This is a genomic window from Arthrobacter sp. NPDC058097 (assembly GCF_042884885.1).
GTDB lineage: Bacteria > Actinomycetota > Actinomycetes > Actinomycetales > Micrococcaceae > Arthrobacter.
In genome coordinates, this window is sequence record NZ_JBHVSZ010000006.1 from 115,343 (window position 1) to 321,020 (window position 205,678).

The following is a 205,678-nucleotide window of genomic DNA, read 5'->3' on the forward strand; positions in this document are numbered from 1 at the left end:
AGCCAGTGGGCCTGCCCGTCCTTGGTGGTCAGTGTGGCGCGGGACCGGGAACCGATGAAGGAGTAGCGTGACCAGGCACCGCCGACGGCCGCCGACTCCATCAGGAACGTGCCCGGCTGGCCCTGCGCCAGCTTCCGGTACAGCCCGATCGGGGTTTCGGCGTCCGCCAGCACCTTGAGCCGGACAGGGATGACGCGGCTGTGGGCGGCGAGTTCCCGGAATTCCTCCAGGCCTGGGCTGATGATTCCGAGGTCCTGCATCGCTATTGGTTCTCCGTCTGTTCTTGGTATGAAGCCTGTTGGGTGGGGGCCTGTTTGCTTATGGGCCCGCGTGGAGGCCTGTTGGGTGGGCGCGGCGGCCGCTAGTTGGCCGGGCCAGCCACAACGTCGAAGGCCCGGCCGTCAAAGCAGGTCCGGGTACCGGTGTGGCATGCTGCCCCCACCTGGTCCACGCGCACGAGGAGGGCGTCGCCGTCGCAGTCCAGGGCGACCGACTTGACCCACTGCACGTGGCCGGATGTATCGCCCTTGCGCCAATACTCCTGGCGGGAGCGGGAGTAGAACGTCACGCGGCCGGTGGTCATGGTCCGGTTCAGGGCCTCGTCGTCCATCCAGCCCAGCATGAGGACCTCGTTGGTGTCGAACTGCTGCACGATGGCAGCCACGAGTCCGGCGCCGTCCCGCTTCAGGGCCGAGGCAATCCCGGCCGGAAGAGGACTCCCCGGCAGCAGGCTTTCACCGGCGTCAGAGGAAGGGGCGCCGGCGGTTGAGGCGGGGGCGGGGCTGGGGGCGGGCTGCTCAGACATCACGTCAAGTCTAGTGCCCATCCCGGGGGTACTGGGCCAGCCTCCCCCGACACACGCGAGGGCCCGCAGGGGCAATGAGCCGCCTGCGGGCCGCGTGGCCGCCGGATGTCAGGTGGCGGAACGCTTCACTACGACGTCGTCAACGTAGCTGTCGCCCATCTGGCGCGGGTGCTCGGCGCCGAACTGGACCCTGCTCAGGGTGGCGGAGGGCAGACCCACTGCCCTGTTGAACACCTGGACGGTTCCGAACCAAATCTGGATGCTGGACCTGGCAGTATCCGCGCGCACCTGCATCCGGATGTGCTGCCAGGTGTTCAGCGGAACGGCGGCGGCCTGGAGCCTGGTGTAGGTGACCGTGCCGTTGGGGTTGGCGAGCCGCAGCCACAGCTGCCCGTTGGCGTTGTTGCGGAAAACATCCGCCACCCGCGTCGACCCCGAGAAGAACCGGACGTAGGGCACATTGTTGCCGGCAAGGCCGCCAGTGGTGATGTTCACCCAGGCATCCGCGCTGGCCCGCTTGGTCCCGGCGGCCAACCCCACTCGCATATTTGCCACCGAGCCCGAGGTGTCCGTGGCGAGGATTCTGACTGAGCATGTTCCGGAGTGCGCCTTGGGGCTTGTCACCGCCACTGCTGCGGTGCCGGCAACGCTCCGGGTGAACGGCGACAGCGTGTTGCCCTCAAAGTTGGTGGCTGTCACGAGCGTCCCCGTGAAGGTGGAGCTGGTGGGGGCTGCCAGCCCGGTCCGGCACGTCGCCGCCATGGCGGCGCTGGCGCCACCGAAAATCAAACTGCCCGATACCAGCAGCCCCAGGCTGCCGAGTGTGCCCATTTTCTTTAGAGTGCTCATTGCTTATCCTCACGCCACAGATGGAGTTTTCTTGTTCGCTCCGCTGCAGCCTTCCGGCTCACCCCGGAAGCAGACCAAACTCGTCTGATGATGCGCTGGAGCCAGTTGCGTGCACTCCCCCTGCAAATACTTGGTGCTTCAGCTTGGGAAAAGCTTGGAGTTTCTTGAAGCGTCTCCCGTTCCGGAATGGGCGCGGCCGCACGGCGAAGAACGGCACAAATTCACCGCTGTCAACAGACTGCGCAACTCCACCGGGGACGTGCTAGTTTTCCAAGTGATGCATTTCGTCGATCCGTCCCGAGAAGTTCTGGCCGAGACCCTGCTGGCGGCCGGTCCTGACTCCCCCACGCTCTGCAAGGGCTGGAAGACCAGAGACCTCGCAGCCCACCTGTACCTGCGTGAGCGTAAGGCTGCCGTCGGGCTGGGCCTGATCATCAAGAGCCTGTCCAAGGCCTCGGACAAGGCAACCGCGCGCCTGGCCGGAAAGCTCAGGACCGCCGACGACTACGCCAAGCTCGTGAACTCGTTCCGTGCGGGACCTCCGGCGCTCTCGCCCATGAAGATCAAGGCATTGGATGAGAGCTCCAACCTGATCGAATATTTCGTTCACACGGAGGATGTCCGGCGCGCCGTTGACCGCTGGGCACCCCGGGCCCTCGACGAGGAATACTCCGACGCCCTGTGGGATGAGCTCGTCAAGCGGGCAGCCATCCTCTACCGCGGCGTGGACCTGGGCATCGTCCTGGTCAGCCCCTCCGGCCCCCGGCACGTGGCCAAGCGCGCGCCCGTCTCGGTGGCGATCGTGGGTGAACCCGGCGAGCTGCTCATGCATGCCCACGGCCGCACGCGCCATGCTCTGGTCACCTTCGAAGGCCAGCCGGACGCCGTCGCCCTCCTCCAGTCAGCAGAAGTCGGACTGTAAAAAGCAACGCGGGGTCAGTTAGCGCCCAATAATCTCGTCAGATTGGGCGCTAACTGACCCCGCGTTGCTATTAGCGAACCTCGAAGCCGGCGTCGCGGATCGCCGTCTTGACCTGGGACATCATGTCGTCCGGGCCCCAGTGGAAGATCGACGCGGCCAGCACTGCATCTGCTCCGGCCTGGACCGCAGGCGGGAAGTGCGCGGGTTCACCGGCCCCACCGGAGGCGATGATCGGAACCTTGACCGCGGACCGGACCAGCCGGATGAGCTCGAGGTCGAAGCCGTCCTTGGTGCCGTCGGCGTCGATGGAGTTGAGCAGGATCTCCCCCACACCGCGGTCCGCAGCTTCCCTGGCCCAGGCGATGGCATCGATTCCGGTGCCCTGGCGGCCTCCGTGGGTGGTCACTTCAAAGCCCGACGGCGTGGGCTGGGAACCGGGCCGGACGCGCCGGGCGTCCACGGACAGCACCAGCACCTGGGAACCGAAGTGCCGGGTGATTTCGTCGATGACGTCGGGGCGCGCCACGGCGGCAGTGTTGATGGAGGCCTTGTCGGCTCCGAAGCGCAGCAGCTTGTCCACCTCCGCCACGCCGCGGACGCCGCCCCCAACGGTCAGCGGGATAAACACTTCCTCGGCGGTGCGGCGGACGACGTCGAACGTCGTCTCGCGGTTGCCGGAGGACGCTGTCACGTCCAGGAAGGTGAGTTCGTCGGCGCCGGCGTTGTCGTAGCGGTGGGCCAGTTCCACGGGGTCCCCGGCGTCGCGGAGGCCTTCGAAGTTGATGCCTTTGACCACGCGGCCGGCATCAACGTCCAGGCAGGGAATAACGCGGACGGCTACAGCCATGACTTCTCCTGTTGTACTGCTGGGGTGTGCTGTCGGAAGGAAAGCGGGTCAGATCCGGCAGGCGTGGATGCTGCTGACCAGGATGGCGCGGGCGCCGAGGTCGTACAGCTCGTCCATGATCCTGTTGGTTTCCTTCTTGGGCACCATGGAGCGGACGGCCACCCAGTCAGAGTCGCGCAGCGGCGAGACGGTGGGTGATTCCAGGCCGGGCGTGAGGCCGGCAGCCTGCTCCACGAGCTCCTTGCGGATGTCGTAGTCCATGAGCACATACTGGCGCGCCACCAGGACGCCCTGCAGGCGGCGGATCAGGACATCGATTTCCTTGGCCGTGCCGTTGGCCGCGCCGCCGTCGCCGGTGCGGCGGATGAGCACCGCCTCGGATTTGAGGATCGGATCGCCGAAGATCTCCATGCCGGCGGCCTTGAGGGTGTTGCCCGTTTCGACGACGTCGGCGATGGCGTCCGCGACGCCGAGGCGCACGGAGGATTCCACCGCACCGTCCAGCCGGACCACCTTCGCCTTGATGCCGCGCTCCGCCAGGTAGTCGCGCAGGAGACCGTCGTAGCTGGTGGCAAGGCGCTTGCCCTCGAGTTCATCCACGGTGCTGAAGTCGCCGATCGGTCCGGCGAAGCGGAACGTCGAGGCGGCGAAGCCGAGCGGAAGCAGTTCCTCGGCCTCCACCTGCGCGTCCAGCAGGAGGTCGCGGCCGGTGATTCCGACGTCGAGCGTTCCCTGCCCCACGTAAACGGCGATGTCGCGGGGGCGGAGGAAGAAGAACTCGATGTCGTTGTCGGGGTCCACCATGACCAGCTCGCGGCTGTCCCGGCGCTGGCGGTAGCCCGCCTCGGACAGCATGGCGGAGGCGGCTTCGGACAGGGATCCCTTGTTGGGTACGGCTACACGCAGCATTAGGAGGTCTTTCTGGTTTGGAAGTTTGGGTCAGGCAAGCGGGGCCACGCAGAGGCGGCTAGAGATGCTTGTAGACGTCTTCCAGGCTGAGTCCCTTGGCGAGCATCAGGACCTGCAGGTGGTACAGGAGCTGCGAGATCTCCTCGGCGGCGGCTTCGTCGGATTCGTACTCGGCTGCCATCCAGACTTCAGCCGCTTCCTCCACGACCTTCTTGCCGATGCCGTGGATTCCCGACTCCAGTTCGGCGACGGTGCGGGAGCCCTCGGGGCGGGTCGCTGCCTTCTCGCTCAGTTCTGCGAACAGCGTCTCGAAATTCTTCACGCCCTCCAGCCTACTTGCTCCGGGCCGGGGCCCGCCTGTCGGGCAGTTCCATGACGGCGGGGATGTGAGCGATTACACACGTCGTGCACTTGCGCCCGCACCCCCGCAGCGCCCCGGAACTGGGGAAATGTTCTCAGTAGTTCTTCAGCAACAGGGCCGTGGAAAGTGCCGCTGTGACGGCCTCGTGCCCCTTGTCCTCCGAGGATCCGGGCAGTCCGGCCCGGTCCAGGCCCTGCTCTTCGGTGTCGCAGGTGAGCACGCCGAACCCGACCGGCACGCCGGTGTTGACGCTGACATCGGTCAGTCCCGACGTCGCGGCCTGGCAGACATAGTCAAAGTGCGGCGTTCCGCCGCGGATGACGACGCCGAGGGCCACGACGGCGTCAAAGTGCGGTGCCAGCCGCGCGGCAGCGACCGGAAGCTCAAAGCTGCCCGGGACGCGCAGCACGGTCGGCTCGTTGATGCCCGCGTCCTTGGCCGCGCGCAGGGCGCCGTCCAGGAGGCCGTCCATGATCTGGGTGTGCCAGCTTGCCGCCACGATCGCCAGCTTCAGCTGCGAGGTTTCCGCAGGGTCGAGGGTGGTGAGGTCAATCTGGGGTGCGCCGTGTCCGCTCATAAAGTCTTCGTGATCCGTTCAGTCTTGTTCGTGGTCAAAAGTGTCAGTGCCGGTGCGGGGCAGGCCCGCCGGCTCGGTGTCGAGCGTCAGCAGGTGGTCCATGCGGTCCTTCTTGGTCTGCAGGTACCGGAGGTTCTGCTCCCGCGACGGCACCTCGGTGGGCACCATCTCGACGACCTTCACGCCGGCCGTGGCCAGGCGGTTCTGCTTGTCCGGGTTGTTGCTCAGCAGCCGGATCTCGTGCAGGCCCATTTCGGCCAGGATCTGCGCCGCAGCCTTGTAGCAGCGGGCATCCACGGGCAGGCCCAGCTGCTCGTTGGCCTCGACGGTGTCGAACCCGGCTTCCTGCAGGGCGTAGGCCTTGATCTTGTTGGCCAGCCCGATGCCCCGGCCTTCCTGGCCGCGGAGGTACAGCAGCGTGCCGCCGTTCTCGGCGATCAGCTCCAGCGCGTAGGCGAGCTGCTCGCCGCAGTCGCAGCGGTAGGATCCGAAAACGTCGCCGGTGAGGCATTCCGAATGCAGGCGCACCAGGGGCGCCTTGCCGTCCTTGGGCGGATTCGGGGAGCTGACCGCAAGGTGTTCGGCGCCGGTCACCAGATCGGTCCAGGCCTGCGTCACGAAATCACCGAACGCCGTTGGCAACTGGACCACGGGGCCGCTGCTCACCGGATGCGGCTGCCGTCCGTTGCTGCTTGGTTCCGCTGTCTGAGATGCCGTCATCGTGTTTCCCCTTCTCCGGCCGGACTGACTTCCAAAGTGCTCTCCTGTGAAGATACACGGTGGTCAGCTCCCAGATAGGCAACCAGGTCCTCGATCGAGATCAAGGGGCAGCCGTGCTCGGCAGCGAAAACCCGGAGTCCGTCCAGCCGCATCATCTCACCGTCGTCGTACACCACTTCGGCGATCACGCCCACCGGCTCCAGGCCGGCAAGCCGGCAGAGGTCGACGGCCGCTTCGGTGTGGCCGGGGCGCTCACGCACTCCACCATTAACGGCCCGCAGCGGGAAAATATGCCCGGGACGGGTCAGCTTTCCCGGTCCGCTGGCCGGATCGGCGATGATGCGGGCGGTGAGGGCCCGGTCGGTGGCAGAGATCCCGGTGCTTACGCCGGTGGCGGCGTCGCAGGAAACGGTGTAGGCCGTCCCCTTCGCGTCCTGGTTGACCTCCACCATGGGCGGCAGTTCCAGGGCGTCGGCCCGGGCGCCGTCCAGCGGCACGCAGATGACTCCGGAGCTGTACCGGATGGTCCAGCCCATGAGCGCAGGGGTGGCGTGCTGGGCGGCGAAGATGATGTCGCCTTCGTTTTCGCGGTCCTCGTTGTCCACCACCAGGACCGGCCGGCCGGCCGCCATGGCACGGACAGCGTCCTCGATCGAGTCCAGACCGAGGTTGCCGGGGGTCAGTCCGGCCGGCGTCTGGTCGGTGGAAACCGCGCCGGAAACCGCCGCGTCAAGCTTTGCCGTGCCGCTCACAGCTGCACCTCCGCACCCGAGAATTCCGAACCTGCGGTGCTTTCAGTGCGGAAAGCGAGCAGCCGCTCGGTGTACTTTGCCAGCACGTCCACTTCAAGGTTGACCCTGCTGCCGGCCGGCTTGGCGCCGAGGCCGGTGTCGGCCAGGGTGGTGGGGATGAGCCCTACCTCGAACCACGGCGCCGTCTCGGCTGCCGGGCTGACCGCGGTGACGGTGAGGGAGACGCCGTCGATGGCGATTGAACCCTTTTCCGCGATGTAGCGGGCGAGCCGCTGCGGCACGCCGAAGCGGAGCCGTTCCCAGTTTCCCTGCGGCTCGCGTTCGAGCAGTTCGCCGACGCCGTCCACGTGGCCCTGGACCACGTGGCCGTCGAGGCGTCCGCCGGCCGGAACGCAGCGCTCGAGGTTGACGGGGTCGCCCGCGGCAAGCTCGCCGATGGTGCTGCGGATGAGGGTCTCGCCCATGACGTCGACGCTGAAGTCCTTGCCGTCAATGGCCGTGGCCGTGAGGCAGACGCCGTTGACGGCAATGGAGCCGCCCAGCGGCAGCCCTTCAGCGGTTCCAGGGGCGTGCAGGCGCAGCGTTGCGCTTGTGTCCCCGTTCCGGTCCACGGAGAGGACCTTTCCCTGTTCGGCAATAATTCCGGTGAACATCAGTAGCCTCCCATGGCTGTGCCCGCTCCTGTGCGGACAGATAGTGAATCGGTTGACGTTGGTTGTGTTGAAGTTGGCTGGGTCGCGCTGGTTTTTTCCGGGAGCAGGTGCAGGCGAAGGTCTCTGCCGAGGTACTGGACCGCGCCGCCGGATGCGGCATCCCATTCCCAGCGCTGCGCCTCCGCCAGCGTTCCGATGCCCAGGCCGTTGAGGGCCGGAGTTCCCGAGCCCAGCAGTGTGGGCGCCAGGTACACGATGAGTTCGTCCACGAGGCCTTCGGCCAGGAAGGCGCTGAGGATCCTCGATCCGCCCTCCACCATGACGTGCCGGGTACCCGCAGCGAACAGCATGGCCAGGGCCTCGCGCGGATCCCGGGTGGGCAGGTGCAGGACCTTGCCGTCGTCGCCGCGCACGGCGGCCTCTTCCGGCACGTCGCGAAGTCCCATGACCGCGCGCAGCGGCTGGTTACCGGTGGTTTCGCCGTTGGCGTCGCGGGCTGTCAGCCTCGGGTTGTCCACCAGCACGGTCTGCGTGCCCACGAGGATGGCATCGATCCGGTTCCGGATGCCGTGGTTGTCCGCCAGCGACTCCGGGCTGGAAATCCACTGGCTGGTGCCGTCCTCGGCCGCGATCCGGCTGTCCAGGGTCTGGGCGATGTGCAGGGTAACGAACGGGCGCTTGGCGTCGACGGCCTGAAACCAGCGCCGGTTCAGCTCCAGCGCACGCTCGGCGGCCAGTCCGCTGCGCACGCTGACTCCCGCAGCCCGCAGGGTGGCGGCACCGCCGGCGGCGGGATCATGGGGGTCGTCGACGGCGTACACGACGTTCGCTATCCCGGCGTCGATGATGGCCTGGGCGCACGGTCCCGTGCGGCCCACGTGGTTGCACGGCTCGAGGGTGACCATCATGGTGGACCCGTGAAGGTCGACGCCGGAGCTGACCGCCGCCGCTATCGCGTCGGCTTCGGCGTGCGCGGTGCCGGCACCGCGGTGGTATCCCGTGGCAAGCTGGCGTCCGTCAGGGCCGACGACGACGGCGCCCACCAGCGGATTGGCGCCCCGGGGACCGTGCAGGGCGGCTTCCAGGGCCGTGTCCATGGCGGCTGTTTCAGCGGCGGTGAAGGCCGTTGCCGGCGTCCGGGCAGCAGTCACTTGGACACCGCCGGGTCCGGGAAGCCAGTCTCAACCTTGACGGCAGAGGAGTCCGGCTGGGCCTGGGGGCGCGACGCCCGCCACCAGACAACGAAGCCGGCCAGGGTGAAGAAGCCGTAGAACAGGTACATGAGGGCGCTGGCGAAGTATCCGGCGCTGAAGAGCAGCGGAACGCCCACCACGTCCACGGCAACCCAGATCAGCCAGAACTCGGTCCAGCCGCGGGCCATGCCGTAGGTGGCCAGAAGCGAGCCCATGAAGGTCCAGGCGTCGGCCCACACCGGCGGGTAGGAGCCCAGGGAATCGAAGAGCGGGGTGAGGGCGGCGGTTCCGGCCGCCAGTGCGAGTACCAGAGCGACGCGGGTCCTGGCACTGGCCCAGGCGGGGGCGATCGCCGTCGAGGATCCTGCCGCCCGGCGGCTCTGCTGCCAGCGCTGCCAGCCGTAGACGGCCACGATGACGAACATGACCTGCCGCCCGGCCTGCCCCCACAGAGTGGCCGGTGTTGCGGAGCCGAAGACGTTGCCCAAGAAGACCGTCAGGAGCAGAAGGTTGCCGGCGATGCCGACCGGCCAGGCCCAGACCTTGCGCCGCATGCCGCCGAGGGCACTGGCCAGGCCGAAGATGTTCCCCAGCACTTCGCGGAGAATGAGCACTGATCCGCCCACGGGGATCTGTGCCTCGAAGAGCCAACGCAGGATGTCCATGCGTGCGTGTCGTTCCTTCCCTCAAGAGCCGAGACTGCTCCGGGGGTATACGACAGCGAAACGCAGCGGCGTTCTGGAACGCCACAAGTACAGCTGTACGTGCTTCTCTCATCCAGACTTTAACTGTCGGTACCGGAATTTCACCAGTTCAACCGTCCGCCGGGCTTCCATCGAGGAAACGCCGGCTCGCGGGTCGCGGACTATCACCGCCGGTTCGGACTTACACCGACCCCGGAGCACGTATTGTGTGTTGCTATTCTGACACAACTTGGCGCGTGCCCAGGCTATTCCCGCTACAAACCGTCACGCAGCCGTCATGGAGGAGAGAAACCTAGAGACTGCCGGCCTTGCGCAGCCGGTCGATGGCGCCGGACGGATCCGCAGCCCCATACACTGCCGAGCCGGCGACGAAGACGTTGGCCCCTGCTTCCGCGGCACGGACGATCGTTTCCTCGGTGATTCCGCCGTCGACCTGGATGGCCACATTCACGCCGGACCCTTCGATCGCCGCGCGGGCGCGGCGGATCTTGGGCAGCGTCAGGTCAAGGAACGCCTGCCCGCCAAAGCCGGGCTCCACCGTCATGATCAGCAGCATGTCCAGCTCCGGAAGCATGTCCAGGTACGGCTCCACCGCCGTGGCGGGACGCAGCGCCATCCCGGCCTTGGAACCCCGGGCCCGCAGCTCACGGGCGAGCTTTACCGGCGCGATGGACGCCTCGGCGTGGAACGTGACGGAAGCAACGCCGGCGTCCGCGTACCCGGGTGCCCAGCGGTCGGCGTCGGAAATCATGAGGTGGGCGTCCAGCGGAACCGGGCTGACCGCCTGGATCCGCTGGACCACGGGAAGCCCCAGGGTGAGGTTGGGGACAAAGTGGTTGTCCATCACATCGACGTGCACGGAATCAGCGTTGCTGATTTTCTGCAGCTCGGCTTCGAGGTTCACGAAGTCGGCGGAGAGGATGCTGGGGTTGATGCAGCACTGCGTCATGCGGGGTCCTTTCGCGGGACGGGAGTCCGGGGGTATGGGAACAGTCGGCAGAGCTCAGCTCTTGCGGCGGATGAGGGCGAGGAACATGGCATCCGTGCTGTGGACGTGGGGCCACAGCTGCGCGGTCTTCTCGTGCCCGGCACCCAGGCCGCCGCCCAGGCTGACGGCGTCCAGCACGCTGCCGGCGTCCAGGAGTTCCAGGTCGTCGCGTTTGCGCAGGGCGTCGCTGACCACCGCTGTGGTTTCGGCCGGGTGCGGCGAGCAGGTCACGTAGGCCACCACGCCGCCGGGCCGGACGGCCGCCAACGCCGAGTTCAGCAGTTCGCGCTGCAGCGGGCCCAGGTCGGAAAGGTCCTTGGGCGTGCGGCGCCAGCGGGATTCCGGCCGGCGGCGCAGGGCCCCGAGTCCGCTGCAGGGCACGTCGACGAGCACACGGTCAAAGGCCGCCGGCTGTTCGGACCCAACCTCGCGGCCGTCGCCGGTCCGAACGGTCCAGACGTCAGAAGGAACAGCAGACAGCGCCTGGCTGACCAGCTTGGCCCGGTGCGGGGCGGGCTCGTTGGCCAGCAGCGTGGCTCCGCGTTCGTTCGCCAGCGCGCCCAGCAGGGCAGCCTTGCCGCCGGGCCCGGCGCAAAGATCGAGCCAGGCCTCCCCGGCGTTTTCAGCGGCATGTCCGCCAACTGCCGCCTCGAGGCTGGCCGCCGCCAGGGCGCGTGCCACCAGCTGGGAACCGACGTCCTGCACACGTGTGGTGCCGGACCGGACGGACTCCAGCCGGCCGAGGTCCCCGCCGCTGGACAGCGCGGATCCTTCCACCAGTTCGCCGGGGACGGCACCGTTCTCCAGTGCCTCGTCCAGGCTTCCCAGCCCGGGGAGGGCCACCAGGTTGACGACGGGGGCCGCGTTGTCCGCTTCCAGGAGGTCGTTGATCTCGCCGACCGGCCGCCCATGGGCCACGAGCGACTGCCGCAGGGCGCGGACAATCCACTCGGGATGGGCATAGCGGACGGAGGCAACTTTGGTCTCGTCCTGCTCACCGGCGACCAGCTCGTCCAGCCACTCATCGAGGCTGCGGGCAGTTACCTTGCGGAGCACGGCATTGATCAGTGTGGAGGGGCCGGCTCCGATGACCGCACGGGCCAGGCCGACGGTCTGGTCCAGGGCCGCGTGTGCCGGAACGCGCATTGCCAGCACCTGGTGGACACCAATGCGCAGGGCATCCAGGACAGCAGGATCCAGCTTGTCCAGGGGACGGTCCACGCAACGGGCGAGGATGGCGTCGTAGGTGCCCTGGTTGCGCAGGGCCCCGTAGCTGAGTTCGGTGGCGAATCCGGCATCGCGCCGGTCGAGGCCGTGCTGCCGGATCCGCGCCGGCAGCACCAGGTTGGCATAGGCGTCCTCGGCAGCAACGGCCCGCAGCACTTCAAAGGCCACCAACCTGGCGGGGTCTGCCCTGCGGGTGCGCTGCGACGGTGCGCTGTCGGTGAAGTTGCGCTGCGGGCCGCGGTTGCGTTCCCTGCCCTGGGCATTCCGGCGGCTGGCGCCGCCCCCGCCCCGGCGCTGGTCGGAACCGCCCATACCTGAACCGCGCTGGCTTCCGGAGCCGCCGGCGCCTGAACCGCCGCGGCTTGGTCGGCCCTGGTCTCCTGAACCGCGCTGCCCGGATCCGCTTTTGCCGGAGTCACTCATTGGAATACCACGCTTTCGAGGGAAGACTGGCCGCGTGCCCAGTCGGCTGCGGCCATCATTTTCTTGCCGGCAGGCTGCACCTTGGTGAGTTCGACGGCATGCGAACCGGTGCCCACCACCACGCTCTTGCCGGCCAAAGCCAGTTGTCCCGGCTGAATATCGGTGACGTCAGGACGGAGCCGCACCGGTTCAAGCTTCAGCCGCTGGCCATCAAGGGTGGTCCAGGCTCCCGGTTCGGGTGTCACACCGCGCGCCCGCCGGCCCACGGACAGGGCCGGCTCCGACCAGTCGATGCGGCCGTCGTCGATGGTCAGCTTGGGCGCCAGGCTCACTTCTCCCTGTTGGGGAAGCGGCGACGCAGCGCCGGAGCCGACGGCGGCCAGCGTCTGCGCCAGCAGGACGGCGCCGCTGTGGGACAGCCGTTCCAGCAGCGCCCCTGAGGTGTCCTCCGGGCCGACGGCTTCGGTCAAGGTGCCAATGACGGGGCCGGTATCGAGCCCCTCCTCAAGCTGGAAAGTCACGGCACCAGTGATGTCGTCGCCGGCGATGAGGGAGCGCTGCACGGGCGCCGCACCGCGCCATGCCGGCAGCAGTGAGAAGTGCAGGTTGATCCAGCCATGCTGCGGAATGTCCAGGGCCGCGCGGGGCACAAGCCCGCCGTAGGCGACAATCGCCGCGACGTCAGGACGGGCTTCGGCGATCCGTTCGGTGACGGCTGTGTCCACCCGGGAGGCGTGGATGATGTCTATGCCAAGCTCGGCGGCCCGGGCAGCAACGGGCGACGGCGTGAGCACACGCTTGCGTCCCACCGGCGCGTCCGGCCGGGTCAGCACCGCGACGATTTCGAAACCGGCGGACACCAGCGCATCCAGCGACGGGACAGCTACGGACGGGGTACCGGCGAAGAGGACCCTCATCCGGCAGCACCGAAGCTGCCGGTTCCGGACGTTGCAGCCCCGAAGCTGCCGCCGCCGAAACTGGAGCCGACGGTCTTGGCCCGCTTGGCGGTGGTCTGTTCGGTGATGGAGTCGTAGTTGGCATTGCGGATGGAGCGCAGGGCTGCCTTGCGGTCCTCGCCTTCGAGCCGGTCCGTGAACAGGATGCCGTCCAGGTGGTCTGTTTCGTGCTGGAAGCAGCGGGCAAGCATGCCCTCTGCCTCCACGGAGACGGGGTTGCCGTTCATGTCGACGCCGGTCACACGGGTGCTGCGGTAGCGGCGGACGGGGAAGCCCAGGCCAGGGATGGAGAGGCATCCCTCAACCTCATCCGGCTGGAAATCCTCACTGTTCTCCAGCACCGGGTTGATGATGTGGCCCTCAACACCGCCGATGCGGTAGGTGAAGACCCGGAGGCTGACGCCGATCTGGGGCGCTGCCAGGCCTGCGCCCTCCACGTCCTCCATCGTTTCGGTCATGTCGGCAACGAGCCTGGCCAGCTCCGGCCCGAAATCCGTGACAGGGTCGGCAACCGTGCGGAGCACGGGATCGCCGATGATACGGATATTCAGAATTGCCATGTGCAGTCATTTCCTCACGGTGAAACGGGTAACGGGATCCAGTCCAGTTTAGTTGCTCTCAGGAATACACCGGCGGCGCCAGGGGCAGCAGCGCGGGTCCGGCGCTGACGGTGTCCGCGGACATTTCCCAGACCCGGCGCAGGGCACAGAACTTCCACCAGTGGTGCTTCAGGACTTCGGGATTGGCGCGGACGGGCCGGACCTCGGTTTCACCGATCGCGACGGCGAGAAGCACCGGGCCATCGCCGTGCTGCCACGGCTCCCACTCCCCCGCCACCGGATCCACCAGGCTTTCCTCCGCCTTCATGCCGGCAACAAGCTGCATGACCACCTTGTCGTCCAGGGGCTTGACCTGGCCGTCACGGGTCGTTCCCTTGGTCTTGTAATCAATGAGGCAGGTGCGTCCGTTGATCTTGGCCACCAGGTCCAGCGTTCCTGCATATCCCACCGTCTTGTTCCACACGGTGATCTCCGGAGCGATCGGCTCAACCCGGAACAGCTCCCACCACTCGTCGAAGCGGGCAGCGAAGGCTTCCTCGCCATTGGAGGCCAGCGCTTCCCGTGCTTCCTTCATCAGGTGCGGCCTGCCTAGGGCACGCAGTGCCACCTGCTCGCAGTAGTAATGCACCCGGTCCCCGCGCTGCGCGGCCTCGTCCCGGTAGGTTTCGGCCGCCTTGGCCGCGCGGTTCACCGCCTGCCGCACCCGCGCCGGGCTGCCCAGGATCTCCGGCAGAGAGGGATCCTTGGCCAGGCTGCTGGCGCCCATATAGCCGAACCAGCCGTCCAGTCCGTGGGCCTGCTGCCCTATGACGGTGGTGATGGAGGGAACCGTGAACTGCTCCGTGGTGGAGCGGGCATACATGCGGCCATATTCCGTGGCGTGGGCGAGGAGTGGAGCGGTCATGGTGAGACTCTTTCACGGGGGTCAGACATTGATGCGGAAACAGAAAAGCCCGCCCCTCCCAGGTTTATCTCCTGGGCTGAACGGACTTTCCAATCGGTGGGCGATACTGGGTTCGAACCAGTGACCTCTTCGGTGTGAACGAAGCGCGCTACCACTGCGCCAATCGCCCCGATGCATTTGAATGCTAGCGGACGTTTGGGGGTAAACGGAAATCGGCGCATGGACCCGCGGAAAAGGTCCGCTGAGCAACGTGCCACCGAAGCAGCCGAAGCCGGGAGACATGACAAAGCAAGCCAGTCTGAGGCTCAGAAACTACACGCCTGTAATTCGAAAAATTCCCTAGAATCCAAGGAAGTACGGCTTCGCTGGCCACGGCGCCAGCACCCGATTTGGAGTTTCCCGGAACCTCCTATAGAGTTCTTACTCGTTGGAACGCGACGAACTGCCAAACACGGCAGGGAATCACGGCTCCGAAATGCGGACGTAGCTCAGCTGGTAGAGCACCACCTTGCCAAGGTGGATGTCGCGAGTTCGAATCTCGTCGTCCGCTCGCAGGACACTGTCATGGCTCTGAATTCCGGAAGTTGATTCCAGGATTCGAGGCCTACACGGTGGGTTGGCCGAGAGGCGAGGCAGCGGCCTGCAAAGCCGTATACACGGGTTCGAATCCCGTACCCACCTCGGTGAAAACCATGGTTTCCGATCTTTTTCGGATGCAATGGGCGATTGGCGCAGCGGTAGCGCGCTTCCCTGACACGGAAGAGGTCACTGGTTCGATCCCAGTATCGCCCACCAGAGCAAGGAAACTTGCTTGTAGATGAAGTCCGGCCAGGTGGCCCAGCTTCAAAATGCGGACGTAGCTCAGCTGGTAGAGCACCACCTTGCCAAGGTGGATGTCGCGAGTTCGAATCTCGTCGTCCGCTCTCTTGATCCCTAGGGATCCGAACCCAGGATACCGCCGGTTTCACCGGCTCCGGGCGATTGGCGCAGCGGTAGCGCGCTTCCCTGACACGGAAGAGGTCACTGGTTCGATCCCAGTATCGCCCACGAAACAAAGCAGCTCCCCCGGAGCTGCTTTTTTCTTGCCCTCGTGCCCGTTGCTTCTTGCCCTCGTCCTATTTGACAAGGTTTGTCAAGAACTCCTTGGCAGCCACCGCCTTCGCAGCTAGGATCGAATGCGGAGGAGCGAACTGGCTCCGCGATTGAAGGGAGGTGCTCGTGGGTTTACTTGACGATCTAAAGGGCAAGGCTCAGGGTCTGATCCGCGGCAACGAGCAGGCCATCAAGGACGGCATCAACAAGGCAGGTGATTTTGTCGATTCCAAGACGGGCGGCAAATACACCAGCCAGGTAGATCAGGTCCAGGCTGGCGCTTCCACTCTCGTTGACAAAGCCAATGAGAGGCCAACCCAGGGACCGGCGGACAACGTGCCGCCGGCTGAGAAGGCTCCGTAGCCAGGATTTGCCGGGCTTCGCCCCTAAACGTCAAAAAGGTGCCGGTCCCGCCGAGAGGCGGCGCCGGCACCTTTCGCGTCTCCGGAGAACTTGCCGCCTCCGGAGAAATTACGAGGGCTCGTGGCTCTGGCCTTCACGGGCCAGCGCGGTAAGCCGCGAAACCGCCCTGAAGTACTTCTTCATGTAGCCGCCGGTCATCATTTCCTCGGTGAAGAGCTTGTCGAACGGGACGCCGCTGGCAAGGATCGGAACGTCCTTGTCGTAGAGGCGGTCGGCGAGCACCACGAACCTCAGCGCCACGGCCTGCTCTGTGATGGTATCCACGTCCCGCCAGACAACGCCGTCCACACCGTCAATCAGCTTCCGGTAGCGGCTCGGGTGGACACCCGCGAGGTGAGAGATAAGGGTGCCGAAGTCGTCTTCGGCAACGGTCTTGCCGTCGAACTCCGCCTTCATGTGGGCGTGCAGTTCGCTGTTCCGCAGCGGCGCGGGCGCGGCCGGCAGGCCGCGGTGGCGGAAGTCCTCGCCGTCGATCCTGATGACGTCGAACTGGTCCGCCAGGACCTGGATTTCACGCTGGAAGTCCACGGCGGCAAAGCGGCCGTCGCCCAGTGAGCCCGGCAGGGTGTTGGAGGTGGCCGCGAGCTTCACGCCGGCGTCGGCCAGTTCCCGCATGAGGCGGGACATCAGGACGGTGTCGCCCGGATCGTCCAGTTCGAATTCGTCGATGCAGACAAGCTTGTAGGAGCTCAGCGCCTCAACGGTTTTCCGGAAGGACAGGGCGCCCACCAGGTTGGTGTATTCCACAAAGGTGCCGAAAGCCTTGGGCCCGGGGGCAGCATGCCAGAGCGAGGCCAGCAGGTGGGTCTTTCCGACGCCGAACCCGCCGTCGAGGTAAATGCCCGCGCGGCTGGCGTCCTTCTTGCCGAAGAGCTTCTTGAACAGTCCCCCGCCGTCCCCGGCACCGACACCTCCGGCGAAGGCCTGCAGCGCGTTCACTGCTGCCGCCTGGCTGGGCTGCTTCGGGTCGGGCCGGTAGCTTGCAAAGGACACCTGCCCGAATCTGGGCGATGGGTAGAAACCTTTGAGGAGCTCATCCACTGACACCGCCGGCGTCCGGGTGGCGAGCTTTTCGATCTGTACCAAGGTGGTCCATTCTGCTGGTGATTTGTCCCCAGCAAGAATACCGGCATTGGCGGCCCGCCCCGCGGCCTACCCCTTACTACCGGCAATGCCGTGAGCAAGCACACATTTCGTCCTGTTAACACACAGGAGCATTCCGATCGGCCCGTGGCTAGTGTTGGAGCAGTGACCCGCCGTCCCCCGGCGGTCTGACCTGACCGTTTCAGTGAAAGGCCATACGCATGTCCTACCCCGTTGAACAGAACGAGAAGTTCGCCGCCTACGCGCACCCCGAGCGGCTTGTTTCCACCGAGTGGCTGGCTGCGGCCATCGAAGCCGGCGCCCTTAACGACGGCAAGCTTGTCGTCGTCGAGTCCGATGAAGACGTCCTGCTCTACGAAACCGGCCACATCCCCGGCGCGGTCAAGATCGACTGGCACACCGACCTGAACGACGAAGTAACCCGCGACTACGTCGAGGGCGAGGCGTTTGCCGCCCTGGCCGCCGCCAAGGGCATTTCCCGCGACGCCACTGTGGTCATCTACGGCGACAAGTCCAACTGGTGGGCCGCCTACGCCCTCTGGGTCTTCAGCCTGTTCGGCCACGAGGATGTCCGCCTGCTCGACGGTGGCCGCGACAAGTGGATCGCCGAAGGCCGTGCCCTGACCACCGACATCCCCACGCCGGCCATCGCGGACTACCCCGTGGTGGAGCGCGACGACGCCCCGATCCGCGCCTTCAAGGAAGACGTCCTGGCCCACCTGGGCAAGCCGCTGATCGACGTCCGCTCCCCCGAGGAATACACCGGCCAGCGCACCCACATGCCCGCCTACCCCGAGGAAGGCGCGCTGCGCGGCGGCCACATTCCCACCGCGGCGTCGATCCCGTGGGCACGGGCAGCAGCAGAGGACGGCACCTACCGCAGCCGCGCCGAGCTTGAGGCGCTGTACCTGGGTGAGGCCGGACTGACCGAGGGCGACGACGTCGTGGCTTACTGCCGCATCGGCGAACGCTCCAGCCACACCTGGTTCGCGCTGAAATTCCTCCTGGGCTTCGAAACCGTCCGCAACTACGACGGATCCTGGACCGAATGGGGCAACGCTGTCCGCGTGCCGATTGCCAAGGGCGCGGAACGCGGCTCCGTTCCGGCAGTTGCCGCACGGTAAATCCGCCGTAAAAAAGCGGCGGACGGGAACAATCTGCGTAAGCTGGAAGTGATGAGTACTCAAGCACTTCCCACCGCCCTGGCGGAGATTGTCGACGACTTCCAGGCACTGAGCGAGCCCGAGCGGCTGCAGCTCCTGCTGGAGTTTTCCCGCGGCCTGCCGGAGCTTCCGGAGCGCCTGAACAACCACCCTGAGCTGCTGGAGCAGGTGGTGGAATGCCAGTCACCTCTTTTCCTCACCATTGAGACGGAAAAGAACGACGGCGGGTCCCCCGCTTTCCGGCTGTTCTTCAAGGCGCCGCCGGAGGCCCCCACCACCCGGGGCTTCGCCGGAGTGCTCCATGAAGGACTGGACGGCCTCACCGCGGAGGAGATCCTGGCCGTGCCCGACGACATGCCGGAACTGCTCGGACTGACCCGTGCCATCACGCCGCTGCGCATGCGCGGCATGACCGCGATGCTGGGGCGCATCAAGCGCAAGGTGGCCGCCGCGGCCCGGCTCTACGCCTAGGATCCGGCCCGGATGGCGCGCAAGAACACGTCACAGGGAACGCCTGCCACAGCCGTACTGGCTGCGGCGGGCGTTTCCTTTAAGCTGCACCCGTACAGCCACGATCCGGCCGCGGCCAGTTACGGCATGGAAGCAGCCGAGGTGCTGGGCCTCGACCCGGCAAGGGTCTTCAAGACGCTCATGGTGGAGATCGACGGCAAACTGGCAGTCGGCGTCGTACCTGTCAGCGGAAGCCTGGACCTGAAAGCGATAGCTGCCGCCCTTGGCAGCAAGAAGGCCGCCATGGCGGACCCGGCAGCGGCCGAACGGCGAACCGGCTACGTGCTGGGCGGAATTTCGCCCCTCGGGCAGCGGCAGCCCTCACCCACCGTCATCGACGAGAGTGCCCTCACCCTGGACACCATTCTGGTGTCCGGCGGCCGGCGCGGCCTCGACATCGAACTGGATCCCCGCGACCTGGTGCGCCTTACCAAGGCCGTCACGGCCTCAATCGGGACAGGATCCCAGGCGGGCTAAACGGGGTCAGGCTGGCCGTGTTCCAGCTGGCCGGGATTCCGCCGCGGAACCAGCTGCTGCTGCAGCCATGCCCGGACCAGTCCTTCCCAGCGGACCGGGTCGGCGTTCCACTCCTTGGCATGCCGCGCCCCTTCGAACGGCTCGAAGGTGACCATTTCCGGGTTCTTTTCGGCGAGCTGGGCCGACGGCTGGTAGGGAACGTATTCGTCGTCCACGCTGTGGATGATAAGCGTGGGCGTCCGGAGTTCAACGGCCCGCGACACCCAGTCCATTGATTTCAGGTCAACGGGCGCTGCCAGGCCTGTGAGCCGGCGGCCCACCTTGTGCCCCATCATGAGCTGGCCATACCGGCCGACGGCCGACGGGATGCGGTTCAGCTCAGCGTGGTGGGCCAGCACATTCACCCAGTCGATGACGGGCGCGTCCAGGACCATGGCCCGGATGACATGCCTGTACTCCGAGAGGTCCGCGGTCTGCAGGCAAATGGCGCCGCCCATCGACCAGCCGAAAAGCACGACCTCCCGGGCCCCGCGGGCCAGGGCAAAGGCGATGGCAGCGTCGATGTCCCGCCACTCGGTGGAGCCCAGCCCGTACCGGCCGTCGAATGCCGCCGGTGCCAGGCCATCGTTCCGATAGGAAACGAGGAGATTTGGCAGCCCGAGCTCATGGGCCACGCGCGCTCCACGCAGGCACTCCTGCCGTGTGGCCCCGCGCCCGTGGACCATGATGGCCCACGTCTCAGCGCCGGGATCTCCCGGGATCAGCCAGCCGGGGGCGGTTCCGCCCTCGACCTCAATGGCTACGTCCTCGGATGCAAGCCCGACGTCGGAGGGGTGCTGGTAGGTGGCGCCTCCCCACCAGCCGCGGCCTGCGGACTCCAGGTTGCCACTGTAGACGGCTTCCACTTCCCGCAGCACGGTCCGCTCAGCCGGGGAGTAGGACAGGATCCTGCCGATCCGGGCATGCCCGGCACCGGCATCGAAGAAGAGGCTGTACACGCCGTTGTGTGTTGTCTCCGGTGTGGCTGCCAGGATGACCTGCAGGTCCCGTCCTTCCCTGATGACAGCCAGGATTTCCTGGTCCGCCGCCCGCACCCGGGCGGGGGTGAGGACGCGGCGGGCAAAGTAGAGCGCGAGGGCGGACGATCCGGCACCGAGCAGCGCGGCCGCGCTGCCGCCGGCAATGATTCCCCCGAGCGTCCACTTCGCCCTCAGGGTCATCGCATTGCCCTGGGTAGCGGACGGGGTTGTCAGAGCGGCCTGCGCGGAATCCATGCCTCCCATCTTGACGGATCCGGCCTCTTCCGGCATATTCGCGGTCCTTGTCAGGCGGAGCAAATGCGTGCGTGCCAAATACATGCGGGCAATAGCGGGCAGGACTAGGCTGATGCCATGAGCGATCCAATCGTCATTCTGACTGAAGAGCCGCTGGGTGCGGACGACCGCGTGAACATCGAGCGCCTGGTGGACGGAGGTGACGCGCCCCTGGTTGTGCTGGTGCCGGCCAATACGGAACGGCATCTGCTGGTGGACTTCCTCGAGAACCTGTCGATGCTGGACATTGCCAAGGCTTTCCGCGAGTTGACCTCCCATGCCCCGGACCCTGCGGTGGAACGGGCAGCGGCGGACGCCACCCTGGCCACCTCGGTCAGCGCACTGGAAGGCCTCGGCGGCGGAGTGGCCGGCGAGGTCGTGGCCGGCGGTGCCGTCAACGGCCTCGTGGCCAAGGTCAAGGAGCTAGGAGCCGCCCAGGCCGTCGTCATTACCAGGCCGCATGCCGTGTCGGACACCTTCCATACAGACTGGGCCAACCGGGCGCAGGACAAGCTGGGGCTCCCGGTGCTGCACCTGTATGCCGGCTCGGGATTTATCGGGGACTCCTGAGCGTTGGTCCGACTATGAGCACTCCTGAGAAATCCGACCTCACCAACTCCGCCGCAGACCCTGCCGTCAGCCGGTCCGACGAAGACTGGCGCCAGGAACTGACGCCCGAGGAGTACCACGTGTTGCGCCAGGCGGGCACGGAACGCCCCTACACCGGCGAATACTGGGACACCCACACCGCCGGCGTTTACAACTGCCGGGCGTGCGGGACCGAACTGTTCACCAGCAAGGAAAAGTTCGATTCGCACTGCGGCTGGCCGTCCTTCTGGGCCCCGCTGGCCGAAGGGCGCGTGCGCTACATCCACGACCGCACCCTGGGCATGGACCGCATCGAGGTGCGGTGCGCCAACTGCGACTCGCACCTCGGGCACGTGTTCGAGGGTGAGGGCTACGGAACCCCGACTGACCAGCGGTATTGCATCAACTCCATCTCACTGAAGCTGGTTCCGGCCGCCGGGGATGGCCAGCCCTGAGGTAGCTGCCTGAGCTTGCCGGGCGCTGCGCCTAGCGGTTACTCCGACGGCTCCGAGCCTCACAGTTTCTTATGCTCACGCCTGTGATCGATTAGGAGGCCTGTCTGCTTGCTACGCTCGCCGTAGAAGCTCAGATAACCCGAAAGGCGAGGCCAGCGATGACCGTAACCGTACACACAGCACCAGCCCGAATCTCCGCAGAACACCCGGAATGGCAGCGTCTCAAGGCCGCGGCTATTGCCCTGCGGCAACTCCAGGTGCAGGACGGTTCGATCCCCGACCAGGCCGTCCACGCGGCAGCGCACGGCCACGTCGAAGCCCTTGTCAGCGCCATCGAGGCGCTGGCACCGGCATTCCCCCACGATTCGCTGTACCTGGAACTGGTGGCCCGCGATTTTGGCAGCTGGGCCGAAGGCGGGTTCGGCGTGCCGGACTTCCTCGACTCCCTGCTGGCCTTCCAGCCGCAGGCGGACCGAGAGAACGGCCTGCAGCACCTGGTGGTCTTCCCCATGTACACGCAGAACGGCAGCAGCAGCCGGCTGGTGGAGGCTGTCCTCATCGACGTGGTGTGGCCCGACTTCATTGCAGGCCTGGAGCAGGGCGACTACTCAAACCGGCTGTTCGTGCCGATCCGGTTCATTGATTTCACCCCCGGTTACGACACCAACTCGGCAGTCCTCTTCCCCGAAACGGTGGGCGTCCGCGCGACACCGCGGTTCACCTGGGGCGCCATCTTCGCGGACCGCGAGGCCGCACGCTTCCGCCGCGTCCTGCGGGCCGCCGCCGACATCACCTCGCTCGAGCTGCCGGCCGCGGCTGCGGAACTCCTCGAGGACCAGGAGCTCACGGAAAAGACCTTCGTCATGTGGGACCTGATCCACGACCGCACGCACATGCGCGGGGACCTGCCGTTCGATCCGTTCATGATCAAGCAGCGGATGCCGTTCTTCCTGTACTCCCTCGAGGAGCTGCGCTGCGACCTGACGGCCTTCCGGGAGTCGGTGAAGATCGAAAAGGACGAGGCAGCGGATCCGGAAGCCCGCCGGCACGCCAAGCTCGTGCAGTACGCCGTAATTTTCGACCGCATCTTCCGGTTCGCCATAACCGGCAGCCGGGTGCGCAACTACGACGGGCTCGGCGGCCAGCTGCTGTTCGCGTGGCTGCACCAGCACCGCGTCCTCCACTGGACCGACAGCCGCCTGACCATCGACTGGGAGCACGTTGCCGGCGTAGTGGTGGAACTGGGTGCCCGGATCGAAGAGCTCTACTGGCGCTCCATCGACCGGCCCAAGACCGCCCACTGGCTGGCAGCCTATGGACTGATCTCCGGCACCGTTACGCCGAATCCGGCATCTGTCTGGGCCAAGGGGCCAGACGCCCTTCCCCTCGACGGGCCGCCGCGGGGCCTCACCGACCAGGTCCTGGACGACGAGTTCCCGCTGTCCATGTTCTACGAAGCCCTGGAAAAGAAGATGCGTCCCGTCATCGAATCCACCGCGGGCATCACCGGTGCCTCGGATTCTGCGCTGCCGGCGGACGGCCCGGCAGCGGCGGCGGCATGACAGACCGCGGCATGGCCGGCGTCGGCCCGAACGGTGCCAGCCTGCCTGATGGCCGGCCGCTGCGCGTGCTGGTCACGGGCGGCAGCGGACCGTCGGGAATCGCCTCCGTCCGGGCCCTGCTGCAGGCCGGGTTCACCGTCTTCACTGTGGGTTCGGACAAGGCACGCATCGAGGCGGCCGCAGAAAGGGCGGGCGGCGCCACGCCGCTCGTGTGCGACCTCGGCGACCTGGCCGCCGTGCGCGAACTGCAGCAGGAGCTCGCGCGCACGGCCGGAAGGATCGATGGCGTCATCCATCTGGTGGGCGGATGGCGCGGCGCGCAAGGCATCACCAGCCAGACCGATGAGGACTGGGATTTCCTGGAGCGCAGCGCCATAACGACACTCCGGAACGTCACCAGGGTCTTTTACGACGACCTCGCCGTCTCGCCCTGCGGACGGTTTGCCATGGTGTCGTCGACGGCGGTGGAGAGTCCCGCCGCCGGCGTCGCCAGCTACGTGGCGGCCAAGGCGGCCGCGGAAGCGTGGACCATGGCCGTGGCGGATGGGTTCCGCCAGGACAGCCAGGCACCCGGAACCCGAGCCGACGGCGGCCAGCACAGCGCCGCCGTCGTCTTCGTGGTGAAGGCGCTGGTGGACGCGGGCATGCGCGCCAAACAACCGGAACGGAAGTTCCCCGGCTACACGGACGTCGGGGAGCTGGCGGCGGCCGCCGTCGAACTCTTCAGCCAGCCCGCCGCGGAACTCAACGGGCAGCGGCTGCTGCTGGCCCCGGCGCCCGCCGACTCAACTGCACAGAGCGACTCAACTGCACAGAGCGATTCAACTGCACAGAGCGACTCAACTGAACAGAATGCTGCCAGTACACAGAACGCAGCAACTACCTAGACTGAAAGCGTGACCAACGAGATGACAACAACGGTTGAAACTGCCGGCAGCGGCACCATGTCCAGACTGCACGACGCCTCGGTGCGCGGCTTTGCCTCGGACAACTACTCGGGGGTGCATCCCGAGGTGCTGGCCGCGCTGGCCGCCGCCAATGAGGGGCACCAGGTTTCCTACGGCGAAGATGCCTACACGGCCCGCCTGCAGGAGCTGATGGAGGAGCACTTCGGGCCGGGCATCGAGTGCTTCCCGGTGTTCAACGGCACGGGCGCCAACGTGCTGTCCCTGCAGTCGCTCCTCCCGCGCTGGGGTGCCGTGGTGTGTGCGTCGACGGCCCATATCAACATGGACGAGAACGGCGCCCCGGAACGCGTGGGCGGCATGAAGCTGCTGCAGGTGCACACCCCGGACGGCAAGCTGACGCCGGAGCTCATCGACCGCGAGGCGTGGGGCTGGGGTGACGAGCACCGCGCCCAGCCGCTGGCCGTCTCCATCACCCAGACCACCGAACTGGGCACCTGCTACACGGCGGATGAAGTCCGGGCGATCGCCGAGCACGTCCACGCCAAGGGCATGAAACTGCACATGGACGGTGCGCGGCTGGCCAACGCGGCGGCGCACCTGGGCGTTCCCCTCCGGGCCTTCACGCGCGACGCCGGCGTGGACATCCTGTCCTTCGGCGGAACCAAGAACGGGCTGCTGTTCGGCGAGGTGGTGGTGGCGCTGAACCCGGACGCCGCCCAGGGGCTGCTGTTCCTGCGCAAGATGAACATGCAATTGGCCTCCAAGATGCGGTTCATGTCCGCGCAGTTCATCGCGCTGCTCGAAGGTGACCTGTGGCTCCGTTCGGCTGCCCACGCCAACGCCATGGCCGCCCGGCTGCGCGCCGCGGTGGACGGGATTGACGGTGTGGAACCCACGCAGAAGACCGAATCCAACGGCGTCTTTGCGGTTTTGCCGGAGGGGGTGGCGGACAGGCTCCGGGAGTCCTTCCGGTTCTACGACTGGAACGAGGCCACTCGTGAGGTCCGCTGGATGTGCTCCTTCGACACCAGCGAGGAGGACGTCGATGCCTTCGTGGCGGCCATCAAAGCCGAAGTCGCGCGGCACGGATCTGCCCGGGCGGCAGGGCAGTAACATGCGCGGGATTGCGTGAGCAGGCGGCGAGCCTGCCGGAACCGGCGGTTTCCAATGCGTACCCTGCCATTGTGAACGCACTTGCCCAGGTTCCCGCGAATTTCCTGTATGCGCTGGGAACGCTCCGCAAAGCACGCTGCCGCAGCGAGCTGCGCCTCGACGAGATCCCGGCGCCCGCCCGGCTGGCGCCGTTCGCCGTCGCACTCGGCGCCGAGGTCACCGTTCCCAGCGGCGGCACGACCGGCGACAGGGGCCGTTCACCGGTCCACGGTCCGGCGGCCATGGCGCTGGCCCGGTCCGCCGCCGCCGGAACGTCCGCGGGGTCTTCCGCCGGAGACGCTGACGACGACGGCGAGGAACTCGCCACCGGGCGCTTCATCCTGCTGCACGACCCCGACGGGTCGGCCGTATGGGACGGCGAATTCCGGATCGTCACCTACATCCGGGCGCAGCTCGACGCCGAGATGGGCAACGATGAAATGCTCGGCTCCGTGGCCTGGACCTGGCTCGTGGAGGCACTGGAAACCCACAACGCCCCGTACCGCGCCGCTGGCGGCACGGCCACGCGAGTGCTCTCCGAAAGCTTCGGAACGCTGGCGGACCGGCCGGCGTCGATAGACATTGAACTGCGCGCATCGTGGACTCCGGCCAGCGCGGACGTCCAGGCCCACCTCGAGGCGTGGTCGGACATGGTGTGCACCTTCGCCGGCCTTCCACCGCTGCCCGACGGCGTCTCCGCACTTCCGCGCAGGCGCCGCAACTAGGCGCTCCCAAAAGAGCACTGCCCTGCCCTGCCCTGGTCTGCCCTGCCCTGCCCTGGCCTGTCCTGCCTGAAACGGGCTGCCCAAACCGGTGGAGTAATTTCCGCGGCAATTACGGCACGATTCTTTTGCCTAATGCGCTTGGCCGTGTAGAGTCCCGTGCTTAGGTGAGCCTAAGACGGGCTCCTCCGGCAGAAGGTGCTTTACATGACAGCCAACTTCCTCATCGGCCTCCGGGAGGGCCTCGAGGCGACGCTCATCGTCGTCCTGCTGATGGCCTACCTGACCAAGAGCGGCCGCCGCGCGCTGCTCCCCCGGTTGTGGGCCGGAGTGGGAATTGCTGTTGCCGTGTCCGTTGGTTTCGGCGCGCTGCTGACCTTCGGCCCGCGTGGCCTCACCTTCGAAGCGCAGGAGGCGATCGGCGGTGGCCTGTCCATCGTCGCCGTCGGGTTGGTCACCTGGATGGTCTTCTGGATGGCACGCACCGCCCGAACGCTCGGCAGCGAACTTCGCTCCCGCGTTGACGGGGTGGCCGACGGCGCCGCCTGGGGCCTGGTGCTTGTCGCGGCCCTGGCCGTCGGCCGGGAAGGCCTGGAGACCGCTCTCTTCCTGTGGGCCGCAGCCCAGGCCAGCGGCGAATCCGGAACCCCGCTGTTCGGCGCTCTCCTGGGCCTCGCTGTGGCAGCCGGGCTCGGGTACCTGCTGCACCGCGGCGTCCTGAAGGTCAACCTTTCCCGCTTCTTCACCTGGACGGGCGTGGCCTTGGTGGTCATCGCCGGCGGCGTCCTGGCCTACGGCATCCATGACCTGCAGGAAGCCGGCATCCTGCCGGGACTGCACAGTCTTGCCTTCGACGTCTCAGCCGCTGTCCCGCCGTCGTCATGGTACGGCACCCTGCTGAAGGGGACCCTGAACTTCTCCCCCGCCACGACGTGGCTGGAGGCAGCCGCCTGGGTTCTGTACACCGTTCCTGTCATGTTTTTCTACCACCGCGCCAGCTTCGGCCCGCGGCTCCGGCCGGCGGCGGAAGCCCCGGCCGCAACTGCCGCCGTCGCTTCCTGACCGGTCGCTTCCTGACCGGGCAGCGCCTGATTCAACCAACACCGCCCCCAAACCTCCGCTGCATCCCCAACAGCCCAACACCTCCAAGGAATCCACATGCCAGGCTTGACCTCGCCCAAAACCCGCCGGACTGCCGGTGCCCGCCTCGCCGTCGTCGCAGCCACCGCAGTCCTCCCGCTGGCCCTCGCATCCTGCACCGACAACGCCAGCGCCAACGCGACCGGCGCCACCGACGGACCCATCCAGGTGACCAGCACCGATACCGAGTGCAAAGTTTCCGCCGCGGAAGCCCCGAGCGGGAACCTGACCTTCGCCGTCAAGAACGACGGCGCCGAGGTCACCGAGTTCTACGTGCTCGCCGAAGACGGCCTGCGGATCGTGGCCGAGGTGGAGAACATCGGCCCCGGGATCACCCGCAATCTGGTGCTCACCGCGCCGGCCGGCAAGTACACCACCGCGTGCAAACCGGGGATGAAGGGCGACGGCATCCGCGCCGACTTCACCGTCAAGGACTCCGGCCAGCAGGCCACCGTTAACGCCGACCACCAGAAGCTGGTGGACACCGGAGTCACCCAGTACACGGCCTACGTCAAGGACCAGACCGAGCAGCTGGTGGCCGGAACCAAGGAATTCGCCGCTGCCTACGCCGCGGGCGACGCCGCCAAGGCCAAGAGCCTGTACGCCGCCACCCGCATGCACTGGGAACGGATCGAACCCGTGGCCGAATCCTTCGGGGACCTCGACCCCAAGCTCGACGCCCGCGAGGCGGACCTCGAGCCCGGACAGAAGTGGACCGGCTGGCACCGGGCCGAGAAGGATCTGTTCCCGCCGGCCGGCTACAAGGCGCTGACCGCCGCCGAGCGCTCGGCAATCGCCAAGCAGCTGGTGGCCGACACGGAGGAACTCAGTACCCGCACCCGCACGGTGGAGCTCAGCGCGGACAAGCTGGGCAACGGCGCCAAGGAACTGCTTGATGAGGTTGCCCGCGGCAAGGTCACCGGCGAGGAGGAAATCTGGTCCCACACTGATCTCTGGGACTTCCAGGCCAACGTGGACGGCGCCCGGATCGCGTTCGAGAACCTCAAGCCCGCACTTGAGCAGAAGGACGCCGCGCTGGCCAAGGACCTCGACGCCAAGTTCAGTGCACTGCAGGCTGAGCTGAAGAAGCATGCCAAGGGCGACGGCTTTGCCTACTACAACGACCTGACCAAGGACGAGGTCCAGCAGCTCAGCGCCCTGGTGGACGCGCTCGGCGAGCCGCTGTCCAAGCTCACCGCGGCAGTGGTGCTGTGAGCGGCTGCCCCTTCGGCGGCGGCCAGCAGCCGCCGGCTGACGCGCACTCTGACGGTTCCGTGCACTCCGCCGGTTCCGTGCATTCCGCCGCTTCCGTAGCGTCGCCGGAGACGTCCGACGGCGATAACCGCCGCTTGTCCCGGCGCGGACTTCTCGGACTTGCCGGCGTGGGCGGCGCGGGAGCGGTGGCGGGCATCGCCGCCGGCCTGCTCGGACACGACGCCATCGCGGCCGCAGCAGCGCCGCCGGCTGCCAACGATTCCGTCATCCCCTTCTTCGGCGACCGGCAGGCCGGGATCACCACCGCCGCGCAGGACCGCCTCCACATAGCGGCGTTCGACGTCACCACCGAAGACCGTGCGGCCCTGATCGGGCTCCTCAAGGACTGGACCGCCGCCGCTGACGCCATGACCGCGGGCCGGACCACCGGTACCACCGGCGCCGTCGACGGCCCGTACGACGCCCCGCCGGAGGACACCGGCGAGGCACTGGACCTGGACGCCGGCCGGCTCACCCTGACGTTTGGCTTCGGCGCCTCGCTGTTCGAAAAGGACGGCAAGGCCCGCTTCGGCCTTGACGGAAAACGCCCGGACGCCCTGATCGATCTGCCGCACTTTCCCGGCGACGCGCTGGAGCCGGCCCGCACGGGCGGCGACATCGTGGTGCAGGCGTGCGCCGACGATCCCCAGGTGGCCGTGCATGCCATCCGCAACCTGGCCCGGATCGGCTTCGGCAAGGCCCGCGTCCGGTGGTCGCAGCTGGGCTTCGGCCGCACGTCGTCGACGTCGCGCGCGCAGCAGACCCCGCGCAACCTCTTCGGCTTCAAGGACGGGACCAACAACCTCAAGGCCGAGGACACCGCCCTGCTCGACGAGCATGTGTGGGCCGGCGCCGGATCCCGGGCAGGCGAGGCCTGGATGGCCGGCGGCAGCTACCTGGTGGCGCGGCGCATCCGGATGCACATCGAGATCTGGGACCGTACCTCGCTTCGTGAACAGGAAGGCCTGATCGGCCGGACCAAGGGCGAGGGTGCACCGCTGTCCGGCGGCAAGGAGTTCACCGCTCCCGACTTCGCCATCAAAGGCAACGACGGCGAGCCGCTCATTGGCATGGACTCCCACGTCCGTCTGGCCCACGCGGACCAGAACGACGGCGTGCGGATGCTCCGCCGCGGGTACAACTACACCGACGGCTCGGACGGGCTGGGCCACCTCGACGCCGGGCTGTTCTTCATTGCCTTCGTCAAGGACCCGCGGACGCACTATGTGCCGATGCAGATGACGATGGCAAAGCAGGACGTCCTGGCCCTGGAATACCTCAAGCACACGGGGTCCGGCCTCTTCGCCGTACCGCCGGGAGTCAAACAGGGCGGCTTCGTCGGGGAGGGCCTCTTCGCCTGAGCTGCGTTCGCCTGGGCTGTGGTCACCTAGGCTGTGTTCGACTCGGCCCATTTCGTCTATTCACAGTGGCACGCGCCGTATTCACAGCGGCATCCGCAGCGCGCCGCCGTCGGTTCCGACGGCGGCGCGTGCCGTTCCGGACCGGCTTCCGGCATGCTGCCGGTAAACTAGGGTCATCATGACCCCTCAAAATCCGGATAACACCACAGCCGGCGCTCCGGCTGCTGAAAACACACCCCATATAACGGTGGAAGGCTTTGACAGCCGGGTCCCCGTTGTCATTGATCTCGATTCCCCCCGCGACGGGGTGCCTCTGGTCATCGAAACCCAGGCAGGGCTGGAACGCTGCGCCGCCGCCATTGCCGCGGGCACCGGCCCGGCGGGCGTGGACGCTGAGCGCGCCTCGGGCTTCCGTTACGGGCAGCGCGCATTCCTCGTGCAGATCCGCCGGGAAGGTTCCGGCACCTGGCTGATCGACCCCGAGCCGTTCGAGAACCTGCGGATCATCAACGATGCCCTGCACGGCGTCGAATGGATCCTGCACGCCGCCAGCCAGGACCTCCCCTGCCTGTCGGAGCTGGGCATGTGGCCTGACAAGCTGTTCGACACCGAACTGGCAGCCCGCCTGGCCGGTCTCCCCCGCGTCGGCCTCGCGGCCGTCATCGAGCAGCTGCTCGGTTTTGGCCTCGCCAAGGAGCACTCGGCAGCCGACTGGTCCACGCGCCCCCTGCCGGAACCCTGGCTCCGGTACGCAGCCCTCGACGTCGAAGTCCTGACGGAACTGCGCGAGGAACTTATCGAACTGCTCGAAGCGGACGGAAAACTCGAGTACGCCGAGCAGGAGTTCGCCGCGATCCTTTCCGCCGGGCTCGCCGCACCCAGGGTGGACCCCTGGCGCAAGACCTCCGGACTGCACCAGATCCGGGACCGCCGCCAGCTCGCCGCGGTGCGCGAGCTGTGGCTGGAACGCGACGCCCTGGCACAGAAGCGCGACGTGGCCCCCGGCCGGCTCATTCCCGACTCCGCCCTGGTCGCCGCAGCCAAGGCGATGCCGACGACCGTGCCGCAACTGCTGGGCACGAAAGGGTTCCACGGCAGGGCCGCCCAGCGGGAGGCCCCGCGCTGGCTACGGTGCATCGCCGCGGCCCGGGCGCTCGAAGACCTGCCTCCGCTCCACCTGCCCACCAACGCCCCGCCGCCCCCGCGGGTCTGGGCCGACCGCGACCTTGCCGCCGCCGAGCGGCTGCAGACCGCCCGGCCGCTGCTGCAGGAGAAGGCGGACGAACTCAAGCTTCCTCTCGAAAACCTGCTGACCCCGGACTACCTACGCCGCGTCGCGTGGCGGCCACCCGCGGACGTCAGTGAAGCCGCCATTGCCGCTGAACTGCGCGAGCTCGGTGCCCGGCCGTGGCAGATCCGGCTGGTAGCGCCGCTGATCACGGAGGCGTTCCTCAACCCCCAGCCGCTTCCGCCCAAGGAAGCCAGGGAGCCGAAGGAATCCTCCGCGTAGGCTGCCGCCCAGACGCACCGCTGTAGTGGCGGGAAAACACGTAGTGTGCGCCCGGGATTGTCCGTTTTGTCCCACCGCCATGTTCCCGGGACCCGGTGTCCCGATTATCAAAGCAGGGACCTCGGCGAGGAGCGCAGGGGGTTCTCAGCGTTGGGAAGCCCCTGTGCTGCTACCGGGTTTTCGTTCTTGAGCGGTCTAAAGGACTTTTCGATCCGGCCCGACCGTGGGGGCCGGATCCAACCCTTTAGTGTCGGTGCCCTCTGGGATGCTGTGGGTATGGATAACGGAGCAGTTGCGGAGACGTTGGAGGCCATCGGTGCCTCCGCTCTTTCGCTGGCTGCTGAGCTCCGGCGGGCGACTGATCCGGGTCCGGCTCCGCTGGCCCATGAGGCGGATCCTTTGGGGGACCAGGCGGATGCGTGCCTGGGCGGTCTGGCGGGTGTGGCTGCGATGGAGGCCCGGCTGGCGGCGGTGAAGGTGCACCTCGCCGCCAGGTTCGCCGCGGCGGAGGAGGCCATGGCTCCGCCTGAGGTGTCCGCGCAGGACCGCGCCGTCCGGCGGATGTCGGTGACCGCTGAGGTTGCTGGCGTTCTGACCGTGAGCGAGGGGGCGGCGGAGCGGTTGCTGGTCGAATCCGCCAAACTCACCAAGGAACTGCCGCTGGCACTGGCCGCGCTCGGGTCAGGAACTATCTCCTGGCAGCACGGGCGGATCCTGTGTGATGAGACCGAGGGGCTGGGACCCGAAGCGGCGGCGGTGTTTGAGGCGCATTTCCTGGACCCGGACGCACCGAACCCGGCGCGGGGTTGTCCGGCGGGGGAGCTGACGCCGGCGAGGTTCCGGGCGAAGGTCCGGTATTGGCGGGAACGGCATCATCCGGTCAGCATCGAAACCCGCCACCACAGGAGTGTGAAGGACCGGCGGCTGGAGTATGCCCCGGACCGGGACGGGATGGCGTGGCTGTCGGCGTATTTGCCTGCTGACCAGGCGGCCGGGATCTGGAACCGCACCACCGCCGCCGCACGCGCCATGCGGGGCCCGACCGAAACCCGGACCCTGACCCAGCTCCGCGTCGACGCGTTCGCCGGGTGGCTGCTCGGCCCGGCACCGGGAGTCCACGGCGGGGTTGATGTGCCGTCCCCGTCGGCGCAGGTCCTGGTCACGGTTCCGGTGTTTTCGCTGCTTGGCCTGTCCGAGGAGCCCGTCACACTGGACGGGCACGGTCCGATTCCGCCGTCGATGGCCCGCCGGCTCGTCGCCGACGGTGCAACATCATTCCTCCGGGTCCTTGTTGACCCGCGCGACGGCGCGCCTTTGGAGATCGGACGCACCAGCTACCGGCTGACGAAACCGATGCGCCAGTGGCTTCGGCTCCGTGACGCCAAATGCACGTTCCCGGCCTGCAACAACCACTCGCTGGACAATGACGCCGACCACATCCTCGCCTGGGCCGACGGCGGCGGTACCGGCGTCGCCAACCTCGGCCAACCCTGCCCGAAACACCACAGATTGAAACACGCCACAGCCTGGCAACCGGTCGGCGCCACCCGCGACGCCCCGCCGGGCTGGATCTCGCCCATGGGTCGGTCCTACCCGGCCGAGTATCAGGACTGGGAACCACCCACCTGGCCAGAACCACCGCCGGGCCAGGAATGGCGGGAGCTGCCACCCGGCCAGGACTCGCAAGAAACCCAGGACTGGCGGGTACTCCCGCCCGAGTATCACCAGCCGGAACCACCGTTCAACGAAGACTGGCCGGAACCGCTGAACTGTTCCGCACCGGAGGCCCTGCCGGATCGTCCGAACATGCCCGATGGGTTCTTCGGGTTCGACGGCTACCCAGGCCTGGGCGGCTACCAGTGCCCCGAGCCTTCAGAACCTCCTGACGACCTTGACGACAGCGAGAGCCCGATGGCTTCCGACGGCCCTGAACCACCACTGCCGGCAGATCCTTGGCCCTACTGGTCGTCATCCACAGCAGCCTAAGAAGCCACCCGCCTAAATGGCGTGGCCGTCATCAGGCATGCCATGGCCCGTTCCCTGCCCAGTAGGGACGCAGCCCATTCACTCGCGCCGTCCATTCACTCACGCAATCCCTTCAACCACGCCGCGCCCAACCACAGCCACGCGGGACTGTCCCCCCTGTCAACGACCGGCCTGCACGCGCCTCTGTGACAGCCAGACCGCTCCAGGCCGAGCCCGCGCAGGCAGGGACGGCGGCGCTTGCAGCCGATATTACCCACGAGTAACATTGGATTCACCGGTCCCCGATCCCGGCTGTTCCAGCTGTCCAGCTGCCCCGGGGCACCGACCGCATGCCAGTCTCGATGAGGAGCCACAGAATGAGCGCCGCAGAATTCCGCAAGCTTGCCGATCTCTTTCCTGATGAGGCGGTCACTCATTCCTCCGTGCAGGACATCGAACTCCCGGCCGAAGAAGGCCACGCCAGCCCTGGCGTCCTGGCCCTGATCACTCTGGACAACGGGCTCGGCCCCGCCAAACCAACCACGCTCGGTCCCAATACCCTCCTTGAACTGGGCACCGTCCTCCAAGGACTCGGCGAGCGGGCGGCCGCGGGCGAGATCGCGGCCGTGGGTGTGACGGGCAAGCCGAACTTCTTCGTCGCCGGCGCCGACCTCTCCGCGGTGACAAAGCTGCAGGAGCGGGATCACGGCCTGTGGATGGCGCAGCTGGGCCACGACGTTTATGCCACGCTGGCCAACCTGGGCGTTCCGAGCTTCGCCTTCATCAACGGTGTGGCCCTCGGCGGCGGACTGGAGATAGCCCTGCAGTCCACCTACCGCACGGTGTCCACGGGCGCCGGGGCGCTGGCTCTTCCCGAGGCTTTCCTGGGTCTGGTGCCCGGGTGGGGCGGCGTGTACCTCCTGCCGCGGCTGATCGGGCCGGAGAACGCGGTGAAGGTGATGATCGAGAACGCGCTGAACAACAACCGCACGCTGTCCGGCGCCGAAGCCTTCAAGCTCGGCATCGCGGACGCGCTGTTCGAGCCGGAGGGTTTCCTTGAGCAGTCGGTCGCCTGGGCTGCGCGCGTTGTGGCCGGCACCGCGGATTCGGGTACAGCACCCACACGGCCGGCCGCCGTTGATCCCGCCGACCCCGCCGTCGCCGCGCGCTGGGCGGACGCCGTCGCTGCCGGCCGCGCCATCGTCGAGGCCAAGACGTCCAACGCCTCCCCCGCACCGGCCGAGGTGCTGAACATCATGGCCGCGAACCGCACCATGACCCAGTCCGAGTCTGCCGCACTCGAATGCGAAACACTGGCCGGCCTCATGCAGACCGACGAGTTCCGCGCCACTGTGTACGCCTTCCTCGATCTCGTGCAGAAACGGGCCAAGCGGCCCGCCGGCGCTCCCGGCCGCGAGCTCGCCCGGCCTGTCACGAAGATCGGCGTGGTGGGCGCCGGCCTGATGGCCAGCCAGCTCGCGCTGCTGTTCGCACGCCAACTCGGGGTCCCCGTGGTTCTGACCGACATCGCCGAGGACCGGGTGGACAAGGGCGTCAGTTATGTTCACAACGAAGTGGACAAGCTGGTGGCCAGGGGTCGGCTTGCCACCGATGCTGCCACAAAGGTCAAGGCACTCGTGACCGGGTCCGTCTCCAAGGAGCCGTTCGCGGACGCCGACTTCGTTATCGAGGCGGTGTTCGAGGAACTGAACGTCAAGAAGCAGGTATTTGCCGAGCTTGAAGCCATCGTCCGGCCTGACTGCATTCTCGCAACGAACACCTCCTCACTCTCCGTGACGGCGATGGCCGCCGACCTGCGGCACCCGGAACGGCTGGTGGGCTTTCACTTCTTCAATCCCGTGGCCGTCATGCCGCTCCTCGAGATCGTCCGGGCACCGAAGTCCGACGACGCGGTGATCGCCACCGCTTTCGAACTCGCCAGAGGCCTGAAAAAGACAGCAGTCCTGGTCAAGGACGCCCCGGCGTTCGTCGTCAATCGGATCCTGCTGCGGCTCATGGGCGAAGTCACGGCCGCCTTTGACGAAGGCACGCCGGCCGAAGTCGCTGACACCGCACTGCGCCCGATGGGTCTTCCGATGACGCCGTTCACGCTTCTCTCAATGGTAGGACTGCCGGTGGCCCAGCACGTTCAGGAATCCCTGCATGCGGCCTTCGGGGACCGCTTCCCGGTGTCGCAGAACCTGCAGAAACTGATCGACAACAACATCCGGTCCCTGTGGTCCGCGGCCGGGGACGACGGCCGGGAGATCCCTGCAGCCACGTCGGCCCTGATGTCCTTTGGCAGCACACCTTCGACTGCAGATGAGGTCCTCCGCCGGACCCAGGACGCCCTGGCCGAGGAAATCGGGCTGATGCTCGAAGAGGGCGTGGTGGCAGCACCCCAGGACATCGACCTTTGCATGATCCTGGGCGCCGGCTGGCCGATGTTCCTGGGCGGGATCACCCCCTACCTCGACAGGGAGGGAGCCTCGGAGCGCGTCAACGGCAAACGATTCCTGCCGCCGGGCGTGGCGTCCCGTTCCTGACACAGCGGCACCAGCGGCACCGGCGAGGGCGCGGTCAGTGCGGCCGGAGCCGGCCGCCGTCGAGCCTGAGCAGCCGGTGCGCGTGAGCCCTGGCGAAGCCGAGGTCGTGCGTGACCATCACGACGGCGGCGCCGCGGCCGGCGGCCGCTGACACGGCGGCGGTGAGCCGTGTGAGGCCGTGCGCGTCCAGAGCCACAGTCGGTTCGTCGAGCGCGAGCACCGACGGTTCACGCGCCAGGACGGTGGCGAGGGCCAGCAGCCGCTGGCCGGACGCCGGCAGCTCATGGGGATGCGCGTTGCCGTTGTCTTCAAGTCCGACGGCGGCCAAAGCTGCCCGTGCGCGTTCCGGCGCGTCCGACTGGAAGAGACGTTCCAGCCCGAACAGCACCTCCCGGAGAACGGTCCGCTCGAACAACTGGTCATGGGGGTGCTGGAAAAGTAGCCCTAGCCGGCGGGCCACTATGCCAGTCGGAACACCGGCAATGGATTCGCCGGCCACGCGCACGTCGCCGCGAAGCGGCCGGTACAGGCCATTGAAGAGCCGCAGCAGCGTGGACTTTCCGGCACCGTTGGGCCCCGTGACGGCAACGACTTCCCCGGGCATCACCCGCAGCTCAACATCATCCAGGAGCAGGCTGTCTTCTTCAGCCACATGGCCTGCCCCGAAACCGAAGTCCACATTAGCCAGCTCCAAGGCCGCCGTGGGTTCAACGGCTGAGGTCCCAACGGCAGCAACCTCGGCCGCGGGAAGAGTCAACTCCGCGTGCGGAGCGGGCGGCACAGCCCTCGGTTCAGACTCCGGATCGGGCCTGGCCGCCGGTTCCGACGCCGTATCGGGCTTCAGTTCTGGTTCTGGATCCGGGTTTGGGTCTGAGCAGGCGGCCGAGATCACGACGCCGGACTCGGCCAGCGCCTCCCCTTGCCGGATCCGGCCAGGCGGGCCGGCCGCCGTCACTCCCCCATCCTTCAGTACCAGCCAGCGCTCCGCGGCCCCGGTCAGCGCGTCGGCGTGCTGGCTCAGCACCACAACGGCTGTACCCCGGGCCAGCTCGGCACGGACCAGTTCCACGACGGTCCGGATCCCGGCCTGGTCCAAGGACTCGAGCGGCTCGTCGAGGACCAGGACGCCGGGACCGTCGACCACTGCGCAACCCACAGCCAGACGGCGAAGCTCACCGCCGGACAGCGTTGCGGGATCCCGCTGCATGAACCCGTCGAGTCCTGTCCGGCGGGCAATATCAGCCACAGTCCGCACCATCTCCGCCCGCCGGACGCCGCGGTTTTCCAAACTGAACGCGAGCTCCTCCTCCACGGTTCCGCGGACCGCCGACAGCATGGACGCTGCGTCCTGCGGCACGAAGCCGACGTGCCGTGCCCATGCCCCGGGATCAATCCGCGGGTCATCCGCCGCCCCGGTAAAGATGAGCGGACCACTCTGGGCGGGATGCCCGGCCACCTCCAGCTGCAGGCTCCCGGCCAGATTTCCGTCCCGCCCTCCGAGCAGCCACGCGCCAAGGAGGCGGCCCAGCGTGGACTTGCCGCTGCCGGACCCGCCCAGGACTGCCGTCAACGTGCCGGGAGCGGCGCCCACCTCCACCGCCTGCAAAGCTGGGCTCGCGTCGCCGTGGTACGAAAACGAATCAATGGAGGCCAGCAGCGTGGTGGCGGCAGTCCTGTCAGCGATCATCCGGCGCCCCCGCCGGACTGAAAAAGGACGGACTGAAAGAGGACGGACTGAAAAAGGGAGGACAGTGACCCGGCGGCACGTGACCCGGCCGAAAGCGCGTCAGCGACGCGCCACCCCACCGCCGCCAGGGCAAGCAGGATCGCCACCATGCGGAACGCAGCCTGGGCGGCCGAATCGGGAACCTCCGTGTAGCTGGTGCGGGGACCGGCGCTCCGGAACCCCCTGGCATCGAGGGACTGGGCCCGGATGCCGGCGTCGTGCACCAGGCCCAGCACCAGCGGGACCATCTGAAGCCGGATGGCCGCGGCCCGGCTGCCAAGCCCCCGCCCCACCACAAGGCCGCGCGCCTCCTGGGCCTGACGGACCTTCTGCAGCCGCGCAGCGACCAGCGGGGCAAGCAGCAGCGTGGACGCCAGCACATATCCCACCTGCGGCGGTACGCGGCGGGCCGCCAGGGCGGCAACCAGTTCGGGGACCCGGACGCTGAAGGAAAACACCATCAGCACCAGCACGAAGGCGGCGGTCCGGAGCCCCATCTCCAAAGCGAAGGCCAGCCCCTCGGCCGTGACCCGGGCCGGTCCCCAGCTCGCGAGCACGGTGCGCCCCTCCGGGAAGAAGAGTCCGTGGATCACCAGCAGCGAAAGCCAGAACGGCACAATGACGGCAGCCCCGGCCAGCAGGACCCGCCGCACGGTGCCCGAGGCGGCAGAAAGCAGCACTGCGCCGGCTGCCACGGTGAGTGATAACGCCCAACTGCCTGCCGCCGTCGTAATGACCAGGACGGCGACGGCGGCCGTCAGCGCGGTCAGCGGGTTAAGGCGCGTGGACACCTGGCCGGCGGTTCCGGAGTCAGGAATTCCGCGCCGCCGGCTCCTTGCCGGCCAGGACGCGGAAGCGGCGGACGAACGGGAACTGGAACGTCGTGCGCCGGGGCAGGGCGTAGACCAGCATGGCAGCGATGGCGAAGACGATGGCCTTGTCCATGGGATCGGAAATCAGGGCCTGCTTGGTGATGGCGGCCAGCAGGGTGTCGCCCATGGCCCGGAAGGCGCTGACGATCGCACCGGTGCCGGCCCCGGACGTGCCGCCGAAGACGAACGCTGCAATCGGCGCGGACACCACGCCGGCGATGATGCCGGTGACGAAGCCGGCAACCGGGGCCAGGTAGAAGCGGCGGAACAGCCCGTACCGTGCGGCCACCCCGGCCAGGAAGCCGATCAGCGCGGCGCCGGCAGCGAAGGGCAGGACCGTGGGGTTGAAGAACGACCACACGATGCTGCTCAGGGCACCGGTGGCGGCTCCGGCGGCAGGCCCGGCAAGGACGGCGATGAGCACCGTGCCGATGGAGTCGAGATAGAACGGCAGGCCGCTGGTGCCCATGAGCTGTCCCAGCACGATATTCAGGACCAGCGCCACGGGGATGAGCACCACGGTGGACGTGGGCAGGGTGGGAAGCACGCCCACGATCAGCAGCAGGGCGCCGAGGAGGAAGCCGCCCAGCGCGACAAGCGAGGAAACGCTGCCGAGCCCGCCGGCAATGTCGGCAGGCTGGGTGAGGACCAGGAAGACGAACGTGGCGGCGATGGCAGCGGCGCCGAGCAGTTCGAGGACCCTCCGCCGGCGGACAGCTTTTTGGTCCGTGGGAGGGAGGGTCAGGGACGGCTGTGACATGGTGGATCCTTAGGCTGAAAACGGCGGGTCCCGCACCCGTGGCGTGATGTTCCGCGTGCACGGAAGCAGGCGCCTAATGTCACCTCGGCACGGCTACCATCCTACCGACCCGCGTGCACGCCGTGCTACGGTCCCGGCCGGAGAGGCCGCTTCCCAATACCGGCCGCCAGGGCGCCCACCGAGGAGATCAGCTCGTCAAAGCACTGCGCAGGGTCGTTTGAAGTGACGATCCTGGCATTGAACGGCTCCTTCCAGATGCCCCGGAAGTCGGCGACGGTGGTCCCGACCAGACGGGGCGCCTCCGTTTCCACGTGCACGGTGGCCGGCCTCGTGCCGTACGGGGTCCGCCCGATGGCCGCGGCGGCGGCGAAGGCGTCATGCATGTGCGCGATGAAGCCCTGGTCGTAGAGCCGGTGGAACTCCATGTAGAAACGGATGGCATCCGAGAGGCACGCCACTAGCGGATTGCCCGACCGGCTGCGCTGGCCCTCCGGCTGCTCGGCCAGCACGAGTTCCGGTTCAGCCCCGGCAGCCTCGGCGAGACGCTGCAGGTGCTCCGGCCGCAGCTCGATCCGTTCCGTGGTTTCGAGCGCACACACCACCGGCAGGTTCTCCTCCGGCAGCCCGCTGTAGGCGGCGAAGACTTCCGCGGCCGCATGCGGGTCCACGGAAACGTTCCACTCCGCCGTCGGGGTCGTGTTGCCCTGGTAGTTGAAGCAGCCGCCCATGATGACCAGCCCTCCGAGCAGCTTCGGCAGGTCCGGCTCCGCCCGCAGCGCCAGCGCGAAGTTGGTCAGCGGCCCGGTGATGAGGCCGGTGATCTCACCAGGGCGTGCCCTGGCCGCTTCCACCCACACGTCCACGGCATGCCGCGGTGAGATCTCCTGCTGCGGCGGCGGCAGCTCGGCGTAGCCGATCCCCTGCGGTCCGTGGGTTTCCTCGGTGGTGACCAGCGGGATCTCGAGCGGCACTTCCGCGCCGACGGCAACTTCAATGCCGGCCCGCCCGCAGAGTTCCAGCAGGGCGAGGTTGTTCAGCGCCACCTGGCGGGCGCCCGTGTTGCCGGCCGTGCACGTGATGGCCTCGATCCGGACTTCCGGCCGGGACAGCAGGTAGACCAGCGCCAGGGCGTCGTCGATTCCGGTGTCAACATCCATGAGGATGGACGGCATCAGAACAGGGCCACCTTGGGGGTCTGCGGGAAGATTGCATCCAGCTCGTCGAGTTCTGCACGGTCCGGCACCCAGGCCACCGCCCCGGCGTTCTGCCGGACCTGTTCCGGACGGGTGGCGCCGGCAATCACGCTGCTGACCGACGGCTGCGCCGCAAGCCAGGAGAAGGCCACCTGCACTTCGGTCAGGTCGCGGGCGGCGGCGAAGGCACTGAAGGCCTTGAGCTGCTGCCAGTCGGCGTCGTGCACCAGGTTGGTCCGCGTGTGGCTGAGCCGCGAGCCTTCCGGCGCCTGGTCCTGCGCGTACTTGCCGGTCAGGAGGCCGTTCGCCAGCGGGAAGTAAGGCAGCACGCCCAGCCCGTAGGCCTCCGCGGCCGGGGTCACTTCCAGCTCGGCGCGGCGGTCCAGGAGGTTGTAGTGGTTTTGCGCGGAGACAAACCGGGCCCCGCCGCGGGCGCGCGCCACGAATTCGGCCTCGGCGATCTGCCAGCCGGCGCGGTTGGAATGACCGATGTACCGGACCTTGCCCCTCGTGACGAGGTCGTTGAGCGCGTCGAGGGTCTCCTCGATCGGCGTCTGGGGATCGGGCGTGTGGAACTGGTACAGATCGATGTAGTCGGTGCCGAGCCGGCGCAGGGAGGCCTCAGCGGCGCGGATGACGTAGCGGCGTGAACCGCGGGCACCGAAGTCCTCGCCGTTGGCCCCGCGCATGTCCATGCCGAACTTGGTGGCCACTACGACGTCGTCACGCCTGGCCCCCAGGGCCTTGCCGAGCATCGTTTCACTCAGCCCCGGTTCCCGGCCGTAGGTGTCGGCGACGTCGAAGAGCGTCACCCCGGCGTCGAGGGCGGCATGTACGACGGCGTCCGTCCCCTCCTGCGATTCGGTCACCGTGTTGGCCCGGCCCAGGTTGTTGCAGCCGAGGCCAACGACGGAGACGGTCAGTCCGGATTTTCCAAGACGGCGGTATTCAGTCATGGAATCACCCTATAACGGCCCAGGGCACAGCCTTTTCAGGCCAGTCAGGCGGAGGCGAAGTCCAGGCCGTGTTCCTCCAGCGCATCCTGGAGCTGGGCGAGGGTCCGCGGGCAGATGCCCGGCAGCGCCGCCAGCTGGCGCCGGCCGAACTGCGCCAGCTGCTCAAGTGACTCCACACCCGAATGGGCGAGAATCCTGCGGTCGGGCGAGGCGAGGCCCCGCGGAAGCGGCGTGCGGCCCTGCTTGGCTGACTTCTTTGTCATGACGTTCTGCCTTCCCTTGTGCTGTGACTGCTTGAGATGCTGCGACTGCTTGAGGTGCTTGAACTGCCTGGGGTGAAGCTGGCCTAGAGGCTGAAGCCGGCCGCCTGCTTGGGCGAATGCTTGAGCTTCAGGGCCGAGAGGTCGCCGAAGGGGGCGGCGCCGATGCTTAGCTTGGTGAAGTCGAGGTCCTCGCCGCGGATGCAGACCTTGATGGCGTTCACAGCCTTGTTCACGTCCGGGCAGAGGCAGAAGATGTTGAGCTTAGCGTCGCCGAATTCGGAGCGGTCCACAATGCCCAGGCCGCGCCAGGCCAGGTGGCCGGACAAGGCGTCCTTCGCTTTTTCCTCGAGGTAGCGGTCGCGGCTGGTGCCTTCCTTGGTCTTCAGGGCGTACTGGGCCACCACCCAGTATTGCTCCTCGTCAGGAATTTCCGCGTAACCGTCCTCGGTGCAGGCCATCTCGAAGGCGTCCATCAGGCGCTCGGCGGCCTCGGCGTCCGGGACGTCGGTCTCCTGCGTCTTGCTCTGGTGGCCGACGGCGCCGTGGTTCATGACGAACTGGCTGTAGTCCTCGTCGTACCAGGCTTCCCGGAACAGCAGGGTCCCCTCGTCGTCGCGCTTGTAGACCCGGATAATTCCGCTCATGCCCGTCCTCTCGTAAACCAGGTGGTGTCGGTGCCGTCGAAGGGCGCTTCCTGGCCCTTGACGGCAAGGAACAGGGCGTCACACTCGGCCTGCATGGCGCGCACCAGCGTCTCAGGGTACTCCATGCTGAGCCGGTGCTCGGCGAACTCATCCTCGTCGTCGACGAACACGCCGCGCGTCACGGAGCGGATGACGTCGAGGTCCATGTCGACGACGTGGAATTCCGTTACGCCGGACTTGATCCGGCGCCACGCGTGGCCCGTCGCCAGGTCGACGTAAACCCGGAAGTCGCCCGGGTAGGTGTCATCGTAGAAGGTAACCACGAACTCGCCCGTGCGCGGAACCAGTAGCACGGCGTCGGCCGCGGTGTAGAAGGCGGCGCCGGGGCGGGAGCAGAACTCATTGGCCGGCTGGAAGATCCACCAGCCGTGCCGGTCCTCGCCTAGGTACCGGCCGGGCACCACCCAGTGAGCCGTGCCGTCCCACTTGCGGTTCCGGGACACCACCAGTTCGCCTGGCTGCAGGGAATCGGGCTCCCTCACAGTTTGGGCAGGCTTCCGGTGGTGGGGTGTTCCTGGCCGGGCAGCGGGCGCGCGAACGGGACCTTGGTCCCGAGCACCTGGGCAACGACGTCGTGGGTGATCTGCTGGGCGGTGAGACCCACCCGTTCCAGCACCTGGCTCCGTGTTCCGTGGTCCAGGAACTCGACCGGCAGGCCCACCTCGTTCAGGGCAGTGTCCACGCCGGCGGCGCGCATCTCCTGGCGAATCCGGGAGCCGACTCCCCCGGCACGGACGCCGTCCTCGATGCAGATGACCAGGCGGTGCCTTGCGGCCAGGGCGATGATCGACTTCCGGACCGGAAGGACCCAGCGCGGGTCGACGACGGTGGAACTGATGCCCTGGGCACCCAGCCGGTTGGCGACGTTCAGGGCCAGTTCGGACATGGCGCCCACGCTGACGATCAGGACATCGTTCTCCGTAGATCCGGCCGGGCGGCGGGACAGCACGTCCACGCCGTCGTCGAGGCGTTCGATGGCCTCGACCTCGGCGCCGACGGTGCCCTTGGAATAGCGGATAACAGTGGGGACGTCCTCGATGGCGACGGCTTCGCGGAGTTCCTCGCGCAGCCTGGTGGCGTCGCGCGGCGCGGCCAGGTGCAGCCCGGGAACGATCTGGACCATGGCCATGTCCCACATTCCGTGGTGGCTGGCGCCGTCGGGGCCGGTGACGCCGGCGCGGTCCAGGACGACCGTTACGCCGGCCTTGTGCAGGGCGACGTCCATCAGGAGCTGGTCGAAGGCTCGGTTGAGGAAGGTGGCGTAGACGGCCACCACCGGGTGCAGCCCGCCGAAAGCCATGCCGGCGGCGGAAGTTAGTGCGTGCTGTTCGGCGATGCCGACGTCGAACACGCGTTCCGGGTGCCGTGCAGCGAACTTGTGCAAGCCGACCGGAATGAGCATGGCGCCGGTGATGCCGACGATGTCCTTACGCTCGTCGGCGATGTCCGCGATCTCGTCGGCGAACACCGACGTCCAGGACTTGGCGCCGCCGGCTTCTGCGGGCTCGCCCGTCTCGGGGTCGATGATTCCGACGGCGTGGAACTGGTCCGCTTCGTGGGCACGGGCGGGTGCGTACCCATGGCCCTTTTCGGTCATTGCGTGCACGATGACCGGGCCGGCGTAATTCCTGGCGGTGGAGAGGGCGTGTTCCATGGCCTGGAGGTTGTGGCCGTCCACCGGGCCGATGTACTTCATGCCGAGGTCCTCGAACATGCCCTGCGGGGCCCACCAGTCCTTGATGCCCTTCTTCATGGCATGCAGGCTCTTGTAGGTGAACTGGCCGGCGGGGCCGCCGTTCTGGAGCTTTTTCTTCCACCAGTCAAGGGCACCCTCGTAGGCGGGGGCGGCACGAAGGGAGTCAATGGTGGGGCGCAGCGACGCCAGGTAGTCGGCAAAGCCGCCGACGGTGGGCGCGTAGGAGCGGCCGTTGTCGTTCACGACGATCACGACGCGGCGCTTCTTGTCCGCCGCGATGTTGTTGATGGCCTCCCAGGCCATCCCGCCGGTAAGCGCGCCATCCCCGACGACGGCGACGACGTACCGGTCGCCGTCACCGGTCAGCTGGCGGGCGCGGGAAATGCCGTCGGCCCAGGACAGCGAGGAGGAGGCGTGGGAGCTTTCGACGATGTCGTGCTCGGACTCGGCGCGGTCCGGGTAGCCGGACAGGCCGCCCTGCTGGCGGAGGGTGCTGAAGTCGTGCCGTCCGGTGAGGAGCTTGTGCACGTAGGACTGGTGGCCGGTGTCAAAGACGATGCTGTCGCGGGGCGAATCGAAGATCCGGTGCACCGCCATGGTCAGTTCGACGACGCCGAGGTTGGGACCCAGGTGCCCTCCCGTCTGGGAGACGTTGCCGATCAGGAATTCCCTGATCTCGGCGGCCAGCTGATCCAGCTGCGCCGCGGACAACTTGCTCAGGTCCTGCGGATTCCGGATGGTCTCCAAGATTCCCAACGGCCCCTCCTTCGGCTGGTAGACATGCCTATTAACTCTAACGCCTCCACGCAAACGCGCGAGGCAGTGCAAATGCTCGGGGCAGTGCAGGCAGCAACGCAGAGGCCCCGGCCGGTCTGCTGACCGGCCGGGGCCTCATCGCGCTGCTTGCCGGGCCTTGCCCGGAGATCCCGCTAGTTAGCGGAGATCTGGCGCAGCACGTACTGCAGGATGCCGCCGTTGCGGTAGTAGTCCGCTTCCCCCGGGGTGTCGATGCGGAGCACTGCGTCGAAGGACTTGGCGGAGCCGTCCTCGGCGGTGGCGGTGACCTTGAGGGTCTTGGGGGTGGTGCCTTCGTTCAGGGCGGTGACGCCCTCCACAGCGAAGGTTTCCGTGCCCGTCAGGCCCAGCGTGGCGGCGGACTCGCCGGCCGGGAACTGCAGCGGAAGAACGCCCATGCCAATGAGGTTGGAGCGGTGGATGCGCTCGTAGCTCTCGGCGATGACGGCCTTGACGCCCAGCAGTGCCGTGCCCTTGGCTGCCCAGTCACGGGACGAACCGGAGCCGTACTCCTTGCCCGCCAGGACCACCAGCGGGGTGCCGGCTGCCTGGTAGTTCTGGGCGGCATCGTAGACGTAGGCCTGCGGGCCGTCAGCCTGGGTGAAGTCGCGGGTGAAGCCGCCCTCCACACCGTCGAGGAGCTGGTTCTTGATGCGGATGTTCGCGAACGTGCCGCGGATCATGACCTCGTGGTTGCCACGGCGCGAGCCGTAGGAGTTGAAGTCCTTGCGCTCCACACCGTTGGCCAGCAGGTACTGGCCGGCAGGGGTGTCGGACTTGAACGAACCGGCCGGGGAGATGTGGTCCGTGGTGACGGAGTCGCCGAGCTTGAGCAGCACGCGGGCACCGGTGATGTCCTGGACGGGCTCAGGCTGGGCCTTCATGCCCTCGAAGTACGGGGGCTTCCGGACGTACGTGGACTTCTGATCCCAGGCGAAGGTGTCGCCGGCCGGGGTGTCGAGCGCCTTCCAGCGGTCGTCACCCTCGAAGACTCCCTCGTAGCCCTTGGCGAACATCTCCTTGTCGATGGAGGAGTCGATGACTTCCTGGACCTCGACCGGGTTCGGCCAGATGTCCTTCAGGAAGACGTCGTTGCCGGCTTCGTCCTTGCCCAGGGGGTCGGTGTCGAAGTCGAAGTCCATGGAACCGGCCAGGGCGTAGGCGATGACCAGTGGCGGGGAGGCCAGGTAGTTCATCTTGACGTCCGGGTTGATGCGGCCTTCGAAGTTGCGGTTGCCCGAGAGGACGGCGCTGACGGCGAGGTCGTTGGCCTGGATGGCCTCGGAGATCTCGGCTTCCAGCGGGCCGGAGTTGCCGATGCAGGTAGCGCAGCCGTAGCCCACGATGTAGAAGCCCAGCTTCTCCAGGTACGGGGTGAGGCCCGACTTCTCGTAGTAGTCAGTGACCACCTTGGAGCCGGGGGCGACGGAGGTCTTGACCCACGGCTTGGCGGTGAGGCCCTTGTTCACGGCGTTGCGTGCCAGAACGGCGGCGGCGAGCATGACCGAGGGGTTGGACGTGTTGGTGCACGAGGTGATCGACGCGATGGTCACCGCGCCGTGGTCCAGGTCGAATTCGCGGCCGTCCTCCATCTTCACGGCGACGGGGCTGGAAAGGCGGCCCTCAGCACCGTGCGCGGCGGAGTACTTCGGCGGAACGCGGTCGGTGTCGGTCACGTGCGTGCCGCCGGTGGTGAAGGAAGGCGGGTCGGAAGCCGGGAAGCTTTCCTCCAGCGACTCGTCCAGCGTGCCGGCGTCGGCGTCGTGGGTGACGTAGTTCTTGAGGTCGTGGCGGAATTCGTCCTTGGCCTCGGTCAGCTCGATGCGGTCCTGCGGACGCTTCGGTCCGGCGATCGACGGAACCACGGTGGAGAGGTCCAGCTCGAGGTACTCGGAGAAGCGCAGCTCGCGGGAAGGATCGTGCCAGAGGCCCTGTTCCTTGGCGTAGGCCTCCACAAGTGCAACGTTCTCGTCGGGGCGGCCGGTGAGGCGCAGGTAGTCGAGGGTGACGTCGTCGATCGGGAACATCGCAGCCGTGGAGCCGAACTCCGGGCTCATGTTGCCGATGGTGGCGCGGTTTGCCAGCGGCACAGCGGCAACGCCTTCGCCGTAGAATTCCACGAACTTGCCAACAACACCGTGCTTGCGGAGCATCTCGGTGATGGTGAGCACCACGTCCGTGGCGGTGGCACCGGCAGGGATGCTGCCGCTGAGCTTGAAGCCCACAACGCGCGGGATCAGCATGGAAACCGGCTGGCCCAGCATGGCAGCCTCGGCTTCGATGCCGCCGACGCCCCAGCCGAGCACGCCCAGGCCGTTGACCATGGTGGTGTGCGAGTCGGTGCCGACACAGGTGTCGGGGTAGGCACGCAGCGCGCCGTTCACCTCGCGGGTCATGATGGTGCGGGCCAGGTATTCGATGTTGACCTGGTGCACGATGCCGGTTCCCGGCGGGACGACCTTGAAGTCGTCGAACGCGGTCTGGCCCCACCGCAGGAACTGGTAGCGCTCACCATTGCGCTGGTATTCGATCTCCATGTTGCGCTCCAGTGCGCCGGAGTTGCCGAAAACGTCGATCTGGACGGAGTGGTCGATAACCATCTCGGCCGGAGCCAGCGGGTTCACCCTCTTCGGATCACCGCCGAGCTCCTTGACAGCCTCACGCATGGTGGCAAGGTCCACCACGCAGGGAACACCAGTGAAATCCTGCATGATCACGCGGGCTGGCGTGAACTGGATTTCGGTGTCGGGCTGGGCATTCGGGTCCCATCCTGCCAGGGCGCGAACGTGATCGGCGGTGATGTTCGCGCCGTCCTCGGTCCTCAGCAGGTTTTCAAGCAGTACCTTAAGGCTGAACGGAAGGGTTTCTGAACCTTCAACGGAGTTCAACCGGAAAATTTCGTATTCGGTTCCGGCAACATCAAGTTTGCCTTTTGAACCGAAGCTGTCCACAGTGCTCATCGCAGGACTCCTCTCGCAACAGTTTCATCTTTGTCGCGTGGTTGACCGCTTGCTAGTTAGGACACCCTAATTAGTGCCGGTCGCATCAAACTGCATGGTCAGCCGGGTACACGGGCGCGACGGGGGGCTACATCGCCCATAGTAGTGGCATCACCCGCGGGGAGTCAGCAGTGCGACGGTCTCCAGGTGGTGCGTGTGCGGGTACAGGTCGAAGGCGCGCAGACCTGACAGCTGCCAGCCGCCCTGCTGGAAGTAACCAATATCGCGTGCGAACGACGACGGGTCGCAGGAAACGTAGGCAATGGCGCGGGGGTTCGAGGCAATCAGCTGGCTGACCACGGCTTTGCCCGCACCCGCGCGCGGCGGGTCAAGAATGAGGGCATCGAACTGGCGCGGCCGCTGGTGGAGCACCCGCTCCACCTTCCCCTGCACAATCTCCACCTGCGGCGCACCGTGCAGGTTTTTCCGCGCGTCCCGGCTGGTGCCTGGCGCACCCTCCACCGACAGCACAGACCCGGTCTCCCCTACTGCGTCGGCCAGCGGGGCAGTGAACAGGCCGGCCCCGGCGTAGAGGTCAGCCACTGCGGCGCCGGGTTCCAGGAAGCCGCCCTCGTGCAGGAATCCGGTGACGGCACCCACCAGGGTTTCCGGCGCGTCGCGGTGGATCTGCCAGAAACCGGCGCCCGTGACCCGGTAGTCGTGGCCGGCCGCGGACTCCTGTACCCAGGTCCGGCCGCGGAGCTGCAGCGTCTCGTTCTTGAGGGGATCGTAGCTGGCCACGGAGACGTCCGACGGCAGCTGGGAGAGGACGGAGTTCAGCCGTTTGGCACGCGTTCCGGGGGCCGGGGCGAGCAGCACGAGCGGCCGCGAGCCGTTGGCGGGCGCGGCCACCTCCACCCGCTCGATGCCCTGGAGGTCCACATCCCACAGCCGCAGGGCGTTGATACCGTCGACAGCCAGCGGCATCTCCTGCACGGGAATCACCTGGTCGGAGCGGTGGGCGTGCATGCCGAGCCGGCCGCTTGGGGTGACGCCAAAGCTGGCGCGCGTGCGCCACCCAAGTCCGGTCCCGCCGTCGTGCTTAAGCCCGGCGCCGTCCGTTTGGGCGTTCGCTGCTCCGACCGCTTCAACGTCCGGGGAAAGTTCGACGGCGGCCAGCCGCCTGAGCTGTTCGGCCAGCACCTCCGACTTGAGGCTCCGCTGGCGCTGCAGCGAAATGTGGCCAAGTTCGGCGCCGCCGACCGGCGGGCGCCCGTGCGCCCATGAGCTGGCGGAGTCGGCGGTCCGCCAGAAGTGCGGCACCCGGTCCGGCGAGGCATCCAGGACTTCCACAACGTCGGCGCGCCAGAACTTGGCCTTCTCCTCGGCGTCGGTGAGCCGGACCCGCACCCGCTCCCCCGGGATGCCGTGGCGAACGAAGACCACGCGGCCCTCGTGGCGGGCCACGCAGTGTCCGCCGTGGGCCACGGGGCCGACGTCGACCACCAGTTCGAGTCCGGTGGAGGTGGTCTGGGTGTCCGGGCTCATTGAATGTCCTGCAGTCTCTTGGCTTCTTCGGATGATTTGAGCTGCCAGGGAACGCTGGCAACCATGACGCCCGGCTCAAAGTGGAGCCGGGTCTTGATGCGGAGGGCTGTCTGGTTGTGCACCAACTGTTCCCACCATTTGCCCACCACGTACTCGGGGATATAGACCACGATCAGGTCCCGGGGCGAGTCCCGGCGCATGTTCTTGATGTAGTCCATGATCGGCGTGACCGTCTCGCGGTAGGGGCTGGCGAGGATGGTCAGCGGAACCGGGATCTCCAGTTTCTCCCAGTCGGCCAGGGTGTGCGCTGTTTCTTCGGCGTTGATGTCCACGGTGATGGCGTCCAGCCGCGACGGCCGGGAAGCCCGCGCATAGGCCAGTGCCCTAAGTACGGGCTTGCGGACGTGTGACACCAGCAGCACAGCGTGCACGCGGGTGGGCAGCGCGCGGGGCGAGGAGTCCTCGTCGACCGCCAGCTCCTTGGCCACGTTGTCGTAGTGGGCGCGGATGCTCCACATGATGAGGAACAGGACGAACATGGCGAGCAGGGCAATCCAGGCGCCCTGTTCGAACTTGGTGATAAGCACGATCACCAGCACCAGTGCGGTCATGCCGAAGCCGATCATGTTGATGGTTCGCGACTTGAGCATCCGGCGTTTGACGGCCTTGTCCTTGGCCAGTTTCAGCTCCCGGCCCCAGTGCCGGACCATGCCCAGCTGGCTGGCCGTGAAGGAGATGAAAACACCGACGATATAGAGCTGGATGAGCTTGGTCACATCCGCATTGAACGACAGGATGAGCACCAGGGCACCGGCGGCCAGGGCAAGCACGCCGTTGCTGAAGGCGAGCCTGTCGCCGCGGGTGCGCAGCTGCCGGGGCAGGTAGCCGTCCTGGGCCAGGATGGAGCCCAGCACCGGGAAGCCGTTGAAGGCGGTGTTGGAGGCGAACACCAGGATGACGCCGGTGGCCGCGACCACGATGTAGAACGGAATGGACCCGTTGCCGAAGATGGTCTGGGCAATCTGGCTGATGGCCGGGTTCTGGATGTACCCCTCGGGCAGCGGCTGCCCGTTGAGCAGGAACTCAGTGGCCGGGTCCAGCACGATGTGCACCTTGGTGGCGTTGGCCAGGTAGATGATCCCTGCCAGCATGGCCGAGGCGATGATGCCGAGCAGCAGCAGCGTGGTGGCAGCGTTTTTGCTCTTGGGCTTCTGGAAGTTGGGCACGCCGTTGCTGATGGCTTCCACGCCGGTCAGGGCGGCGGCACCGGAGGAAAAGGCGCGCAATAGCAGGAACGCGCCCGCGAGGCCCACAAGGCCCTGGTCGAAATCGGGTGAGGGGACAATCGTGAACGCAGCCGACGGCGCCTGGCCGAGTTGGCCGGTCACGGCCTGGAAGATCCCGACGGCGGTCATGCCCAGGATGGAGGCCATGAAGATGTAGGTCGGCACTGCGAAGACGCTGCCGGCTTCCTTGATGCCGCGCAGGTTGACGAGCGCCAGGATCACCACGCCGATGGTGGCGATCAGGGCCTGCTGTCCGTGAAGCGATGGGATGGCCGTGGTGAGGTAGGTCGCCGCAGAGGACATGGACACGGCGACGGTCAGGACGTAGTCCACCAGCAAGGCGGACGCCACCGTCAGCCCGGCGTACTTGCCGAGGTTCTCGTTGGCGATCTCATAGTCACCGCCGCCGGAGGGGTAAGCGTGGACGTTCTGCCGGTAGGACGCCACCACCGTGAGCAGGACCACCATGACGGCGAGGCCCACGAGCGGGGAAATGGCCACCGCGCTCACGCCGGCCAGGGCCAGCGTGAGGAGAATCTCATCGGGGGCGTAGGCCACGGAGGACAATGCATCCGAGGCGAAGATGGGGAGCGCGATCCTCTTCGGCAGGAGCGTGTGGGCCATCCTGTCGTTCCGGAAGGGCCTTCCCACCAGCACGCGCTTCACGGCATTCAGAATTGTCAGCACCACACAAAGCTAGTCTGATTCGCACGCGATGTCATGGCAGGTATCCGGCGGTAGAGTCGTACGGAGCAGTCGGCCAGAGTTGAGGAGAATACGCGTGGCGCACTTCGTGATCATGGGTTGTGGACGCGTCGGGGCCACCTTGGCGCACACGCTCGAGGATGCCGGCCATTCGGTGGCCATCATCGACCAGGACGACCGCGCCTTCCGCCGCCTCCGCTCGGGCTTCACCGGCCGGAAAGTCACCGGCGTCGGGTTTGACCGCGACACCCTGAAGCAGGCGGGCGTTGCGGACGCCTATGCCTTTGCGGCCGTCTCCAGCGGCGACAACTCCAACATCCTGGCCACCAGGGTGGCGCGCGAGACGTTCCATGTGCCGCACGTGGTGGCCCGCATCTACGACCCCGGCCGCGCCGAGATCTACCAGCGCCTGGGCATCCCCACGGTGGCCGCGGTGCGCTGGAGCGCCGACCAGGTCCTGCGCCGCATCCTTCCCGAACAGCACCTTGCCGGGGATTTCCGCGACCCGTCCGGCCGCCTCGTGCTGGCCGAACTCGATTTGCATCCGGAATGGGTGGGGCATCCGGTCTCCTCCATCGAGAAGGTGGCCGACGTCCGGGTCGCCTACCTGACCCGTTTCGGCGAGGGGATGCTGCCCGCCGCGGGCACCTCCTACCAGGACGGCGACACGGTGCATGCCATGCTGCGGGTGGACCGCACGTCCGAAGTCGCCCACATCCTCGCCAAAGCACCCGCCAAGGAGTCCTAAGTGAAAGTCGTCATCGTCGGGGCCGGAAGCGTCGGCTCCTCGATTGCCCGTGAGCTGCTGTCCCACAAGCACGAGATCCTGCTCATTGACCTCAAGCCCGAGGTGATCGGGCGCAGCGGCCTGCGCGGGGCGCACTGGCTGGTGGGTGACGCATGCGAACTGAGCACCCTGCAGGATGCCAAGCTCGAGGACGCGGACGTGGTGGTTTCGGCCACCGGCGATGACAAGGTGAATCTTGTGGTCTCGCTGCTGGCCAAGACCGAGTTCGGCATCGGGCGCACAGTGGGGCGCGTTAACAACCCGAAGAACGACTGGATGTTCAATGACTCCTGGGGCGTGGACGTTGCCGTGAACACACCGCAGCTCATGACGGCGCTGGTGGAGGAAGCCGTGGAGATCGGCGACCTGGTCCGGCTGCTGACCCTGCAGACAGGTGTGTCGTCCATCGTCGAGTTCACGGTGCCGCACGACTCCCACACCATCGGGCTTACGGTGGGTGCCATCGACTGGCCGGAGGACTCGACGCTGGTGGCCATCCTGCGGGACCAGGCGCCGATCACGCCCAGCCGGGACGACGTCATCGACGGCGGGGACGAGCTGTTCTTCGTCACCACCATCGCGGCCGAAGACCAGCTGCGCGAGCTGCTGTCACCCAGTTCAGCTGAGGGGCGGCCGTTCAGCGAACAGCCGTCCGGTGACCAGCAGGAAGCCGGCGGTTCCCCGCAGGGTGGCGCGGCCGCCGTTGGGGCGCCGGCAGCCGCAGACCAGCTGGCCGGGACCGATCAGCTGGATGATGACGGCTTCGACGGCTGACCGTCCGGCGTCGCCGCGGGCCGCGTGACGAGCCAGGCGATCCACACGCCGAGGATGTACAGCGGTGCACCCATGATGAGCCTTGTTGTGGCCAGCGCCGCCAGCCCGTCCGGGCCCATGAGGTACAGGGGAACCTGCACCAGCAGGCGCAGCGCCAGCACGCCGACGATGATCCAGGTGCCCAGCCGGTAGGCGCGGACGCGGGCCGGATCCTTGCGCCAGTCCAGGCCTTCGTTCCGGATGAACCCGAACAGCAGGCCGGCGATCGGCCAGCGGACGGCGATGGAGATGACCATCGCCACGATGTAGGCCGAGTTGGTCAGGAATCCCGGAAGGTAGAAGTCCTCGGCCTTGCCCGTGGTGTTGGCGAGCCAGGCTGAGATGCCCACACCCACGACGCCGGCCAGCGCCTGGGTCAGCGGCCGGCGCTGCACGAGCCGGACCACCGTGAAGACGGCGGCGGTGCCCAGAGCGGCAATAAGTGACGGGGTCAGCGCGGTGGTGGCGGTGAAGGCAACCAGGAAAACCAGGCCGGGCAGGATGCTCTCGGCGATTCCCTGGTAGCCGCCGGCGCTCTTCAGGACGTCGATGCGGCCGTCGTGTGTGCGGTGCAGCCCGGCCTTGGAAGCGTAGTCCTCGGCGAGCCCGGCAAAACCCGGAGTCTCGGGCGCGGGCTTGGGTTCTTCGCGGCCCGGTCCCGAATCGGGGTTTTCAGGCAAAGTCATTGGTTCTCCTGGCGGGACAGTATCTCGTAGCGGGGGTTGAACATGGTGGGCATGCCTTCCCTTTCGGTCAGCATGCCTTCGAGCTTGAGTTCGGTCCCGGCGTCGATCCCCGGAATGCGGCGGCGGCCCAGCCAGATGACGCGAAGCCGCCCGCGGCGCTCCGCGGGCAGGGTGTCATGGTCCGAGATGATGGCCGTGAAGGCTGCCACCCCTGAGGGGGGCGCATAGGTCACCGACTCGATAAATCCGTGGCACAGGGCGCGCCCGCGCTCCGGCAGCCCGCGGATGGGAACCGCCTGGTCCTGCGGGCCGCCTGCATCAACCAATCTGGGTGATCTCCGGCCCGCGCTCGGGCTCCTGGAGGTCAGGTGCCGCGGGAGCCACCGGTCCGGCAGCGTCCTTGGGCAGGCGCAGCTGCAGGAGATCCCTCGGCGGCATGGGGTTCTCGCCCCGGATGACCACGATCTTCCGGAACAGGTCCTCGAGGCCGGCTGCCGCTTCACGGTCCAGCGCGGCTTCGCCGCCGAAAACGCCGCGGAGGAACCAGCGGGGACCGTCGACGCCGACGAAACGGGCGACGCGGTAGCCCTGGCTGCCGTCCGGTGCCCCGGCCGGGAGCTTAGCCACGAGTTCGACGCCGTAGTCCCCCGGGATCTCCTCAACCTGGCCGCCCTGGCCGCCGACAGACTGGCCGATCTGCTCCCGGATCTCGTCCCAGAGCCCCTCGGAGCGGGGCGCGGCAAACGCCTGCAGCTGCAGGCTTGACCCCTCAAGGTCCATGGTTACGGCGACAACGCGCTGGGTCGCTTCCTCGACCTCAAGCCGGAGCTGAAGTCCGTCGCGCGGGGCGATGAGCAGGGCGCCGAGGTCCACATAGCCGTCGCGGCTGCTGATCTCGGAGACGTCGAAAGGACCGTTGGCCCTGCGGTCGTCCGCGGCATTCCCGGCCGCGTCAGGAGTGACGTCCTCCTGAACGTCCTCCGGCTCCGCCGATTCCTGCCTCTTGGCTTTCTTGCCCCGCCCAAAAACCATGCGTTGTCTCCTTTAGTTGTGATCGTGTCGCGCGCCCCGAAATGCGGGTGTGCGGCCCAGCCGGTGGTGTGCCGCTACGTGCCCGGAACGGCGAACCCGCCGGTGGAACCGAACCCGCCGGCACCGCGGACAGAGTCGTTCAGCTCCCCCACGGCGACGAACTGCGCGTGCTCCACGCGCTGGATCACCATCTGTGCAATTCTATCGCCGCGCCGCAGTTCAATGGCCTGCTCGCGGTCGGTGTTGAGCAGCGTTACCGCGATCTCCCCGCGGTATCCGGCATCGACGGTTCCGGGTGCATTCACCACCGTGAGTCCATGCTTGGTGGCGAGGCCCGAACGGGGGTGGATGAGGGCCACAAAACCGTCCGGCAGAGCGATGGCTACGCCGGTGGGGACCAGGCGCCGTTCGCCCGGCTCGAGCACCACGTCCTCGCGGGCCCGCAGGTCCGCCCCGGCATCACCGGGGTGGGCGTACGACGGCGCTTCCAGGCCGTCGTCGAGCATTTTCAGCTGGACCTGCACCGTGGGTGCTCCGAACTCCGCCCTGGGCGGCTGGGCAGCGGCAGTCGCGGGGGCTTGCTGAGCGAGGGATGTCATGGCCGTTGATTCGTCAGTCACAGTCCCACACTCTATCGTCCGGGCTCCATCTCCTCCTATTGCAGTGGGCCCTCCTGCCGGCCACTAAGCTTGAGGGCATGCCCGAATCAAGCGCTGCCGTTCCTGCCCGCAACCCGTCCTCACCGGACGAAACCGTAGTTTTCTCCGAAAAGCTGTGGCCTGGCGCGTGGATCTGGGTGGTCGCGGTGGGCATCGCATCGGCAGGCATCCTGGTCTTCGCGCCCATCAGCCTGGCGGCGGGCTTCACGGCAGCCGCCGTGCTGTTCGCCATCGAGGCAGTGCTTCTGTTCCTGTCAACGCCGTCAGTGACGGTGACCACGCGGACCCTGCAGGTGGGCCGGGCCAGCATCGAACGCAGCCTGGTCGGCGGGGCAGCGGCGTACCGGGGCAAGGAGGCGACGGCGGAGCGCGGGACGCGCCTGAACGGACTGGCCTATCTGTGCATCCGGGGGTGGATTGACCCGGTGGTCAGGATCGAGATCGCCGACCCGTCGGACCCCACGCCTTACTGGCTGACCTCCACGCGCCGTCCGGAGGAACTGGTCGCTGCGCTCAACGGCGCCTAGCCCAATCACCTTTATCCGGCGCACCTAGCCTTCGCAGTCGCGGCAATAGAGCAGCCCGTTCTTTTCCCGCGCGATCTGGGAGCGGTGCCGGACCAGGAAGCACGAGGCACACGTGAACTCGTCGGCCTGGGCGGGCAGGACACGGACCAGCAACTCCTCGCCGGACAGGTCGGCTCCGGGCAGCTCGTAGCCTTCGGCGAGGTCGGACTCCTCCTCCTCCACCACTGCCGTGGGCTTCTCGGCACGGCGGGTCTTCAGCTCCTCAATCGAGTCCTCGTTGAGGTCCTCTTCGGACTTCCGCGGCGCATCATAATCAGTCGCCATGGCCTGCTGCTCACACTCCGTTGAATCGCTCGAATGATTCATCCGGGACAACGCCGGAGGAACTTGGTTTGTGCCCGGTACGCGCACATTTTTCTCCACGCTGCGCGGAAAAGCCATAGCCGGAATTAACGCCTCCCCCGGGCCTCCGCCACCCACCCGAAACTCCCGGAATTTCGCGGCGCGCCCTCTGCCCTAACGGGAAAAGACAGTGCGGGGTGGCAGAGTTTCGAATGATAGTAATGCCAGGGTGGAGGATTGTATGCAGGATCTACGGCTTGTAGGCGTCCACGACGACGGGGAGCATCTCCTGTTAAGCGGTACCGCCGGCGCAATGTTCCGGCTGCCGATCAATGAGGCGCTCAGGCTGGCTGCCAGCCGGCCCTCCGCGCGCCCGTCCGCGGCTGCCCCCGTTCCCATGTCTCCCCGCGACATCCAGGCGAAAATCCGCAGCGGTTCCACCGCTGCCGAGGTTGCCGCCGCCTGCGGGATGCCGCAGGAAAAGGTGGAGCGCTACGAAGGGCCGGTGCTGGCCGAACGTGCCTACATCGCCCAGCAGGCCCAGAAAGTGGAGGTCGCCTCCCCCGCCCCGGGACACGACGTCTACCGGTCGGCCTTCGGCGACAACCCCGCCACCCTCGGCGACATGGTGGCCCACCGGCTCACCGCCCACGGCATCCACTCCACGACGCTGGAATGGGACTCATGGCGCCGGCCGGACGGCACATGGACCGTGGTGGCCAAGTTTGAAGCCGCCCCCGGCGGGCACGCGAGCATCGGTGAGGAACCTCCCGCTATGTGGACGTTCAACCCCACCCGGAAGTCGCTGCAAAACGCGAACCGCTGGGCCCAGCAGCTCAGCGAACTGGAGCCGCTGGACGGACCTGTACCGGCCCGCCGGCTCTCCGCCGTATCCGACAGGCCTTTCGACTTCGAAACCGACGCGGAGGCCGCGGCCCGCTCCGGTTTTGGCACAGCCAACAGCCCCGGCATCGGTAACACCACGGAGCAGCAGAAGGATCCGGACGGCCTCCTGGACATGCTGCGTTCGCGGCGCGGCCAGCGGCTCGGCGTGGATGAGGACAGCGACGACGCACTGGCGCTGCTGCTCGCCAACGGTGTCCCGGCCGCCCACCCGCGGGCGGACGAAGCACCCGCAGACATGGAGCCCGAATCGCCGGCCGGCGGTTCGTGGCAGTCAGACAATTCCGGGCACTCCGGTGATTCAGCCCAGGACGCTGACCTATCACTGGACGGTGCGGAACAGGATGCGGATCCGGAACCTGAGGAGAACGACGGCGACGGGACGGCTGAGGCTCCGGCGGCAGAGTTCACCCTGGCCCGGCGCCGTGACGGCCGGCCCTCGATGGTGTCCCGCCTTAACCTGGTCCCCCGGCATGAGGATGCCGACGACGAGTCGCTGAAGCTTCACGACGGCGTCAGCACCAACACGCGCGAAATCACCATCGTGCCCGGTCACACCGTCGCTTCGGGCAACACGCGTCCGGCCAAACCGGCGGAGCCCAACTCACCGGCGGCGCATTCTGCCGGCCCGGTCACCGGCCGCCCGTCGCCTGCCAACCCGGGCCTGGACGAACTCCTGGGCCGCGGCAGTGCCCGGCGCCGCTTGGAGGGGAACCGCTTGGAGGGCAGCCGTCTGGACGGAAGCCGGCCGCAGCCCGGCCAGGGCACATCCGGCGCCGATCAGGACCGGGACGAGCCGGAACGCCAGCCGTCCCGGCCGAAGCGTTCAAGTGTTCCCAGTTGGGACGAAATCGTCTTCGGCACCCGGGGCGACTGAGAAACTAACTGCCGGCGCCGTGCCACAGGCAGGCGTCCACCTCGAACGGGAGCAGCTCGTCCTGCTGGGCGATGATGCTGGCGCCATGGGCGGTGACCCGGCGCATGAAGTGCCTCCGGCACAGCGTCTCGTAACCCACCACCGGCAGATGTCCTTCGTCATTGCCCGGATCGCCGGCCGCGGGATCAATGGCCATATCCACATCGCCAACCACCACCTGGGCACCCTCGGTGACCATCACGCCGTCGACAGTTCTGGCGTTGTGGGTGGCACGCCGGCCGCACCAGCACAGCGCTTCAACCTGCAGGACCTGGACCCGGTCGGCAAGCTCAATCAGGCGCTGCGAACCCGGGAAGAGCCGGGTCCGGAAGTCCGCGGTGATGCCGAAGGCAAAAACGTCGACGTCGATCTCGTCCACCACGCGTGCCAGCTGCTCCACCTGGGCGGCTGAATAGAACTGTGCTTCGTCACAGATGAGGTAGTCCACGCGGATCCCCTGGGTGCGGCGGAGCACGACCTCGTCCCAGAAGTCCGTGGTGTCGACGACTTCCACGGCCTCGGCCTGCAGCCCCAAGCGGCTGGAGATCCGGGAGTCGCCGGCGCGGTCGTTCCGGCTGAACCGCACCCCGCCGCGGCCCCGCGCACGGTGGTTGTAGTCCATCTGCAGCGCAAGGGTGGACTTGCCGGAGTCCATGGTTCCGGAGAAAAAGACCAGCTCAGCCACGGGTTCCCCGGCGGCCCGCGGTCTTGCCGGAACCTGATTTACCTGACGCTGGCCTTCCGGAAGCCTGGAAACTGAGCAGCGGAACCTCGCGTTCGGCCTTGGTCAGGGAGCCGTGCTGGCCCACGACCTCCATGGCCGTCGGGCGTACCCGGCGCGTGTCGTAAAAGGCCAGCGCGTCCCTGGCTGCCACCATCACGTCGCCCAGCCGTCCCGTTACCTCGGGCCGCACGGTTCCGAAGAGCCCGGCCGCCACGGCTTCCTCCCGGGTGAACGCCCAGATCCGCTCGCCGAAGCGGGCGCGCCACGCCGCCAGCAACCGCTCCTTCGCGGTATCGCCGGCATCGTCCTCCAGGTACAGGTGCACCATGCGCGGTTCCCCGGCCGTGTGCCGGACACCGGCCACCAGGGCAGCGTCGGCAGCGTAGTCGAGGCGCTGTGACTCGGCGACGTCCAGCATGCCGTGGTCGGCCGTGACCAGCACTGTGGTTCCGGCCGGGAGGGACGCATCCAGGCGCTTGACCGTGGCGTCCAGTTCCTCGAGCTGGTGCTCCCACTGCGGTGACTGCGCGCCGTACCGGTGGCCGGCCTTGTCCAGGTCGTTGACGTAGAAGTACATGAGGGCTGAGTCCGCGTCGGCCATGGCCTCGGCTGCCGCCGCAGTGCGGGCGTGGGAGGTGGTGCCGGAGACGAAGGTGCCGCCGCGCAGCGCCGCCTGGGTCATGGGCGAGCCGCCAAACTGCGGCAGGCTGACGGTGGTGACCGCCACATGTTCGGAGGCACGTTCGAAGACCGTGGGGAACGGCTGCCACTGCTGCGGGTCCACGGCGGCGTCCCAGTTGCCGAGCATGTTGACCACCTTGTCCTGGGCCGGATCCAGGACGTCATATCCCACCAGCCCGTGCTGGCCGGGAGCGAGTCCCGTGCCCAGGCTCGCGAGGGAAGCTGCGGTGGTGGAAGGAAAGGCGGAATCCAGCCAGACGGGCACGGCCCCCTGGCCCTGCTGCAGGACGCCGCGGAGAAAGGGGGTGTGTGCGGTCTTCTGTTTGAGCAGGCTGCGTCCCAGCCCGTCGGCCAGGACCACGCACACACGTTTGGCCGGCGGGAGGCCCAAAGCGTTCTCGAAGCCTGGAACCCCAAGGCTGGCCGCCGCACTGCCCAGCACCTCGGCCACTGAACGGCGGCCGTAGGCCGGTGCGGCAGGCAGGCCGGTTACGGCAGTCCCGGGTTCCGGCGCCCGAGTTGCGGAGTCTGAAGCATCGTTTAGCTGTTCCTGCATCTCAGCGCTTGTGCCCGCGGCTGAGCCGGTTGGCAAAAACGCCCATGCGGGGACGCGGGTGGGTGGCTGACGGCGCATGGCGCACCGGGGTGGGCGATCCCGTGTTCACCGCACGCAGGGCACGGGCAAAAAGCTTGGCATCCTGGACCGCCTGCAGGCCGTCCGCCTCGGCGCTGATGCGCAGGACGATGTCCTCCTGGGCGATGGTGCCGCTGTAGCCGTGGTCAGCCTCGCATTGCGGGTCGCCGCAGCTGGCCGGCCCCATGTCCAGTCGCTGGCCGCCGGACCAGGCAATGGAGAGGGTGACCTCGCGGACCGGGTCCGAAGGCTTGTAGTTCTGCGGCTGGGCGTACATGTAGCTCAGGACCACCGAGCGGATCTGCGCCACAGGGACGGATTCGGTGGAGATCTGCGCCACGATCTGCTCGCCGGCTTCGTCGAGCTGCTGGTCGTCCACGTGCGTGATCACCAGCATGTCCTCGGTGAGGACCAGGACGGTGATGTGCCGGCGGACCTCGGCGCGGTCGAAGTGCGTCTCGAGGTGGACCAGGTGTGCGAGGCAGTCCCGGCCGTCCAGGGCGTCATCCACCACGTCGGCCACCAGCAGCGGGTAAAAACCGGCCTGCTGCAGCGCGCCTTCGAGGCTCTGGCCCTGCACGCTGTGGTTGTGCGAGCTGTGGTGGAAAGCCTGCGGGCTGTGGTCGGGCGCTTGAGGCTTCGAGGTGGGAGGCTGGGAGCTCATTTCCCCATTTTCACAGATCGGTGTGGCACACGCTAACCAATAGGCCGGCATCGCCTGCCCGGCAGCTGCGCCCGGGGCCTAGCTCCGCAGGGCCCGCCGTGCACTGTCGGTGCGTTGCGCCGCGTTGCCGATCCGCACATCGGCTGCCAGGATGAACGCCCCCTGCGGAGTGGCGAGGACCGGATTGAACTCCACCAGGGCGATCTCCGGGTGGGCGTCCTTGAGCCGTGCCAGCCGCGAGGCCACGTCCTCGAGGGCAGAAACATCGACGGCGGGCAGCCCCTGGTAGCCGAACAGCTTCCGGGACGCGCGCGGGCTGCGGATGAGGTCTCGGAGGTCCGCGCCGGAGAGCGGCGGCGCCCGGTGCGCCCAGTCATCGAGCAGGTTGACGGCGTCGCCGGCCAGTCCGAAGGACACCACGGGTCCCAGCAGGGGGTCCTCGATGGCGCGCAGGGTGCAGGCCTGGCCCACCGGGGCCATGGTCTGGACCTCCAGCGACGCCGGGCCGTAGGGCTCCAGCGCCCGGCGCATCTGGCGGATGTTCAGCCGGAGGGAGTCCGCGTCCTCGATGTCCAGCCGCACCCCGCCGAGGTCCAGCCGGTGGCGCAGCGTGGGATCGGTGGTTTTCAGCGCCACCGGCCAGCCCAGCCTCCCGGCCGCCGCCACGGCTTGATCCTCCGAGTCGAAGCCTTCCGAGGGCATGACCCGGATTCCGTAGTGCGCCAGCAGGCGGGTAGCGTCTTCGGGCTCGAGCTGCTTGAGCTGCTCGCCGCGGACGTCGGCCAGCAGGTTTTCGAGGTCGGCGTGGGCGGCGTCGGGATCGCACCCGTCAGGATCCACAAACAGGCCCTGGTCCCGTTCCGCCCATTCGGCGTACCGCACCACGGCGGAGAGGGCGGCCACGGCCACCCCCGGGTTCGAGTAGCACGGCACCAGGGCCGAGCCGGAGCCCTCCCCCACCATGCCTTCCACGTACACCGATGGATCGAGGATTCCGGTAAAGGCCGCCACCACAGGCTTGCCGGCCTCGGCTGACGATTCTGCGAGCGCCCCGGCAATCTGTTCCACCGTCAAGCCGCGGGCCGGAAGGAAGGCAACCACTGCGGCGTGGACTGCCTCCTGGGCCAGAACCTCGCGGAGCCGGTCCCGCAGGGCGGGCAGGGCACGGGACAGGCCTGCGTCCAGGTCCAGCTCCGTCACGAGCTCCTCAACACCAAGGCCATGGGAGACGGCGCTGTCCGCCACCACCTTCCCCAGGGCCCCCGAGTTGCTGAAAACCGCCACCCCCGCCCCCTTGGGGAGCGGCTGCGCGGAGACGATCTGGGCCACGTCCATGAGCTGTTCGATGGTCTCCACCCGGATCACGCCGGCCTGGCGCATCATCGAGTCCAGCGCGTCGGCGGGAGCCTGGGTGGTACGCACGGCGTGGCCGGGCGGCAGCTGCAGCCCCATGGAGGTGGACTTGGCCACGATCACCGGCTTGGTCCGCGCCAGCCGCCGGGCGATGCGGGAGAATTTACGCGGGTTGCCGATCGACTCCAGATACAGGCCCACGGCGGTGGTGTCGGCGTCGTCCTCCCAGAACTGCATCATGTCGTTGCCGGACACGTCGGCCCGGTTGCCGGCCGACAGGAAAGTGGAGATGCCGGCGCGGCGCCTGCTGGACGCCGCATACAGCGCCACCCCGATCGCCGCGGACTGGCTGAACAGCCCGAGGCCGCCGCCGCGGGCAAGGCTGGGCGCCATGGACGCGTTCAGCGAGACCGCGGGGTTGGTGTTCACGATGCCGAGCGAGGCAGGTCCGATGACGCGCATCCCGTTGGCCCGCGCCTGCCGCACCAGCTCGCGCTGCCGGGCAAGGCCCCGCTCGCCGTCCTCGGTGAATCCGGCCGAGGCCACCAGGACCCCCTTCACGCCGGCGGCCGCGCACTCATCCACCACCTTGGGGACTTCCTCGTAGGGCACCGCGACGATCGCCAGCTGCACCGGCCCCGGCACCTCGGAGAGCCTGCCGAAGGACAGCATGCCGGCCAGCTCAAAGGCTTCGGGGTTGATGGCGTAGACGGGACCGGTAAAGCCGCCTTCGATGATGTGCTCCAGGAGCTGGTACCCCACGGTCCCCCAGCGCCGGCTGGCCCCGATCACCGCCACGGACGACGGCGCCAGCAGGTCCTGCACGCTTCTCGCCTCCGCACGGTGCTCCCGGGCTTCCATCACCGCGCGTGATTTGTCCGTGGGGTCGATGTTGAACTCAAGGCTCACCACGCCGTCGTCGAAATGGCGTTTGACGTCGTAGCCGGCGTCGGAGAACACCATGAGCATCTTGCGGTTCTCGGGCAGGACCTCGGCGCTGAACCTGCGGATCCCGTTTTCGCGGGCTGCCGCGGCGAGGTGTTCCAGCAGGATCGAGCCGATGCCGCGGCCCTGGTGCGCGTCGGCGATGTTGAAGGCCACCTCGGCCTCGGCGGGGTCGTCCAGCCGGTCGTAGCGGCCAATGCCGATGATGTCCCCGCCGATGGTGATCACGAAGGCCACCCGGTCCCGGTAGTCCACCTCGGTGAAGCGCTTGAGTTCCCGGCTGGAGAGCCGCTCCTTGAAGGCGAAGAACCTCATGTAGATGGAGTCCTGCGACTGCCGCGTGTGGAAGGTCTGCACGGCGTCCGCGTCGGTGGGATGGATGGGCCGCAAATGCGCGGTGCCGCCGTCCCTTAGAACGACATCGGCCTCCCAATATTCCGGATATTCGCCGTCCCCGGGCTGATCCACCATAGGCTTAGCCTAGCTAAACCTCCCGAAGTGCACCCCAAAAAGGATCCACCAGCCCGATGGCACGCCGCCAAACACGCACCCCCGCAGGGGAAACAGTCCAGGACTACACCGAAAACATCGTTGATATCGACGTGACTTCCGAGATGGAAGGCTCCTTCCTGGAGTACGCGTACTCGGTCATCTACTCCCGGGCCCTGCCCGACGCCCGCGACGGCCTGAAGCCCGTCCAGCGGCGCATCCTCTACATGATGAGCGACATGGGCCTCCGTCCCGACCGGGGCCACGTCAAGAGCGCCCGCGTCGTGGGCGAGGTCATGGGCAAGCTCCACCCGCACGGCGACACCGCCATCTACGACGCCATGGTGCGCATGGCCCAGGACTTCTCGCTCCGGCTCCCCCTGATTGACGGCCACGGAAACTTCGGCTCGCTCGACGACGGCCCGGCGGCACCGCGGTACACCGAGGCCCGCCTGGCGGCGGCTGCGCTCACCATGACGGACCACCTCGACGAGAACGTGGTGGACTTCGTCCCCAACTACGACAACCAGCTCACCCAGCCGGAGGTCCTGCCCGCAGCGTTCCCCAACCTGCTGGTCAACGGCACCACCGGCATCGCCGTCGGCATGGCCACCAACATGGCTCCGCACAACCTGGTGGAAGTCATTGCCGCCGCCCGGCACCTCATCGCCAACCCGGATGCCACGCTGGAAGACATCATGCGGTTCGTTCCCGGCCCCGACCTGCCCACCGGCGGGCGCATCGTGGGCCTGGACGGCATTCGGGACGCCTACGCCACGGGCCGCGGCTCCTTCAAGACCCGCGCCAAGGTGGAGGTGGAGCAGCTCTCCGCCCGCCGGACCGGCCTCGTGGTCACCGAGCTGCCGTACATGGTGGGCCCGGAAAAGGTGATCGAGAAGATCAAGGACGCGGTCAACAGCAAGAAGCTGGCGGGCATCAGCGACGTGGTGGACCTGACCGACCGCAAGCACGGCCTGCGGCTGGTCATCGAGCTGAAGAACGGCTTCAATCCGAACGCCGTGCTCCAGCAGCTCTACCGCTACTCGCCGATGGAGGATTCCTTCGGCATCAACAACGTCACCCTCGTGGAGGGGCAGCCGCAGACGCTGGGCCTGCTGCAGCTGCTCACCGTTTATGTGGACCACCGCATCTCGGTGGTGCGGCGCCGGACCGTGTTCCGGCTGGGCAAGAAGAAGGACCGCCTCCACCTGGTGGAGGGCCTGCTCATCGCCATCGTGGACATCGACGAGGTCATCCAGATCATCCGGTCCTCGGACGAGGCCTCCGCGGCCCGCGAGCGGCTGATGTCCATCTACGACCTCTCCGAGATCCAGGCCAACTACATCCTCGAGCTGCGGCTCCGCCAGCTGACCAAATACAGCAGGATCGAGCTGGAGAAGGAGCAGGAGGAGCTGCGCAAGGAGATCGCCGAGCTGGAGGCCATCCTCGAATCCGACCAGCTGCTGCGGGAACTGGTGTCCGGCGAACTCGGCGAGATCGCGGAGAAGTACGGCACGCCGCGGCGGACGGTGCTGCTGGAATCCGAGGCCGTGGCCCCAACGGTGGCCAGCGCCGCCGGTATCGACGGTAAGGCAGGCGTCCGGGGCAAGCCCGCTCCCCTGGCCCTCGAGATCGCAGACGATCCGTGCTGGGCGATCCTCACGGCCTCCGGCCAGATTGCCCGGACCGCCAACCAGGACAGCCTGGCCGAGACCGGGCCGCGCTCCAAGCACGACGTGTTCCGCTCGGTGATCAAGACGTCGGCCCGGGGCGAGATTGCCGCCATCACCTCCCAGGGGCGCATGCTGCGGATCCAGGTGATGGACATGCCAGTCCTTCCGCCGGTCTCCGGGCTGCCGAACCTGGCCGGCGGCGTTCCGGCCAAGGACTTCATCACCCTCCTGAAGGGCGAGTCCCTCGTGGCCTTCGCTCCGCTCGATGAGGTGCTGGCGCTCGGCACGGCGCAGGGCGTGGTCAAACGGGTGCAGCCGGACTACCCCCTGAACCGCGAGGACTGGGAAGTGATCACGCTGAAGGACAAGGACACCGTGGTGGGCGTGGCGCCGGCAGGGTCCGACGACACGGACCTGGTGTTCCTGACGCGGCAGGCACAGCTGCTGCGCTTCAGCGCCGCCGTCGTCCGTCCGCAGGGCCGGACGGCCGGTGGCATGGCCGGCATCAAACTCACGGCCGGTGACCAGGTGGTGTTCTTCGGTGCGATCGCCCCCGGCGACGAGGCCGCCGTCGTCGTCACCATTTCCGGCACGGAGGGTGCCCTGCCGGGCACCGCCCCCGGGGCCGCCAAGGTGACGGCCTTCGCCGAGTACCCGGCCAAGGGACGGGCCACCGCCGGTGTCCGGGCGCACCGCTTCCTGAAGGGCGAGGACACGCTGCTGCTGGCGTGGGCGGGCCACGGCCCGGCCAAGGCGTCATCGTCGGCAGGGGTGGCCCGCTCGCTGCCCCAGGAGCACGGCCGGCGCGACGGTTCGGGCATCCCGCTCTCGCAGGCGGTGGACGTGATCGGCCCGAGCATGGCGTGGCCGGAATCCGCCTAGACTACTGCCATGCCTATCGTCCCGGATGAAAAGGACTGGACCTGGGTCCTGTCCCGCCCCTGCACGCAATGCGGCTTCGACGCGTCCACCGTCACGCCGTCAACGGTTCCCGGCAGCGTCGAAAACATGCTGCCACGCTGGCGGGCCGTGCTCCGGCGGCCGGACGCCACCGAACGGCCGGACAGCAGCACCTGGTCCGCGCTGGAGTACGCCTGCCATGTCCGGGATGTGTTCAACCTCTTCGACCGCCGCCTCAACCTGATGCTCACCGAGGACGATGCGAAGTTTGAGAACTGGGACCAGGACCGGACGGCGGTGGACAGCGACTACGCGAACGCCGACCCTGCCGTGGTGAGCGCCGAGCTCACCGCAGAGGGTGAGCAGGTGGCAGCGTCCTTCGCCAGAGTGCAGGAGTCACAGTGGGGCCGGACCGGTATCCGCAGCAACGGCTCGGAATTCACCGTCCTGACGCTCGCGCAGTATTTCCTGCACGACGTCGTCCACCACCTTTCGGACGTGGACGGCTGACGCCCCACGTCCGCCGCGGCTACAGGACCTTGTCCCAGGCCAGGCTGGTGTTGACCGGGGCGTAGCCCATCTTGCGGTACAGCGCCATGGCACCGGTGGGATTCTCGGAGTCCACATCCAGTGACGCCTTGTCCATGCCGGCGGCGGCGAAGCGCCGCATGGCATCGGCCAGGAGTGCCTGCGCGATGCCGCGCCCCCGGAATTCCCTGCGGACACCGAGCAGGTCCGTGTAGCCCTCGGTGAACCCGCGGATTCCGGCGGTGTCCGGGTCGTGGCTGGCCAACTGGTAGCCGACCACCTCGCCGGTGCCGCTCGCCAGCACGACGGCGCTGAGGTCGGGCCGGGCCAGGGGGTCGTTGACCACGTAGCCCCAGCCTTCCTCATCCCGTGGTTCGCTGCCCCAGTGGTCGGCGAAGATCTGGTTGTGCGCCAGGCGCACGGCTTCGCTCAGCCCCGGTTCCATCGGCACCAGTTCCAGGCCGTGGTCCAGGGGCGCATCGGGCAGCGGAGCCGACAGCGGGCGGTGCATCTCGTTGTAGTAGCGGACCACCTCGTACCCGGACTCCTCCAGGAGCGCGCACTGGTGCTGCTGCTTCTGCTCGATGAATATCCGCAGCCGCGGGGCCGGCGTTGTCCTGTCTGGACTTTCCCCGCCTGAACCTGCACCGGCGTCTTCCGCAAACCGCTGCCTGGTCAGCGCCTCCAGCCAGGCCAGGAGGGCGGAGCCCACGCCGCGGCGCTGCCACTGCGGGTCCACGGCACAGAACCCGTGCGCCTTTGCCCCGTCCTTGTTTTTGGTCAGGCGCGCGTAGGCCCGGGGAACGCCGTCGGAATCCAGTCCAAGCACAGTGTTGAGCCCCACCGGGTTGTTCCTGGACTCCGTGATCTGTTCAAGGTCCGCCCGCCGCTCAAACCACACCGGCTGCTCGGCCGCCGCGGTCCGGGCGATCAGCGCGGCCCACGCGTCAAGGTCCCCTTCGGATATGGACCGCCACCGCAGCTCCGGGAAGTCGACGGCGGGGGCGTGATTGTGCGTCATGGGAACAGGCTAGCCGTCCGGAAGAGCGGCAGGAAGCCGTAGGCTGGGCCATGACCGGGCGCGTTTCCTGGCCCAGAAAGGCAACTGATGCTCATTCTCTTCGGATTCAAGACCGTTCAGAAGCTGCTTCCGGGCCGGACGGCGACCTGCCAGTACTGCCGCGTGTTCAGCCACCAGCACCTTGAGGAGCGCGCCACCAAGTTCACGCTGTTCTTCATTCCGGTCTTCACTACCTCCCGTTCCTACCGGATCACCTGCTCGAACTGCGGCGCCTCGTCGGTGGTCAACGGGCGCCGGAAGAAGGCACTGGTGGGCTAAGCCACGCGATCAGGCCAGACGCGCGGACGCCATCACGGCAGCTGCGGCGGGCCGGTTTTCGGGCCGGAGGTCCAGGAGCGCATCGTCGGGGCTGATGTCGGCCGGGTTGTGGGTCACCAGCACCACGGTTCGCGAGGCGAGTCCGGCACGCAGGTCGGCGATGAGCGCACGGCCGGATTCGGCGTCGAGGTGGGCCGTGGGCTCGTCGAGGAGGATCACGTCGGCCTGCGTCATGAGGGTGCGCGCCACTGCCAGCCGCTGCCGCTCGCCACCGCTGAGGAATGCCCCGCCGGGTCCAATGCGGGTATCGAGGCCCTCTTCCAGCCGCGCCAGCAGGGGTGCCAGGCCAACTGCCTCCAGCGCTTCCCGCATCGCCTGCTCGGTCTCCGCTGAAGACCCTGCGCCGGACTCCTGCCGAGGGCTGCCCAGGACCAGGTTGCCGCGGACCGTCGAATCGAAGAGATGCGCCTCCTGCGGGCACCACGCCGCGGTGCCAGTCACTGCGATGCTGCCTTCCCGGGCAGGGAGGAAGCCCAGCATCACTGCCAGCAGCGTCGACTTGCCGGCGCCGGACGGTCCGGTCACCGCCAGCCAGCGCCCGGGCTCAGCCACCGCGGACAGACCGCTGAAGACAGCACCGCCTCCTGGCCACGCGGCCGACAGCCCATCGAGTTCGGCGCCCGGCTGCCCGAGCTCGCGTGGATCCGGCCGCGAAGGTTGTTCGGAATCCCTGCCATAAGAAGTGTTCTGATCGGTTCCAGGTTCGCCCGGCTGCAGTACCCCTGACTCACTGATACGGCGCAGGACCGCACGCAGCGCCGGAAACTGCCGGACCGCCGTCGTCATGGCCCCAAACGGTTCTGCGAGCGCCAGCTGCAGAAGAACCACGACGCCGACGGTGGTCGCCGGAAGGGACCCGGCCTGCACCAGCGGGGCCGCCAGCACGGCGCTGTAGAGGGCGGCGGCGCCGCACGCGGCTACGGTGAGTGCCTGGCCGAGCCCTTCAGCCCAGGCCGAGCGCCGTGCCATGGCGGTTACATCCCGGTCCAGCGCGCGGATGCCGTCCAGAACCGGTTCCTTCGCTCCGTTCGCGTGCAGTTCCGCCCTGGCGTCCAAGGCGGCGGCGACCCGCCGGAGGACCCCGGAGCGCAGCCGCTGCTCGGCCTTTGCCGACATCCGGTCCGCGAGCAGGGCGGCGGCGGGCGCGCCCACCAGGCTCACCAGGGCGGCAGCGAGCACTGCCGGCAGGGCCGCCGGAAGCAGCCAACCCACCGAACCGGCAGCGGCTGCCGCCACCGCCGTGGCGGTAACCGGCGGCAGCACCACCCGCGGGAGCAGGTCCCGGACGGTGTCGACGTCCTCGATGACAGCGCCAAGCACGTTGCCGCCCTGCAGCAGCCGGCGCAGGGACAGCGCCCGCTGGCTGAGGGACGCCCAAAGAACGCCGCGCAGCTTCGTCAGGGAGGCAAAGACGGCTTCGTGCAGGAGGAGCCGCTCGCAGTAGCGCAGAACGGCGCGGCCGATGCCGAAGAACCGGACGCCCACGATGGCGGTCAGGAGATACATGATGGGCGGCTGCTCGCTGGCGCGCAGGATGAGCCATCCGGACAATCCGGAAAGCGCGACGGCGAAAAGGGCGGCCAAGGCGCCGACGAACCCGGAACCGGCGAACCGTCCGCGGACGGGCGCGAGCAGCCGTGCGAGCATCCCGGCGGTGCGGCCGGTGCTGACTTGGGCCCCGGTGGCCGGGACGTCGGCCGGGATGTCCGCAGAGGCACTGGGAACGGCAGGGGCACTGGGAACGGCAGAAGGGGCGTCCCCGCCACCGGCTGACGCGCTGCGACCGGCGGCACCGGCCGGGACCGGAGCAGCGGACAGCAATCCGCTGGTGGACGCAGCGGCTCCGGCTGACCGGCCGGACACCGGCACGATCCTGTCGGCGAGTTCCCTCGTTTGGCGGTCGTGCGCCACCAGGATGACGGTGGCGCGGCCGCGCAACGCACGGATCGCGTCGTGGACCCGGTTGGCCGAGTCACGGTCGAGATGGGCGGTGGGTTCGTCCAGGAGCAATACGGTGGCGCCGGCCTCGATACGGGCCAGGCCGCGGGCCAGGGCAACGCGGCGCAGCTCCCCCGGGCTGAGTTCGGCGGGGTGCTTGCCCGCAAGATGGTCTGCGCCGACGGCCGCCAGGCAGCGCAGCACTCCCCCGGCCTGTGCTTCAGCGTCAATGGCTGATGCACTGCCGGCGGAATCGGCACCGCTCGCCGCATGGCCCGCCGTCAGGTACAGCAGCACCTCTCCGCGCACCGTGTCAGCCACCATCACGGGGTGCTGCGGCACCCAGGCCACTTCGCCCGCCGCGTATCCTGCAAGGGCTCCGGCCACAGCGGCCCCGGCCCCGGTTCCGACCGTTCCCGCGAGAACTCCCAGCAGGGTGCTCTTGCCGGCCCCGCTCGGACCGTCCAGTGCTGTGACCAGTCCGGCCGGCGCCGAAAAGCTGAGAGGCCCGACGGCGGGACCCTCCCTTCCCGGATAACTCACGGTGAGGTCCCGGACAGTTACGCCCGCCAACTCTGCGCCAGCCGGAGCCGGTCCCGGCACCAGCCGCCGGGGCTCCGGTGCGTCCAGCACCGCCGTCGTTTCGGTAAGGGCTGCCCGGCCGTCGTCGCTCGCGTGGTGGGCGGTTCCCAGCTCACGGAGCGGAAGGTAGCAGTCGGGGGCGAGGATGAGCGCCAGCAGCCCGGCCTCCAGCGCCATGTCGCCGTGGACCAGCCGGACGCCGATGAACACTGCCACCACGGCAACGGAAATCGTGGCGATCAGTTCCAGCGCGAGGGCAGAGAGGAACGCCGTCCGCAGGGTGCCCATGGTCCGGGAGCGGTAGTCCTCGGAAATGTCCTCCAGCGCGCGGCGCTGGGCGGCGGCCCTGCCGAGTCCCACCAGCACCGGAAGTCCCTTGGCGAGTTCGAGCATGTGCCCGGACAGCCGGGACAGGGCGGCCTGGGCATCACGCACCTTGTCCTCGGTGTAGCGGCCGATCAGCACCATGAACAACGGAACCAGGGGCACGGTCAGCACGATCACCACGGCGCTGACCCAGTCGGCGAAAAGGATCCGGGCGCCCAGCAGCAGCGGTATGGCGGCACAGTTCACCAGCGCCGGCAGGTACTGCATGTAGTAGCTGTCCAGGGCATCCAGGCCGCGCGTCGCGAGCACCGCCAGGCCGCCGTCGGAAGGGCCTGCAGCCCGGACGCCGTTGCGCAGTGCCGTCTCCAGCAGCTGCGCCCGCAGCTCCTCCTTGACCCCCAGGGCTGCGCGCCGGGCGGCTACGCCCTGCGCCCAGACCGTGACGGACCGCAGCACCACACCGGCGGCACCCCAGCCCAGCTGGTCAGCCCACGCGGGGTCCTGCGTCATGAGGCCGCCGAGGACAGACGCGACGGCCTGTCCCATAAGCACCAGGGACAGGGCCTTCAGCGCAGCCAGCAGGCCAAGGCCGTAAAGGGCTCGGCGGGTGGACGGTCCGGACGGGAACTGGGGCTTCACTGCGGGTCAGTCATTCCTGATCAGTGCTTTCGCGGCCACCGCGGGCAGGAAGCTGTGCGCCTCCGGGATGTGCGCGGCGCTGACGCGGCGGCGGAACACCCAGTACGTCCAGGCCTGGTAGGCGATCACCAGCGGCAGTCCGACGCACGCCACGATGCTCATCAGGCCGAGGGTGTAGTCAGAGGACGAGGCGTTGGCGATGGTGAGGTTGAAGGCGGGGTCGATGGTGGACGGCAGGACCACGGGGAACACCGCCCCGAAGATGGAGGCGGAGCCGCCCAGCAGGAACACGCCGGTTGCCATGAAGGCCCGGCCCTCGTTTCCCTTCCGGGCCTGGACCCAGGCCAGCCCCGCGGCGACCACTGCCACGGCCAGAACAACCAGCGTCCACGCCTCCCCGCTGAGGACCTGCACGCCGACGGCCCAGCCGGCCATCGGGAGGAGCAGCACGGGAAGCAGCCGGACGAACCACTGCCGGGCACGGTGCCGGACGTCGCCGTCGGTCTTCAGTGCCAGGAACGCCAGGGCGTGCAGCAATGCGAAGCAAGCCACCGCCAGGCCGCCCAGCACGGCGTACCAGCTGAACCAGGCGAACGGGCCGCCGTCGCGGTCGCCGTTGGCGTCCAGCGGCAGGCCGGTGGTGGTCAGCCCCAGCGCGGCACCCACGCCGAAGGAGGCAAGGAAGGAGCCGACGGCGATGGCCCAGTCCCACGTGTTGCGCCAGCGGTCGGTGTCCACCTTGCCCCGGTATTCGAATGCCACTGCCCGGAAGATCAGCGCGACGAGGACCAGCAGCAGCGGCAGGTACAGGGCGGAGAAGAGCGAGGCGTACCAGAACGGGAAGGCCGCGAACGTGGCGCCGGCCGCGGTCAGGAGCCAAACTTCATTTCCGTCCCAGACCGGTCCGATGGTGTTGAGCAGCACGCGGCGTTCGGTGTTGTTGCGGGCAAAGATCTTCATCAGCATCCCGACGCCCAGGTCGAAGCCCTCCAGGAAAAGGTAGCCGGTCCACAGGACCGCGATGGCAATGAACCAGATGGTTGGCAGCAGTTCCATGCTTTGTATCCTCGGTCTTAATAGGCTCGGGCTTAGTAGGCGAAGGCCAGGACGTCGTCTGCGGTTCCGGGCTTGTCCGGTCCGCCGTCGCGGGGTGTGGCGTCCTCGTTCTCGTCCACCGGTGCGTGGGCCAGTTCGGGCATGGCCGAGACGACGCCGCCGCGCACGTATTTCACAAGCAGCTTCACCTCCACCACCAGCAGGACCGCGTAGATCAGGGTGAGGACCACGAGGGAGGTCAGGATCTCACCCGCGGAGACCCCGGGAGAGACGGCCGCGGCGGTGAACATGAACACCTGGTCGATGCCGTTAAGGTCGGGGTTGGGGGCCACCACGAACGGCTGCCGGCCCATTTCCGTGAAGATCCAGCCAGCAGCGTTGGCACCGAAGGGGGCGAGGATTCCGAACACGGCCAGCCGCATCAGCCAGCGCGACTCGGGCACGGTGCCCTTGCGGGTCAGCCAGAGTGCCACCAGGGCGGCGAGGGCGGCGAGGCCGCCGAACCCGATCATGGCGCGGAAGCCCCAGTAGGTGACCTCCATGACGGGCACGTACTGGATCTCCTGGCCGGCACGGTCGCCGTAGATGGGGTTGTCCGGGACGTGCGTGCCGTAGTCCGCCTTGTACTGGTCGATCAGGCTGTTGACGCCTTTCACCTCGGTGGTGAAGTCGCCCTTGGCGAGGAAGGAGAGAATGCCGGGCACCTCGATCACGGCCTTGATGTCGTCACAGTTGCGTGAGCCGACGTTGCCCACGCTCAGGACGGAGAAGCCCGTACCGTCATGGCAGGCGGCCTCGGCGGCGGCCATTTTCATGGGCTGCTGCTGGAACATCAGCTTGCCCTGCAGGTCTCCGGTGATCGCAGTTCCAGCGAAGGAGATCATGGCGACGACGGCGCCGATCCGCAAAGACTTGATCCAGACTGAGTAGTCGGTGCGGTCGCGGCCCGGGATCCCGGCTTCCCCGGCAACCACCTTGCCGTCAGCACCGATGGTGTCGATGCCGTCGCGGCGCCTGCGCCAGAGGTGGTACCAGGCGATGCCCAGCAGGAACCCGCCGGCCACGGCGAGGGCACCGAAGAGGGTGTGCGGCACGGCCACGAGGGCGGTGTTGTTGGTGAAGACGGCCCAGGCGTCGGTCATGACGGGCCGGCCGTCAATCATCGTGACGCCCACGGGGTGCTGCATCCAGCTGTTGGCCACGATGATGAAGTAGGCGGAGAAGAACGAGCCGACGACGGCGATCCACAGGCACGCGAGGTGAACGCCCTTCTTCAGCTGCTTCCAGCCGAAGATCCACAGGCCCAGGAAGGTTGACTCGACAAAGAACGCCAGGAGAGCCTCGAGGGCCAGCGGTGCGCCGAAGACGTCACCCACGAAGCGGCTGTATTCGCTCCAGGCCATGCCGAACTGGAACTCCTGGACGATGCCCGTGGCCACGCCCATGATGAAGTTGATGAGGAAGAGCTTTCCCCAGAACTTCGTCATCCGCAGATAGGCCGGATTCGCGGTGCGGTACCAGACGGTCTGCATCACCGCGACGACCAGGCCCAGGCCGATTGTGAGCGGCACCATCATGAAGTGGTAGACGGTGGTGATTCCGAATTGCCAGCGTGCGATTTCCAAGGCGTCCAAGGCGGTCCCTACTTACGGTTGGGTCTAGCTCTCCAGCGTCGTTTTCTACGCAACGTAGAACTTCAACTTCTACAGAGTGTAGAACACAGGTCGAACACTGTAAACACGGTTGCATGCACATCGGAGGAACGCAATCGCCCGCGACGCGCCGAACGTTCTACCTCATGTAGAAACGAACGGCCAAACGCGATAGATTTGAAGTTGCAGTATTGGAATCACGGCACGGGCCGGGCAGTCGGCCCTTGGCAGTGCGTTGTCAGAAGGATGTACAGATGGCAAGTCTTGGGGAACTGGAACGCGCAGTCATGGACCTGCTCTGGGCGGGCCACGAAGCAGCCACAGCAAACACGCTGCGGGACCTGCTCGCACAGAGCACGGCAGCGCATGGCGGTGCAGCGGGGCACGAGGGCAAGGACCTGGCGGTGACCACCGTGCTGACAGTCCTTTCGCGTCTGGAAAAGAAGGGCCTGGTGGAACGCGAACGCGGCACCCGGCCGCACCGCTACCAGGCTGTATCCAGCCGCGAAGACCACACCGCCGAACTCATGCACGAGGTCTTGGGATCGGCTCCGGACCGCGAGGCCGTGCTGGCCCGCTTCATTGGTTCGGTGACAGAAAGTGAAGCCGAGACACTGCGCAAACTGCTTGGCCACAGCTAACACCTGATGTTCTGGACCTCATATTTCCTGGCGGTCCTGGCGATAGTACTGGCCTGGCCGGTACCTATCCTTCTTTCGCGCGCCCACTGGCCGGCGCGCGACCCGTTCACGGCCATGGTGCTGTGGCAGGCCATCGCCCTTGCCGGTGGACTGTCCATGATCGGCGCCATGCTGGTCTATGGCCTCGAACCCGTGGGCGACAACCTGATTGCGGGTCTCCGCGCACTGGCAGGCATGGTGCTGTTTGCTGCGCCCACCACCGCGCTGGGTTTCTGGCATCTCTTCGCGCTCTCCGCGGCGGCGCTGCTGACGGCGCACCTCGTCTTCACGCTGCTGCTGACCTATTACAAGATTGAGCGCCAGCGCAGGCGCCACCGCGAGCTGCTGGCCCTTCTGGCCTCGCCGTCCGACGACGGGCCAGGCACCGTGGTCATCAGCCACGATTCCCCGGTGGCGTACTGCCTCCCCGGTGGCGCCCGCTCCGTGACGGTCCTCTCCGATGGACTCATGGCGGCCCTTGAACCGGCGGAGCTGCGCGCCGTCCTGATTCACGAAAACGCGCACCTGACCCAGCGCCACCACCTGCTGCTGTGGGCCTTTGCCGCGTGGCGCCAGGCGCTGCCATGGCTGCCCACCACGCGCCTGGCCCAGGAGTCCGTGAACTCGCTGATTGAAATGCTGGCGGACGACGTCGCCCTCAAGACCGAGAGCAAGGCGACCCTGATCAAGGCCATCGCCATCGTCGCGAGCGGCTCGGCGGCACCCCAGGGGGCCGCCGCCGTCGAACCTGTAGGCCTTGCCGGGGCAAGCCTTACCGGTGCGGGCCTGCAGCTGCCCGACGGTGCCGGCGGCGCCGGCCCGGCCAGTACGACGGCGTCACGCGTCAGCCGCCTTCTCTCACCCAAGCCCCCGCTCGCCAGCGGCCTAAGGGCGGCCGTCCTTGCCGTGTGCACGCTGCTGCTGGCCATGCCCACCGCCCTGCTGATCGTTCCCGGCCTGCTGGGCTGAGCTGCTCGGGCGCCGGGCCTGCCTGTAAGCCGGCGCTAAGCGCCGGCGACCGCGGCCGAGCCTCAGGCGTCGATGCGTTCGCGGTCCAGGCTGGACGCACCGGCGATGATGAAGTCCTTGCGCGGTGCGACGTCTGACCCCATCAGCAGGTCGAACGTATGTTCCGCCTGCTGCGCATTCTCAATGTTGACCTTGCGGAGCATGCGGTGCCGGGGGTCCATGGTGGTCTCCGCCAGCTGCTCAGCGTCCATCTCACCCAGGCCCTTGTAGCGCTGGATGGGCTCCTTGTACTTCCTGCCTTCGGCGGCGAGTTTCGCCAGCAGGCCGTGCAGCTCGGCCTCGGAATAGGTGTAGATCATCTCGTTGGCCTTCTGGCCGGGGTTGATGACTTCCACCCGGTGCAGCGGGGGAACGGCTGCGAACACCCGGCCTTCCTCGACCATGGGCCGCATGTACCGGAAGAACAGGGTGAGCAGCAGCGTGCGGATGTGGGCGCCGTCGACATCCGCGTCGGTCATCAGGATGACCTTCCCGTAGCGGGCAGCCTCGATCGCGAAGCTCCGCCCTGAGCCGGCCCCGACCACCTGGATCAGGGCCGCGCACTCGGCGTTCGAGAGCATGTCGCCCACGGAGGCCTTCTGGACGTTGAGGATCTTACCGCGGATCGGCAGCAGCGCCTGGAAGTCGGAGGAGCGCGCCAGCTTGGCCGTGCCGAGGGCCGAGTCACCCTCCACGATGAACAGTTCGGAACGGGCCACGTCGTCGGTGCGGCAGTCGGCCAGCTTGGTGGGCATCGACGACGACTCAAGCGCGGTCTTGCGGCGCTGCGTCTCCTTGTGGACGCGCGCCGAGATGCGCGACTTCATCTCGCTGACGATTTTTTCCAAGAGCAGCGCCGACTGGGCCTTGTCGTTGCGGTTGGCGGAGTTGAGCTTGGCCGCGATCTCCTTCTCCACCACGCGGGCCACAATGGCCTTGACCGCCGAGGTGCCGAGGATTTCCTTCGTCTGGCCCTCGAACTGCGGCTCGGCGAGGCGCACGGTCAGGACGGCGGTGAGTCCGGCGAAGATGTCGTCCTTCTCGATCTTGTCGTTGCCGGCCTTGAGTTTCCGCGCGTTGGCTTCCACGGTTTTCCGGAACGTCTTGACCAGGGCCTGCTCGAAGCCGGCCTGGTGCGTGCCGCCCTTCGGGGTGGAGATGATGTTCACAAAGCTGCGGACAGTGGTGTCGTAGCCGATCCCCCAGCGCAGTGCGACGTCCACTTCGCAGTCGCGCTCCACTTCCGCGATCTTGCTGTGGCCCTTCTCATCCAGCACGGGCACGGTTTCCTTGAACTTGCCGGCCCCGTGCAGGCGCCAGACGTCCGTAACCCCGGAATCAGCGGCGAGGAACTCCACGAACTCGGAGATGCCGCCGTCGTGGTGGAACACCTCCTCGTGCGCTCCCAGTTCACCGGGCGTGCCGGGGAGCTTGCGCTCGTCTCGGACCGTGATCTTCAGGCCAGGGACCAGGAAGGAGGTCTGGCGGGCACGCGCGGTGAGTTCCTCGTAGGAGAACCGGGCATCCGGCGTGAAGATCTGGGTGTCTGCCCAGTAACGGATGCGTGTTCCGGTGACGCCGCGCTTGGCTTTGCCGACGACGTCGAGGACCGAGTCCTCGACGAACGGCGCGAAGGTGGCGGTCGGGTTGGGGCGGCCGTTGTCGTTGAAGCGGCCGGGCTCACCCCGGCGGAATGACATCCTGTACGTCTTGCCGCCCCGGTCCACCTCGGCGTCAAGACGCGCCGAAAGCGCGTTAACCACCGAGGCGCCGACGCCGTGCAGGCCACCGGAGGCGGTGTAGGAGCCGCCGCCGAACTTGCCGCCCGCGTGCAGCTTGGTAAAGACGACTTCGACGCCGGTGAGGCCAGTCTTAGGTTCGACGTCGACGGGAATGCCGCGGCCGTCGTCGTGAATCTCTACGGAGTTGTCCGCGTGCAGGATGATCTTGATGTCGTGGCCAAAGCCGGCCAGCGCCTCGTCAACAGAGTTGTCGATGATTTCCCAGAGGCAGTGCATGAGGCCGCGGGAGTCCGTGGATCCGATGTACATGCCGGGGCGTTTGCGCACGGCCTCCAGCCCCTCCAGCACCGAAAGGTGGCGGGCGGTGTAATCAGAACTCGGTGCCACAGGTAGTGAACTCCTTTGAAGAACAGGCCGGATCGGCGTTAAAAAGCTCCCTCTAGCCTAGTCCCGATGCCGCCGAATGCCTGACTGCCACTCCCGACACGGGTTCCCGCTCCCGGCGTTCGTTACGCACACGTGATACGCGGACAGCGAAAGTGACCCATCCTTGCCATGGGATAGCTGCGAATGCTGGTTATATAGATGTACAGATCTACTAAGGAGGCCGACATGACAACAGCAGTTGCCGACCGCACACTAACCGCAGCTGACCGGTGTGACCGTTGCGGAGCGCAGGCATACGTCCGGGTTGTACTCGAGTCCTCCGGAGGTGAGCTGCTCTTCTGCGCCCACCATTCACGCGCCGTCGAAGCGACCCTTAGGCCGCTCAGCTCCGACTGGCACGATGAGACGGACCGGCTGCACGAAAAGGCACCGGTTCCGGTCGACTAGACAACAAAGCTGAAAGCCAGGATCCCCGCGCGGGGGTCCTGGCTTTTTCTTTACCTCGTGCTGTCCCGGTGGGGTTCTTCGCCTGTTCTCCGCTTTGGGGTGCCCGACTGGGCGGCAGATCAGGGCGTTCTGAGCACCGGGAACGCCCTGAGCTGCTACCTTGTTTCCGCACGCCCCGTGAAGCAAAAAAGTTTTTTTGATTCTGCGTCCGTCTGGTGCCGGATCGGCCCTTTAATGTCAGTGGCCCTTGGCAGACTGTCTTCATGGAAGGCATCGGGAATTCGGCACTGACAGCGGGGCCGCCGCGCGGCGGCGTCCTGCAGGCTGCCGCGGTTCCTGAGGCCCTTCTTATAGACGCCGTTTGTCCTGGTGCCGATTTCCCCTCCGACGTGTTTCCCGACCATGCTTTTATCGACGACGGGCTTCCGTACGACGATGACCTCGACGCCGCGTTTCCGGCGTCGTTGCCGGCGGACCCGTTTCCCGAGGCCCTGTTTGCGCCCCGTCCCTTCGACGAGGACCTCTTTTATGACGACGGTGTTCCTTCCAGCCCCGCTGGAGCCTGGCAGCTTACGGCCGGTTCCGGCGTCCAGGGCCGTGGAGCAACCTCCGGCTGGGTTCTCCCGGCAGCCGACCCCACCGCCGACAATGCCGGCCTGATCGACCAGGTCCGCGCGTACGAGAACGTCAAGTGCTGGGCCGCCGGGCAGCAGGCGAGGCTTTCCGTGACCTTCGAGGCCCGGCTCCGGCAGGAATCCAACGAGCGGCCGTCCCTGTTGGCGGAGGACCTGGGCAAGGACCGCACCAAGGAACACGGCCTGGGCGCGGCCGAACAGATCGCGCTGGCCCGGGGCGAATCCCCGAACCGGGGGCATCGGCTGCTCGGCACGGCCAAAGCCCTGGTGCAGATGCCCCACACCCGGGCCGCCCTGGAGACAGGGCAGCTCAACGAAGAGCGCGTCACGTATGTGGTGAAGGAGACCGCCTGCCTGAGCCCGGCCGACCGGGCCGCCGTTGACGAGGAACTCGCCGCCGACACCGGCACCTTCACCGGCGCCGGAAGCCGGGCCATCATCGCAGCCGTCCGCGCCGCCGCGATCCGCCGCGACCCCCGTTCCGTCGCCCAGCGCGCCAGCCACGCCGTCTCGGAACGGCGGGTCAGCCTGCGCCCGGCACCGGACTGCATGACCTACCTGTCAGCGCTGCTGCCCGTCCACGAGGGCGTCGCCGTCCTCGCGGCGCTGACCCGGAACGCCGAAACCCTCCACGCCGCCGGGGACCCGCGCACCCGCGACCAGATCAAAGCCGACACCCTGGTCGAACGGACCACCGGCACCCCCGGCGGCATCACCGGCATCGAACTCAACCTCGTCATGACCGACCGGTCACTCCTCCAAGGCGACAGCGAACCCGCCCGGATACCGGGTTACGGCATAGTTCCCGGTGCCTGGGCGCAGGAGCTCATCGCGCAGGGTCAGGGAGAACAGGTTCGCGCCCAGCCAGCAGCGCCCGATTCAGCCAGGAGTTTGAAGGAACTCAAGACCTGGGTCCGGCGCCTCTACACCGCCCCCGGAACCGGCGATTTGGTGGCCATGGACTCCAAGCGGCGCCTCTTCCCCGCACCGCTGCGCCGCTTCATCCGAATCCGCGACGACACCTGCCGCACACCCTACTGCGACGCCCCGATCCGCCACCACGACCACATCATCCCCTGGCACAACGACGGCCCCACCTCCTTGAGTAACGGCGCCGGACTCTGCGAAGCCTGCAACCACACCAAAGAACTCCCCGGCTGGAAGGTGAAACCCAGACCGGGACCACGACACACCATCGAAATCACCACACCCACCGGCCACACCTACCACTCCACCGCACCACCGCTCCCCGGACCTTGGCTGCCCGGAACCAGCAGACGCGGATTCAGCTACTCCGGCTCCGGCTCGGGCTCCGGCTCCGTGAATCATGGAACCGCAGCGCCCGGCATGTAGCCGGGTCGGGTGGCCGCTGACTGAGTCCTTCACGGGGCGGGTTGCTTTATCGGGTGCTGCTGACAGGCAACTCGGTTCACGGCTCACGTCCCTGGGGCGAATTCCTGTGGCCTGCGGCCGCGGACACACGCAGTTTCTCGGTGTCCGCAAGCCAACGCAAATCCATCCGGGCATGACAAAGGCCAGGCCTGCCGCCGTTTCCGGCAGAAGGCCTGGCCTTTGTTCGCGTTTTCTAGTCCAGGTAGTCCCGCAGCACCTGCGACCGGGACGGGTGGCGGAGCTTGGACATGGTCTTGGATTCGATCTGACGGATGCGCTCACGGGTAACGCCGTAGACCTTGCCGATTTCGTCTAAAGTCTTCGGCTGGCCATCCGTGAGGCCGAACCGCATGGCAACGACGCCCGCTTCGCGCTCGGACAGGGTGTCCAGCACGGAGTGCAGCTGTTCCTGCAGCAGGGTGAAGCTCACGGCGTCGGCCGGAACAACTGCTTCGGAGTCCTCGATGAGGTCACCGAACTCGGAGTCGCCGTCCTCGCCGAGCGGCGTGTGGAGCGAAATCGGCTCGCGGCCGTACTTCTGGACCTCGACGACCTTCTCGGGGGTCATGTCCAGCTCGAGCGCCAGCTCTTCGGGCGTGGGTTCGCGGCCCAGGTCCTGCAGCATTTGGCGCTGGACACGGGCCAGCTTGTTAATGACTTCCACCATGTGCACCGGGATACGGATGGTGCGGGCCTGGTCCGCCATGGCACGGGTGATGGCCTGACGAATCCACCAAGTCGCATAGGTGGAGAACTTGAAGCCCTTGGTGTAGTCGAACTTCTCGACGGCACGGATGAGGCCGAGGTTGCCCTCCTGAATGAGGTCCAGGAACAGCATGCCGCGACCGGTGTAGCGCTTGGCCAGCGAGACAACGAGGCGGAGGTTGGCCTCGAGCAGGTGGTTCTTGGCGCGCTTTCCATCATGGATGATGAACTCAAGCTCGCGCTTGTACTTCGGGTCCATGGAGCCGTCGTCGGCGGCAATCTTCTCTTCGGCGAACAGGCCGGCCTCAATGCGGAGCGCGAGGTCAACTTCCTGTTCGGCGTTAAGGAGGGCTACCTTACCGATCTGCTTCAGGTAGTCCTTGACGGGGTCGGCGGTGGCACCGGCCGACATGACCTGCTGGACAGGTGCATCGTCGTCATCGGCGTCAGAGTAAACGAATCCCGAACCGGTAGGCGCTGCGGCTTCCTTGCCGGCCTCGTCGGGTTCATCGACCAGATCAGCGGTGTCCGGCTGCGCGTCGTCGAGGTCCTCCTCGACTTCCACGTCGGCATCGTCATCGGTTGAGCGGCTTCCGGCAGCTTCGGCTGCAGCCTTGGCACCGGGCTTAGGTCCGCGCTTCTTGGGCTCGGGCTTCCCAGCGGCACGGGTAGCGGGACGCTTGGCGCTGGATGCCGCCGGCTTCTCCTCGGCAGTTTCAACGGCCAGGGCGGCGGGTTCCTTCTTCGCGGAAGACGGGGTCACAGAAAACCTTTCTAGCGGCGGTCTGTGGAGTCACCTTCGGGCAACACCACTATGACCCTGTCAAGTCCGTGATTGACATCAGATGCAACCAACCGACAGGGCCACTAAGTAGAACTGCCGGGACGGCCGCAATGTTCCCGTTTGGGATCCACTGCATGCACTGATTCACGGACCCAACCGGGTCTCGGCCTCCATTGTCTCACGATTTTCCGCGCCGGGGACAGACGGGCCTGTAATAGGCCCTCCGGCGGCCTCTGGTCCGCATCCAAATTCAGCGCGCATGCCGCTCCACGCCGGGTGCTGTCGCCGGCGGTGTCGGGCCAGGCGGTGTCGAGCCAGGCAGCCCCGAACGGGGCAGCGTCGAACTGGGCTGTGTCGAACGGGGCAGCGTCGAACTGGGCTGTGTCGAACTTGGCGGTGTCGATCTACGCGGCATCCGATCCGAATTTCTGCCAGGCTGCCTCGCGGCGCCCTGCCCAGCCGCAAATTGTTCCGCGCCGGACAACCTCGGACAGTAATTCGGCCAGCCGGTATCCCGGGCTGGCTTCCAGAGCCCGAGTCAATGATGCGTGCGCGAAGGAACCTCTCCCCCGGCACCATTCGATCCAGCCGGTCGCCGTCAGTGCCGCAGCCTGCGCCTCGCCCCCGCCGCACGACGACAGCTCCTGCATCAGGCCCTCCAGGCGCTTCAGCGTGTCCCAGTCCGGCACGGGCGGGCTCAGGCCCAACAGCACTTCGCCGTAACCGGGAAGGGCATCCGGACCGCTGTCGGAAGCGGCCACCTCGCCGGGACAACCTGGCATCGCGACCTGTTGGTGTCGACCGGCGCTCTCTATTGGTCCGGGTAGCTGTCCTGCTCCGGACGCCGAGGATGCCTCCGCGCCGTCGGCCACAGGGCTGGGCATACCGCTCGCAGTGGGGCGCGCCCCCGACAGGGGCGGGCACGACACGGGCAGTACTGTCCCAGCAGAGAAAATCCCGAAGGCTTCGGCCCCGGACGCCGCCGCGGTCCGTCCGGCAGCGGCCATGACCAGGACCGCGTCCCGCCATGCCGGAACACGAAGGGACGCGCGGAGGAACCCGGCGATTTCCGGTTCTAGTCGGCTGGCCGGGCCAGTTGCGGCTGGACCGGAACCACGCGTAGCGGCTCGGCCCGGAACTGCGTCAGGCGAAAGAGCTTCGGGCGTAAGGGCTTCGGGCGCAAGGGGGTCCGGTGCAAAGGCTTTGGGTGAGAAGGCCACCAGCGCGGCTCCCCAGGCATCGAGGACAGCATCGAACTGCGCCCGAAGAGTCCCCTTGCCGGCCAAGGCCAGGGTCCATTCGTCTTCAGCTGCCATGACGGCAGCGTCGTCCGCTGCAAAAGTATCGCCCTTCCCGGGCGACGCAGCCCCGGGCGGCGCACCGACGCTGCTGCCCAGATACACCATCTCGGCGTTGAGCCGGCTGTCCCGGATCTCGGACACGGGGCGGCCCGGCAGCGGGCAGCAGCTCCTGTCTGTGCAGTACACGTTGCGCCAATACTCTTCGCCGACGCACCAGGCATCGCGCACCGGCATGCCAGCCAGCCCGAGGGCGCACCCCAGATCGGCGAGCAGGGGCCGAAAGGACGGCGCTGGTGCCCTGTCCCGGCCGCTTCGGTCAAAACCGTGGCCGTCAAAGCTGTTGTCGTCAAAACCGTTGTCGCTGAAGAAGACCAGCAGAGTGCCGTCGGCTTCCTTGTCCGCCAGCAGGTACTCCGTGACGGTCCGGGCGAAGGCCTCCCGGCTGCGGCGTCCGGCGCCCTCGGGGAGATCGACGCGAAGTGTCGCGCCGAGGCGCTTGCCCTGCATGGTCATGGCCACGAGGCTGTCCGACGGCCAGTAGCCCAGGCTGTGCGGGATGTAGCCAAGAATGTCTTCGGGTCCGCTGATGGTGAGATGCTCCGGTGCTGTCATGGAATCAGCTTCCGGCGGCGGTCACGGCATCCGCGATACCCGTTCTGTGCCATGTGGAAAACCGGCCGCCAAAGACACCTGCTGAGGAAGAGTGGCCGTGACGGGCAGTGCGGCGGCCGTTAGCCATCGCCACCAGCGGCGATGCAAGCCCCCTAATCGCGGGACGGGGTCTTGCGGCGGGCAATGCGTTCCCGGCGCTGCTGGGCCATTGCCTGCAGGAGCGGCGGCACCACAACTCCCTGCGCGGCCATCTGCCGGCGGACCTTGCGACGGACCACCAGCATGGCGACGGACCCGACGCCGAGCAGCAGGAAGTGCACGCAAAGCGCGATGCGGAACGGCTCCAGGCCGTAGAGCTCCCCGCGGGAAAAGCCTGTCGAGTTGAGGATGTCCAGCACGGCGCCGATCAGGTAGATGGCCATCAGTGCCGCGAAGAAGCCACCCACGTTGACGATGCCGGTGGCGGTCCCGATCCGGTGCGCCGGGTTGAAGGTGCGCGCGAAGTCAAAGCCGATCATGGATCCCGGGCCGCCGATGGCCAGCACCACTACCAGGACGGCAAGCAGCCACAGGGGCGAGCGGCCGGGATAGAGCAGCACGGCCGCCCAGGCCGCCGCCGTGGCAGCGACGAGGAGGAGGACCATGGTGGACCGCCGCAGCGGGTGCCGCGCAACAAAACGCCCGATCAGCGGCCCGGCCCCGATGGCACCGGCCACATAAAGGGACATGAGCGAAGCGACGGTGCCGGAGTTGAGGCCCTGCGCCGAAATCAGGAACGGGTAACCCCACGTCATCGCGAATACAGTGCCGCTGAACTGGATGGTGAAGTGGCTCCACATCCCCAGCCGGGTCCCCGGCTGCTTCCACGCGCGCGAGAGGGAAACGCCGGTGGCACGCAGCCCCTTGGCAGCCTCCTGCCTGGCCATGCCGGGCGGCACGTCCTGCAGCATCAGCACCACCAGCACGACGGCGACTCCGGAGAATCCGGCCAGCGCTAGGAAAGCCGGGGCCCAGCCCGCGGTGTGAAGAATAAAGGCGAACGGCACCACGCTCAGCAGCTGGCCGAGCTGCCCGGACATGCCGGTCAGCTGGGTTAGCAGCGGAACCCGGGCGGCCGCAAACCACAGCGGAATCAGCCGGATGACGGAGATGAAGGTCATGGCGTCACCGGCACCCACAAGCACGCGGCCCAGCACGCCCGCCGGGACGCTGTCGGCAAATGCCAGCTGCAGCTGGCCCAGGCCCATCAGCAGCGCGCCCCCGGCAATCATGGCGCGGGAGCCGAACCTGTCCACCAGCACGCCCACCGGAATCTGAAGTCCGGCGTACACCAGCAGCTGCAGCACCGTGAAGAAAGAAATGGCCGAGGCGCTGGCGTGGAACCTCTCGGTGGCCTCCAGACCGACTACACCGAACGACGTACGCTGCGTCACAGCCACGAGGTAAGAGAAGATGCCAATGGACCAAATGAGCCAGGCGCGGGGTGCAGTCACCCTTTTATTATCCCCGGCACGGACAAAAATACTATTTAAATTGCCCGGTTTTGGCCTTTCAGTGACGAGTCTTATGCCGCAGCGTGACGGGGCTTACGGCGCGGGGTTTTCCCGCGCCAAGTAAGCCTCCACAGCGGCACCCAGCGCATCGCCGTCGGGCAGTTCATCGTTCTCGTTGGCGAGCAGGGACCGCCGGACCGTGCCCTCGGCCTTCTCGTCGTAGCGGGCCTCGAGCCGGGCCACAACCTGCTGGACTTCTTCGGAGGCCTCGATCTGCTGGGCAATCTGCCGGCCGACTTCACGGCTGGACTCGCGCAGCCGGTCGGTCGGCAGCATCAGGGAGGTGGCAGCGCCAAGGTACTCCAGCCCGGCCACAGCGGCTGTGGGGTACTCCGCCTCGGCGAGGTAGTGCGGCACGTGGATCACGTACCCGGCAACATTGCGGCCGGCGTCCGTCAGTCGGAGTTCCAGCACATGCCCGACGGCGGCCGGCACTTCCACGGTGGGCTTCCAGGAGGAGATGCCCTCAATGAGTTCGGGCCGGTTGCCGTGCACGGTCACCCCGACCGGACGGGTGTGCGGCACGGGCATGGGAATCGAGTGGATCCAGGTCACCAGGTTGACGTCCAGGGCTTCGACGATCTGCACCACCGCACGGGCGAAGCGTTCCCACTGCAGGTCAGGCTCGAAGCCGGCGAGGAACAGGAAGGGCTTGCCCAGCCCGTCAACCAGCCGGTACAGGGCCAGGGTGGGCGGCTGGTAGTCCTGCAGGTGGTCCTCAACAAAGGTCACATGCGGACGCCGGGACCGGTAGTCCATCAGCTGGTCGGCGTCGAACACCGCGACGCGTTCAGAGTCGAGAGAGTCCAGCAGCTCGTCGGTGATCTGCCGGACCACGTGGCCGGCATCGGCGAAGCCGGTAAAGCCCATCACCAGGTTCAGCCCGCGGAGCTCAGGGTTATGGAACAGCCCAATGTTCTTGGCATAGAGCGCGTCGGGGTCCAGCAGCGAGCCGGAAATCCTTTCAAACACGGCGAGTTCCTTTCGTGGTCAGGGTTAATCTTCATAACGCCCGGAACAGCGGCGTCATTCCTCGGGGCGTTGTGGCGAGGCTCTCACCCGGCCGGATTCCCCGGCGCTCCCCCGCAGTTGCGGAACGAGAGACTACGATCGGAATTGGCTCTATGCCTGCGCTCCCTGCCCGAACAATCACAGAGAATTGAGGACCGATCCTCGTGGTCAAGAATACTGAAATCAACCTTAGTGCCATTGCAAGGGACCTGAAGAAGGCGGCAAGTGACGCGGTGGTCATCGGCGTCGGGCAGGGCACGGACGGCCCGTTCCTGCTGGAAAACCCGCTGACCGCGAAGTCTGTTGAGGCCCTGAGCGACTCGCTGAAGGTTCTCGGCATCACCGGCGCTGCCGACCAGGCGGTCCGCCTTCCCGGGCTTCCGGAGACGGGCTCGGGAATCCTCGTGCTGGCCGGGGTGGGCAAGGTCAACCCCGGGGGAAGGGTTTCCGGGGAGGCGCTGCGCCGCGCTGCCGGCTCCGCCGTCCGCCAGCTTGCGGGCCTGTCCTCTGTCACGCTGGCGTTCCCGACGGCGACGGTCGCCGATGTTGCCGCCATCGCCGAGGGTGCCGCGCTGGGCGCGTACTCCTTCACCGAATTCCGCTCCTCCAAGGACGGCCTGAAGGCTCCCGTGGCCGACGTCGCGATCTTCACGGATCTGGCCGGCGGCAAGGACCTGGACGCCGCGCTGGACCGTGCGCGCCTGCTGGGCAAGGCCGTCAACGCCACCCGCTCGCTCGTCAACCAGCCGCCGAGCCACCTCTACCCGGAGTCGTTCGCCGACGCGGCCAAGGAACTGGCCAAGGGCCTGCCCGTCAAGGTCACGGTGTGGGATGAAAAGCGACTGGAAAAGGAGGGCTTCGGCGGCATCATGGGCGTTGGCAAGGGCTCCGCCCGGCAGCCGCGCCTGGTCAAGGTAGAGTACTCCCCCGCCAAGGCCACCAGGAAGATTGCCCTGGTCGGCAAGGGCATCACCTTCGACACCGGCGGCATTTCCATTAAGCCGGCCCTCGGCATGGGCGACATGAAGAGCGACATGGCGGGAGCCGCCGTCGTGCTTAACACGGTGCTGGCCATCGCCGGCCTGGGGCTGCCCGTCAAGGCAACCGCCTGGCTGTGCATCGCCGAGAACATGCCGTCCGGCGCGGCCTCGCGCCCCGCCGACGTGCTGACCATGTTCGGCGGCAAGACGGTGGAGGTCCTGAACACCGACGCCGAAGGCCGGCTGGTCATGGCCGACGGCATCGTCGCGGCAAGCCAGGAGTACCCGGACGCCATCATCGACGTCGCCACCCTGACAGGCGCACAGCTGATCGCGCTCGGCAACCGGACCGCCGGCATCATGGGCGCGGACAGCGTGACCGGCCCGCTGAAGGCCGCCGCTGACCGAGCCGGCGAGCTCGTATGGCCCATGCCCCTGCCGGAAGAGCTGCGGCCCAGCCTCGACTCCCAGGTGGCGGACATCGCCAACATCGGTGAGCGCCACGGCGGCATGATGACGGCGGCCGTGTTCCTGCGCGAATTCGTGGGCAAGGACAAGGACGGCCAGACCATCCCGTGGGCGCACATCGACATCGCCGGACCGTCCTTCAACAACGGGGCACCCTACGGCTACACGCCGAAGCAGGGCACCGGCTGCACCGTGCGCACGCTGGTGGCCTACGTCGAGGATCTCCTGGCCTGAGTCCGAGTGCCGCCTGAGTCGTTGTGCCGCGCGGCTGTGCGGAAGCCTGATCCGCTCGCCACATAGCCGCGTGACACTCGACACAAGCGCTCCACAAAAGGACCGGCAAGGTGGAGCATGGATAAGTGGTTCGCTAAGGTGAACCACGGTAGTCACAAATGAAAGGGAAAAGGCCTGCTGGCATAATCACGGCAGAGCAATTTCCAAGACCAGATGATGCGTACTCTCGTGTCATCGTTCACGCGAGGGAGCGTCTAAGTGGCCGATCAGGCAACTGCGCAAGAATTCGACATCCTGGTACTCGGTGGTGGCAGCGGCGGGTACGCCGCGGCGCTCCGGGCCGTTCAGCTTGGCTTCACCGTTGGCCTCGTGGAGAAGGGCAAGCTCGGCGGAACCTGCCTCCACAACGGCTGCATTCCCACCAAGGCGCTGCTCCACTCTGCCGAACTGGCTGACCACGCCCGCGACTCCGCCAAGTACGGCGTGAACGTCACCCTGGACAGCATCGACATCTCCGCCGTCAACGCCTACAAAGACGGCATCATCGCCGGTAAGTTCAAGGGCCTGCAGGGCCTGATCAAGTCCAAGGGCATCACCGTCATCGAGGGTGAAGGCAAGCTGCAGGGCACCGACACCGTCGTCGTGAACGGCACGGCCTACAAGGGCAAGAACATCGTCCTCGCCACGGGTTCCTACTCCCGTACGCTGCCGGGCCTGGAAATCGGCGGCAAGGTCATCACGTCCGACGAAGCCCTCACCATGGACTACATCCCCAAGAGCGCCATCATCCTGGGCGGCGGCGTGATCGGCGTCGAGTTCGCTTCGGTCTGGAAGTCCTTCGGCGTCGACGTCACCATCGTTGAAGGCCTGCCCTCGCTGGTCCCCAACGAGGACGCAGCAATCGTCAAGAACTTCGAGCGTGCCTTCAAGAAGCGCGGCATCAAGTTCTCCACCGGTGTCTTCTTCCAGGGCGTCGAACAGAACGATGACGGCGTCAAGGTCACCCTTGTCGACGGCAAGACTTTCGAAGCCGACCTGCTCCTCGTCGCCGTCGGCCGCGGTCCCGTCACCGCAAACCTTGGCTATGAAGAGGCCGGCGTCACCATCGACCGCGGCTTCGTCATCACCAACGAGCGCCTGCACACCGGCGTGGGCAACATTTACGCCGTCGGCGACATTGTCCCCGGCGTCCAGCTCGCCCACCGCGGCTACCAGCAGGGCATCTTCGTGGCCGAGGAAATCGCCGGCCTGAAGCCCGTCATCGTCGAGGATGTCAACATCCCCAAGGTGACCTACTCCGAGCCGGAAATCGCCACCGTCGGCTACACCGAAAAGGCCGCGAAGGAGAAGTTCGGCGACGACCAGGTGGAGACCCAGGAGTACAACCTGGCCGGCAACGGCAAGAGCTCCATCCTCGGCACCGGCGGCCTCGTGAAGCTGGTCCGCCAGAAGGACGGCCCGGTGGTGGGCGTCCACATGCTCGGCTCCCGCATGGGCGAGCAGATCGGCGAAGCCCAGCTGATCGTGAACTGGGAAGCCTACCCGGAGGATGTGGCCCAGCTGCTGCACGCCCACCCGACCCAGAACGAAGCCCTGGGCGAAGCCAACCTTGCCCTGGCCGGCAAAGCCCTTCACGGCTAATTCGTTCCGCAAGACAACAGGGCCTGGTGCACCCGGCTCGAACAGCAGGGTGCACCAGGCCCGAATAATGCAGCAATCATCCGCACTTTAGATAAATAAGGAGAACGGGGACGACATGTCTGAATCCGTTAACTTGCCCGCCCTCGGTGAGAGCGTCACCGAAGGAACTGTCACCCGCTGGCTCAAGCAGGTAGGTGACCGGGTAGAGGTGGACGAACCGCTGCTCGAGGTTTCCACCGACAAAGTAGACACTGAAATCCCCTCTCCGATCGCCGGCGTCATCGAGGAAATCCTCGTCGCCGAGGACGAGACCGCTGAAGTTGGAGCCCCGCTGGTGCGCATCGGTGACGGCTCCGGCGGCGGCGCTGCCGAAGCAGCTCCTGCCGAAGAGGCACCTGCAGCAGCACCGGCTGCTGCACCCGCCGAAGAGGCACCGGCCGCTCCCGCCGAAGAGGCACCGGCCCAGGAGGCCCCTGCAGCCGAGGGCGCACCCGCCTCCTCCGGCGAAAGCCACGAGGTCACCCTGCCGGCTCTGGGCGAGAGCGTCACCGAAGGCACCGTCACCCGCTGGCTCAAGGCTGTTGGCGACACCGTGGAAGTAGACGAGCCGCTGCTCGAGGTTTCCACCGACAAGGTCGACACCGAGATCCCGTCCCCCGTGGCCGGCACGCTGCAGGAAATCCGCGTCAACGAGGACGAGACCGCCGAGGTCGGCTCTGTCCTCGCCGTCATCGGATCCGGCGCCGCTGCCCCTGCCGCCGCTCCCGCCGAAGCTCCTGCCGCACCGGCAGCTGAAAAGCCGGCCCCCGCCCAGGAAGCAGCCCCCGCGCCTGCTCCCCAGGCAGCGCCCGCTCCCCAGGCTGCGCCCGCACCGCAGGCCGCTCCGGCTCCCCAGGCTGCGCCCGCACCCCAGGCCGCTCCGGCCGCAGGCGCCGAGTCCGGCTACGTCACTCCCCTGGTGCGCAAGCTCGCCAACCAGCACGGCGTAGACATCGCCGCTGTCTCCGGCACCGGCGTCGGCGGCCGCATCCGCAAGCAGGACGTGCTGGCCGCTGCTGAATCGAAGGCAGCTCCGGCAGCCGCAGCCCAGGCGGCCCCCGCCGCCGCTTCCGCAGCTCCGTCCGCCGCAGCATCCTCGCTGCGCGGCACCGTGCAGAAGGCTCCGAGGATCCGCCAGGTCATCGCCCGCCGCATGCGTGAGTCGCTGGACGTCTCCACCCAGCTGACCCAGGTGCACGAAGTGGACATGACCAAGGTGGCCAAGCTGCGCCTCAAGGCCAAGAACTCGTTCCAGGCCCAGAACGGCGTCAAGCTCACCTTCCTGCCCTTCATCGCCAAGGCCGTGGCCGAGGCCCTCAAGCAGCACCCCAAGCTCAACGCTGCGTACGACGAGGACAAGCAGGAAATCACCTACCACAACGCCGAGCACCTGGCGATCGCCGTCGACACCGACAAGGGCCTGCTGGTTCCGGTCATCTCCGACGCCGGCAACCTGAACCTCGCCGGTCTCGCCGGCAAGATCGCCGACGTCGCAGACCGCACCCGCAGCGGCAAGATCGGCCCCGACGAGCTGTCCGGCGGTACGTTCAGCATCACCAACATCGGTTCCGTCGGTGCGCTGTTCGACACCCCGATCATCAACCAGCCGCAGGTCGGCATCCTGGGCACCGGCGCGATCGTTAAGCGCCCCGTCGTGGTCCAGGACGAGAACGGTGACGACTCGATCGCCATCCGCTCCATGATGTACCTGTCCCTCACCTACGACCACCGCCTGGTGGACGGTGCGGATGCAGGACGCTTCCTGCAGACGCTGAAGGCCCGCCTCGAAGAGGGCGCCTTCGAAGCGGACCTGGGACTGTAGCCAACTGCCAAGAACGACGGCGGTGCGGGCGCCGGTGGATTGCCACCGGAAGGCCCGCACCGCCGTCGTTATTTAACCATCACGAGGCGACTTTCTAAGCCGCCACAGGGCCACGCGTGGATTTGCTACAGGACGTAGAACAGACTGGCTAAGCTGGTGCCATGACTATTCTCTTCAACATTCTGGTGTTCCTGCACGTCGTCGGAGCCGCCATGATCGTGGGCTACTGGATCGCCACGATGAAGCAGCCCACCGTGCACCCCCGCCAGCGCGACGGAGCCTTCCTGCAGCTGCTTACGGGCATCGCCATGATGGGCCTCCTTCCGCTTATGCCCGACGCCCACCCGAACTACGCCAAGCTGGGCATCAAGTTCGTCATCGCCGTCGTCGTCGCAGTCCTGGCCGTCATTGGAGCGCGCAAGGTCAAGAACGGGCAGCCCGTCTCAACCGGCCTCGCACACGGCGTTGGCGGGCTGGCACTGATCAACATCGCCATCGCCACCCTGTGGAACTAACAGGGCAATCAACCCCGAACCAGTCCGCAAATCCGGCAGTTCGGTCATAATCCTCTGACAGCGGACAACCCGTGCACCGGACGGACTGAATCCATAGGATTGGTAGCGGCGGGGCAACGGCTGCTGCCGCATCCCCGGATCGAATCAACGTTGAGGAGTGACATGGCTACAACACGCAACGCGCACACTGTATGGACCGGCAGCCTGACGGAAGGCTCAGGCAACACGACCCTGGACAGCTCGGGCCTCGGCACGTTCGACGTCACCTGGAAGGCCCGCACCGAAGCGGCGGGCGGCAAGACCAGCCCCGAAGAGCTCATCGCCGCGGCACACTCCGCCTGCTTCTCCATGGCGTTCAGCCACGAGCTCAGCCAGGCCGGCTTCACCCCGGACGAGGTCAACACCAAGGCAGAGGTCGGCTTCCAGCCCGGCACCGGCATCACCGGCAGCCACCTGACCCTGAACGCCCGCGTTCCCGGCATCTCGGAAGAGGATTTCCAGCGCATCGCCGAATCCGCCAAGAAGGGCTGCCCGGTATCCCAGGCCCTGACCGGCATCGAGATCACCCTGGACGCCACACTGGCCTCCTGATCTTAAAGCCCGAAGGCCCTGTTCCCCTGGAGAAATCCAGGGGAACAGGGCCTTCAGCGCTTTAAGGCTGACCGTGCTTTGCGGCTACCCGGGCTTTGCGGCTATGCCTGGCTGTGGCGGCGGGCCGGCAACGGCTCCGGACGCAGCCGGCGGTAGCCCTCGCGGAGCGGCGGACGGTCCGTTGGGAGCTCCTGCACCATCTCCTTCAGCGCCGTGATGCCGGACTCCAGCTGCGGATCCTGGCGGGCCGCGTAGGCGTGGGGCGGGAACGTGACCTCGATGTCCGGGGCCACGCCGTGGTTTTCGACGCTCCAGCCCACTCCGCCGCCGAACCACGTGGCGTAGCGGGGCTGGGTCACACCCGTTCCGTCGGCCAGGGTGAAGCGGTTGTCGATGCCGACGACGCCGCCCCACGTGCGGGTGCCGATCACCGGGCCGATGCCGCGCAGCTTGGACACCTGGGTGATGATGTCACCGTCGGACCCCGCGAATTCGTCGGCCAGGATGATGACCGGCCCGCGAGGTGCGTGGTGCGGATATGTCCGGGGCTTTTCGCCGCGGGGCATGCTCCAGCCGGTCACCTTCCGCCCGATCAGTTCGGCGACGAGCTGGGAGGTGTGCCCGCCGCGGTTGCGGCGCACGTCGACGATGAGGCCGTCAAGCGCCGTCTCGGTGTCCAGGTCGCGGTGGAGCTGCGCCCAGCCGTTCGCCAGCATGTCCGGGATATGCAGGTAGCCGAACTTGCCGTCCGACGCCTCGCGGACCGTGCGGCGATTGGCGTTCACCCAGTCCTGGTACCGGAGCCGTTCCTCATCCCTGATCGGGACGACGGCGATCCGCCGCTGGACTCCGGCCGTTTCGCCATGGCCTGCGCCGTTGCGGATGGTCAGTTCCACCGCGCGCCCGGCCGCGCCCACCAATTGCATGGCCGGCGTCAGCGACTCGGTCAGGCGCACGCCGTCGATCGCCAGCAGGACGTCCCCGGCCTTGGCGTCGGCGCCCGGCCGGGTCAGGGGCGAGGTGGCCAGCGGGTCCGACGACTCGCCGGCCAGGATGCGCTCGATTTCCCAGCCCTCGCCGGTGAAGGCGAGGTCGGCGCCGAGCCTGCCCTGGCCGTTGCTGCCGTTTTCAACGGCCGCCGCGGGGCGGACGTAGGCGTGCGACGTGCCGAGCTCGCCGTGCAGCTCCCACAGCAGGTCCACCAGGTCGTCATGCGATCCGAGCCGCTGCACGAGCGGACGGTAGCGGGCGTGGATGGAGTCCCAGTCCTGGCCGGCCATGTCCTCCGTCCAGAAGAAGTCACGCTGCAGCCGCCACGCCTCGTCGAACGCTTGGCCCCATACGCTCAGGGGGTCCATCAGGACGCGGATGCGGGTGAGGTCCACCTTGACCAGCTGGCCGGAGTCCTCGTCGGCCTTGGCGTCGGAGGGCACCACCCGGACCTGCTTGTCGTGGACGAGGACCACCTTCTTGCCGTCACCGGAGAGGCGGTAGCTGTCCAGGGCCTCCACGAGGGTGGTGCTCTTGCGCTTGGCCAGGTCGAAGCGGACCAGGCTCGGGGCTGCGTTCTTGTCCTCCAGGCTTGCGCGGCCCTCCCCGGTGACGCCGGCCAGGGCGCTGTCGAGCCACAGCAGCGCACCGTCGGCGGCGGTCAGGTCCGAGTAGTTGCCCTGCGGAACAGGGACGCTGATGACCCGGTGGGCGAGGCCTTCGGCATCCACCCGGACGTCGGCCGGCGCCGTCTTGCCCTCGGCGGGTGCGCCGGCCTTGGCTGCATCGCGCTTCGTCTCGGAGCCTTCTGCCAGGGCCACGCCGGGACCGAACGGCGACGCCGTGTCCGCTGCCAGCGCCACGAGATAGGGCTTGATCGGGCTGGGGAAGGACAGGTCGAAGGAATGGCCGTCGTAGACCGGATCGAAACTGCGGTTGGAAAGGAAGGCAAGGAACTTGCCGTCCGGGGAGAACGACGGCGATTCGTCCCGGAAGCGCCCGTCCGTCACCTCCACGATGGCAGGCTTTTCCGGGACACCGGCGCGGACCAGCCGCAGGCGGCTGCGTGAGCCAAAGGAGGTCACCGGTTCGGACCAGGCGAGCCAGCCGGAGTCCGGCGACCAGGCGAGGTCCTCGATGCTGCCCTCGCCGATGCTGGTGACCGCCGTCAGCGTACCGTCCTGGGCATCCGCAATGTACAGGTCGCCAAACGCGGTTCCGATGGCGATCCACCGGCCGTCGGGGCTCGCTTCGATCGCGCTGGCGCGTGAAGGCCTGGGGAACCGGACCGTGAGCGGGCTTGATTCGGCCGCCACTGTTCCCGTTGTCTGGCCGGCCGCGGTTTCGGCGGCTGCCTCCGCCGGCGCGAGGTCGGCCGCAGCATCGTCGGCCACCGGGTGGGCGGCGCGGGCAGCTGCAACACGGGGTCCCGTGACGCCGGCGGCGGAAACGGGGCTGGGCAAGGGGACCGCCGGAGACGCGGCTTCCTGCTGGTCTGCCACGGACGTGGTCTCCGGCGCGGCACTGGTCCTGGCCACCTTGGTTGCCGGGGCTGCGCCGCCGTTTGCCGGAACCTGCGGGGCGATTTCCCTGATGAACAGGGCCTCGTCGCCGTCGTGATCTGCCACGTAGGCGATGCGGCCGTCGGGAAGAGGACGCGGCAGGCGGGCGCGGACGCCGGCCGTCGCTTCCACGACACGGGACGGTCCGTCCTTGTGCCGCAGCCAGTGGATGGTTCCGTGCGATTCAACGGCGCTTGCTTCCCCGGTGGTGTCCGGCCGGACGTCACCGAGGTGTTTGGAGACCTTGAGAAGGGAGGGGCGGCGGCCCTGGGATGCCGATCCGAGCGTGACGTCCAACCGGACGGCCTCGGACCCAAGGTCATGCAGGAGCCAGAGCTCGCCGGCCGATTCGAAGATCACGCGCTTGCCGTCGGTGGAGGCGTGGCGGACGTAGAAGTCCTCGTGGTCGGTGTGGCGCCGCAGGTCCCCGCCGCCGGGCAGGACCGAGTACAGGTTGCCGTAGCCTTCGTGGTCCGAGAGGAAGGCGATGCGCCCGTCCACCCACATGGGATCGGCGAGGTTGCCGTCCAGTTCGGGCACGAGGCGTTCAAACTCGCCGTTTCCGTCGCTGTCGATCCAGAGCTTTCCTGCGGTGCCGCCACGGTAGCGCTTCCACCAGGCCGGTTCACGGGACAGCACGCTGCCCACCACCACCGGCTTTTCGTCCCCGAGTTCCGGTCCGAAGGTCACGGACTCGACCGGCCCCAGCGGAAGCTCCTCGGCCCAGCCGCCTTCGGTGGACAGCCGGTAGGCATGTGTGTGGCGGCTCTCGGCCTGGCGGAACGCGCTGGTGACCACGATGTCCCCGGCAGGGGTAAAGCCCTTAACCCGGGTGGTGCTGTGCCCGAAGAAGGTCAACTGGCGGTATCCCCCGCCGTCGACATCGGCGATGACCACCTCGGGAGCAGTCCCCTGCACGACCGTCCAGACCAGCTTCTTCCCGTCCGGCGTAAAGCGCGGGTTGCGGGCGGGCAGTTGGAGCGAGGAAACACGCCACGCGCGGCCGCCGCTGAGGGGGGCAATCCAGACGTCGTCCTCGGCCACAAACGTGACCAGATCGCCGTGGACATGAGGGAACCGGAGGTAACTCGAAGAGGTCATCGTTCGATCATAGTCAACGCGACATGGGCCATCGGGGAGGTGCCCTGCCGTGCCGGGCATGGTGATATGGATCATGCGTATCGTCATGGCCGGCGCCTCCGGGCTCATCGGAACCGCACTCTCCTCCCACCTCACCTCCGACGGGCACGACGTCGTCCGGCTGGTAAGGCGGCCGCCGTCGTCGCCGTCGGAAATCCCCTGGGATCCCGCCACCGGAACCCTGAACCCGGGCAGCCTTGAGGGCGCCGACGCCGTCATCAACCTCTCGGGCGCCAACATCGGCGCCAGGCCATGGACGGCCCGCCGGATCGATGAGCTCTTCCGGTCCCGCCTCGATCCCACCCGGACACTGACGTCGGCGATGCGCCACCTTGACTCCCCGCCCGGGACGTTCATCAGCCAGTCGGGCGCCGGCTACTACGGCGACGCGGGCCACGCCATGCTGACCGAGAACTCCCCCGCCGGGCAGGGCATCATGGCGCGCATTTGCGTCGAGTGGGAGGCGGCAGCCCGCGAGGCCCCCGCCGATGTCCGGGTGGTGACCCCGCGGACGGCAGTGGTGCTGAGCAGGTCGGGCGGAGCCATGGGGCGCCTGCTGCCCCTGCTGCGGGCCGGGATTGGCGGTCCGCTGGGCAATGGCCGGCAGTACTGGCCATGGATCACTCTCCCCGATCTCACGTCTGCTTTCGAATTCCTCCTCACGTCCGGGAACTCGGGCCCCGTGAATGTTGCCGCACCGGAAATTGCCGACGTGAACACGCTCGTGGCCGGATTGGCAAAGGCGCTTCGCCGCCCGGCCCTGCTGCGCGCGCCGGCCCCTGCGCTGCGCCTCGTCATGGGCAAGCTGGCCGACGAACTCCTCCTCGCGAGCCAGCGGATCGAGCCGGTGCTGCTCAGGGACAGCGGATTCACCTGGCGGCATCCCTCGGTGGCGCTGGCGGCCAAATGGGTGGCGGGGAGATGAGTAGCCGCTGTGCCATTCGGCTGGTGTTCAGGCCGCCGGCAGAATATCGGCGATGCGCCAGCGTCCCTCCGCCATGACCAGAACCAGACGCAGCCTGACATCCTGCCGCGTCGCTCCCGTGGCGTTTACCGTTCCTCTGGCCGAGCGCTCCTCGTAAGCCGACGTCGATGACGTCACCGCCACCACGGCCCTCGCAGCCGTGCTTCCGGGCAGGCGGCGCACACCGGTGAGGCTCGTGGTGAAGCCGGCCAGCACTGTCCCCGATTCCTCCAGAGCGGCCCGGATCCGTTGGTCCGCGTCATGAGCCGGGGTGTTCGGAGCATTGACGTCGTCGAGCAGGTCCAGCCTGCCCTCGCGCAGCGCCAGCGAACGCAGCTGCGCCAGTCCGAGGACCGCCGCCGCCGGATCCTTCGCCGCGAGCCGCCGCCGGACTTCGCCGGGCAGGGCGGCCGCCCGTGCCGCGGCGCCCTGCGATGGCCCGGGGCTGCCCGGCGGAAGGACTGCCTCCAGCGCCGCTTGGCCTGTATCCCGCGCCGCTGGCGCGGGATTCTGGGCCGCCTGGCCTGGGTCCCGCGCCTGGCCTGACTCCTGCGCCGCCCCAGGAAGTCCCAGAAGTCCGGCGGCGGCAAGCAAGGCTGCTGCAAGCACGCCGCCCGTTACTGCCAGACGGCGCCTACCGCCCGAGCCGGCTCCGGCGTCCCCGCGGACCCGCGTCGGCGCCCCAGCCCCTGTGCCCGGGGCCCGCCTGCTTCGGGTTCGCCTGCCAGCGGTCTCTGCGTCAGTGGCCTGTATGTCAGGGGGCTGTCTGTCAGTGGGTCCCCGTTCCGCCCTGCGTCTTGCCATGTGACTGGTGTCCGCGGCATGCTGCCTGTCCGGGGAGCGGCGGCTGTCATTAGAGTGCCGGCGCGCCTGGCCGACCGCGGTACGCCGGACCGTCGCGTGCCTTTCGGTGCGCCTGACCACGCTATCCCTGTCAGCTGCATGCCCGGCAGCAGCGCGCCTGACACCGTGCCTGTCTCCGGTGACCCGGACAGTCGCCTCCGGCAGGGCCGCAGCCGGCAACGTCAATACATCACGCGATTCCCCGCGTGATGACAGCCGGCCCAACGCCCGCACCCAGCCCGTGGTCTTCAGTCGTCTGCCCCAAGCGAGCAGGCGCTTCTTCAGCCTCCCGCCGGACGACGGGACAGGCCTGCGCGTCAGCAACTCCGGCAGGACGGTGTCATGCACCGAGCGCGACAGGTCCAGGGGGACGGCGGCCGCGCTGCGGTAGACGGCGGTAGCAAACTCAGCGGCAGCCGGGCGTTGCCGCCGGTTTTCACTGAGTCCCGCCTCCAGCGCCGCCGCCAGGTCGGAGGGCACGTCCGGCACAAGCAGAGAGAGCGGCGGCCTGGCTGCGGACGGCGGAGGTGGCTGGCCGGTGAGGCAGTACCAGCCCAAGGCGGCGGCAGCGTAGACGTCGCGTTCCGGCTGAAGACCAGCGCGGACCGCGTCCACCGGCGCGGGATCCGCAAAGCCGCCGGTCTGCTGGTCGGGAACGCCGGAAGCGTCGCCCACCATCCGGGCGACACCGAGATCGGCCAGCAGCGGCTTTCCATGGGCGGTGAAAAGTACATTGCCTGGTGCGACGTCCGAGTGCGTGAAGCCCTTGCCATGCAGATAGCCCAGGACCTGCGCGATAGGAGTCAGGACCGTGACCGTTTCACCGACGCCCAGGGTTCGCCTGGCCGTGACCAATTCCTGGAGCGAACCCCCAGGCGCGTAGTCCATCAGGAGGCCAAAACTGCACTCTCCAGCGCCGTCCGCCTTGCCCGGTTCATCCACCTCGCCCGGTTCATCCGTCCTGCCAGGTTCATCCAACCTGACCACGCCATAGGCCTTGACGAGGTGTTCGTGGTCCAGGACGGACATGACGAGAAGTTCCCGGCGGAGATCCTCCTCGCTGGCTTTGGACCTACTGACCATTTCACCGCTGTCCAGTTCACCACTGCCAGAGCGCCGGCCAAAGCACTTCAGCGCCAGCTTCACGCCGGTGGAGTCCTGCGACACTAGCCAGACTTCGGCGCTGCCGCCACGGCCCAGCCGCCGGCATACCGAGTAGCCCGCGACGGCGGGTGCCTCCCGGGCAGAACCGTGCATGGAGGCGCTGTGGTTTTCCAGGCTGTGGTTTTCCAAGCTGTGCTGGTCCATGGCTTAAGGAGTACCGGAAACCGGCAATTCCTGCAGAAGTTATCCACAGGCGGGCCGGGGCCCGCCCGGCCACGATCCGGAATGGCGCGGAATGTGACCAGGGACGGGGTGAGAGCTTGGGCACACTCCCGGGCAGGACGCCGGCTGAGGTCTAAGCTGGAATGCATGACTCTTGAGTTCACAAAGCTCGGTCTTGCCCCGGATTTCGTTGATTACAGCCATGCCTGGGACATCCAGCGCGAAATCCATGAAAATGTCCTGGCCGGCAAGGCCCCCAGCACCGTACTCCTCCTTGAACATGCCGCCGTCTACACGGCCGGAAAACTGACCGAGGATCACGAGCGGCCCTTCGACGGCACTCCCGTGGTTCCCGTGGACCGCGGTGGCAAGCTCACCTGGCACGGCCCGGGCCAGCTGATCGGATACCCGATTATCAAGCTGAAGAACAAGGCCGGCATCCGGGACTACGTCGAGCGGCTGGAGGCCGTGATCATCGCGGTGCTCGCGGATTACGGCATCCCGGCGGTCCGGATCAAGGGGCGCGCAGGTGTCTGGATCGACGAGGACGCCAAGGGCCCTGCCCGCAAGATCGCCGCCATCGGCATCCGGGTCAGCCAGGGCGTGACCATGCACGGCTTCGCCATCAACTGCAACAACGACCTCGCACCCTACGCCCAGATCATCGCCTGCGGGATCACCGATGCCGGTGTGACCACCATCGCCCAGGAAACGGGCCGCGACGTGTCCCCCGCCGATCTCGTTTCGCGGATCACCGAGGAACTGCGCAACAATGAAGACGCCCTAGTTGCAACCCCCGAAGGAGCTCTCCTGTGACACTGGCACCAGAAGGCCGGAAAATGCTGCGGATCGAGCAGCGCAATGCGGCCACCCCGGTGGAACGCAAACCGGACTGGATCAAGGCCAAGGTCCAGATGGGCCCTGAGTTCGTCGGCCTGAAGAACCTGGTCAAGAAGGAAGGCCTGCACACCGTCTGCGAAGAGGCCGGCTGCCCCAACATCTTCGAATGCTGGGAAGACAAGGAAGCCACCTTCCTCATCGGCGGCTCCGAATGCACCCGCCGCTGCGACTTCTGCCAGATCGACACCGGCAAACCCTCCCCCGTCGACATGTTCGAACCCACCAAGGTCGCCCGCTCCGTCCAGGCCATGGCCCTCCGCTACGCCACCGTCACCGGCGTCGCCCGCGACGACCTCGCCGACGAAGGCGTCTGGCTCTACGCCGAAACGGTCCGCAAGATCCACGAGCTGAACCCCGGCACCGGCGTCGAACTCCTCATCCCGGACTTCTCCGGCAAACCCGAGCACATCGCCGCGATCTGCGACTCCGCCCCCGAGGTCTTCGCGCACAACGTCGAAACCGTGCCCCGGATCTTCAAGCGCATCCGCCCCGCGTTCCGCTACGAACGCTCCCTGGACGTCATCACCCAGGGCCGGAACCTGGGCATGGTCACCAAGTCCAACCTCATCCTGGGCATGGGCGAAACCCGGCAGGAAATCTCCGAAGCCCTGGCCGACCTGCACCAGGCCGGCTGCGACCTGATCACCATCACCCAGTACCTGCGCCCCTCCGAACGCCACCTGCCCGTGGACCGCTGGGTCAAACCCCAGGAATTCGTCGACCTCCAGCACGAAGCCGAGGAGATCGGGTTCCTCGGCGTCATGTCCGGCCCCCTGGTCCGCTCCTCCTACCGCGCCGGCCGGCTCTGGGCCACCGCCATGCGCAAAAAAGGCCGCGACATCCCCGCCGAACTCGCCCACATCGCCGACGGCATCCAGGACTCCGGAACCACCCGCCAGGAAGCCAGCTCCCTGCTCGCGGCGCACCAGTAGCACCAGGCATTTCCCGTGGCCAAGGGCCGGACGCCGGATCTTTTCGGCGTCCGGCCCTTTGTCGTGAATCACGTAGAATTAAGGCACTATGGCGAAATCCCCTGATTCCAGCAACAACACCCCTGCAGCCGCTGATGGTTCCAAGCGCGGTCTTTTCGGACGCAAGCCGAAGGCCGTGAAGGAAAAGAAGCCCAGCCGGCTCAAGCAGATCCGCGAGGTCTTCAACATGACCCGCCGCCACGACCCCATGGTCCCGTGGCTCATGCTGCTGGCGTTCCTGGGCGTCGTGGCCGTCAGCCTCATTGTCGGCCTGCTGCTGAATAACTGGATTACAGGCCTGATCATCGGCATCCCGCTGGGTTTCCTGGCGGCTACATTCATCCTGTCGCGCCGGGCTGAACGGGCTGCCTTCGCCCAGATCGAGAACCAGCCGGGTGCGTCCGGAGCTGCCCTCAGCACGCTGAAGCGCGGCTGGATCACCGAGGAGCAGCCCGTGGCTGTGAACCCGCGCACCCAGGACGCCGTGTTCCGCGCCGTCGGGCGTCCCGGCGTCGTGCTCGTGGCTGAAGGCCCCACCCACCGTGTGCGCCCGCTGATCGAAGGCGAGCGGAAGAAGCTGGCGCGCATCCTTCCCAACGTCACCATCCACGTCATCGAAACCGGGCGCGGCGACGGCCAGGTCCCCATCAGCCAGGTGGCGAAAAAGATGAACAAGCTCAACAACGAGCTGACCAAGACCGAGGTCAGCGCCGTGTCCAAGCGCATCTCGTCGCTGGGCACCCGCCTTCCGATCCCCAAGGGCGTGGACCCCTACAAGGCCCGCCCCCAGCGCGGACGCTAATCCGCTTGGAACGCCCTGGCGGCCGCCGCACTTGCGCCGGCCCCGGGGCGTTCCTCGTTTAAGCAGAGTTGCCCGTCTTAGCGTAGTTGCCCGCTTGAACGGCATTGTGAAACCAGCCAGACCCCAGCCCCTACAGAAGCCGGAGCCTCCTGTGAAACTCCCGTCCGCCGTCGTCCGAGTCTTTCGCCTGCTGGCGGTGGCCGAAGCCTTCAGCTGGGCGGCGCTCCTCGCCGGCATGTACTTCAAGTGGATAGCCGGGACCACCGAACTCGGCGTGGAGATTGCCGGCCCGGTGCACGGCGCGCTTTTCATCGGCTACGGAGTAGCAGCCCTTGTGCTGTGGCGGCTGCAGCGCTGGCCCTTCAGGGTGGCGCTGTTCGCAGGACTCTCGGCTGTTTTTCCCTTCGCCACCGTCCTGTTTGAGCGGTGGGCGCTCCGCCGGGGATACCTCTCCCCCGTGCAGCTTCCGGCCGACGGTCAGCTGGATGCGGACAGCCAGCTACATGCGGACGAGGACCGTGTTCATGGCCTTGTCATGGAGTCCGCGATGGTCGGGGTCGAAGATGACCGCCGGGATCACGAGGCACAGCAGGACAGTGCGAACCAAGGCGGCCAGCGGGCCGGCCGCTGAGCCGTCCGGCTTCACCACGTGGATGCCCATCGCGCGGTGGCCGATGCTGTAGCCCAAGGTTCCGATCAGCAGGATCTGCTCCACCGCAAAGATCCCCAGGGTGGCCATGGAATTCCCGCCGAGGAACACGTTGCTGATCAGCAGGGCGATGGTCCAGTCGATGGTGATCGCCAGGATCCGCCGGCCTGCACGGGCCATGGACCCCGGCCCCGACTCGGGAAAGCCCAGGCGCTCCCCCGGGTACTTGGAAATGCCGGAAGTGTCCGGCCCGCTGAGCCACGAACCGATGTCTTTGCGATCTACCACCCACCAAGTTTACCGAGCCGCCCGCGGCCCCGCGGACGTTCATACTCTGGATAGGCATGGACCACAGTGTGGACACCGTATAGCGTTTACATATCAGTAGGTTCTGTAACCTGCCGGAAACAAAGCGGACACGGACGGGAAATCCCGAATCCCTAGGGTGGTAACAGTTGCTAGCGAGCCTGGAGCGGGGCACTTTTGTGTTTCCGCCCATTGGATTGCGCTGGACCACTTGGCTTTCTAGCCAGTTATTACATATGCGTAAGGAGCATAGATGTTCAAGACTGCGGACGAAGTCCTCAAGTTCATCAAAGATGAAGACATTCGGTTTATCGATATCCGCTTCACCGACCTCCCCGGCGTTCAGCAGCACTTCAACGTGCCCGCCAAGAGCGTGGACGCTGACTTCTTCGTCAACGGCCAGCTGTTCGATGGTTCCTCCATCCGCGGCTTCCAGGGCATCGCCGAGTCTGACATGCAGCTCATTCCGGACGTCACCACCGCGTTCCTGGACACCTTCCGCATGGAGAAGACCCTTGCGCTGAACTTCTCGATCGTGAACCCCCGTACGGGCGACCCGTACCACCGCGACCCCCGTGGCGTGGCAGAGAAGGCTGAAGCCTACCTCGCCTCCACCGGCATCGCCGACACCGCGTTCTTCGCTCCCGAAGCCGAGTTCTTCGTCTTCGACAACGTCCAGTACAAGTCCTCCCCCGAGGGCAGCTTCTACAAGATCGACTCCGAAGAAGCTCACTGGAACACCGGCCGCGAGGAAGAGGGCGGAAACCTCGGCTACAAGACCCCCGTCAAGGGCGGTTACTTCCCGGTTTCCCCGACCGACAAGCAGGCGGATCTGCGTGACGCCATGTGTGTCGCCCTGGACGAGGCCGGCCTCGAGGTCGAGCGCAGCCACCACGAAGTGGGCTCCGCCGGCCAGGCCGAGATCAACTACAAGTTCACCACGCTGACCCACGCGGCCGATGACCTGCAGAAGTTCAAGTACGTCATCAAGAACACCGCCGACGCCTGGGGCAAGTCCGTCACCTTCATGCCGAAGCCGGTCTTCGGTGACAACGGTTCGGGCATGCACTGCCACCAGTCGCTGTGGAGCAACGGCGAGCCGCTGTTCTACGACGAGAAGGGCTACGCCGGCCTGTCCGACACCGCCCGCTGGTACATCGGCGGCCTGCTGAAGCACGCTGACGCTGTCCTCGCGTTCACCAACCCGACGGTCAACTCCTACCGCCGCCTGGTCAAGGGCTTCGAAGCCCCGGTCAACATGGTTTACTCGCAGGGCAACCGCTCCGCCGGTATCCGTATCCCGATCACGGGCTCCAACCCGAAGGCCAAGCGCATCGAGTTCCGCGCTCCGGACCCCTCCTCCAACCCGTACCTGGCCTTCGCTGCCCAGCTGATGGCCGGCATCGACGGCATCCGCAACCGCATCGAGCCCCCGGCTCCGATCGACAAGGACCTCTACGAGCTCCCCGCCGAAGAAGCCAAGGACATCCCCAAGGCTCCGGGCACCCTCGAGGAAGCCCTGCAGGCACTGGCTGAGGACAACGAGTTCCTGCAGGCCGGTGGCGTGTTCACCCAGGACCTGATCGACACCTGGATCGAATACAAGTACGAGAACGAGATCCGACCGCTGTCCCTGCGCCCGAACCCCTACGAGTTCGAGCTCTACTACGGCGTCTAGTCTGACTGTTTGACCTGAGGGGGATCCTCCCGCCACTGCCAAGGGCGGCCACCGGTTACTGACCGGTGGCCGCCCTTGGCCGTTCTCCGGTCATGTTCCCCGGCAGGGTTGCTCCGCGTACCGACCCCAGAGGGAGTCCGGACCGGAGCCGCCGAAGGCCTCCTGGTCTCCCCGCAGCGCGCGGCACAGAATGAGCGAGTCCGCGAAACTCCTCCGCATGTAGGCCTCCCAGTCTGCCCGCTCGGAGGTGAAGGCCTGCGTTCCCATCTGGTACCTGAGATGGGCGAAGTGATCAAGGATGCGGTGGGCCGTCGCTTCCGCCCGGCCCGCCAGCTGCTCCGCGTCCAGCTTCGCCGCAGGGTCCCGGATTGCCGATGGATCGGGGAGCTCCTGGCGGTGCCAGAAGTACGGCTGGAGGTCGACGTTGTCCACGAAGATCCTGTCGATCTCCTGCTGCTGGGCGTAGAGGGAGGAAGCGGTGCTGCTTTCCAGAGTGCTCCTGATCCCGGCGTACTGGTATGCCGCCGCTACGAGCGTGGCCGCGACGCCCGCCCCGATGAGCACCAGTTCAGCCCGCCTGACCCTGCGGGCGCGGCTGCCCTTCGCCTGCGCGCGGGCATGGTCCGCATCCTGGCGTGCCACGTCCTGGCGCGGTCCGCGCTTAGGAAGCTGGCTCCCGACGTGCTGAGACCGGGCGCCAGCCTGTTCCGGCGAGTGCCTCCGAGACGAAGACCTTTTCAAGCCTTCCCCCCAACAAGGTTTGAAGTGCACTGCCAACACACAGCGTAGGCATGCCCCCGTGCCGGCGCAACGGTCTGCCGCTGATTCTGCGCCGGATGACCGTTCAGAAGGCCGCGTACATGGTCCGCTGCGGGCCGGTCTCGCCGCCCAGATAAACGCCTTTGTCCGCAAAACCCGCTTTCAGGTAGGCTCCCTGCCCGGCCGGGTTGCGCTCGTTGACTGAAAGCACGACGCCGGCCTGGCCGCCTCCCAGCCTGGCCGTCAGTTTGGCGGCAGCGGCCACCGCCGCCGAGGCTGCCGCCTGGCCCAGGCCCTGGCGCTGCCGGCGCCTGTCGATCAGGAACCCGCGAAGCAGCCAGGCGGAGTCGTCGTCGGGCCAGCCGGCGAGACGGGCTGCCCCCGACTGCAGGGTCAGCACCCCGGCAGCACTGCCGCCGGCCTCGATGACATAGGGCCTGCGGGAACCGTCCTCCAGCCCTGCCAGCATCATGCGCAGCGGGTCGCCCACAAACTCCCGCTGGCCCGGGCCCAGTTCCAGTTCCGCAACAGCGCCCAGCTGGATGGCCCGGGCATCGGCGTCCAGGTCCCGCAACGGAATGAGCCATACGTCCGGACTCATGATCCGTCAGGAGGCAGGTGCCGCCCCGTCGGTGGGCGGACCTGCCGGATCCATCCACATGACCTCCCACAGGTGCCCGTCCGGATCCTGGAAGCTGTGGCTGTACATGAACCCGTAATCCTGCGCCGGCTGCGATTCGGTTCCGCCGGCGGCCAGGGCCTTGCCCACCATGTGGTCCACGGCGTCCCGGCTGTCCACGGAGAAGGCCATGATGGCCTCGGTTGCCGAGGTCGCGTCCACGATCTCCTTGGCGGTGAACGTCTTGAAGAACTTTTCCACGAGGAGCATCACGAAGGCGTCGTCGTTGATCACCATGCAGGTGGCGTTCTCGTCCGTGTAGTCCGGGTTGAACGTAAAGCCCAGTGCGGTGAAGAACTGCACTGATCTGTCGAGGTCCCTGACCGGCAGGTTCATGAAGATTTGGGTAGCCATGCGCCCCAACCTAGCACCGGTTCAGTGGCCGTAGAAGACCTTCTCGAACACCGCGCGGGCCCTCCTGCTGACCCTCAGGTACTCCTCCTCGAAGGCCGTGGCCATTCCCTCCTCAAAGCCGCACCACCGGGCAACCGCCTCCAGGTCGCGCCGCGAGGAGGGCAGCAGGTCGGAAGCTCGGCCCGTCCAGATCACGTTCGCGGAACGGATCCGGCTGGCAAGCCGCCACGCGTCAGCGAGCAGGCGGGCGTCCTCGTCCTCCAGCAGCCCCAGCGTGGACGCCGCGTGCAGGGCCTTGAGGGTGGACGTGGTGCGCAGTTCGGGATGTTTCCCGGCATGCTGGAGCTGCAGCAGCTGCACCAGCCATTCCACGTCGCTCAGGCCGCCGCGTCCCAGCTTGAGGTGTCTGGCGGGATCCGCGCCGCGGGGCAGGCGCTCGGATTCCACCCGCGCTTTGATACGGCGTATCTCCCGGACGTCCGCATCGGAAACCGCCTCCGGGTAGCGGATGGGATCGATCAGCTTCACGAAGTCCGCCGCAAGCGCGTCGTCACCGGCAATCGGCCGGGCACGGAGCAGCGCCTGTGCCTCCCAGATGAGCGACCAGCGGCGGTAGTACTCGCCGTAGGACTCGAGTGACCGCACCATGGCCCCGTTCTTGCCCTCCGGGCGGAGGTCTGCGTCCACGGCAAGAACCCGCTCAGCCATGATCGCCGGCTTCAGCGGCTGCGTCAGCAGGGTGGAAAGATGGCCCACGATCTTCGCGGCCTGCTGCTGGGCTTCATCGTCCGAGGCTCCGGGCAGCGCACGGTGGACGTACAGGACGTCGGCGTCGGACCCGTAGCCGATCTCCAGTCCGCCCTGCCTTCCCATGGCCACCACCAGCACCGAGGTCTTCAGCGGGCCGGTTGCGGAGACAATGTTTTCGGCCACCCGCAGGGCGCCCAGGATGGCGGCGCGGTCCGTCTCGGCCAGGGCGGCCCCCACCTGGTCCTGGCGGAGCAGGCCGGCGCTGTCCGCGATGGCGATCCGCAGGATTTCACGGCGGCGGATGAGCCGGATGAGGCGCATGGCGCTTTCCGGGTCCGCGTGCCGGGACATCTTGGAGGTGATCTCCTGCCACTGCGCCTCAAAGCTGAGCGGCGCGAGTTCCTTGTCCGTCCCCAGCCAGGACACCGATTCCGGCGAGACTTCGAGGAGGTCGGCAATGAGCCGGGAGTTGGACAGCATATGGCACAGCCGCTCGGCCGCCGCCGCCGAATCGCGGAGCATGCCGAGGTACCAGTGCGTGGTGCCAAGGGCCTCGCTGATCCTGCGGAAGGCGAGCAGACCGGCGTCGGGGTCCACGCCCTCGGCCAGCCAGCCGAGGAGGATGGGCAGCAGCTGCCGCTGCAGGGCGGCCCGCCGGCTGACACCGGCCGTCAGGGCCTCGATGTGGCGGAGCGCGCCTTGAGGGTCCCGGTAACCGAGCGCCGCGAGCCGGCCCTGCGCGGCTTCGGGAGTCAGGCGTGCGTCCTCGCTGCTGAGCTTGGCGGCCGTGTTCAGGAGCGGGCGGTAGAAGATCCGGTCATGGAGTTCGCGGACGGAGCGCTTGGTCTTTTGCCACGCGGCCAGGAGGGCGTCGGGGTGCGGCCGGTCCGTGGAGAACGGCCCCAGCACGGCCTTGGCCAGGGTGCGGAGGGGTTCCTCCTTGACCGGCATGAGGTGTGTGCGGCGCAGCTGGAAAAGCTGGATGCGGTGCTCGAGCAGGCGCAGGTAACGGTAGGCATGGTCGAACGCGGCCGCATCCGCCCGGCCGATGTAGCCGCCGGTGGACAGCGCGGCGATGGCCGACGTCGTGTCGCGCCGGCGGAGGGATTCGTCCGATTTGCCGTGCACGAGCTGGAGGAGCTGGACGGTGAATTCGACGTCGCGCAGTCCGCCACGGCCCAGCTTGATCTGGCGCTGTTCTTCGGCGGGCGGGATGTGTTCGGTCACCCGGCGGCGCATGGCCTGCACTGATTCAACGAATCCGTCGCGGTTCGCCGAGGCCCACACGAGCGGCGATACGGCCTCCTCGTAGCGGGCGCCCAGCTCTGCGTCGCCCGCGATGGTCCGCGCTTTCAGGAGGGCCTGGAACTCCCAGCTTTCCGCCCAGCGGGCGTAGTAGCTCTGGTGCGAAGCCAGTGTCCGGACCAGCGGGCCGGACTTTCCTTCCGGGCGGAGGTTGGCGTCAACCTCCCACAAGCCGGGCTCGCGCGCCGGGGAAGAAATGGCCCGCGAGATGCCTGACGCCAGCGCCGTGCCGATGGTGTTGGCCCGGGCGTCGTCCAGTTCGCCCGCCTCCACCACATAGATGACATCGACGTCGGAAATGTAGTTCAGTTCGCGGGCTCCGCACTTGCCCATCCCGATCACTGAAAGTGCGACGTCGGCGACCTCCCCGGCGTCGAACTTCGCGGCCGTCTCGGCACGGGAGACGGCAAGGGCGGCCTCGATGGCCGCCCCGGCCAGGTCCGCGAGTTCCGCGCCGACAGCGGGCATGAAATCCAGCGGGTCAGCGGCGCAAAGGTCCTTGACGGCAAGGTCCACCACGCCCCTCCGGTAGGCGGTGCGGAGCGCTTCGTAAGCTTCGGGGCCCGAGATGCCAGCCACCGGCCGGGCCGCGTTCGGGTCTGCGCGCACAGACCTTAGCAGCTGGGCACGAAGCTCGGCCGGGTCGGCCTGCAGCGGTTCCGGGCTGGCGGTCACGTTGAATGCGTCAAGGTGCTCGGGGTGCCGGATCAGGAATTCGCCCAGTGCCTCGCTTGCGCCCAGGACCCGGTACAGCGGTTCGCTCACCTCGGTGTCCGCCGCCGCCAGCTTCCGCAGGTCAGGGTGCTTCTCGATCAGCCGGACCAGCGACTGCAGCGCGGCATCCGGGTTCGCCGCCATCTGCAGGCCGGCAAACAGGATGTCCTGGTCGATGCCCTCCAGTTCCGGGGCGGCGAGGAACCGTTCGCCTTTCTCGAGGTCGCTGAAGCCGGCGGTAATGAGCCGGCGGGCCAAGCTCACCGCAGCCGCCTAAAGGATGGCGAGGTTGCGCTGCAGCTCATAGGGGGTCACCTGCAGGCGGTAGTCCTGCCACTCCGCCCGCTTGTTGCGCAGGAAGTGTTCGAAGACCTGCTCGCCCAGGATCTGCGGCATCAGTTCCGAGTCCTCCATGGCACGGATGGCATCGTGCAGGCTGGCCGGAAGAGGATCGTGGCCCATGGCGCGGCGCTCCGCGGAGCTCAGCGACCAGATGTCGTCCTCGGCCGCGGCGGGCAGCTCGTAACCTTCCTCGATGCCCTTCAAGCCGGCGCCCAGGAGCACGGCGTAGGCAAGGTACGGATTGGCGGCCGAGTCGATGCCGCGGTATTCGATCCGGGCTGACTGTCCCTTGCCCGGCTTGTACAGCGGGACCCGGACCAGGGCGGAGCGGTTGTTGTGACCCCAGCTCAGGTAGCTGGGGGCCTCTCCCCCGCCCCAGAGGCGCTTATAGGAGTTCACGAACTGGTTGGTGACAGCGGTGAATTCAGGGGCGTGCTTGAGAATGCCGGCGATGAACTGGCGCGCCGTCTTGGACAGCTGGAACTCCGCACCACCCTCAAAGAACGCGTTGGTGTCGCCTTCAAAGAGCGAGAAGTGCGTGTGCATGCCCGAACCCGGATGGGCCGTGAAGGGCTTGGGCATGAAGGTGGCGTACGTGCCCTGCTGCAGCGCCACCTCCTTGATGACGGTGCGGAAGGTCATGATGTTGTCCGCCGTCTGCAGGGCGTCCGCGTAGCGCAGGTCGATTTCGTTCTGGCCCGGGCCGGCCTCGTGGTGGCTGAACTCCACGGAGATGCCCACGGATTCCAGCATGGTCACGGCGGTGCGGCGGAAGTCCTGGGCCACGCCGCCGGGGACGTGGTCAAAGTAGCCGCCCTCGTCCACCGGAACGGGTGAACCGTCGGGGCCGGGCTCCTGCGACTTGAGCAGGTAGAACTCGATCTCAGGGTGCGTGTAGCAGGTAAACCCCATGTCCGCGGCCTTGGCCAGGGTGCGCTTGAGGACGTTGCGGGGATCCGCTGCCGAAGGCTCGCCGTCGGGTGTCAGGATGTCGCAGAACATCCGCGACGTCTGCTCGGTCTCGCCGCGCCAGGGAAGGATCTGGAAGGTGGACGGGTCCGGCTGGGCCAGCATGTCGGACTCGAAGACACGCGCAAGGCCTTCGATGGCCGAGCCGTCGAAGCCGAGGCCCTCGTCGAAGGCGCCTTCGACCTCCGCAGGCGCCAGCGCCACCGACTTGAGCGAGCCCACGACGTCGGTGAACCACAAACGCACAAAACGTACGTCGCGCTCTTCGATCGTGCGCAGGACAAACTCTTGCTGGCGGTCCATGAAGGCCTCTTCTCCGGTCTACGTTCATGCCGCGGTCCGTCCACGACGGAACAGCGACAGCTCACGCATCACTTTACTAAGCATTTAGGCGTAATGCTGGCGCGGCTGCGGCGCGTAACACAGCGTTAACACTCAACCGCAGACCAGGCCAGCCAGTCCGGGCAAACCCGCTATGACGCGAATCACCCGGCATCGCGTGGCGGGCGGTGGCTAGCACGGCAGGTCCCGGACTACGCTCTTGCCATGGCCTCAACCAGCAGTCCCGATCCAAGCACGTCCGCTGAAGTACCTGCACCCTACGGGAACGGCCCCTCGGGAGCTGCGCTGCCGCCGTCGGAATCGGCGCGGAAGCCGGTCTCCCGGATCCGCACGCACCACCTGCAGCAGGCGAAGACCAGCGGCGAACATTTTGCCATGCTCACGGCGTATGACCAGTACACGGCAGAGATCTTCGACCAGGCCGGCACCGAAGTCCTGCTGGTGGGCGACTCCGCGTCCAACAATGTCTTTGGCAACGAAACCAGCATTCCCGTCACCGTCGACGAACTGCTGCCGCTGTGCCGGGCGGTCGCACGCTCCGCGAAGCGCGCCCTGGTGGTGGCGGACCTCCCCTTCGGCAGCTACGAGGTTTCGCCGCAGCAGGCCGTGACCACCGGCGTCCGGTTCCTCAAGGAGGGCCTGGCGCACGCAGTGAAGCTCGAGGGCGGCAAGTTCTACGCCGATACGGTCCGGGCGATGGTCCAGGCCGGCATTCCGGTCATGGGCCACATCGGCTTCACGCCCCAGAGTGAGCACTCCCTGGGCGGCTACCGCGTGCAGGGCAGGGGCGACGACGCCGCCCGGCTCGTCGAGGATGCCGCTGCACTGGCCGACGCCGGCGCGTTCTGCGTGCTCATGGAGATGGTTCCCGCGGAGACGGCAAAGGCCGTGGATGAGGCCATTTCGGTGCCCACCATCGGCATCGGCGCAGGCAATGCCACCACGGGGCAGGTCCTGGTCTGGCAGGACATGGCAGGTCTCCGGGGCGGCAGGATGGCCAAGTTCGTCAAGCAGTACGCCGACCTGCGGACCGTCCTGAGCGACGCGGCCAAGGCCTATGGCGACGACGTCCGGTCGGGGCAGTTCCCCGGACCGGAGCATTCGTTCTAGTCAGCTGCTAGTCGTCGTCGCCCTTTTCCCAGGATTCATTGCGTGCCTTGACCTTCTCGAGGGCATGTTCAGCCTCTTCCCGGGTCTTATAGGGACCGATCAGCTGGGTCCAGTCCGACATTGCGTCTTCCTCCACCATGTGGGTCTTGACGTTGTACCAGTACTCGGGCATCGGTCTTCCTCGCTTTCCGGTTGTGGGCACACTGCCGCGTGATCCACGTAACGTAACCCGCAACGGTAGCCGCGGCGCGCATTAATTTACATGGCGTTCTGTGCTGCCTTATATGATCAATCTATGCCTTCCTTAGCCTCGACCGCACCCACCGGCACGCTTACACCGGGAACCGTCAGCCCGCAGCGGCCGGTTCCCGCGTCGATCCCGCGGCCGGAGTATGTCGGCAAGCCAGGCCCGGCCAAATTCACCGGGTCCGAGGTCAAGTCACCGGAAACGATCGAGAAGATCCGGGTGGCCAGCAGGATCGCCGCGCAGGCCATCGTGGAGGTGGGCAAGCACATCCGGCCCGGCATCACCACCGACGAACTGGACCGCATTGGCCACGAGTTCCTGCTGGACCACAACGCCTACCCATCCACGCTGGGCTACCGAGGCTTCCCAAAGTCGCTGTGCTCGTCGCTGAATGAGGTCATCTGCCACGGCATTCCGGACAGCACCGTGGTGCAGGACGGCGACATCCTCAACATCGACATCACAGCCTTCATCGGCGGGGTCCACGGCGACACCAATTACACCTTCCTGGTGGGCGACGTTGACGAGGAGTCGCGGCTGCTGGTTGAACGGACCAGGGAGTCCCTCAACCGCGCCATCAAGGCCGTTGCCCCCGGACGCCAGATCAACGTGATCGGCCGGGCCATCGAGTCCTACGCCAGGCGCTTCGGCTACGGCGTGGTCCGCGACTTCACCGGACATGGTGTTGGCGAGGCTTTCCACACCGGGCTGATCATCCCGCATTACGACGCCGCCCCGGCCTACAACACCGTGATCGAGCCCGGCATGGTGTTCACCATCGAGCCCATGCTGACCCTCGGCACCATCGAATGGGACATGTGGGCCGACGACTGGACAGTGGTCACCAGGGACCACAAGCGCACCGCGCAGTTCGAACACACGCTCCTCGTCACCGAATCCGGCGCCGAGGTCCTCACTCTTCCCTGACGCCAGGCAACCCGCCCGCGTCATCCGGCAAGTCATCCTTGCCCAGCCCGAGCCCCTACCCTGCCACGAACGGAATCCCATTGGCCAAGAAGGACGAAAAGACCCACAAGAACGCCCCGCTGATCGGCATCGACATCGGCGGAACCGGAATCAAGGGCGGCATCGTCGACCTGAAGAAGGGCAAGCTGATCGGCGATCGCTTCCGCCTGGCAACACCGCAGCCGGCCACGCCGGCAGCAGTGGTCGAGGTGGTGGCCCAGGTCGTCAAGGAACTCAACGCGCGACCCGACGCACCCGAGGCTGACAGCCCCATCGGCGTGACGTTCCCCGGCATCATCCAGCACGGCGTGGTCCACTCTGCTGCCAATGTGGACAAGAGCTGGCTCAACACGGACATCGATGCGCTGCTCACGGCCCGCCTGGGCCGCCCCGTGGAAGTCATTAACGACGCCGACGCGGCCGGGCTTGCCGAAGCGCGCTACGGCGCCGGTGCCGGCATCGACGGCACAGTCCTGGTCATCACGCTCGGCACCGGCATCGGCTCCGCGTTCATCTTCAACGGCCGGCTGGTTCCCAACGCCGAACTCGGCCACCTGGAGATCGACGGGTTCGACGCCGAAAGCAAGGCGTCCGCCGTGGCCCGCGAACGTGACGGCCTCAGCTGGGAGGAATACAGCGTCCTGCTGCAGCGCTACTTCTCGCACGTCGAGTTCCTGTTTTCCCCCGAGCTCTTCATCGTGGGCGGCGGCATCTCCAAGCGCGCGGACGAGTACCTGCCGCGCATGAAGCTGCGCACGCCGATCGTTCCGGCCGAGCTGAAGAACGAGGCAGGCATTGTGGGCGCTGCCCTCGAGATCGCCGTCAAGCACGAGCTGGCCAAGTAATCCCCCGCGGGCCGCGTTATGCGCGGCCCGCAGAAAGCGCGGAAGGCGGCAGACGAGGTCTGCCGCCTTCCGCGTTTTTGGTTGTACTGGAGCCGGTGGCGGCTGCGGCTTCCCCTCCGCTGCCGCCACCGGAGACTTTAGAGCGTGCTCTTCGCCGTATTCTTTTCTGCTGTGTTCTTGTCCACGGCGTTCTTTTCTGCAGCGTTCTTTTCTGCGCTGTTCTTTTCTGCGGTGTTCTTTGCCTGCGGGCTCGTGCCTTCGGGACCCGTGTCTTCAGCGGACTCGTGCCGGAGCAGCTCAATGGCAGATTCGAAATCCTCGAGTGATTCAAACGCCTGATAGACGCTGGCGAAACGGAGGTACGCCACTTTATCCAGCTTCTGCAGCGGCCCCAGGATGATCAGGCCAACCTCGTGGGCGTCGATTTCCGCGGCGCCTGAGGCCCGGATGTTCTCCTCGACTTCCTGCGCCAGCATGGCGAGGTCGTCCTCGCTGACGGGCCGGCCCTGGCAGGCCTTGCGGACACCGTTGATGACCTTGCTGCGGCTGAAGGGCTCGCCCACCCCCGACCGCTTGATCACGGACAGGCTGGTGGTTTCCACGGTGGTGAAGCGGCGCCCGCACTCGGGGCACTGCCGCCGGCGGCGGATGGCGGAACCGTCGTCGGCCATCCGGCTGTCCACCACGCGTGAATCAGGGTTGCGGCAAAACGGACAATACACGTTTTTCCTGCCCTTCAGTCGCTGCCCTCGTCAAAGCCCTGTCCGAAGCTTCGATCGACACTAGTTTACGGCCAGATATAGCTGAATAACAAGCCTGTAATTACTACATGTAGTGGCGGACGACTACATGTAGTGGTCAGCGGCCTGCCTGGAACCGGACGGTGACCGCGTCGCCGTGTGCCGGCAGGTCCTCCGCGCCGGACAGGCTGACGATGTGGCCGCTGACCTGTCCCAGCGCCGCCTCGGAGTAGTTGATCACCTGAATGGCGCGCAGGAAGGTGGTCACGTTCAGCCCGGACGAGAAGGCCGCCGTGCCGCTTGTGGGAAGCACGTGGTTGGAACCGGCGCAGTAGTCACCGAGGCTCACCGGGCTGTAGTCACCGACGAAAATGGCGCCGGCGTTCCGGATCCGCGCCGCCACAGCGGGCGCGTCCGCGGTCATAATCTCCAGGTGTTCGGCCGCGTAGGCGTCACACGCCGCGATCCCCTGGTCGAGGTCATCCACGAGCACCACGCCGGACTGCGGGCCGGAGAGCGCCTCGCGGACACGCTGGCTGTGCTTGGTGGAGGCAGCCTGCAGTTCCAGCTCCTCCCGGACCTCGGCGGCCAGTTCGGGGGAATCGGTGATCAGGACGGAGGCGGCCTTCGGGTCGTGCTCGGCCTGGCTGATGAGGTCGGCGGCAACGAAGGCAGGGCGCGCCGTGGCGTCGGCGAGGATGGCGATTTCCGTGGTGCCGGCCTCGGAGTCGATCCCCACGACGCCCTTAACCAGGCGCTTGGCCGTGGCGACAAAGATGTTACCCGGTCCGGTCACGACGTCGACGGGCTCCAGCCCGGGGGTCCCCGATTCGCCCGGCACGCCGTAGGCGAAGGCGGCGATGGCCTGGGCTCCGCCGATGGCGTAGACCTCGTCGATTCCCAGCAGTGCCGCAGCGGCCAGGATGGTGGGGTGCGGCAGGCCGCCAAAGTCCTTCTGCGGCGGCGAGGCGAGTGCGATCGATTCCACGCCTGCGGCCAGTGCCGGGACCACGTTCATGATCACGGAGGACGGGTAGACCGCCAGGCCGCCGGGGACATACAGGCCCACGCGTGCCACGGGCACCCATTTCTGGCTGACCACCGCGCCGTCGCCCAGGGAGATATCGACGTCGGCCGGGCGCTGCCCGTCCGCAAACCGGCGCGCGCGGCTGATGGACTCTTCGAGCGCCGAACGCACGGCAGGGTCCAGTCCGTCCAGCGCTGACTGGAGCGCCTCGGCCGGAACCCGCGGATGGGCCTGCTCCACGCCGTCGAAGGTTCTGGCGAAGTCTGCGAGGGCGTCGAAGCCGCGCTGGCGGACGGCCGTGATGATGTCGGTGACCTTCTGCTCGGCGTCTGCCACCGTCTGCTGCCGCGCCCGCGGCACGGCCTGGCGAAGTTCGGCCAGGCTGAGGCTTCGGCCGCGCAGGTCAACTGTGCGGAAGTCGACGGCGGGAGTGTTCGGGCGTGCCTGGCTGTTTGCGTCTGTGGGGCTGTCCGGAGTAGTGGTCACCCGTACATTTTACGCGCCGCCGTCCTGCTCCTGGTCCACGGAAGCGCGCAGGAGGCCGATGATGCGCAGGACGAAGAAACCTGCAGCGGCGGCCGCGGGCCACAGGACGAGGACGGTCAGGGACCGCAGCGAGAAGGCGACGCTTCCGTTCGCCGACGTGTCCTGCGGCCCTCCCAGCAGGCGCCCCGCCAGCACCCCGGTCTGCCACGCCAGGACGGCCGCCGCTGCGCTTGCGGCGACGGACAACAGCAGCAGCCGCCTCGTCCCGCCGTCACGACGGCCTGACAACAGCACGGCCACCAGACAGCCCGCAAAGACAAAGAGTCCCGCCAGCACCAGGTCCCGGGGCAACCACCCCTCGCTGTTGGTTCCGGGGGACAGGGCAGAGTTCCCGGAAATCAGGTTTTGCCCGCCCGGGGCCAGGAGCCACCAGAGGAGCCCGGCCGGGATGCCGGCGCCGATAATCCCGGCCGCCCACACCCAACCATGGCCTGCCCCTCCCTTGCCGGCCCAACCCTTACCGGGCCGCCGCCGGGAACCATGGGCCTCGGCGGAGGAGCGGGCTGGAGGGAAAGGTACAGGCTGGGTCATGAGGAAACGTTAACAAATGTGGCAGCCAAATGTTGGCCGGTATTCCGCGCCACGTGCCTGCCCGCCGGGGGAATGCTCCATCCGGCTGGAAGCCCCATAGTCTTGTACTAGACACTCACTTGGCACGGATGCAGTAGGGAGATCGATTCCAGTGACCTCAGATGATGGTGCTTTCGAGGGCACGTTCAAAGAGATGTTCCGCCGGCATGCAGCGGGCGTCGCAATCATCACCGTGAACTATGACGGGGTCCCCTACGGGTTCACGGCAACCTCCGTTGCCTCGCTGTCCGCCAAACCGCCGCGCTTTACCTTCAACATGGCGCGCAGTTCCAGCTCGTGGCCGGCGGTGGCCAACACCGCGTACATCGGCGTGCACATGCTGGGACTCGAGAACCAGGAGCTGGCCGACCGGTTCGCCCGCACCAAGGAACGTTTCGCCGGCGACCACTGGGCCCACGGACCCTATGACGTGCCGGTGCTCAAGGACGTTTCCGGCTGGCTGATCGGCAAGATCCAGATGCGCCTGTCGTTCGAAAACAACGCCGTCGTGGTGGTCGAAGTGGTGGAAGGGCAGGTCGGCGAGGACGGCTCGCCGCTGCTGTACCACTCCGGCACCTACGGACAGCCCGTTCCGCTGGACTACGAAATCTGAACGCCCGGGAAACCTGGGCGTCGCCACCAACGGACGCCTAGGCGTCCAGGCAGGCCGGGCCCAGCAGGACCTTCAGGTCCCCGAACAGCGACGGGTTCGGGTTCACCCGCAGGTGCACGGGAAGCGCCATGACCTCGATGCGGCTGTCGCCCTGCAGGTTCACCCGGACTTCGGAGTTGCCCCGGTGGTTCCGCAGTACGTCCCCGAGTTCCGTGACCACGGCCTCGGTGGCCTTGTGCGTGGGCATGGTGATGACCAGCGGTCCGTTGGTGCCCTGGCTGAGGTCCGGGACGGAGAGCTCCATGCAGTTCAGGGTCACGGCACCGTCGTCGCGCCGCTGCAGCCGCCCCTTGACCACCACGATCAGGTCCTCGGCGAGAACCGAGGCGATGGGTCCGTAGACCTGGCCGAAGAACATGACCTCCATGGAGCCGCCGAGGTCCTCGATCTCCGCCCGGGCATAGGCGTTGCCGCTGGCCTTCGCGATCCGGCGGCTCAGCGAGGTGATCATGCCCGCGATGGTGACGATGGCGCCGTCGTGCGGCCCGTCCTCAGCGATGATTGAGGTGATGGACTGGTCGGCGTGCTGGCTCAGGACGCCTTCGAGGCCCTGCAGCGGGTGGTCAGAAACGTACAGGCCCAGCATGTCGCGCTCGAAGGCGAGCTTGTCCTTCTTCTCCCATTCCGGCAGGTCGGGGATCTCGATGCTGAGCGAGGACTCGGACTCGGCCTCGTCGAAGCCGGCAAAGAGATCGAACTGGCCGATGGCCTCGTTGCGCTTGAGGGTGATCACGGAGTCGATGGCCTCTTCGTGGATCATGGCCAAGGCGCGGCGGTGGTGCCCCAGCGAGTCGAAGGCTCCGGCCTTGATCAGGGATTCGACGGTGCGCTTGTTGCACACCACGGCCGGCACCTTCATGAGGTAGTCCTTGAAGGAACTGTAGGCGCCCTCTTTTTCGCGGGCGGCCACCATGGCTTCGACGACGTTGACGCCGACGTTCCGGATGGCGCCCATGCCGAAGCGGATGTCCTCCCCCACCGGGGTGAAGTTCAGGGCTGATTCGTTGACGTCCGGCGGCAGCACCGTGATGCCCATGCGCCGGCACTCGTTGAGGTAGATCGCGGACTTGTCCTTGTCGTCGCCAACCGAGGTCAGCAGCGCGGCCATGTACTCCGGCGCGTAGTGCGCCTTAAGGTAGGCCGTCCAGTACGAGATCACGCCGTACGCTGCCGAGTGCGCCTTGTTGAAGGCGTAGTCGGAGAAGGGCAGCAGGATGTCCCATAGGGTCTTGACGGCCTCCATGGAGTAGCCGTTGTCCTGCATGCCCTGCGAGAAGCCGGCAAACTGCTTGTCCAGCTCGGACTTCTTCTTCTTACCCATGGCGCGGCGGAGAATGTCTGCCTGGCCCAGGGAGTAGCCGGCGAGCTTCTGCGCAACCGCCATAACCTGTTCCTGGTACACGATCAGGCCGAACGTCCCACCGAGAATCTCCTTGAGCGGTTCCTCGAGTTCCGGGTGGATCGGGATGACGTCCTGGATCTTGTTCTTGCGCAGCGCGTAGTCGGTGTGCGCGTTGGCGCCCATCGGACCCGGACGGTAGAGCGCCAGCACGGCGGAAATGTCTTCGAAGTTGTCAGGCTTCATGAGCTTGAGCAGGGACCGCATGGGGCCGCCGTCGAGCTGGAAAACGCCCAGCGTGTCACCGCGGGCCAGCAGCTCATAGGACGCGGCGTCGTCCAGCTCCAGCGTTTCGAGGTCGAGGTCGATGCCGCGGTTCATCCTGATGTTTTCCAGGGCATCGGAAATGATCGTCAGGTTTCGCAACCCGAGGAAGTCCATCTTGATCAGGCCGAGGCCCTCGGACGTCGGGTAGTCGAACTGGGTGATGACCTGGCCGTCCTGGAAGCGGCGCATGATCGGAATGACGTCGATGATGGGGTCCGAGGACATGATCACGCCGGCCGCGTGCACGCCCCATTGGCGTTTCAGGCCCTCAATGCCCAGCGCGGTCTCGAAAACCTTGGCGGCCTCGGGGTCCGTGCTGATCAGCTGCCGGAAATCCCCCGCCTCGCTGTAGCGCTTGGCGTCCTTGTTCTGGATGTCGGCAAGCGGAATATCCTTGGCCATCACGGCGGGCGGGAGTGCCTTGGTCAGCTGTTCACCCATGCTGAACGGGTAGCCGAGCACGCGGGAGGAGTCCTTAAGCGCCTGCTTGGTCTTGATGGTGCCGTAGGTGACGATCATGGCCACGCGCTCGTCGCCGTACTTCCGGGTCACGTAGTCGATGACCTCGGAACGGCGCCGGTCATCGAAGTCGACGTCGAAGTCGGGCATGGAGACACGGTCAGGGTTCAGGAACCGCTCGAAGATCAGGCCGTGCCGCAGCGGGTCAAGGTCGGTGATGCGCATGGCGTAGGCCACCATGGAGCCTGCACCGGAGCCACGGCCCGGACCCACCCGGATGCCGTTGTTTTTGGCCCAGTTGATGAAGTCGGCCACCACCAGGAAGTAGCCGGGGAACCCCATCGAGGTGATGACGCCGAGCTCGTAGTCGGCCTGCTTGCGGACCTCGTCCGGGATGCCGGCGGGATAGCGGTACTGGAGTCCCTTGTCGACTTCCTTGACCAGCCAGGACGTTTCGTCCTCGCCCTCGGGGCAGGGGAACCGGGGCATGTAGTTGGCGCCGGTGTTGAAGGACACCTCGCACCGCTCGGCGATCAGCAGCGTGTTGTCGCAGGCGTCCGGGTGGTCGCGGAAGAGCTCGCGCATTTCCCGCGGCGACTTCAGGTAGTAGCCGCTGCCGGAGAACGCGAAGCGGGAGCCGCCGTTGTCGTAGGTGGGTTCGAGGAGCGTAGAGCCGGACTGGATGGCCAGCAGGGCCTCGTGCGCCTTGGCGTCGTGCTCGTGCGTGTAGTGCAGGTCGTTGGTGGCAACGAGCGGGAGGTTCAGTTCCTTGGCCAGCCGCAGGAGGTCGCCGGTGACGCGGCGTTCAATGTCCAGCCCATGGTCCATGAGTTCGCAGAAGTAGTTCTCCGCGCCGAAGATGTCCCGGAACTCCGCGGCGGCTTCCAGTGCTTCGCGGTACTGGCCAAGCCGGAGCCGGGTCTGGACCTCGCCGGAAGGGCAGCCTGTGGTGGCGATGAGCCCTTCGGAATAGGTGTTCAGCAGTTCGCGGTCCAGCCGGGGCCACTTGCCGAAGACCGAGTCCAGCGATGCGATCGAGGAGGCACGGAACAGGTTGCGCATGCCCACGTTGTTGTAGCTCAGCAGGGTCATGTGGGTGTAGGAGCCACCGCCGGAGACGTCGTCCTTGCGCTGGCTCTCCTCGCCCCAGCGGACGCGGCTCTTGTCGCCGCGCGCGGTCCCGGGCGTCACATAGGCTTCGACGCCGATGATGGGCTTGATGCCTTTGTCGGTGGCCTTTCGCCAGAAGTCGAAAGCACCGAAGAGGTAGCCGTGGTCGGTGGTGGCCAGGGCGGGCATCCCCAGCCGCTCGGTTTCGTCGAACAGCTCGCCGAGCCGGGCGGCGCCGTCCAGCATCGAGTACTCGGTGTGGGTGTGGAGATGTACGAACGAGTCATTGCTGGAAGTCACCGGACCATTCTAGTGCCGGCCCCCTGACAATTAATGTCGGCGTGCCGCAGGCTCAGGCCTTGCCCGTACCCAGGACCTCCAGGGCGTAGGCGAGGTCCTCGGGGTAGTCGCTGGTCACCGTGACGCGTTCTCCTGTGCGCGGGTGGTCAAAGCCCAGTTCACGCGCGTGCAGCCACTGCCGGGTGAGCCCGAGGGTGGCGGCCAGCCGCGGGTCGGCCCCGTAGGTGAGGTCGCCGGCACACGGATGGCGGAGCGCTGCAAAGTGGACCCGGATCTGGTGGGTCCTGCCCGTCTCCAGGTGTACCTCCACCAGGGTGGCTTTGCCGAAGGCTTCAAGGACCTCGTAGTGCGTCACCGACGGCCGGCCGTCTTCGATGACGGCGAAGCGCCAGTCGTGGCCGGGGTGGCGGCCGATCGGGGCGTCGATGGTGCCTTGCAGGGGATCCGGCAGGCCCTGGACCACGGCGTGGTAGACCTTGTCCACGGTGCGTTCCTTGAAGGCCCGTTTGAGGGCCGTGTAGGCGGGTTCTGTCTTGGCCACCACCATGACCCCGGAGGTCCCGACGTCGAGCCGGTGTACGATGCCGGCACGTTCCGTGGCGCCGGAGGTGGAGATGCGGTAGCCGGCACCGGCGAGGCCGCCGACGACGGTGGGCCCTACCCAGCCCGGAGACGGGTGAGCCGCGACGCCCACCGGTTTGTCGACCACCACAAAGTCGTCGTCATCCAGCAGGATCTTCAGGCCTTCCACAACTTCCTCCACGACTTCAAGGGGATCCCGGCGCTCAGGCACGGTCACGTGCAGCACGGTGCCGGACGCGAGCTTGGCGGATTTGCCCACCGGCTTTCCGGCGCTGACTACGTTGCCTTCGGCGATCAGCGTTGCGGCGGACGAACGGGACATGCCCATCAGCTTGGCCAGGCCGGCGTCGACGCGGGTCCCGTCCAGCTCCTCGGGCACCACAACCCGCTCAGACATCGTCGCCGCCCTCCCGCTTTTCCACGCTGTGGTGTGATCCGTCGAGGGCGATCCCGCGCAGGGTCAGCAGGCAGATGATCACCACGGATGAAACGACGGCGGAGTCGGCGATGTTGAAGATCGCAAAGTTGGGCAGCTGGATGAAGTCCACAACGTGTCCCATTCCAAAGGACGGTTCCCGGAACAGCCGGTCCGTCAGGTTCCCCAGCGCGCCGCCGAACAGCAGCCCCAGTGCCAGAGCCCACCACGCGGATCCGAGCTTGCGCAGCTGGAACAGGATGGCGGCGGCCACCCCCACCATGATGATCGTGAACACCCACGTCACGTTCTCGCCGATGGAGAAGGCAGCGCCGGAGTTCCGGATGTAGTACCAGTGGAGCAGCGGCGGCAGCACGGGAATCCGTTCACCCTCCACCATGGTGCTGGTGACCCACAGCTTGGTGAGCTGGTCGAAGACGTAGGCGAAAACTGCCAGCCCGGCGAACAGGGACAGCAGGACGGCGCGCCGTGGCCGCGGTGATGATGAAGCTGGATGCGCTGCGTCAGCGGCAAGGTCGTCAGTCATGGTGCTTTCATTCGGGAACCGTCGTTAATGGCAAAGGCCGGTGGCCGAGGAATCCTCAGCCACCGGCCTTCAGAATACGTGCTAAACGGCGGCGCTGCTGCTTTCGCCCACCTCGGGGGCGGCAACGGAACCACGGGCGTCCAGGTCGCGCAGCTGGCCCTCGATGTAGGCCTTCAGGCGTGAGCGGTAGTCGCGTTCGAAGCCGCGCAGCTGCTCCACCTTGCGCTCGAGGACGGAGCGCTGCTGCTCCAGTGCACCGAGGATCTTGCGGGACTTCTCCTGCGCGTCGTTGACGAGGCTGCTGGCTTCGATCTGCGCTTCGGCGATGATCTTGTCGCGCTGCTGCTGGCCCTCGGCCACGTGGCGGTCGTGCATCTGCTGGGCCATGGCCAGCAGGCCGGCAGCCGACTCGGAGACGTTGCTGCTGGTGACGGCGGGTGCCTGGGCGGCAACGGGCGCTGCCTGCTCGGCTTCCTTCTTCTTGGCGGCTTCGGCGGCCTTGGCCTCAGCTTCGGCCTTCGCGCGCGTCTCGTCCTTCTCGGACTTGGACGGTGCGGGAACCTTCTCAACGACAGGGGCGACGGCGGAAGTGGCAGCCGGCGATCCGGAGCTGACTTCGGCGAGCTTCTTGCGAAGTTCTTCGTTTTCCTGGTTCAGGCGCCGCAGTTCGACGACGATCTCGTCCAGGAAGTCGTCAACTTCGTCCTGGTCATAGCCTTCGCGGAACTTGGTCGGCTGAAAGCGCTTGTTGACAACGTCTTCTGGCGTCAAAGCCATCTGGTCACCTCGTTGGTCTAGTTCGTCAGGAGGCCTTCCGGCCGTCAAAACTACGGTACCTAAATTTGGTCTGGTTCCTCTAATTGAACACCGTGGCGTCAAACAAAAGGTCTTCTGCGCCCGGGGATCCCTGCGGATCGGCCCCTGCGCGGCAAGCTGATATGAAGTTATGCAAATGACTTGGTGATCGCCATGGCAATGCTCAGGCCGATGAACAGCACCAGGAAACCGAGGTCAAGCGAGACGCCGCCCAGCCGCAGCGGCGGGATGAGGCGCCGCAGAACCTTCAGTGGCGGATCGGTCACCGAGTAGACCGCATGAGCCGCCACTAATGCTACCCCGCGGGGACGCCATTCCCGCGCGAACATCTGGACCCAGTCGTAGACGAGGCGGACAATCAGCGCGACGAAAATGAACAGCAGGACGATATAGACGAGCCCGAATAGTATTCCCATGAGCTAACCCAGTGTCTCCATGTTCATCGCGGGCACTTCGGTGCCCTGGTATTCCTGCCGGTTTTTGCTGCTCCCCTATTTCAGCACGGATGCCAGGCAGGTGCGTCCCTGCCTGGCATCCGGAGAGCCTTATTTAGCTTTGGTTGAAGAAACTGGCGGTGGCGTCGCTGGCTTTCTTGTCATCTCCGATGACTTCAACGTACGACGGCGACAGCAGGAAGACCTTGTTGGTCACGCGCTCGATGCTTCCGCGCAGACCGAAGACCAGGCCGGCGGAAAAGTCGACCAGCCGCTTGGCGTCTGCCTCCCCCATGTCCGTCACGTTCATGATGACGGGGATACCGTCACGGAAGCTTTCGCCGATGAGCTTGGCGTCGTTGTAGGAGCGCGGGTGGATCGTGGTGATCTGCCGCAGCCCGGTGGTCTCTTCGCGGCTTGATGCCGCACGCTTGATGGGTGTCACGGGTGCGCGGTATTCCTCTTCGGCAGCTGGTGGCACTTCACGGGTGACCTCTCGGAGCGGCGCCGGCGCGCGGCGCTCTTCACGGTCATGCTCCATAGAGTTGTCCTCGTCCTTTTGCTGGGTGGAAAGCTCAGACTCGTAGTGTTCATCGCCGTCGGCGAGCCCAAGATAGATCATTGTCTTGCGCAGAGCGCCAGCCATGGTCGACTCCTAATCGTGTCCGGAAGCGGGCCGCCCAAAGGTCAAGACAGCATTGGAATCCCCGCCATTCACTTCCAATACGACAGACGCTACCGCACGGCCGGGCGCGAACCGAGAATATCTGAGCCAATTCGGAGGTGTGTCGCACCGAATCGGACAGCTGATTCGAGGTCCTGGCTCATGCCGGCGGAGATCCCCGTGGCGCCCGGAAAATCCCGCTGCAGGCCGGTGGAAATGCCCAGCAGTTTTTCAAAAGCCCGGTCGGGATCCGCCCCGAGCGGCGCCACAGCCATGACACCCGCCAGGCGAAGGCCGTCCGCAGTTTCGAGCTGTTCCGCCAGCTGCGGCACCTCGTCCGGTGCCGCCCCGCCGCGGTGGGCTCCGGCGTCCTCGTCCAGGCTTACCTGGATGAAACAGTCCAGGTCGGCGCGGCCGTTCAGCTCCTGCTGGGCGCCCATGGCCCGTTCGAGTGCCGTCACGAGCTGGGAGCGGTCCACCGAGTGAACGGCAGAAGCGTACCGGACCACCGTCTTGGACTTCTTGCTCTGGAGCTGGCCCACAAAATGCCAGGTCAGGCCCAGGGCCTCGAGCTCCTCGGCTTTCGCGGACGCTTCCTGGTCCCGGTTCTCCCCGAAGTCCCTGACGCCAAGTGCTGCCAGCCTGCGTACGTCCTCGGCGGGGTGGAACTTGCTGACCACAATCAGGCGCGGCGGGTTCCCTTCCCGCCCGGCTGCGGCGGTAGCACGGCCGATGCGCTGCCGGACGGCGTCCAGGCGCTCCTGCAGCTGCACTGTCCGGGCGTCCCCGGGTTCCGGGCTGTCAGTCATGGGTCCACACCAGTCCGGCGAACCGGCCGGAACGGGAGTCGCGGCGATAGGAGAACAGGGACTCGTTTTCAAGCGTGCAGGGTCCCCGGTATCCGACCGGGACACCGAGCGCGTCGAGCTGGCTGGCGGCACCGGCGGGCAGGTCGAGCGCCGGTGTTCCCCAGGATGTGGTGGACCAGGTGGAAGGGAGGACGGCGGCGACCTCGTCGCGGAGTTCGGCAGGCACCTCGTAGCAGTTCCCGCAGACGGACGGGCCGAGCCAGGCCCGGATATCCGTGGCACCGGAGGCCCGCATTTCCTCCACCGCGGCCGGAATGACTCCGGAGAACAGGCCGGGACGCCCGGCATGGACGGCAGCCAGCACGGGACCGGAAGCCCCGGAACCCACCAGGACCAGCGGAATGCAGTCTGCCACCATCACCGCGAGCGGTTTGCCGAGGGACACCAGCGCATCCGCCGTCGGCGCCTGCGCGGCAGGTTCAGCTTCTGCACCGGGTCCACCTACTGCACCGGATCCAGCAACAGTGCCAGAGTCAGCAACTGTGCCAGATCCAGCAACAGCGCCAGATTCAACAACGAGGGACACTTCGTTGCCGTGGACCTGGTTCATGTACTGGAACCTGCGCGGCGCGACGCCGGCGGCTTGCTCCAACTTTGCCCTGCGGTGCAGGACCGCGCCTGGGTCGTCGCCCACGTGCAGGGCAAGGTTGCCGGCACTCGTGTCGGTGAACGCCACGGACACGCCAGGCTGCACTTCAGCACGCCACAAAAACAATCGGAACTCCGGCACTCAGGGTCAGGAAACAGGACAGCGGCCGGGCGGTTTGTCCGCCCGGCGGCCTTCCACTTCAGGAAATCGGGCTACTTCAGGAAATCCGGGACGTCCAGGTCGTCGGACCGGCTGCCGGTGAGGTCGGGTTCAACCACCGAAGGAAGGTCGACGTCGAAACCCGAGTCAGCGGGAACGGCCGTGGGGCGCTGCTGTCCCCAGCTGCTGAGGCCTGCGGCGCCGACACCGGCGTGCACGGGCTGGACGTGGACCTGCTGGCTGCCCGAGGACGGCTGGCTCTGCGGTGCGGCCGCCGGTACGGCGGGGCGCTGCGGCGCAGCCTGCGGCTGCGACTGGTCCATGGACGGCGAGGTGGCCTTGACGTCGTCGAAGCCGGCCGCGATGACGGTGACGCGGGCTTCGTCGCCGAGGGCGTCGTCGATGACAGCACCGAAGATGATGTTGGCCTCGGGGTGGGCGACTTCCTGCACCAGGCGCGCGGCTTCGTTGATCTCGAACAGTCCGAGGTCGGAACCGCCCTGGATGGACAGCAGGACACCGTGGGCGCCGTCGATGCTGGCTTCCAGCAGCGGGGAGGCGATGGCGAGCTCGGCTGCCTTGACCGCGCGGTCCTCGCCGCGGGCGGAGCCGATGCCCATCAGGGCCGAGCCTGCGCCCTGCATGACGGATTTCACGTCGGCGAAGTCGAGGTTGATCAGGCCCGGCGTGGTGATGAGGTCCGTGATGCCCTGGACACCAGACAGCAGGACCTGGTCAGCGGAGCGGAAGGCGTCCAGGACTGAGACGTTCCGGTCGCTGATGGACAGCAGGCGGTCGTTGGGGATCACGATCAGGGTGTCCACCTCGTCGCGGAGGGCGTCGATGCCCGCCTCGGCGGAGCCCGCGCGGCGCCGTCCTTCGAAGGTGAACGGTCGCGTGACAACGCCGATCGTCAGGGCGCCAAGGGAGCGCGCAATGCGGGCAACGACCGGGGCGCCGCCGGTGCCGGTGCCACCGCCTTCACCTGCGGTTACGAAGACCATGTCGGCACCGCGGAGGACTTCCTCGATCTCGTCGGCGTGGTCTTCGGCAGCCTGCTTGCCGACCTCCGGGTTGGCCCCGGCGCCCAGCCCGCGGGTCAGTTCGCGTCCGACGTCGAGCTTCACGTCGGCATCACTCATCAGCAGCGCCTGGGCGTCGGTGTTGATAGCTATGAATTCGACACCGCGGAGACCCACCTCGATCATGCGGTTGACTGCGTTCACGCCACCGCCGCCGATGCCGACGACCTTGATGACGGCCAAGTAATTCTGCGGAGCTGCCACGTTACGTGTCCCTTGTTAGTGTCCTATTGCGAAAACTGATTGAGTCGAGCTTGAAGCCCTGAACCTTAACCTTCGAGTTGAAGGTTATAGTTATGTCAAGTAACTCACGTCTGTGACGCTATTTCCTATGCTGGCTACATTCAATAACCGCAACCGCGTGTCGCCCTAATCCCCGTGAAATACAGCGGCTCACCGCGTCACCGGATGACGCGGCGCGCTCACGTCGTAGGTGTTGACCGGGTTGGCGGGATCGGCCGGCACCTTGAGCAGCGCCTCCAGCACCCGTGCCTTGAGCTCCTTCTCCTCCGCGTTGCCCCAGACGACTGTCTGGCCGTCCAGCAGCTTCAGTTCCACAGCGTCCACGGACTTGGCGGAGGCGTTGGAGAGCTTGGCGAGCACGTTGGCCGGAAGCGCGCCAAGGACCTCGGCAGTGGCCTGGAACAGGTCCTTGCCGATGGTGCCCGCGCCGCCGTCAATGACCGGCAGCTTCACGGAGGTGGGATCGGCCGTGGTGCCAAGCTTCACGCCGTCGACGTCCACGAGCATGTACTCGCTGCCTCGCTTGACGAGGGCCACGGGGACGCGTTCCTGGACGTGCACCACCAGGACGGACGGCGGATGGGCCTGCGTGGTGACCGATTTGATCTGGACGAGCGGCTTCAGCAGCGAATCGACCTCTGAGTCGCTGACCTGCGGCAGCGGCGTGCCCAGCAGCGGCTTGAGTGCCGCCTGGACCTGCGCCGGCTTGAGGAGCTTCGTGCCGGTGACGCTGACGCTCTGCACAGCCAGCACCGGCGAGTAGATGGCAGCGGCGATGAGCCCTGCCACAAGGACAGCCGTGATGCACGCGGCAACGATGATGTTCCGCCTGATCCGCCGGCCGCGGGGTTCGGGAAAGGCCAGCACATTGTCGGGGCCTGTTTTGCCCGTGCCTGTTTTGCCCGGGCCTGTTCTGTCCGTCCCGGCCGCATGGCCCGCCGTGCTGCCCTGCTTCCTGGCATTGGCTCCCGGCTTGGCAGCTTCCCGGCGCTTCAGCCGGGGCCAGTCCGCTTTGGCCGGCTTGTCCTGGGCTGTTGCCTTCGGCGTGCTGCCCTGAGCCCTCTCCTGGGCAGGCACTTTCTCCTGGGCAGTACTCTCCGGGATGCCCTTGGAAGCGGTGATCACGGCGCGCTTGCCGCCGCCGGACCCTGCAGCAGGGCCGCCGGCGCCAGTGTCCCGGCCGGCGTCGGTCTCCCGGGCAGGGGGCTTTGCCGGACGGTAGGTGGGGCGCCGGGTGCTAGCCACCGAGGGACTCCACGATCAGCGGCCCGTAAGCGGTGACGTCCCCGGCGCCGGCGGTGAGGATGATGTCCCCCGGCTGCGCGGCCGCGGCCAGGGCGGCCACGGCCTCGTCACCGACGCCGACCAGGCGTCCGCCAGAACCGAGGTGCTCCGTGATGAGCGCGCTGGTGACGCCCGGGATGGGATCCTCACGGGCGGGGTAGATATCGAGCACCAGCGCAGTGTCCGCGGCGTTGAGCGCGTCCGCGAACTCTGCGGCGAACTCCCGGGTCCGGGAGAACAGGTGCGGCTGGAACAGGACGTGCACCTTGTGGTCGCCGGCCACGGACCGGGCTGCCGCCAGGGCTGCCCGCACCTCCGTGGGGTGGTGGGCGTAGTCGTCGTAAACCCGCACTCCCCTGCCCTCGCCCTTGTATTCGAACCGCCGGGATGCACCCGAAAAGCCCGCCAGGGCGGAGGCCGCAGCCTGGGCGTCAACGCCGAGTTCCAGCGCCACCGCCATCGCGGCGGCAGCATTCAGCGCGTTGTGCCGTCCGGGGACCTGCAGTGCCAGCGGGAACCGGCCGCCCGCCGTCGTGATGGCCACCCTGCCGGGTCCGCCGTCGTCGAGCCGGAGGTCAGCAGCCTCGGAGGTGCCGTACAGGACAACGCGGGCGTTGCCCCGCTCACGGGTGCGCAGCGCCAGCGCGTGCGCCCCGGCGTCGTCGGCGCAGGCAACCAGCACGCCGTCCGCGGGCAGCAGTTCCGTGAACCGGTCGAAGGATTCGTACACGGCTTCGGCGGTGCCGTAGTGGTCGAGGTGGTCGGGCTCCACGTTGGTGACGACGGCGATCTGTGGCCGGTAGTTCAGGAACGAACCGTCGGACTCATCCGCCTCGGCGACAAACACCTGGGAGCTGCCGTTTGCCGCGTTCACGCCGAGCGCCGGAACATTGGCCCCGATCGCGAACGACGGGTCCAGGCCCGCGCCCTGCAGCAGCACGGTGATCATGGAGGTCGTGGTGGACTTCCCGTGGGTACCGGCAACGGTCACCACGAGGTCCTCGCCCATGGTGGCGGCGAGGGCTTCGGAGCGGTGCAGCACCGGCAGGCCGGCGGCACGGGCGGCCGCTAGTTCCGGATTGTCGGCACGGATGGCCGATCCTGCCACCACCGTCTGGGCGTCCCCGAGGTTGCCGGCCCCGTAGCCCACGCTGATCCGGGCGCCGGCAGCGGCGAGCTCCGCCATGACCGGGAGGTCCTTCGCATCCGTTCCGCTCACGGGGATCCCGCGCGCCACCATGATCCTGGCCACGGCGGACATGCCCACGCCGCCGATTCCGATGAAGTGCACGCGGCCCAGTGCTTCCTGGCTGGGTGCTGCGTTGGGGGTCATTTGGATACCGCTTCCAGTACGAGGTCGGCCATGAGCTGGTCGGCATGTCGGATGCCAAGGTTCTCCGCGTTCGCCGCCATCGCGTCGAGTCGCGAACGGTCGGTCAGCAGCGGGATGAGGCTGGTGCGGACCCATTCGGGGGTGAAGTCCCGGTCCGCCACCAGAAGGGCGCCGCCCGCCTCCACGAGTCCGCGGGCGTTCAGCGCCTGCTCGCCGTTGCCGATCGGCAGCGGCACGAAGACCGCGGGAACACCGACGGCGGCCACCTCGCTCACGGTGGCCGCGCCGGAACGGGCGAGCAGCAGGTCAGCGGCGGCGTAGACGGTCTCCATGCCGTCCACATACTCGAGCTGGCGGTAGCCGTCGGCGCTCAGCACGTTGCCCTCGGAATCCTCCACGGACTTGCCGCGGCCGGTGATGTGGATGGTCTGGACGCCGGCCCGGGACAGCGCCTCGAGGGAAGCAGCCACAGTGCGGTTGATGCTTTGTGCCCCGGATGAGCCGCCGGTGACGATGAGCACCGGCTTCTCGGGCTGCAGCTCCAGGCTGCGGAGGGCGCCGTTGCGCGCCGTCGCCCTGACCATGGACGAGACTTCGCGGCGCATGGGCATGCCCACGTGGCGGGCATTGCGCAGCGGGGTGCCGGCGAAGGCCACGGCCACGTGCCGGCTCAGCCGCGCCCCGACCCGGTTGGCCAGGCCCGGCCGGGTGTTGGCTTCATGGATGACGATGGGGATCTTCCGCCGCCAGGCAGCGAGGTACATGGGCGTGCAGACGTAGCCGCCCACGCCCACGAGGACGTCCGCGCCGGCGTCGTCGAGGATGCGTCCGGCCTGCCGCACGGCGCCTGCGAGGCGTCCCGGAAGGCGGAGCAGGTCAGCCGAAGGCTTGCGGGGGAACGGGACCCGGTCGATGGTGGCCAGTTCCAGCCCGGCGGCCGGGACCAGCCTGGTCTCCATGCCGGCGGCCGTTCCGACGGCGAGCAGCCGGGCGTCGGGGCGGGCATCGCGGATGGCGGCGGCAATGGCCAGCAGCGGGTTGATATGGCCTGCTGTTCCGCCGCCGGCAAGGACCACGGATAATGACTCGGTTTTCATCAGGTGCTGGTTTACGCTTTCGTACGGGATTTCTTGCGCCCGGGCAGCCGCCACGGGCCGAGCAGTTTACGGGGCCGGATGTTGGGCGCCATCTGTTCCCGGGCCAGTGACAACACTACGCCGATCGCGCAGAGCGACATCAGCAGCGCCGAGCCGCCGTAGGAAATGAACGGCAGCGGAACGCCGATCACGGGCATCAGGCCGGTGACCACGGCCATGTTGACCGTTGCCTGTCCCAGCAGCCACACCATGATGGTTCCGGCAAGGACCCGGTGGAACAGGTCCTCCTGTGCCACCACCACGCGGTAGATGGCGGCGCCCAGGATGGCGAAAAGGATTAGTACGACGACGGTCCCCACCAGCCCGAGTTCCTCACCGATGATGGCGAAGATGAAGTCGTTGTGGGCTTCCGGGATCCAGCTGTACTTTTGCCGGCTCTGCCCGAGCCCGACGCCGAACCAGCCTCCCGATGCCAGCCCGTAGAGGCCGTTGGTGGACTGGTAGTTCGCGTCGATGCCATCGCCGCAGCTCTGGCCGGTCCACCAGGAGGTGATGCGGCAGACCCGGTTGGAGCTGGTCATGGCCATAAACGCTATGACGGCTCCGAGACCCAGGGCCGCGAACCCGAACAGGTAAAGACGCACCCCTGCGAAGAAGAGGGCGGCGGCCGTGATAAGCATGATGAGCATGCCGGTGCCGAGGTCGTTTCCGACCAGCACGAGCCCGATGATCCCGCCGGCTATGGGCACCACCGGGACCACGGCGTGTCCCCACTGGTGCAGCAGGGATGCCTTCTTGGCCAGCACGGTGGCCATCCAGAGGGCCAGCGCCAGCTTGGCCGCCTCGGACGGCTGCAGGGTGAAGAACCCGCCGATGTCGATCCAGTTCTTGTTGCCGTTGACGCTGGTGCCGATGACCAGGACGAGCCCCAGCAGGGCATAGGCAATGATGATGCCCGGCCACGCGAGCCTTTTCAGCCACACGACGTTGATCCGGGACAGCATGAACATGCCAAAGATGCCGATTCCGGCGAACAGTCCCTGTTTGACGGCCGCGGTGTAGGGCGACTCGCCCGCCGCGATGGCCTCGACGCTGGACGCCGAGAGCACCATCATGATGCCGATGGCGGTCAGGGCCAGCGTGGTGCCGAGGATCAGGTAGTAAGTGGAGCCGTTGCGCGACTTGCCGTTTCCCTCGAGGGCGGACCAGAAGCGCCGGTACCACCGGCGCAGCCGGCCGCCCACTGAAATCCTGGAGGCGGGAATCCTGGCGGCGGGAGTTACTGGTGCAGCACCCGTTTCGGTCTTCTCCCCCGCCCGCTGCCGGGCGGCCGCGGGACGGGTGGGTGTGCTGACCATACTTACTCCTTGCCGGTCCGGGCCTCCCCTTCCACGAGCTCGCGGACCGCTGCGATGAAGGCGGCGCCACGGTGAGCATAGGAAGAGAACTGATCCATGGATGCAGCAGCCGGGGCCATCAGCACAGTGTCACCCGAGGCGGCGAGCTGTGCCGCCGATGCGACGGCCCGTGCCATCACTGCCTCCCCGGTTTCGGCTGAATCCGGTGCGGCGTCATGTCCGGTTCCGGCTGACTGCACAATTTCAGTGTGGCCTGCCGCCTGCCTGATGACGGGGACATCCGGCGCGTGTCGCTGCAGGGACTCTTCCAGTGATGCAGTGTCCTTGCCGATCAGCACCACGGCCTTCAGGCGGCGCGCGTGGTCACGGACCAGATCGTCGTAGCTGACGCCCTTGGACAGGCCTCCCGCGATCCACACCACCGGATCAAAGGCGGCCAGGGAGGCGGAGGCGGCGTGCGGGTTGGTGGCTTTGGAGTCGTTGATCCAGAGAACGCCGTTCTGTTTGGCGACCGGCTGGATGCGGTGGCTGCCGGGGATGTACGCCCGCAGCCCTTCGCGCACGTGCTCCGGGCTGACGCCGTAGGCCCGCACCAATCCTGCGGCGGCCAAAGCGTTGGCCACCATGTGGCGCGGCGCCACCGGGCCGAGGTCGGACATGGACGCCAGCTCGACGGCGCTGTCCTTCCGTTCGGGGATGAAGGCACGGTCCACGAGCAGGCCCTCCACCACGCCGAGCATGCTGATGGCAGGCGTGAGGGTGGTGAAGGCCACCGCGCGGCAGCCCTCCACCACATCCGCGTCCTCCACCATGCGTTCGGTTTCGATCTGCTCGTCGTTGTAGATGCAGGCCTTCTGCGTGTTTTCGTAGATCTTCGCCTTGTCGGCGAGGTAGGACTCGTAGGAGCCGTGCCAGTCCACGTGGTCCTCGGCAACGTTGAGGCATACGCTGGCGACCGCCGAGACGGACTCCGACCAGTGCAGCTGGAAGCTGGAGAGCTCCACGGCGAACACGTCGTACTCCACCGGGTCACGGAGGGCATCGAGGATGGGCGTGCCGACGTTGCCGACCGCGATGGCCTTCAGCCCGGCGGCCCGCAGCATGGACTCGGTCAGGCCGACCGTCGTCGTCTTGCCGTTCGTGCCGGTGATGGTGAGCCAGTCGGCAGTTTTGCGGCCTTCGCGGACGCGCAGGCGCCAGGCAAGTTCGACGTCGCCCCAGACCGGGATGTGGGCGCGGGCGGCAGCCGCCAGCAGGGCCTGGTCGGGACGCCAGCCGGGTGAGGTGACCACGAGGTCCGGCTTCACGCCGTCGATCTTTGGCAGGGTGCGGACGGCATCCTCCCCGAGGAGGACATCCACCGCGCCCACGATCTGCAGCGTGTCCGCCTTGGCCTGCGCGGTTTCCGTCGTGGCGCCGTCGACCACCACCACGCGGGCGCCGAGTTCGATCAGGGTGTCCGCGGCTGCGAAGCCCGAGACGCCGATCCCGGTGACCACGACGCGCAGGCCGGCCCAGTCGGAGTCCCAGCTGACCAGGTCTTTGAGCCTGGCCGGACCGGTTGCGGCCGGACCGGTTGCTGTGTTCTGCGATGCGGAGCCGTTCACAGCAGGACCACCCATTCTGCGTAGAAGATGCCAAGGCCTGCGGCCACGAACAGGCCGGCGAGGATCCAGAACCGGACCACCACGGTGACTTCCGCCCAGCCCTTGAGTTCGAAGTGGTGCTGCAGCGGCGCCATCTTGAAGAAGCGCTTGCCCTTGGTCACCTTGAAGTAGCCCACCTGGATGATGACCGAGAGCGTGATGAGGACGAACAGGCCGCCGATGAAGGCGAGCAGCAGTTCGGTGCGGGAGAGGATGGCGAACCCTGCAATGGCGCCGCCGATCGCGAGGGAGCCGGTGTCGCCCATGAAGATTTTGGCCGGTGAGGTGTTCCACCACAGGAAGCCCACCAGGGCGGCGCTCATGATGGCAGCCAGCAGCGCGAGGTCCAGTGGATCCCGGACCGAGTAACAGCCGCTGCCGGCTTGACGGGGCGAGCCGCAGGCCTGGTTGCTCTGCCAGATGCCCATGAGCGTGTAGGCACCGAAGACCATGATCGCGGCGCCGGCGGCCAGCCCGTCCAGGCCGTCGGTGAGGTTGACGCCGTTGGTGGCAGCGGTGACGATCAGGTTTGACCACACGACAAAGAGAATCGCACCGAGCACGGTGCCGCCGAACGCGAGGTCCAGCCACGGGATATCGCGGACCAGCGAGATCTTGGTGGACGCCGGGGTGAGGCCGTCAGCGTCCGGGAAGTAGAGGGCCATCACGGCGAAGATAATGCCCACCGCCGCCTGCAGGATCAGCTTGGCCTTGGCGTTCAGGCCAAGGCTGCGCTGCCGGGAAATCTTGATGAAGTCATCGAGGAAGCCCACCAGGCCCATGCCCACCATCAGGAACAGCAGGAGAAGGGCCGAGGCCGACGGACCGGGCGACCGGGGGTTCATCAGCCACATGATCAGGTGCGTCAGGCCGTAGCTCAGCAGAACGGCGCCCACCACCACGGTGCCGCCCATGGTGGGTGTCCCGCGCTTGGTGTGGTGCGAGGTCGGTCCGTCATCGCGGATGAACTGGCCATAGCTCTTGTGGACCAGCAGGCGGATAAACAGCGGCGTGCCCACCAGTGCCAGCAGCAGGGCCAGGCCAGCGCCGATCAGAAGTGCAATCACAGCAGCTCGCTCCCTTCATTGGCAGTCGTGGGGGTGGCATGTGGGGGTAATGCTATCCGATCGCCCAAGTGGCGCAGTCCGACGCTGTTGGAGGACTTGAAGAGCACCAGATCGCCGGGTTCGAGCTGCTCCTGGAGGAGTTTGTATGCTTCGTCAACGGTCTCGGCGAAGAGGCATTCATCCCCCCAGGACCCTTCCTGCACGGCGGAGACGTACAGCGACCGTGCTTCCCGTCCCACCACCAGGAGGCGGGAGATGTTCAGCCGCACCACCTGAGTGCCGACGGCGGTGTGCTCGCGGATGGAATCGTCGCCGAGTTCCAGCATGGCCCCGAGCACGGCCCAGGTGCGGCGGCCGCGGCCGAGGTCGGCCAGCGTGCGCAGGGCAGCCCGCATGGATTCCGGGTTGGCGTTGTACGCATCGTTGATGACCGTGACGCCGTCGGGCCGTTCGGTCCGCTCCATGCGCCAGCGGCTGGCCGCGGACTGGGAGCTCAGTGAGGCGCCGATCCGGTCTGCCGGAATGCCGGCCGCGTGTGCGGCCGCTGCGGCGGCAAGGAGGTTTGCCACATGGTGTTCGCCGATGAGTTTGCTCGTGACCCTCACAGTGGGCTCCCCCGGCACTTCGAGGTCGAACTCCGGATTGCCGGAGGCGTTGGTGTCCAGGTTGGCGGCGCGGACAGCCGGAGCGTCCGGCTCGGAATCCCGCGAGGAGAAGCCCAGGACAGTGGCCTGGGTCCGCTCGGCCATCGGAGCTACACGGAAGTCGTCAAGGTTCAGCACGGCGGTGCCGTCTGCGGGCAGCGCCTCGGCGAGTTCGCCCTTGGCGGCCGCGATGTTTTCCACGCCGCCGAATTCCCCGGCGTGGGCTGTTCCCACGCCGAGTACCACGCCGATCTCGGGCCGTACCATGTCGGCCAGGTAGCGGATGTGTCCAATGCCGGTGGCACCCATCTCGATGACCAGGAACCGGGTCTCAAAGCCGGCCTGGAACATGGTGAGGGGCACACCGACCTCGCCGTTGTAGGAGCCCTGGGGTGCAACCGTCGGCGCTTCAGCCGAGAGGATTCCCGCGAGCAGGTCCTTCGTCGTGGTCTTGCCGGCCGAACCGGTGATGCCGATGACCGTCAGCTGCTCGCCCGCCGCCTCGCGGTGGTGGCGGATCCGCCGGACGGCCTCTGCCGCCAGGGCGCCCATGGCCAGCACCGCATCCTCGACGACGACCGACGGATAGGTCCGGCCGGCGTCGTCCTTGATTTCGCGTTCGGTGAGGGCCAGCACCGCGCCGCGGCCGAAAGCCGCGCCAACGAAGCTGTGCCCGTCTGCGCTCTCGCCCGGTTTGGCGACATAGAGGGAGCCTGCAACGGCCTCCCGCGAGTCGGTCACCACGGATTCCGGGGTGACGTCGGGGTCGGCAAGCAGCCGGCCATTGGTGATTTCGGCGATTTCCGCCGCAGTTAGTTCAATCATGTCGGTCTAGGACTCTATCCCGTCGTCTTGGAGAACGGTGAATCCTCGTGCCGTCAAGGCGTTCCGTAGTTCCACCCTGTCGTCGAGGGCAAGGTTCACTCCCTTGACCTCCTGCCACACTTCGTGTCCGCGCCCCGCAACCAGAATGGTGTCCTCGGGAGCCGCCAGGTTGACGGCTTCACGGATGGCGGCATCGCGCGGGAAAATTTCCATGATCCGGCAGTCCAGCTGCTCGGCTTCCTTGGCGTCGGTGGCGCCTACCAGCACCTCGGCACGGATCGCCGCGGCGTCCTCATCGTGGGGGTCGTCATCGCTGACGATCACGACGTCGGCAAGCCGGGCGGCGGTGGCACCCATGGCGGGACGCTTGCCCTGGTCCCGCTGGCCCGTGGCACCGAAAACCACGATCACCCTGGACGCCGGCTCCGGCGACCGGACGGCTTCCAGGGCGCGAGCCAGTGCATCCGTGTTGTGCGCGAAGTCGACGACGGCGGCCGGCCGGGTGGAGACCAGCTGCATGCGGCCGGGCACTGCCACCGTGAAGGGATCCCTGGCATCGAGCGCTGCCTGCACTTCCGCGGGGTCTGCACCGCCGGCGAGCACCATGGCCAGGGCCAGCGCAGCGTTGGAAACATTGAAGGCCCCGGGCAGGCCGGTGTGCACGCGGAGTTCCGTGCCGTCCTGGCCGCGGAGGGTGAATTCGGTGCCGAGGCCGCGGGGCTTGGGATCGGTGACCGTCCAATCGGCCACGGTCCGGTCAGTCTCCGGGGCCGCTTCCGGGCCGCCGCCGGGCGGCAGGGTTGCGAGTGTGGTGACCGGAAGCTCAGTCTGGGCGGCAAGCCGCCGTCCCCATTCGTCGTCGACCGTCACGACGGCGGCACGGGCGCGTTCGGCAGTGAACAGCTCCGCCTTGGTCCGGAAGTACTCGTCCATGGTGCCGTGCAGGTCCAGGTGGTCCTGGGTGAGGTTGGTGAAACCGACGACGTCGAACACCACGCCGTCAACCCGGCGGAAGGACACCGCGTGTGAGGAGACTTCCATGGATGCGGCGTCCAGCCCGCGCTCCCGCATGAGGGCGAGCAGGGCGTGGACATCGGTGGATTCGGGCGTGGTCAGGAGGCTTGGGATCGGGTCCCCGCCGGCCAGGATCTCGATGGTGCCGATGAGTCCTGTCTTCTTGCCCATCGCCTGCAGCAGGGCGTTGACGAAGTACGTGGTGGTGGTTTTCCCGTTCGTGCCCGTCACGCCGAACATAGCGGGGCCCGGGAGATCGGCGTCCTGGCTCCGGTAGATCAGCCTGGACAGGCGGCCCACCACGCTGCGCGGCTCCGCCACCACCAGCACGGGCACGGCGATGTCTGACCCCAGAGCCAGCAGTCTCGCGCCGGCGTCGTCCGTCAGCACTGCCACCGCACCGGACTGAATCGCCGTCGTCGCAAAGTCGGCACCGTGGCGCGAGGCGCCCGGCAATGCAACGTACAGGTCCCCGCGCTCTACGGACCGGGAGTCGAGTGAAATGCCGGTGACCTGGACGGACTCGGAGGCCCCGGGCACCGCAACGCCCACTGACCGGCCGATGACACCCAGTTCGACGGCGGCGACGGCGGTGGGCCGGAAGCCGCTCTTCGGGGCGTCGGCAGTGCCGGGGTCATGGTGCTGTGACAACTGAATCTCCGTTGGTGCTAGTGGACCAACGGACACGACAGAACTGTTTGTTCAGGTGTACCGCGGTCTTTCTTGGCGGGCGTTACTTGGTGTACTGCGTCATTTGGCGTACCCCATTACTTGGCATACTGCGGCAGCCTGACGGGCGTGCCCTTGGACGGCGGAACGTTGTACGTCCGCAGTGCCTGGCTCATGACCGAGCGGAACACGGGCCCGTTGGTAATGCCGTAAATGGACCCCTTGGGACGCTGCAGGACCACCTCCACAATAAACCGCGGATCGTCCATCGGCGCCATCCCCACCATCGAGGCGGTGTAGCCGCAGAAGCCTGCGGTCCCGTCGTCGCAGGGCGATTGCGAGGTACCCGTCTTGGCCCCCACCCGGTAGCCGTCGATTGCGGCTTCCTTGATCTGGCCTTCCGTGACGGCGCTTTCGAGGATGTCCCTCACCTGCTGCGCCGTTCCCTCCGAGACCACCCGGCGGGACGGCTTTGCCGCCACCTTTTCCTCGGTTCCGTCCGGGCTGATGTAGCTGTCAATGAGCCGTGGCTGCAGCATCACGCCGTCGTTGGCGATGGACTGGTAGGCGCGGACCGTCTGGAGTGTCGATTGCGAAACACCCTGCCCGAACAGCACCGTGTACTGCTGGCGGCCGTCCCACTGGTCGGCCGGGGTCAGGATGCCTTTCGCCTCGGCCGGCAGGCCGATTTCCGGTGCCTCGCCGATGCCGAATTTCTGCAGCCAGTCGTGCCGCTGGTCCTTGGTGAGCCGCTGTCCCGCCATCACGGTGCCCGTGTTCATGGACCAGCCCAGGATGCCCGCCAGGGTCCGTTTCTCGGTCCCGTGCGAAAAGGAGTCGTCGAATTGCTGGCCGTCCACCACGAGGGAGGGCGGGATGACGAAGGTGTCCAGCGGTTTCGCCTTGCCCTCTTCGATGACCGCGGCGGCCGTGATCATCTTTTCCACGGAGCCGGGCTCATAGGCCGCGGTCACTGAGCGGACGCCGCGGTCCTTCGCCGCCACCTTCCCGGGGTCGTTGGGGTCAGGTGTGTTGGTGTCGGCCATGGCGATGATGTTGCCGGTCTTCACGTCGGAGACGATGATGACGCCCCACTCGGCGCTGAGCTTGTCCGCCTGGGTCTGGATGGCCTGCTGGGCGAAGTACTGCAGGTCGGAGTTCAGCGTGAGTTTGACGTCCTTGCCGTCCTGCGCGGGCGTCAGTTCGTCGATGCCCACGGGAATGCGGAGGCCGTCGGCGCCAATTTCGAACACGCGCTTGCCCGGGGTGCCGCGCAGAATCCCGTCCTGGGTCTGCTCGAGGCCGGCCTGGCCGCTGGTTCCGTTTTCCAGGAAGCCCACAATGCCGCCGGCCACCGAGCCGTTCGGGTAGACGCGCTTGCTGGTGCCCTCGGAGAAAATACCAGGGATCTGGAGTTCCGAGACCCGGTTTTCGACGTCGGGCCGGAGGTCCTTGGCCACGATGTAGTAGGTCCTGGTTCCGGTGACGGATTTACGCACGTCCTCGACGTCCATGCCGAGGACGGCTGCCAGCTCGGAGATTCCCTGGTCACGGGACACGGTGACCAGCTCGTCCTTGCCATCCACCTTTTCAAGCCGCTTGAAGGATTCAGTCTTGGTGTTTACAGACTGGTCAACGGTGATGTTGTAGCGGATGACACTGTTTGCCAGCACGGTTCCGTTGGCGTCCAGGATGCTGCCGCGTTCGGCCGGCAGCACGGTGGGGCGCAGCCGGTTGTCCAGGGCAGCCTCCGCCATGCCGCCGACGTCCAGTCCCTGCACCAGGAAGAGCTTGCCGCCAACGACCACCAGCAGGGCAAGCATGATGCTGAGTCCGAGGCGGAGCCTCTTCGTGGCGTTTGCGGCCTTCTTCTTGCTTGCCTTGCCCTTGCCTTGCGCCACGCTCATCCCCTACTGCTTGCCATGCGGGCCATCAGCCGCCTGTTCCTGCCCTACTGCCCCGGCGTCCTCTGCTCCGGCGCCGGAATGGTGCCCCCGTTAAGGGTGGCCGGCTTGGCAGCTGCCGCCGGCTTCGCGGCTGCCGGGGTCTCCGGCTGGGCGACTGCCGTTTCACCGGCAGCTGTTTCACCGGCAGTGGGCGCCCTGCTCGCCAGCGGCTCGCCCGAGCTGGCGGGCGGGACCACATTGAGCTGACCAGGGACGGCAGGGGCAGCGATCACCGCTCCTGCCGAGTCTGCCTTGACCGCCGGCTTGGCATCCCCGCTGACGGTCAGCGTGGAAAGATCGATCTGTCCCTTGCCGGTGGAAGCAACCATTCCCAATTCTGCGGCCTTGGCAGCCAGATTCTGCGGAGCCTCGAAGTTTTGCACCTGCTGTGTCAGATCCTGGTTCTGCTTGGTGAGAGCGGTCTGCTCAGCACGGAGCTTGACCAGCTGGTACTGGGCCGTGGATACCGAGATGTTGAGCACCAGCACTGCGATCAGCGCGGACGCCAGCATGCCGAAGCAGAGAACAACAAAGGGTGCACGGCGCTTCCTCGGTGCGGACCGGACCAGGGACAGCGGAGTGCGCGCCTTGCGGGCCGAACCCGGAAGTCCGGCCTCTATCTCCTGGACGCTCGGGCCGGACGGAAGGGCGAGGTTCTTGGCAGCTGCTGCGCTCATGTTGCTCTCCTGGCTCTGATGCGTTCCACTGCGCGCAGCCGGGCTGATGCTGCACGCGAATTCTCTGCGATCTCGACGGCGGTAGGCACCTCGGTGCCCTTGGTCAGGGTTTTGAGTTCGGCCTTATGTTCTTCAAGCTCCACCGGGAATCCGAGCGGAGCTGACGATTTGGAGCGGGCCTGGAAGACGCCCTTGACGATCTTGTCTTCCAGGGAGTGGTAGGACATCACGACGATCCGGCCGCCGAGAGCAATGGCGTCCACCGCCGCCGGAACCGCACGCTCGAGGACTTCGAGTTCCTCATTGACTTCGATGCGCAGCGCCTGGAAGGTGCGCTTGGCCGGGTGTCCCCCGGACTTGGCGGCGGCAGCCGGAACCACGGCCCGGATCTGTTCGACGAGTTCCCCCGTGGTGGTGAAAGGCTTGGTTGCCCGGGCGTTGACGATCCTGTTGGCGATGCGGCCAGCGAACTTTTCCTCACCCCACTTGCGGATGATCCTGACCAGGTCCTCTTCGCTGTAGGTGTTAACGACGTCTGCCGCCGTCTGGCCGCGGCTGGTGTCCATCCGCATGTCCAGGGGTGCGTCAAAGGAGTAGGCGAACCCGCGTTCGCGCTCGTCGAGCTGCAGGGACGAAACCCCAAGGTCCATCAGGATGCCGTGGACCTCGGGAATGCCCAGGTCCTCAAGAACCTCGGCGATTTCGTCGTAGACAGCGTGGACCAGGTCGGTGCGGTCCGCGAAGGGCTGCAGCCGTTCACCTGCCAGCGCCAGGGCCTCCTCGTCGCGGTCGATGCCCACGAGGTGCAGGTCCGGAAAGCGCTGGAGCATGGCTTCGGAGTGCCCGCCCATGCCCAGCGTGGCGTCGATGGCCACCGGGGTCTCCCCGCGCTGGCGTGCCGCCTCGAATCCGGGCGCCAAAAGATTGATGCACCGGTCCTTCAGGACCGGTACATGGCGTTCGGACGTAGGCTTCGGCTGGTCGGGTTCTGTCACGCCTTAGTCCTTCCTTGAGCGCCTGGATTGGTTCCTTGGTGGTGGCTTCTTGGGCCAGATCCCCATCCGCGCCTATCCTCTGGGCTGCCTGGCTCCGGGGAAGTGAGCCAGGTAGTCGACGAGGATGGGCGGCTGGAGATCTCGACCAAGAAACGCAGTGGATTCGGGCCGGCCTAAAGGATGCCGGCGATAGGGTTGTCGGTTTCAGAGAAGGAGGTTTCCTTCTCCGCCAGGTACGCATTCCAGGCTTGGGCGTCCCAGATCTCCGCGCGGGTGCCGGCGCCGATAACGGCCAACTCCCTGCCGAGCCCTGCATACTCCCGGAGCGCGGGAGGTATTGTCACGCGCCCCTGCTTGTCAGGTACCTCGTCTGAGGCTCCAGAGAGAAAAACCCGGATGTAGTCACGAGCCTGCTTGTTGGAGATCGGAGCCTCCCGGATCTGCTCGTGTACTCTCGCGAATTCCTGCTCGCTGAAGACGTAGATGCAGCGCTCCTGCCCTCGCGTGAGAACAAGTCCGCCGGCAAGCTCCTCACGGAACTTGGCGGGAAGAATAATCCTGCCCTTTTCGTCAAGACGCGGCGAGTGTGTCCCAAGGAACACGTCCCACCGCCTGTCTGCCGTCAGAAGCCGAACAACCCCCGCGCTGCCACTACCCTCTTACGCGCTCCACTTTACTCCACTTCTCCCCACAGTCAACGCGGCGCGGGTATTTCTCTGCAGCTTGGACAAACATTGTTCCGCGGAATGGCGGGGATTTTGCCCGGGGGTGGAAAGTGGAGGGGATTGCGCTGCTGCGACCACGGCGGCCCAGGCGCGCGGCACCGGGAATTGCGGGGCTCCACGGCCAAAAGCGCGGCTTAAACCGGAATGACCCGCCGCAGCGGGTCATTCCTGGAGTATTGGCGCCCACCCGGGATGTCCCCGGTGGTGCGATGTGGAGGGTGGTACGGAGTGGAGGTGGTGGGAAGTGGAGCGCCGGCTCAGGACTCCCCGCGGCGCCTTTCGTCCCATCGTTCTTCGAGGCTGTTCATAAAGGAGCTCTTGCTCTTTGACTTGCGGCCATGGCCGCCAGCCTTTGCCTTGCCGGCCGCAGCGCTGCGCATCGTGGCAAAGTAAACTCCGGCACCCATGACGACGAACCCGAGGACCCCTACGAAAATGTTCTGCAGGGAGACCCCCACCAGGAGGAGCAGCACTCCGGCCAGTGTGGCCAGTACGCCAATCACGATGTGCCGGGTGGACCAGCTGCGGCCGGGATCCGAGCCCATGGAATTGGCGAACTTGGGATCGTCCTCATGCAGTTGCCTCTCGAGTTGCTCGAGCAGCTTCTGTTCGTGCTCCGAGAGCGGCATCACGACCTCCTTAAGTAGGCCAACGTCCAGACAGGTCGGAACCGGTTGTTCCTGCCTCGTCAACGACCGGCATGCCATCCAGGTTCCCAGCCTGCCAACCTCGGCAAATCCGGAAATTCAAGCATACTGACGCGGCGGGGCAGGTGATCCACACATGTCCAGACGTTCGAAATCTTTGTATCTATAAGGATAGTTTGTTGGGCGCTGTTCTGAAAGACGCTGTTCACGGGCGGCAACACCGTCTTGGCCTTGAACCGACACGGATCTGCGGCCATGAACACGTTTTCCGCGTAGGCGGATGTCGCCGGAATCACGTACGGCCGATACACGTCAAGGGTTGCCGCTCCCCGGCTCGAGCAAGCGGGCCGGAAGCACCGATTTGCTGCCGAATTTCTCCGCCACCTTGTCCAGTGCCTGCTCAGCGGCCCGCCAGTTGTCGTCACGCCTGTCCAGGCTCAGCTGAAGGGAAGTCTGGGCGGCCGGTTCCAGCTGCTCCGCACGGACACCCACCAACCGGACCGTCAGGGGCCGGCTGCCCAGGGACTCCAGCAGCTGGGTGGCCACGGCATAGATGAGCTGTGCGCTGTCCAGCGGCGTGTGGACCGTGCGGCTTCGGGTCACGGTGGAGAAATCGGCGTACCGCAGCTTGAGCGCCACCGTCCGGGCCACCAGCCCGGACGCGCGGAGCCGCTCGGCAGTGCGGTGGGACAGTCGCAGCAGCTCCCGGTGCAGCAGGGCATCGTCTGCCGTGTCAGCAGCGAAGGTTTCCTCCGCTCCGATGCTTTTCTCAACCCGCACCGGGGTGACCGTCCGGCTGTCGATGCCCCAGGAGAGGCGGTGGACATGCTCGCCGGTGGCGCCCAGCACCTTCTTGAGCGAGGACACAGGGGTCGCGGCGACATCCGCCACGGTGCGGATTCCCATGCGGGCCAGCACCTCCGCGGTCTTTCCTCCGACACCCCACAGGGCGTTGACCGGGAGGCTGTGCAGATAGGGCACGGTCTCCTCGGGCCGGATGAGCAGCAGGCCGTCCGGCTTGCACCGTGTGGAGGCAATCTTGGCCACGAACTTGCTGGCGGCGATCCCCACGGAAGCCGTGATGCCCAGTTCGCTGGCGACCCTCCGCCGGATCAGCTGCCCGACTTCCAGCGGCGGACCGAGCCTGCGAATCGCGCCCCCGACGTCCAGGAATGCCTCGTCAACACTGAGCGGTTCCACCAGCTCCGTGATGGACTCGAATATGGCCATCAGCTGGCCGGACACTTCGTAGTACACCTTGTGCCTGGGCTCGATGATGATGGCCTGCGGACACATTCGGTGGGCCACAGCCATGGGCATCGCGGATTTCACGCCGAACTTGCGGGCCTCATACGAAGCGGACAGCACCACGGAGCGCTCCGCCGGGAAGCCCACGATGACCGGCCGGCCGCGCAGGTCAGGGCGGGCGCGGAGTTCAACCGAGACGAAAAACGCGTCCATGTCCACGTGCATGATGCTCGCCCGCCGAAGGTCCCGCAGCCGCGCTTCCGCCTGCTCTCTGTCTTCGTCCGGCGCCACATCTGCAATCCTATGCCCTGCACCTGACTAAACTGGAGGCTGAATCCGGCATCAACACCCAGGAGGACCGCACCTGTGAAGGTCATTGGAACGCTCACGCCTGCCCGCATTGGGCTGCTCGCCGCTGGAGCGGTCGTGGTAGCGGCGGCGTCAGCGTGCACGGCACAGGCACCCGGTTCCGCAACGCCCGCGACGACGGCACCCGCCTCCGCCGCTGCTGCGGCAACAAGCACAGCGACTGCCACGGCGTCCGCGACTGCAACGGCCAGCCCCAGCGCAACGCCGGGCACGTCGGCCACGGTGGGAGCGCTCGTCGCCGGCTTCCCGTCAAAGCTTCTTCCCGTGATGCCAGGGGCAAAGGTTGTAGCCAGCAGCTTCGACAAGTCCATAACTCCGGCCACCGCCGCACTGGTAGGCTCAACCACCGCCAAGCCGGCCGCCGTCGTCGCCTATTACACCAAGGCCCTGGAGGCACAGGGCTTCAAGGCCGTTCCCGGCAACGCGGTGGGCAGCGTGGCGTCCAAGGACTTCGTGCGGGCGGGAAACGAGACGGTCAACATCGCAGTCCCCGCAACCGGCGGAGTTTCCACTTTCACCATCGGCGCCAACGTGACGCCCGAGTCGGTCAAGTGATGGTGGCAGAGCAGCTTCGCGTGGAGCAGGCGGACTTCGTGGCCGCCGTGGCGGGCAAGCTCACCGACTTCCTGACCACCCGGCAATCGATCATGACGGCAATCTCGCCCGACATCGATCCCATCATGGGGTCCATCTCCAACCTGGTCACCGGTGGAAAGCGGCTGCGCGCCCTCATGTGCTACTGGGGATGGCGCGGAGCGGGCGGCCCTGCCGCCGCAGAGGACATCATCACGGCCGGCGCCGCGCTTGAGCTGTTCCAGGCCGCCGCGCTGATCCACGACGACATCATCGACCGGTCGGACACGCGCCGCGGCGGACCCAGCGTGCACCGCCGGTTCAGCCAGCTCCACGAGTCCCAGGGCTGGGCCCTCGACAGCGAACGCTTCGGCCACGCGGCTGCGATTCTGGCCGGCGACCTCTGTCTGTCCTTCAGTGAGGAAGCCTTCACCGACATCGGCGAAACGGCGGCCTCGGGAAGCAGGGCACGGCTGATCTTCAACCTGATGCGCTCGGAGGTCATGGCCGGCCAGTACCTGGACATCCTCGAAGAGGTGGCCGGGCCGCTGCGGGACCGCGCCGGTGCGGTCAGCCGCGCGCAATCGATCATCCGCTTCAAGTCGGCAAAGTACTCGACGGAGCATCCGCTGGCGCTGGGCGGGGCGCTCGGCGGGGCCTCCGACGAATTGCTCCGGGGCTACTCAGCCTTTGCACTCCCCCTGGGCGAGGCCTTCCAGCTTCGCGACGACGTCCTGGGCGTTTTCGGGGACCCGGTCACCACAGGCAAGCCCGCGGGAGACGATCTCCGGGAAGGCAAGCGGACCGTACTCGTAGCCTTCGCCCTGGACATGGCCACTCCCGAGGAGTCCGCTTTCATCGACTCGAAGCTTGGCAGCCCCGAGCTGAGCGAGGACGACGTGGCCGAGATCCGCCGGATCATCGCGGACTGCGGAGCCCTGCAGGCCACGGAGGTGCTAATCGAGGAGTTTGGTGATGCGGCGTACGCGGCACTCGAGCTGCTGCCGCTGGAAGACCTCCCGAAGACCGCGCTCCGCCGGCTGGCTGAAGCGACAGTGAGCCGGGCCGCCTAACCGGCAGGCCCGGCCCGTTGTCAGGCTGGGTTAGCTACCAGCCAGCGTTTTTAGTTACCAGGCCAGCAGCTGCGCCCGGCGGCGGATTTCGGTCTTGCGGCCCTCTCGGAGCGCATCGATGGGCCGCCCGCGCAATGACTCGTCAGGGGTGAAGAGCCAGACGATGAGCTCCTCGTCCGAGAAGCCCGCGTCTGCCAGCACCACAATCGTGCCCTTGAGGCTGTCCACGACGTGGCCGTCCTGGAGGAAGTCCGCGGGCACCGAACGGATCCTGCGTTCGCCGATCCGCAGGGCTGCCAGCGCGCGCTCGTCAAGGAGCCCGTGGACTTTGGTAATGGACACATCCAGCAACTGGGCGACGTCGGGCAGGGGCAGCCAGTCGCCTACAAGGGTTTCTACAGTACTCACGGGTCAAGGTTGCCACGGCGGGCGCCCGCAAGCCTAGTCGAAACAGCGCACGCGTGCGCCCTCGCCGATTTTGCGCGCGACACTCCCAGCCGCGCAGATTTTCCGGGCCAAATCCAATTCTTGTGCTAACCGGGAAATCATGAGAGATTCACATAGATAACATTCGCAACACGATTAACATCAGTAACATTGGTATCACGAGCAACTGGCATGACCGACAGCATTCGCCGCTGAGAAGAGGATCTTTCCCATGACGACGACCCGCTCCACCAAGCAGTCACCCCGGCCGGGCCTGCCCCTGTTCGCGGCCACGACGGCCACGCTCCCCGCCGTCATGCTTTCCTCCCTTGCGGTCGCCCAGCCTGCCGAGGCCGACACCCGGCCCAAAGCCGTACCCGCGACCCTCGCCGCCGCCATCGAGGCCCAGGCAGCAGCAGTCAAGGCGGGCATCATCCCCGCCGCGTCGGTGCCGGCCGCGATCCCGTCCGGCCTGCAGCCCACCCGCGTCACCCCGACGGCCCACACTGTGGCCCGCGGCGACACGGTCAGCGGAATCGCCGGCCGGTACGGGCTCAGCACCACGGCCGTGCTGAAGCTCAACAACCTGAAGGTGAACTCCGTGATCTACCCCGGGCAGCGGATCAAGCTGAAGGCTGCCGCTGCTCCGGCAGCCCGGACGGCTGCGGCGCCGGCCACCACGGCTGCACGGACGTACACCGTCAAGTCCGGCGACACGCTGGGCGGCATCGCCGGGCGTCATGGCGTCAGGCTCTCCCAGGTGCTCAGCTGGAACGGGCTCAAGGTGACATCGATCATCTACCCCGGCCAGAAGATCCGGCTTGGTGCCGGCACCGCAGTTGCAGCGGCCCCGGCCAAGGCGGCAGCACCCGCAGCCACCCGCTCAGCCTCCTACGTCATCAAGTCCGGCGACACCCTGTCCGGAATCGCAGCCAGGCACGGCGTCAGGCTCGCGGACATCCTGTCGGCGAACCGGCTGAAGGTCACCAGCACCATCTACCCTGGCCAGAAGCTCGTCATTCCCGGGAAGGCCGGCGCCGTCCAGCCGGCATCCAGCGTCACGCCGCTCGTGCCCAGTTCCTTCCTCGGCTACACCTACCCGGCAGCCGTGGTCAGTTCGGCCAACAAGAACAAGGCCCTGCTCAACGCCTCGCCGGTTCCCTCGCTCGCCCAGATGCAGTCCATCGTGGCCGACACGGCACGGCGGATGGGCGTCGATCCGGCGCTGGCGCAGGCCTTCGCCTACCAGGAATCCGGGTTCAACCAGCGTGCCGTGTCACCGGCCAACGCCATCGGCACCATGCAGGTCATACCTTCCTCCGGCGAATGGGCCTCCGACCTCGTGGGCCGGAAGCTGAACCTGCTTGACCCGTACGATAACGCCACGGCGGGAGTGGCGATCATCCGCCAGCTGGTCCGGACCAGCAAGAACCTGGACTACGCCATCGCCGGCTACTACCAGGGCCAGTACTCGGTCAACAAGCACGGCATGTACACCGACACCAAGCACTACGTCGCAGCCATCAAGGCACACCGCAAGACCTTCAGCTGAGCACCCTCAACTTGACCTCGAGGCCGGGATTCCCGGGACCTCGGGAGCATAACGATACGGGTCCGGATCGCATGTTGATTCGGACCCGTTTCCGTGCAGCACTTAGTATCGAAGAGTGCAGGAAAACGCTTTAGGCAGTCTCGTCGGGTCGCTGGTGGATAACCGCTACCAGGTGAAGTCCAGGTTGGCGCGGGGCGGGATGTCCACCGTTTACGTGGCTACGGACCAGCGGCTGGACCGTGATGTTGCCCTGAAGGTCCTGCATCCCCATCTGGTCAACGACGGCAATTTCCTCGACCGTCTGGCCCGCGAAGCACGGGCGGCCGCAAAGCTTTCACACCCGCATGTAGTGGGCGTCCTCGACCAGGGGAACGACGGCGACACTGCCTACCTCGTGATGGAGTACATCAAGGGTCACACCCTCCGTGACGTCATCAACAGCAAGGGCGCCCTGTCCCCCCGGCTGGCCCTCGCACTCATCGATCCCGTGGTGGAGGGCCTGGGGGCTGCCCATGCCGCCGGCCTGATCCATCGGGACGTCAAGCCGGAGAACGTCCTGATCGCCGACGACGGCAGGATCAAGATCGGCGACTTCGGCCTCGCCCGCGCTGTGACCACGTCAACCAGCACAGGCGCCCTGATCGGCACCGTCGCATACCTCTCTCCGGAACTGGTCCTCGGCAGGCCGGCCGACGCACGAAGCGACATCTACTCCACAGGCATCATGCTGTTCGAGATGCTCACCGGACGCCAGCCGTTCGACGGCGAGGTCCCCATCCAGGTGGCCTACCAGCACGTGAACTCCGCTGTGGGTGCTCCCTCTGCCCTGGTTCCGGGCCTCGCGGGGGAAGTGGACGAACTCGTGCAGTGGTGCACCGCCAGCGACCCCGAGCAGCGGCCGGTGGACGGCAACGCCCTGCTGGCGGAACTCCGCCATATCCGGACCAACCTCACCGACTCCGAACTGGATCTGCAGCCCCCGGCAGCAGTTCAGGCGGCCGCGGCGGCCGGCACAGCTCCCGACTCCGGTCCGCGCGCCACGACTGCGCCTCCGGCTCCCGCCCGGATGCCGTCCCGGCTGCCGGCAAGCCCGACTGGGCAGGGAGTCCAGGCAAACCACACGGAGCTGTTGGCGCCGAACCATGGCGACAAAGCCGGCCCGGCCCGCCCGACGGAAGTCATTTCGCGCACCAGCAACCCGACCACCGTGTTTTCCGCCCCCGCCGCATCGAACCCCAAGCCGGTCCTCCCGCCCTACGGGTTCGACGACGACGACAGGGAGGCTGCCTCGATCCCCCTGAGCAAGCGGGAACAGCGGAAGCTGGACCGCCACGAACAAAAGGAACGGTCGCGCGCCGCGGCCACTCCCGTCCGCACGCTCCGTGAGGGGAATCCCCGGCGAAGGGGCGCGCTCTGGATTGTGGTCCTGGTGATACTGGCCCTGCTGGCCACCGGCGCGGGGTGGTTCTTCGGCATGGGACCGGGCTCCCCCGGTACCGTACCGGCCGTGGCGAACAGGACCGTGGCCGAGGCCCAGCAACTGCTCCGGGACGCGGGTTTCCAGTCCAGCACCCAGGATGTGTTCGACGACGACGTCAAGGCAGGGCTCGTCGTGGGATCGGAGCCCGACGCCGGCACGGAAATCCGCAAATTCCAGCAGGTCTCGCTGTTCGTGTCCAAGGGGCCGCAGCTGTTCCCCCTGCCGCAGCTGACAGGCAAGACGCTCGATGCGTCGAAGGAAGCACTCAACGGCGCCGAGATGGCGCTGGGCAAGGTCACCGGAAAGTTCGACGAGGAAGTGCCGGCCGGCACGGTGCTGGGCCAGGCACCGGCCGCTGGAACCGCCGTGCGGCATGGGACACCGGTGAGCCTCACGGTCTCGAAGGGCCCACAGCCCATTCCGGTGCCGGACGTGCGCGGACAGGACCAGGACGCGGCCTTCCGTGCAATCGAAGCCGCCGGACTGAAAGCCGTGTTCGCGGACGAAACCGTGCACGACAAGGACGTTCCGAAGGGCGCCGTGGTCAGCCAGGAGCCTGCGTCAGGAACCCTGACCAGGGGCCAGACCGTCACGCTGACGATTTCCGAGGGGCCCAAGCTCGTGAAGGTGCCCAGCTACATCGGCAAGCAGGTCCGCGAGGCCCGCGAAGCCCTCGAGAAGCGCGGCTTCGAGGTCCGCGTCAACGAGATCCTTGGGGGCTTCTTCGGCACGGTGCGGGACCAGGATCCCGTGGACACCGAGGTGCCCGAAGGGTCCGTCATCACCCTCACCGTGGTGTAGCCGGGACGACAAACAAGAAAAGACCGGCGCGGGGAATTCCCGGCGCCGGTCTTTTCTGTGCAGTTAGGAAAGCATGCGCAGCTAGGAAAGCAGCAACGCCGCTTACCGGCGGGTCAGCGCACCCGCCACGAGGAACGCCATCTCCAGCGACTGCATGTGGTTCAGGCGGGGGTCGCAGACCGACTCGTAGCGGTCAAGGAACGCTTCCTGGTCGATGGGGTCGGCGCCGCCGAGGCACTCGGCCACGTCGTCGCCCGTCATCTCGACGTGCAGGCCGCCCGGAACCGTGCCCAAGGCATGGTGCACTTCGAAGAACCCGCGCACCTCGTCAATGACGTCGTCGAAATTCCGCGTCTTGTAGCCGTTGGGTGAGGTGACGGTGTTGCCGTGCATCGGGTCGGTGACCCACAGGACCTGGGCCCCGGAGGCGGTGACCTTCTCCACGAGCGCGGGGAGCTTTTCGCGGATGTTGCCTGCACCCATGCGGGTGATGAAGGTGAGCCGGCCTGGCTCGCGGTTGGGGTCCAGCTTGTCAATGAGGCGCAGGGCGTCGTCGCCGGACGTCGACGGGCCCAGCTTGACGCCGATCGGGTTGCGGACCCGGGACAGGTAGTCCACGTGGGCGTGGTCCAGCTCGCGGGTACGCTCTCCGATCCACAGGAAGTGGCCGGAGGTGCCGTAGGGCAGGCCGGTGCGGGAGTCGATGCGGGTCAGGGCACGCTCGTAGTCGAGCAGCAGGGCCTCGTGGCTGGCGAAGAATTCAACCCGCTTGAGGGCTTCGAAGTCGGCGCCGCAGGATGCCATGAACTTGATGGCGCGGTCGATGTCGCGCGCGAGGGACTCGTAGCGGGCGTGGGCCGGGTTCTCGGTGAAGCCCTTGTTCCAGGTGTGGACCAGGCGGAGGTCCGCGAAACCGCCTTGGGTGAACGCCCGGATGAGGTTCAGCGTGGAAGCGGAGGTATGGTAGGCGCGCAGCATGCGGCTGGCGTCGTGTGCCCGCGACTCCGGCGTGAAGTCGTAGCCGTTCACGATGTCGCCGCGGTATGCCGGCAGCGTCACGCCGTCACGGGTCTCGTCGTTCGAGGAGCGCGGCTTGGCGAACTGGCCGGCCATGCGCCCCATCTTGATGACGGGCATCGCCGCACCGTAGGTCAGGACCACCGCCATCTGCAGGATCGTCTTCACGCGGGCGCTGATCTTGTCCGCCGTGGCACCCTCAAAGGTTTCGGCGCAGTCACCGCCCTGGAGCAGGAAGGCCTTGCCTTGGGCTGCGGCGGCGAGACGCTCGCGCAGGATGTCCACCTCGCCTGCGAAAACAAGCGGCGGGAGCGCCGACAGCTCCTTGACGGATGCGTTGAAGACCTCGGAGTCCTGCCAGCTCGGCTGCTGGGAAATGGGAAGGTCCCGCCAGTTGTCGAGTCCCGGATAATTGGCAGCACCGCTCTGCGAAGTGCTGGTCATGGAAGAGGCAGGTTTTGCAGATAGCTCAGTCACACTACTAAGAGTAGATGGCCGGACGGGCTTCGGGACACCCGGACTGTCATCAGCCCGGCAGCGCCGTCACAGATACAGCGCCGTGACAGATACAGCGCCCTCACAGATGCCGGGCCAGCACATGCACCTATGCTGAGCGGGAAGTGCCGGCGTCCCCCTGCTCTTCCCCTGACTTCCCCGCAAGCCTGAGCTTGACCACCGAGGCGTACTCGTCAACGTATTCCTGCCCGGAGAGCCGCATCAGCTCGTACATGACCTCGTCCGTGACGGACCGCTGGATCAGCCGGTCATCGGCCAGCCCCGCATACCGGCTGAAGTCAAGCGGCTTGCCAAATATCATTCCGATGCGGCGGATGTTCGGCAGCCGCTTGCCGATGGGCTGGACCTTGTCCGTGCCGATCATCGCCACCGGGATGACCGGGACGCCGGCCTGGAGCGCCAGCCGCGCCACCCCCACCTTCCCGCGGTACAGCCGCGAGTCGGGGCTGCGCGTGCCCTCGGGGTAGATGCCCAGGAGCCCGCCGTGCGTCAGCACGTCCATGCCCGCGTCGAGTGAGGCCGCCGAGGCCGCACCGCCGGAACGGTCCATGGGGAGCTGGTTGGTCAGCCGGAAGAACATGGCGGTCAGCCGGCCCTTGAGCCCGGTGCCCGTAAAGTACTCGGACTTGGCCAGGAAAATGACGGGCCGCGGCACCATCAGCGGCATGAAGATCGAGTCCGAAAATGAGAGGTGGTTGGAGGCAATGATGGCCGCACCCTCGGACGGAATGTTGTCCAGCCCTTTGACCCACGGCCGGAAAAGAGTGCGGACCACCGGCCCCAGGAAGATCCGCTTCATGACCCAATAGAACACGTGTCTTACCTCTCCGGAAGGCTACCGCGGGGGCGTTCACAGGGCCCGGCGGCGCTGCAATGCAACCCTACTCTAGTGAGAATTGTCGGGAACAGTGACACGATGGTTTCATGACAGAAAGCAGCGACCGCCCAAGGCCCGCCGCTTTCAGCTACGCGGGGCACGGAGCCAATGCGCGGATCGGAATCGCGATCTCGCACGGCTTCACCGGCAGCCCCCTCAGCATCCTCCCCTGGGCCGAATATCTGGCCGCGCAAGGCTTCGCCGTCACTGTTCCGCTGCTCCCCGGCCACGGGACCAGCTGGCAGGACCTTGCCAGGACCGGATGGCGGGAGTGGCACGGCGCCTTCGAACGGGCCTATCTGGACCTGGCCGCGAAGACCGACGAATGCTACGTGGCCGGCCTCTCGATGGGCGGTGCCATCGCCCTGCTCACCGCATCCCGCCACACCGTGGCGGGCGTCGCCGTCGTCAATCCCGGCCTGAGCTTCTATGACCGGCGGGTCCGGATCATTGGCCTGCTGAAGTACATCCAAAGGACCACCGTCCCCATACCGGAGGACAGTCCGACGGCGGCCGCCACCGACGACGGCGATTACTCCCTGACGCCGCTGGCGGCGGTTCACCAGTTGAAGCGGCTGTTCGCTGCCGCCGCCCGCGGACTGCCGCGGATCACCGCCCCGGTGCTGGTCTTCAAGTCGGACAATGACGCGGTGGTGCCCCCGAGCTCGCTCAGCCTGATCCGGAGGCGGCTCACCTCGGCAGCCCTCGACGTGGTGCCGCTTCGGAACAGCGGCCATGTGGCTACGCTGGACACGGACGCCCAGGAAATTTTCGAGTCCTCGGCGCGGTTTTTCCAGCTGCGTTCCCGAAGCCACATACCGTCGGAGAAGTCATGACCACAGTTCCCGATCACAGCCCGTTCAGCAGCGCCTTTTCGGGCGAGGGGCCGTCCATCGGCGTCGCCCTGTCCCATGGGTTCACCGGAAGTCCGCACAGCCTGCGTTCGTGGGCCCAGTCCTTTGCGGATGCCGGCTTTGCCGTCAGGATGCCACTGCTGCCGGGCCACGGAACCACCTGGCAGGAGCTTTCCCGCAGCCGCTGGATGCAGTGGCACGAGGCGATGGATGCCGCCTACCTGGAGCTCGAGTCCGAGTGCGACCTCGTCTTCGCCGCCGGCCTCTCCATGGGCGGAGCCCTGGCACTGCGCCTCGCCGCGACCAGGCCCGTGGCCGGAGCCATCGTCGTCAACCCCGGGCTCGTCATCGATGACCGCCGGGCCCCGCTGGCAGGCATCCTCAAGCTGGTCCTCAAGAGCACGCCGGCCATCGCCAACGACATCCGCAAGCAGGGCGTCGACGAGGGCGCATATTCGCGGACTCCTGTGGCAGCGGCCCACGAACTCAATAAGATGTTCAAGGACACGGTCCGGCTGCTGCCACGCATCACGGCACCGGTGCGCGTGTTCCGCTCCACCGTAGACCATGTGGTGTCTGATTCCAGCATCATGGCCCTGCAGCGCGGGCTCACCCACGCCCCGCTGCAGCTCACGCGGCTCGACAACAGTTACCACGTGGCCACCCTGGACCACGACGCCGACCAGATCTTCAGCGGCTCAGTGGACTTCATCCGCTCCGTAGTGGCGGATATCCGCCAGGGGTCCGCCGACTCCGCGACAGCCAGCCAGAAGGGCGCCACCGATGAATAGGCCCGATTCGAATTCATCCGATCCGAGTGCCAACCAGGACGACGCCGTCTGGCTCGATCTGGTTGCCAGGCTCACGGGCGACACCGCTGCTCCGGATGCACACGGCGTGCCCGGCGACGGCGAATCCACCGCACCGGAGTCTCCGCGGCATCACGGTGGCCCCCGGCACAGCGCTGCTGCCAGCGACGGCACCGGCGAAGAGACAGGCGGCGGCGCCGGCTCCGCACCGGCGGAACAGTCCGGCTCAGGATCCAGCCCGGAAAGCGCTGCAAAGCACTTCACCGACTTCGATCCCCTGGGCCTGGCGCCCCGGGCGCCACGCGAACTGTCCGCCGCCGAGCGGCACCAGGCTGCCGAGCAGGCCAAAGCCGCCGAGCGCGAGAAGGCCGCCCGGCCAGGGGAGGGTGACATTCCGGCCGGCGCCGGGGATCCGCGCGACTACAGCGTCGAGGACGACGACGGCGAGTTCGTCCCCGAGGAGCCGCCCAAGCTTTCGGCGACGGACCCGCTGACGATGCTGGCGTGGCTGGGCGCCGTGGGTGCTCCGGTTGCCCTGGTACTGTCGTCCATGTTCTGGCGCTCCGCGCCGCTGCTGGCAATCCTGGGCATGGTGGCCGTCTTCATCGCGGCTGTGGTGTATCTGATCATGAAGCTGCCGCAGGAGAAGGACGAGAACGACGACGGCGCCCGGGTCTGACCCTTCTGGCAGTGCCGCCCGGGCCTGACGCTTCGCTCAGCGGTGCGTGCGGCTGCCGGCTTGGGACAGGTCGGCAGCGCCGATCAGGCCGGCGTTGGGCCCCAGGGCCGCAAGGTCGATTTCCGCGGCGGGACGGAATCCGCGGCCGGTGAGGTTGCGGGCGAAGGCCTTGCGCGCGGGGGCCACCAGCAGTTCGCCGGCCGCGCAAAGCCCGCCTCCGATCACGAACTTCCCGGGATCGAGGGCGGCGGCAAGGTTCGCCAGCCCCAGTCCGAGCCAGTTCCCAACGTCCTCAAGGAGTTCCCGGGAGGCGGCGTCGCCGGCGATGGCCAGTTCGGTCACCGTGGCTCCGGTGATGCGCTCGGCGCTTCCGTCCACGGCCTTGAGAAGTTCCTGGGCCACCGGCGAGTTCGCCAGGGCAAGTTCCCGGGCCTCCCGGCCAAGGGCGTTGCCGGAAGCGTACTGTTCCCAGCAGCCGCGGTTGCCGCATTCGCACCGGTGGCCGCCCGGCATGATGATCTGGTGGCCGAACTCCCCAGCCACGCCGAACCTGCCGCGCTCAACGTGCCCGTCCATCACCATGGCTCCGCCGATGCCGGTGCCGAGCGTGATGCAGACCAGCCGGTCCTGCCCCTGCCCGGCACCAAAGCGCCACTCGGCCCAGGCCGCGGCGTCGGCGTCGTTAACGAGCATGACCGGGCGGCGCAGCAGGTGCTGCAGGTTCTCGCGGAGCGGTTCGTTCCGCCAGGCGAGGTGCGGGCTGAACAGCACCGTACCGCCGTCGAGGTCCATCCAGCCGGCGGCGCCAATGCCAACCGATCTGATCCGGGCACCGATGCTCAGTTCCTCGACCAGTTCGACGATGACGCGCTCCACGGCACGCGGATCGCTGCCCGGCGTGGAGCGCCGGGCCTCCCGCAGGATGTGGCCCTCCGCGTCCACCACGCCCGCGGCAACTTTGGTGCCACCAATGTCGATGCCGATGGCAAGGCCCCGGCGGCCCAGCCGCAGCTGCTGCCGGAACAAACGGTGGCCGGCCTGCTGTCCCTCGTATCCCGTTACCGGGCGCCCCGATACTGACTGCCGTGACATTGAACGCCGTGACATGGAATCCCGCAACGCCGTGCGCCGGGCCGCCCATCCCCTGGCCAGGCCGCTCCGGTTCGAGTCAAGGGTTGGGGCTGGCTGCTCGTTGGGCGGGGTGGGCTGCATAGTCCCTCATTCTAGGTGTCACCGCAGAGCGTCTTCTCAGGTGCGACACACAATCGACACATGGGGCACACTGGCGGCGTGGGCCCCGCCCGCGTAAAGTTACCCACGGGTAACCTAGATCTGCCGGCCCCGGGCGGGTGAGGCACTAAGGTTAGGAATACCCGCTGCGGCCAACGGATATCAAAGGAGCTAACGTGCGCGAATTCAGCGTTCCGCCCTTGGCGAACGTACCACTGGACAGCAACATCACGGACCTCGTACTGCGTCAGGCGGCGAAGGCGTCCAACCCTGCCCTGTTTTCGCGCCTCGATCCTGCCGGCCAATGGCGGGACATCCGCGCCAAGGAGTTCCTGGCCGACGTATCCGTCCTCGCCAAGGGGCTCATTGCCAGCGGCGTCGGTGCAGGCGACCGCGTGGGCATCATGTCCCGGACCCGCTACGAGTGGGCGCTCATCGACTTCGCCATCTGGTTCGCAGGTGGCGTTTCCGTTCCCATCTACGAAACGTCGTCGCCCTCCCAGGTCGCCTGGAACCTTGGCGACTCCGGTGCTGTCGCCGCATTCGGTGAATCGGACCACCACGAAAACATCATCCGGCAGGCCGCAGCCACCGAGGGCCTCGAGGCACTGACCCACGTGTGGCAGCTCGAGGGGGACGGGCTCGACACCGTGCGTGCAGCCGGCGCCGCCGTCAGCGATGAGGAGCTCGACGCCCGGCGGCGCTCCGCGGGGCTCCGCGACCTCGCCACCATCATCTACACCTCGGGCACCACCGGCCGGCCCAAGGGCTGCGAACTCACGCATGGAAACTTCGTGGAGCTGTCCGAGAACGCGCTGGCCACCTCGCTGAGCGGTGTTGTCAACCAGCAGTCCCGGACCATCATGTTCCTGCCGCTGGCGCATGTCTTCGCCCGCTTCATCTCGGTCCTGGCAGTGGCCGCCGGCGTCACGGTGGCGCACACCCCCGACATCAAGCACCTCCTGCCCGATCTGCAGAGCTACAAGCCGACGTTCATCCTGGCCGTTCCCCGCGTATTCGAAAAGGTCTACAACTCGGCCCTCACCAAGGCCGAGGACGGCGGCAAGGGCGCCATCTTCCACAAGGCCGCCGAGACCGCGATCGCCTACTCGCGGGCACGCCAGGCGGGCGGGGCCGGCCTGGGCCTGAAGCTCAGGCACGCCATCTTCGACAAGCTCGTCTACGGCAAGCTCCGCGCCGCGATGGGCGGCGAGGTGGCCCACGCGGTGTCCGGCGGCGGCCCGCTGGGTGAGCGGCTGGGCCACTTCTTCCAAGGCATCGGCCTGCAGATCCTGGAAGGCTACGGCCTCACCGAAACCACCGCACCCGTCAGCGTCAACACGCCGGAGCGGATCAAGATCGGCACGGTCGGCGCCCCGATTCCCGGCAACAGCGTCCGGATTGCCGACGACGGCGAGATCCTCGTCAAGGGCGCCTGCGTCATGCGGGGGTACTACCAGCGCCCCGACCTGACCGGGGAGTCGTTCGCTGACGGCTGGTTCCGCACCGGTGACATCGGCCAGCTCGACGACGACGGCTACCTGCTGATTACCGGCCGGAAGAAAGAAATCATCGTCACCGCCGGCGGCAAGAATGTGGTTCCCGCGCTGCTCGAGGACCAGATCCGGGCTGATGCGCTCGTGTCGCAGGTACTCGTCGTGGGTGACAACCGCCCGTTCATCGGCGCCCTCGTGACGCTCGACGAGGAAGCCCTTCCGGGCTGGCTGCAGCGCCACGGCCTGCCCGCGGACACGTCCCTGAACGACGCCGCCGGCCACGCCGAGGTCAAGGCCGCCGTGCAGGAGCTCATCAACCAGGCCAACCAGTCGGTGTCACAGGCGGAGGCCATCAAGTCCTTCCGGATCGTGCCGAGCGACTTCACCGAAGCCTCCGGCCACCTGACCCCGTCAATGAAGGTCAAGCGCGCCCAGGTCATGAAGGACTTCGAGGGCGTGATCGACGAAATGTACACGTCGCCGAAGCCCACCCGCGCCTAGCCGGGGCTGGATCCGCCTAGTCCTGCTGCAGTTCGTCCACCACCAGCGCGGCCAGCTCCACGGCAGCGGCGCGGGTTGCCGGCTTCAGCTGGCCGAGGCGGATCCGCGAGCCTTCGGCCAGGTGCCGGTCGTGCGGAATCCGCACCACATTCTTGACCCGGGACAGGAAGTGCTGCTCGATTTCGTCGATGTTGACCAGGGTGCGGTCGCCGGCGGCCATGTTGATGACCACTGTTGCCTTGGCCACGAGGTCCTGGCGGCCGTGGGCTTCAAGCCAAGACAGTGTTTCGGACGCGAGGCGGGCCTCGTCCACGCTGCCGCCCGAGACCAGGACCACGGCGTCCGCCTTTTCCAGCGTGCCCTTCATGACCGAGTGCACCATGCCGGTGCCTGAGTCTGTGAGCACGATCGAGTAGTACCGGCCCAGGATGTCTGTGACGGCGCGGTAGTCGGCGTCGTCGAACGCGTGTGCCACCATGGGGTCCGTGTCCGAGGCGAGCACATCGAGGCGGGAACCGTCCCGCGCCGTGTAGTTGGACAGCTGCGCGAACGAGTCCACCGTGAACCTGTCCTTCACCAGCTGGCGGGCCGTGAAATCAGCCCTGCCCGGCGAACGGTCCGAGAGGGTGCCCCGGTCCGGATTCGCATCCATTGCGATGACCCGGTCCTCGCGGAGCTCCGCCAGCACCATGCCGAGCAGAGTGGTGACGGTGGTCTTGCCCACTCCGCCCTTGCGCGAGAGCACCGGCACGTACCGGGTCCGCTCCCCCAGCCGCATCGCGATGCGGTGCTCCATGGCCCGCTGGATGCGGACCTGGTCCGAATCGCCCACGTTCACGTAGCCCAGGGTTGCCTGGTACAGCCACCGGCGCCAGCCCGAAACAGGAGCGGCTGCGGTCCTGGTGAGGAGACGGTCTGCGGTAAGCGCGGAAGCGGGCTCCGGCCCCTCGGGTTTTTCCCGGCGGCCGGGAAGGTCCGTGGCTTCCTCGGCAGGCGGCTCTCCACCCGGCGTTGGTCCGGCGGCGGCTGAGGCGTCGACTGCGCCTGCCGAATCTGCGCCTGCCGGTTCGGCACCCACTCCCTCGGTCTCCACGGCTGCCACGCCTGCCCCACCTGCCTCACCTGCCTCATCTGCCTCAGGAAGGCTGACGGTGCCGGGTCCTGCGGTCACCACGGGCATGGCGGCTGTTGCCGGCCCATGCTGAACCGCACCGCTGACTGCCGAGAGCGAGCCGGCGGAGGTGCGGTCCTGGGCGTCGGAAACAGTCACCAGGCTAATATCCCCCGTCGGCGCCGCGCCGGCGGCGTCTGACGGTGACAGATCGGGGGCGTCTGACGGTGACAGATGGGCGACGCTGTCCGAGGAGATGGAGGGGCTCCGGTCGGGGCGCGGGCCGGGCTTGGGCGTATTGGTCTGCGTCATGGCTTCCGCTCTGTCTTGTGCTGGCCGCCGGTCGGGTTCCGGCTGCCGGTGTGGTTCGGAAATGGCTGTGGGGGCGGCTTGGCGCCGTCCCCACAACCTTTTTCTGTTTTCCACCCTACCTGCAGGCCGGCCACCGGCCACCCTGCGGGAAGTTCAGCGGTAATCTACCGCCGCTTATTCAACAACGATCAGCAGGTCACCGCCCTGGACCTGTTCCACAGCGGAAATGGCCAGCCGCGTCACCTTGCCGCCCACCGGCGTCGTGATGGATGCCTCCATCTTCATCGCCTCGATGGTGGCGATGGTGTCGCCAGCGTTGACGGTGTCGCCGGCCTTGACGGTGACCGTCACGGCGCCCGCGAAGGGAGCCGCGACGTGGCCCGGCACGGACGGGTCGGCCTTCTCGGCAGTCTTGACGTTGCTGACCACGGACTTGTCGCGAACCGAGACCGGGCGGGACTGCCCGTTCAGGGTGCACATGACCGTGCGCATGCCCTTCTCGTCCGGCTCGGACACAGCTTCGAGGGACGCGATGAGGCGCACACCCTTTTCGAGCTGGATCACGTGCTCCTCGCCGCGCTGCAGCCCGTAGAGGTAGTCGCGGGTGTCCAGGACCGAAACGTTGCCGTACGTCTCCCGGCTCTTGAGGTAGTCCTTGGTGGGACCGGCAAAGAGCAGCCGGTTCAGCGTCTGCTGGCGGGTCTTGGAGTCACCGCGGAGAGCCTCGCTGTCCTCGGCGCTCAGTTCGGCGTCGCGCACCTTCACGCTGCGGCCCTGAAGGGCCTTGGTGCGGAACGGTTCCGGCCAGCCTCCGGGAGGATCGCCCAGCTCGCCGGACAGGAACCCGATGACGGAGTCCGGGATGTCGTAGTTTTGCGGGTTCTCGTTGAAGTCGGCCGGGTCCGCGTTCAGGCCCACCAGGTGCAGGGCGAGGTCACCCACCACCTTCGACGACGGGGTCACCTTGACCAGGTGGCCCAGGATCCGGTCGGCAGCCGTGTACATGTCCTCGATCGCCTCGAAGCGCTCGCCCAGGCCAAGCGCGATGGCCTGCTGGCGAAGGTTGGACAGCTGCCCACCCGGGATTTCGTGCTGGTACACGCGCCCGGTGGGGCCGGGCAGGCCCGACTCGAAGGGAGCATAGACCCTGCGCACGGCCTCCCAGTACGGCTCGAGGGAGCTGACGGCGGCCAGGCTGAGCCCCGTGTCACGTTCCGTGTGGGCCAGGGCGGCAACCAGGGCCGACGCCGACGGCTGGCTCGTGGTGCCGGCCAGGGATGCCGAGGCGACATCCACGGCGTCCACGCCCGCGTCAACTGCCGAGAGCAGCGTGGCGAGCTGTCCGCCGGCGGTGTCGTGGGTGTGCAGGTGGACCGGAAGGTCGAAGCGTTCCCGCAGCGCCGAGACGAGTTTCGCGGCGGCTGCCGGACGCAGCAGGCCTGCCATGTCCTTGATGGCGAGGATGTGGGCGCCGGCTTCGACGATCTTGTCCGCCAGGCCCAGGTAGTAGTCCAGCGTGTAGAGCTTCTCGTTCGGGTCCAGCATGTCGCCCGTGTAGCACAGCGCCACCTCGGCGACGGCGGTTCCGGTGGCCCGGACAGCGCGGATGGCAGGGGCCATCTGGCTGACGTCGTTCAGTGCATCGAAGATGCGGAAGATATCGATGCCCGTGGCCGCTGCCTCGTTGACGAAGGCCTCGGTCACTTCCTCGGGGTACGGGGTGTAGCCCACGGTGTTCCGGCCGCGGAGCAGCATCTGCAGGCAGACGTTCGGCAGTGCCTTGCGCAGCGCGGCGAGCCGGTCCCAGGGGTCCTCGCCGAGGAACCGCAGGGCCACGTCGTAGGTGGCGCCGCCCCAGGCCTCAACGGAGAGCAGTTCCGGCAGGAGGGTGGACACCGCGGGTGCGGCGGCCAGCAGGTCCCTGGTGCGGACGCGGGTGGCCAGCAGGGACTGGTGCGCGTCGCGGAACGTGGTGTCGGTGACGGCGACGGCCTTCTGCTCGCGCAGGGCCTTGGCGAAGCCCTCCGGGCCGAGTTCCAGCAGCCGCTGGCGGGAGCCGGGGCGTGCCTCGACGCCGGCGACGGCCGGGAGCTTGTCCGCGGGGTCGGTGCGGACCGGAAGTTCGCCGTTCGGCTTGTTCACGGTGACCTCGGCGAGCCACGTCAGCAGCTTGGTGCCGCGGTCGGCGGAGACGCGTGCCTTGAGCAGTTCGGGCCGCTCGTCGATGAAGGACGTGGCAACGTTGCCGGCGATGAAGTCGGCGTCGTCAAGGACGGCCTGCAGGAAGGAGATGTTGGTGGAGACGCCGCGGATGCGGAACTCCGCCAGCGCCCGGCGTGCCCGGGCAACGGCGGCAGGGTAGTCCCGGCCCCGGCAGGTGAGCTTCACCAGCATGGAGTCGAAGTGCGGGCTGATCTCGGCGCCCGAGTAGACGGTGCCGCCGTCGAGCCTAACACCGGCACCGCCGGCGGAGCGGTAACCGGTGATCTTTCCGACGTCGGGCCGGAAGCCGTTGGCCGGGTCTTCGGTGGTGATGCGGCTCTGCAGGGCGGCGCCCTTGAGGAAGACGGTCTCCTGGGACAGGCCCAGGTCGGCCAGGGTCTCGCCGGCGGCGATGCGCATCTGCGCCTGGACGAGGTCGACGTCGGTGACCTCTTCCGTGACGGTGTGCTCGACCTGGATGCGGGGGTTCATTTCGATGAAGACGTGCTGGCCGGCGCGTTCGCCCACGGTGTCCACGAGGAACTCGACCGTTCCGGCGTTGACGTAGTTCAGGGCCTTGGCGAACTTCACGGCGTCCCGGTACAGGGCCTGGCGGATGCCTTCGTCCAGGTTGGGGGCCGGGGCAATTTCAATGACCTTCTGGTGGCGGCGCTGGATGGAACAGTCACGCTCGAAGAGGTGCATGACGTTACCCTCGGCGTCGGCAAGGATCTGGACCTCGATGTGGCGCGGGCGGAGCACGGCCTGCTCGAGGAACATGGTGGGGTCGCCGAACGCTGCGTCGGCTTCGCGCATGGCGGACTGCAGCGCCTCGGGCAGGGCCTCGCGGGTGTCGACGCGGCGCATGCCGCGCCCGCCGCCGCCTGCCACTGCCTTGGCGAAGATGGGGAAGCCGATCTCATCCGCAGCAGCGAGAAGCTCGTCAAGGTCCTTCGACGGCGCGCTGGACTTCAGCACGGGCACGCCAGCCTTGCGGGCGGCCTCCAGTGCGGCCACCTTGTTTCCGGCGAGCTCCAGGACCTCCGCGGGCGGACCCACGAAGGTGATGCCCGCGGCCTTGGCTGCATTTGCCAGGTCCGGGTTCTCGGAGAGGAAGCCGTAGCCGGGGTAGATGGCGTCCGCACCGGACTCCTTCGCAACCCGCACCACCTCGTCAACGTCCAGGTAGGCGCGGACGGGGTGTCCCTCTTCGCCAATCAGATACGCCTCATCGGCCTTCTGGCGGTGGATCGAGTTACGGTCCTCGTTGGGGAACACAGCGACTGTCTTGGCGCCGAGTTCGTAGCCTGCACGGAAAGCACGGATTGCGATTTCTCCGCGGTTGGCCACCAGAATCTTGGAAAACATACTTCTCCTGCATCATTGCGGGTGGATCGGTGAGTGGTCACAGTGTGTAAGACGGGCCGGACGAAACACAAATCATTGTGTCTACCATCACAGAATTATCCGTCATGTCCGGACCATATTCACCGCCGGCCCGTAATTGGTACCGCTCTTGCCGCCACGATTTTGCTGCCACTGCGCTGCGGCTTTCACCGCTGCCGGACAACGACGCCGGACAGGCCGGCCGGGGAGGCATGCCCGGATCCCGATAAGAAGGGATTCCGGCCAAGGTCAACATATGATGAATGGGGCGGCGGAAGCCTGCCCCTGTTCCTGCAGCACCATCCGGGAGCACCGGAACGGAACGTACCCCAACACGGCAACCGGCGTTAGGTATTGGTTTAACAAGTGCAAGTAGTCAGCATCAGCAGCCTCAAGGGCGGTGTCGGCAAGACATCCGTTACAACCGGACTGGCGTCTGCGGCACTGGCCGCAGGCATCCCAACCCTCGTAGTTGACCTCGATCCCCATGCCGACGCCACCACCGCCCTCGGGGTGCAGCCCAGCGACAGGCTGGACATCGGCAGGATGCTGAAGAATCCACGCAAAGCCAGGATTGCCGAGAACGTGGTGCCCAGCGGCTGGATCAGCCGGGTAGCCGTCAACGGTTCCGGCCCGGCAGTGCTTGACGTCGCCGTCGGGTCCGCTTACACCGGCATCTACGACCGGCCCGACCTTGGCAAGCGCGATCTGCGCAGGCTCGCCGCGGTGCTCGCCGGCGCCACTGCGTACGAACTCATCCTGGTGGACTGCCCGCCGTCCCTGAACGGCCTCACCCGTATGGCCTGGTCCGCGAGCAACAAGGTGGCCCTGGTGGCTGAGCCCGGGCTCTTCTCCGTGGCCGGCACGGAACGCACCATGCGGGCCATCCAACTGTTCAGGCAGGAATTCGCGCCGAACCTCTCCCCCGCCGGCATTGTGGCCAACCGGGTGCGCTCCGGTTCATCCGAGCACGCTTTCCGGCTAGCCGAAATGCAGGCGATGTTTGGCGACCTCCTGCTGGCCCCGCACATACCGGAGCAGGCCAACTGGCAGCAGATCCAGGGCGCGGCGCATTCAGTCCACCATTGGCCCGGCGACTCCGCCAAGGCCGCGGCGGGGCTCTACGACACGCTGCTGGGGAATCTGATGGCCACCAACAAGACCAGCCGCAGCCGGGTCGCCCGCTAACAGCTTTGGCGGGTCCCGCTGAACGCAGAAGGCCGCCTCCCCGACGGGAGGCGGCCTTCTGTTTGAGTTTGCTAGCCGATCTTGCGCGCTGCGCGGCGCTTGCTGAGTTCGTCGTCCGGGAACGTCTGTTCGCCGGCGTGCTCGCTGGGCAGCGAGGCGAGGCTCCCCTCGACTTCGCGCCACACGCGGCCGACGGCAATGCCGAACACGCCCTGGCCGCCCTGCACGAGGTCGATGACCTCATCCGCAGACGTACATTCGTAGACGCTGGCGCCGTCGCTCATGAGGGTGATCTGGGCCAGGTCCTCAACGCCGCGTTCACGGAGGTGCTCCACCGCGCTGCGGATCTGCTGCAGCGATACGCCGGTGTCCAGGAGGCGCTTGACCACCTTCAGGACCAGGATGTCGCGGAATCCGTAGAGCCGCTGCGAACCGGAACCCGCTGCGCCGCGGACTGCGGGCTCCACCAGGCCGGTGCGGGCCCAGTAGTCGAGCTGTCGGTAGGTGATGCCGGCAGCCTTGCAGGCGGTGGGCCCGCGGTAGCCGGCGTCCTCGTCCAGAACCGGGAGATCCTCAGTGAAGAGAAGGCCCTGAGCACCGCTTGCGGGCACGGCAACGCCGGCCGTCGAGGGTTGCTTCAGCTCGCCTGCTTCGCCTTTCGGACTCACGTGGATCCTCCTTGTCATGAGCTCCCCTGGGGAAGTTGCCGCAACAGCTGCTACGCGCATGAAGTCCGAATGAAATTCATGCTTGTAATTCGGCCGGAGTAGCACTTTCCAGTGTGACTTGCGCCGCTGTCGTATGCAATGGGAACTTGGTACCTTCGACGTTAGGCCTGCCACGGCCCAAGGTCAAAGACGTTCGCATGATTGATGGGGCGTGTCGAAAGTTTCAGCCTTAACTTTAACCTTAACGTGACCCTTAGCCGTCGAAATCCTCGGGCTCGACGTCGTCCAGGAACTCCCGGAACCTGCGCAGCTCGCGCTCTTCCTCCACGGTGGGACCGGGCTCCGTGTCCTCGCCCTCGTCATGCTCGGTGATGCGCACACCAGCCTCGTCCATGACCGAATCGGCGCACCAGATCCGGCATTTGGCACGCAGCGCGATGGCCAGCGCGTCCGATGCCCTGGAGCTCACCGTGGCCCCGTTGTCGAACTGGAGCTGGCCGTAGAAGATGTTGTCCTCAACAGCCACGATGTTCACGCTGACCACGGAATGGCCGAGGGTCTCCACGACGTCAACCAGGAGGTCGTGCGTCATGGGCCGGGGAGGCACGACGCCCTGCTGGGCCAGCGCGATGGCACTTGCCTCGGGCGTCCCGATCCAGATGGGGACGTGCCGTTCCCCGTGCATCTCGCGGAGCAAAACCAGGGGCTGGTTGGAGGGCAGTTCGATGCGGACGCCCACAATCTCGACTTCGATCATCAGATTTCCATCCGCGAGATACGGTCCTGGACAAGCGCCCGGTGCAGGGTGAGGCAAAGGTCGCTGATTTCCCGGGCGGCTTCCGCCGCGCGGGCCTGCGACGCAGCGTCCCGGCGCGAGGTCAGGGTGGCAACGGCGCGTTCCACGAGTCCGAACTCGCGCTCCGCGGCCGCCTGGAAGGGCCGGAGGTGACGTGGCTCCAGGCCGTGGCTCTCCAGCTGGACGCAGGCACGGGCCACCTGGAGAGCGTGTTCGTCGAACTTGCCGTCAGTGTGCCCGATGAGGCCGAAGCTGAGCAGGGACTGCAGGAGCGGCACGCTGGCGCCCGACTCCGCACGCAACTGCTCCTCGCTGAGCCTGCGTGACTTGTTCTGCAGTTCCGCGGCGAGTTCGTCCGAGACGATCCGCGGGGAGACGGTAACCCCTGGCGGAAGGTTTTCCGGCCGCTCGCCCCGGTCGATGGCGTCAAGGTAGTCCTTGATGACCTTCAGCGGCAGGTACTGGTCGCGCTGCAGCGACAGGACGAAGCGCAGCCGTTCGACGTCGCTGTCGGAGTACTGCCGGTAGCCCGCGGGAGTACGCCGGGGATTGATGAGCCCCTTTTCCTCAAGGAACCTGATTTTCGACGCCGTCATGCTTGGAAAGTCATCGCTCAGCTGAGCGAGCACTTCCCCGATGTTCAGGACCAGCGGTCCCCGGCGGTCCGGTTGTGCCATTGCCACAGGCAGCCGCTCCGAATCAGACGCGTCCTGCTGCGCGGGCAGGGCTCAGGTAGAAGGTGAGGCGGAACTTGCCAATCTGGACTTCGTTTCCGGACCTCAGTTCCACGCTGTCCACGCGGTCATGGTTGACGTAGGTGCCGTTCAGGCTTCCGGTGTCCACCACCTCGAAGCTCCGCGGCGTGCGGCGGAACTCGACGTGGCGGCGGGAGACCGTCACGTCGTCGAGGAAGATGTCAGCGTCCGGGTGCCGCCCGGCCGTGGTGACATCGGAGTCAAGGAGGAAGCGGGCACCCGAGTTCGGCCCGCTGTGGGCCACGAGCAGGGCGGAACCGGAGGGCAGTGCCTCAACGGCAGAGCGTTCCTCCGGGGAGAGCTTGGGTACGACCGTGGGCTCTTCATGAACCGGAGTGAGGTTGATCGAGGTGGTTTCCGAGGCCCCGCCCGCACCTGTGCCGTAATCGCCGTGGGTGTGGTTCTGTTCGCCGCCAACCATGGATTCCTCCTCCTTCGTTGCAGATGTCCCCCTGCAATCAACGCGTACCGTTCGGAACTGCCTGGCAGCTCCGATATGCCGCCCGCCGTCCGGCCGTTGGACTCCATAGCTGGACTCCCGTGGCCGGGCAGCGGGACCGGTTAGCTTTAGCCTACCTGTTGTTCGTACTCCGATGCACTGAGCAGGGAATCCACTGCATCAGGTTCGGCGAGCTTGACCTCGATGAGCCAGCCGTCGCCGTAGGGATCGGAGTTGATGAGTGCGGAATCGCTGTCCAGTGCCTCGTTGCGGGCCACTATCTCGCCGGAGACAGGCGCGTAGATGTCGCTGACACTCTTGGTGGATTCAACCTCACCCACGACGTCGTTTGCCTTAACAGTGGTGCCAACTTCGGGCATCTGGGCATAGACGACGTCCCCGAGGGCGTCCTGGGCGAAGTCAGTGATCCCCACGCGGACAACACCATCGGCATTCGGCGCGGTCACCCATTCGTGTTCGGCGGTGTAGGACAGATCAGAGGGAATGTTGCTCATCAGGGGCCTTTCATCGGGTCAATCACCAATGTCAACGGAGGCGTAGGGAACAGCCACCGGTTGAAAGTATATGCACAAGTCCCGGGCCGCCGGATGTGCCATTATGCCCCGCGGGAACCGCCCAATCCGGCCTCCCTTGTGGCAAAGTGGTGCCATGCCGGAACTACCCGAGGTGGCCGCACTGAGCACGTTCCTCGACACGCGGCTGCGCGGCGCGGTGCTGGAAAAGCTGCAGGTCCTGTCCGTGGCCGTACTCAAGACGGCCGACCCGCCCTACACGGCCCTTGCGGGGCGGACCGTCACCGGCGTGGAGCGGTTCGGGAAGTTCGTCAGCATCGATGCCGACGGCCTGTATTTCGTGTTCCACCTCGCCAGGGCGGGCTGGGTCCGTTACACCGAAAAACCCTCGCCCGACCCGCTCCGGCCCGGGAAAGGTCCCATCGCAGCCCGCCTGCACCTTGCCGGGGCGGATGGCGGGAAGATGGGCATCGACCTGACCGAGGCCGGCACCAAGAAGGGCCTGGCAATCTATGTGGTCCGCAAGCCCGATGACGTCCCCGGCATCGCCGACCTCGGCCCGGATCCCCTGATCCCCGCGTTCAGCCGCGAGATGTTCGCCGAGATCCTGGCCGGGCACGCGCACCAGATCAAGGGCGTGCTGCGCAGCCAGAGTGTTATTGCCGGCATCGGAAACGCCTACAGCGACGAAATCCTGCACGCAGCGAAAATCTCCCCGTTCGCCATGGCCAATTCCCTGGAGCCCGCAAAGGTCGGGATCCTCTACGACGCCATCCACACCGTTCTCGGGGCCGCAGTGGCCCAGGCGCAGGGGAAGGCTCCCGCTGACCTGAAGGATGCGAAACGGAGCGGCATGAATGTGCATGGCCGAGCCGGTGAGCTGTGCCCTGTTTGCGGGGACACCGTCCGGGAGGTGTCCTTCGCGGATACTGCGCTGCAGTACTGCCCCACCTGCCAGACAAACGGCAAGATCCTGGCCGACCGCAGGACATCCCGCTTCCTCAAGTAGCACGCTGCCGCCGCACGCGCCTCCGCAAGGCGCGTGCCGCCGTCGTACGGACAACAAAAAACCCCGCCAACCCTGTTCGGTTGGCGGGGTTTTGCTGTGGTCGGGCTGACAGGATTTGAACCTGCGACCCCTTGACCCCCAGTCAAGTGCGCTACCAAGCTGCGCTACAGCCCGTCAGTTCCGCCGTTCTCCGCCAGATGATGTTCCGAAGAATTTCATCTAAGCAGTCCGGCCGAACCACCTAGAAGAGCTTACACGATTCCGGAGGGTGCCAGTGACACTTTCCGGCATTCGCCGCCCGGTGTGTCGTAATTAACGCTTCTTGCCGCGCTTTTCACGCACACGCATGCTGACCTCGATGGGTGTTCCCTCGAAGCCAAAGGTCTCCCGCAGGCGCCGGGTGATGAACCGGCGGTAGCCCGGGTCCAGGAATCCGGTGGTGAACAGGACGAACTTCGGCGGCCGGCTGGAGGCCTGCGTGCCGAAGAGGATGCGGGGCTGCTTGCCGCCGCGGACCGGGTGCGGGTGCGCCGCCACCAGTTCGCCCAGGAACGCGTTGAGCCGCCCGGTGGGAATGCGCCGGTCCCAGTTTTCCAGCGCAAGCTCCAGCGCCGGCACCAGGCGGTCCTTGTGCCAGCCGGTCTTGGCGGAGATGTTGACGCGCGGCGCCCACTCCACGTGCGCCAGGTCCTGCTCGATTTCGCGCTCCAGGTACCGGCGGCGTTCGTCGTCCAGCAGGTCCCACTTGTTGAAGGCAAGCACCAGGGCACGCCCCGATTCGATGGCCAGCTGCAGGATGCGGACGTCCTGTTCGCTGAGCACCTCGTCAACAGCCAGAAGAACGACGGCGACCTCCGCCTTTTCCAGCGCACTCTGGGTCCGCAGGGAGGCATAGAAATCGGCGCCCTGCGCCATGTGCTGGCGCCGGCGGATGCCGGCGGTGTCCACGAAGCGCCAGGTCTGGCCGCCGAGCTCGATGAACTCGTCGACCGGGTCGCGGGTGGTGCCGGCGGTGTTGTCCACCACCACACGCTCGGAGCCGGCCAGCTTGTTCAGCAGCGAGGACTTGCCGACGTTGGGCCGTCCAATCAGGGCGATCCGGCGCGGGCCGCCCGAGCGTTCGACGCCCTCGACGGTGGAGAACTCCGGCAGGGTGTCCATGACGTGGTCCAGGAGGTCGGCCACGCCGCGGCCATGCAGCGCGGAGACGGGGTACGGCTCGCCGAAGCCCAGGCCCCACAGGACTGCGGAGTCCGCTTCCTGCGCGAAGTCGTCCACCTTGTTGGCGACGAGGATGACCGGCTTCTTGCTCCGGCGGAGCATCTTCATGACAGCCTCATCGGTGGCGGTTGCCCCGACGGCCGAGTCGACGACGAACAGCACGGCGTCAGCCAGTTCCACTGCCATTTCGGCCTGTTCTGCCACCCGGGCGTGGATGCCGCGGGCATCGTGCTCCCAGCCGCCGGTGTCCACCAGGGTGAAGTTCCGGCCGTTCCAGTTCGCCGAGTACATCACGCGGTCGCGGGTCACGCCGGGGGTGTCCTCCACGACAGCCTCGCGGCGGCCGAGGATGCGGTTGACGAGGGTGGACTTGCCGACGTTTGGGCGGCCGATGATGGCCAGCACGGGGTCCAGCTTGAGCGGGCCCTCGAGCTCGTCCTCGTCGTGCAGGCCGCTGAGGAGCGCGGCGTCTTCCTCGTCGAGTTCGTAGTCGTCGAGTCCCGCGCGGAGGGAGGCGGCGCGGAGCTCCGCCTCGTCGTCGTCCATGGCCGCCAGATGTTCAGCCACCTGGTCGGTGCCGGTGGGCGTGTATTCGTCTTCGCCGGCGCCGGAGTGGCCGGAGGTTTGAGTCGTATCGCTCATTGCACTTTCCTTAATGGTGGTCTGCCGGCTGTCCGGCTACTGCGGTGGAACGTTGGTGCGGATGATCCGCGGAGGGCAAGGACAGCCCGCTGAGCCGGACTGTGTTCCGGACGTGCCCGGCCAGGGTGTCACGAATTTCCGTGGCCGCCCTGTCCATTGAAACACGCCCGGTTTCACCCGGATTCCGGCGGAGTGAAAGGGGTTGGCCAAAGCTGACGTGCAGCCGGCGGCCGGGTTTCGGGATGCTGTCCAGGTGTTCGCCGCCCTGCCGTGTGCCCAGGATGGCCACCGGCACCACGACGGCGTCGGAGTTCAGGGCAAGCCAGGCCACCCCGTTGCTGATGCCGGCTGCGGTGCCGCTCCCCCGGGTCCCCTCGGGGAGGATGCCGATGCACCGGCCGGCGTCGAGCAGGTCCTTGCTCAACTTTAGGACAGAGCGGTCCCCCGCCCGGTCAACCGGAAGCTGGCCCGACGCCGTCAGCACGCGGCCGAGGAAGCCCTTGAACATCTCCTTCTTAACGAGGATGTGCATGGGCCGGGGCGAGGCGCCGAACATGACGGGACCGTCGAGGAAGCTGATGTGGTTGCCCGCGAAAATCACCGGGCCCGCGGCCGGGAGGTTGGAGCGCCCGGTGACGGAGGTGCGATAGACGGCGTTGTTCAGGAACCGGCCGACAGGCCGGCTCCACGCCATGGTCCATGCACCCGGAAGTGCCGACCCGGGAACCCGCGTGCCTGACCGGGCGGAATCACTCATGGTTGATGACCTTGGTGACGATGCGCAGCGCGGCGGCCACCGTTTCTTCGAAATCCAGCTCCGACGAATCCAGCGTCACCACGCCGTCGGCCGCCTGGGTGAAGTTCACCACGGTGGAATCCTTCGCGTCCCGCTGGGTCACCTGGGCAGCCAGCTGTTCGGCGCTTTGCGTTCCGCCAAGCTGGATGCCGCGGCGGCGGAGCCGCGCCTCCTCGCTGGCGGTCAGGAGCATGCGCACCTGCGCAGCCGGGGCGACGACCGTGGTGATGTCCCGGCCCTCCACCACCATGCGGCGGTTGTGCTTTTCGATCAGCGCGCGCTGCCGGCGGATGAGTTCCGTCCGGGCACCGAGCGTGGTGGCGACGGCGCTGACGGCCGAGGAGATGGCCGGTTCCCGAATGGCGTCGGTAACGTCTGCGCCATCGACCCGCACATACTCGGTGAGCGGGCTGGTGCTGATGTCCAGCGGCAGTTCTTCGGCAGCCAGCTCGACGGCGGAGGCGTCAGCGAGGTCCGTGCCGCGATCGAGGCAGTACCAGGTGAGGGCCCGGTACATGGCGCCGGTATCCAGGTAGGCAAGGCTGAGGCGGCGGGCCACTTCCTTGCTGACGCTGGACTTTCCGGAGCCGGACGGCCCGTCGATGGCCACCACAAGCGGGCGGCCCAGCCGGAGGGCAGGCAAAGTTTCGGTCAGTTCCTGTGTCATTACTGCAGTACCCGCCATCCACGGTCGCTTAGTGCTTCTACAAGGAGGTCATGCGCGCTCGGCAGCACGGAGATCTCCACCATGCCCACATTCTGCCCTGAGGAGTGGTCCAGGCGGAGGTCCTCGAGGTTGACGCCAATCTCGCCGATCTCGGTCAGCAGCCTGGCGATCTGGCCGGGCCGGTCGTCCACAAGCACCGTGAGCCAGGAGTAAGCCTGCGGCGGTCCGCCGTGCTTGCCCGGAATCCGGGCCTGCCCGGCGTTGCCTTCGCTCATCAGCTGCGCCAGGTCGAGGCGGGCGCCGGCGGCGGCGGGGTCTTCCAGGGTTCCGATCAGCCGGTTGAGGTCATCACGCACACCGTAGAGGATCTCCACCACCTTGCCGGCATTCGCGCCCAGGATCTGGACCCACAAGGTGGGGTCGCTGGCTGCGATGCGGGTGGTGTCCCGCAGCCCGTTTCCCGCGAGGGAGAGGGCGTGCATCGGGGTGTCCTGCAGCCGCGTCGCCAGCAGCGAGGACATCACCTGCGGCAGGTGGGAAACCAGCGCCACGGCCCCGTCATGTTCCTCGGCCGTGAACTGCGAAACGAGGGCACCAAGGTCGGTGGCCAGCGCCCGCGCGGCCTGGACGGCTCCGGGCGTGGATTCCTCGGTGGGGCACACGACCCAGGGCATGGAGGTGAAGAGCTCGCCGCGGGCCGCGACCGGGCCGGACTTCTCGCGACCGGCCATGGGGTGGGTGCCGACGTAGCGGCTGAGGTCCGCACCGCGGCTGCGCAGGTCATGCAGGATCGCGGCCTTGACGCTGGCGATGTCGACGACGGTGGCGTCCGGGTAGTCTGCCAGCGCCCGTTCCACAACATCCGCCGTCACGTCCGGCGGCGACGCGACCACAACCAGTTCAGGACTTTCGTCCGCCATGGCCGCCAGCGGCAGGCCGGCGCCGATGTCGACGGCGACTGCCTGGTTGGTGGGCGAGGGATCCGACAGGTAGACGGCGACGCCGCGGCCGCGCAGGCCAAGTCCGATGCTGGTTCCGAGCAGGCCGGTGCCAATGACGACGACCGGCCCGTTCAGGTGTCCGCGGCCGTGCGTACGGAAAGCCGACATCCCCTTACAGCCCCACGGATGCCAGCAGGTGGCCGACTTCCTGCTTGCCGAGGTTGCGGATGCTTCCCTGGCGCTGGTCGCCCAGGCCGATGGGGCCGACCTTGACGCGCACCAGGCGCAGCACGGGGAAGCCGACGGCGTCGAACAGTCGCCGGACAATGCGGTTCTTGCCCGAGTGCAGCACGACCTCGATCAGGACGTGGCCCGGGGTTGAGTCGACCAGGCGGAAGGAGTCGACGGACGCGAAGCCGTCCTCAAGTTCGATGCCATCCTTGAGCTGCGTGCCGATGCCCTGCGGGAACGGCCCGCGGACCTGGACCAGGTAGGTCTTGGGGACCTCGTAGGACGGGTGGGTCAGCCGGTTGGCCAGCTCGCCGTCGTTGGTCAGCAGCAGCAGGCCTTCGGTGGCGACGTCAAGGCGGCCGACGTGGAAGAGCCGTTCACCCTGGTTGTTGCGGATGTAGTCGCTGATGCACGGCCGGCCTTCGGGGTCCTCCATGGTGGAAACGACGCCCTTGGGCTTGTTGAACACCATGTAGACCAGCGTGTCGTCGAGCTGGATGCGCAGGCCGTCCACGTGGATGACGGCGGTCTTGGGGTCGACTCGGACGCCGAGCTCGGTGACGACCTTGCCGTCGACCTCCACGCGTCCCTCGGCGATCATCTCCTCGCAGACGCGGCGCGAGGCGACGCCGGCGGAGGCCATGACCTTCTGCAGGCGGACGCCGTCGGCGTCGTGGACTTCCGACTGCGGCACCTCGGCGCGGGGACCGCGCGTGCGGGAGGGCCGGCGGACCGGCCCCAGGTTCTGGCCGAAGCGTTCGCTGCCGAAGGCGCGCGAACCCGCGGTCTTGGGGGCGCCCGACTTGGGCTTCAGGGCGCCCGGGGTGCCGGGAGCCCTGTTGGCACCCGGCTTCCGGGCAGCCGCCGCGTTGCGTGCGCCAGCCTTGGGTGCACCGGTCCTGGGTGCGGGAGCCTTGGCGCCCGGCTTCCAGTCGCCTGCGGGCCGGCGGCCGGCAGGTGCCTCGTCGGGATCGACGAAGCGCTCCTCGCGGGGCTTGGCCTTGTAGGTACGGTCGCCGAAGGGGCGGTCGCCGCCCTTGGGGAAGTCGCGCTTCCCGGCGCCCGCGCCGCGGCCCTGTACTGCCCCGCGGCCTTGTGCCGCGCCGCGCGCGGCGTTGCGGTCCGGACCCTTGCGTCCGGAGCTGTTACGTGGTGAACCCTGGCGTCCCGCCTGTGTCATGACCCGTCCTCTGTGATTTTGACCGGCAAAGGTTGTCCAAAGACAACACTAGCCAGCCGTGCAGATTAAATCTGCCCTGGTAAAAACTGCGTCGCAGGCGTGCCGCCTACATTCTTCCGGCGTCGTAGAACTCTTCAATTCCTTCAAGCCCCGGAAGGTGCGGTGAAAGCTGAGGCAGCTCAGCCACCGAGCCGATTCCCATGCGTTCCAGGAAATACGACGTCGTGCGGTACAGGACAGCGCCCGACTCCGGATCCGTTCCGGCGTCCTCGATCAGTCCTCGCTGGGTCAGCGTCCGCACAACAGAGTCAACATTGACTCCACGAATTGCAGACACCCTTGCCCGGGATACCGGCTGCCGGTACGCGATGACGGCGAGTGTCTCAAGCGCCGCCTGGGTCAGCCTGGCTGTCTGCCCCTCCAGGACGAAACCGCCGACGACGTCGGCGAATTCAGCCCGCGAGTAGATGCGCCAGCCGCCGGCGACATTCCGCAATTCAAAACCCCGGGGGCTGGAGGCGGCATCAGGCTTAGGTCCATTACTGCCAGTTTCCATATCCGGGGCTTTAACAGTATAGCCGTCATAGTCGCGCTGCAGGTCCAGCAGCAGCGCCTCGACGGCGGCCACCGTCAGGTTGAGTCCGGCGGCGAGGTCGGTGGCCGAGGCGGGCTCGTCCAGCACCATCAGCACCGCCTCGAGTGCGGCGCGCTCCCGGCCCTCAATTGGATCCGTCATTGCTGCTCCTCGTATTCCTCACTCAGGTGCTCCGCAGTCCAGCCGGTACCGGCCGCGGTCCAGCGCACGGTCAGGTCTCCCAGCGGCGCCAGCTGGTCGAAGGCCACCACCTGGTCCCTGAACAGCTCCAGCAGTGCCAGGAAGCGCGCCACCACAACAAGTGTGGATTCGGCGTCGGCTACCAGGGCACGGAAGGTCAGAGGCCTGCCGTCCTGCAGCCTCAGACCAATCAGCTCGGCCTGCTCGCGGACGCTCACCGCGCTCCCGTGCAGGTGGGCCACACCCACCTCCGTCGGTGCGGGGTCCTTGGGCTTGAGCGCGGCCTCGGCCAGCGCAGCGAACTGTGCGGGACTGTGCTTCCAGACCAGTTCCGGCAGCATGGCGGCGAAGTGTTCCTCGAGGGCGACCTGCCGCGGATAGCGCCGGGCTTCCAGTTCCAGTGTGGCGTCCATCAGCGCGGCGACCTGCTTGAAGGCCTTGTACTGCAGCAGCCGGGCAAAGAGCAGGTCACGTGCCTCGAGGAGGGCGATGTCGTCGTCGTCCTCCACCTCGCCTGCGGGCAGCAGGCGCGCTGCCTTCAGGTCCAGCAGCGTGGCCGCGATGACGAGGAACTCACTGGCCTCGTCAAGGGCCCACTCCTCCCCCAGCTCCTGGAGGTTCCTGATGTAGCGGATGAATTCGTCGGTGACCGTGGCAAGCGCCACCTCGGTGATGTCCAGCTGGTGTTTGGTGATCAGCCCCAGCAGGAGGTCGAAGGGGCCGCTGAAGTTGGCCAGGCGTACTTCGAAGCCGGACCGCCTGGCCTCGGCGGGGGGCGTTGCCGGCTCTGCGGTCATCCGGGCTAGGGCGCGCCGCCGCGCGAAATGAGTTCCTTGGCCAGGCGGCGGTAGGCGTCGGCACCCACGTGGTTTCCGGCGTAGCTGGTGATGGGCTCGGCGGCCACGGTGGCGTCGGCGAACTTGATGGAGCGCTTGATGACGGTTTCGAAGACCTTGTCCCCGAAGGCTTCCACGAGGCGGCTGATGACCTCGCGGCTGTGCAGCGTGCGGGCGTCGTACATCGTGGCCAGCACGCCGTCCACCTGCAGGCGCGGGTTGAGGCGGTCCTGGACCTTGTCGATGGTTTCCACCAGCAGGGCCACCGCGCGCAGGGCGAAGAATTCGCAGATCAGCGGGATGATGACACCGTGGGCCGCGGTCAGGGCGTTGACGGTGAGCAGGCCGAGGGAAGGCTGGCAGTCGATGAGCACGATGTCGTACTCGTCCTCGACCTTCTTCAGCGCACGGTCGAGGACCTGCTCGCGGGCCACCTCGTTGACCAGCTGGACTTCCGCCGCGGACAGGTCGATGTTGGCGGGCAGCAGGTCCACGTTCTCCACACCGGTCTGGTGGATGGCTTCGCGGATGTCGACCTTGCGGTCCATCAGGACGTTGTAGACGGTCAGATCGAGTTCGTGGGGGTTGACGCCGAGACCGGCGGACAGTGCGCCCTGCGGATCGAAGTCCACCAAGAGCACGCGGCGGCCGTATTCCGCCAGTGCTGCGGCAAGGTTAATGGTGGAGGTGGTCTTGCCCACCCCGCCCTTCTGGTTAACCATGGCTATGACGCGGGCCGGTCCATGGGAGGACAGCGGCGCGGGCTCCGGAAAATCGCGGTGGGGGCGGCCTGTGGGACCCATGACGGCGTCTTCCAGGTCGAGTTCCGTGCCTTCCAGAGTTGCTGAACCCTGTTCGCTGCTCACGTATCAATCCACACTTTCGATGACGGTGATTTTCTGCCGCTGTCTTCCAGCGCCCCTGCTTCTTCCACCCCAAGGTTACAGCGCCCGACACGGCATTCCTTGGACCTTGACTTTTGATGGCGTTTGAGCCTTGACCTTGTACCTGAGGTCGAAGGTTGGTGTCAGGCATCAAGAAAACCGCCCGCACAGGCTGTGCCTGTGCGGGCGGTTTCGCTGCAGTTGCATGGCGCCGGGTGCTTAGTCCTTAAGCCGTGGCCGGAACGGCGGGCTTGGCGGTATCGCCCAGGCCGCGGTGGTGGGCCACCATGGTGCTCTCGTCGAACGGTTCCTCGCCGGACAGCACCCGGTTGACCTGTTCGCCGTCGACCTCCTTGACCCAGGTGCCGATAAGGAGGGTGGCAACGGCGTTGCCGGTGAAGTTGGTCAGCGCGCGGGCCTCGGACATGAAGCGGTCGATGCCGACGATCATGCCGACGCCGCCCAGGAGTTCGGGCCTGTGGGCCTGCAGGCCGGCAGCGAGCGTCGCCAGGCCGGCGCCGGTGACGCCTGCCGCGCCCTTGGAGGCGATGATCATGAAGACCAGCAGGGAGATCTGCGCGCCGAGGTCCAGCGGAGTGCCCATGGCGTTGGCCACGAAGAGCGACGCCATGGTCAGGTAGATGGCCGTGCCGTCCAGGTTGAAGGAATAGCCGGTGGGGACCGTCACGCCGACAACCGGCTTGGAGACGCCCAGGTGCTCCATCTTGGCGATGAGGCGGGGAAGGGCAGCTTCCGAGGACGACGTCGAGAAGATCAGCAGGTATTCGCGGGCCAGGTACCTCATCAGCTTGAAGATGTTCACGCCGGTGACGACCTGCAGCAGGCCGCCGAGAATGACGACGATGAACAGCGCGCAAGTGATGTAGAACGCGATCATCAGGGTGAACATGCTGACGATGGCCTGGAAGCCGGTGGCGCCAACCACTGCGGCGATGGCACCGAAGGCACCCAGCGGGGCAAGCCACATGATCATGATCAGGATGCGGAAGACCAGTGCCTGGCCGTAGCCGATCGCCTTCAGGATCGGCGCGCCCTGCGGGCCCATCTTCTGCAGCGCGAAGCCGACGAGGATGGCGGCGAGCAGGGTGGGAAGCACCGGAATGTCCCCGGGAATGATGCCGAGCAGGAAGTCAACGGTGCTGTCCGTGGCTGCCTTCTTGTTGGGGTCGTACGGCGCGAGCTGCAGGCCTTCGCCAGGGTGGATGATGTTGCCGACGACGAGGCCGATCGCCAGGGCGAACGTGGACATTACGACGAAGTACCCCAGTGCCAGCCCGCCGACCTTGCCTACGGTGGCCGCCTTGGCGATGGAGCCAATGCCCAGCACGATGGTGCAGAAAATCACCGGGGCGATCATCATCTTGATCAGCTTGATGAAGCCGTCACCGAGGGGCTTGAGGGATTTTCCGACCTCGGGGAACAGCAGTCCCACCAGGGCGCCGAGAATGACTGCGGCGATGACCGCGATGTACAGGTAATGGGACTTGTCGAGTCCCTTACGCTCGGCTTTAGCCGGCACTGCCGACTCTCCTCGTTGAGAAGCCATCTTGTCTCTCCTTATGGATAATCTGGAAGACGCTTCGGCACAATCTCTGGGCTCCGCGCGTCGGTCCGTTGTGATTTCCATCATTGGCCACGGAGTGACTTGGCTCACCGTTGCGTTCATATTGGTCATGGGAGGTGTTGATGATCCACCGCTGGAGCATCGCGAGGCGGCTGTTCGTAGCGAACCTGCTGTTCATGCTGGCCCTCACGGCCATCGTCGGGACGGCCGTCTTCGTGGACGCCCGGGACCATGCCTACGAGGAGGCCGGCCGCCGGATGGGTGCCCTGGCGACCTCCATCGCCGATAACCCGCTGGTTCTGCAGGCCGCCGGCACCAGGAACCCGTCGGCGCAGCTGCAGCCCTACGCGCTGCAGGTTATGGCCGACGCCGACGCTGATTTCATCACCATCATGGCGCCGGACCGGACGCGGTGGACCCACCCGCTGGACCAGGAACTGGGCCGCCCCTACATCGGTTCGATCGATGAGGCACTTCGCGGCCACGTGTTTACCGAGATCACCGCCGGAACGCTGGGACCGTCGGTGCGGACGATTGCCCCGGTGAAGGACGCCCGCGGTGGGGTGCGCGCGCTGGTGGCGGCCGGCGTGACGGTCAATACCGTGGACGTGGCCGTGTCCGGGAGGCTGCCGGCGCTGCTGGCAGTCTCCGGCTCCCTGCTGGCGGGCGGGTCGCTCGCGTCATGGTTTCTTGGCCGCTACCTGCGGCGGGTGACCAGGGGGTGGGGTCCAGAGCAGCTGGCCCAGCTCTTCGCCTACTACGAGTCGGTGCTCCACTCGGTTCGGGAAGGGGTTGTCCTCATTGACCCTGCCGGAAGGGTGGTCATCTACAACGACCAGGCGGCGGAGCTGCTGGGCCTGGAACCGCGGGAAGCGGAGGACGACCATGCCGCCACGCCGCTGCTCGCCGACCTGCCTTTGGCGCCCAGCCTGAAGGAGCTTTTTGAATCGGGGCGCACGGCCCACGACGAAATCCACCTCACCCGTGACGGCGTACTGGTGGTCAACCAGCGCCCTGCGGTAGGGCCGGGCTCTTCCACCGAACGGCCCCGCGGACCGTTGTTCGGCACCGTTGCCACCATCCGCGACCGTACGGAGATCGAATCCCTGGGCACAGAACTGGAGAGCATGCGGACCCTTTCCGATGCACTCCGTGCGCAGACCCACGAACATGCCAACCGGCTGCACACAATCGTGTCCCTGATGGAGCTGGGCCGGACTGATGAGGCCCTGGACTTCGCCACGAAGGACCTGGAGCTGAGCCAGCAGCTGACGGACGACGTGATCGGTTCGGTCCAGGAACCGGTGCTGAGCGCCCTCGTCATGGGCAAGGCGGCGGAGGCCCACGAGCGCGGCGTGGAGCTGGTGGTCTCGGCGTCGGGGCCGGCCCTCGGCGGAGAGCTGGCCGTCCAGGACCTCGTCACGGTGCTCGGCAATCTGCTGGACAATGCCATCGACGCCGCCGCCGATGCACCCCCACCCAAGCGGGTGGAGCTGCTGGTGGATACAGCGCGCGGCGGCCTGGACATCACAGTGCAGGACTCGGGCAAGGGCATCGACCCGTCAGCCGTGGACAACGTGTTCCGCTACGGTTTCAGTACCAAGGCGGCCGGGCCCTTCGGGCGGGGACTTGGCCTTGCCCTGGTGAAACAGGCCGTCCAGCGCCTGGCCGGTACCATGACCATCAGCAACTCCAGCACCGGCGGGGCGCGCTTCCACATAGCACTCCCGCCCGGCATCGCTTCCAACTCATCGCCCGCAGACACCTTTCCGCAAAGCCCACTGCCGTCCAATACATCGCCGTCCGGCACATTCCCGCCGGACACGGCCCCATCGAGTCTCCCGGAGGAGCACGCGTGACAGACATCCGAGTCCTCGTCGTCGAGGACGAGCCCGTTGCAGCTGCGGCACACGCCGCCTACGTGGGCAGGGTGGACGGCTTCACGCTGGCGGGAACAGCTCCGGACGGCCAGTCCGCGCTCCGGATGCTCACCGAGTTCTCCGCCGCCGGCAGCCCGGTGGAGCTGGTTCTCTTGGACATGAACCTGCCGGACCTGCACGGCCTCGACATCGCCCGCCGGATGCGCTCCGCCGGGCACTTCGCGGACATCATCGCAATCACAGCCGTCCGGGAACTGGCGATTGTCCGCAGTGCCGTCTCCATCGGCGTCGTGCAGTACCTCATCAAGCCGTTCACCTACGCGACGTTCGCGGACAAGCTGGACAGCTACCGGCAGTTCCGCGAGCAGCTTGCGGGGCCGGAGACGGGCTCCGCCAAGGCAGCGGCGTCGCAGAGCGACGTGGACCAGGCGTTCGCGAGCCTGCGGGCGCCGTCGGAGCTTCCGCTGCCGAAGGGGCTGGCCCCCTCAACGCTCGACGCCGTCCGCGACTTTATCAAGGAACAGCCCGGTGCCGTCTCGGCCACCGAAGTCATGACTGCCCTCGGCATGTCGAGGGTAACCGCCCGCCGCTACCTTGAGTATCTGGCCGACGCCGGAACGGTCTCCCGCACGGCACGGTACGGCGCGCCGGGCCGCCCCGAGAACGAATACCGCTGGAACCGGCCGCCGTCGTAAGCCGCGCCTCAATTGCTACTCCGAAACGGCGGGGCGCAGCGCCGCCAGCAGGCAATCAATCACGCCGGCGTCTTCGATCGTGGATGGCACCACGAAGTCATCACCGTCCGCGATCTGCCGCATGGTCTTGCGCAGGATCTTCCCGGAACGCGTCTTGGGTAGGGCCTTCACCACGGTGACGTGCTTGAAATCCGCCACCGCTCCGATGTTCCGCCGGACCAAGGCAACGAGTTCGGTGACCAGAACTTCCTCGGGTACTTCCACCCCGGATTTTAGGACAACATAACCGCTGGGACGCTGGCCCTTGAGCGGGTCGGCGAGGCCAATCACTGCGCATTCGGCGACGGCGGGGTGCTGGCTGAGCACCTGTTCCATGGCGCCGGTCGAGAGCCTGTGCCCGGCGACGTTGATGATGTCGTCGGTGCGGCCCATCACGAAGAGGTAGCCGTCCTTGTCCCGGTAGCCCGAGTCGCCCGTGGCGTAGTAGCCCTCGAACGCCTGCAGGTAGGAGGAAACATACCGTTCGTCGTTGCGCCACAGCGTGGCCAGGGTGCCCGGCGGCAGCGGCAGCCCCAGGACGATGTTGCCTTCCGTGTCGGCCTCGACGTCCGCGCCCGAGCCGTCGACGACGCTAAGCCGGAAGCCGGGCATCGGGACGCTGGGCGAGCCGGCTTTGATCGGCAGTCCGTCAAAGCCTCGAGGGTTGGCACAGATGGCCCAGCCTGTCTCGGTTTGCCACCAGTGGTCGACCACCGGAACGCCGAGGATCCGGGCTGCCCAATGAAACGTGTCCGTGTCCAGCCGTTCGCCGGCGGCGAACAGCGTGCGCAGGCTGCTCGTCTCGTACCCGGAAAGCAACTGCGCCTCGGGGTCGGCCTTCCGGATGGCACGCAGCGCGGTCGGCGCTGTGAACAGCACGTTGACTTTGTGATCCTGGACCACCCGCCAAAACGCGCCGGCATCGGGGGTCCCCACCGGCTTTCCCTCGTACAGCACCGTGGTGGCGCCGGCCAACAACGGCCCATAGACGATATAGGAGTGGCCCACCACCCACCCAACGTCCGATGCCGTCCACATGACGTCCCCCGGACCGACGTCGTAAATGTTCGCCATGGACCAGGTCAATGCCACGGCATGGCCGCCGTTGTCCCGAACCACGCCCTTGGGCGTGCCGGTGGTTCCCGAGGTGTAAAGGATGTAGAGCGGATCCGAAGCCTTGACATCGACCGGCGCGGCGGGCTCGGCGGAGGCCATTTCCGTATCCCAGTCCAGCCACCCCGCGTGTTGGGCCACAGACCCGGCGAAGCCTTCCCTGGCCTTGACCAACACCGGAATGCCCGCAGCATCGGCGATGCCGAGGGCCTCGGCAACGGCGGGCAAGTATTCAATCCGGCGCGCTGGCTCGATGCCGCCCGAGGCCGTCACCACCGCGGCGGGTGCCGCGTCCAGGATACGGGCAGCTAATTCCTTGGGGGCAAAGCCACCAAAGACAACGGAGTGCACGGCGCCCAGCCGGGCGGTGGCCAGCATTGCGATCGCGGCCTCGGGGATCATCGGCATGTAGATCACCACGCGGTCCCCTTGGCGGACGCCGCTGCGGCGCAGGACCCCGGCAAACCGGGCGACGAGCTCCGTAAGTTCGGCATAGCTGTATGTCTTCTGCTCGCCGAGCATGGCTGAGTCGTATATCAACGCGTCCTGTGCACCTCTGCCCGCCGCCACGTGCCGGTCCAGTGCGTTGTAGGACGTGTTCAGAACCCCGTCCGGAAACCAGTCAAAGAGCGGCGCCCGGCTGGAGTCGAGGGCCAGCCGCGGCGAGGCGGACCAGGACACCCCCTGCGCGGCCTCCAGCCAGAACTCAGCGGGCTGCTCCAGGCTCCGACGGTATGTGTCGGGGTAGCTCTTGGTGACCATGGCATCAATCCTGTCCACGACGTTGTGATGCAGACCATGGTAGACCGGCACAATCTGGCGACGCAAGGAGTTTGTATACACAAGAGGCTACTTTGCCTTCTCCTTCCGCCGGATACTAGGCACAGCATATATGTCTGTATACACTGATGCTGATCACCCCTATCAGGGTCAACTCCGAAGGAGGCAGGATGCGCGCCAGCGACAAGGCCTATGCGGCACTGCGCGACGACATCATCGAGTGGCGCCTTCTCCCCGGCACGGTACTCGCCGAAGTGGAGCAGTCCGCCCGGCTCGGTGTCTCAAGAACACCCCTCCGGGAAGCGCTGGGCCGCCTGACGGCGGAAGGGCTGACGGCGGCGGGCGGCCGGGGCGTCGTCGTCACCGACATCTCCCTGGACGACATCGACGAGCTGTTCGAGCTCCGCGAAACCCTTGAGGGTAAAGCTGCCGCACTGGCAGCCCAGCGCGGAGATGCCAGCGTCTTCCGGAGACTGCAGGAAGATCTGCTCGACGCACCCGCCCTGCTCAACTCCCCCGACCCCGCCCGGCACGACTATTACGAGCTCGTCGGCCGCCTGGATGCCGCCATCGACTCTGCCATCTCCAACTCCTACCTGGCGCAGGCAATGCGAAGCCTGCGCGTCCACCTGGTCCGGGTGCGCAGGCTGGCCGCCGACGACCAGGCGCGGCTCACGGCCGCCGCAGCAGAACATGCTGCCATCGCCGAAGCGATCGCTGCCGGGAACCCCCGGCTTGCCGAAGCGGCCACCACCGTCCACCTGCACCGCAGCCTTTCCCACGTCAAAGCCGTCCACACATCCGCCCTGAAGGAGTCCCATGGTTAAGGAACACCACGTCCGCGTCTACAAGAGCGAGGAAAACCTCCCGCGCGAACAGCAGCTCGCCCACAAGATCGCCACGGTCGCCGCAGACCCGGTGGAAGTAACGCCCGACGTCACCGACATGGTCATCAACCGGATCATCGACAACGCCTCGGTGGCCGTTGCCTCGCTGAACCGTGCCCCCATCGTCGCGGCACGGGCACAGGCCCTCACGCACGCACCGTCCAGCGGCGGCAAGGGAGCCAAGGTCTTCGGCATCGGTGAGCGTGTCTCCCCGGAGTGGGCGGCGTGGGCCAATGGTGTGGCGGTCCGGGAACTGGATTACCACGACACGTTCCTCGCCGCGGATTACTCACACCCCGGAGACAACATTCCGCCGATCCTTGCCGTCGCCCAGCACGTGGGCTCCAGCGGTGCGGACCTGATCCGCGGCATCACCACCGGTTACGAGATCCAGGTGAACCTGGTGAAGGCGATCTGCCTGCACAAGCACAAGATCGACCACGTCGCCCACCTCGGCCCCTCGGCCGCCGCCGGCATCGGCACCCTCCTGGGCCTCGACGTCGAAACCATCTTCCAGTCGGTCGGCCAGGCCCTGCACACCACCACCGCCACCCGGCAGTCACGCAAGGGCGAGATCTCCACCTGGAAGGCCCACGCCCCGGCCTTCGCCGGGAAGATGGCGGTCGAAGCCGCTGACCGGGCTATGCGCGGACAGACCTCCCCGGTGCCGATCTATGAGGGCGAGGACGGCGTCATCGCCTGGATGCTGGACGGCCCGGACGCCTCCTACATGGTTCCGCTGCCCACACCAGGGGAGGCCAAGCGCGCCATCCTGGACACCTACACCAAGGAACACTCGGCCGAGTACCAGGCCCAGGCCTGGATAGACCTCGCCCGAAAACTGAACCGGGAGCACCCCGAAGCCACCGATCCGGCGAACGTGAAGTCCGTCCTGATCAAGACAAGCCACCACACGCACTACGTGATCGGCTCCGGCGCCAACGACCCGCAGAAGTACAGCCCCACCGCCTCGCGGGAAACCCTGGACCACTCCATCCCGTACATCTTCACCGTTGCCCTGCAGGACGGGGCCTGGCACCACGTGGACTCCTACTCCCCCGAACGCGCCGCCCGCCCCGACACCGTGGACCTGTGGCAGAAGGTCTCCACCGTGGAGGACCCCGAGTGGACCCGCCGCTACCACTCCCTGGACATCTCCGAGAAGGCCTTCGGCGGTTCCGTGGAAATCACCCTCACCGACGGCACCGTCATCCGGGACGAAATCGCCGTCGCCGACGCCCACCCGCTCGGTGCCCGGCCGTTCACCCGCGAGCAGTACGTCAACAAGTTCCGCACCCTCGCCACGGGCCTCGTGGAAGACGCGGAAATCGAAAGGTTCCTCGCCGCCGTCGAACGCCTCCCCGAACTGGCCGCCGGCGAACTCGACCAGCTCAACATCACCGCCGCGCCCGGCGTCATCGACCTCGGCGCCGCACCCAAGGGGCTGTTCTAAATGCTGTACTCAAAAACCACCCCCGAGCAGAAACGCCTCAAATTCCGGGAACTGCTGGCATCCGGAAGCATCCAGCAGTTCCCCGGCGCGTTCAACCCGCTCTCCGCCCGGCTGATCGAGGAAAAGGGCTTCGCCGGGGTCTACATCTCCGGCGCCGTCCTCGCCAACGACCTTGGCCTGCCGGACATCGGCCTCACCACCCTCACCGAAGTCGCCACCCGGGCCGGGCAGATCGCCCGGATGACCGACCTGCCGGCCATCGTGGACGCCGACACCGGCTTCGGCGAACCCATGAACGTGGCCCGCAGCGTCCAGGAACTCGAGAACGCCGGCCTCGCCGGCTGCCACATCGAGGACCAGTTCAACCCCAAGCGCTGCGGCCATCTGGACGGCAAGAACGTCGTGGACCTGGACACCGCCACCAAGCGGATCCGGGCCGCGGCGGATGCGAGGCGGGACCCCAACTTCCTGATCATGGCCCGCACCGACATCCGCGCGGTGGAAGGACTGGACGCGGCGAAAGACCGGGCAAAGGCCCTCGTCGAGGCCGGCGCGGACGCGATCTTCCCGGAAGCCATGGCCACCCTCGAGGAATTCCAGGCCATCCGGGACGCCGTCGACGTGCCGATCCTGGCCAACATGACCGAGTTCGGCAAAAGCGACCTCTTCACTGTGGACCAGCTGCAAAATGTGGGCGTGAACATGGTGATATATCCGGTGACCCTGCTCCGTAGTGCCATGGGGGCGGCGGAGCGTACGCTGGACTCAATTAAGGCCGACGGAACGCAGGAGGCACAGGTAGGAAGCATGCTGACGCGCGCACGCTTGTACGACCTGGTGGATTATGAGGCCTACAACCGCTTTGACACCGGCGTCTTCAACTTCCGGATCCCCGGAACAGACTGACGCCCAAATTTCCCGCAGGACCACCGGCCCTTCCGGCTGGTAACCGGACGCAAGGAACGAAGGAGTTCAGCATGGCTGAAGAAGAGATCAAGAAGGGCCTCGCGGGCGTTGTGGTGGACTACACCGCAGTCTCGAAGGTCAATCCCGACACGAACTCACTGCTGTACCGCGGCTACCCTGTCCAGGAGCTAGCCGCCCGATGCAGCTTCGAAGAGGTCGCCTACCTGCTGTGGAATGGCGAGCTGCCTACGCAGGAGGAGCTGGCTGAGTTTACGGCCCGCGAGCGCGCCGGAAGGGCTCTGGATCCTGTGGTCAAGCAGGTAATGGATGCCCTGCCGACGACGGCACACCCCATGGATGTCTGCCGCACCGCCGCATCGGTGATGGGCGCCCGCCACGAGCTCGCGGAGGATTCCTCCCGGGAGGCCAATATGGCCAAGGCGACGGACCTGTTTGCTGCGATGCCGGCCGTGGTGGCTTACGACCAGCGTCGCCGGCGCGGGCAGGAGCCTGTGGCGCCGAGGGACGACCTCGGCTACTCGGCCAACTTCCTGTGGATGACCTTCGGCGAGGAGGCCGTTGCGGAGGTGGTGGAGGCCTTCAACGTCTCCATGATTCTTTACGCGGAGCACTCCTTCAACGCCTCCACATTCGCCGGGCGCGTCATCATGTCCACGCTGTCCGACCTCCATTCGGCGGTGACCGGCGCGATCGGTGCGCTCAAGGGACCGCTGCACGGCGGCGCCAACGAGGCCGTCATGCACACCTTCGACGAGATCGGCATCCGGCCCGAGGAGTCACTGGAGGAGGCTGCCGACCGCGCCAAGACCTGGATGGAAAACGCCTTGGCCCAGAAGAAAAAGGTCATGGGCTTCGGCCACCGGGTCTACAAGCACGGCGACTCCCGCGTGCCAACCATGAAGGCCGCCCTCGACAAGATGATCGCCCACTTCGGCCGCCCCGAACTTCTGGGCCTGTACAACGGGCTCGAATCTGCCATGGACGAAGCCAAGGGCATCAAGCCGAACCTCGACTACCCGGCCGGGCCCACGTACCACCTCATGGGCTTCGACACGAACATGTTCACGCCGCTCTTCGTCGCCAGCCGGATCACTGGCTGGACAGCCCACTTCATGGAGCAGCTGAACGCGAACTCGCTAATCCGCCCGCTGAGCGCTTACAACGGTCCGGACGAACGGCACGTGCCGTAGCCGGTCACCTGTAACGCGAACGACGCCGGGCCAGCCACCTTTCGGTGGCCGGCCCGGCGTTGTTTTGTACAGGCTCCGTTTAGGGCACGTCAGGAGGTGATCTCCAGGCTCTGGATCATGGCCTTCAGCTTCTTATACGCCGGCGCCTCCACGTAGGCCCTGGCCTCGGACATGCTGGTGAATGTCGGCTCGGCGGGGTCCTGCACAGCCCGGTCCGCGAACGACAGGGTACCCACGGGGGTACCGGTGACCACTGTGTACATGAGGCAGCTGTCGCTGACAGAGCCGCTGTCCTTGTCCACCAGCCCCAGTTGGTAGCTGAACCCCTGGCCGAGTGAGCTCTTGTCCATCACCCGATAGGAGAACCGCACTCCGCGCTGCACAGCCCAAGGGTTGCCGAGGGATGAAGCACCGCTATCGAGTTCGGTGATCTTGTAGGTTCCTTGCGTGCAGGCGCCGCCCAGGCCGCCCGCAGCGGTCTGCTGGAAACTCGCCACCGTCTTACCTGCTTCGTCGGATACCGTGATCCCCGAGCCCGGGTAGTCCGGCGTCCCGACCGGGACGTCCTTGGCGGTCCATCCCTTGGGGAGCACGAAGCTGGCTTTCCCGTCCTGGCTGACGAAGCGCAGGCTCGAACCGGTTGTTTTGGCTGGATGCAGCGCCAGGGAGATCAGCATGCGCTTGACGTCCCGGTACTCCTGCGTCCCCATGTAGGCCTTGGCCTCGGCAACAGAACCAAACGTGAGCGGAGCGTCCTTTCCGTCCGCGGTGAGCCACACGGTATCGCCAAATTGTGCGATGGGAACGTTGTCCGGGCCGAGGATGCCGTTGTACAGGCCACAGGTCGTGGTCTGCGGAGCCAGATCTCCGTCGGCCAGGGCGAGCGACCCGTACACCCTGTCCCCCTGGATCACCCGGAAGACAAACGCGGACGGACCCTGCGGGTGTTCCCTGAGTTTGGCCGCCTTCTGCGGAATGTCCACGTCCACGGAGTCGAGGGTCTGGTACGGCTTCGGGTCCGGGCACACCGGGCCACCCGCGACGTCGTAGACCAACCGCAGGGTGGCCATGGTCTTGCCGGCGGCGTTCTTCATTTCCACGATGTTGTAGGAACCGCCGTCGATTGTCTGCGGCTCCTGGGACACCTTCCACCCCAGCGGGTGTTCGAAGGTGGCCTGGCCGGTGGCGTCCGTGAAGGTGGTCCACGTGGCGGGGGCGGCAACAGGGGTCGTCGGCGGCGTTGCTGTCGCCGTCCGCGTGGCGGACGGCGTCGGCGTCGGGGTCGGGGTCGGCATGGTGGATTCCGACGGCGGCGGCACTACGGTGCCCGCGGGTTCAGGAGCCGATACCAGCGCTCCGAGGTTGGTCGCCACGAGCACGCCGGCGGTCACAGCCGCTGCCGCCAGGGTCAGTACACCGGCGACTCGCGCCCGACGCCGCTTCCGGTCCTCGAACCGCAGTACATTTGCCGGCAGGCTGTCCGTGAACATCGGGGCTTCGGTGGTCACCCGCCGCAGGGCCGCTTCAGCGTCGGGCACCGCGGCTGGATCGTTGTGGAGCGGGTCTGACCGGGAAATCAGGTTTTTGATCGGATCCATCTCATGCACCCATCTTCTGTGTGACCGCCCGCGCGGTCACCGGCATTTGTTTGCGGAAGGCGGCCCGGGCACGGTGCAGGCGGACCTTGGCTGCGGCTTCGCTGCACTGCAGAACGCCGGCGATCTCGGCCATGCTCAGCTCGTCCCAGTAGGCCAGTTGCAGGATGTCGCGCTCACTGTCGCGCAGCGCGGCCATCGCGTCGTGGACCAGCAGGTCCTCGGAGTCCGCCCCGGAGCGGAGCTCGGCGGACGCCCGGAGTTTTGCCTGCAGTGCCACGACCCGGTCGCGGCTCCGGTACGCGTTGCCGATCAGGTTCCGCGCCACCGTCAGCAGCCAGGCGATATCCGGATGCGGCTGGTCGTGCCATTTTTGCCAGACAACGCGGAACACATCGGCTGCGAGCTCTTCAGCGAGCTCGGGTGATTCCACCCGCCGCCGCACATATCTGTAAACCCGCGGATAGCTGTCCCTGTGAACGGCGACGAACGCCAGTTCGCGTTCCGAATCCACGTATCCCCCAAACGTAAGAAGTTGTGTCCTGACCAGGCAGGCTAACCGTATAGTTTCCGGCAGGGAACGGGCGGTTACACGGCCCTGAAAGAATATTCGGCGGACGCCACTGTCTCGTTGTCTTCGTTCAGGGTGATGACGGCGTCGACCACGTTCCCGGCCAGCGCCAGCGGCAGCCAGTGCTCCGCATCCTGCCACATGCGCTCAAGGGGAAGGGCGGAAACCGGGAACCACTCCGGAATGATCTCGGCGCTCTCCGCCGGCTCGCCGGCCCACCGGCGGGTGGTGAAGAGCCGGGTGGACATGTTCCAGTCCGGCCGGGCGGGGAAGACGAACTCCACCTTTCCGGCGTCGAACAGGTCCTCCTCACGGACCACGACCCCCGCCTCCTCCAGCACCTCCCGGCAGGCCGCCTGGGCATCGGTTTCGCCGGCCTCCACGTGCCCGCCCAGACCGACAATCTTGCCGGTTCCGAAGCCGGTCCGCTTGAGGCCCAGCAACACCTCAGGCCTCACCTCCGGGCGTTCCCGTAACAGGAAGCAGAGGGTGACGGGCGCGGAAGTCATGCAGACCAGCCTAGCGGTGCCGGCACTGTCCGGATGCCTGTACGCGGGCGGGGATTACCCCAGCGCCCGGGGATGCGCCGCGGCGTAGACTTCCCGCAGCGTGTCGGCGGTGACAAGCGTGTACACCTGCGTGGTGGTCACGGAGGCATGCCCCAGCAGTTCCTGGACCACCCGGACATCCGCGCCGCCTTCGAGCAGGTGGGTGGCGAAGGAGTGCCGGAGCGTGTGCGGGGAGACGTCCTTGGTGATGTTGGCCTTGTCCGCCGCGGCCTTCAGGATGGTCCAGGCGCTCTGTCGGCTGATGCGCCCGCCCCTGGCGTTGAGGAACAGCGCCGGGGTGCCCTTGCCTTTCCCTGCGAGCAGGGGCCGGCCCCGGACAAGATAGGCATCGAGGGCGCGGGCGGCGAATGAGCCGAGCGGCACGAGGCGTTCCTTGGAGCCCTTGCCGAACAGCCGCACGATGGCCGGACCGGCTTCGGCCGCCTGCACCGAGAGGTCGTCGACGTCCAGGCCCACGGCTTCACTGATCCGGGCTCCGGTGGAGTACAGGAATTCGAGCAACGCCCGGTCCCGGAGGCCCGTTGCGGTGTCAGTCCCGGCGGCTTCCAGGATCCTGGAGACTTCATCCACGGTGATGGCCTTGGGGAGCCGTTTGCCGGGCATTGGTGGGTGGACATCGCTGGCGGGGTCCGCCGTCGTCGTTCCTTCCAGCGCCCAAAAGCGGTGCAGTCCGCGGACGGCCACCACGGTCCGGGCCGCGGAGCGCACCCCCAGCGGAGTGCCGCCGTCGGCGCCGTCGGACAGTGCCTGGGCAAAGCCCGTCACGTGGTGGCGGGTGATGTCCGCCGGGCTGCTGAGGCCCTGCACGGCGAGGTAGGCCGAATAGCGCGCGAGGTCGCGGCGGTATGCGGACAGTGTGTTCGCTGCCAGGCCCCGTTCGACGCCCATGTGCTGGAGATAGTCGGTCACGCCGCGGTCAATCGCGGTGCGGGGGCGTTCCGGCGGCGCCGTTTTCGCGCCATCTGGCGGCTGGGGTGCCGAGGGGGCCGGAGATTCCTCCGGTGCCGCCGTGTCCGCGGACATCAGCGCTGGCTGGGGTGCGCCGGCCAGGGGGCGTCGCCCGGCCGCAGTCCGCTGAAGCCGTCAGCTTTCGCAGCGGCCGCAGCAAGGATCCCGACGACGGCGGACGGGTTGTGCAGGCGTCCTTCCAGCACTGCGGCAACGGCATCCTCCAGCGGGATCCAGTGCAGCTCGATTTCGGCTTCTTCGTCCGTGCGGACGTGGAGTTCGTGATGCGGGACCTCGGTGAGGCCGCGGGCGAGGTAGATGCGGATCGCCTCGCTGGACGAGCCCGGCGAATTGAAGAAGTCCACCAGGACGTTCCATTCGCTGGCGATCAGGTCTGCTTCCTCTGCGAGCTCCCGCCCGGCGCCCACCACGAAGTCCTCCCCCTCGACGTCGAGCAGGCCTGCGGGAATCTCCCACAGGTCCATGCCCACCGGGTGGCGGTACTGCTTGATCAGCAGCACCTCGCCGTCGTCGTTCATGGGGAGCACGGCGACGGCTCCGGGGTGCTCGATGTAGTCCCGGACGAGGGGCTCGCCGTCGGCGGTCAGCTTGAAGCTGTCGCTGACAACGTCCCAGATCCGGCCGTTGTAGACCCTTTCCCGGGAGAGCAGACGGCGCGGGCTCGGCGCATCCGAAACCTGCCGGTCAGCAGGGGTGTTTCCAGATTTACCGGGCATCGCGCCGTCCTTACTCTATGGGTGCTGTGGAGTTACTCTGCCGGGTTCTACTCTGCGGCGGCTTCGCCGGAGGCGGCCGCGGCGGGTTCGAAACCGGTGACGTCGCTTCCGCTCTGGTGGTCCAGGGCGGCCTTCACCAGGCCGGCAAAGAGCGGGTGCGGGCGGGTGGGCCGTGAGCTCAGTTCCGGGTGCGCCTGGGTGGCCACGTAGTAGGGGTGCACCTCGCGGGGCAGCTCCACGTATTCCACCAGCTTGCCGTCCGGCGACGTGCCGGAGAACACCAGGCCCTCGGCGGCAATCTGCTCGCGGTACTTGTTGTTCACCTCGTACCGGTGGCGGTGGCGTTCGCTGACGGTGGTTTTCCCGTAGGTCTCGGCGATGACAGAGCCCTCGTCCAGCTTGGCCTCGTACAGGCCCAGGCGCATGGTGCCGCCGAGGTCGCCGCGGCCCTCAACGAATTCCAGCTGCTCTTCCATCGTGGCGATGACCGGGTACTTGGAGTCCGGCTCGAACTCGCTGGAGGAGGCACCCTCCAGGCCGACGACGTTGCGGGCGTACTCGATGACCATGCACTGCAGGCCGAGGCAGAGCCCGAGTACAGGCAGCCGGGATTCGCGTGCAAACTTCAGTGCGCCCAGCTTGCCTTCCAGGCCGCGGATGCCGAAGCCGCCCGGAACGCAGATGGCGTCGACGCCCTCGAGGGAACGCACCGCGCCTTCGTGGGTTTCGCATTCGTCGGACGGGACCCAGCGGATCTTGACCTTGGCGTTGTTGGCGAATCCGCCGGCGCGCAGGGCCTCCGTGACGGAGAGGTAGGCGTCCGGAAGGTCGATGTACTTGCCCACCAGGGCAACCTCAACCTCGTGCTTGGGGTTGTGGACGGCTTCGAGGAGCTTGTCCCAGCTGGTCCAGTCGACGTCCTTGAACGGCAGGTCCAGCGCCCGGACAATGTACGAATCCAGGCCCTGGGTGTGCAGGGTCTTGGGGATGTCGTAGATGCTGGGGGCGTCTGCGGCGTTGACCACGGCGTCGATGTCGACGTCGCACATGCGGCCGATCTTCTCGCGCATGGCGTCGGGGACTTCGCGGTCCGAACGGATCACGATGGCTTCCGGCTGGATGCCGATGGAGCGAAGGGCGGCCACGGAGTGCTGCGTGGGCTTGGTCTTCAGTTCCTGCGACGGGCCGATGTACGGGACCAGCGAAACGTGAAGGAAGAAGACGTTGGTCCGGCCGATGTCCTGGCGGACCTGGCGGGCGGACTCGAGGAAGGGCTGCGACTCGATGTCGCCCACCGTGCCGCCGATCTCCGTGATGATGACGTCCGGCGCGTTCTTGCCCTCGGAGGGCAGCCGCATCCGGCGCTTGATCTCATCGGTGATGTGCGGGATGACCTGGACGGTGTCACCGAGGTACTCGCCGCGGCGTTCCTTGGCGATGACCGTGGAGTACACCTGGCCGGTGGTCACGTTGGCCGAACCCTCGAGGTTTTCGTCGAGGAAGCGCTCGTAGTGTCCGATGTCGAGGTCGGTTTCAGCACCGTCGTCTGTGACGAAAACCTCGCCGTGCTGGAAGGGGTTCATCGTGCCCGGATCCACATTCAGATAGGGATCGAGCTTCTGCATAGTTACTGACAGGCCGCGTGCCCGCAGCAGGTGGCCGAGGCTGGAAGCCGTCAGTCCCTTGCCGAGTGAGGACGCCACACCGCCGGTGACGAAGATGTGCTTGGTCGTCTTGGAGGAGCCCGGGAACCGGGAATTTACACGGGAATTTGATCGCTGCACCACGGAATTCGAGCCTATCATCAATTGAGCCTTCCACGGATCGGGTATGCGGTCCCCAAAGGCCTCAGTTTCCCCTGTCCACGTCCCGCAGGCAATAGCAGAGCCCGCACGGCCTGCCGCGGCCCGGGCCGGTTCAGGTCACTGCCCGGGGCCAGCGGCTCAGGCCCGCTGCGGCAGGAGCTTGGCGTCGTCCAGAAGCTCCTGGGCGTGCGCCTGGGCGGTTTCGGAGTCCTCCTGGCCTGCCAGCATCCGGGCCAGTTCCCGCACGCGTTCGGCCTCGTCCAGGAGCTGGACGTCGCTGGAGGTGAAGCCCTTGGCGGTGGAGCCGTCCGAGCCGCGCACCGAGGTTTTGGTCACACGGATGTGCTGGTCGGCGAACGCCGCGACCTGCGGGAGGTGCGTCACTACCAGAACCTGGACGTGGCGGGCCAGCATTGCCAGCCGCCGGCCGATCTCGACGGCGGCTCGGCCGCCTACTCCGGCGTCCACCTCGTCGAAGACGAACGTGGGCACGGGGTCCACGGCCGCCAGCACCACCTCGATGGCGAGCATGACCCTGGAGAGCTCACCGCCGGATGCGCCCTTGCCGAGCGGCCGGGCCGGCGCGCCGGAGTGCGGCTGCAGCAGGAAGGAGATCTCGTCCGCGCCGTGGGGTCCCAGCTGGGCTGCGGCTTCGATGGTGATCACCAGGGTGGCGTCTGCCATGGCGAGGGCCTTCAGTTCGGCGCTGACCCGGGCGGAGAGGTCCTTGGCGGCCTTGGCGCGGACCTTGCTGATGGCCGCGGCCTGCTTCTTCAGCTCGGCCGAGGCCCGGGCCACCTCTGCTTCCAGGTTCTCGATCCGGGTGGAGTCGCCCTGCAGCTCGTCAAAGCGCGCGCGGGCGTTCTCCGCCCATTCGAGGACCTCGTCGATGCTCGGCGCGTATTTCCGGACCAGCTTGGCCAGGGAGGCCCGGCGTTCCTCGATTTCGGCCAGGCGCTCCGGCCCCTCCGAGTCCAGCCCGGCCTGGTAGCTGGCCAGTTCGGTGGCGATGTCGTTGAGCAGGAACCCCACCTCGGCGAGCCGGGTGGCCGCCGATCCGAGTTCCTCGTCGTGCTCGGCCACGTGTTCCAGGGTCCGCTTGGCCGCATCGACGAGCGACGTCGCGTCGCCGGCCTCGCCGAAGTCCTCGGCGATGAGGGCCTGATGGGCGGTGGTGGCGGCGATCCGGAGTTCCTCGACGTTGGCCAGCTTCACCGACTCGGCCTTCAGGGCCTCGTCCTCCCCCGCCTGCGGGTCCACGGCGTCGATCTCCGCCAGCGCGGCCTCCAGCGACTCGGCTTCGCGGAGCCGCTCGCGTTCCGCGCTGCGCAGTGAGTCCAGCTCGGCCTGGCTGGATTTCCAGGAGCTGTAGAGGTCCTGGAATCCGCCGAGCATCGACGCCAGCCCCTCCCCGGCGAACTTGTCGAGAGCCTCGCGCTGTGCCGCGGCACCCTTGAGCCGGATCTGGTCGGTCTGCCCGTGCACCACCACGAGCGACTCGCCGATTTCTGCCAGCACGCCCACCGGCGCGGCCCGGCCACCGAGGAAGGCCCGGCTGCGTCCGTCCGCGCCCAGGCGCCGTGACAGCAGCAGTTCCGCGCCGCCGTCGTACTCTTCAACCTCAGCGCCGGCGTCCCTGGCGCGTTCCAGCGCCAGGTGCCCGGACTGCAGCTGTACCACCGCTTCCGCGGAGGCGCTCTTGGCGCCGCTGCGCACGGCGCCGGCGTCCGACCGGGCCCCCAGCAGCAGCCCGACGGCGGTGACCACCATGGTCTTGCCCGCACCGGTCTCACCGGTAACGACGCTGAGACCGGGTCCCAGCGGCAGCGTGGCGTCGGTGATGACGCCGAGATCGCGGATTCTCAGTTCTTCAAGCATGGTTCACTTTTCAGTCGGAGGATCGGATTCTGAACCGGGTTCGTAGGGACGAACGCCCGAGGGCGGCGTCATGGTCCGGGGCGTGCGGACGATCGGCACGGGACCGGTGTGGATCTGTTCGGACTGCGGCACCGGGCCACGCCAGCCGTGGATGGGAAGCTCAAACTTGCGGACCAGCCGGGCCGAGAACGGGGTCTGGTGCGTACGGGCCAGCCGGACCGGGGTGGCGGACCGGGTGACCTCAACACGGGCGCCGGGCGGCAGGTCCACGGAGCGTCTACCGTCGCACCACAGCACGCCCAGGGCGTCCGTGCGGTTGAGGACTTCCACGGCCAGCCGGGACCGGGGCGAGACCACCAGCGGCTTGGCGAAGAGGGCGTGCGCGCTGATGGGCACGATGAGAAGGGCTTCGACCTCCGGCCACACCACCGGGCCGCCGGCGGAGAACGCGTAGGCCGTGGATCCGGTGGGGGTCGCGAGTACCACGCCGTCGCAGCCGAAGGAGGTCAGCGGGCGCTCGTCCACTTCGGTGACCAGTTCGAGCATGCGCTCCCGGTCGCCTTTTTCGATGGCGGCCTCGTTCAGGGCCCAGGTGTGCCAGATCTTTTGGCCGCGCACCCAGACCTGGACGTCGATGGTCATGCGTTCCTCCACCGTGTATTCACGGCTGGCGATCCATTCGACTGTCTGGGCGAGGTCCGCACGTTCGCTCTCGGCGAGGAAGCCGACGTGGCCCAGGTTCACGCCCAGCAGCGGCACGTCCTCTTCGCGGACCAGCTCGGCCGCGCGCAGGATGGTCCCGTCCCCGCCCAGCACCATGACCAGTTCGACGTCCGGAAGCTGGATGTGGTCGTGCAGGATTTCAACCGGCTGGTCCATGGCGCCGAAGAAGCCCTCCATGTCGGCCAGTTCGGACTTCTGCATGACGGGGATGATGCCGGAGGCGTGGAGCTGGGCGCACGCTTCCCAGGCCGCCTTTAGGGATTCCTCGCGGCCGGTGTGGGCAAGTACCAGTACACGCCTGCTCATCGCGTTCCGCTCTCTAGTGGTTCGGCCAGATCTTTCCCAGCAACGCAGCCACGGCTGCGTCCCGCTCTTCGATCTTAGGCAAGTCTTCGGACATTCTTTGCGTTATCCACAGGAAGTACTCGACATTTCCGTCCTGGCCCGGCAACGGGCTGGTGGCCAGCCCCCGCAGTTCCAGGCCGGCGTCGAGCGCCGCCCCCGCCACTTTACCGACAGCCAGGCGCCGTTCGCGCTCCGACGTGACCACTCCGGTGCGGGCGAGCCGTTCCTTGCCGATCTCGAACTGCGGCTTGACCATGAGCACCAGGTCACCGCCCGGGGCGGTGCAGGCTGCCAGCGGGGCGAGCACCAGCGTCAGTGAAATGAAGGACAGGTCGGCAACCGTGACCTGTGCCGGGCCGCCGATCTGGCCGGGCTCCATGTAGCGGACGTTCAGCCCCTCGTGCACGCTGACGCGCGGATCACTGCGGAGCTGCGGCACCAGCTGGCCGTGCCCGACGTCGACCGCCACCACGTGCGCGGCGCCCCGCCGCAGCAGGACGTCGGTAAAGCCGCCCGTGGAGGCTCCGGCGTCCAGGCACCGTTTGCCGCCGACGGCGACCTCGGGGAAGGCGTCCAGCGCGCCGGCCAGTTTGTGGCCTGCGCGGCTGGCGTATGCATCCGTCGCATCTTCCGCGACGCTCAATTCACGGTCGTCGCCCACCTGCAGCGACGCTTTGGCGAGGACATCACCGGCGGAGGACACTTTGCCCTCGGCGATAAGACGGGCTGCATGCGTGCGGGACCGCGCCAGTCCCCTGCTGACGAGCAGTTGGTCGAGTCTGGGCATGTCAGGCGGCACCCGGTCCAGGCCGCGGTTCTTCATGCCGCTCCTCGTGCCGGGGCTCCTCATTCAGGGCCTCCAGCAGGGCATCGTGCATGCCGGCATAGGCGGCCGGGTGCTCCGAAACGGGCAGCCCGGGAACCTCGCGGACCTGGTCCAGGATGGTCCGGACAGCGGGGTCAGTGACTCCGCTGTCCGGGTTGCTGCTGTCCGGACCGTTGCCGGGCGCCGCCAGTTCCGGCCAGAAGAGGTCCGCGGCCCCCGCGCCGGGCGCGTCGTAATTCAACTCGGGCATGGCACCAGTTTATTGATCCAGCCATTCGAGTTCGGGAGCCGTGGGGCTGCTGGCGTCGGGTCGGGCCGTCCACCATGCCGCGCATGCCGCGCGCCACGAATCGAGGTTGTCCTTCGCCCCGGTGATCCGGACGGCATTGCCGTCAACGGTGGCCGCGGCGTTCCCGCAACGGAAGGTCCCGCCGTCGTTATCAATCTCCGGATACGGCTCATACAGGCCGGTCAGGTCGCGGATGATGTAGCGGGGACGCTCGTCCGTCTTGGCTGCCAGCATGGATTCCAGGGTGTCGATGCCGGTCAGCACGGCCACCGTGGCGAAGCCTGCCCGGTTGCCGCCCAGGATGTCAGTGTCGAGGCGGTCACCGACAACCAGCGGCCGGTCCGAGGACAGCCGCTTGGCAGCCGCGTGGAAGAGCGGGGCCTCCGGCTTGCCGGCAACGAGGGGCTGGCGGCCGGTTGCGGCCGAGACGGCAGCCACCAGGGAGCCGTTGCCCGGCGCCGTTCCGCGGGTCTGCGGGAGAGTCATGTCAGTGTTCGTCGCAACCCACAGCACGTCGCCGTCGGCGAGGACGAAGGATGCTTCTGCGAGCTCCTTCCAGCCGATCCCAGGGTTGAAGCCCTGCACCACTGCCACGGGATTCTCCTCGGCGCTGTGCACCGGCTTCAGGCCAACAAGCTCAACCTCGTGGGCCAGCGCCGGGCTGCCGGTAATCAGCACGGCCGCACCCGGGGAAAGCAGGGACGCCAGAAGGTCGGCTGCGGCCTGGGAAGAACTCACCACCTGGTGGTCCTCGGCCGGGGCGCCAAGCTCACGCAGGTGCGCCGCAACCTGTGCCGGGGTACGGGAGGCGTTATTGGTCACGTACCCGAGGCCGACGCCGATCCCGGCCAGCCCCTGCAGGGACTCCACAGCTCCGGGGATGGCGTGGGGACCCCTGTAGACCACTCCGTCCAGGTCGGCCAGCAGGGCGTCGAACCGGGAAATCAGTTGTGCTTCACTCATGTGCGATCAGTCCTCCGAGCCGTTCTGGCGGCGGTCAGCATCCTGCTCTTCGGCGTGCCCGGCTTCAACTTCGTCCTCGGCGTCCTCATCGTGCTCGGCGGAGTCCTCGTCGGACTCGGCGTCGTCGGATTCGAAGTAGTCCGCTTCGGCGTCGTCCAGGTTTTCTTCCACCGGGTTGTCTCCAGCGAGGTCCGATGTGGGGCGCTGCGCGGCAGCTTCCTCCGCGGCGCTGATGCCGGGGGCCGTCTGGCTGGCGGAAGACTCGCTTTCGTCCTGCGCCGCCGTCCCTGCTGCCTGCGCAATCCGCTTCCGGCGTTCGGCTTCTTCCCGGGCTTCCTCTTCCTCGTCCCAGCCGAGGTCGATGATGTCGGGTTCCTCGGCCATGCCCAGGCCCAGGGCTTCTTCGGCCACGACGGCCTGGCGCTGCCACTTGCCGGCCTCGGCTTCGCGGCCGGCGGCGGTCAAGGCGTCAGCGTAGGCGCGGAACAGGCGCGGGCTGTAGGAAAAGGCGCGGTTGATGTCCAGCTGCGGGATTTCCAGCTCGGCCACGGCGGCGTCCGGCTGGCCAAGGTCGGCGCGGGCGCCGGAGGCGACTATCGCCAGCTCTACCTTGCCGGGCGCGTCGAGGTCCTGGGCCTCCTCGGAGCGGACGACGTCCAGGGCGCGGTCGGGCCGGCCCAGGCCGCGTTCGCAGTCGGCCATCACGGGCAGGTGGACGTTGGAACCGCTGATGCGCCGGTAGGTGCGGAACTCACGCAGGGCCTCGCCGTAGTGTCCGGCGGCATAGGCCGTGAGGCCCACCGCCTCGCGGACGGCCGCAAGGCGTCCGCCGCGGCGGCTGGCGGCGAGGGCGTGCTGGAACGCCAGTTCAGGTTCCTCGTCGATAAGCCGTCCGGCCATCACGAGGTGGCGGGCGACCCATTCCGCGCTGTTGGATTCCAGGGTCTTGATCTGGTGCTGCGTGGCGCGGTCGAGTTCCTTGCCGGTGACGTCCTCGTCGATTTCGGGCGAACGCTCACGGTCCGGGCGGTTGGCACTGCGGAGGTCGCGGGCGTTGGGGACGCGGGCGGGGCGGTCCTCTGCCCTGTCGCGGCCGAACTGGCGGGGGCCGGACTCGCCGCGCTCAAAGCCACGGGGTCCGCGGTCCTGCCTGTCACCGCGGTCCTGCCAACCGGCACGGTCCTCGCGGGGCGCCCGGTCCTGCCGGTCGCCGAAGGGGCGGCGGTTGTCTCCGCCGCCAAAGCTGCGGCGGTCGCCGTCGCCCTCGCGGCGCGGACGGTCAGAGAACGGCTTGCGGTCACGATCGCCGAACGGCTTACGCTCGCCGCCACCGAAGCCACGGCGGTCACCCTCACCCTCGCGGCGCGGACGGTCACCAAACGGCCTGCGCTCACCGCCACCGAAACCACGGCGGTCACCCTCACCCTCGCGGCGCGGACGGTCACCAAACGGCCTGCGCTCACCGCCACCGAAACCACGGCGGTCACCCTCACCTTCACGGCGCGGACGGTCACCAAACGGCTTGCGCTCACCGCCACCGAAACCACGGCGGTCACCCTCACCTTCACGGCGCGGACGGTCACCAAACGGCTTGCGGTCACGGTCGCCGTCGCCCTCACGGCGCGGACGGTCAGAGAACGGCTTACGGTCACGGTCACCAAACGGCTTACGCTCGCCACCGCCAAAACCGCGGCGGTCACCGTCCCCCTCCCGCCGCGGACGGTCAGAGAACGGCTTACGGTCAGAGTCACCGCCGAAACCGCGGCCGTCACGGGCGCGGAAGCCCCGCGGATCCCCGCCGGAATTATTGGTCCCCCTAAAAGGGCCCCCCTGCCGTCCCCGGTTGCTTCCCGAGTCCCCCCGGTCGTTTCCGCCGCGGTAACCGCCGCCCTTGTGCTCAGCCATGGTGGATTCCTCCTGTAGTGAGCCGACCACTGGCGCGATGTGCAGCCGCTCTTGTCCGTGTTTGGTTGTCCTGCGCGACCCGAAGTGAAGCATCCGGTGTCCGCATATCTCTAGCAATTCTAGGTGAGAGCCGGTGCCAGCCACTAACGGCGAGGGCCTCCCACAGGCTGGCGTGTGCATCCTCACAAAGGCACGGGCCACTCAATCCGCTGTGGGCAGGGGCCCCCGATCATGCCTTCCGGCGTCCGGAGGAGCGCAACAACCCACAGGAAAAATCCAAGGAGGCGTGGCAAGACTGGCTCCCACAGCATCCGCCGAGGGGGAACCATGAAGAAATCACGGACCAAGCCGGTGGCTGCTGCTGCCATGATCCTGGGTTGCGGGTTAGTGGCACTGTTCGTTGCCTACTCGGCCGAGGCCGGCAGGGAGGCAGCATTCCTGGACCGGACCGGCGCGGCGGTCATCTGGGGGCTTCCAGCTGCCAAACTTGTTTTCAACGTCGCGGCCGCCGGAACTGTCGGGCCACTTATCCTGGCGCTCTTCGCCCTCCCCCCGACGGGAAAAGCGTTCTCGAAGGCGCTGGTCCTTGCCGGCATTTCCGCAGTGCTTTGGACGGCCGCCGCAGCCGCGATCAGCGTCCTCACCTTCCACTCGTTGGCTAACCTCCCGCTGTTTTCGGAAGGATCCGGGAGCATCTTCGTCAGTTTCCTGACGGACGTTGACGCCGGCCGAAGGAGCGCCCTGACAGTCGTGATTACCGCAATCGTGGCGCTCCTGTGCTTCGGCGTCCAGAGCCAGCGGGCTGTGGCTGCCACGGCGGTGCTGGCTTCCACGGGGCTCCTGCCCCTGGCCCTGAATTCGCATGCCGCCGGCGGTGCCAGCCACTCCGACAGTACAGTTTCGGTGGTCATGCATATGGTCGCGGCGGCCATCTGGATCGGCGGCCTGGCCACGATTGTCCTGCTGCAGCGGACGCTGGGAACGGATTTGCTGGCCGCAGTCCGGCGCTACTCGACGTTGGCGCTGCTGTCCTTCCTTGCCCTGGCCATCTCGGGCGTATCGGCTGGGCTGACAGGCCTCGGAACGCTCGACGGGCTGGCCACTCAGTACGGCCTGATCCTCGTGGTAAAAACCGCACTTCTGGGGGTTCTCGGCGTGTTCGGTGCGTTGCACCGGAAGTGGATCCTCACAAAGCTGGAATCGGTCCCGAGCAGGGCACGGACCGCGTTCGCAGCCCTGGCAGTGGCCGAGCTAGCCGTCATGGCAGCCGCATCAGGACTTGCGGCGGCCCTGGCGCGCACCCCGCCGCCTACGGTTTCGCAGGCAACGCCCGCCCCGGTTTCGCTGCGTCTTCCGGGTCTGGTGGATATGTTCACCAACTGGAAGCCCGACGCCCTGTGGATCTTCCTCTGCGCCGTCGCCGCGTTCCTGTATGGGGCCGGAATACACCGCGTCCGGAACCGGGGCGGGCACTGGCCTGTCTACCGCGCCGGCCTCTGGTTTACCGGTGTCGCATTGCTGTTTCTGGTTACCAACGGAGGACTTCGCTTCTACCAGGAGTTCCTGATCAGTGCCCATGTCACGACGCAGATGCTTCTCATTGCTGTCGTACCGCTGCTGCTGCTTCCCGGTGCGCCGCTGACATTGGCCAGGCTCGCCGCCATGCCCAGGCAGGACGGAACGATAGGCGGCGAAGAAGCCCTCAGTCTTACGCTGCGCCCGGTCCTGAATGCTACGTCGGCGTCCTATGTGGCGGCCGCTGGCCTGGCCGCAGTGCTCGCTGCCCTGTACTACACGCCATTGCTGGAGTACTCGTCACGTACCCAGTTCGGGTACCAGGCCATGGCCCTGTTGGCCCTGTTCTCCGGCTGCCTGTTTGCCGCATCCCTTGCCCGTCCCGCGGACCGCGGGCCTGGATCGTCAGTGGCCGCCAGGCTCGCGACCATAGGTGCCGTGGCAGCCCTCTACGGGGTGCACGGCTGGGCGCTGGCCCAACAAGCTGATCAACTGCCGGACTCGCGACGGCAGGAGTGGCTGATCAGTGTGGGCCAGCCCTGGGACCAGCCGGTTCTTGCGGTCGTGGAGCCGGCGGGGATGGCCATGTGGGTCATCGCGGCCGGCACGCTTGCAACAGCGGCCGGGGCTGTACTGTACCGGGCCCGCCGCCGCCCCGCCCCCGGAAAGGGAAGACGGGTCCGTTCCTCTTCGGAGCGCGCCCACGACCTTGTGATGTCCTCAGAAACCTGATGGGCACGCTCTCCCAGAAAGGCGAGCCGTGGGTGGCTTTCCACCCAAAGAAGGCCGCCGGCAACCCTTTCTTCCTCAAGGTTTCCGCAGGGTAGGTATTACACCCTTCAACTAAATCAATTGGACTTTCTAGCGACGTCGGAGGTAGTCGTGTCAGTTACACGCCGTCAGGCACTGCAAATAGGTGGAGTGGGGATCATCGGTGCCTTTGGCCTGGCTGTACCCTTGACGTCGGTCAACGCCAAGTCGGCGAGCCAGCTGGCGTCCCGCAACATGCCCAAGCCCTACCAGCGGACACTTCCCATCCCCGAGATACTCCGGCCCACGAGCACGACGGTGGACCCCGACGGCCGCAAGCGGCACCTGTACAAAATTGAGCAGAAAGCTGCTTTGGCAAACATCGTGCCGGGGCTCAGCACTCCTATCCTCGGCTACAACGGGACATTCCCTGGCCCGACCATCAAAGTGAACCAGGGCGAACGCATCACCCTCGAAATGGACAACGTCCTGCCTCTGTTCCACCCGCAGTGGGGGTACCGGCTTGACACTTCGACCCACCTGCACGGGTCTGCGTCGCTCCCTCAGTTCGACGGCTACGCCAATGACCTCACAGGCCGGGACTACTGCAAAGACTACGAGTACCCCAACTTCCAGCCGGCACGGACCCTGTGGTACCACGACCACGCCGTGCACAATACGGGCCAGAGCGTTTACTCCGGCCTGGCCGCCCAGTACCACCTGCACGACGAAGTGGAAGGCAGCCTTCTTCCGCAGGGAAAGTTCGATGTGCCGCTGACCGTGTCCGACGCCATGTTCGCAGCCAACGGCTCCCTCGGCTACAACGACAACACCCACTCCGGCCTGTGGGGCGACGTTATTCTTGTCAACGGGGCGCCCTGGCCGGTGATGAAGGTCCAGCGACGGATCTACCGGTTCCGCATACTCAACGCATCCATTGCGCGCTCCTACCGATTCTCCCTGAACACGGGGGACGCCATGACCATCGTCGCCACGGACGGGGGCCTGATGCCGGCCGCCCAGCAGGTGACATCCTGGCGACACGGCGGCGCAGAGCGCTATGAGGTGCTCATCGACTTTTCGAAGTACCCCGTCGGCAAGCGGGTGGAACTGCGCAATCTGTCCAACAAGAACAATGTGGACTACGACTTCACCGGCAGGGTCATGGCCTTCGACGTGACAGACGAGCCTGTCGACACGTCCGGACCCGGCGCCAGGGTGCTGCCGACACTTCTCGCCCCGAGCCTGACCATGAGCCTCAAGACGTCAGACTCGGTGAAGACCAGGCACATGCGGGTGAAGCGGGACAACGATGTCTGGACTATCGGGGGGATGACGTGGGACGAGGTGGTCCAGAGTGGCTACCGGAAGGTACTTGCCAATCCCGACCTCGACGACGTGGAAATCTGGGAGATAGAAAACAGCTCAGGAGGGTGGTTCCATCCGGTTCACATCCATCTGGTGGACTTCCAAGTCCTCAGCCGCAACGGGCAGGCGCCGTTCGCGCATGAGAAGGGGCCTAAGGACGTGGTCTACGTGGGCGAAGGGGAAACGGTCCGACTACTCATGAAGTTCGAGCACAACCGCGGCAGGTACATGATCCACTGCCACAACCTGCCCCACGAGGACCACGACATGATGGCCCAGTTCAGCGTCGGCATCGACACGAACAACCCGGATCCGAATCATCCGGTCGAGGCAGTACGGCCGCATCCGATCAACGAACCGGCGCCGGGTCAGGCCGCACCGGCGGACGCGCCGGCGCCGGAGACTACCCACCCGGCAGAGGTGGCTGCACCGGTGACGACGACTCCGGCCACGTCCCCCGTAGCATCGCCGCCGGCGCCCGCCCCCTCCCCGGCAGCGGCACGCGTGGGACAGAAAGACGTCGTTGCCATCACCAGCGCCCGGCACCGGCTGAAGAAGGACATGACTTTCGCCGGAACCTCCAAGTTCGCGGGCTCGACGGCGCCCACCTCGGCCACGGTCGTGCTGTACGACGTCACGCCGGGACGTGCCGCCACCCGCTTGGGGACCGTGAAGGCCAACACCTTGGGAGCCTGGACGCTGACCGTCAAGCCCGGACCCGCCAAGCAGGTCACCGCAGTCAAGGCCGAATCGAGCGTTGGCGGGACTGCGACGGCGAGTGTCAGGACCAGCTGAATGGCGGTTCCGGTTTAAATGCGGGAGAGCCCCAACCGTGTGGTTGGGGCTCTCGACCTAATGGTTGTCCGGCGGTGACCTACTCTCCCACACCCTCCCGGGTGCAGTA

General features: G+C 67.1%; 178 protein-coding genes, 7 tRNA genes, 1 pseudogene and 1 riboswitch (1 of these 187 only partly in view). Of the genes and pseudogenes, 67 read left to right on the forward strand and 119 right to left on the reverse strand.

From position 1 onward, the window contains the following. The 3 genes from ACFVTE_RS12080 to ACFVTE_RS12090 all read right to left on the reverse strand — a co-directional run. Positions 1-260: the 5' portion of an anthranilate synthase component I gene (locus tag ACFVTE_RS12080; protein WP_387100695.1), read on the reverse strand. Its footprint begins 1,300 nt before the window's first position; only the first 260 of its 1,560 coding nucleotides appear in the window; the start codon lies at positions 258-260; its stop codon lies beyond the left edge, outside the window. A gap of 101 nt (positions 261-361) precedes the next feature. Next, entirely contained in the window at positions 362-805 is a 444-nt protein-coding gene (gene hisI, locus ACFVTE_RS12085) for a phosphoribosyl-AMP cyclohydrolase (RefSeq protein ID WP_387100696.1), read from the reverse strand. A gap of 108 nt (positions 806-913) precedes the next feature. Beyond that, a complete protein-coding gene (locus tag ACFVTE_RS12090) occupies positions 914-1,654 on the reverse strand; it encodes a hypothetical protein (RefSeq protein WP_387100698.1) in 741 nt (246 codons plus the stop codon). Between the two features lie 277 nt (positions 1,655-1,931). On the opposite strand from ACFVTE_RS12090, the gene ACFVTE_RS12095 reads away from it, so the two are divergent. Further along, a complete protein-coding gene (locus tag ACFVTE_RS12095; RefSeq protein WP_377953523.1) occupies positions 1,932-2,576 on the forward strand; it encodes a TIGR03085 family metal-binding protein in 645 nt (214 codons plus the stop codon). A gap of 70 nt (positions 2,577-2,646) precedes the next feature. Here the strand turns inward: ACFVTE_RS12095 and hisF are convergent, their stop codons facing one another. The 15 genes from hisF to ACFVTE_RS12170 all read right to left on the reverse strand — a co-directional run bounded on the left by hisF (position 2,647) and on the right by ACFVTE_RS12170 (position 14,519). Further along, complete coding sequence (hisF, locus tag ACFVTE_RS12100) at positions 2,647-3,423, reverse strand: imidazole glycerol phosphate synthase subunit HisF (RefSeq protein WP_306922466.1); 777 nt, start codon at positions 3,421-3,423, stop codon at positions 2,647-2,649. A gap of 48 nt (positions 3,424-3,471) precedes the next feature. Then, positions 3,472-4,332: an ATP phosphoribosyltransferase gene (gene hisG, locus ACFVTE_RS12105; protein ID WP_387100701.1), complete on the reverse strand. Its 861-nt coding sequence runs from the start codon at positions 4,330-4,332 to the stop codon at positions 3,472-3,474. A 58-nt stretch (positions 4,333-4,390) separates the two neighbouring features. After that, positions 4,391-4,654 (reverse strand): phosphoribosyl-ATP diphosphatase, encoded by a 264-nt coding sequence (locus ACFVTE_RS12110; RefSeq protein ID WP_003801526.1) that lies wholly within the window; start codon positions 4,652-4,654, stop codon positions 4,391-4,393. Between the two features lie 133 nt (positions 4,655-4,787). Beyond that, complete coding sequence (gene ribH / locus ACFVTE_RS12115) at positions 4,788-5,270, reverse strand: 6,7-dimethyl-8-ribityllumazine synthase (protein WP_102973087.1); 483 nt, start codon at positions 5,268-5,270, stop codon at positions 4,788-4,790. An 18-nt stretch (positions 5,271-5,288) separates the two neighbouring features. Then, positions 5,289-5,990 (reverse strand): GTP cyclohydrolase II, encoded by a 702-nt coding sequence (ribA, locus tag ACFVTE_RS12120; protein WP_387100703.1) that lies wholly within the window; start codon positions 5,988-5,990, stop codon positions 5,289-5,291. Beyond that, positions 5,987-6,742, reverse strand: a complete 756-nt coding sequence (gene ribB / locus ACFVTE_RS12125) for a 3,4-dihydroxy-2-butanone-4-phosphate synthase (RefSeq protein WP_387100705.1) — start codon at positions 6,740-6,742, stop codon at positions 5,987-5,989. The genes ribA and ribB overlap by 4 nt, the downstream gene beginning before the upstream one ends. Beyond that, a complete protein-coding gene (locus tag ACFVTE_RS12130) occupies positions 6,739-7,395 on the reverse strand; it encodes a riboflavin synthase (protein ID WP_387100707.1) in 657 nt (218 codons plus the stop codon). The genes ribB and ACFVTE_RS12130 overlap by 4 nt, the downstream gene beginning before the upstream one ends. Then, positions 7,395-8,492: a bifunctional diaminohydroxyphosphoribosylaminopyrimidine deaminase/5-amino-6-(5-phosphoribosylamino)uracil reductase RibD gene (gene ribD / locus ACFVTE_RS12135; RefSeq protein WP_387100969.1), complete on the reverse strand. Its 1,098-nt coding sequence runs from the start codon at positions 8,490-8,492 to the stop codon at positions 7,395-7,397. The genes ACFVTE_RS12130 and ribD overlap by 1 nt, the downstream gene beginning before the upstream one ends. Positions 8,493-8,542: 50 nt before the next feature. Then, a complete protein-coding gene (pnuC, locus tag ACFVTE_RS12140; RefSeq protein WP_387100709.1) occupies positions 8,543-9,253 on the reverse strand; it encodes a nicotinamide riboside transporter PnuC in 711 nt (236 codons plus the stop codon). A gap of 95 nt (positions 9,254-9,348) precedes the next feature. Continuing rightward, positions 9,349-9,497, reverse strand: a riboswitch (FMN riboswitch). A gap of 87 nt (positions 9,498-9,584) precedes the next feature. Further along, complete coding sequence (gene rpe / locus ACFVTE_RS12145; RefSeq protein WP_387100711.1) at positions 9,585-10,241, reverse strand: ribulose-phosphate 3-epimerase; 657 nt, start codon at positions 10,239-10,241, stop codon at positions 9,585-9,587. Between the two features lie 54 nt (positions 10,242-10,295). Further along, complete coding sequence (locus ACFVTE_RS12150) at positions 10,296-11,930, reverse strand: RsmB/NOP family class I SAM-dependent RNA methyltransferase (RefSeq protein ID WP_387100712.1); 1,635 nt, start codon at positions 11,928-11,930, stop codon at positions 10,296-10,298. Continuing rightward, positions 11,927-12,847, reverse strand: a complete 921-nt coding sequence (fmt, locus tag ACFVTE_RS12155; RefSeq protein WP_387100713.1) for a methionyl-tRNA formyltransferase — start codon at positions 12,845-12,847, stop codon at positions 11,927-11,929. Before fmt ends, ACFVTE_RS12150 begins: the two co-directional genes overlap by 4 nt. After that, a complete protein-coding gene (def, locus tag ACFVTE_RS12160) occupies positions 12,844-13,446 on the reverse strand; it encodes a peptide deformylase (RefSeq protein ID WP_387100715.1) in 603 nt (200 codons plus the stop codon). Before def ends, fmt begins: the two co-directional genes overlap by 4 nt. A 58-nt stretch (positions 13,447-13,504) precedes the next feature. Then, a complete protein-coding gene (locus tag ACFVTE_RS12165) occupies positions 13,505-14,350 on the reverse strand; it encodes a cytochrome (protein WP_387100717.1) in 846 nt (281 codons plus the stop codon). A gap of 97 nt (positions 14,351-14,447) precedes the next feature. Next, positions 14,448-14,519, reverse strand: a tRNA-Val gene (locus tag ACFVTE_RS12170). Between the two features lie 308 nt (positions 14,520-14,827). On the opposite strand from ACFVTE_RS12170, the gene ACFVTE_RS12175 reads away from it, so the two are divergent. The 6 genes from ACFVTE_RS12175 to ACFVTE_RS12200 all read left to right on the forward strand — a co-directional run bounded on the left by ACFVTE_RS12175 (position 14,828) and on the right by ACFVTE_RS12200 (position 15,805). Then, positions 14,828-14,900, forward strand: a tRNA-Gly gene (locus ACFVTE_RS12175). A gap of 60 nt (positions 14,901-14,960) precedes the next feature. Next, positions 14,961-15,031 (forward strand) — tRNA-Cys (locus ACFVTE_RS12180). A 39-nt stretch (positions 15,032-15,070) separates the two neighbouring features. Next, positions 15,071-15,145: transfer RNA gene (locus ACFVTE_RS12185), tRNA-Val, on the forward strand. 55 nt (positions 15,146-15,200) lie between these two features. Then, positions 15,201-15,273, forward strand: a tRNA-Gly gene (locus tag ACFVTE_RS12190). Between the two features lie 52 nt (positions 15,274-15,325). Continuing rightward, positions 15,326-15,397 (forward strand) — tRNA-Val (locus ACFVTE_RS12195). Between the two features lie 171 nt (positions 15,398-15,568). Then, positions 15,569-15,805, forward strand: a complete 237-nt coding sequence (locus tag ACFVTE_RS12200; RefSeq protein WP_331574752.1) for an antitoxin — start codon at positions 15,569-15,571, stop codon at positions 15,803-15,805. Positions 15,806-15,913: 108 nt separating this feature from the next. On the opposite strand, the gene zapE is transcribed toward ACFVTE_RS12200, so the two are convergent. Then, positions 15,914-16,951 carry a cell division protein ZapE gene (gene zapE, locus ACFVTE_RS12205; protein WP_387100719.1) on the reverse strand — a complete coding sequence of 346 codons (1,038 nt, stop codon included), beginning with the start codon at positions 16,949-16,951 and terminating at the stop codon, positions 15,914-15,916. 218 nt (positions 16,952-17,169) lie between these two features. Between zapE and ACFVTE_RS12210 the strand changes: the two genes are divergently transcribed. The 3 genes from ACFVTE_RS12210 to ybaK are packed head-to-tail and all read left to right on the forward strand — an operon-like array spanning position 17,170 to position 19,119. Continuing rightward, positions 17,170-18,093 carry a sulfurtransferase gene (locus tag ACFVTE_RS12210; RefSeq protein WP_387100721.1) on the forward strand — a complete coding sequence of 308 codons (924 nt, stop codon included), beginning with the start codon at positions 17,170-17,172 and terminating at the stop codon, positions 18,091-18,093. A 51-nt stretch (positions 18,094-18,144) separates the two neighbouring features. Further along, on the forward strand, positions 18,145-18,603 hold the full coding sequence (locus ACFVTE_RS12215) for a SufE family protein (protein WP_331574755.1): 459 nt from the start codon (positions 18,145-18,147) through the stop codon (positions 18,601-18,603). Between the two features lie 12 nt (positions 18,604-18,615). Then, positions 18,616-19,119 carry a Cys-tRNA(Pro) deacylase gene (gene ybaK / locus ACFVTE_RS12220; RefSeq protein ID WP_387100723.1) on the forward strand — a complete coding sequence of 168 codons (504 nt, stop codon included), beginning with the start codon at positions 18,616-18,618 and terminating at the stop codon, positions 19,117-19,119. Here the strand turns inward: ybaK and ACFVTE_RS12225 are convergent. Beyond that, positions 19,116-20,393, reverse strand: coding sequence for an alpha/beta hydrolase family protein (locus ACFVTE_RS12225; protein WP_387100970.1), 1,278 nt, complete (start codon positions 20,391-20,393; stop codon positions 19,116-19,118). The two genes, ybaK and ACFVTE_RS12225, sit on opposite strands and share 4 nt — an antisense overlap. Before the next feature lie 117 nt (positions 20,394-20,510). On the opposite strand from ACFVTE_RS12225, the gene ACFVTE_RS12230 reads away from it, so the two are divergent. The 12 genes from ACFVTE_RS12230 to ACFVTE_RS12285 all read left to right on the forward strand — a co-directional run bounded on the left by ACFVTE_RS12230 (position 20,511) and on the right by ACFVTE_RS12285 (position 35,595). Beyond that, a complete protein-coding gene (locus tag ACFVTE_RS12230; RefSeq protein WP_387100725.1) occupies positions 20,511-21,002 on the forward strand; it encodes a hypothetical protein in 492 nt (163 codons plus the stop codon). Positions 21,003-21,016: 14 nt separating this feature from the next. Further along, positions 21,017-21,475, forward strand: a complete 459-nt coding sequence (gene msrB, locus ACFVTE_RS12235) for a peptide-methionine (R)-S-oxide reductase MsrB (RefSeq protein ID WP_387100727.1) — start codon at positions 21,017-21,019, stop codon at positions 21,473-21,475. A 158-nt stretch (positions 21,476-21,633) separates the two neighbouring features. Next, positions 21,634-23,037 carry a DUF6421 family protein gene (locus ACFVTE_RS12240; protein ID WP_387100728.1) on the forward strand — a complete coding sequence of 468 codons (1,404 nt, stop codon included), beginning with the start codon at positions 21,634-21,636 and terminating at the stop codon, positions 23,035-23,037. Next, positions 23,034-23,924, forward strand: coding sequence for an SDR family oxidoreductase (locus ACFVTE_RS12245; RefSeq protein ID WP_387100730.1), 891 nt, complete (start codon positions 23,034-23,036; stop codon positions 23,922-23,924). Before ACFVTE_RS12240 ends, ACFVTE_RS12245 begins: the two co-directional genes overlap by 4 nt. Positions 23,925-23,945: 21 nt before the next feature. After that, complete coding sequence (locus tag ACFVTE_RS12250) at positions 23,946-25,058, forward strand: threonine aldolase family protein (protein WP_387100972.1); 1,113 nt, start codon at positions 23,946-23,948, stop codon at positions 25,056-25,058. Positions 25,059-25,126: 68 nt separating this feature from the next. Next, entirely contained in the window at positions 25,127-25,822 is a 696-nt protein-coding gene (locus ACFVTE_RS12255) for a DUF3000 domain-containing protein (RefSeq protein ID WP_387100974.1), read from the forward strand. Positions 25,823-26,026: 204 nt separating this feature from the next. Further along, positions 26,027-26,881, forward strand: a complete 855-nt coding sequence (gene efeU / locus ACFVTE_RS12260) for an iron uptake transporter permease EfeU (protein WP_387100732.1) — start codon at positions 26,027-26,029, stop codon at positions 26,879-26,881. Positions 26,882-26,977: 96 nt separating this feature from the next. Next, positions 26,978-28,174 carry an iron uptake system protein EfeO gene (gene efeO / locus ACFVTE_RS12265; RefSeq protein ID WP_387100734.1) on the forward strand — a complete coding sequence of 399 codons (1,197 nt, stop codon included), beginning with the start codon at positions 26,978-26,980 and terminating at the stop codon, positions 28,172-28,174. Positions 28,175-28,251: 77 nt separating this feature from the next. Then, positions 28,252-29,574, forward strand: a complete 1,323-nt coding sequence (efeB, locus tag ACFVTE_RS12270) for an iron uptake transporter deferrochelatase/peroxidase subunit (protein ID WP_387100976.1) — start codon at positions 28,252-28,254, stop codon at positions 29,572-29,574. Between the two features lie 178 nt (positions 29,575-29,752). Beyond that, a complete protein-coding gene (locus ACFVTE_RS12275) occupies positions 29,753-31,084 on the forward strand; it encodes an HRDC domain-containing protein (RefSeq protein ID WP_387100735.1) in 1,332 nt (443 codons plus the stop codon). A gap of 276 nt (positions 31,085-31,360) precedes the next feature. Beyond that, positions 31,361-33,070: a DUF222 domain-containing protein gene (locus tag ACFVTE_RS12280; protein WP_387100737.1), complete on the forward strand. Its 1,710-nt coding sequence runs from the start codon at positions 31,361-31,363 to the stop codon at positions 33,068-33,070. Positions 33,071-33,426: 356 nt separating this feature from the next. After that, positions 33,427-35,595, forward strand: coding sequence for a 3-hydroxyacyl-CoA dehydrogenase NAD-binding domain-containing protein (locus tag ACFVTE_RS12285; RefSeq protein WP_387100739.1), 2,169 nt, complete (start codon positions 33,427-33,429; stop codon positions 35,593-35,595). 34 nt (positions 35,596-35,629) lie between these two features. On the opposite strand, the gene ACFVTE_RS12290 is transcribed toward ACFVTE_RS12285, so the two are convergent. The 12 genes from ACFVTE_RS12290 to ACFVTE_RS12345 form a co-directional block, all read right to left on the reverse strand. Continuing rightward, on the reverse strand, positions 35,630-37,282 hold the full coding sequence (locus ACFVTE_RS12290) for an ABC transporter ATP-binding protein (RefSeq protein ID WP_387100741.1): 1,653 nt from the start codon (positions 37,280-37,282) through the stop codon (positions 35,630-35,632). Beyond that, entirely contained in the window at positions 37,279-38,112 is an 834-nt protein-coding gene (locus ACFVTE_RS12295; RefSeq protein ID WP_387100742.1) for an energy-coupling factor transporter transmembrane component T family protein, read from the reverse strand. The genes ACFVTE_RS12290 and ACFVTE_RS12295 overlap by 4 nt, the downstream gene beginning before the upstream one ends. 19 nt (positions 38,113-38,131) lie before the next feature. Then, positions 38,132-38,953, reverse strand: coding sequence for an ECF transporter S component (locus tag ACFVTE_RS12300; protein ID WP_387100744.1), 822 nt, complete (start codon positions 38,951-38,953; stop codon positions 38,132-38,134). Positions 38,954-39,078: 125 nt separating this feature from the next. Beyond that, entirely contained in the window at positions 39,079-40,125 is a 1,047-nt protein-coding gene (locus ACFVTE_RS12305; RefSeq protein ID WP_387100746.1) for a nucleoside hydrolase, read from the reverse strand. Continuing rightward, positions 40,125-41,102 (reverse strand): aldo/keto reductase, encoded by a 978-nt coding sequence (locus ACFVTE_RS12310; protein ID WP_387100747.1) that lies wholly within the window; start codon positions 41,100-41,102, stop codon positions 40,125-40,127. The genes ACFVTE_RS12305 and ACFVTE_RS12310 overlap by 1 nt, the downstream gene beginning before the upstream one ends. A gap of 44 nt (positions 41,103-41,146) precedes the next feature. Then, entirely contained in the window at positions 41,147-41,365 is a 219-nt protein-coding gene (locus ACFVTE_RS12315) for a hypothetical protein (RefSeq protein ID WP_387100749.1), read from the reverse strand. 83 nt (positions 41,366-41,448) lie between these two features. Beyond that, positions 41,449-42,009, reverse strand: coding sequence for a hypothetical protein (locus ACFVTE_RS12320; protein WP_387100750.1), 561 nt, complete (start codon positions 42,007-42,009; stop codon positions 41,449-41,451). Beyond that, a complete protein-coding gene (locus ACFVTE_RS12325; RefSeq protein ID WP_387100752.1) occupies positions 42,006-42,551 on the reverse strand; it encodes a DUF402 domain-containing protein in 546 nt (181 codons plus the stop codon). Before ACFVTE_RS12325 ends, ACFVTE_RS12320 begins: the two co-directional genes overlap by 4 nt. Further along, positions 42,548-44,521 (reverse strand): 1-deoxy-D-xylulose-5-phosphate synthase, encoded by a 1,974-nt coding sequence (dxs, locus tag ACFVTE_RS12330; protein WP_387100754.1) that lies wholly within the window; start codon positions 44,519-44,521, stop codon positions 42,548-42,550. Before dxs ends, ACFVTE_RS12325 begins: the two co-directional genes overlap by 4 nt. Before the next feature lie 173 nt (positions 44,522-44,694). Then, a complete protein-coding gene (locus tag ACFVTE_RS12335) occupies positions 44,695-47,520 on the reverse strand; it encodes an aconitate hydratase (protein ID WP_387100756.1) in 2,826 nt (941 codons plus the stop codon). A 150-nt stretch (positions 47,521-47,670) separates the two neighbouring features. Continuing rightward, a complete protein-coding gene (locus ACFVTE_RS12340; RefSeq protein ID WP_387100758.1) occupies positions 47,671-49,047 on the reverse strand; it encodes a class I SAM-dependent RNA methyltransferase in 1,377 nt (458 codons plus the stop codon). Beyond that, complete coding sequence (locus tag ACFVTE_RS12345) at positions 49,044-51,020, reverse strand: APC family permease (RefSeq protein ID WP_387100760.1); 1,977 nt, start codon at positions 51,018-51,020, stop codon at positions 49,044-49,046. The genes ACFVTE_RS12340 and ACFVTE_RS12345 overlap by 4 nt, the downstream gene beginning before the upstream one ends. Before the next feature lie 94 nt (positions 51,021-51,114). Here ACFVTE_RS12345 and ACFVTE_RS12350 point away from each other — a divergent pair, with 94 nt between their 5' ends. Both ACFVTE_RS12350 and ACFVTE_RS12355 read left to right on the forward strand, forming a co-directional pair. Next, a complete protein-coding gene (locus tag ACFVTE_RS12350; protein ID WP_354261616.1) occupies positions 51,115-51,786 on the forward strand; it encodes a TrkA family potassium uptake protein in 672 nt (223 codons plus the stop codon). Further along, the gene (locus tag ACFVTE_RS12355) at positions 51,787-52,599 is read left to right on the forward strand and encodes a potassium channel family protein (RefSeq protein WP_387100761.1); all 813 of its coding nucleotides are present in this window, start codon (positions 51,787-51,789) and stop codon (positions 52,597-52,599) included. On the opposite strand, the gene ACFVTE_RS12360 is transcribed toward ACFVTE_RS12355, so the two are convergent. From ACFVTE_RS12360 to dut, 4 genes are all read right to left on the reverse strand, one after another. After that, positions 52,569-53,324 (reverse strand): DUF3159 domain-containing protein, encoded by a 756-nt coding sequence (locus ACFVTE_RS12360; protein WP_387100762.1) that lies wholly within the window; start codon positions 53,322-53,324, stop codon positions 52,569-52,571. The genes ACFVTE_RS12355 and ACFVTE_RS12360 overlap by 31 nt on opposite strands. Further along, a complete protein-coding gene (locus ACFVTE_RS12365) occupies positions 53,321-53,650 on the reverse strand; it encodes a hypothetical protein (protein ID WP_387100763.1) in 330 nt (109 codons plus the stop codon). The genes ACFVTE_RS12360 and ACFVTE_RS12365 overlap by 4 nt, the downstream gene beginning before the upstream one ends. Continuing rightward, the gene (locus ACFVTE_RS12370) at positions 53,643-54,356 is read right to left on the reverse strand and encodes a DUF3710 domain-containing protein (protein WP_387100764.1); all 714 of its coding nucleotides are present in this window, start codon (positions 54,354-54,356) and stop codon (positions 53,643-53,645) included. The genes ACFVTE_RS12365 and ACFVTE_RS12370 overlap by 8 nt, the downstream gene beginning before the upstream one ends. A 74-nt stretch (positions 54,357-54,430) precedes the next feature. Further along, a complete protein-coding gene (dut, locus tag ACFVTE_RS12375; protein ID WP_387100766.1) occupies positions 54,431-54,976 on the reverse strand; it encodes a dUTP diphosphatase in 546 nt (181 codons plus the stop codon). 77 nt (positions 54,977-55,053) lie between these two features. Between dut and ACFVTE_RS12380 the strand changes: the two genes are divergently transcribed. After that, positions 55,054-55,542, forward strand: coding sequence for a DUF3093 domain-containing protein (locus ACFVTE_RS12380; RefSeq protein ID WP_387100768.1), 489 nt, complete (start codon positions 55,054-55,056; stop codon positions 55,540-55,542). A gap of 24 nt (positions 55,543-55,566) precedes the next feature. On the opposite strand, the gene ACFVTE_RS12385 is transcribed toward ACFVTE_RS12380, so the two are convergent. After that, complete coding sequence (locus ACFVTE_RS12385; protein WP_387100770.1) at positions 55,567-55,866, reverse strand: DUF4193 domain-containing protein; 300 nt, start codon at positions 55,864-55,866, stop codon at positions 55,567-55,569. Positions 55,867-56,125: 259 nt separating this feature from the next. On the opposite strand from ACFVTE_RS12385, the gene sepH reads away from it, so the two are divergent. Beyond that, positions 56,126-57,664 carry a septation protein SepH gene (gene sepH / locus ACFVTE_RS12390; RefSeq protein WP_387100772.1) on the forward strand — a complete coding sequence of 513 codons (1,539 nt, stop codon included), beginning with the start codon at positions 56,126-56,128 and terminating at the stop codon, positions 57,662-57,664. A 4-nt stretch (positions 57,665-57,668) separates the two neighbouring features. Here the strand turns inward: sepH and ACFVTE_RS12395 are convergent, their stop codons facing one another. The 4 genes from ACFVTE_RS12395 to ACFVTE_RS12410 all read right to left on the reverse strand — a co-directional run bounded on the left by ACFVTE_RS12395 (position 57,669) and on the right by ACFVTE_RS12410 (position 63,175). Next, entirely contained in the window at positions 57,669-58,388 is a 720-nt protein-coding gene (locus ACFVTE_RS12395; protein WP_387100774.1) for a thymidine kinase, read from the reverse strand. Beyond that, positions 58,381-59,664: an alkaline phosphatase family protein gene (locus ACFVTE_RS12400; RefSeq protein ID WP_387100775.1), complete on the reverse strand. Its 1,284-nt coding sequence runs from the start codon at positions 59,662-59,664 to the stop codon at positions 58,381-58,383. Before ACFVTE_RS12400 ends, ACFVTE_RS12395 begins: the two co-directional genes overlap by 8 nt. Before the next feature lies 1 nt (position 59,665). Then, positions 59,666-60,406, reverse strand: coding sequence for a DUF5998 family protein (locus ACFVTE_RS12405; RefSeq protein WP_377993979.1), 741 nt, complete (start codon positions 60,404-60,406; stop codon positions 59,666-59,668). A 78-nt stretch (positions 60,407-60,484) separates the two neighbouring features. Continuing rightward, complete coding sequence (locus ACFVTE_RS12410; RefSeq protein ID WP_387100777.1) at positions 60,485-63,175, reverse strand: GNAT family N-acetyltransferase; 2,691 nt, start codon at positions 63,173-63,175, stop codon at positions 60,485-60,487. Positions 63,176-63,231: 56 nt separating this feature from the next. Here ACFVTE_RS12410 and ACFVTE_RS12415 point away from each other — a divergent pair, with 56 nt between their 5' ends. Further along, on the forward strand, positions 63,232-65,748 hold the full coding sequence (locus ACFVTE_RS12415; RefSeq protein ID WP_387100779.1) for a DNA topoisomerase (ATP-hydrolyzing) subunit A: 2,517 nt from the start codon (positions 63,232-63,234) through the stop codon (positions 65,746-65,748). A 9-nt stretch (positions 65,749-65,757) separates the two neighbouring features. Next, a complete protein-coding gene (locus ACFVTE_RS12420; protein WP_387100781.1) occupies positions 65,758-66,276 on the forward strand; it encodes a DinB family protein in 519 nt (172 codons plus the stop codon). Between the two features lie 19 nt (positions 66,277-66,295). On the opposite strand, the gene ACFVTE_RS12425 is transcribed toward ACFVTE_RS12420, so the two are convergent. Further along, the gene (locus ACFVTE_RS12425; RefSeq protein ID WP_387100783.1) at positions 66,296-67,315 is read right to left on the reverse strand and encodes a GNAT family N-acetyltransferase; all 1,020 of its coding nucleotides are present in this window, start codon (positions 67,313-67,315) and stop codon (positions 66,296-66,298) included. Between the two features lie 87 nt (positions 67,316-67,402). Here ACFVTE_RS12425 and ACFVTE_RS12430 point away from each other — a divergent pair, with 87 nt between their 5' ends. Next, entirely contained in the window at positions 67,403-67,633 is a 231-nt protein-coding gene (locus tag ACFVTE_RS12430; RefSeq protein ID WP_387100785.1) for a zinc-ribbon domain-containing protein, read from the forward strand. Between the two features lie 9 nt (positions 67,634-67,642). Here the strand turns inward: ACFVTE_RS12430 and cydD are convergent, their stop codons facing one another. Genes cydD through ACFVTE_RS12445 form a run of 3 tightly spaced genes read right to left on the reverse strand, consistent with a single transcriptional unit; the run spans position 67,643 to position 73,869 of the window. Then, the gene (cydD, locus tag ACFVTE_RS12435) at positions 67,643-71,179 is read right to left on the reverse strand and encodes a thiol reductant ABC exporter subunit CydD (RefSeq protein WP_387100787.1); all 3,537 of its coding nucleotides are present in this window, start codon (positions 71,177-71,179) and stop codon (positions 67,643-67,645) included. A gap of 6 nt (positions 71,180-71,185) precedes the next feature. Further along, positions 71,186-72,235 (reverse strand): cytochrome d ubiquinol oxidase subunit II, encoded by a 1,050-nt coding sequence (cydB, locus tag ACFVTE_RS12440; RefSeq protein ID WP_387100788.1) that lies wholly within the window; start codon positions 72,233-72,235, stop codon positions 71,186-71,188. Between the two features lie 32 nt (positions 72,236-72,267). After that, entirely contained in the window at positions 72,268-73,869 is a 1,602-nt protein-coding gene (locus ACFVTE_RS12445; RefSeq protein WP_387100789.1) for a cytochrome ubiquinol oxidase subunit I, read from the reverse strand. Positions 73,870-74,141: 272 nt separating this feature from the next. On the opposite strand from ACFVTE_RS12445, the gene ACFVTE_RS12450 reads away from it, so the two are divergent. Both ACFVTE_RS12450 and ACFVTE_RS12455 read left to right on the forward strand, forming a co-directional pair. Further along, positions 74,142-74,528 carry a BlaI/MecI/CopY family transcriptional regulator gene (locus ACFVTE_RS12450; protein WP_190603345.1) on the forward strand — a complete coding sequence of 129 codons (387 nt, stop codon included), beginning with the start codon at positions 74,142-74,144 and terminating at the stop codon, positions 74,526-74,528. A 6-nt stretch (positions 74,529-74,534) separates the two neighbouring features. After that, on the forward strand, positions 74,535-75,536 hold the full coding sequence (locus tag ACFVTE_RS12455) for a M56 family metallopeptidase (protein WP_387100791.1): 1,002 nt from the start codon (positions 74,535-74,537) through the stop codon (positions 75,534-75,536). Positions 75,537-75,598: 62 nt separating this feature from the next. Here the strand turns inward: ACFVTE_RS12455 and ACFVTE_RS12460 are convergent, their stop codons facing one another. Continuing rightward, on the reverse strand, positions 75,599-77,704 hold the full coding sequence (locus ACFVTE_RS12460; protein ID WP_387100793.1) for a type IIA DNA topoisomerase subunit B: 2,106 nt from the start codon (positions 77,702-77,704) through the stop codon (positions 75,599-75,601). A 225-nt stretch (positions 77,705-77,929) separates the two neighbouring features. Between ACFVTE_RS12460 and ACFVTE_RS12465 the strand changes: the two genes are divergently transcribed. Beyond that, positions 77,930-78,151: a hypothetical protein gene (locus ACFVTE_RS12465; protein ID WP_111903465.1), complete on the forward strand. Its 222-nt coding sequence runs from the start codon at positions 77,930-77,932 to the stop codon at positions 78,149-78,151. A gap of 263 nt (positions 78,152-78,414) precedes the next feature. Beyond that, complete coding sequence (locus ACFVTE_RS12470) at positions 78,415-80,139, forward strand: HNH endonuclease (protein ID WP_387100796.1); 1,725 nt, start codon at positions 78,415-78,417, stop codon at positions 80,137-80,139. 232 nt (positions 80,140-80,371) lie between these two features. Here the strand turns inward: ACFVTE_RS12470 and ACFVTE_RS12475 are convergent, their stop codons facing one another. From ACFVTE_RS12475 to ACFVTE_RS12490, 4 genes are all read right to left on the reverse strand, one after another. Next, positions 80,372-81,646 (reverse strand): RNA polymerase sigma factor, encoded by a 1,275-nt coding sequence (locus ACFVTE_RS12475; RefSeq protein ID WP_387100798.1) that lies wholly within the window; start codon positions 81,644-81,646, stop codon positions 80,372-80,374. Between the two features lie 425 nt (positions 81,647-82,071). After that, positions 82,072-83,580, reverse strand: coding sequence for a DUF4192 family protein (locus ACFVTE_RS12480; RefSeq protein ID WP_387100800.1), 1,509 nt, complete (start codon positions 83,578-83,580; stop codon positions 82,072-82,074). 152 nt (positions 83,581-83,732) lie between these two features. After that, complete coding sequence (locus ACFVTE_RS12485; RefSeq protein ID WP_387100802.1) at positions 83,733-85,073, reverse strand: nitrate/nitrite transporter; 1,341 nt, start codon at positions 85,071-85,073, stop codon at positions 83,733-83,735. A gap of 93 nt (positions 85,074-85,166) precedes the next feature. Next, complete coding sequence (locus ACFVTE_RS12490; RefSeq protein WP_387100804.1) at positions 85,167-86,105, reverse strand: proteasome assembly chaperone family protein; 939 nt, start codon at positions 86,103-86,105, stop codon at positions 85,167-85,169. Between the two features lie 203 nt (positions 86,106-86,308). On the opposite strand from ACFVTE_RS12490, the gene ACFVTE_RS12495 reads away from it, so the two are divergent. From ACFVTE_RS12495 to ACFVTE_RS12515, 5 genes are all read left to right on the forward strand, one after another. After that, entirely contained in the window at positions 86,309-87,826 is a 1,518-nt protein-coding gene (locus ACFVTE_RS12495) for a leucyl aminopeptidase (RefSeq protein ID WP_387100805.1), read from the forward strand. 258 nt (positions 87,827-88,084) lie between these two features. Next, positions 88,085-89,467 carry a dihydrolipoyl dehydrogenase gene (gene lpdA, locus ACFVTE_RS12500; protein ID WP_387100807.1) on the forward strand — a complete coding sequence of 461 codons (1,383 nt, stop codon included), beginning with the start codon at positions 88,085-88,087 and terminating at the stop codon, positions 89,465-89,467. Positions 89,468-89,582: 115 nt separating this feature from the next. Then, a complete protein-coding gene (sucB, locus tag ACFVTE_RS12505) occupies positions 89,583-91,328 on the forward strand; it encodes a 2-oxoglutarate dehydrogenase, E2 component, dihydrolipoamide succinyltransferase (RefSeq protein ID WP_387100809.1) in 1,746 nt (581 codons plus the stop codon). A 161-nt stretch (positions 91,329-91,489) separates the two neighbouring features. Beyond that, positions 91,490-91,843 carry a hypothetical protein gene (locus ACFVTE_RS12510; protein ID WP_387100811.1) on the forward strand — a complete coding sequence of 118 codons (354 nt, stop codon included), beginning with the start codon at positions 91,490-91,492 and terminating at the stop codon, positions 91,841-91,843. Between the two features lie 162 nt (positions 91,844-92,005). After that, positions 92,006-92,434 carry an OsmC family protein gene (locus ACFVTE_RS12515; RefSeq protein ID WP_387100812.1) on the forward strand — a complete coding sequence of 143 codons (429 nt, stop codon included), beginning with the start codon at positions 92,006-92,008 and terminating at the stop codon, positions 92,432-92,434. Positions 92,435-92,535: 101 nt separating this feature from the next. On the opposite strand, the gene ACFVTE_RS12520 is transcribed toward ACFVTE_RS12515, so the two are convergent. Continuing rightward, complete coding sequence (locus ACFVTE_RS12520; RefSeq protein ID WP_387100813.1) at positions 92,536-96,087, reverse strand: S41 family peptidase; 3,552 nt, start codon at positions 96,085-96,087, stop codon at positions 92,536-92,538. A 73-nt stretch (positions 96,088-96,160) separates the two neighbouring features. On the opposite strand from ACFVTE_RS12520, the gene ACFVTE_RS12525 reads away from it, so the two are divergent. Next, positions 96,161-97,051, forward strand: a complete 891-nt coding sequence (locus ACFVTE_RS12525) for a TIGR01777 family oxidoreductase (RefSeq protein ID WP_387100814.1) — start codon at positions 96,161-96,163, stop codon at positions 97,049-97,051. A 27-nt stretch (positions 97,052-97,078) separates the two neighbouring features. Here the strand turns inward: ACFVTE_RS12525 and ACFVTE_RS12530 are convergent, their stop codons facing one another. Further along, on the reverse strand, positions 97,079-99,241 hold the full coding sequence (locus ACFVTE_RS12530) for a protein kinase (protein ID WP_387100815.1): 2,163 nt from the start codon (positions 99,239-99,241) through the stop codon (positions 97,079-97,081). Between the two features lie 165 nt (positions 99,242-99,406). Between ACFVTE_RS12530 and lipB the strand changes: the two genes are divergently transcribed. The 4 genes and pseudogenes from lipB to ACFVTE_RS12550 form a co-directional block, all read left to right on the forward strand. Beyond that, positions 99,407-100,075 carry a lipoyl(octanoyl) transferase LipB gene (lipB, locus tag ACFVTE_RS12535; RefSeq protein WP_387100816.1) on the forward strand — a complete coding sequence of 223 codons (669 nt, stop codon included), beginning with the start codon at positions 99,407-99,409 and terminating at the stop codon, positions 100,073-100,075. Next, entirely contained in the window at positions 100,072-101,091 is a 1,020-nt protein-coding gene (lipA, locus tag ACFVTE_RS12540) for a lipoyl synthase (protein WP_387100818.1), read from the forward strand. The genes lipB and lipA overlap by 4 nt, the downstream gene beginning before the upstream one ends. Before the next feature lie 88 nt (positions 101,092-101,179). Then, positions 101,180-101,932, forward strand: coding sequence for a DUF4191 domain-containing protein (locus tag ACFVTE_RS12545; protein ID WP_377953193.1), 753 nt, complete (start codon positions 101,180-101,182; stop codon positions 101,930-101,932). A gap of 151 nt (positions 101,933-102,083) precedes the next feature. Continuing rightward, positions 102,084-102,386: pseudogene (locus tag ACFVTE_RS12550) on the forward strand (DUF3817 domain-containing protein); the annotation flags it as partial. A gap of 45 nt (positions 102,387-102,431) precedes the next feature. On the opposite strand, the gene ACFVTE_RS12555 reads toward ACFVTE_RS12550, so the two are convergent. Beyond that, on the reverse strand, positions 102,432-102,869 hold the full coding sequence (locus ACFVTE_RS12555; RefSeq protein ID WP_387100820.1) for an RDD family protein: 438 nt from the start codon (positions 102,867-102,869) through the stop codon (positions 102,432-102,434). A gap of 271 nt (positions 102,870-103,140) precedes the next feature. Here ACFVTE_RS12555 and glnA (ACFVTE_RS12560) point away from each other — a divergent pair, with 271 nt between their 5' ends. Next, positions 103,141-104,565, forward strand: coding sequence for a type I glutamate--ammonia ligase (gene glnA / locus ACFVTE_RS12560; protein WP_331573456.1), 1,425 nt, complete (start codon positions 103,141-103,143; stop codon positions 104,563-104,565). A 90-nt stretch (positions 104,566-104,655) separates the two neighbouring features. Here glnA (ACFVTE_RS12560) and ACFVTE_RS12565 read toward each other — a convergent pair whose 3' ends face one another. The 5 genes from ACFVTE_RS12565 to glnA (ACFVTE_RS12585) form a co-directional block, all read right to left on the reverse strand. Then, positions 104,656-105,207 (reverse strand): hypothetical protein, encoded by a 552-nt coding sequence (locus ACFVTE_RS12565; RefSeq protein ID WP_387100821.1) that lies wholly within the window; start codon positions 105,205-105,207, stop codon positions 104,656-104,658. Positions 105,208-105,409: 202 nt separating this feature from the next. Beyond that, positions 105,410-105,925, reverse strand: a complete 516-nt coding sequence (locus tag ACFVTE_RS12570) for a GNAT family N-acetyltransferase (RefSeq protein ID WP_387100823.1) — start codon at positions 105,923-105,925, stop codon at positions 105,410-105,412. A gap of 6 nt (positions 105,926-105,931) precedes the next feature. Beyond that, on the reverse strand, positions 105,932-106,357 hold the full coding sequence (locus ACFVTE_RS12575; RefSeq protein WP_387100825.1) for a VOC family protein: 426 nt from the start codon (positions 106,355-106,357) through the stop codon (positions 105,932-105,934). A gap of 21 nt (positions 106,358-106,378) precedes the next feature. Then, positions 106,379-109,390, reverse strand: coding sequence for a bifunctional [glutamine synthetase] adenylyltransferase/[glutamine synthetase]-adenylyl-L-tyrosine phosphorylase (locus ACFVTE_RS12580; RefSeq protein ID WP_387100827.1), 3,012 nt, complete (start codon positions 109,388-109,390; stop codon positions 106,379-106,381). A 9-nt stretch (positions 109,391-109,399) separates the two neighbouring features. Next, complete coding sequence (glnA, locus tag ACFVTE_RS12585) at positions 109,400-110,740, reverse strand: type I glutamate--ammonia ligase (protein ID WP_387100828.1); 1,341 nt, start codon at positions 110,738-110,740, stop codon at positions 109,400-109,402. Between the two features lie 243 nt (positions 110,741-110,983). On the opposite strand from glnA (ACFVTE_RS12585), the gene panB reads away from it, so the two are divergent. Beyond that, positions 110,984-111,889, forward strand: a complete 906-nt coding sequence (gene panB / locus ACFVTE_RS12590) for a 3-methyl-2-oxobutanoate hydroxymethyltransferase (protein WP_387100830.1) — start codon at positions 110,984-110,986, stop codon at positions 111,887-111,889. A gap of 7 nt (positions 111,890-111,896) precedes the next feature. Here the strand turns inward: panB and ACFVTE_RS12595 are convergent, their stop codons facing one another. Next, the gene (locus ACFVTE_RS12595; protein ID WP_190603389.1) at positions 111,897-112,061 is read right to left on the reverse strand and encodes an SPOR domain-containing protein; all 165 of its coding nucleotides are present in this window, start codon (positions 112,059-112,061) and stop codon (positions 111,897-111,899) included. A 123-nt stretch (positions 112,062-112,184) separates the two neighbouring features. On the opposite strand from ACFVTE_RS12595, the gene map reads away from it, so the two are divergent. Both map and ppgK read left to right on the forward strand, forming a co-directional pair. Then, positions 112,185-113,063: a type I methionyl aminopeptidase gene (gene map / locus ACFVTE_RS12600; protein ID WP_387100833.1), complete on the forward strand. Its 879-nt coding sequence runs from the start codon at positions 112,185-112,187 to the stop codon at positions 113,061-113,063. 80 nt (positions 113,064-113,143) lie between these two features. After that, a complete protein-coding gene (gene ppgK / locus ACFVTE_RS12605) occupies positions 113,144-113,947 on the forward strand; it encodes a polyphosphate--glucose phosphotransferase (RefSeq protein ID WP_387100835.1) in 804 nt (267 codons plus the stop codon). Positions 113,948-114,084: 137 nt separating this feature from the next. Here ppgK and nrdR read toward each other — a convergent pair whose 3' ends face one another. The 3 genes from nrdR to ACFVTE_RS12620 form a co-directional block, all read right to left on the reverse strand. Next, on the reverse strand, positions 114,085-114,669 hold the full coding sequence (nrdR, locus tag ACFVTE_RS12610; protein WP_387100837.1) for a transcriptional regulator NrdR: 585 nt from the start codon (positions 114,667-114,669) through the stop codon (positions 114,085-114,087). A 136-nt stretch (positions 114,670-114,805) separates the two neighbouring features. Beyond that, complete coding sequence (gene hisD, locus ACFVTE_RS12615; protein WP_387100839.1) at positions 114,806-116,200, reverse strand: histidinol dehydrogenase; 1,395 nt, start codon at positions 116,198-116,200, stop codon at positions 114,806-114,808. Positions 116,201-116,209: 9 nt separating this feature from the next. After that, complete coding sequence (locus tag ACFVTE_RS12620; RefSeq protein ID WP_387100840.1) at positions 116,210-116,791, reverse strand: hypothetical protein; 582 nt, start codon at positions 116,789-116,791, stop codon at positions 116,210-116,212. A 193-nt stretch (positions 116,792-116,984) separates the two neighbouring features. On the opposite strand from ACFVTE_RS12620, the gene ACFVTE_RS12625 reads away from it, so the two are divergent. Continuing rightward, the gene (locus ACFVTE_RS12625; RefSeq protein WP_306926770.1) at positions 116,985-117,443 is read left to right on the forward strand and encodes a flavin reductase family protein; all 459 of its coding nucleotides are present in this window, start codon (positions 116,985-116,987) and stop codon (positions 117,441-117,443) included. A gap of 37 nt (positions 117,444-117,480) precedes the next feature. On the opposite strand, the gene dnaE is transcribed toward ACFVTE_RS12625, so the two are convergent. The 23 genes from dnaE to dinB form a co-directional block, all read right to left on the reverse strand. Then, complete coding sequence (dnaE, locus tag ACFVTE_RS12630) at positions 117,481-121,038, reverse strand: DNA polymerase III subunit alpha (protein ID WP_387100842.1); 3,558 nt, start codon at positions 121,036-121,038, stop codon at positions 117,481-117,483. 52 nt (positions 121,039-121,090) lie between these two features. Then, a complete protein-coding gene (locus tag ACFVTE_RS12635) occupies positions 121,091-122,017 on the reverse strand; it encodes an RluA family pseudouridine synthase (RefSeq protein ID WP_387100844.1) in 927 nt (308 codons plus the stop codon). Further along, entirely contained in the window at positions 122,010-122,582 is a 573-nt protein-coding gene (gene lspA / locus ACFVTE_RS12640; RefSeq protein WP_387100846.1) for a signal peptidase II, read from the reverse strand. The genes ACFVTE_RS12635 and lspA overlap by 8 nt, the downstream gene beginning before the upstream one ends. 81 nt (positions 122,583-122,663) lie before the next feature. Beyond that, positions 122,664-123,359 carry a DivIVA domain-containing protein gene (locus tag ACFVTE_RS12645; protein WP_387100847.1) on the reverse strand — a complete coding sequence of 232 codons (696 nt, stop codon included), beginning with the start codon at positions 123,357-123,359 and terminating at the stop codon, positions 122,664-122,666. A gap of 167 nt (positions 123,360-123,526) precedes the next feature. After that, positions 123,527-123,814, reverse strand: coding sequence for a YggT family protein (locus ACFVTE_RS12650; protein WP_003801741.1), 288 nt, complete (start codon positions 123,812-123,814; stop codon positions 123,527-123,529). 133 nt (positions 123,815-123,947) lie between these two features. Beyond that, entirely contained in the window at positions 123,948-124,478 is a 531-nt protein-coding gene (locus tag ACFVTE_RS12655) for a cell division protein SepF (protein ID WP_387100849.1), read from the reverse strand. 89 nt (positions 124,479-124,567) lie between these two features. Further along, entirely contained in the window at positions 124,568-125,305 is a 738-nt protein-coding gene (locus tag ACFVTE_RS12660; RefSeq protein ID WP_387100851.1) for a YggS family pyridoxal phosphate-dependent enzyme, read from the reverse strand. Next, positions 125,298-126,080 carry a polyphenol oxidase family protein gene (locus ACFVTE_RS12665; protein ID WP_387100853.1) on the reverse strand — a complete coding sequence of 261 codons (783 nt, stop codon included), beginning with the start codon at positions 126,078-126,080 and terminating at the stop codon, positions 125,298-125,300. Before ACFVTE_RS12665 ends, ACFVTE_RS12660 begins: the two co-directional genes overlap by 8 nt. Before the next feature lie 86 nt (positions 126,081-126,166). Beyond that, positions 126,167-127,399: a cell division protein FtsZ gene (gene ftsZ / locus ACFVTE_RS12670; RefSeq protein WP_387100855.1), complete on the reverse strand. Its 1,233-nt coding sequence runs from the start codon at positions 127,397-127,399 to the stop codon at positions 126,167-126,169. Between the two features lie 189 nt (positions 127,400-127,588). Beyond that, complete coding sequence (locus tag ACFVTE_RS12675; RefSeq protein WP_387100857.1) at positions 127,589-128,683, reverse strand: FtsQ-type POTRA domain-containing protein; 1,095 nt, start codon at positions 128,681-128,683, stop codon at positions 127,589-127,591. Then, positions 128,676-130,055 (reverse strand): UDP-N-acetylmuramate--L-alanine ligase, encoded by a 1,380-nt coding sequence (gene murC, locus ACFVTE_RS12680; RefSeq protein WP_387100858.1) that lies wholly within the window; start codon positions 130,053-130,055, stop codon positions 128,676-128,678. Before murC ends, ACFVTE_RS12675 begins: the two co-directional genes overlap by 8 nt. Then, positions 130,052-131,152: an undecaprenyldiphospho-muramoylpentapeptide beta-N-acetylglucosaminyltransferase gene (murG, locus tag ACFVTE_RS12685; protein WP_387100859.1), complete on the reverse strand. Its 1,101-nt coding sequence runs from the start codon at positions 131,150-131,152 to the stop codon at positions 130,052-130,054. Before murG ends, murC begins: the two co-directional genes overlap by 4 nt. An 11-nt stretch (positions 131,153-131,163) precedes the next feature. Next, positions 131,164-132,510, reverse strand: coding sequence for a putative lipid II flippase FtsW (gene ftsW / locus ACFVTE_RS12690; RefSeq protein WP_387100861.1), 1,347 nt, complete (start codon positions 132,508-132,510; stop codon positions 131,164-131,166). A 2-nt stretch (positions 132,511-132,512) separates the two neighbouring features. Next, positions 132,513-134,132 (reverse strand): UDP-N-acetylmuramoyl-L-alanine--D-glutamate ligase, encoded by a 1,620-nt coding sequence (murD, locus tag ACFVTE_RS12695; RefSeq protein ID WP_387100862.1) that lies wholly within the window; start codon positions 134,130-134,132, stop codon positions 132,513-132,515. Continuing rightward, on the reverse strand, positions 134,114-135,223 hold the full coding sequence (gene mraY / locus ACFVTE_RS12700; protein ID WP_387100863.1) for a phospho-N-acetylmuramoyl-pentapeptide-transferase: 1,110 nt from the start codon (positions 135,221-135,223) through the stop codon (positions 134,114-134,116). Before mraY ends, murD begins: the two co-directional genes overlap by 19 nt. Next, positions 135,220-136,692: a UDP-N-acetylmuramoyl-tripeptide--D-alanyl-D-alanine ligase gene (murF, locus tag ACFVTE_RS12705; protein ID WP_387100865.1), complete on the reverse strand. Its 1,473-nt coding sequence runs from the start codon at positions 136,690-136,692 to the stop codon at positions 135,220-135,222. The genes mraY and murF overlap by 4 nt, the downstream gene beginning before the upstream one ends. A gap of 6 nt (positions 136,693-136,698) precedes the next feature. Further along, positions 136,699-138,357 (reverse strand): UDP-N-acetylmuramoyl-L-alanyl-D-glutamate--2,6-diaminopimelate ligase, encoded by a 1,659-nt coding sequence (locus ACFVTE_RS12710; RefSeq protein ID WP_387100867.1) that lies wholly within the window; start codon positions 138,355-138,357, stop codon positions 136,699-136,701. 116 nt (positions 138,358-138,473) lie between these two features. Then, positions 138,474-140,282, reverse strand: coding sequence for a peptidoglycan D,D-transpeptidase FtsI family protein (locus tag ACFVTE_RS12715; protein WP_387100869.1), 1,809 nt, complete (start codon positions 140,280-140,282; stop codon positions 138,474-138,476). A 44-nt stretch (positions 140,283-140,326) separates the two neighbouring features. Then, entirely contained in the window at positions 140,327-140,998 is a 672-nt protein-coding gene (locus tag ACFVTE_RS12720) for a hypothetical protein (protein ID WP_387100871.1), read from the reverse strand. Further along, positions 140,995-141,993 (reverse strand): 16S rRNA (cytosine(1402)-N(4))-methyltransferase RsmH, encoded by a 999-nt coding sequence (gene rsmH, locus ACFVTE_RS12725; protein WP_387100872.1) that lies wholly within the window; start codon positions 141,991-141,993, stop codon positions 140,995-140,997. The genes ACFVTE_RS12720 and rsmH overlap by 4 nt, the downstream gene beginning before the upstream one ends. Before the next feature lie 173 nt (positions 141,994-142,166). After that, the gene (gene mraZ, locus ACFVTE_RS12730; protein WP_076798037.1) at positions 142,167-142,595 is read right to left on the reverse strand and encodes a division/cell wall cluster transcriptional repressor MraZ; all 429 of its coding nucleotides are present in this window, start codon (positions 142,593-142,595) and stop codon (positions 142,167-142,169) included. A gap of 380 nt (positions 142,596-142,975) precedes the next feature. Continuing rightward, positions 142,976-143,347 (reverse strand): DUF3040 domain-containing protein, encoded by a 372-nt coding sequence (locus tag ACFVTE_RS12735; RefSeq protein ID WP_387100875.1) that lies wholly within the window; start codon positions 143,345-143,347, stop codon positions 142,976-142,978. Between the two features lie 330 nt (positions 143,348-143,677). Next, positions 143,678-144,838 carry a DNA polymerase IV gene (dinB, locus tag ACFVTE_RS12740; protein ID WP_387100981.1) on the reverse strand — a complete coding sequence of 387 codons (1,161 nt, stop codon included), beginning with the start codon at positions 144,836-144,838 and terminating at the stop codon, positions 143,678-143,680. A gap of 141 nt (positions 144,839-144,979) precedes the next feature. Between dinB and ACFVTE_RS12745 the strand changes: the two genes are divergently transcribed. Together ACFVTE_RS12745 and ACFVTE_RS12750 are read left to right on the forward strand one after the other, a co-directional pair. After that, positions 144,980-145,537: a hypothetical protein gene (locus ACFVTE_RS12745; RefSeq protein ID WP_387100877.1), complete on the forward strand. Its 558-nt coding sequence runs from the start codon at positions 144,980-144,982 to the stop codon at positions 145,535-145,537. Further along, positions 145,534-146,628, forward strand: a complete 1,095-nt coding sequence (locus tag ACFVTE_RS12750) for a polyprenyl synthetase family protein (RefSeq protein ID WP_387100879.1) — start codon at positions 145,534-145,536, stop codon at positions 146,626-146,628. Before ACFVTE_RS12745 ends, ACFVTE_RS12750 begins: the two co-directional genes overlap by 4 nt. 54 nt (positions 146,629-146,682) lie before the next feature. On the opposite strand, the gene ACFVTE_RS12755 is transcribed toward ACFVTE_RS12750, so the two are convergent. Next, positions 146,683-147,036, reverse strand: coding sequence for an Rv2175c family DNA-binding protein (locus ACFVTE_RS12755; RefSeq protein ID WP_387100881.1), 354 nt, complete (start codon positions 147,034-147,036; stop codon positions 146,683-146,685). Between the two features lie 250 nt (positions 147,037-147,286). Between ACFVTE_RS12755 and ACFVTE_RS12760 the strand changes: the two genes are divergently transcribed. Both ACFVTE_RS12760 and ACFVTE_RS12765 read left to right on the forward strand, forming a co-directional pair. Continuing rightward, complete coding sequence (locus ACFVTE_RS12760; protein ID WP_387100883.1) at positions 147,287-148,606, forward strand: LysM peptidoglycan-binding domain-containing protein; 1,320 nt, start codon at positions 147,287-147,289, stop codon at positions 148,604-148,606. Positions 148,607-148,721: 115 nt separating this feature from the next. Beyond that, complete coding sequence (locus ACFVTE_RS12765; RefSeq protein WP_387100884.1) at positions 148,722-150,887, forward strand: PASTA domain-containing protein; 2,166 nt, start codon at positions 148,722-148,724, stop codon at positions 150,885-150,887. 102 nt (positions 150,888-150,989) lie between these two features. On the opposite strand, the gene ACFVTE_RS12770 is transcribed toward ACFVTE_RS12765, so the two are convergent. Both ACFVTE_RS12770 and ACFVTE_RS12775 read right to left on the reverse strand, forming a co-directional pair. Continuing rightward, the gene (locus ACFVTE_RS12770) at positions 150,990-152,381 is read right to left on the reverse strand and encodes a class II 3-deoxy-7-phosphoheptulonate synthase (RefSeq protein ID WP_387100886.1); all 1,392 of its coding nucleotides are present in this window, start codon (positions 152,379-152,381) and stop codon (positions 150,990-150,992) included. Between the two features lie 127 nt (positions 152,382-152,508). Continuing rightward, entirely contained in the window at positions 152,509-153,234 is a 726-nt protein-coding gene (locus tag ACFVTE_RS12775; protein ID WP_387100888.1) for a lysophospholipid acyltransferase family protein, read from the reverse strand. A gap of 110 nt (positions 153,235-153,344) precedes the next feature. On the opposite strand from ACFVTE_RS12775, the gene ACFVTE_RS12780 reads away from it, so the two are divergent. Genes ACFVTE_RS12780 through ACFVTE_RS12790 form a run of 3 tightly spaced genes read left to right on the forward strand, consistent with a single transcriptional unit; the run spans position 153,345 to position 155,639 of the window. Next, complete coding sequence (locus ACFVTE_RS12780; protein WP_387100890.1) at positions 153,345-154,133, forward strand: alpha/beta hydrolase; 789 nt, start codon at positions 153,345-153,347, stop codon at positions 154,131-154,133. Further along, a complete protein-coding gene (locus ACFVTE_RS12785) occupies positions 154,130-154,942 on the forward strand; it encodes an alpha/beta hydrolase (protein WP_387100892.1) in 813 nt (270 codons plus the stop codon). The genes ACFVTE_RS12780 and ACFVTE_RS12785 overlap by 4 nt, the downstream gene beginning before the upstream one ends. Further along, positions 154,935-155,639, forward strand: coding sequence for a hypothetical protein (locus ACFVTE_RS12790; protein ID WP_387100894.1), 705 nt, complete (start codon positions 154,935-154,937; stop codon positions 155,637-155,639). Before ACFVTE_RS12785 ends, ACFVTE_RS12790 begins: the two co-directional genes overlap by 8 nt. Before the next feature lie 36 nt (positions 155,640-155,675). Here ACFVTE_RS12790 and ACFVTE_RS12795 read toward each other — a convergent pair whose 3' ends face one another. Then, positions 155,676-156,731 (reverse strand): ROK family glucokinase, encoded by a 1,056-nt coding sequence (locus ACFVTE_RS12795; protein ID WP_387100895.1) that lies wholly within the window; start codon positions 156,729-156,731, stop codon positions 155,676-155,678. Between the two features lie 314 nt (positions 156,732-157,045). Between ACFVTE_RS12795 and ACFVTE_RS12800 the strand changes: the two genes are divergently transcribed. Beyond that, positions 157,046-158,866 carry an AMP-dependent synthetase/ligase gene (locus ACFVTE_RS12800; RefSeq protein ID WP_387100897.1) on the forward strand — a complete coding sequence of 607 codons (1,821 nt, stop codon included), beginning with the start codon at positions 157,046-157,048 and terminating at the stop codon, positions 158,864-158,866. A gap of 16 nt (positions 158,867-158,882) precedes the next feature. On the opposite strand, the gene ACFVTE_RS12805 is transcribed toward ACFVTE_RS12800, so the two are convergent. Together ACFVTE_RS12805 and ACFVTE_RS12810 are read right to left on the reverse strand one after the other, a co-directional pair. Next, positions 158,883-160,289, reverse strand: a complete 1,407-nt coding sequence (locus ACFVTE_RS12805) for a hypothetical protein (RefSeq protein ID WP_387100898.1) — start codon at positions 160,287-160,289, stop codon at positions 158,883-158,885. A 174-nt stretch (positions 160,290-160,463) separates the two neighbouring features. Then, a complete protein-coding gene (locus tag ACFVTE_RS12810; RefSeq protein ID WP_387100900.1) occupies positions 160,464-163,859 on the reverse strand; it encodes a pyruvate carboxylase in 3,396 nt (1,131 codons plus the stop codon). A 384-nt stretch (positions 163,860-164,243) separates the two neighbouring features. Here ACFVTE_RS12810 and ACFVTE_RS12815 point away from each other — a divergent pair, with 384 nt between their 5' ends. After that, entirely contained in the window at positions 164,244-165,065 is an 822-nt protein-coding gene (locus ACFVTE_RS12815; RefSeq protein ID WP_387100902.1) for a ParA family protein, read from the forward strand. 71 nt (positions 165,066-165,136) lie between these two features. Here ACFVTE_RS12815 and ACFVTE_RS12820 read toward each other — a convergent pair whose 3' ends face one another. The 5 genes from ACFVTE_RS12820 to gcvH form a co-directional block, all read right to left on the reverse strand. After that, entirely contained in the window at positions 165,137-165,733 is a 597-nt protein-coding gene (locus tag ACFVTE_RS12820; protein ID WP_003801807.1) for a MerR family transcriptional regulator, read from the reverse strand. Positions 165,734-165,986: 253 nt separating this feature from the next. Then, positions 165,987-166,490 carry a bifunctional nuclease family protein gene (locus ACFVTE_RS12825; protein ID WP_076798054.1) on the reverse strand — a complete coding sequence of 168 codons (504 nt, stop codon included), beginning with the start codon at positions 166,488-166,490 and terminating at the stop codon, positions 165,987-165,989. After that, positions 166,490-167,206 (reverse strand): MerR family transcriptional regulator, encoded by a 717-nt coding sequence (locus ACFVTE_RS12830; protein WP_387100903.1) that lies wholly within the window; start codon positions 167,204-167,206, stop codon positions 166,490-166,492. The genes ACFVTE_RS12825 and ACFVTE_RS12830 overlap by 1 nt, the downstream gene beginning before the upstream one ends. Before the next feature lie 22 nt (positions 167,207-167,228). After that, positions 167,229-167,705 (reverse strand): FHA domain-containing protein, encoded by a 477-nt coding sequence (locus ACFVTE_RS12835; protein WP_387100905.1) that lies wholly within the window; start codon positions 167,703-167,705, stop codon positions 167,229-167,231. A gap of 146 nt (positions 167,706-167,851) precedes the next feature. After that, entirely contained in the window at positions 167,852-168,238 is a 387-nt protein-coding gene (gene gcvH / locus ACFVTE_RS12840; RefSeq protein WP_003801813.1) for a glycine cleavage system protein GcvH, read from the reverse strand. 154 nt (positions 168,239-168,392) lie between these two features. Between gcvH and ACFVTE_RS12845 the strand changes: the two genes are divergently transcribed. Continuing rightward, positions 168,393-169,265, forward strand: a complete 873-nt coding sequence (locus tag ACFVTE_RS12845; RefSeq protein WP_387100908.1) for an Fpg/Nei family DNA glycosylase — start codon at positions 168,393-168,395, stop codon at positions 169,263-169,265. Positions 169,266-169,362: 97 nt separating this feature from the next. Here the strand turns inward: ACFVTE_RS12845 and ACFVTE_RS12850 are convergent. The 10 genes from ACFVTE_RS12850 to ACFVTE_RS12895 all read right to left on the reverse strand — a co-directional run bounded on the left by ACFVTE_RS12850 (position 169,363) and on the right by ACFVTE_RS12895 (position 179,005). Then, a tRNA-Pro gene (locus ACFVTE_RS12850) sits at positions 169,363-169,439 on the reverse strand. A 138-nt stretch (positions 169,440-169,577) separates the two neighbouring features. Beyond that, on the reverse strand, positions 169,578-171,128 hold the full coding sequence (der, locus tag ACFVTE_RS12855; protein WP_387100910.1) for a ribosome biogenesis GTPase Der: 1,551 nt from the start codon (positions 171,126-171,128) through the stop codon (positions 169,578-169,580). A gap of 10 nt (positions 171,129-171,138) precedes the next feature. Next, positions 171,139-171,822, reverse strand: a complete 684-nt coding sequence (locus ACFVTE_RS12860; protein ID WP_387100983.1) for a lysophospholipid acyltransferase family protein — start codon at positions 171,820-171,822, stop codon at positions 171,139-171,141. A gap of 55 nt (positions 171,823-171,877) precedes the next feature. Further along, on the reverse strand, positions 171,878-172,591 hold the full coding sequence (cmk, locus tag ACFVTE_RS12865; RefSeq protein WP_387100911.1) for a (d)CMP kinase: 714 nt from the start codon (positions 172,589-172,591) through the stop codon (positions 171,878-171,880). Then, positions 172,591-173,700, reverse strand: coding sequence for a prephenate dehydrogenase (locus ACFVTE_RS12870; protein ID WP_387100913.1), 1,110 nt, complete (start codon positions 173,698-173,700; stop codon positions 172,591-172,593). Before ACFVTE_RS12870 ends, cmk begins: the two co-directional genes overlap by 1 nt. 4 nt (positions 173,701-173,704) lie before the next feature. Beyond that, the gene (locus tag ACFVTE_RS12875; protein WP_387100915.1) at positions 173,705-174,943 is read right to left on the reverse strand and encodes a pseudouridine synthase; all 1,239 of its coding nucleotides are present in this window, start codon (positions 174,941-174,943) and stop codon (positions 173,705-173,707) included. A 106-nt stretch (positions 174,944-175,049) separates the two neighbouring features. Continuing rightward, complete coding sequence (locus ACFVTE_RS12880; protein ID WP_387100917.1) at positions 175,050-175,679, reverse strand: SMC-Scp complex subunit ScpB; 630 nt, start codon at positions 175,677-175,679, stop codon at positions 175,050-175,052. Further along, positions 175,676-176,515, reverse strand: a complete 840-nt coding sequence (locus tag ACFVTE_RS12885; RefSeq protein WP_387100919.1) for a segregation and condensation protein A — start codon at positions 176,513-176,515, stop codon at positions 175,676-175,678. Before ACFVTE_RS12885 ends, ACFVTE_RS12880 begins: the two co-directional genes overlap by 4 nt. A gap of 5 nt (positions 176,516-176,520) precedes the next feature. Next, positions 176,521-177,420 (reverse strand): ParA family protein, encoded by a 900-nt coding sequence (locus ACFVTE_RS12890; protein WP_387100921.1) that lies wholly within the window; start codon positions 177,418-177,420, stop codon positions 176,521-176,523. A gap of 244 nt (positions 177,421-177,664) precedes the next feature. After that, positions 177,665-179,005: a cation:dicarboxylate symporter family transporter gene (locus tag ACFVTE_RS12895; RefSeq protein ID WP_387100923.1), complete on the reverse strand. Its 1,341-nt coding sequence runs from the start codon at positions 179,003-179,005 to the stop codon at positions 177,665-177,667. Positions 179,006-179,145: 140 nt separating this feature from the next. On the opposite strand from ACFVTE_RS12895, the gene ACFVTE_RS12900 reads away from it, so the two are divergent. Continuing rightward, on the forward strand, positions 179,146-180,882 hold the full coding sequence (locus ACFVTE_RS12900; RefSeq protein ID WP_387100925.1) for an ATP-binding protein: 1,737 nt from the start codon (positions 179,146-179,148) through the stop codon (positions 180,880-180,882). Next, positions 180,879-181,598, forward strand: coding sequence for a response regulator (locus ACFVTE_RS12905; RefSeq protein WP_387100926.1), 720 nt, complete (start codon positions 180,879-180,881; stop codon positions 181,596-181,598). Before ACFVTE_RS12900 ends, ACFVTE_RS12905 begins: the two co-directional genes overlap by 4 nt. Before the next feature lie 15 nt (positions 181,599-181,613). On the opposite strand, the gene ACFVTE_RS12910 is transcribed toward ACFVTE_RS12905, so the two are convergent. Further along, complete coding sequence (locus ACFVTE_RS12910; protein ID WP_387100985.1) at positions 181,614-183,512, reverse strand: AMP-binding protein; 1,899 nt, start codon at positions 183,510-183,512, stop codon at positions 181,614-181,616. 188 nt (positions 183,513-183,700) lie between these two features. Between ACFVTE_RS12910 and ACFVTE_RS12915 the strand changes: the two genes are divergently transcribed. The 4 genes from ACFVTE_RS12915 (at position 183,701) to ACFVTE_RS12930 (ending at position 187,987) form a co-directional block, all read left to right on the forward strand. Further along, complete coding sequence (locus ACFVTE_RS12915; RefSeq protein ID WP_387100987.1) at positions 183,701-184,357, forward strand: GntR family transcriptional regulator; 657 nt, start codon at positions 183,701-183,703, stop codon at positions 184,355-184,357. Beyond that, a complete protein-coding gene (locus ACFVTE_RS12920) occupies positions 184,350-185,870 on the forward strand; it encodes an MmgE/PrpD family protein (RefSeq protein WP_387100927.1) in 1,521 nt (506 codons plus the stop codon). The genes ACFVTE_RS12915 and ACFVTE_RS12920 overlap by 8 nt, the downstream gene beginning before the upstream one ends. Then, positions 185,871-186,776 carry a methylisocitrate lyase gene (prpB, locus tag ACFVTE_RS12925; protein ID WP_387100929.1) on the forward strand — a complete coding sequence of 302 codons (906 nt, stop codon included), beginning with the start codon at positions 185,871-185,873 and terminating at the stop codon, positions 186,774-186,776. 71 nt (positions 186,777-186,847) lie between these two features. After that, entirely contained in the window at positions 186,848-187,987 is a 1,140-nt protein-coding gene (locus tag ACFVTE_RS12930; RefSeq protein WP_387100930.1) for a bifunctional 2-methylcitrate synthase/citrate synthase, read from the forward strand. An 89-nt stretch (positions 187,988-188,076) separates the two neighbouring features. On the opposite strand, the gene ACFVTE_RS12935 is transcribed toward ACFVTE_RS12930, so the two are convergent. The 12 genes from ACFVTE_RS12935 to ACFVTE_RS12990 all read right to left on the reverse strand — a co-directional run bounded on the left by ACFVTE_RS12935 (position 188,077) and on the right by ACFVTE_RS12990 (position 200,136). Continuing rightward, entirely contained in the window at positions 188,077-189,585 is a 1,509-nt protein-coding gene (locus ACFVTE_RS12935; RefSeq protein ID WP_387100932.1) for a hypothetical protein, read from the reverse strand. 1 nt (position 189,586) lies between these two features. Beyond that, positions 189,587-190,096, reverse strand: coding sequence for an RNA polymerase sigma factor (locus ACFVTE_RS12940; protein WP_387100934.1), 510 nt, complete (start codon positions 190,094-190,096; stop codon positions 189,587-189,589). A gap of 74 nt (positions 190,097-190,170) precedes the next feature. Next, a complete protein-coding gene (locus tag ACFVTE_RS12945) occupies positions 190,171-190,662 on the reverse strand; it encodes an 8-oxo-dGTP diphosphatase (RefSeq protein WP_387100936.1) in 492 nt (163 codons plus the stop codon). 54 nt (positions 190,663-190,716) lie between these two features. Continuing rightward, a complete protein-coding gene (xerD, locus tag ACFVTE_RS12950; protein WP_387100938.1) occupies positions 190,717-191,745 on the reverse strand; it encodes a site-specific tyrosine recombinase XerD in 1,029 nt (342 codons plus the stop codon). Beyond that, on the reverse strand, positions 191,745-192,407 hold the full coding sequence (locus tag ACFVTE_RS12955; RefSeq protein ID WP_387100940.1) for an NUDIX domain-containing protein: 663 nt from the start codon (positions 192,405-192,407) through the stop codon (positions 191,745-191,747). Before ACFVTE_RS12955 ends, xerD begins: the two co-directional genes overlap by 1 nt. Before the next feature lie 47 nt (positions 192,408-192,454). Then, positions 192,455-194,212, reverse strand: a complete 1,758-nt coding sequence (locus ACFVTE_RS12960; protein WP_387100942.1) for a CTP synthase — start codon at positions 194,210-194,212, stop codon at positions 192,455-192,457. A gap of 138 nt (positions 194,213-194,350) precedes the next feature. Next, entirely contained in the window at positions 194,351-196,090 is a 1,740-nt protein-coding gene (gene recN, locus ACFVTE_RS12965) for a DNA repair protein RecN (RefSeq protein ID WP_387100944.1), read from the reverse strand. A 3-nt stretch (positions 196,091-196,093) separates the two neighbouring features. Continuing rightward, the gene (locus tag ACFVTE_RS12970) at positions 196,094-197,119 is read right to left on the reverse strand and encodes an NAD kinase (RefSeq protein ID WP_387100946.1); all 1,026 of its coding nucleotides are present in this window, start codon (positions 197,117-197,119) and stop codon (positions 196,094-196,096) included. A 13-nt stretch (positions 197,120-197,132) separates the two neighbouring features. Next, positions 197,133-197,945 (reverse strand): TlyA family RNA methyltransferase, encoded by an 813-nt coding sequence (locus ACFVTE_RS12975; RefSeq protein ID WP_387100989.1) that lies wholly within the window; start codon positions 197,943-197,945, stop codon positions 197,133-197,135. A gap of 1 nt (position 197,946) precedes the next feature. After that, entirely contained in the window at positions 197,947-198,234 is a 288-nt protein-coding gene (locus ACFVTE_RS12980; RefSeq protein ID WP_387100948.1) for a hypothetical protein, read from the reverse strand. 9 nt (positions 198,235-198,243) lie between these two features. Then, a complete protein-coding gene (locus ACFVTE_RS12985; RefSeq protein ID WP_387100950.1) occupies positions 198,244-199,236 on the reverse strand; it encodes an HAD-IIA family hydrolase in 993 nt (330 codons plus the stop codon). Positions 199,237-199,242: 6 nt separating this feature from the next. After that, positions 199,243-200,136, reverse strand: a complete 894-nt coding sequence (locus ACFVTE_RS12990; protein WP_387100952.1) for a hypothetical protein — start codon at positions 200,134-200,136, stop codon at positions 199,243-199,245. 6 nt (positions 200,137-200,142) lie between these two features. On the opposite strand from ACFVTE_RS12990, the gene ACFVTE_RS12995 reads away from it, so the two are divergent. From ACFVTE_RS12995 to ACFVTE_RS13005, 3 genes are all read left to right on the forward strand, one after another. Next, positions 200,143-201,159, forward strand: a complete 1,017-nt coding sequence (locus ACFVTE_RS12995) for a hypothetical protein (RefSeq protein WP_387100954.1) — start codon at positions 200,143-200,145, stop codon at positions 201,157-201,159. Between the two features lie 309 nt (positions 201,160-201,468). Next, positions 201,469-203,388, forward strand: coding sequence for a cytochrome c oxidase assembly protein (locus ACFVTE_RS13000; protein WP_387100956.1), 1,920 nt, complete (start codon positions 201,469-201,471; stop codon positions 203,386-203,388). A gap of 189 nt (positions 203,389-203,577) precedes the next feature. Beyond that, on the forward strand, positions 203,578-205,569 hold the full coding sequence (locus tag ACFVTE_RS13005) for a multicopper oxidase family protein (RefSeq protein ID WP_387100958.1): 1,992 nt from the start codon (positions 203,578-203,580) through the stop codon (positions 205,567-205,569). The last annotated feature ends 109 nt before the right edge of the window (positions 205,570-205,678 follow it).

What these genes read in the sequence shown, in the direction of transcription:
- hisI (WP_387100696.1), bottom strand. Translation starts at nt 805, where the DNA reads ATGTCTGAGCAGCCCGCCCCCAGCCCCGCCCCCGCCTCAACCGCCGGC.
- ACFVTE_RS12090 (WP_387100698.1), bottom strand. Translation starts at nt 1,654, where the DNA reads ATGAGCACTCTAAAGAAAATGGGCACACTCGGCAGCCTGGGGCTGCTG.
- ACFVTE_RS12095 (WP_377953523.1), top strand. Translation starts at nt 1,932, where the DNA reads ATGCATTTCGTCGATCCGTCCCGAGAAGTTCTGGCCGAGACCCTGCTG.
- hisF (WP_306922466.1), bottom strand. Translation starts at nt 3,423, where the DNA reads ATGGCTGTAGCCGTCCGCGTTATTCCCTGCCTGGACGTTGATGCCGGC.
- hisG (WP_387100701.1), bottom strand. Translation starts at nt 4,332, where the DNA reads ATGCTGCGTGTAGCCGTACCCAACAAGGGATCCCTGTCCGAAGCCGCC.
- ribH (WP_102973087.1), bottom strand. Translation starts at nt 5,270, where the DNA reads ATGAGCGGACACGGCGCACCCCAGATTGACCTCACCACCCTCGACCCT.
- ribA (WP_387100703.1), bottom strand. Translation starts at nt 5,990, where the DNA reads ATGACGGCATCTCAGACAGCGGAACCAAGCAGCAACGGACGGCAGCCG.
- ACFVTE_RS12130 (WP_387100707.1), bottom strand. Translation starts at nt 7,395, where the DNA reads ATGTTCACCGGAATTATTGCCGAACAGGGAAAGGTCCTCTCCGTGGAC.
- ribD (WP_387100969.1), bottom strand. Translation starts at nt 8,492, where the DNA reads ATGGACACGGCCCTGGAAGCCGCCCTGCACGGTCCCCGGGGCGCCAAT.
- pnuC (WP_387100709.1), bottom strand. Translation starts at nt 9,253, where the DNA reads ATGGACATCCTGCGTTGGCTCTTCGAGGCACAGATCCCCGTGGGCGGA.
- rpe (WP_387100711.1), bottom strand. Translation starts at nt 10,241, where the DNA reads ATGACGCAGTGCTGCATCAACCCCAGCATCCTCTCCGCCGACTTCGTG.
- ACFVTE_RS12150 (WP_387100712.1), bottom strand. Translation starts at nt 11,930, where the DNA reads ATGAGTGACTCCGGCAAAAGCGGATCCGGGCAGCGCGGTTCAGGAGAC.
- fmt (WP_387100713.1), bottom strand. Translation starts at nt 12,847, where the DNA reads ATGAGGGTCCTCTTCGCCGGTACCCCGTCCGTAGCTGTCCCGTCGCTG.
- def (WP_387100715.1), bottom strand. Translation starts at nt 13,446, where the DNA reads ATGGCAATTCTGAATATCCGTATCATCGGCGATCCCGTGCTCCGCACG.
- ACFVTE_RS12165 (WP_387100717.1), bottom strand. Translation starts at nt 14,350, where the DNA reads ATGACCGCTCCACTCCTCGCCCACGCCACGGAATATGGCCGCATGTAT.
- ACFVTE_RS12210 (WP_387100721.1), top strand. Translation starts at nt 17,170, where the DNA reads ATGTCCTACCCCGTTGAACAGAACGAGAAGTTCGCCGCCTACGCGCAC.
- ACFVTE_RS12215 (WP_331574755.1), top strand. Translation starts at nt 18,145, where the DNA reads ATGAGTACTCAAGCACTTCCCACCGCCCTGGCGGAGATTGTCGACGAC.
- ybaK (WP_387100723.1), top strand. Translation starts at nt 18,616, where the DNA reads ATGGCGCGCAAGAACACGTCACAGGGAACGCCTGCCACAGCCGTACTG.
- ACFVTE_RS12225 (WP_387100970.1), bottom strand. Translation starts at nt 20,393, where the DNA reads ATGGATTCCGCGCAGGCCGCTCTGACAACCCCGTCCGCTACCCAGGGC.
- ACFVTE_RS12230 (WP_387100725.1), top strand. Translation starts at nt 20,511, where the DNA reads ATGAGCGATCCAATCGTCATTCTGACTGAAGAGCCGCTGGGTGCGGAC.
- msrB (WP_387100727.1), top strand. Translation starts at nt 21,017, where the DNA reads ATGAGCACTCCTGAGAAATCCGACCTCACCAACTCCGCCGCAGACCCT.
- ACFVTE_RS12240 (WP_387100728.1), top strand. Translation starts at nt 21,634, where the DNA reads ATGACCGTAACCGTACACACAGCACCAGCCCGAATCTCCGCAGAACAC.
- ACFVTE_RS12245 (WP_387100730.1), top strand. Translation starts at nt 23,034, where the DNA reads ATGACAGACCGCGGCATGGCCGGCGTCGGCCCGAACGGTGCCAGCCTG.
- ACFVTE_RS12250 (WP_387100972.1), top strand. Translation starts at nt 23,946, where the DNA reads ATGACAACAACGGTTGAAACTGCCGGCAGCGGCACCATGTCCAGACTG.
- efeU (WP_387100732.1), top strand. Translation starts at nt 26,027, where the DNA reads ATGACAGCCAACTTCCTCATCGGCCTCCGGGAGGGCCTCGAGGCGACG.
- efeO (WP_387100734.1), top strand. Translation starts at nt 26,978, where the DNA reads ATGCCAGGCTTGACCTCGCCCAAAACCCGCCGGACTGCCGGTGCCCGC.
- ACFVTE_RS12275 (WP_387100735.1), top strand. Translation starts at nt 29,753, where the DNA reads ATGACCCCTCAAAATCCGGATAACACCACAGCCGGCGCTCCGGCTGCT.
- ACFVTE_RS12280 (WP_387100737.1), top strand. Translation starts at nt 31,361, where the DNA reads ATGGATAACGGAGCAGTTGCGGAGACGTTGGAGGCCATCGGTGCCTCC.
- ACFVTE_RS12285 (WP_387100739.1), top strand. Translation starts at nt 33,427, where the DNA reads ATGAGCGCCGCAGAATTCCGCAAGCTTGCCGATCTCTTTCCTGATGAG.
- ACFVTE_RS12290 (WP_387100741.1), bottom strand. Translation starts at nt 37,282, where the DNA reads ATGATCGCTGACAGGACTGCCGCCACCACGCTGCTGGCCTCCATTGAT.
- ACFVTE_RS12300 (WP_387100744.1), bottom strand. Translation starts at nt 38,953, where the DNA reads ATGTCACAGCCGTCCCTGACCCTCCCTCCCACGGACCAAAAAGCTGTC.
- ACFVTE_RS12305 (WP_387100746.1), bottom strand. Translation starts at nt 40,125, where the DNA reads ATGCCGTCCATCCTCATGGATGTTGACACCGGAATCGACGACGCCCTG.
- ACFVTE_RS12310 (WP_387100747.1), bottom strand. Translation starts at nt 41,102, where the DNA reads ATGACTGAATACCGCCGTCTTGGAAAATCCGGACTGACCGTCTCCGTC.
- ACFVTE_RS12315 (WP_387100749.1), bottom strand. Translation starts at nt 41,365, where the DNA reads ATGACAAAGAAGTCAGCCAAGCAGGGCCGCACGCCGCTTCCGCGGGGC.
- ACFVTE_RS12320 (WP_387100750.1), bottom strand. Translation starts at nt 42,009, where the DNA reads ATGAGCGGAATTATCCGGGTCTACAAGCGCGACGACGAGGGGACCCTG.
- ACFVTE_RS12335 (WP_387100756.1), bottom strand. Translation starts at nt 47,520, where the DNA reads ATGAGCACTGTGGACAGCTTCGGTTCAAAAGGCAAACTTGATGTTGCC.
- ACFVTE_RS12340 (WP_387100758.1), bottom strand. Translation starts at nt 49,047, where the DNA reads ATGAGCCCGGACACCCAGACCACCTCCACCGGACTCGAACTGGTGGTC.
- ACFVTE_RS12360 (WP_387100762.1), bottom strand. Translation starts at nt 53,324, where the DNA reads ATGACTTTGCCTGAAAACCCCGATTCGGGACCGGGCCGCGAAGAACCC.
- ACFVTE_RS12370 (WP_387100764.1), bottom strand. Translation starts at nt 54,356, where the DNA reads ATGGTTTTTGGGCGGGGCAAGAAAGCCAAGAGGCAGGAATCGGCGGAG.
- ACFVTE_RS12380 (WP_387100768.1), top strand. Translation starts at nt 55,054, where the DNA reads ATGCCCGAATCAAGCGCTGCCGTTCCTGCCCGCAACCCGTCCTCACCG.
- ACFVTE_RS12385 (WP_387100770.1), bottom strand. Translation starts at nt 55,866, where the DNA reads ATGGCGACTGATTATGATGCGCCGCGGAAGTCCGAAGAGGACCTCAAC.
- sepH (WP_387100772.1), top strand. Translation starts at nt 56,126, where the DNA reads ATGCAGGATCTACGGCTTGTAGGCGTCCACGACGACGGGGAGCATCTC.
- ACFVTE_RS12400 (WP_387100775.1), bottom strand. Translation starts at nt 59,664, where the DNA reads ATGCAGGAACAGCTAAACGATGCTTCAGACTCCGCAACTCGGGCGCCG.
- ACFVTE_RS12405 (WP_377993979.1), bottom strand. Translation starts at nt 60,406, where the DNA reads ATGAGCTCCCAGCCTCCCACCTCGAAGCCTCAAGCGCCCGACCACAGC.
- ACFVTE_RS12410 (WP_387100777.1), bottom strand. Translation starts at nt 63,175, where the DNA reads ATGGTGGATCAGCCCGGGGACGGCGAATATCCGGAATATTGGGAGGCC.
- ACFVTE_RS12415 (WP_387100779.1), top strand. Translation starts at nt 63,232, where the DNA reads ATGGCACGCCGCCAAACACGCACCCCCGCAGGGGAAACAGTCCAGGAC.
- ACFVTE_RS12420 (WP_387100781.1), top strand. Translation starts at nt 65,758, where the DNA reads ATGCCTATCGTCCCGGATGAAAAGGACTGGACCTGGGTCCTGTCCCGC.
- ACFVTE_RS12425 (WP_387100783.1), bottom strand. Translation starts at nt 67,315, where the DNA reads ATGACGCACAATCACGCCCCCGCCGTCGACTTCCCGGAGCTGCGGTGG.
- ACFVTE_RS12430 (WP_387100785.1), top strand. Translation starts at nt 67,403, where the DNA reads ATGCTCATTCTCTTCGGATTCAAGACCGTTCAGAAGCTGCTTCCGGGC.
- cydB (WP_387100788.1), bottom strand. Translation starts at nt 72,235, where the DNA reads ATGGAACTGCTGCCAACCATCTGGTTCATTGCCATCGCGGTCCTGTGG.
- ACFVTE_RS12450 (WP_190603345.1), top strand. Translation starts at nt 74,142, where the DNA reads ATGGCAAGTCTTGGGGAACTGGAACGCGCAGTCATGGACCTGCTCTGG.
- ACFVTE_RS12455 (WP_387100791.1), top strand. Translation starts at nt 74,535, where the DNA reads ATGTTCTGGACCTCATATTTCCTGGCGGTCCTGGCGATAGTACTGGCC.
- ACFVTE_RS12465 (WP_111903465.1), top strand. Translation starts at nt 77,930, where the DNA reads ATGACAACAGCAGTTGCCGACCGCACACTAACCGCAGCTGACCGGTGT.
- ACFVTE_RS12470 (WP_387100796.1), top strand. Translation starts at nt 78,415, where the DNA reads ATGGAAGGCATCGGGAATTCGGCACTGACAGCGGGGCCGCCGCGCGGC.
- ACFVTE_RS12480 (WP_387100800.1), bottom strand. Translation starts at nt 83,580, where the DNA reads ATGACAGCACCGGAGCATCTCACCATCAGCGGACCCGAAGACATTCTT.
- sucB (WP_387100809.1), top strand. Translation starts at nt 89,583, where the DNA reads ATGTCTGAATCCGTTAACTTGCCCGCCCTCGGTGAGAGCGTCACCGAA.
- ACFVTE_RS12510 (WP_387100811.1), top strand. Translation starts at nt 91,490, where the DNA reads ATGACTATTCTCTTCAACATTCTGGTGTTCCTGCACGTCGTCGGAGCC.
- ACFVTE_RS12515 (WP_387100812.1), top strand. Translation starts at nt 92,006, where the DNA reads ATGGCTACAACACGCAACGCGCACACTGTATGGACCGGCAGCCTGACG.
- ACFVTE_RS12520 (WP_387100813.1), bottom strand. Translation starts at nt 96,087, where the DNA reads ATGACCTCTTCGAGTTACCTCCGGTTCCCTCATGTCCACGGCGATCTG.
- ACFVTE_RS12525 (WP_387100814.1), top strand. Translation starts at nt 96,161, where the DNA reads ATGCGTATCGTCATGGCCGGCGCCTCCGGGCTCATCGGAACCGCACTC.
- ACFVTE_RS12530 (WP_387100815.1), bottom strand. Translation starts at nt 99,241, where the DNA reads ATGGACCAGCACAGCTTGGAAAACCACAGCCTGGAAAACCACAGCGCC.
- lipB (WP_387100816.1), top strand. Translation starts at nt 99,407, where the DNA reads ATGACTCTTGAGTTCACAAAGCTCGGTCTTGCCCCGGATTTCGTTGAT.
- ACFVTE_RS12545 (WP_377953193.1), top strand. Translation starts at nt 101,180, where the DNA reads ATGGCGAAATCCCCTGATTCCAGCAACAACACCCCTGCAGCCGCTGAT.
- glnA (WP_331573456.1), top strand. Translation starts at nt 103,141, where the DNA reads ATGTTCAAGACTGCGGACGAAGTCCTCAAGTTCATCAAAGATGAAGAC.
- ACFVTE_RS12570 (WP_387100823.1), bottom strand. Translation starts at nt 105,925, where the DNA reads ATGAGTCCGGACGTATGGCTCATTCCGTTGCGGGACCTGGACGCCGAT.
- ACFVTE_RS12575 (WP_387100825.1), bottom strand. Translation starts at nt 106,357, where the DNA reads ATGGCTACCCAAATCTTCATGAACCTGCCGGTCAGGGACCTCGACAGA.
- glnA (WP_387100828.1), bottom strand. Translation starts at nt 110,740, where the DNA reads ATGGACCGCCAGCAAGAGTTTGTCCTGCGCACGATCGAAGAGCGCGAC.
- panB (WP_387100830.1), top strand. Translation starts at nt 110,984, where the DNA reads ATGGCCTCAACCAGCAGTCCCGATCCAAGCACGTCCGCTGAAGTACCT.
- ACFVTE_RS12595 (WP_190603389.1), bottom strand. Translation starts at nt 112,061, where the DNA reads ATGCCCGAGTACTGGTACAACGTCAAGACCCACATGGTGGAGGAAGAC.
- map (WP_387100833.1), top strand. Translation starts at nt 112,185, where the DNA reads ATGCCTTCCTTAGCCTCGACCGCACCCACCGGCACGCTTACACCGGGA.
- ACFVTE_RS12620 (WP_387100840.1), bottom strand. Translation starts at nt 116,791, where the DNA reads ATGACCCAGCCTGTACCTTTCCCTCCAGCCCGCTCCTCCGCCGAGGCC.
- ACFVTE_RS12625 (WP_306926770.1), top strand. Translation starts at nt 116,985, where the DNA reads ATGTTCCGCCGGCATGCAGCGGGCGTCGCAATCATCACCGTGAACTAT.
- ACFVTE_RS12635 (WP_387100844.1), bottom strand. Translation starts at nt 122,017, where the DNA reads ATGTCTGAGCGGGTTGTGGTGCCCGAGGAGCTGGACGGGACCCGCGTC.
- lspA (WP_387100846.1), bottom strand. Translation starts at nt 122,582, where the DNA reads ATGACTGACGACCTTGCCGCTGACGCAGCGCATCCAGCTTCATCATCA.
- ACFVTE_RS12645 (WP_387100847.1), bottom strand. Translation starts at nt 123,359, where the DNA reads ATGGCTTTGACGCCAGAAGACGTTGTCAACAAGCGCTTTCAGCCGACC.
- ACFVTE_RS12650 (WP_003801741.1), bottom strand. Translation starts at nt 123,814, where the DNA reads ATGGGAATACTATTCGGGCTCGTCTATATCGTCCTGCTGTTCATTTTC.
- ACFVTE_RS12655 (WP_387100849.1), bottom strand. Translation starts at nt 124,478, where the DNA reads ATGGCTGGCGCTCTGCGCAAGACAATGATCTATCTTGGGCTCGCCGAC.
- ACFVTE_RS12660 (WP_387100851.1), bottom strand. Translation starts at nt 125,305, where the DNA reads ATGACTGACAGCCCGGAACCCGGGGACGCCCGGACAGTGCAGCTGCAG.
- murC (WP_387100858.1), bottom strand. Translation starts at nt 130,055, where the DNA reads ATGACCCCCAACGCAGCACCCAGCCAGGAAGCACTGGGCCGCGTGCAC.
- murG (WP_387100859.1), bottom strand. Translation starts at nt 131,152, where the DNA reads ATGAAAACCGAGTCATTATCCGTGGTCCTTGCCGGCGGCGGAACAGCA.
- ftsW (WP_387100861.1), bottom strand. Translation starts at nt 132,510, where the DNA reads ATGGTCAGCACACCCACCCGTCCCGCGGCCGCCCGGCAGCGGGCGGGG.
- murD (WP_387100862.1), bottom strand. Translation starts at nt 134,132, where the DNA reads ATGGGTGGTCCTGCTGTGAACGGCTCCGCATCGCAGAACACAGCAACC.
- murF (WP_387100865.1), bottom strand. Translation starts at nt 136,692, where the DNA reads ATGATTGAACTAACTGCGGCGGAAATCGCCGAAATCACCAATGGCCGG.
- ACFVTE_RS12715 (WP_387100869.1), bottom strand. Translation starts at nt 140,282, where the DNA reads ATGAGCGTGGCGCAAGGCAAGGGCAAGGCAAGCAAGAAGAAGGCCGCA.
- ACFVTE_RS12720 (WP_387100871.1), bottom strand. Translation starts at nt 140,998, where the DNA reads ATGAGCGCAGCAGCTGCCAAGAACCTCGCCCTTCCGTCCGGCCCGAGC.
- ACFVTE_RS12735 (WP_387100875.1), bottom strand. Translation starts at nt 143,347, where the DNA reads ATGCCGCTCTCGGAGCACGAACAGAAGCTGCTCGAGCAACTCGAGAGG.
- dinB (WP_387100981.1), bottom strand. Translation starts at nt 144,838, where the DNA reads ATGCACGTGGACATGGACGCGTTTTTCGTCTCGGTTGAACTCCGCGCC.
- ACFVTE_RS12760 (WP_387100883.1), top strand. Translation starts at nt 147,287, where the DNA reads ATGACGACGACCCGCTCCACCAAGCAGTCACCCCGGCCGGGCCTGCCC.
- ACFVTE_RS12780 (WP_387100890.1), top strand. Translation starts at nt 153,345, where the DNA reads ATGACAGAAAGCAGCGACCGCCCAAGGCCCGCCGCTTTCAGCTACGCG.
- ACFVTE_RS12785 (WP_387100892.1), top strand. Translation starts at nt 154,130, where the DNA reads ATGACCACAGTTCCCGATCACAGCCCGTTCAGCAGCGCCTTTTCGGGC.
- ACFVTE_RS12790 (WP_387100894.1), top strand. Translation starts at nt 154,935, where the DNA reads ATGAATAGGCCCGATTCGAATTCATCCGATCCGAGTGCCAACCAGGAC.
- ACFVTE_RS12795 (WP_387100895.1), bottom strand. Translation starts at nt 156,731, where the DNA reads ATGTCACGGCAGTCAGTATCGGGGCGCCCGGTAACGGGATACGAGGGA.
- ACFVTE_RS12805 (WP_387100898.1), bottom strand. Translation starts at nt 160,289, where the DNA reads ATGACGCAGACCAATACGCCCAAGCCCGGCCCGCGCCCCGACCGGAGC.
- ACFVTE_RS12810 (WP_387100900.1), bottom strand. Translation starts at nt 163,859, where the DNA reads ATGTTTTCCAAGATTCTGGTGGCCAACCGCGGAGAAATCGCAATCCGT.
- ACFVTE_RS12825 (WP_076798054.1), bottom strand. Translation starts at nt 166,490, where the DNA reads ATGATCGAAGTCGAGATTGTGGGCGTCCGCATCGAACTGCCCTCCAAC.
- ACFVTE_RS12830 (WP_387100903.1), bottom strand. Translation starts at nt 167,206, where the DNA reads ATGGCACAACCGGACCGCCGGGGACCGCTGGTCCTGAACATCGGGGAA.
- ACFVTE_RS12835 (WP_387100905.1), bottom strand. Translation starts at nt 167,705, where the DNA reads ATGGTTGGCGGCGAACAGAACCACACCCACGGCGATTACGGCACAGGT.
- gcvH (WP_003801813.1), bottom strand. Translation starts at nt 168,238, where the DNA reads ATGAGCAACATTCCCTCTGATCTGTCCTACACCGCCGAACACGAATGG.
- ACFVTE_RS12845 (WP_387100908.1), top strand. Translation starts at nt 168,393, where the DNA reads ATGCCGGAACTACCCGAGGTGGCCGCACTGAGCACGTTCCTCGACACG.
- der (WP_387100910.1), bottom strand. Translation starts at nt 171,128, where the DNA reads ATGAGCGATACGACTCAAACCTCCGGCCACTCCGGCGCCGGCGAAGAC.
- ACFVTE_RS12860 (WP_387100983.1), bottom strand. Translation starts at nt 171,822, where the DNA reads ATGGCGTGGAGCCGGCCTGTCGGCCGGTTCCTGAACAACGCCGTCTAT.
- cmk (WP_387100911.1), bottom strand. Translation starts at nt 172,591, where the DNA reads ATGACACAGGAACTGACCGAAACTTTGCCTGCCCTCCGGCTGGGCCGC.
- ACFVTE_RS12870 (WP_387100913.1), bottom strand. Translation starts at nt 173,700, where the DNA reads ATGTCGGCTTTCCGTACGCACGGCCGCGGACACCTGAACGGGCCGGTC.
- ACFVTE_RS12875 (WP_387100915.1), bottom strand. Translation starts at nt 174,943, where the DNA reads ATGACACAGGCGGGACGCCAGGGTTCACCACGTAACAGCTCCGGACGC.
- ACFVTE_RS12880 (WP_387100917.1), bottom strand. Translation starts at nt 175,679, where the DNA reads ATGACGGATCCAATTGAGGGCCGGGAGCGCGCCGCACTCGAGGCGGTG.
- ACFVTE_RS12885 (WP_387100919.1), bottom strand. Translation starts at nt 176,515, where the DNA reads ATGACCGCAGAGCCGGCAACGCCCCCCGCCGAGGCCAGGCGGTCCGGC.
- ACFVTE_RS12895 (WP_387100923.1), bottom strand. Translation starts at nt 179,005, where the DNA reads ATGGCTTCTCAACGAGGAGAGTCGGCAGTGCCGGCTAAAGCCGAGCGT.
- ACFVTE_RS12900 (WP_387100925.1), top strand. Translation starts at nt 179,146, where the DNA reads ATGATCCACCGCTGGAGCATCGCGAGGCGGCTGTTCGTAGCGAACCTG.
- ACFVTE_RS12910 (WP_387100985.1), bottom strand. Translation starts at nt 183,512, where the DNA reads ATGGTCACCAAGAGCTACCCCGACACATACCGTCGGAGCCTGGAGCAG.
- ACFVTE_RS12915 (WP_387100987.1), top strand. Translation starts at nt 183,701, where the DNA reads ATGCGCGCCAGCGACAAGGCCTATGCGGCACTGCGCGACGACATCATC.
- ACFVTE_RS12920 (WP_387100927.1), top strand. Translation starts at nt 184,350, where the DNA reads ATGGTTAAGGAACACCACGTCCGCGTCTACAAGAGCGAGGAAAACCTC.
- prpB (WP_387100929.1), top strand. Translation starts at nt 185,871, where the DNA reads ATGCTGTACTCAAAAACCACCCCCGAGCAGAAACGCCTCAAATTCCGG.
- ACFVTE_RS12930 (WP_387100930.1), top strand. Translation starts at nt 186,848, where the DNA reads ATGGCTGAAGAAGAGATCAAGAAGGGCCTCGCGGGCGTTGTGGTGGAC.
- ACFVTE_RS12935 (WP_387100932.1), bottom strand. Translation starts at nt 189,585, where the DNA reads ATGGATCCGATCAAAAACCTGATTTCCCGGTCAGACCCGCTCCACAAC.
- ACFVTE_RS12945 (WP_387100936.1), bottom strand. Translation starts at nt 190,662, where the DNA reads ATGACTTCCGCGCCCGTCACCCTCTGCTTCCTGTTACGGGAACGCCCG.
- xerD (WP_387100938.1), bottom strand. Translation starts at nt 191,745, where the DNA reads ATGTCCGCGGACACGGCGGCACCGGAGGAATCTCCGGCCCCCTCGGCA.
- ACFVTE_RS12955 (WP_387100940.1), bottom strand. Translation starts at nt 192,407, where the DNA reads ATGCCCGGTAAATCTGGAAACACCCCTGCTGACCGGCAGGTTTCGGAT.
- ACFVTE_RS12960 (WP_387100942.1), bottom strand. Translation starts at nt 194,212, where the DNA reads ATGATAGGCTCGAATTCCGTGGTGCAGCGATCAAATTCCCGTGTAAAT.
- recN (WP_387100944.1), bottom strand. Translation starts at nt 196,090, where the DNA reads ATGCTTGAAGAACTGAGAATCCGCGATCTCGGCGTCATCACCGACGCC.
- ACFVTE_RS12970 (WP_387100946.1), bottom strand. Translation starts at nt 197,119, where the DNA reads ATGAGCAGGCGTGTACTGGTACTTGCCCACACCGGCCGCGAGGAATCC.
- ACFVTE_RS12975 (WP_387100989.1), bottom strand. Translation starts at nt 197,945, where the DNA reads ATGCCCAGACTCGACCAACTGCTCGTCAGCAGGGGACTGGCGCGGTCC.
- ACFVTE_RS12980 (WP_387100948.1), bottom strand. Translation starts at nt 198,234, where the DNA reads ATGCCCGAGTTGAATTACGACGCGCCCGGCGCGGGGGCCGCGGACCTC.
- ACFVTE_RS12985 (WP_387100950.1), bottom strand. Translation starts at nt 199,236, where the DNA reads ATGAGTGAAGCACAACTGATTTCCCGGTTCGACGCCCTGCTGGCCGAC.
- ACFVTE_RS12990 (WP_387100952.1), bottom strand. Translation starts at nt 200,136, where the DNA reads ATGGCCGGACGGCTTATCGACGAGGAACCTGAACTGGCGTTCCAGCAC.
- ACFVTE_RS13000 (WP_387100956.1), top strand. Translation starts at nt 201,469, where the DNA reads ATGAAGAAATCACGGACCAAGCCGGTGGCTGCTGCTGCCATGATCCTG.